We start from the raw sequence: 205,525 nt of genomic DNA, 5'->3' as shown, positions 1-205,525 counted from the left end.
TCCAGCGGGTCGAGCACGTTGCCCTTGGACTTAGACATCTTCTGCCCCTGGCCGTCGCGTACCAGGCCGTGCACGTAGACGGTCTTGAACGGAATCTGCCCGGTCAGGTGAGTCGACAGCATGATCATCCGCGCGACCCAGAAGAAGATGATGTCGAAGCCGGTGACCAGCACGTCGGTCGGGTGGAAAGTCTTGAGGAAGTCGGTCTGCTGCGGCCAGCCGAGGGTGGAGAAAGTCCACAGGCCGGAGCTGAACCAGGTGTCCAGCACGTCTTCGTCCTGGCGCAGGGCGGCATCACCGAGATTGTGCTTGGCGCGTACTTCCGCTTCGTCACGGCCGACGTAGACGTTGCCGGATTCGTCGTACCAGGCCGGGATGCGGTGGCCCCACCACAGCTGACGGCTGATGCACCAGTCCTGGATGTCGCGCATCCAGCTGAAGTACATGTTCTCGTACTGCTTGGGCACGAATTGGATTTCGCCGCTCTCGACCACAGCGATGGCTTTTTCCGCCAGCGGCTTGGTGGAAACGTACCACTGGTCGGTCAGCCACGGCTCGATCACGGTGCCGGAGCGGTCGCCCTTCGGCACTTTCAGCGCGTGATCCTCGATCTTCTCCAGCAGGCCGGCAGTGTCGAACGCAGCGACGATCTGCTTGCGCGCCTCGAAACGATCCAGGCCGGCGAACTGCTCGGGGATGTTGGCCTCGATCTGCTCGTTGACGCTGCCGTCGAGGTTGAACACCTGGGCGCTGGCCAGCACGGCGGCATTCTTGTCGAAGATGTTGATCAGCGGCAGGTTGTGGCGCTTGCCAACTTCGTAGTCGTTGAAGTCGTGCGCCGGGGTGATCTTCACGCAACCGGTGCCGAACTCGGGATCGCAGTAATCGTCGGCGATGATCGGGATGCGGCGGCCCAGCAGCGGCAGTTCGACGTAGCTGCCGATCAGCGCCTTGTAGCGCTCGTCTTCCGGATGCACGGCCACGGCGCTGTCGCCGAGCATGGTTTCCGGGCGGGTGGTGGCGACGATCAGGTAGTCGTTGCCTTCGGCGGTTTTCTTGCCGTCGGCCAGCGGATAACGCAGGTTCCACAGCGAGCCTTTCTCGTCGTGGTTTTCCACCTCCAGGTCGGAGATGGCGGTGTGGAACTTGGTGTCCCAGTTTACCAGGCGCTTGCCGCGGTAGATCAGGCCGTCTTCATGCAGACGGACGAAGGCTTCCTTCACCGCCCCGGACAGGCCGTCGTCCATGGTGAAGCGCTCGCGCGACCAGTCCACAGAGGAGCCGAGGCGACGGATCTGGCGGGTGATGGTGCCGCCGGACTGGTTCTTCCATTCCCAGACTTTCTCCAGGAATTTCTCGCGGCCCAGGTCGTGACGACCGATACCCTGCGCTGCCAGCTGGCGCTCCACCACCATTTGCGTGGCGATGCCGGCGTGGTCGGTGCCCGGCTGCCACAGGGTGTTGCGGCCCTGCATGCGGCGGAAGCGGATCAGCGCATCCATGATCGCGTTGTTGAAGCCGTGACCCATGTGCAGGCTGCCGGTGACGTTCGGCGGCGGGATCATGATGGTATACGGCTCACCATGACCTTGCGGGGCGAAGTAGTCGTTCTGCTCCCAGGTCTGGTACCAGTTGGATTCGATGGCGTGCGGCTGGTAGGTCTTGTCCATGCGCGGCGGGACCCTTGTGACGGCTGATCGGAAAAGCCGACAAGTATAACGGGGATGGGCCTTGTGGCGTAAGGGCTGCGCGTCAGAGGGCAGTGGCGCGGCGCTGGGGGCAGGGCGCGCCGCCTGGGTTGAGACGTGTCAGGGTTTGCGCGGCGGCAACAGGCGCGGCAGTCGGGCTTCCAGGCGACGTTTGAGTTCGGCCTCGATCTGCGGCACGAAGTCGTCGATCACGTCCTGCAGGATCAGTTGCGCGGCTGCGCGCAGCTCGCCATTGAGGTGCTGCAACTCGCGGGCGCTGTCGTGCAGGCGCGGCTCGATGCGTTCACGCAATGGGCTCGCGGGCGGAGGCTCGGCAGATGCTGGCGCCGGCGCGCTCGGCTTGGGCGCCGGCGCGGCGTGGAAGGGCGGCGGTGGGCCGGGCGGCGCGCTGACGATATCGGACAGCACCGGGATGCTGTCCGGATCGAGTGAGTCGATCAGCAGCGGTGGCTCGGATCTGTCGTCACCCAGCAGCTCGCGAATCGACTCCAGGTCGTGCAGCAGTTGAGCAGGTTTTTGCGGAGGCTTGGGCGTGTCCATGGCGGTCGGTGCGGCGGGCTAAAAGGGCAGAAGTAGCCTGAATTGTGAGCGCCGACGGCCACTAAAGTTCGACGCGCTGCGGATCATACCCGCGCTGGCGGTAGGTGCGGAAATTCTCGCGACAGGCGCTGAGCAATTCGGGTTGCTGGTTGACGATCTCGATGATGCGGGAAAAGCGCTCGACGTGCGGCGACAGGCTGCTGCCGAGGTTGATCAGCACGCCTTGGTCGGCACTCGGCACTTCATCGATACCCAGTACCACGGGCGACAGCGGCGCGTCCTGATGCAGGTCGTGGGGTACGAAGCGCTCGGCCTTGAAACTCCACAGCAGCTCGTTGAGTTCAGCGCATTGCGCCTCGTCGCTACCTCGGACGAACACCGGCAGGCCAGCGCCCCAGGCCTTGAGCGCCAACTGGCAGGCGGCGCGCAGACGGCCCGCGGCGTCGCTGGAGGATAGAACGTAGAACTCGATTCTGGGCATCAGGGGCTTCGACGATAAAAAGCGAATGGCGGTGAAGTGCATTGTGTAGGAGCGGATTTATCCGCGATAACTCGCGAATTATCGCGGCTGAAGCCGCTCCTACACAGGCGTGGCCGGGCTGCGGCGTCAGGCCTTGGCGCGGTCCAGCAGATACTGGGTCAGCATCGGTACCGGACGACCGGTGCCGCCCTTGTCCTTGCCGCCACTGATCCAGGCGGTGCCGGCAATGTCCAGGTGCGCCCAGTGGAAGTTCTTGGCGAAGCGCGACAGGAAGCAGCCGGCGGTGATGGTGCCGGCCTTCGGCCCGCCGATGTTGGCGATGTCGGCGAAGGGGCTGTCCAACTGCTCCTGATATTCGTCATGCAGCGGCAGCTGCCAGGCGCGGTCGTCGGCGGTGTCGCCGGCCTTGAGGATCTGCTTGATCAGCGTGTCGTTGTTGCCCATCAGGCCGGAGACGTTGCTGCCCAGGGCGACGATGCAGGCACCGGTGAGGGTGGCCACGTCGATCACTGCCTGCGGCTTGAAGCGCTCGGCGTAGGTCAGCGTATCGCACAGCACCAGACGGCCCTCGGCGTCGGTGTTGAGGATCTCCACGGTCTGCCCGCTCATGGTGGTGACGATGTCGCCAGGGCGAGTAGCGCGGCCGCTGGGCATGTTCTCGGCGCAGGCCAGCAGGCACACCAGGTTGATCGGCAGTTGCAGCTCGAGCACGGCCTTGAGCGTGCCGAACACGCTGGCGGCGCCGCACATGTCGTACTTCATCTCGTCCATGCCGGCGGCAGGTTTGATGCTGATACCGCCGGTGTCGAAGGTGATGCCCTTGCCGACCAGGGCGAAGGGCTTCTCGTCCTTCTTGCCGCCCTGATAGTGCATGACGATCATCCGCGGCGGCTGCTCGCTGCCCTGGGCCACGGCGAGGAAGGCACCGGCGCCGAGCTCCTTGAGCTTCTTCTCGTCAAGGATTTCGACCTTGAGGTTCTTGTGCACCTTGCCCAGAGCCTTGGCCTCTTCGGCCAGGTAGCTGGGGTGGCAGAGGTTCGGCGGCAGGTTGCCCAAGTCCTTGGTGAAGGCGACGCCGGTGGCGATGGCGCGGGCATGCTGCAGGGCGCGTTCGGCGTCGGCCTGTTCGGCCTTGTCGACGACCAGGGTGATCTTCTTGAGCGCGCGCGGCTCGGCCTTTTGGCTCTTGAACTGCTCGAACAGGTAGGTGCCGTCGGCCAGGGTCTCGACGATCAGGCGGGTCTTGCCGTAAGTATCACGGCCCTTGACCTTGAGCTCGCCAAGGGCGAGCAGCGCGTCGCTGCCGCCCAGGCCCTTGAGCACGCCATGCACGCCTGCAACCAACTTGCGCAGTTGGCGGTCGGATAGATCGCCCTTGCCGCAGCCCACCAGCAGCACGCGTTCGGCCTTGAGTCCCGGCAGGCTGTGCAGCAGCAGGGTCTGGCCCGGCTTGCCGGCGATATCGCCACGCTTGAGCACGGCGGAGAGGGCGCCGTTGCTGGCCTGGTCGACGGCCTTGGCGGCATCACCAAGCTTGCGGCCTTCGCCGATGGCGACCACCAGGGTCGCGGTTTTCAGGGTTTCCGCACGGGTACTTTTGACGAGGAATTCCATAGTGAGCTGTCCCCAAGACAAAGAGTCGGGTTTGACGGATAATGGCCGCCATTTTTCGAGGGTCCACCCTGCGGTGGGCCGGCAAGTAGGTGCGGCTAGTTTGAGCGTTCGCGCCTGAGCCTGACAACCCTGGAGCGTCCGGTTTGATCGTCTTCCGTTATCTGTCCCGCGAAGTGCTGGTGACCCTCAGTGCGGTGAGTGCCGTACTGCTGGTGATCATCATGAGCGGTCGTTTCATCAAGTATCTGGCCCAGGCGGCGCAGGGCGTACTCGACCCGGGCGTGCTGTTTCTGATCATGGGCTACCGGATTCCCGGCTTCCTGCAACTGATCCTGCCGCTGGGGCTGTTCCTCGGTTTCCTGCTGGCCTACGGCCGTCTGTACCTGGACAGCGAGATGACCGTGCTGTCGGCCACCGGCGTCAGCCAGCAGCGCCTGACCGCTTACAGCATGGCGCCAGCGCTGATCGTCGCGCTGCTGGTTGGCTGGCTGAGTCTGGGCCTGGCGCCGCAGGGCGTGGCCAGCGTGGCGCGCATCCTCAACGAGCAGGATGCCCTGACCGAACTCGATACTCTGGTGCCGGGGCGCTTCCAGTCGCTGCGTGATGGCTCGCGAGTGACCTATTCGCAGGAGCTGTCGGCCGATCGCAGCGAGCTGCGTGGCGTGTTCATGTCGGAGAAGCGCTTCTCCACCGATGGCCGTTCCGAGCGTGGCATCACTGTGCTGGTGGCCGAGAGCGGGCGCCAGGAAATCCAGGACGACGGTAGCCGCTATCTGATTCTGGAAAATGGCTACCGCTATGACGGTGAGCCGGGCGAGGCGGATTACCGCGCCATCCAGTACGACACTTACGGCGTGCTGCTGCCCAAGCCGGAGGTCGCCATCGAAGCCAGCGAACGTGAGGCGACGCCGACTCGTGAGCTGCTCGGCAGCAGCGACCCGCGCATGCAGGCCGAGCTGCAATGGCGCCTGTCGTTGCCCCTGCTGGTGTTCATCGTCACCTTGCTGGCCGTGCCGCTGTCGAAGGTCAACCCGCGTCAGGGCCGCTTCCTCAAGCTGTTGCCGGCAATCTTCCTTTATATGGCGTATCTGGGCCTGCTAATCGCCGCGCGTGGCGCGCTGGACAAGGGCCGGCTGCCTGCGGCCCTGGGCCTGTGGTGGGTGCATGGCATCTTCCTCGCCATCGGCTTGGCGTTGTTGTACTGGGAACGTCTGAGTTTGTGGTGGGCCAGCCGCCGTGCGCCGGCGTCGGAGGTGGCTCATGGCTAAGCTGGATCGCTACATCGGCGCTCAGGTTTTCTTCGCCATTCTGGCGGTACTGGGCGTCATCCTCGGCCTGGCGTTGCTGTTCGCCTTCATCGATGAGCTGGGCGACCTTAACAAGGGCGATTACGGCCTCGGTCAGGCGCTCTGGTACGTATTGCTGACCGCGCCGCGCCGGGCCTACGAGATGTTGCCGATGGCGGCGCTGATCGGCTGCCTGATCGGTCTCGGCACCCTGGCCAGCAACAGCGAGCTGACCATCATGCGCGCTGCTGGCGTGTCCATCGGGCGTATCGTCTGGGCGGTGATGAAGCCCATGCTGGTACTGATGCTCGCCGGCATTCTGATCGGCGAGTACGTTGCGCCGCTGACCGAGAACCAGGCCCAGGCCGACCGTGCGCTGGCGCAGGGTGGTGGTGCGGCGCAGAGCTCCAAGCGCGGTATGTGGCATCGTCAGGGCCAGGAATACGTGCACATCAACGCCGTGCAACCAGGCGGTGTTCTGCTCGGGGTTACGCGCTACCGCTTCGACGGCGAGCGTCGCCTGCTTTCGGCCAGCTTCGCTCGCCGTGCCGAGTACCGTGACAACCACTGGATGCTGAGCAACGTGCAGACCACGCTGCTGCATGAAGACCGTTCCGAGGTGGTCAATCAGCGCGAAGAGCGCTGGGACATCGAACTCAACCCGGAGCTGCTTGGCACCGTGGTGATGGAGCCCGAGTCGCTCTCGGTGACCGGGCTGTGGCAGTACATCCACTACCTGGGCGAGCAGGGGCTGAACAATGCCCGTTACTGGCTGGCGTTCTGGACCAAGGTACTGCAGCCGCTGGTGACTGGCGCTCTGGTGCTGATGGCGATTTCCTTCATCTTCGGCCCGCTGCGTTCGGTGACGCTGGGGCAGCGCGTCTTCACCGGCGTGCTGGTCGGCTTCATCTTCCGTATCGCTCAGGACCTGCTGGGGCCGTCGAGCCTGGTGTTCGGCTTCTCGCCGCTACTGGCGGTGCTGGTGCCGGCTGGCATCTGCGCGCTGGCCGGTCTCTGGCTGCTACGCCGCGCCGGCTGAGTCGCTTGTGGGCATGAAAAAGCCGGTTCAGTGAACCGGCTTTTTCGTATCTGCTCGGGCTACTTCTTGTGAATGTTCTTGGGTAGCTGAACCACGCGGCTGTCCGAATAGATGTCGTGCCAGGTGCGGCCCTGCTTGTCCCACAGCAGCCAGAGAAAACCCAGGCCGGCGAACAGCCAGGAACCGATGGCGACCACGAAACGCAGCAAGGCCTGCCATAGGTCAATGGCGCTACCGTCGGCGTTCTGAATGCGCAATCCCCAGGCCTGCATGCCCAGCGTCTGGCCGTTATGCGTCCAGAACTTGGCGAAGAAGGCGAACAGCGACAGCAGTACCAGGCTGGCGAGAAGCGGGTCGTTGTCCAGGGCGCCGGCTTCGGCCATCGCCATCAGTGCATCGCCACCATGAATCAGGCGCAGGATGCCCTGTTGGTAGATCAGGGTGACCACCATGATCAGCGCCACGCAGAGCAAAAAGTCGTAGAAGAGGGCCGCCAGGCGACGAATCAGCCCGGCAGTGGGAAAGTCTCCCTGCGGGCGTAGCTGGTGTTTCGGCATGATGGGCTCGCTGTGACGAAAGTGCGCGCCATTCTAACCGCGACTTTTCCCCAGGCATAAAAAAACCCCTGATCGAGATCAGGGGTTCTTCAAAGCAGCGGCAATCAGCCCAGGATCTGAACCTGGTCGGCCTGCATGCCTTTTTGACCTTGCACAGCTACGAAGCTGACTTTCTGGCCTTCTTTCAGGCTCTTGAAGCCGTTACCTTCGATCGCGCGGAAGTGCACGAACAGATCCGGACCGCTTTCGGGAGTGATAAAACCAAAACCTTTCTCGTCGTTAAACCACTTGACGGTACCGTTCTGACGATTCGACATGTCTTTTTCCTTGAAACTAAAGTTGATGACAGCCTCCGAGTATAGAGGGCTGAGACTGGTTGCAAGGAGTAATAGAAGTCGAGCGGGATGTAGCGGATCGAAGTGATCTGCTGCACCAGAGTCACGATTCACGGCGACCCATGCAAACAGTTCGATCACTCTACGCTAACTTTTGCGCAATTGCCAACCCCTGCCAGCAAGGTCGCCAGCCAGGTTTTACGGGGCCTGCCGAGGTGCCGGAAAAGTTTGGCGGTAACCGGCTTGCAACAATTGCCTCTATTGTTCACGCAGATACGAAAAAGCCCGCAAGACCAAGGTCTTGCGGGCTTCGAATCGTGGTGCCCCGGGGGAGACTCGAACTCCCACTCCTTTCGAAAACGGATTTTGAATCCGCCGCGTCTACCGATTCCGCCACCGGGGCACGATGGCGGCGCAGTATAGGGATGCACCTTGCGCCGGTCAATCGGCGTTAATGCGGTAATTGGCTATCGATGCGTTCCTGTACTGGCGGCCAATGGCAGTGATGATGGCGCCCGGCTTTTATATTGCGGTTGCGGCTAGAATCGCGCTGTCATCAAGATTGCCGAGTATGGCACTTATATAAATGACCTCGGGGTGAGGCGGTCATGGGAGAAGGAGTTATCAAAGGTTTGTGCCGGATGCTCGTCACGGGTCTGCTACTCGTGCCTATCGCTAGGGCCGACACCCTGACCTACGCCGTCACCGATGAAAGTTGGGCACCTTACTGGATAGTCGAGGGGGCTCGGGTCAGCGGCATCCTCCACGAGTTCATGCTCGCGCTGGATGAGCGCTTGCCGGAGTCGCTGCTAGCCAGCCACCCGTTGCCGCCGCTGCGGACGCAAAAGCTTTTTCGCGAGGGGCAGTTGCAGATCGAGTGTTGCGTCAGCAAGAGCTGGCGCAGTGACGCCGAACAAGTCGAGGTCTCGGCGTGGACGGTGCCGGTGCTGGAAACCGAGGAGATGCTGATTTTTCCTCCCGGCAGGGATTTCCCCTACAGTCATCTCGAGGATCTAGGTGGACGAGCCATCGCCACCGTGCGCGGCTATGGCTATGCCGGCAGCAACCACTTTCAGCGTAACGATGGCGCCGATGTTCAGGCACTGATCTACCGCGTTGCCCAGGGGCGCAGCGAGGCCGGCATCCTCGACCGCCTGGAGTGGCGCTATCTGCAACATGTGGACGGGCAGTTGCGCGGGACTCGCTGGCAGGTGGAGGAGGGGCCGACGATTCATCGCTCTCAATTGCGTTTGCGCCTGCACCGAGATCGGCTGGGTCGGCTCGAGGCGGTCAATGCCGCCATCCGCTCGCTGCAGAACGATGGCACCCTGGCGCGGATCGTCGCCAGGTATGCGCCGCAGCCTCACGTGGTCGGACTGGGGGAAATCCGGTAAGCTTCGCCATCCTGCAGAAATACCCCCGCCGAATAGAATCATGCGTGTTGCCGATTTTCACTTCGATCTGCCCGAGTCGCTGATCGCCCGTCACCCCCTGGCCGAGCGTCGTGCCAGTCGCCTGTTGCAGCTGGACGGCCCGAGTGGCGCGCTGCGTCATGGCCAGTTCACCGACGTGCTGGAGCAACTGCGCTCCGGTGATCTGATGGTGTTCAACAATACCCGGGTGATTCCGGCGCGCCTGTTTGGCCAGAAAGCGTCCGGCGGCAAGCTGGAGATACTGGTGGAGCGTGTGCTCGATCAGCACCGCGTGCTGGCCCATGTGCGCTCGAGCAAATCGCCCAAGCCGGGCTCGCAGATTCTTATCGAGGGTGGTGGCGAGGCCGAGATGGTCGCGCGTCACGATACCCTGTTCGAGCTGCGTTTCGCCGAGCCGGTGCTGGCGTTGCTGGAGCGGGTCGGCCATATGCCGTTGCCGCCATATATAGACAGGCCGGACGACGAAGCGGATCGCGAGCGTTACCAGACCGTCTACGCCGAGAAAGCGGGCGCAGTGGCTGCGCCGACTGCGGGGCTGCACTTCGATGACGAGCTGCTGGCGGCGATCCGTGCCAAGGGTGTGGAAACGGCATTCGTCACCCTACATGTCGGCGCCGGTACCTTCCAGCCGGTGCGCGTGGAGCGCATCGAGGATCACCACATGCACAGCGAGTGGCTGGAAGTCGGCCAGGATGTCGTCGATGCCGTGGCGGCCTGCCGCGCCCGTGGCGGACGCGTGGTCGCCGTCGGCACCACCAGTGTGCGTTCGCTGGAGACCGCGGCGCAGAGCGGCGAGCTGAAGCCGTTCAGCGGCGATACCGACATCTTCATCTACCCGGGGCGTCCGTTTCATGTCGTCGACGCGCTGGTCACCAACTTCCATCTGCCCGAGTCGACCCTGCTGATGCTGGTGTCGGCCTTCGCCGGCTATGCCGAGACCATGGCCGCCTATCGCGAGGCCGTGGCGCAGGGTTATCGCTTCTTCAGTTACGGTGATGCCATGTTCATCACCCGCAATCCCGCCGCGCGCGGGCCCGAGGTTTGAGTATGTCGCGCACCTGTCGCATGTCCTTCGAGTTGCTGGCTACCGACGGCAAGGCCCGTCGCGGCCGCCTGACCTTCCCGCGAGGCGTGGTCGAGACCCCGGCCTTCATGCCGGTGGGTACCTATGGCACGGTCAAGGGCATGCTGCCGCGTGACGTCGAGGACATCGGCGCGCAGATCATTCTCGGCAACACCTTCCACCTGTGGTTGCGCCCGGGCATGGAGGTGATCAAGAAGCATGGCGACCTGCACGACTTCATGCAGTGGCAGGGGCCGATCCTCACCGACTCCGGCGGTTTCCAGGTGTTCAGCCTCGGGGCGATGCGCAAGATCAAGGAGGAGGGCGTGTACTTCGCCTCGCCGGTCGACGGCGCCAAGGTGTTCATGGGGCCGGAAGAGTCGATGCAGGTGCAGCGCGACCTGGGCTCGGACATCGTGATGATCTTCGACGAATGCACGCCGTACCCGGCCGAGTTCGACGTGGCCAAGCGCTCGATGGAGCTGTCGCTACGCTGGGCCAAGCGCTCCAAGACCGCGCACGGTGAAAGCACCGCGGCGCTGTTCGGCATCGTCCAGGGTGGCATGCACGAGGAGCTGCGCATGCGCTCGCTGGAGGGTTTGTGCGAGATCGGCTTCGACGGCCTGGCCATCGGCGGCCTGTCGGTCGGCGAGCCGAAGGAAGAGATGATCCGCGTGCTCGACTTCCTGCCGCCGCAGATGCCGGCCGACAAGCCACGCTACCTGATGGGCGTGGGCAAGCCGGAAGATCTGGTCGAGGGCGTGCGCCGCGGCGTGGACATGTTCGACTGCGTGATGCCGACGCGTAATGCGCGCAACGGACACCTGTTCGTCGATACCGGCGTGGTGAAGATCCGCAACGCCGTGCACAAGCTCGACGATTCGCCGCTGGATCCGACCTGCGACTGTTACACCTGCAAACACTTCTCGCGCGCTTATCTGCATCATCTGGACAAGTGCGGCGAAATGCTCGGTAGTATGCTCAATACCATCCATAACTTGCGGCATTATCAGCGGGTTATGGCTGGTTTGCGCGAGGCTATCGGACAGGGTACATTGGCCGCCTTTGTCGAAGCCTTCTATGCCAAGCGCGGCCTGCCTGTGCCGCCTCTGGACTGATTTCCCGAACGTTTGAAGATCCTTTCCATTAGGAGTGTTACATGAGCTTTTTGATCCCCGCCGCCTACGCTGACACCGCGGCTGCTGGCCCTGCCGGCAGCGGTTTCGAGTGGGTTTTCCTGATCGGCTTCCTGGTCATCTTCTATCTGATGATCTGGCGTCCGCAGGCCAAGCGTGCCAAGGAGCACAAGAACCTGCTCGGCGGCCTGCAGAAGGGCGACGAAGTCGTCACCAGCGGCGGTATCGCCGGCAAGGTGTCCAAGGTTGCCGACGATTTCGTGGTGATCGAGGTGTCTGACACCGTCGAGCTGAAGTTCCAGAAGCAGGCCATCGCCGCCACCCTGCCCAAGGGCACGCTGAAAGCCATCTGATTCGGTTCTCGGTTTTTCCATTCCACGGGGCGCTTTTAGCGCCCCGCGTCATAGCGGGCGGCCCGTTCATGCTCAATAAATACCCTCTGTGGAAGTACCTGCTGATTCTGTCCGTACTGGCGATCGGCCTGGTCTACTCCATTCCAAATCTCTATCCAGACGATCCTGCCGTGCAGATCAGCGGCGCCAGCTCGGCGCTGAGCATCGAGCAGACGGATGTCGATCGTGCCAGCAAGGCGCTGACCGATGCCGGTATCCAGGTCAAGGCTGCCAGCATCGACGAGCGTGGCCGCGGCGGCCTGATTCGTCTGATCAAGCAGGATGACCAGCTGCCGGCCAAGGACATCGTCCGTCGCGCACTGGGCGATGACTACGTCGTGGCGCTGAACCTGGCGCAAACCACTCCCGACTGGCTGCGCAGCCTGGGCGCGAGCCCGATGAAGCTCGGCCTGGACCTCTCCGGGGGCGTGCACTTCCTGCTGGAAGTCGACATGGACAAGGCGCTGGACGTGCGCCGCCAGGTCTATGAAGGTGAAATCAAGAGCCTGCTGCGCAAGGAGCGCGTGCGCTATCGCAGCATGCCGGAAAGCAACGGCCGCATTCAGCTCGGCTTTGCCGACAGCGACACGCTGGACAATGCGCAGCGCCTGATTCGCAAGGATTACAGCGATTTCGAACTGACCACTGTCGAGCGCAATGGCCAGCAGGTCCTGCAACTGGGTCTGACCCAGGCGAAGATCGCCGAGATCCGCGAATACTCCATTCGCCAGAACCTCACCACTGTGCGTAACCGCGTCAACGAGCTGGGCGTAGCCGAGCCGCTGGTGCAGCGCCAGGGCGCCAACCGCATCGTGGTCGAGCTGCCCGGTGTGCAGGACACCGCCGAGGCCAAGCGTATTCTTGGTAAGACCGCGAACCTGGAGTTCCGTCTGCAGGCCGATTTCGACGCGCCGCGTGGTGCGACCGAGGCTTTCGGTTTCCGCGAGGAGGGTCGTCCGCCGGTGCAGCTTGAGCGTGAGCTGATCATCACTGGTGACCAGGTTACCGATGCCCAGGCCAGTTTCGACGAGAACGGTCGTCCGCAGGTGAACATTCGCCTCGACGGTCACGGCGGCGATCTGATGAATCGCGCCACGCGCAACAATGTCGGTCGCAGCATGGCGGTGATCTTCATCGAGCAGAAGCCGGTCACTCGCTATGTGCGTCAGACCGTCGATGGCGTCGAGCAGGAAGTCGCCGTCCCTTCCTTCGTCGAAGAGAAGAAGATCATCAGCCTGGCGACCATCCAGTCGGCACTCGGCAGCCAGTTCCGTATCACCGGTCTGAACGGCCAGGGTGAGTCCTCGGAGCTGGCGCTGCTGCTCCGCGCCGGTGGCCTGGCTGCACCGATGTACTTCGCTGAAGAGCGCACCATCGGCCCGAGCCTGGGTGCAGAGAACATTGCCAAGGGTATTGCCTCTACCGAATGGGCAATGATCTTCGTGGCCCTCTTCATCATCGCCATCTACCGTTTCTTCGGTGTGCTGGCGACTGTCGCTCTGGCGTTCAACCTGGTGCTGCTGGTAGGCCTGATGTCTGCCATCGGCGCGACCCTGACCTTGCCGGGTATTGCCGGTATCGTCCTGACCCTGGGTATGGCGGTGGACGCCAACGTGCTGATCTTCTCGCGCATTCGCGAGGAGCTGGCCAATGGCCTGCCCGTGCAGCGCGCCCTGCATGAAGGCTTCGACCGTGCATTCTCGGCGATTCTCGACAGTAACCTGACCACCTTGCTGGTCGGCGGCATCCTGTTCGCCATGGGCACCGGCCCGGTCAAGGGCTTCGCGGTGACCATGTCTCTGGGCATCATCACTTCGATGTTCACAGCCATCATGTTCACCCGAGGTCTGGTCAACCTGATCTTCGGTGGCCGCAACGTCAAGAAGCTGTGGATCTGAGGTGCAGCCATGATCAAATCAACCATTCGTTTTATGGCGGTACGCAATATCGCCTTCGCCATAACCTTGGCGCTGACAGTGATCGGCCTGGGGGCGTTGTTCGCCAAAGGGCTTAACTTCGGCCTGGACTTCACCGGCGGCACCCTGATCGAACTGCAATACGAACAGCCGGCCAATCTTGATCGAATCAAGACCGAGCTGGGCCAGGCAGGTTATACCGATGCCGTGGTGCAGAGCTTCGGCGCCAGTACCGATGTGCTGGTGCGTCTGGCTGGCGATTCTCCCGACCTGGGTAATGAGGTCGCGGCCGCGCTGCGCAAGGTCGACGAGGCGACGCGTTTCGAGGTCAAACGCGTCGAGTTCGTCGGCCCGCAGGTGGGGGAGGAACTGCGTGACCAGGGCGGTATTGCCATGCTCCTGGCGCTGGGCGGCATCATGCTGTACCTGGCGTTTCGCTTTCAGTGGAAGTTCGGTGTCGGCGCCATCGCATCCCTTGTGCATGACGTGATCATCACTCTGGGCGTACTGGCGTTTTTCCAGATCCCGTTCGACCTGACCGTGCTGGCGGCGATCCTGGCGATGATCGGTTACTCGCTCAACGACACCATCATCATCTATGACCGTATCCGCGAGAACTTCCGCGTGCTGCGCAAGACCTCGCTGATCGAGAATATCGACGTTTCGATTACCCAGACCTTGCTGCGTACCATCGCTACATCATTGTCCACAGCACTGGCGCTGTTGGCGCTGCTGTTCTTCGGTGGTGAAGTGCTGGGCGCCTTTGCTCTGACCCTGCTGGTGGGTGTCGTGGTCGGGACCTACTCGTCGGTCTATATCGGTGCCACTGTGCTGGTATGGCTGAAACTCAGCGTGGAAGATCTGATTCCTCCTGCGGCTGAAGCCGAGGCCGACGACGGCCGCCCGTAACGATGTGACAGGCTTCATGAAAGTCAGCGAAAGCCGCGGCCAGTCGAACTTGTCGCGGCTTTTTGCTGTCCTAGGCAGGGAGAAGGGCGCGAGTCGCCGAGCCTAGGAGACACATAAAATGAACAAATCACTGTTGGTAGGTGCCGTACTGGGTGCTGTGGGTGTGACCGCTGGTGGCGCTGTTGCCACTTACAGCCTGGTTGATCGTGGCCCGGATTATGCCGAGGTGCTGGCCGTAACGCCGGTCAATGAAACCGTGAAAACGCCACGGGAAGTCTGCAAGGACGTGGCGGTCACGCGTCAGCGTCCGGTACAGGATCAGCATCAGATCGCCGGCACGGCTATCGGGGCCATCGCCGGTGGTCTGCTGGGTAATCAGGTCGGCGGCGGTACCGGCAAGAAGATCGCCACCGTGGCCGGCGCCGTTGGCGGCGGTTATGCCGGCAACAAGGTTCAGGAAGGCATGCAGCAGCGTGACACTTACACCACCACCGAAACCCGCTGCAACACCGTGACCGACACCAGCGAGAAGCTGGTGGGCTACGATGTGAAGTACCAGCTGGGCGAGAAGGTCGGCACCGTGCGCATGGACCGTGATCCGGGCAGCCGCATTCCGGTCAACAAGCAGGGCGAGCTGGTGCTGGTGCAGCAGACTCAATAAGAAAGCGAGTCATAAAAAAACGCCCCTCGGGGCGTTTTTTATTTTTGCTCGATGAAAGCTCAGCGCTTCATCGAGGGTGCCAGGTGCGGCTGGATCGCCGTCAGCACGGCCTTGAAGCACTTGGTGTTGCCGGCAACGATCTGGCCCTTTTCGAGGAAATCATGGCCGCCGCTGAAGTCGCTGACCAGGCCGCCTGCTTCCTGAATCAGTAGGGCGCCGGCAGCCATGTCCCACTCGGACAGGCCGAACTCCCAGAATGCGTCGAAGCGGCCGGCCGCAACGTACGCCAGGTCCAGACTGGCAGCGCCTGCGCGGCGGATGCCGGCGGTCTGGCCGGTCAGGCTGCGGAACATGTTGAGGTAGTTGTCCAGGTGATCGAGCTGGCCATCGCGGAACGGGAAGCCGGTGCCGAGCAGGGCACCCTCAAGGCTCTTGCGATTGCTGACGCGCAGGCGACGACCGTTGAGAGCTGCACCGCGGCCGCGGCTGGCGGTGAATTCTTCCTGGCGAACCGGGTCGAGGACAATGGCGTGCTCGAGGCGACCGCGGTATTTGCAGGCGATGCTGATGGCGAAGTGCGGCACGCCGCGAACGAAGTTGGTGGTGCCGTCCAGCGGGTCGATGATCCACTGATAATCAGCGCCTTCGCCGCTGCCTTCCAGCACGCCGCCTTCTTCGCCGAGGAAGCTGTGGGTCGGGTAAGCCTTGCGAATGGCCTGGACGATCATCAGCTCGGCGGCCTTGTCGACCTCGGTGACGTAATCCTTGGCATCCTTCTCGTCGACCGAGATGACATCCAGGCGCTCGATGGAGCGAAAGATCATTTCACCGGCGCTGCGAGCGGCGCGCAGGGCGATATTCAGCATGGGCTGCATGGGAGGTTCACCTGGGGCGTTAAAGAAAGCCGGCCATGTTAGCAGAAAACCGTTGCTGATGAAGCGCCGTCTGTACCCCGCATGGCAATCACGCCGGGGCTTGGGTAAGATCGTAGCCCCCTAATCGTTTCTGAGAGTGTCTGCGTTGCTGGACAATATTCGCGTCGTTCTGGTGGGTACCAGTCATCCGGGCAACATCGGCGGTGCCGCGCGGGCGATGAAAAACATGGGTCTGTCACGTCTGGTGCTGGTGGCTCCCGAGGATTTCCCCAGCGGCGATGCCGTTGCGCGAGCATCCGGCGCCACCGATGTGCTGGACGCCGCGCAGGTGGTCGACACGCTGGAGGAGGCGCTGGTCGGCTGCACGCTAGTCATCGGTACCAGTGCGCGCGACCGACGCATCCCCTGGCCATTGCTCGATCCTCGCGAGTGCGGTACGACCAGTTGCGAACAGGCCGCTGCGGGTGGTGAGGTGGCGTTGGTGTTCGGCCGTGAGTACGCCGGTCTGACCAACGAGGAGCTGCAGCGATGTCAATACCACGTGCATATCCCGTCCAACCCGGAGTTCAGCTCGCTGAACCTGGCTGCGGCGGTGCAGGTGCTGGCCTATGAAGTGCGCATGGCCTGGCTGACAGCGCAAAACCTGCCGAGCAAGGTGGAGAAGCTGGAAACCACGGCGATGCTCAATTCCCAGGTCGCGACGGCGGATGAGCTGGAATCTTTCTACGGTCATTTGCGCCGCGTGCTGGTGATGATCGGCTTTCTCGATCCGCAGAAGCCACGGCACCTGATGACTCGCCTGCGCCGCCTTTTTGGGCGCAGTGCGGTGAGCAAGCTGGAAATGAATATCCTGCGCGGCATCCTTACCGAGACAGAGAAGGCCGTGCGTGGAGAGCCTCACAAGCAGGGGAAGTCTGATGTTTGAACGCATGCGAGAAGATATCCAGAGCGTTTTTCACCGTGATCCGGCGGCGCGCAATGCCTTCGAGGTGGTGACCTGCTACCCGGGGTTGCATGCCACCTGGCTGCATCGGGTGGCTCATGCGCTATGGCGTTCGGGCTGGAAGTGGCCGGCGCGCGTGGTGTCCAACTTCGGGCGCTGGATGACCGGTATCGAGATCCATCCGGGGGCGAAGATCGGGCGGCGCTTCTTCATCGATCACGGCATGGGTATCGTGATCGGCGAAACTGCCGAGATCGGCAATGACGTGACGCTCTATCAGGGTGTGACCCTCGGCGGTACCAGCTGGAACAAGGGCAAGCGTCACCCGACCCTGGAAGATGGTGTCGTGGTCGGAGCTGGCGCCAAGGTGCTGGGGCCGTTCACTGTTGGTGCGGGCGCCAAGATCGGCTCCAATGCCGTGGTGACCAAGGCGGTGCCGGCCGGTGCGACCGCGGTCGGCATTCCCGGCAAGATCATCGTCAAGTCCGATGACGAGCAGGAGGCCAAGCGTCAGGCCATGGCCGAGAAGATCGGCTTCGATGCCTATGGCGTAGGTCAGGACATGCCTGACCCGGTGGCAAGGGCAATCGGGCAATTGCTCGACCACCTGCAGGCCGTCGATGGTCGTCTGGAGGATGTCAGCAAGGCGCTGGCTTCTCTGGATTGCGACTATCGCGCCAAGGCGTTGCCGGAGCTGCGTGACGAGGATTTCGCCGAGGTCTGCAAGGGGCAGGGCGACAAGCCTGCAGCCTGATGCGCGGCGAGGTGGTCTCTGCTATCATCTCGCCTCTTTTTGCGGTCAAACCTGAGTAAATTAATAGGTCTTATAGTTGACTTAAATACTCGGGAATTGCATACTCCGCCTCAATTCAGTGATTCGTGGTAGAGCCATGCGACTGACCACCAAAGGCCGTTACGCCGTTACCGCCATGCTCGATCTGGCGCTGCACGCGCAGCATGGTCCCGTTTCCCTGGCCGATATTTCCGAGCGGCAGGGCATCTCCCTGTCCTATCTCGAGCAACTGTTCGCCAAGCTGCGCCGTGGCAACCTGGTTTCCAGTGTGCGCGGGCCGGGTGGCGGCTATCAGCTGTCGCGTGACATGCGTGGCATTCAGGTGGCCCAGGTGATCGATGCGGTCAATGAGTCCGTAGATGCCACGCGTTGCCAGGGGCAGGGCGATTGCCACTCTGGCGACACCTGTCTGACCCATCATCTGTGGTGCGATCTCAGTCAGCAAATTCATGAATTCCTCAGTGGCATCAGTCTGGCCGATCTGGTCGTGCGCCGTGAGGTTCAAGAGGTCGCGTTGCGCCAGGATCAGCGTCGCTGCTCCGGCAGAGGCACTGCGCCGCATTTGGATAAGATTGAAGCGTCTGCCATCGAGTGAGCAGGGCGTTTGCCTGATAGGAGAAACCCAATGAAATTGCCTATTTACCTCGATTACTCCGCCACAACGCCGGTCGATCCGCGTGTCGCGCAGAAGATGAGCGAGTGCCTGCTGGTCGACGGTAACTTCGGCAACCCGGCTTCGCGCTCCCACGTATTTGGCTGGAAAGCCGAAGAGGCGGTGGAGAACGCCCGCCGTCAGGTCGCCGAGCTGGTCAATGCCGACCCGCGCGAAATCGTCTGGACCAGTGGTGCCACCGAGTCCGATAACCTCGCCATCAAGGGCGTGGCGCATTTCTACGCCAGCAAGGGCAAGCACATCATTACCTCGAAGATCGAGCACAAGGCGGTGCTGGACACCACGCGTCAGCTCGAGCGCGAAGGTTTCGAAGTGACCTATCTGGAGCCGGGCGAAGATGGTCTGATCACGCCGGCCATGGTCGAAGCCGTGCTGCGTGACGACACCACGCTGGTGTCGCTCATGCACGTCAACAACGAAATCGGCACTGTCAATGACATCGCCGCCATCGGCGAGTTGACCCGCTCCCGTGGCGTGCTGCTGCACGTCGATGCGGCGCAGTCCACCGGCAAGGTGGAAGTCGACCTGGAGAAGATGAAGGTCGACCTGATGTCCTTCTCCGCGCACAAGACTTATGGCCCCAAAGGCGTTGGCGCCCTGTACGTGCGTCGCAAGCCGCGCGTACGTCTGGAGGCGCAGACTCACGGTGGCGGTCACGAGCGCGGCATGCGTTCGGGCACGCTGGCCACTCACCAGTGCGTCGGCATGGGTGAAGCCTTCCGCATCGCCAAGGAAGAGATGGCGGCGGAAAACCAGCGCATCACTGCCCTGCGTGACCGTTTCTATCGCCAGCTCGAAGACATGGAAGAGTTGTACGTCAACGGCAGCCTGACTGCCCGCGTGCCGCACAATCTCAACCTGAGCTTCAACTACGTCGAGGGCGAGTCGCTGATCATGGCGCTCAAGGACCTCGCCGTATCGTCCGGTTCGGCCTGCACCTCGGCTTCCCTGGAGCCGTCTTACGTGCTGCGCGCTCTGGGCCGCAACGATGAGCTGGCGCATAGCTCGATTCGCTTCACCTTCGGTCGCTTCACTACCGAAGAAGAAGTCGACTACGCCGCTGCCAAGGTCCGCGAAGCGGTGGACAAGCTGCGTGAGTTGTCGCCCCTGTGGGATATGTTCAAAGAAGGTGTCGACCTTTCCTCCGTGGAATGGGCAGCACACTGATAGCTGCCTGAAGAGCGGCACCTGATGAGAGAGGAAATACAACATGGCTTACAGTGACAAGGTCATCGACCACTACGAAAACCCGCGCAACGTCGGCAAGCTGAACGCCGAAGATCCCGATGTAGGTACCGGCATGGTCGGTGCGCCGGCATGCGGCGACGTTATGCGCCTGCAGATCAAGGTCAGCGAAAGCGGCGTGATCGAAGACGCCAAGTTCAAGACCTATGGCTGCGGTTCGGCCATCGCCTCCAGCTCGCTCGCCACCGAGTGGATGAAGGGCAAGACCCTGGATGAAGCCGAAAGCATCAAGAACACCCAGCTCGCCGAAGAACTGGCGCTGCCGCCGGTGAAAATTCACTGCTCCGTACTCGCCGAGGACGCCATCAAGGCTGCTGTGCGCGATTACAAGCAGAAGAAAGGTTTGCTCTGATACGAGGTTTGCAATGGCCATCACCATGTCTGAAGCAGCTGCCCGCCATGTGCAACGCTCTCTCGAAGGGCGCGGCAAGGGCGAGGGCATTCGCCTCGGTGTGCGTACTACCGGATGCTCCGGCCTGGCCTACGTGCTCGAGTTCGTCGATGAGCTGGCGGCCGAGGACCAGGTGTTCGAGAGCCACGGCGTCAAGGTGATCATCGATCCCAAGAGCCTGGTCTATCTCGACGGCACCGAGTTGGACTTCGTGAAGGAAGGCCTCAACGAGGGCTTCAAGTTCAACAACCCCAACGTGCGCGGCGAATGCGGTTGCGGCGAAAGCTTCAACATTTGAGGCCCTGAATGGGTAATCCTTGCCATTTCGCCCTGTTCGACCTGCAACCGGGTTTTCGCCTCGATCTGCAGCAGTTGGCGGCACGTTACCGTGAGCTGGCGCGCCAGGTTCATCCGGATCGATTCGCCGATGCCGGCGAGCGTGAGCAGCGCCTGGCGCTTGAGCGCTCGGCCTGCCTCAACGAGGCTTATCAGGTCCTGAAAACACCGTCGCAGCGTGCGCGCTATCTGTTGGCCATGCGTGGCCCCGAGTTGCCGCTGGAAGTGACTGTGCAGGATCCGGATTTCCTTCTGCAGCAGATGCAGTTGCGTGAAGAGCTGGAAGAGCTGCAGGACGATGCAGATCTGGCTGGCGTCGCTGCCTTCAAAGGCCGCCTGAAAGCCGCGCAGGAGCAGCTCAACGAGGGCTTCGCTGTGTGCTGGGATGACGAGGCGCGCCGTGAAGAGGCCGAGCGCCTGATGCGCCGTATGCAATTCCTCGACAAGCTCTCTCATGAAGTGCGCCAGTTAGAAGAGCGCCTCGACGATTAACCTGTAGGTTGCTTCGGCAGCCTGCCTGATGATTTCAAGAAGACCATGGCCCTATTGCAGATCGCCGAGCCAGGGCAGAGCCCACAACCGCACCAGCGTCGGCTGGCAGTGGGCATCGACCTGGGCACCACCAACTCGCTGGTCGCTGCCGTGCGCAGTGGTCTGGCCGAACCTCTGGCTGATGCTGATGGCGGCGTTATCCTGCCCTCTGCCGTGCGTTATCACGCCGCAAGCATCGAGGTGGGCGAGTCGGCCAAGCTGGCGGCCGCCAGCGATCCACTCAATACCGTGTTGTCGGTCAAGCGCCTGATGGGACGCGGCATCGCCGACGTGCATCAGCTCGGCGAACAGTTGCCGTATCGCTTCGCTGCCGGCGAATCGCACATGCCCTTCATCGAGACGGTGCAGGGGGCGAAGAGCCCGGTCGAGGTTTCGGCTGAGATTCTCAAGACTCTGCGCCTGCGCGCCGAGCAGACCCTGGGCGGTGAGCTGGTGGGCGCGGTGATCACCGTGCCGGCCTATTTCGACGATGCCCAGCGTCAGGCCACCAAGGACGCTGCACGTCTCGCCGGCCTGACCGTGCTGCGACTGCTCAACGAGCCGACAGCTGCTGCGGTGGCCTACGGCCTGGATCAGAAGGCCGAAGGCGTGGTCGCCATCTACGATCTCGGTGGCGGCACCTTCGATATTTCCATCCTGCGTCTGACTGGCGGTGTGTTCGAGGTGTTGGCCACCGGTGGCGACAGCGCCCTGGGTGGTGACGATTTCGATCATGCCGTGGCCGACTGGATCATCCAGCAGGCCGGTATTTCCAGCGACCTCGACCCGGCCGCCCAGCGTCGCCTGCTGCAGGCTGCATGCGCAGCGAAGGAAGCGCTCACGGACGCCGGCAGTGTCGAGCTGAGCTATGGCGACTGGCATGGTTCGCTGTCGCGCGAGCAATTCGAAGCGCTGATCGAGCCGATGGTCGCGCGCAGCCTCAAGGCCTGCCGCCGTGCCGTACGCGATTCGGGTATCGAGCTGGAAGAAGTCAGTGCGGTGGTCATGGTCGGTGGTTCGACCCGTGTGCCGCGTGTGCGCGGGGCGGTGGGTGAGCTGTTCGGTCGTGCGCCGCTGACCAATATCGACCCTGACCAGGTGGTGGCCATTGGTGCGGCGATCCAGGCCGACGCCCTGGCCGGCAACCAGCGTGAGGATGGCGAGGAGCTGTTGCTGCTGGACGTGATTCCCTTGTCGCTCGGCCTGGAAACCATGGGCGGGCTGATGGAGAAGGTGATCCCGCGCAATACCACCATTCCGGTGGCGCGTGCGCAGGAGTTCACCACCTACAAGGATGGCCAGACGGCGATGATGATTCACGTGCTGCAGGGCGAGCGCGAACTGATCGCCGACTGCCGTTCCCTGGCGCGTTTCGAGTTGCGCGGTATTCCGCCGATGGTCGCCGGGGCGGCGAAGATCCGCGTGACCTTCCAGGTCGATGCCGACGGTCTGCTCAGTGTCGCGGCGCGCGAGCTGAGCTCCGGCGTCGAGGCGAGCATTCAGGTCAAGCCGTCCTACGGCCTGACCGATGGTGAGATCGCACGCATGTTGCAGGACTCCTTCCAGAACGCCGGAGACGACAAGGCGGCGCGTGTGCTGCGTGAGCAGCAGGTCGATGCCCAGCGTCTGATCGAGGCAGTCGAGGGGGCGCTGGAGGCCGATGGCGATCGTCTGCTGGATGCCGAGGAGCGCGAAGTCATCGAGCTGCAGGTGCAGGAGCTTCGCGATCTGCTTGCCGGCACCGATGGTCTGGCGATCGAGCGACAGACCAAACGCCTGTCGCAGGTCACCGATGCCTTCGCCGCCAGGCGACTGGATTCGACGGTTAAAGCCGCGCTGGCCGGGCGCAATCTCAACGAGATCGAGGAATAATTAATGCCGCAGGTAATTTTTCTGCCTCACGAGCGATTCTGCCCGGATGGCCTGGTGGTCGAGGCCGAGCCTGGCATTTCCATCCTCGAGCTGGCGCATGAGCACCATATCGAGATGGAAAGCGCTTGCGGTGGCGTGTGCGCCTGCACCACCTGTCACTGCATCGTGCGCGAAGGTTTCGACTCGCTGAACGAGGCGGACGAGCTGGAAGAGGACTACCTGGACAAGGCCTGGGGGCTCGAAGCTCAGTCGCGCCTGGCCTGTCAGGCCATCGTCGGCGAGGACGACCTCACCGTCGAGATTCCCAAGTATTCACTCAACCACGCTGCTGAAGCGCCGCATTGATCCGGGAGGTATCTGTCATGAGTCTGAAATGGGTCGATGTCCTGGATATCGCCATCGAGCTGAGCGAGCAGAAGCCGGATATCGATCCGCGCTACGTCAACTTCGTCGATCTGCGCAGCTGGGTGCTGGCGTTGCCCGAGTTCTCCGACGATCCGCAACGCGGTGGGGAAAAGGTGCTCGAAGCCATCCAGGCAGCCTGGATCGAAGAAGCCCAGTAGGGCATGGCTCGGAGGGGCGGAGTATCGGCGCTACAGTCCCGGATTACGCTCGAGCTACAAATCCGGCGCCGCAAGCGCGGGTTTCGCTGCGTAGCTTTTACTTGCAGCTTGTGGCTTGCCGCCTGTGGCTGCGCTCTCATAACCCGCGTATAATTCGCGGGTTTAATTTTTCGCTTTAACCCTAAAGTTTCTGGAGCTTCACATGGCTGTTCAACGTACTTTCTCCATCATCAAGCCTGACGCCGTTGCCAAGAACGTCATCGGTGAGATCACCACCCGTTTCGAAAAGGCCGGTCTGCGCGTCGTCGCTTCGAAGATGGTGCAACTGTCCGAGCGCGAAGCTGCCGGTTTCTACGCTGAGCACAGCGAGCGCGGCTTCTTCAAGGACCTGGTCGCCTTCATGACTTCCGGCCCGGTCATCGTTCAGGTTCTGGAAGGCGAGAACGCCGTTGCCAAGAACCGCGAACTGATGGGCGCCACCAACCCGAAAGAAGCTGCTGCCGGCACCATCCGTGCTGATTTCGCCGTTTCCATCGACGAAAACGCCGTTCACGGTTCGGACTCCGAAGCTTCCGCTGCCCGCGAGATCGCTTACTTCTTCTCCGCTACCGAGCAGTGCGCGCGCATCCGCTGATACGGCGAATGATGCGAGGGTGAAGCCATGACCAATACCACCGGCAAGATCAACCTGCTGGGCCTGACCCAGCCGGAAATGGAACAGTTCTTCGAGTCCATTGGCGAGAAGCGCTTCCGTGCCGGCCAGGTAATGAAGTGGATTCACCACTTTGGCGTCGATGATTTCGCCGCCATGACCAATGTCGGCAAGGCCTTGCGCGAGAAGCTCGAGGCCTCTGCCGAGATTCGCGGCCCGGAAGTGGTCAGCGAAAATATTTCCGCCGATGGCACGCGCAAGTGGGTGGTGCGTGTGGCGTCTGGCAGCTGCGTGGAAACCGTGTACATCCCGCAGAACGGCCGTGGCACCCTGTGTGTGTCGTCACAGGCCGGCTGTGCTCTGGATTGCAGCTTCTGCTCCACCGGCAAGCAAGGCTTCAACAGCGACCTGACCAGCGCCGAGATCATCGGCCAGGTGTGGATCGCCAACCAATCCTTCGGCAGCGTGCCGGCGAAGATCGATCGCGCCATCACCAATGTGGTGATGATGGGCATGGGCGAGCCGTTGCTGAACTTCGACAACGTCGTCTCCGCCATGCAGATCATGATGGACGACCTCGGTTACGGCATTTCCAAGCGCAAGGTGACGTTGTCCACCTCCGGCGTGGTCCCGATGATCGACAAGCTGGCCGAAGTGATCGACGTGTCGCTGGCCCTGTCGCTGCACGCGCCCAACGACGAGCTGCGCAACCAGCTGGTGCCGATCAACAAGAAGTATCCGCTGGACATGCTGCTGGCGGCCTGCAAGCGCTACATCTCCAAACTGGGCGAGAAGCGTGTGCTGACCATCGAGTACACCCTGCTCAAGGGCGTCAACGATCAGCCCGAGCATGCTGAGCAGATGATCGCACTTCTGGCCGATGTACCTTGCAAGATCAACCTGATTCCGTTTAATCCCTTCCCCTTCTCGGGGTACGAGCGGCCGAGCAATAACGCCATTCGCCGCTTCCAGGACCTGTTGCACAAGGCCGGGCATAACGTCACGGTACGCACCACCCGTGGTGACGATATCGACGCCGCGTGCGGCCAGCTGGTTGGCCAGGTCATGGACCGTACTCGGCGCAGTGAGCGTTATATCGCCGTGCGTCAGCTGGGCAGCGAGGCGCAAGAGCCTCGCGCCACCGCCAATCGAAATTGAAGAGAGGATGTCCATGACCTTGCGCCCTGCGCTGTTATTGCTCGTTGCCAGCCTGCTCGGTGGGTGTGTGACCACCGGCGATGTCGACCCCATGCGTACGGCGAAAGGGCGTGACGAAGCACGTGATGCCTATGTCCAGCTAGGCATCGCTTATATCCAGCAGGGCGATACCCAGCTCGCCAAGGTACCGTTGAAGAACGCGCTGGAGCTTGATTCCTCCAATGCCGATGCGCATGCCGCGCTGGCCATGGCCTTTCAATTGGAAATGGAGCCTAAACTGGCCGACGAGCATTTTCGCAAGGCGCTGTCCCAGCGGCCTGCGGATGCCCGTCTGCTGAACAATTACGGCGGTTTCCTGTTCGAGCAGAAGCGCTATCAGGAGGCCATGAGCACCTACCTCAAGGCCGCCGAGGACAACCTCTATCCCGAGCGCTCCCGAGTGTTCGAGAACCTCGGCATGACGGCTCTGCAACTCGGTCAGCGTGAGCAGGCCAAAGAGTATTTCCAGCGTGCCTTGCGCCTCAGCAGCCGCCAGCCGCGCGCGTTGCTGGAAATGGCGCTGCTGTCCTACGAGGACAAGGAGTACGTGCCGTCGCGTCGCTACTACGATAGCTACAGCGAAATGGCGCCGCAAAGCGCTCGCAGCCTGCTCCTGGGAGCGCGACTGGCCGAGATATTCGAGGACCGTGACCGGGCAGCCAGCCTGGGGCTGCAATTACGGCGCCTGTATCCGGCTTCTCAGGAATATCAGCAATTTGTTTCGGGGCAAAAATGAAAGCCGCGCATAGCGAAGTGACTCAGCCGACGCCGAACAACCCGGGCGAAAGCCTGCGGCAGGCCCGTGAGCTCAAGGGCTGGAGCGTCGCCGAAGTAGCGGCTCAGCTCAATCTGACTCCGCAGCGTCTCACCCAGCTCGAGGCCGGTGCTTTCGACAAGCTGCCGGGCACCACGTTTGCCCGTGGCTACATTCGTGCTTACGCCAAGCTGCTCGAAATGGATCAGAACCGTCTGGTGATGGAGTTCGATCAGTTCACTGGCACCGATGCCACCGGCAGCAGCGTGCATGCACTGGGCCGTATCGAAGAGCCCGTACGGTATTCGCAAAGTATCCTGCGCCTGGTCAGTTTTCTGTTGCTGCTGGCATTGATTGGCGGTGGTTTTGTCTGGTGGCAGGATCAGGGCCGTTCGGTGACCAGTCTGGCTGATCTGGGGCTTGAGCATGTGGAAGTAGAGGGGGCCGATGGCACCACGCAGGTGCACTCGCTTGCCGAGCCGGAAGATCAGGCTGTGGTTGCCGCTCAGGGCGATGAGCGGAGCAGCCCGCTGTTGCTGCCGGTCGACCCGGGTGAAACCCCGGAAGGCACCGGTGCCGCCGAACAGCCTGCTGCCGAGTCCGCGACGACTGAGGGTGAGGCTGCTGAACCCGCGCCGGAGGCCCCGCTTGCTACCGAACAGGATCAGCCAGCAGTGACCGCCACCGCGCCGGCTCCCGCCGCTGAGCCTGCTGCACCTGTAGCGGTGCCGGCAGGGCAGGGCGCACTCAATGTGCAGTTCACCGCCGATTGCTGGACGCAGGTGACCGATGCCGATGGCAAGGTCCTGGTTAGCGCCCTCAAGCGTAGCGGCGAGCGCATCGAACTGACCGGCAAGGCGCCGCTGAAGTTACACCTGGGCTTTGCCCGGGGCGCTCAGGTGACCTACAACGGCGAAAGCGTTGACGTCACGCCGCATATCTCTGGCGAAACCGCGCGCCTGACACTGGGGATGTAAAGCATGCATTGCGAATCGCCGATCAAGCGCCGACTGTCGCGCAAGATCTGGGTTGGCTCGGTACCGGTCGGCGGCGATGCGCCGATTGCCGTGCAGAGCATGACCAATACCGACACCAACGATGTGGCCGCCACCGTAGCGCAGATCCGTCGCCTGGAAGATGCCGGCGCCGACATCGTGCGCGTTTCCGTGCCGGACATGGACGCCGCCGAGGCCTTTGGCCGTATCAAGCAGCAGGTGCGTGTGCCGTTGGTGGCCGATATTCACTTCGACTATCAGATCGCCCTGCGCGTGGCTGAGCTGGGCGTCGACTGCCTGCGTATCAATCCGGGCAACATCGGCCGTGAGGACCGCGTCAAGGCGGTGGTCGAGGCTGCGCGCGACAAGGGCATCCCGATCCGCATCGGCGTCAACGCCGGTTCACTGGAGAAGGATCTGCAGAAGAAATACGGCGAGCCGACGCCCGAGGCCTTGGTCGAGTCCGCCCTGCGCCATGTCGAGCACCTGGATCGCCTGAACTTCCCCGACTTCAAGGTCAGCGTAAAGGCTTCCGACGTATTCATGGCCGTCGAGGCTTATCGCCTGCTGGCCAAGCAGATCGAGCAGCCGCTGCACCTGGGGATCACCGAGGCCGGTGGCCTGCGCTCCGGTACGGTCAAGTCGGCAGTCGGCCTGGGCATGCTGCTGGCCGAAGGTATTGGCGATACCATCCGCATCTCCCTGGCCGCCGATCCGGTGGAGGAGATCAAGGTCGGTTTCGACATCCTCAAGTCCCTGCGCCTGCGCTCGCGTGGCATCAACTTCATCGCCTGCCCGAGCTGCTCGCGGCAGAACTTCGATGTGGTCAAGACCATGAACGAGCTGGAAGCTCGCGTCGAGGACTTGCTGGTGCCGCTGGACGTGGCCGTGATCGGCTGCGTGGTCAACGGCCCCGGCGAGGCCAAAGAGGCGCATATCGGCCTTACCGGTGGTAGCCCGAACAACCTGGTCTACATCGACGGCAAACCGGCCTCGAAGCTGACCAACGAAAATCTGGTGGACGAGCTGGAGAAGCTCATCCGCGACAAGGCGGCCGAAAAGGCTGCCGCCGATGCTGCCGTGATCGTGCGCAGCTGATCCGTGCGTAAGGAAGACAATTGAGCAAGTCCCTGCAAGCCATTCGTGGCATGAACGACATCCTGCCGGAGCAGACGCCTGCCTGGCGCTACCTGGAAAGTACGCTGGTCAGCCTGCTCGATGGCTATGGCTACAAGGAAATCCGCCTGCCCATCGTCGAGTACACCGAGCTGTTCGCTCGCGGTATCGGCGAGGGCACCGATGTGGTCGACAAGGAGATGTACACCTTCTTCGACCGCAACGAAGAATCCCTGACCCTGCGCCCTGAAGGCACCGCCGGCTGCGTGCGTGCCGTGCTCGAGCATGGTCTGTCCGGTGGCGGCCAGGTGCAGAAGCTCTGGTACGCGGGCCCGATGTTCCGCTACGAAAAGCCGCAAAAGGGCCGCTATCGCCAGTTCCACCAGGTCGGCGTGGAAGCCTTCAACCTGCCGGGGCCGGACGTCGATGCCGAGCTGATCGTGCTCACCTGGCGTCTGTGGAAGCAGCTCGGTCTGGCCGATGCGGTGACCCTGCAGCTCAATAGCCTGGGTTCCAGCGAGGCGCGCGCGGCTTATCGCGATGCCCTGGTGGCCTACCTGCAGGAGCGTTTCGAGCAGCTCGACGAAGACAGTCAGCGCCGGCTGACCACCAACCCGCTGCGCATCCTCGACAGCAAGAACGAGACGACTCAGGCGCTGCTGGTCGGTGCGCCGACCCTGGGCGACTACCTCGACGAGGAATCGCGCCTGCACTTCGAGGGCGTCAAGGCGCGTCTGGATGCCGCCGGCATTCGCTACCAGATCAACCACAAGCTGGTGCGCGGTCTGGATTACTACAACCGCACCGTGTTCGAGTGGGTCACCGACAAGCTCGGCGCGCAGGGCACGGTGTGTGCGGGCGGTCGCTACGATGGCCTGGTGACGCAGCTGGGTGGCAAGGCTACGCCGGGTGTTGGCTTCGCCATGGGTATCGAGCGCCTGGTTCTGCTGCTGGAAACCCTGGACCTGTTGCCGGCCGAGCTCAATCGCGCCGCCGATGTCTACGTCTGCGCCTTTGGCGAGGCGGCAGAGCTGGCGGCATTGACTCTGGTCGAAGGTCTGCGCGACGAGCTGCCGGGGCTGCGCCTGTTGCTCAACACCGGTGGCGGCAGTTTCAAGAGCCAGTTCAAGAAAGCCGACAAGAGCGGCGCACGTTATGCGCTGATTCTGGGGGACGACGAATTGGCTGGGCGCGTGGTAGGTTGCAAACCGCTGCGCGACGACAGTGAACAACAAAATGTTGCCTGGGATGCTCTGGCTGAGCATCTGGCCGCCTGCCAGCAGGCTTGAGCAGGCTCTCGATTAGGAGTACGGGGTTAGACATGCAGACCGAAGACGAACAGATCGCGCAAATCAAGGACTGGTGGGATCGCAACGGCAAGCCTTTGCTGGCCGGTGGCGTATTGGCGCTGGTGGCTGTATTCGGCTGGCAGGGCTGGCAGAAGTACCAGGACAATCAGGCGCAAGGCGCCTCGGTGCTCTATCAGCAATTGCTGGAAACAGCGCTGGACCCGGCCGGCAAGCCCGACGCCGCGAAAGTCGCCGAACTGGCCGGCAAGCTCGACAGCGAGTTTGGCGGTAGCCACTACGCCCAGTACGGCAGCCTGTTCGTCGCCAAGGTCGCCGTCGAAGCGGATCGCCTCGACGATGCCGCGGCCGCGCTGCAACGCGTTCTCGACAAGCCGGCCGACGCCACGCTCGAGGAGCTGGCACGTCAGCGTCTGGCCCGTGTGCTGGCGGCCCAGGACAAGACCGATGATGCGCTGAAGCTGCTCGACAGTAAGGTCGAGGATGCCTACCTCGCCAGCCGCGAAGAGCTCAAGGGCGACCTGCTGGTACAGCTGGGTCGCAGCGACGACGCGCACGCCGCGTATCAGAAGGCCAAGGACGCGTTGGCCGAAGACGCCGCCGTCGGTGGCCTGCAGATGAAGCTGGACGACCTGGCAAAAGGGGATGCGTGACGTGATGCGTTGGAAGAATGCCGCACTGCTGGCTCTGGCCGTTCTGGCCGTGGGTTGCAGCAGCAATAGCAAGAAGGAACTGCCGCCCGCCGAGCTGACCAAGTTCGACGCTGAAGTCGAGCTGCGTACCGAGTGGAGCCGCTCGATTGGCGATGGTCAGGGTGAAACCTTCAACATGCTGGTCCCAGCCATCGAAGGCGATGTGATCTACGCTGCCGACGTCGAAGGCGTGGTCATGGCCATGGACCGCACCAGCGGCAAGGTCATCTGGCGCAAGAAGCTCGAAATCCCGGTTTCCGGTGCCATTGGCGTCGGTTACGGACAGGTGCTGCTGGGTACGCTCAAGGGCGAAGTGATCGCCCTGGATTCCAGCGACGGCGAAGAGCAATGGCGCTCGCGCGTGACCAGCGAAGTACTGGCGGCGCCGGCCAGCAATGGCGACATTGTCGTGGTGCAGACCCAGGATGACCGTCTGATCGCTTTCGATGCCAGCACCGGTAGCCAGCGCTGGATCGTTGAGAATACCCCGGCCGTACTGACTCTGCGCGGTACCGGCGCGCCGCTGGTGACCAACCGCCTGGTGGTCGCCGGCCTGTCCAGCGGCAAGGTGGTTGCGGTGGATGCCCAGCGTGGCCTGCCGGTTTGGGAGCAGCGCATTGCCATTCCCCAAGGCCGTTCCGAGCTAGAGCGCGTGGTGGATATCGACGGCGGCCTGCTGCTGTCCGGCGGCACCGTCTACGCAGTGAGCTACCAGGGCCGTGTCGCGGCCATGGACCTGGAGTCCGGCCGCGTGCTGTGGCAGCGCGAGGCCTCCAGCTCGGTAGGCGTCGCTCAGGGCTTCGGCAACGTTTACGTCAGCCATGCCAGTGGCACCGTCGAAGGTATCGACGAGCGCAGCGCCTCGGCCCTGTGGACCAATGATTCGATGGCGCGCCGTCAGCTCTCGGGCCCGGCGGTGTTCTCCAGCTATGTCGCCGTGGGTGACTTCGAGGGCTATCTGCACCTGCTGAGCCAGGTCGACGGTCGCTTCGTTGGCCGTACCCGTATCGACAGCGATGGCCTGCGTGCCCAGCCGCTGGTGGTGGGTGATTGGCTGTATGTCTACGGTAATAGCGGCAAGCTGGTGGCACTGACCATCAAGTAAGCCGACTATGCTGCCTTAACCCGGCAGCACGAAATATCCCGGCCGCTGCCCATGCAGCGGCCTTTGCATTTTCTGAATTAACTCAAGTGGAGAGCCTGATGGTTCCCGTAATTGCCCTGGTGGGCCGGCCGAACGTCGGCAAGTCCACACTCTTCAACCGCCTGACCCGCAGCCGCGACGCCATCGTCGGCGACCTGTCCGGTCTGACCCGCGACCGCCAGTATGGCGAGGCGAAGTGGCAGGGGCGCACCTATATCGTGATCGACACCGGCGGTATTTCCGGTGACGAGGAAGGCATCGACGCGAAGATGGCCGAGCAGTCGCTGCAGGCCATCGAAGAGGCCGATGCCGTGCTGTTCCTGGTGGACGCGCGTGCCGGCATGACCGCCTCCGACCAGATGATCGGCGAGCACCTGCGCCGTCGTAACAAGCAGAGCTTCCTGGTGGTGAACAAGGTCGACAACCTCGACGTCGACCTGGCCCGTGCGGAATTCAGCCCCATGGGCCTGGGCGAACCGCTGGCGATTGCCGGTGCCCATGGTCGTGGCATCACCCAGATGCTCGAAGTGGTGCTTGGCGCTTTCCCCAAGGATGCCGGCGAGCCGGAAGAGGGCGCCGAAGAGGAAGAAGTGCTGGAAGGCCAGGAGGCCAAGCGCATTCCCGGCCCGAGCGAGAAGGACGGCATCAAGCTGGCCATCATCGGCCGTCCCAATGTCGGCAAGTCGACCCTGGTCAACCGCATGCTCGGCGAAGAGCGGGTCATCGTCTATGACCAGGCCGGCACCACCCGTGACAGCATCTACATCCCGTTCGAGCGTGACGACGAGAAGTACACCCTGATCGACACCGCCGGCGTACGTCGTCGCGGCAAGATCTTCGAGGCGGTGGAAAAGTTCTCGGTGGTCAAGACGCTGCAGGCCATCCAGGACTCCAACGTCGTGGTGTTCGTCATGGACGCCCGCGAAGGCGTGGTCGATCACGACCTCAACCTGCTCGGCTTCGTGCTGGAAAGCGGCCGCGCCCTGGTCATCGCCCTTAACAAGTGGGACGGCATGGACCAGGGGCAGAAGGACTACGTGAAGACCGAGCTGGAGCGCCGGCTGTTCTTCGTCGACTTCGCCGATATCCACTTCATCTCCGCCCTGCACGGCACCGGCGTTGGCCATCTGTACAAGTCGGTGCAGGCCTCTTTCAAATCGGCCATCACCCGCTGGCCGACCAGCCGCCTGACGCAGATTCTCGAAGATGCCGTCAGCGACCACGCGCCGCCCCTGGTCAACGGTCGCCGTATCAAGCTGCGCTATGCCCACCTGGGCGGTGCCAACCCGCCGCTGATCGTGATCCACGGTAACCAGGTCGACGCCGTACCGCGCGCCTACAGCCGCTACCTGGAAAATACCTTCCGCCGCGTGCTGAAACTGGTGGGTACGCCGATCCGTATCGAGTACAAGGGCGGCGACAACCCCTATGAGGGCAACAAGAACAAGCTCACCGACCGCCAGGTGAACAAGAAACGCCGCCTGATGAGCCACCACAAGAAGGCCGAGAAGAAGCGCAAGGACAAGCGCAAGTAAGCTTGGCCGCGCCGCGCATATCGGACTCCGTTCGGCATGCGCGGCATAAGCTTCCAACTCTTTTTCATAAGTGCTGTGGGTGCCGTCTATGGCGCCCTTCGGCTATCCTCGCGGCTTGCCTTGTTCTATCAGGAAGTCGCGATGCTCGTCAGTAAACTGCCCAACGTCGGCACCACCATCTTCACGCGAATGTCGCAGCTCGCTGCCGATGTAGGCGCGCTGAACCTCTCTCAGGGCTTTCCCGATTTCGACGGACCGCAGGCGTTGCGCGAGGCAGTCGCGCGCCACGTAATGGAAGGGCGCAACCAGTATTCGCCGATGACCGGCCTGCCCACGTTGCGCCAGCAGGTGGCGGCGAAGATCGCCCGCAGCTACGGCGTGCAGCGCGATGCCGACAGCGAGATCACCATCACCCCCGGCGCCACCGAGGCGATCTTTTGCGCGGTGCAGGCGCTGATCCGTCCGGGTGATGAAGCCATCGTGCTCGACCCTTGCTACGACAGTTACGAGCCGTCGGTGGAGTTGGCCGGCGGGCGCTGCGTGCATGTGCCGCTGGCATTGCCGGATTTCGCCGTGGACTGGCAGCGCCTGGCTGATGCCATCAGCCCGCGTACCCGGCTGATCTTCCTGAACTCGCCGCACAATCCCAGCGGTGCACTGTTGACGCGCGCTGATCTGGACAAACTGGCCGAGCTGATTCGTGGCCGCGATATCCATGTCATCAGCGACGAAGTCTACGAGCACCTGATCTTCGACGGCGCCCGCCATGCCAGCGTGCTGGCGCACGAGGAGCTGTACCGGCGCGCCTTTGTGGTCAGCTCCTTCGGCAAGACCTACCACGTCACCGGCTGGAAGACCGGCTACGTGGTGGCGCCGCCCGCATTGACCGCCGAGCTGCGCAAGATCCACCAGTACGTTAATTTCTGTGGGGTGACGCCGCTGCAGTTCGGTCTGGCCGAGTTCATGGCCGCGCACCCCGAACATGTCGAAGAGCTGCCGGCTTTCTATCAGGCCAAGCGCGACCTGTTCTGCGACCTGCTGGCCGGCTCGCGCTTCACCTTCACCCGCGCTCCGGGTACCTACTTCCAGCTGGCCGACTATTCAGCGATTCGCCCCGATCTGGACGACGTGGCCATGGCCGAGTGGCTGACTCGCGAGCATGGTGTCGCGGCGATTCCGGTGTCGGTGTTCTACCAGTCCGCGCCTGAGGATATGCGCCTGGTGCGCTTCTGCTTCGCCAAGCGTGAGGAAACCCTGCGCCAGGCTGCCGAGAAGCTATGCGCGGTGTGATGGTAGGGCGGGTGCAACCCGCCTGTGAGGTGTTGGCGGGTACGACAAGCGAGGCGCCCCAATGAGCAACAAACCCGATCTTGAACTGGCGCTGATCCAGACTACTCTGGCCTGGCATGACCCGGTCGCCAATCGCGACCATTTTCAGAAACTACTGGAGCAGGCACGCGGCGCCGATCTGGTGATCCTGCCGGAGATGTTCAGCACCGGTTTCTCCATGGACTCGGCCGAACTGGCCGAAGCCGAGGAAGGCCCCACTACGCAGTGGTTGCGCGAGCAGGCGCAGCGCATTGATGCGGTGGTCTGCGGCAGCCTGATCATCCAGGAGGCTGATGGCAGCTACCGTAATCGCCTGCTCTGGGCGCGCCCGGATGGTTCACTGGCGCATTACGACAAACGCCATCTGTTCCGCATGGCCGGCGAGCACAAGCACTACAGCGCCGGCGATGAGCAAGTAGTGCTGGAGCTCGAGGGGTGGCGTGTGCGCCCGCTGATCTGCTACGACCTGCGCTTTCCGGTATGGAGCCGCGACCCGCAGGGTACCGATTTGCTGCTGTATACCGCCAACTGGCCGGGCGCTCGCCGCCAGCACTGGAATCGCCTGCTGCCGGCGCGGGCTATCGAGAACCTGTGCTATGTCGCGGCTGTGAACCGGGTCGGCGAGGATGGCAAAGGGCACGCGTATACTGGCGATTCCCAGGTGCTGGATTTCCAGGGCGAGGCGCTGCTGGTGGCAGGCGAGGGCGACGGTGTGTTCCGCGTCCGCTTGTCGAGCGAAGCGCTGGCTGCCTACCGCGAGCGTTTCCCCGCGCACCTGGATGCCGACGCTTTTACCTTGAACTGATCCGGAGCGACACGACATGGACGTGCAACAGAGCAACCCCTTCCAGACACCGCAGGCCGACCTGCAGCAAGCCGCCACTCAGCAGCAGCCGCTTTACAGCATCGCCGGCGTCGGTCTGGCGACCTTTATCGGCACGCCGCTGGCCGGTGCCTGGCTGCTGGCGCATAACCTGCAACTGCTCGGTCAGGCGCATCGAGTGGCGATGGTCTGGGGCATTTCCGTCGTGCTTCTGATCGTCACCTTGGTCTTGGCTTTCGTGTTGCCCGAGGAAGTGCCCGCCCTGCCGTTCGCCGTCGCGCAACTGATGGCGATGATCATGCTGGCGAAGAATCTGCAGGAGGCCGACCTCAAGCAACATGTCGAGGCCGGCGGTGCGTTCCTATCCAACTGGCGGGCGGCCGGTATCGGCCTGTTGTTCACCCTCGGCCTGGCTGCGCTGATGTTCGCGGTGCTGATGATTTTCGATATCTGAATGCTGCTTCCCGGATTGCATCCGGGCTACCAAAGTCGGTAAGGCGGGTGCACCCGCCGGGTCCATGTGGCGGGTTTCACCCGCCCTACGCTCGAGACGGCCAGATACGCATACAAAAACGCCGGGCATTGCCCGGCGTTTTGCATTCAGCGCTGATGGATCAGGCCGCTTGCGACTCGCTCTGGCTCAGGGCGCGGTTCAGTGCACTGAACAGGGCACGGAAGCTGGCCGTAGTCAGGTTCTCGTCGATACCGATGCCGTGCAGAGCGCGGCCGCCGTTTACGCGCAGCTCGATGTAAGCCGCAGCCTTGGCATTGGCGCCAGCGCCAATAGCGTGTTCGCTGTAGTCCATGACTTCGATGGCCACCGGCAGGGCTGCGGCCAGCGCTTCCAGCGGGCCCTTGCCGATGCCGCGCCAATGATGGTTCTCGCCACCTTCGACGACTTCCACGTCGACTGCACTGGTACCGTTCTCTTCCTGCAGACGATGACCTTTCAGGGCGTAGGGACTGCGCGCTTGCAGGTACTCGGTCTCGAGCAACTTGTATATTTGCGCGGCAGTCATCTCCAGCCCCAGGCGGTCGGTTTCACGCTGCACCACCTGGCTGAACTCGATCTGCATGCGGCGCGGCAGGTTGATGCCATATTCCTGCTCGAGCAGGAAGGTGATGCCGCCCTTGCCGGACTGGCTGTTCACACGGATCACCGCCTCGTAATCGCGGCCGATGTCGGCCGGGTCGATCGGCAGGTACGGCACTTCCCACAGCGCATCTTCTTTCTGCTGGGCGAAGCCCTTGCGGATGGCGTCCTGGTGCGAGCCGGAGAACGCGGTGTGGACCAGGTCGCCGACGTACGGATGGCGCGGGTGCACCGGAATCTGGTTGCAGTCCTCGACCACCTTGCGCACCGCGTCGATATCGGAGAAGTCCAGCTGCGGGTCGACGCCCTGGGTGTAGAGATTGAGCGCCAGGGTCACCAGGCAGACGTTGCCGGTGCGCTCGCCGTTGCCGAACAGGCAGCCTTCGACGCGATCGGCGCCGGCCATGACGGCCAGCTCCGAGGCAGCGACGCCGGTGCCGCGGTCGTTATGGGTGTGCACGCTGATCAGCACGCTGTCGCGCTTGTTCACGTGGCGGCCGAACCATTCGATCTGGTCGGCGTAGTTGTTCGGCGTGGCGCATTCGATGGTGGCTGGCAGGTTGAGGATCAGCGGGTTGGCCGGGGTTGGCTGGAACACGTCGATCACCGCGTTGCACACCTCGACGGCGAAGTCGATTTCGGTGCTGCTGAACACTTCCGGCGAGTACTCGAAGCCCCACTGGGTCTCAGGCGCGGCGTCGGCCAGGCGCTTGATGGTGGTGCCGGCGGCCACGGCGATGGCTTTCACGCCGGCCTTGTCCTGGTTGAAGACGATCTTGCGGAAGCTCGGCGCGCAGGCGTTGTAGTAGTGGACGATGGCCTTCTTGGCGCCCTTGAGCGATTCGAAGGTGCGCTCGATAAGGTCGTCACGGGCCTGAGTCAGCACCTGAATGGTCACGTCGTCGGGGATGTGGCCGCCTTCGATCAGCTCACGCACGAAGTCGAAGTCGGTCTGCGAAGCGGACGGAAAGCCCACTTCGATTTCCTTCAGACCCACCGCCAGCAGGCACTTGAAGAAGCGCATCTTCTTCTCGGCGTCCATCGGCTCGATCAGCGACTGGTTGCCGTCACGCAGGTCGGTGGACAGCCAGATTGGCGCCTTGTCGATGATCTGGTCTGGCCAGGTGCGGTCGGGAATCTGGATCTGAGTGAACGGACGGTATTTCTTCGACGGGTCTTTGAGCATGCTCATGAATCAATCCTGAACGCGAAGGCCAAGCAGGCCGTGCTGAAAATAAAGAGATGAAGGAAACAGAGAGATTCGGGGTCGGCAGACCCTAGCGCAGTCGTTGGGCGACCAGGCAGAGATTGGCGTGTTGCCGAAGGGTGATGAGGGTTTGCCAGATGTTCATGAAGCCAACCCTAACTACTGTGAAAAAAGCTGGCAAGTACGTTAAAAAAATTGGTGAAAAAACGCGTCTTCGGTCGGCAGAAAGCTTTTTGTTGCGGTAATTGTCGGAACATCGGGCTTTGATTGCGCAGCGATCGCGCCACCACCGGCCACGACGCGAGCGGGGCCAGCAAGCTGGCTCCCGCAGCGAGGTGCAGGCTCTAAGGTGTCAGGTGCAAAGACGGGCGCAGCTCGCGCATGTCTGCGCCGCTCGGGTGCTGGAACACGCGCAGGCCGAATTCAGGGAGGATGGCCAGCAGATGGTCGAAGATGTCCGACTGGATACCCTCATAGGCACTCCATGCCACGGTATTGGTGAAACAGTAGATTTCCAGCGGCAGGCCGTCGGCGGTCGGGCTGAGCTGGCGCACCAGCAGGGTCATGTTCTGGTGGACGTTCGGGTTGTGCCGCAGGTAGTGCTCGACGTAGGCGCGGAAGCTGCCAATGTTGGTGATGCGGCGGGTGTTGACCGCTTCCTTGCCGTGCTCGGCCAGCTTGGTGTTCCAGTCCTGCAGCTCCTGGTCCTTACGGTCGAGGTATTCGTCGAGCAGCATGAAGCGGCGCAAGCGGGCGACTTCTTCATCGTTGAGAAAGTGTACGCTGGTCTGATCCAGGTACAGCGCGCGCTTGATCCGTCGCCCGCCTGATTCCTGCATGCCGCGCCAGTTCTTGAACGGGTCGCTGATGAAGCGCTTGGTCGGGATGGTGGTGATGGTCTTGTCGAAGTTCTGCACCTTGACCGTGTGCAGGGCGATGTCGATCACGTCGCCATCGGCATTGAGCTGCGGCATTTCCACCCAGTCACCGACGCGGATGATGTCGCTGGAGGAAATCTGCACGCTGGCCACCAGCGACAGCAGGGTGTCCTGGAAAATCAGCATCAGCACGGCGGCCATGGCGCCGAGGCCGGAGAGCAGGATCAGCGGCGAGCGGTCGATCAGCGCGGCCACCATCAGGATCGCCGCGATGGCGTAGATGACGATGGTCACCACCTGGATATAACCCTTGATGGGCTTGAGGTGGGCGTTGGGGCGGCGCTGGTAGAGCGTGTTGATCAGGTTCAGCACACCGGCGATGGCCAGGGCGATGGTCAGGATGATGAAGGCGCTGCAGACGTTCTCCACCACCGTGACCACGGCTTCGGGCAGATGCGGGATCACCTTGATGCCAGCGGTGAGGATCAGCGCCGGCACGATGTTGGCCAGGCGGCGCACCACATGGGAGTGGCTGAGTACCTTGTCCTGGCCGATGCTGGTCGAACGCAGCGCGCGGTAGATGCCACGCACGAGAATGCGCTTGACCACCCAGTTGGCGATCCAGGCACCGAGAATCAGCAGGCTCAGGCTGATCAGGGTGTGCAGCTCGGGGTATTGCTGAAGCCACGCGAGGGTGGCCTGGTACTGTTCTTTCATCGCGTCTCTCGCTCGTTTCATAACCGCCGCCGCGGGCGCGCCGCGCGATGGCGCGCGTACCTTAGCAAACACGGGTTGCTGGCGGGCAATCGCGTCAGCATCGGCTGTGTGCGTCTGCAGTCAGTCGCGATAACGCCTGGTGGCTGATCGGCGCGTGTGGCCCGGCGCCGAGCAGGACATCATTTGGCGTAGGCGTATTCGCCGCCTTTTCCAGGGCGCGTTGGTAGGCGGGGCGGGCATGGATGCGTTCGAGAAAGGCCATCAGGCGGGGGCGGCTGGCGTCCAGGCCGGCGCGAGCGGCGGCGGCTTCCAGCGGGAAGCTCAACTGGATATCGGCGGCGCTGAACTGCTCGCCGGCAAACCAGGTGCTCTTGCCCAGCTCGCTTTCCAGATAATCGAGATGCAGCTTGAGCTGCGGTGCGACGAAAGCGCTCTTGACCTTCCGAGCGATGCCGCGGGCGATAGGTTTGACGAAGAAGGGCATCGGGCTGCTTTCCATCTTGTCGAACACCAGCTTGAGCAGCAGCGGCGGCATGGCCGAGCCTTCGGCGTAGTGCAGCCAGTACGTGCAGCGCAGGCGCTCGGGGCTATCGGCAGCTGGTAACAGGTGCGGGCCGTAGCGGTTGGCGAGGTAGTCGATGATGGCGCCGGATTCGGCCAGGGTCAGCTCGCCGTCGGTGACCACCGGTGACTTGCCCAGCGGGTGTACCGCGCGTAGTTCCGGCGGAGCGAGCATGGTTTTCGTGTCACGCTCGTAGCGCTTGATCTGGTAGTCGACGCCCAGCTCTTCGAGCAGCCAGAGGATGCGCTGCGAGCGCGAGTTGTTCAGGTGGTGGACGGTGATCATGGTGGCTCCTCGGTGCGGTCGGGCAATCGTCGGTCAGCGGTCGCCGTCAGGTTAGACGCTAACCTGCGGCGGCGCCCAAGTACCTCGGTTATGGCTTGAACGCGCCGATGAAGATCGCCGGGTCGACCCGTGCATCGTTGAGGCTGACGTTCCAGTGCAGGTGCGGGCCGGTCGCGCGGCCGGTGGCGCCGACCTTGCCGAGCACGCCGCCGCGGGCCAGCTCGTCGCCGACCTTCACGCCGATCTCCGACAGGTGGCAGAACATGCTGATCAGGCCCTGGCCGTGGTCGACGAACACCGTCTTGCCATTGAAGAAATAGTCGCCCACCAGGATCACCTTGCCGGCTGCCGGCGCCTTGATCGGCGTGCCGCGGTTGGCGGCGAAGTCCAGGCCCGAGTGCGGGTTGCGCTCCTCGCCGTTGAAGAAGCGGCGCAGGCCGAAGGGGCTCGACAGCGGGCCGTTGACCGGCTTGTCGAACAGCAGGTTGCTCGGCTGGCGCGCGCTGAACTGTTGATAGGCGCGAGTCTGCTCGGCCAGCTCGCGCTCGATACGCTTGAGATTCTCCGCGTTGGGCGTGACCTGCTGCTGGTTCTTGATGGTGATGCGCTGCTCGGTGTAGTGCTTGGCGCCGACCTGGAAGCTCAGCGTCCGGCCGCCCTCGACTTCCACTTGCTGGGTGCCGGGCTTGACGCTCAGCGGGATGCCGACAATGGCGATCCAGCGCTGGCCGTCCTCGCGCACGGTCAGCACCGGCTTGCCCTGATAGCGCACCTTGGGCGCCTGCGCCGGGTTGCCCAGATCAACCACGGCCACACCGCCCGGTACCGGCTTGTTCAGCAGGCGGGTGATGAAGCCTTCGGCATGGGCGGGCAGGGCGAGGAAAAGGGTCAATAGGCTTACGCAGAGTGCTCGTAGGAGCGAGCTCTGCTCGCGAACGTGCAGGCTGAAAAAACTTCGCGAGCAGAGCTCGCTCCTACGCAGGGATGCTGGCATTGGCTCAATCCAGAAGCGACAGGGTCGCCGGTTGTATGTGGTTGTCCTCGACGCGCACGTCCAGTTCGCCTTCGCTCAGGCGCGCCTTGAGGCGCTGACCCGGCTCTGTCTGCGCGGCGCTGCGCACGGCCTGGCCACGTTCGTCGAGGAGAATGCTGTAGCCACGACCAAGGGTGGCCAGTGGGCTGACGATCTGCAGTTGCGCGGCTAGCGCGCCGAGTTGCTGGCGCTGGCTGCGCAGCTGGCTTTGCATGGCGCGAGGCAGGCGCGCCGCCAGGCCGTCCAGGCGCTGGCGCAGCAGGGCCAGGTTACGGCCCGGGTGCTGCGCGGCGAGGCGTGCGTCGAGGCGCGCCAGGCGCTCGCGTTGACCGGCGAATTGCTGGTTGAAGGCGCGGCGCAGGCGCATGTCCAGGTCGTCCAGGCGCTGGGCCTGCTGGCGCAGGCGCTCGCCGGGGTGACGCAGACGTCGGCTGGTGCCCTCCAGACGCAGACGTTCGCGGGCCAGGCGACCCTGCATGTGCAGGACCAGACGCCGCTGCAGGTTGTGCAGGCGCTGCACCAGCTCGCTGCTGTCCGGGGCCAGCAGTTCGGCGGCGGCCGAGGGCGTCGGTGCACGCATATCGGCGACGAAGTCGGCGATGGAAACATCCGTCTCGTGCCCCACGGCGCTGACGATGGGCGTGACGCAGGCGCCTACGGCGCGGGCCACGGCTTCCTCGTTGAAGCACCACAAGTCTTCCAGCGAGCCGCCGCCGCGGGCCAGGATCAGCGCGTCGAAACCCTGCGCATCGGCGCGTTGCAGGGCGCGGACGATCTGTGCGGTGGCGTCGCGGCCCTGCACGGCGGTGGGAATCAGGTTCAGCTCCACCTGCGGCGCGCGGCGACGGAACACGCTGATGATGTCGCGGATGACCGCGCCGGTGGGCGAGGTGACGATGCCGATGCGCTTGGGATGGGAGGGCAGGGCGATCTTGCGTTCGGTGGAAAACAGGCCCTCGGCGCCGAGCTTTTCCTTCAGCGCCTCGAAGGCCAGGCGCAGGGCGCCGTCACCGGCTGGCTCGACGGCATCGAGAATCAACTGGTAGTCGCCGCGCCCCTCGAACAACGAGACCTTGCCGCGCACCTTCACTGCCAGGCCGTCGCGCAGCGCCTGGCGTACGCGTGCGGCGTTCTGCCGGAACAGCGCGCAGCGCACCTGGGCCTGGTTGTCTTTCAAGGTGAAATAGATGTGGCCGGACGCCGGGCGGGCCAGGTTGGAGATCTCCCCCTCGACCCAGATACCGGAGAACACATCCTCCAGCAGCAGGCGGGCGCGGTTGTTGAGCTGGCTGACGCTGAGCACCTCTCGGTCGAGGTTCAGGCGTGCGAATGGGTCTTTGATCATGGGGCAGCATGATAAGCCGAGCAGGCGACGGCTGCGACCCGTTCGACCGATGCGTGGACATACCGTTGTGGGAGCGGACTCGTCCGCGAATGGGCTGGCAGTAAAGCTTCGCGGACAAGTCCGCTCCCACTGGTAATGCTGCTCACTTAAGAAACGGTCGAGCGCGATTAGTCCCCTCGCCCCTCCGGGGAGAGGGTTAGGGCGGGCCGCGTTCGGCGAGGGGAAGCTGGCAGTTTCGCGGAGTTTTCGGCCCTCTCCCCCAACCCCTCTCCACTAGGCGTGCCGCCAATAAATGGGAGAGGGGAGCCAATGCCTACGACCTTGAGTGAACAGCATTACGCTCCCTCTGGGGGGCTGTGCCTTCGAGCAGGCGGCCCAGCAACCAGGCGGCGACCGGGCGCAACTCGCGCTGGCGCGACCACACCACGTCGACCGGCACGTGCCGTGGCCAGCCGGGCAATTGCAGCTCCTGCAGCAGCCCGCCGCCATGGTTGGTGACCAGTTCCCGCGGCAGCGCCGCCCAGCCGAAGCCCAGCGCCGCCATCTCCTGTAGCAGCAGGTAATCCGGCGCCGACCAGCAACGACCGCCGCTGCCTGGCAGGTCGTCGGCCGGCGTTTCGCTGCTGGCCACGCTGCTCAGGCGCAGCACGCGCCAGTTGGCCAGATCCTCGTTGGTGACCGATTTTTGCCTGGCCAATGGATGTTCACGGGCCACGAACAGGCCGAACTCGGCGTTGGTGGCGACACCGGCGTGAGCGATATCAGGCGGGTAGTTCGGCTGCGCGGCCAGCAGGCCGAGGTGCGCGCGGCCCTGATTGACCAGGTCCAGCACGTCGGCGTGCTCGGCGATCAGGCACTCGAATTCCAGATCGGGGAAGCGCTGGTCCAGCTCGACCAGGCGTGCCTGGTACTGCTTGGGCTGGTAGGCGTCCGACAGCGCCAGGGTCAGCTTCGCTTCCTGGCCAGCGGCGAGGTTCGCGGCATGGCGAGTCAGGCGGTCACTGGCGGCCAGCACCTCTTCGGCGTGAGCCAGCAGGCTGCTGCCGGCTTCGGTCAATTGCAGCCGGCGCGGGCCGCGCTCGAACAGCTCGATGCCAAGGTCCAGCTCAAGGCGCGCCACTGCCTCGCTGATGGTCGACTGGCTCTTGCCCAAACGCCGCGCGGCAGCGCTGAGCGAGCCGCAGCTGGCTGCCTGGGCGAACGCCTGGAGTGAATCGGGGGATAGATTCATATCGGTTTTCCCGATGGCAGCTGGTTTGTTGGTAACCGTAATACCGATGATCATAGCGCCCATCGCATTTCTTAACGAGGCTTCATCCCATGACTCAGCCCTTGCAGCGCTCCCTCAAGGAGCGTGTCGGCCATGCACTGGCCTTCGAGTTCATCGCGGTCGGTGTCTGCGCGCCGGCGCTGGCCTGGCTGATGGACAAGCCGCTCGCTCAGATGGGCGCCCTGACGCTGATGTTCTCCACCATCGCCATGCTCTGGAACATGCTGTTCAATTATCTGTTCGACCAGGCGCAGCGGCGCATGGGTTTTCATCGCGGGTTCAAGGTACGCCTGGCTCATGCCTTGCTGTTCGAGGCAGGGCTGATCTTGGTGCTGGTGCCGCTGGCTGCCTGGTGGCTGTCGATCAGCTTGTGGGCGGCCTTCTGGCTGGATATCGGTCTGATTCTGTTCTTCCTGCCCTACACCATGGCGTTCAACTGGAGTTATGACCTGCTGCGCGCGCGCTGGGTGGCGCGTGCGCAGGTCGCAACAGCCGAGCAAGCCTGTCGCGAGGCTTGATTTGCTGGCGGCAGCGCCTAAGCTGCCGGGTCTTTTCATCGCCGCTGCCTGATCGCCATGACCGCCCAACTGATTCTCGTCCCGCAGATTTCCACGCTTCCCGCCCACGAGCAAAAGGCCCAGGCCATGCTGCGCTGGCTGGTTAAGCGGGAGATCGTCGAGGCGCTGCCGACCACCTGCGGTCAGGGCGGCAACGGCATGGCCTACGCCATCGGGCCCGGCGCGCGGCGTATCGCCCAGCGTCCCGAATTGCTGCCCTATGGCCAGCCGCACAATGGCCTGGAGATCATCACCCACCGCTGCATCTATGTACCGACGCGCGGCTTTCTCGAAGAGGCGGGCTGCGCCGAATGTCGCAAAGAGGTCGGCGTACCGCTGTTCGACAGCCTTGAGATCTGGTGGCCGGGGGAGACCGATAACTTCACCTGCCCCGAATGCGGGCATGAAGATGACATCAACGGTTTCCTCTTCCTGCAGCCTTGCGGCTTTTCCAACCTGGGCTTCATCTTCAACGGCTGGCTGGAGGCGGGTCTGCGCCCGGCATTCGTCGAGGAGTTCGGCGAACGCCTGGGCTTTGCGGTGAGGCAGGTGCGGGTGGATGATCCGGCCTGAGCCTGTTGCCCGCAGCCTGGCCGCTCAGGGAGGGCGTCGTCACCGCCGTTTCAGTGCAGGCCTGGTGATGAAAAGTTTGCTGGCATGTCTATTTGAAGGCACTCTTTGCATTGAGTGCAGAGGCCTCGCTGGGTATAATGCCGCGCTTCTTATTTTCCCGCTCGGGAGCCCGCCATGCTGCGCATCAGCCAAGAAGCACTCACTTTCGACGACGTCCTGCTCATCCCCGGTTATTCCGAGGTACTGCCCAAGGACGTCAGCCTGAAGACCCGCCTGACCCGCGGCATCGAACTGAACATCCCGCTGCTGTCCGCGGCCATGGACACCGTCACCGAAGCGCGCCTGGCGATCGCCATGGCCCAGGAAGGCGGCATCGGCATCATCCACAAGAACATGACCATCGAGCAGCAGGCTGCCGAAGTGCGCAAGGTCAAGAAGTTCGAGGCTGGCGTAGTCAAGGACCCGATCACCATCGAGGCCGACGCCACCGTGCGTGACCTGTTCGAGCTGACCCGGCAGAACAACATCTCCGGGGTACCGGTGCTGAGTAATGGCGACCTGGTAGGCATCGTCACCTCCCGCGATGTGCGCTTCGAGAACCGTCTGGACGCCAAAGTGCGTGAGGTGATGACGCCGAAAGAGCGCCTGGTCACCGTCAAGGAAGGCGCCGACAAGGAAACCGTTCGCGAGCTGCTGCACAAGCACCGTATCGAGAAGGTGTTGATCGTCGACGACGCCTTCACCCTCAAGGGCATGATGACCGTCAAGGACATCGAAAAAGCCAAGGCCTACCCGCTGGCCAGCAAGGACGACCAGGGCCGTCTGCGCGTCGGCGCCGCGGTCGGCACCGGTGCCGATACCGGTGATCGCGTCAGTGCGCTGGTCAATGCCGGTGTCGACGTGATCATCGTCGACACCGCCCACGGTCACTCCAAGGGCGTGATCGACCGCGTGCGCTGGGTCAAGCAGAACTTCCCGGAAGTCCAGGTGATCGGCGGCAACATCGCCACCGGCGCTGCCGCCAAGGCGCTGGTCGGAGCCGGCGCTGATGGCGTCAAGGTCGGCATCGGCCCGGGTTCCATCTGCACCACCCGTATCGTCGCCGGCGTCGGCGTACCGCAAATCAGCGCCGTGGCCAATGTCGCCGCCGCGCTGGCCGGCACCGGTGTGCCGCTGGTCGCTGATGGCGGCATCCGCTTCTCCGGAGACCTGTCCAAAGCCATCGTCGCTGGCGCTTCCGCCGTGATGATCGGCTCCATGCTGGCCGGTACCGAAGAAGCCCCGGGCGAAGTCGAGCTGTTCCAGGGCCGCTCCTACAAGGCCTACCGCGGCATGGGCTCGCTGGGCGCCATGGCCCAGGCGCAAGGCTCCTCGGATCGCTACTTCCAGGACTCCTCGGCCGGTGCCGAGAAGCTGGTGCCGGAAGGGATCGAAGGCCGCGTGCCCTACAAGGGCGCGATGAGTGCCATCGTTCACCAACTGATGGGCGGCCTGCGTGCCTCCATGGGTTACACCGGCTGCGCCACCGTCGAGGAAATGCGCACCAAGCCCGAGTTCGTGCGCATCACTGGCGCCGGCATGGCCGAGTCGCACGTGCACGACGTACAGATCACCAAGGAAGCGCCGAACTACCGGGTGGGTTGAAACCCGCCCAGCTTCAAGTTTCAAGCGGCAAGCCACAAGCTACCGAGCGTCGTGGCTGCCGCTTTCTTCTTCAACTTGCAGCTTGCAGCTTGAGGCTTGCAGCTGCCTCGCAGAGGCGCCCATGGCCCACGACATTCACGCCCACCGCATCCTCATTCTGGACTTCGGTTCCCAGTACACCCAGCTGATCGCCCGCCGCGTGCGCGAAATCGGCGTCTATTGCGAACTGCACCCCTGGGACATGAGCGACGAGGACATCCGCGCCTTCGCTCCGCGCGGCATCATCCTCGCCGGCGGCCCGGAGTCGGTGCACGAAGCTGACAGCCCGCGCGCGCGGCAGGCCGTGTTCGACCTGAATGTGCCGGTACTGGGCATCTGCTACGGCATGCAGACCATGGCCGAGCAGCTCGGCGGCAAGGTTGAAGGCTCCGATCTGCGCGAGTTCGGCTACGCCCGTGTCGACGTGGTCGGCAAGAGCCAGCTGCTGGCCGGCATCGAAGACCATGTCGACGCCGACGGCGTGCTCGGCCTCGACGTGTGGATGAGCCACGGCGACAAGGTCACCCGCCTGCCGGAAGGCTTCCACGTCCTGGCCAGCACCCCGAGTTGCCCGATCGCCGCGATGTGCGACGACACCCGCCACTACTACGGCGTGCAGTTCCACCCGGAAGTGACCCACACCAAGCAGGGCGGCCGCATCCTCTCGCGCTTCGTGCTGGAGATCAGCGGCTGTGAAGCCCTGTGGACCCCGGCCAACATCGTCGAAGACGCCGTGGCCGCCGTGCGCGCCCAGGTCGGCGACGCCAACGTGCTGCTCGGCCTGTCCGGCGGCGTGGACTCCTCGGTGGTCGCGGCGCTGCTGCACAAGGCCATCGGCGACCAGCTGACCTGCGTGTTCGTCGATAACGGCCTGCTGCGCCTGCACGAAGGTGACCAGGTGATGGCCATGTTCGCCGAGAACATGGGCGTCAAGGTCATCCGTGCCAACGCCGAAGATCAGTTCCTCGGCAACCTGGCCGGCGAAGCCGACCCGGAGAAGAAGCGCAAGATCATCGGCCGCACCTTCATCGACGTGTTCGATGCCGAGGCCAGCAAGCTGGATAACATCCAGTTCCTCGCCCAGGGCACCATCTACCCCGACGTGATCGAGTCGGCTGGCGCCAAGAGTGGCAAGGCCCACGTGATCAAATCGCACCACAACGTCGGTGGCCTGCCGGAGGAGATGAACCTCAAGCTGGTAGAACCGCTGCGTGAACTGTTCAAGGACGAAGTGCGCAAGATCGGCCTGGAGCTGGGCCTGCCCTACGACATGGTCTACCGCCACCCGTTCCCGGGCCCTGGCCTGGGTGTGCGCATCCTGGGCGAGGTGAAGAAGGAATACGCCGACATCCTGCGCCGCGCCGATCACATCTTCATCGAAGAGCTGCGCAAGGCCGACTGGTACCACAAGACCAGCCAGGCGTTCGTGGTGTTCCAGCCGGTGAAATCGGTTGGCGTGGTCGGTGACGGCCGTCGCTACGCCTGGGTCGTCGCCCTGCGCGCCGTGGAAACCGTAGACTTCATGACCGCTCGCTGGGCGCACCTGCCTTACGAGCTGCTGGAAACCGTGAGCGGCCGCATCATCAACGAGATCGAAGGCATCTCCCGCGTTACCTACGACGTGTCGAGCAAGCCGCCAGCGACGATTGAGTGGGAATAAGCTGCGGCGGCGCGTGCCGCACAAGCTGACCTGCTGCAACAGAAAGCCCGCGTAAGCGGGCTTTTGTCTTTCTGACCGAGTGTCGTCAGGTATTCATTATCGACGGCGGGCTGGCTGCGTACGGAGTATCGCCTGATAACTGCTTGCCGGGCGGCTCAGACTTCGTTGGGTTCAGCAATCTGGTACCGGTCGTGTTGTTTCAGTACTTCATCCGTTACATGGCGAGCCCTGTTGCCTTGGCCGCGGGGTTGGATGATGAACCGCATCGAGTTTTCAAGCGAGACCTCGTTTTTATCTTCATCTTTGCCAATGATGTAAGTGCGTGAGAAAGGGGCTAGGGCGTTGCCCAAGTGCCGGATCATCACGCTCCGTTCGGACAGATAGTTCTCATCCAGCTCAAGCATTGACGCGAGGATTGAAGAGTCAATCATGGTTCCTTGGAGCCAATAGCTCTCCGATGCATAACCAGCGCACCACGAGATATTGGTGCCTTCGATAAAGGCTTCAATCTTGTACGTATCCGATCCAATGAAGCAGGAACCCAGCATGATGCCGGTGATGTTGGTTTTCTTGGAGTGTTCACCAATCGCGGTCAGAAGAGCGGCCAGTCGAATTCCGCCAATTTGCTTTTTATTGCCATGAGCGGCGATGTAGATAACGGCATTTTTAAAGCGCGCACTACACAGGACTTCCAGGGCCTGTTCAAAGCTGCGCTTGTCGTAAAAATTAGCATGAAAGACTTCGGTATCCCCTGCCAGTTTGGCAATGCCTTCTATGAAAGGCAGGACGCTACTGCGGTTGCAGTCGCCACTGTCCAGATTCCAGGGCTGCTCAAGTACCAGTACGGCACGGGTTGAGTAATGGTGTCTTGCCATTATTGGGCTTCCTTGTCAGAGGGTTTAGGTGAGGAGCTTATCTGGGGGGTGGATTTCTTCAGACGGCAGCGCCATACGCAGTGACCGCCTCGCGCAAGCGCCGACCAATATCCTCACGCAACGCTAGCGGTGCTTCGACGATCACGGCCGGGGCATGGGAGAGAATCCACCAGCGCAGTTCCCAGCTGTTGCTCACCGTGGCGGTGAGCTGCAGGCCGGTTTTATCGGGGATGATTTGCATGTCATCGGACAGCGGGGTTTCGCGCAGCAGGCGTGCGATGGCTTCGCTGATGCGCGCCTTTAGCTGAATCTTTTCACTGGAGCCGAACTGCATGGCGCCGCTGTCGATGTAGTGCTGTAGTTGGAAGCCGGTGGGTATGTTGCAGCGGCTGTTGCGCAGTTCGGCCTGGCTGAAACGGTGCAGAGCGAACTGGCGGACGTCGATGTAGGGTTCGGCAGTGGCAATTAGGTAGGTGATCTGTCCGCGCTGCACCAGACCCAACGGGTTGAGGATGAGTTCGCGCTGCTGGTCCTTGTGTGCGGAATAATAGTGGCAGTACAGCTGGCTCTCGTTGAGCAGCGCCTGCTGGATGTAGTCGAGCACGGCGCTGTCTATTCCGGGTGGCAGGTGGGTGATGGTTGGCTGCGCGCTGGCAGCCTTGCTCAGCCAGCGCGCTGACTCGTTTTCCCCGGTCATCGCGCTGAGCTTGTCGCGGGCCAGGCTGAAGCGCGGCTCCAGTGTCTTCAGCATGAACGTCGGCATCAGCGGCCGCAGGCTGTCTTCGAGCAGTTGCAGGGTCAGGGCTTCGCTGAGGGTAATGCCCGGCAGATCCGCGCCTTTACCGGGTTGCCAGTGCCAGCCGTAGGGCGGGCTCTTGTCGTTGCATTGCAACGGGAACAGGCGCGACAGCTCGATCAGGTCGCGTTCGACGGTGCGCTTGGTCGTGCTGTAACCGGCCTCGGCGAGGCGCTGGTGCAATTCGCTGGCGGTGGCGCCGGGGCTGCGCGGCGGGAGCAGCTTGAGCAGCTCCCACTGGCGGGTGAGGGTGGTGCGGCTGGTGACGGCGGGCACAGTAACGTCCATGACTGATTGCGTGGCGCCATCATGCGGCTTGCACTGTTGCACGGCAATGCCTCCAGTGTTGTCACGCTTAGTGCACGAAGCCAATCGGCCGCGTGCTGCGTTCGGCCTTCGGTGCGCTTTCGGTGCGCTGGGCGCCGAGGCCCAGCGCGACATCGTCATCCGTGAAGTAGTTGCTGTTGACAAGCGTGCGCAGGCCGCCGCAATCGCGCGCCAGGCTGTACATCCAGGCTAGCGCCTGCAGGCTGAGATCCGGCGGCGTGTGCGGCAGGTCGAAGTTCGTCTGGCTCATGGGCGCGGCTCCGCGGTATGGGGCGTTACAGGTTCGCCGAGCAGCAACAGGCGGCGCTGCGGTGCCGCGTGCATGGCGGTGGTTATGACCATCCGGGCACCTTCTGTACAAATGGCTTCCAGCGCCGAGCCAGCGTCGCTGTAATGATGCAGGCTCAGATCGGGGCCACCGAACAGGCAGGTAAACAGGTGACGGAAGTGCAGCCCACCCAGTTGTTCGAGTGGCGCCTGAGCGTCGGCGGGAAACTCCAGGCAGAACAGCTGCAGGCGCCGGCCGTTGCAAGCGCGCATCAGGTGCAGCAGATCGGTGAGATCGGTGCCGATCATGACGTTGCGCAGCAGCGGCGCCGGCAGCGCCTGTACAACGAACTGCGCCCAGGCGTCGAAAGCGTGAAGGCTAAGGGCGTGCGCCGGGGTGATCTGGAAGTGCTCGGGCGGCAGCTTGCGCGGTTGTGCGTGCTGGTCGAGAAATATCACCGACCGCTGCGGCTGCACGGCCGGTTGGTAGTCGGGGGGAGCATCGATGACGAAAAGCAGGTCGCAATTTCGGCTGCTGCCGTCCAGATGTGGCCCGTCAGGCCAGCCAGCTTGCAGAGCGGAGCGGCGGTTGATGAAGTCGAGGGTAGCGAACAGTGGGCCTGTGCGGTTCATTTGCTGCTCCCCCGGCTGACTCGCAGGATCTGCCGTTCTTCGGCAGTGCTGACCAGCCACCCAGCCTGCAACGGGTAGTTGATCTCGTCGAGGTCGGCGATCTGCTGGCGCGCGCCGCCGAGGCTTTCCAGATTTTCGTGAATTAGGCGGTCCATGGGGATGGCTCCGTCAGAACAAGGTCAGCATCATCGTCCGATGGCGCGACAGAATAGGTCGCAAGCCGTGCTATCTATTCGCTGCTGCCTAACAGACTCCTCGATCCAACTTGCGCCCCTACGCAACGCGGTGATTTTCTCTCGCGACATAAAGATTTTTTATCCAATGCATATGCTGACAAGCGGTTTGCTGCATGCACCAGTGCCGAACCTGGAGTTGCTCATGCGTGTAGTGATTGTCTGACTAAAGCTCAGGTCGTCGTGTACGGTTTGCCTGCTCTCTGACGCGGCAGTTATTGGTTGCCTATGTCGCGAGAGGCTGGCCCCGTTTTTTGTATGGTTTGGCTAGTAATGTCATTTCTCATGATCTTGTTGTTTGGTGCGAACCCGCGTGACGAAACCCCGGCCATGGTGCCGGGGTTTTGTTTTTTGCGGGTTGACTAGCGGGTTGCTGTCGCCCGCGCCAAGCATTGGCTAGGGTTAGGCTTTCATTTCGTTGAAAAGGAAGCGCCCATGTTCGGCAACTTACCGGCCTTTTGTTCGCGCACGTTGCTGACGGCGCTGTTGCTGGCGCTGGCACCCTGCGCATTGGCTCAGGACATCATCGAACGGTTCGGCGAGCGCGCCTACACCGGTCGGGTCGACTTCAAGGTGGCGCCTCCCTCCGGCAAGTCGGCCACGCACTACGGTAGGGGAAGTGTGCTGCTGCAGCGCAGTGCACCAGGCAAGGCGAGCCTGCAGTTGCAGGGTAAGGTGCCGGAAAGTACAACGCAGACCGAGCTTACTGTCCCCGGCATTTATGACGACACCGGCTGGCGTAGCGAGCCGGGTGATGTGCAGATGAGCATCACTGCCGACGGGCGTGTCAGCGGTGGGGGCGTCAGCAATGGACGTACTTTCCTTTTTTCGGGCACGTTCAGCCCGACCGATGTGCGGCTGGAGGTGCGTGTCACGACGGCTCGTGAAGAAGGTGGTGCGCCTGCCGGAACCACCCTGACGTTTGATTACCGGGTCAAACGCGAATCGCTCGAGGCGCAGGCCGGTCGGGATGTAGAGGAAGGCTGCCGGCTGGTCATGCGGCCCATCGCCAATTTCGGTGGCGGCATGACCATGGCTCAGGTGCCTGAGTGCGATTGAGCGAAGACGCTCTGTCGGGCGGATACGGGCTCTATAAACCTGGAGCACCGCAGTGGGCGGTCAGCTCTGCAGTAATGACAGCGCCACTAGAAGAACGAACAGGCTCAGGCTCAGAAAACCGATCAGCAGCATGCTTCGGTCCTGACGAATCTGGCTGGTGAGTATTGCTTTGCGCTGGCGCCAGTCGCAGGCGATCGTCACCCAGCGATCTTTCAGCAGCTGGCGCCAATCCTCGTCGCTCAGCCAGCAGGCGATGTGGTGTGCGGGCAGGTCCAGAGCGGGGAATAGCTCCTCGCACGTCAAAGGGCCGAGGGATATCTGAAAGCGCTGACCATGGCGCTCGCAGTCCAGTTCGAGGCGGACTTGTGGGCGGGTGTCCTGAACGTGAACGTTTTCGGGGGCGGGTGTGAAAACTTCATAGGACGTGATTTGCGCCGTGCCCGGGCGCAGTAAGGCTCGGCGGATTTTTTCCCACAGTAGTCGCGCCAGCTTATAGAAGCCCCAGGCGGAAAAGGCGGAAAGCAGCAAACTGATCAGCCACAGCAGGCCGCCGAGCAGGATGAACAGCACGATCATGATCAATACCCTGCCAGCAGCGTCGGCGCGGCTTCCCAGATGAGGTAGCCCATGATCATCAGCATGATCGCGGCGAAGGGCGATGCGGCGTTTGGGGCTTCGGGCGTGGCATCGGCCGGGTTGGCTTTCGGTACATAGAGCAGGAAGGTGCCGGCCTGCTCGTTGAGCTCGACATGCTCCTGGTTGAGCACGAGGTGCTCCACTTCGTAGGTGCGTTGTTCGTACTCGTAACGTAGGCGATAGACCGGCTTGAGGGTGACCATTGTGGTTTTACCCACGCTGATGCGCGCGTTCACGAGCTTCTGATCGATGATCGCCGCGTTCACGATGTCGTGCGGACGGCTGAGCCGGTAACAGTCCGACCAGATCATTTCGCCAAATGCGGCCATCAACCCGACCCACATGAGCAGGATCATCGGGGTTATCGCCACCATCATGATGGCCAGGGGGGTGTCGAAGAAGAAACTGTCCATGTCCGGGGTAGCGCTTCCTATGGATTGCCTGGCGATTCTATCCCTTTGAGCCTGTTCTATTCCCGGTGTTATCTCTCAGCCGCGGCCGCGGCAATTTGTCTTTGCAGATGCTCGTCTGCCTACGCATGAAAATGAGAAGATACCGCAATTGAGTATGGCTGCAGATTATCGAGGAAGAAGATGTCGTTTACCCGCAGACAAGTGCTCGCCGGCCTGGCCGGTCTGGGTGTGGCCGGCCTGGGCGCTGGCGGTGTGCGCTACTGGCTGGGACGCCCGGAAAATGTCGCCACCCATGATTACGAGCTGATCGCCGCGCCACTGGATCTGCAACTGGTGCCAGGGCATGTGACGCCGGCCTGGGCCTATGGCGGCCAGGCGCCGGGGTTGGAGCTGCGTTGTCGTCAGGGCGAGCGCTTGCGGGTGCGCTTCATCAACAAGCTGGACGTGCAGAGCACCATCCATTGGCATGGTATCCGTCTGCCGCTGGAGATGGACGGCGTGCCCTACGTCTCCCAGGCACCGGTGCTGCCGGGCGAATACTTCGACTACGACTTCATCTGCCATGACGCCGGCAGCTTCTGGTATCACCCGCATACTGCCAGTGCCGAGCAACTGGGGCGCGGCCTGGTCGGGCCGCTGATCGTCGAGGAGCGCGAGCCGACCGGCTTTCGCCATGAGCGCACGCTGAGCCTGAAGACCTGGCACATCGACGAGCAGGGCGCCTTCACCGAGTTTCTGGTGCCGCGCCAGGCTGCGCGCGAAGGCACGCGTGGGCGCCTGACCACCATCAACGGCGAGCCCAACCCGACCTTGGAGCTGCCGGAAGGGCAGGTGGTGCGGCTGCGCCTGATCAACGTCGACAACACCATCACCTACCGCCTCAACCTGCCGGGCGGCGAGGCACGCATCTATGCCCTGGATGGCAACCCGGTGCAGCCGCGGCCACTGGGCAAGGAATACTGGCTGGGGCCGGGCATGCGCATCGACCTGGCGCTGAAGGTGCCTGCAGCCGGCGAGGAATTGTCACTGCGCAACGGGCCGCTGCGCCTTGCCACCTTGAAGGGTGTCGCGAGTAGCGAAGTCGCAGGCGACTGGCCGCCACCTCTGCCGGCCAACCCCGTCGCCGAACCGGATCTGGCCCGCGCCGAAACGCTGCGCTTCAACTTCGAATGGGCGGCGATGCTGTCGGGTGATGTCGAGCGCGGTGGCAGCTACAAGTACTGGCAGATCAACGGCCAGGCCTGGGATATCAACGACAAGACCTGCGCCGACCGCCCGATTGCCACGCTGAAGAAAGATGGCCATTACATTTTTGTGCTGCGCAATATGGCGCAGTACCAGCACCCCATCCATCTGCACGGCATGACCTTCAAGGTGCTGGGGTCGGATCGACGCAAGATCATTCCGTATTTCACCGATACCTATCTGTTGGGCAAGAACGAGACGGCGCGCATCGCTTTCGTCGCCGATAATCCCGGCGTGTGGATGTTTCATTGCCACGTGATCGACCATATGGAAACGGGGCTGATGGCGGCCATCGAAGTGGTGTAGGGTAGGCGCCGTTTTTCGCCGGCGCCTACGGATTGTTGCAATGAAAAGACCGCAGATCATCGACCGCTCGCGTGACGAGCACTTCATGCGCTTGGCGCTGGCGCAGGCGCGCCTGGGAGCCGAGCAGGGTGAAGTGCCGGTCGGCGCCGTGCTGGTACAGGATGGCGAGGTACTGGGCCAGGGTTTCAATTGCCCGATTGTGCGGCATGACCCCAGCGCCCACGCCGAGATGGTGGCCATTCGCGTGGCGGCGCAGAGTGTGCAGAACTATCGGCTGCCCGGTAGCACGTTGTACGTCACCCTGGAGCCCTGCAGCATGTGCGCCGGCTTGATCGTGCATGCGCGCATCGCCCGTGTGGTGTTCGCTGCCAGCGAGCCGCGTGCGGGCATGGCGATCAGCCAGGGGCAGTTCTTCGATCAAGGCTTTCTCAACCATCGCGTACTGGTTGAGGGTGGCTTGCTGGCCGAGGAGAGCGGGGCGCTGCTGAAAGATTTCTTCAAGGCCCGGCGCGGCTGAGCGCCCTAAGAGGAACTGTCATGAGCAAAGGGATGTTGAGCCTGCTGGCGCTGCTGGTTGCGCCGGTCGTGGCAGCGCAGCCTGAGGTGTACCTGGTGGCCAGCGTGCAGTTGGGCGGCTCGAACCTGGCGCAGAGCATTTTCCTGCACGAGCCACAGATCACCACGCTGGAAGATTGCCAGGAGGCCGTGCGCGTCGGCCAGCGTGACCGCGACTGGCAGAGTTATCACCACATCTTCATGCGTGATCGCTTCCAGGGCTTTACCGGCCATCTGGACTACCGCTGCGTATTCGCCACTCAGCGTTTCAGCGACTGGAACGATCGCGTGCGCTACAACCATCCGTACCTGATCAGCATCGACGCGCAGGCCAACCTGCAGGTCGAGCGGGTGTCGAGTCAGGCGCAGTGCGCCACGCGTTTGAAGGGGCTGCCAGCGGCGCGCCAGGCCATCAGTCGCTGTGCGGCAGGCAATCAGAGCTTGTTGTAGGCAGTTACAGCGGCGGGGTTTCTTCTTCGGGCTTGCGCTTGTCGATACCGGGCAGGTGGATACCGCTCTCGGCCACCTGGTTGCCTTCCAGCTGCGGCTGGGTCACCCAGGTGAGAATGTCGTAGTAGCGGCGGATGTTGCGCACGAAGTGCACGGGCTCGCCACCACGCGCATAGCCGTAGCGGGTCTTGCTGTACCACTGCTTCTGCGCCAGGCGGGGCAGGATCTTCTGCACGTCGGCCCATTTGTTCGGGTCCAGGCCTTCGGCCTCGGTCAGCTTGCGGGCATCTTCCAGATGGCCGCCGCCGACGTTGTAGGCGGCCAGGGCGAACCAGGTGCGGTCCGGCTCGGCGATGCTTTCCGGCAGTTGCTGGTGCACCTGGATGAAATAGCGGGCGCCGCCGTCGATGCTCTGTTTGGGGTCGAGACGGTTGGACACGCCGACCGACTGCGCGGTGCGCTGGGTCAGCATCATCAGGCCGCGTACGCCGGTCTTGGAGGTGGCGTTGGGTTGCCACAAGGATTCCTGATAGCCCATGGCTGCCAGCAGGCGCCAGTCGATCTGGTTGGTCTGGCCAGCGTTGCGGAACATCTTCTCGTAACGCGGCAGGCGCTTCTGCAAGTGCTGCGCGAAGGTGTAGGCGCCGACATAACCCAGCACGTCGACATGGCCGTAATAGCGCTCTTTCAAACGCTGCAGGGTGCCGTTGGCCTCGGAGCGTTCGAGGAAGGCGTCGATTTCTACCAGTAGGCTGTCGTCCTCACCGGCAGCCACCGCCCAGCGCATGGTATTGGTATCGCCCAGGTCGAAGGCGACCCGCACGTTGGGGAAGTACACCTGGTTCATCGCCAGCTCGTTGGAATCCACCAGGGTCAGGTCGATCTGTCCTTCGTCGACCATGCGCAGCAGGTCGACCACCTCGACGGCGTCGGAGACTTCGAACTCCAGTTCCGGCTGTTCCAGCTTGAGGGCGGCCAGCTGTTCGGCGTGGCTGCTGCCGGCCAGCACCAGGATGCGCTTGCCGACCAGGTCTTCAGGCTTGGTCGGGCGGCTTTCACCCTGACGATAGATGACCTGCGGCGTGACCTCCAGGTAGGGAATCGAGAAGCGCGCCTCACGCTGACGCTGTGGCGTGTCCACCAGGCCGGCGGCGGCCATGACCGGGCCCTTGTCGCGGCCCAGGCTGGCGAACAAATTGTCGAGGTTGTCCGCGGTTTCGATCTTCAGTTCCAGGCCGAGATCGGTGGCGAAGCGCTTGGCCAGTTCGTATTCGAAACCGGTCGCGCCGTTGCGGTCCTGGAAGTAGGTGGCGGGGCTGTTACGAGTGACCACGCGCAGCTCACCCTCCGCCTTTGCCTGCTCGAGTACGCTGGGTTGGGCTTCTTCGCCACAGCCAGCAAGCATCAGGAGGGTTCCAATCGCCAACAGCCTTGTGGCGCAACGCATGCGTATCGCAGGTCGTGCAAACATCGGCGCAGTATACGCAAAGCGCAGGCGGCGCCATATCTCGACAGCGCTGCGCTTCTCTGATAGTGCGCGTTCGTCCTGAAAGCGCCTGGCTACAGGTGCCGCAGACCGCCGCTTTAAGGTAGAATGCCCGGCCTCCAGCACACCCCTTCCCAGAGGCTGTTCCGACGATGTTGATTCTGCGCGGCGCTCCCGCCCTTTCCGCTTTCCGCCATGGCAAATTGCTTGAGCAACTGACCAGCAAGGTGCCGGCCGTGACCGGGCTGTACGCCGAGTTCGCGCATTTTGCCGACGTGACGGGCGTGCTCAACGCCGACGAAGAACAAGTGCTGGCGCGGCTGCTCAAGTACGGCCCGAGCGTGCCGGTGCAGGAGCCCAGCGGCAAGCTGTTCCTGACCATTCCGCGTTTCGGCACCATTTCGCCCTGGTCGAGCAAGGCCAGCGACATCGCCCGCAACTGTGGCCTGGCCAAGGTCCAGCGCCTGGAGCGCGGTATTGCCTATTACGTCAGTGGCGAGCTGAGCGAGAGCGACAGCGCCGCCGTCGCCGCCCTGCTGCATGACCGCATGACCCAGCTGGTGCTGAGCGCCCTCGAGGACGCCGCCGCGCTGTTCAGCCACGCCCAGCCCAAGCCGCTGACCGCCGTGGACGTGCTCGGCGGTGGTCGCGCCGCGCTGGAACAGGCCAACCAGGACCTGGGCCTGGCCCTGGCCGAGGACGAAATCGACTACCTGGTGAAGAGCTTCAACGACCTGGGACGCAATCCGCACGACATCGAACTGATGATGTTCGCCCAGGCCAACTCCGAGCACTGCCGCCACAAGATCTTCAATGCCAGCTGGGACATCGACGGCGAGAGCCAGGACAAGTCGCTGTTCGGCATGATCAAGAACACCTACCAGATGCACAGCGAAGGTGTGCTGTCCGCCTACAAGGACAACGCCTCGGTCATCGTTGGGCACACCGCCGGGCGTTTCTTCCCGAACCCGGAAACCCGCCAGTACGGCGCGGTGCAGGAACCGGTGCACATCCTGATGAAGGTGGAGACGCACAACCACCCGACCGCCATCGCCCCGTTCCCCGGCGCGTCCACCGGCTCCGGTGGTGAGATTCGCGACGAAGGCGCCACCGGTCGTGGCGCCAAGCCCAAGGCCGGCCTGACCGGTTTCTCGGTCTCCAACCTGAACATCCCCGATTTCCTCCAGCCCTGGGAAAAGCCCTACGGCAAGCCCGAGCGCATCGTCAGCGCGCTGGACATCATGATCGAAGGCCCGCTGGGCGGCGCCGCGTTCAACAACGAATTCGGTCGCCCGGCGCTCAATGGCTACTTCCGTACCTTCGAGCAGGCGGTCAGCAGCCCGCGTGGCGAAGAAGTGCGCGGCTACCACAAGCCGATCATGCTCGCTGGCGGTCTCGGCAACATTCGTGAAGACCACGTGCAGAAGGGCGAGATCTCGGTCGGCGCCAAGCTGATCGTGCTCGGCGGCCCAGCCATGCTCATCGGCCTGGGCGGCGGTGCCGCTTCGTCGATGGCCACAGGTGCCAGCTCGGCCGACCTGGACTTCGCCTCGGTGCAGCGCGAGAACCCCGAAATGGAACGTCGCTGCCAGGAGGTCATCGACCGCTGCTGGCAGCTGGGCGATGCCAACCCGATCAAGTTCATCCACGACGTCGGCGCAGGCGGTATCTCCAACGCCCTGCCGGAGCTGATCAACGACGGCGGCCGTGGCGGTCGCTTCGAATTGCGCAAGGTGCCCAATGACGAGCCGGGCATGGCCCCGCACGAGATCTGGTGCAACGAGTCGCAGGAGCGCTACGTGCTTTCGGTCGATGCGGCCGACTTCGAGCGCTTCCAGGCCATCTGCGAACGCGAGCGCTGCCCCTTCGCCGTAGTCGGCGAAGCCACTGCCGAGCCGCACCTGACCGTCACCGACAGCCATTTCAGCAACACCCCGGTGGACATGCCGCTGGAAGTGCTGCTGGGCAAGCCGCCGCGCATGCACCGCAGCGTCAGCCGCGAAGCGGAGCAGGGCGATGACTTCAACGCCGCCAGTGTCGATATCGAAGAAGCGCTGGGCCGTGTGCTGCGTCATCCGGCCGTGGCCAGCAAGAGCTTCCTGATCACCATCGGCGACCGCACCATCACCGGCCTGGTAGCCCGCGACCAGATGGTCGGCCCGTGGCAGGTGCCGGTGGCCGACTGCGCCGTTACCGCCACCAGCTTCGACGTCTACACCGGTGAAGCCATGGCCATGGGCGAGCGCACACCGCTGGCGCTGCTCGACGCCCCGGCATCCGGGCGTATGGCCGTCGGCGAGACCATCACCAACCTGGCTGCGGCGCGCATCGGCAAGCTGTCCGATATCAAACTGTCGGCCAACTGGATGGCCGCTGCCGGCCACCCGGGTGAAGACGCCCGCCTGTACGACACCGTCAAGGCCGTGGGCATGGAGCTGTGCCCGCAGCTGGGCATCACCATTCCGGTGGGCAAGGACTCCATGTCCATGAAGACCCGTTGGCAGGACGAGGGCGTCGACAAGAGCGTGACCGCGCCGCTGTCTCTGGTGATCTCCGGCTTCGCTCCGGTGCAGGACATCCGCAATACCCTGACCCCGCAACTGCGCATGGACAAGGGCGAGACCGACCTGATCCTGATCGACCTCGGCCGCGGCCAGAACCGCATGGGCGCCTCGATCCTGGCGCAGGTCTACGCGCAGATCGGCCAGCAGGTGCCGGACCTCGACGACGCCGAAGACCTCAAGGCCTTCTTCGCCGTGATCCAGGGCCTCAACGCCGATGGCCACCTGCTGGCTTACCACGACCGCTCCGACGGCGGCCTGCTGACCACCGTGCTGGAAATGGCCTTTGCCGGTCATTGCGGCCTGTCGCTGAACCTCGATGCGCTGGCTGACGAAGCCGCAGAATTGCCGGCTGTGCTGTTCAACGAGGAACTGGGCGCGGTGATCCAGGTTCGCCAGGACGCCACCCCGGAAGTGCTGGCGCAGTTCAGCGCCGCCGGTCTGGACGACTGCGTGGCAGTGATCGGCCAGGCCGTCAATAACGGCGAGGTCAGCATCAGTTTCAACGGTGAGCCGGTATTCGCCGGTGAGCGCCGTCTGCTGCAGCGCCAGTGGGCCGAGACCAGCTATCGCATCCAACGCCTGCGTGACAACGCGCAGGGTGCCGACCAGGAGTTCGATCTGCTGCTGGAGGAGGACAACCCCGGTCTGTCAGTCAAGCTCGGTTTCGACTTCAACCAGGACATCGCCGCGCCCTACATCAAGAAGGGCGTGCGGCCGCAAGTGGCGATCCTGCGCGAGCAGGGCGTCAACGGCCAGGTGGAAATGGCGGCTGCCTTCGACCGCGCCGGTTTCTCGGCGATCGACGTGCATATGAGTGACATCTTGGCTGGCCGCGTCAGCCTCGAAGAGTTCAAGGGCCTGGTGGCCTGCGGCGGCTTCTCCTACGGTGACGTGCTTGGCGCCGGCGAAGGCTGGGCCAAGTCGGTGCTGTTCAACACCCGCGCGCGTGATGCCTTCGCCGGCTTCTTCGAGCGCAAGGACAGCTTTGCCCTCGGTGTGTGCAACGGCTGCCAGATGATGAGCAACCTGCACGAGCTGATCCCAGGCACCGAGTTCTGGCCGCACTTCGTGCGCAACCGTTCCGAGCAGTTCGAGGCGCGCGTGGCCATGGTGCAGATCCAGGAGTCGGCCTCGATCTTCCTGCAGGGCATGGCCGGTTCGCGCATGCCGATCGCCATCGCCCACGGTGAAGGCCATGCCGAGTTCGAAAGCGAGGAGGCGTTGCTGGAGGCCGATCTGTCCGGCACCGTGGCCCTGCGTTACGTCGACAACTACGGCAAGGTCACCGAAGCCTACCCGGCCAACCCCAACGGTTCGCCGCGCGGGATCACCGGCCTTACCAGTCGCGACGGCCGCGTCACCATCATGATGCCGCACCCGGAGCGCGTGTTCCGCGCCGTGCAGAACTCCTGGCGCCCGGACGAGTGGCAGGAAGACGGCGGCTGGATGCGCATGTTCCGCAACGCCCGCGTCTGGGTGAACTGATAGCGGCCGCGTAGCGGCCTTCTGATGACCCTCTCCCGCTTGCGGGGCAAAGAGGCGCGCTTTGGAAGCACCGCTTCCTGCGCCGATGAGCGCCTGATCGCGAAGCGATCAGGCCGGGGCGCGGAGCGGGGTGCCCGAAGGGCGGGAGAGGGAAAGCGGCCGCGCTCCGATCCAGCTTGAGCTTGTAAGTATTAGCGTCGGGGCGGGAGATGGGGTTATAGCCAACACCAAACCCTCTCCCCCAGCCCTCTCCCATAAATGGGAGAGGGAGCCGATCGTGGAATAGGCCGTAGCCCGGATGCAATCCGGGAGAATCCGTGTCATACCTTCCCGGATTTCATCCGGGCTACATGGGCCCAGCCATGGCCGATGACTTCCAGCAGATCCTTCCCGAAGTTCGCCTGGTCAAGCCCGGTGAGACTCATCGCCTGTGCCGCTGCGGCCACTCCCCCGAGATGCCCAACTGCCCGCCCGACTGCGCCCAATCCCTGATCCTGCATCCTGAGCGTGAGCAGCGCCTGCTGTTGTGCCGCTGCACTCGCTCCGCAAGCCTGCCTTATTGCGACGGCAGCCATAACCCGCCGGCTCCCGTTCTGTGCGACAAATGGCGGCGCTTTTTCGGCAGGGACTGACCCCTCTCCTGAACGCTATCGAGCTGATCGAGTCCAAACGGAATCGTCGGAACATTTCCTCTTTTTTTTGCTTTCCTGATGGAGTTCTCGGAAACAAATTGAGGCAAAATGCCATCATTCTGACGTCATTGTTGTGCCTGTTGTCGTGTTACCCAATTGCGGAGAACTTGATGTACAAACTGTGCTTCTACGTACCGGAAAGTCACCTTGAACCGGTGAAAAAAGCGGTCTTTGCCGCTGGTGGCGGTCGTATCGGTCGCTACGACAGTTGCTGTTGGCAGTCACTGGGACAAGGGCAGTTCCGGGCACTGGAAGGCAGCCAGCCGTTCCTGGGTACGGTAGGGCGAGTGGAGCAGGTTGCCGAGTGGAAAGTCGAACTCGTGGTGGCCGACGAGCTGATCCACGATGCCGTCAAGGCCCTGAAAAAGAGCCACCCCTACGAGACGCCGGCCTTCGACGTTTGGCGTCTATCCGACATGCAGTTCTGAGACCGACGATCAGGCCGTAGGCAGTTTCGCTGCCCGCGGCCTGATGCCCTTTATGGTTGTTCAACCAGTTCCTGAGCGCTGTCTTGTTCGGCGCGACGTTGCACAGTGGCACAGGTCAGCAAGCCAAGTTCGAACAGCAGCCACATTGGTACCGCCAGCATGGTCTGAGAGAACACGTCCGGTGGTGTCAGCAGCATGCCGGCCAGGAAGCAGCCGACGACCACGTACGGCCGGCTCTGGCGCAGGGTCTGTACATCGGTAAGGCCAGCCCAGACCACGAGGAAAGTGGCCACCGGGATCTCGAACGCCAGGCCGAAGGCCAGAAACAGCGCCATGATGAAATCCAGGTAGAGACTGATGTCGGTCATCATCGCCACACCGGCGGGGGTGACGCTGGCGAGGAAGCCGAACATCATCGGGAACACCAGGAAGAACGCGAAGGCCATGCCGCTGTAGAACAGCACGATGCTCGAAACCAGCAGGGGCACGGCGATGCGCTTTTCCCGCCGATACAGACCGGGTGCAACGAAGCCCCAGGCCTGGTGCAACAGCAGCGGCATGGCGATGAACAGGGCGAGCATCATGGTCAGCTTGAACGGCGCCAGGAAGGGCGACGTGACGCTGGTGGCGATCATACTTGCGCCTTCGGGCAGATAGCGGCGCAGCGGCTCCGATGCCAGGGTATAGAGCGTCTGGGCGAAGGGAAACAGGCAGGCGAATACCAGGATTATCGCCAGCAGGCTGCGCAGCAGACGTCTACGCAATTCGCCCAGGTGGGCCGTCAGGGGCATCTCGCTCATGAGGCGCGCTCCAGATTTTCCGTTTTGGCAATGTCGTTACCGGTTGGTGGTTGCAGGCTCACGCTGCGCCGCAGGTCCTGTTCGAGCTGGCGCAGAGGGGCTGCATCGAATTCCTTGTTCAGCGCCTCGGCGTTGAGCTCCTTCTCGAACTGGTCGCGCAGCATGCCCATGGCGCGCTTGGCCTGGCCCAGGCCGCGGCCGAGGGTACGGGCTGCGGCGGGCAGACGGTGCGGGCCAAGTACCAGCAGCGCCACGACGCCGACCAGCAGCATTTCGGTGAAGCCGATCTCGAACATCAGGCGTGACGATCCGCGTGTGCCTGGGGTTGGGTGGTGGCCTCAGCCTGCGCGGGCGCGTGCTGCTGGACCTGCGCCGTGGCCTGCTCGCCGGTATCGGAGGTGGCCATGGATTTGCGGAAGCCCTGGATGGTTTCGCCCAGGTCTCCGCCCAGGCTCTTGAGCCGTTTGCTGCCGAACAACAGGAACACGATCAACAGCACGATGACCAGTTGCCAGATACCGATGCCACCCATGGAAATCTCCAAGCTCATGAAATTGAAGGCCTAATCCTGCCTGCGCTTTGTGACGCGAAAGTGACGTGGCGATCGCCGACGGCAGTGGCTGCCATGCGCCTGAAACATCGGCGGTGTTGACTGGCGGCTTTCTCTACAAGGCGCTGAAGATGGTTGGTCAAAGGCAGCGAGGTGCGGCCCTGCTGATGGTGCTGGTGGTTCTGGCGATGCTGGCGGGTGGCCTGACCTGGATGGTCCAGGACGGCCGCCGCCAGGTCGATGCGGTGCGCCTGCAGCAGCAGCGCGTGCAGGCGCGGGCGATGGAGGTGGCAGGTCTGGCCTTTGCCGAGCAGGCGCTCCGGGACGCAACCTGGCGGCTGAGCCCGCTGTTCTGGCAGGCGCTGCGTGGGCAGCCACTAAGCTACGGTCTGGCCGACGGTTCGGCGAGCCTGCGCATTCGCGATCTGCACACCTGTTTCAACGTCAATGCGCTGGTCGGCGAAGAGGCGCAGCGCGCTGAGCGCCAGCTCAAGTACCTACTCGGTGATGACATGGCGGCCGAGCGGCTGGTGGATCGTCTGAGTGACTGGATCGATGCGGACAGCCAGAGTCGCCTGCAGGGCGCGGAGAGTGATCATTATCTGCGTCGCTCACCACCGCATCTGGCGGCCGATCAGCCGATGGTGGACATGAGCGAGCTGAATGTCCTGCTGGCCGAGCAGGGTATCGCGCATACGCACTACCCACAGCTCTGCGCCTTGCCGCAGACGAGCGGGTGGCGGCTCAATGCCAACTCGCTGACCCAGGCGCACCTGCCGCTGCTCGACGCGCTTTACGAGGGTGCGTTTCCCCGCTCGCTGCTGAGCCGGATCCTCAGTGGCCGACCCGCCGGCGGCTATCCTGATGCATCCGCATTGCGTCAGGCGCTGGGGGCGGTGGACGATCAGACTTTCGAACGCCTGAGCGAAGGGTTGCTGCTCAACAGTGGCAATTTCCTCCTGCAGATGAGCTTCGAGCAGGACGGGCAGATCATGCGCAGCCAGTTCCAGGTGCAGGCCGAGGGCGTGGTGCAGTGGCATGCGCAAGTGCCGGTGCAGCGTGTCAGAGTGATTACCCGCGAAGTACGGCCCTGGTAGAAGGTATTGGCGCAGCGGCGCGCCACTTGATCGCACAGGTAAAAAGAAACGGCCCGGGAAGTCCCGGGCCGTTGTTTTTGCATGCCTGACGTCAGACGCCGATTTCACCACCGTCATCGCGCTGGATGACCACCGTGGCAGCGCGTGGACGCACTGTGGTGGCGGATGGCGTGGCTTCGGTTGCGTCATCCGAGTACGGCCAGTTGCCCGGGTGCTGGATGTTGATGAACATCGTCTTGTTGTCCGGCGTGAAGGCGATACCCGTCACTTCGCAGCCATTGGGACCGACGAAGAAGCGACGCAGGTCGGCCTGGTTCTGGGCGTTGACCGGCACCTGGTCGCCATTGCTGTCGACGAGGTTGGTGGGGATGACCGCAAGCATCTGGTCGTTGGTGTAGCTGGTAAGGGTGGATTCGCCATTGTCGGTCTGGATCCACAGGATGCCGCGGCTGTCGAAGCTCATGCCGTCAGGGCTGGCGAACTGGTTGAGTTCGGTCAGGCCGGAGCGGTTGATGTCGGCGGTACCGGCAGCGTTGGCGCCGAACACGAAGATGTCCCACTCGAAGCTGGTGTGGTCGTCGTTGTCGTGCCAGCGGATGATGTGGCCGTGGCGGTTGTTGATGCGTGGGTTGGCCGGGTTGGCGACCGGACGGCTGTTGTTGTTGGTCAGGGTCAGGTACACGTCACCGTTGAGCGGGTTGACGGCCGTCCACTCCGGGCGGTCCATCGGCGTGGCGCCTAGCGCATCGGCTGCGCCGCGGGTGTTAAGGATGATGCCCGGCAGGTCGGTGAACTTGGCCCCCAGGGTGCTGTTGTCCAGGGTGGGGCTGTTCACGGTCAGCGGCAGCCACACGCCCTTGCCGTCTTCGTCGAAGCGGGCAACGTAGAGGGTGCCGCTATCCATGTACTTGGCGCCGGTGGCGAGGCGATCGCTGGGGTTGGCGTCGGCTTCATCCCACAGGGCGTCGGAGACGAACTTGTACAGGTACTCGTTGTTCGAGTCGTCACCAGTGTAGAACACGATTGGCTTGCCGGCCACTGCCAGGCCTGGCCAGCAGCCTTCGTGACGGATACGGCCAAGCGCGGTGCGCTTCACCGCACGGCTGGTGGCCGAGTAAGGATCGATCTCGACGATGTAGCCATAGGTGCTGGCTTCGTTGCGGTAGTCGTCGGTGGCGCTGGCGCCGTAAGGCTCCAGGTTGAAACGGGCGAACTCTTCGTTCTGCTCGCTTGGGTCGCCAGCGGCGGTTTCCCAGCGATAGCGTCCTTGGCGGGTGCTGACACCGATGCGCTGCTGGTCGACGGGCACCGAGCCGGTGGTGTTGATGAACACCGACGGCCAGTTCTCTTCACAGGTCAGGTACGTGCCCCACGGGGTGTAGCCGTTGCCGCAGTTGTTGTTGGTGCCGCGGGTTTCGGTGCCGTCGACCGAGAACTTGGTCTTGACGTGATCGGTGCCGCGCAGCGGGCCGGCGATGTCCATCACGGTGGCAGTGGTGAAGCGGCGGTTCAGCGGATCGTTGTCGACGACCTGCCAGCGGCCATTGACCTTGCGGATGTGCAGTACGCCAGCGCCATGGGCGTTGATTTCCTTGCGTACTTCCTCGGCCGGGCGATTGCCGGAGGCATCGTCGGTCTGGCCGTTGGGGTGCAGGGCGTCTTCATCGATGTATTCGTAGTTGATCGCCAGCAGGCCATCTTCGGAGCTGCCGTTGATCGGGAAGAAGTGCATGCCGTCATGGTGCATGCCTGCCGAGTTGGCCTGCTCATCGGCGCTGTTGCTGCCGTCATTCATCCAGGTGCCGCCGTTGCTGTTGAACGGAGTACCCCAGGGCGCCAGGACATGGGCGCTGTAGCCAGCGGCCACGACGCAAGCATCGGTACGCGAGCCGGCGATGGATGCGAAGCCCAGAGCCAGTTTCGGCTCGGCAGGCGTATCGGGAGAGTTGTCGCTGCTGTTATTGCTGCTGCCGCCGCTGTCGAAGCAGCCGGTGAGGCCGGTGCCCGCGATCATGGCAATCGCGGCTCCCAGAGTGCCGCGCATTACGCTGCGGCGGCTCAGGTAGGCATCCATGACTGCAGCCATGGGGCGGTTGCCACTGAGGTTGCGGTCAAGGTTGTCGCCGGTATCTCGACTCATCAGGTCATGTCCTTTTTCTAGTGAAACGGCTTGAGGAAACCGGGACTGTAATGACCGTTTGTGATGATTCCTTGGCAGTTCCGTTAACGGAAATTGAACACTTGGTTACTGCCACCTGGCTGATTTACAAAGACTTTTCTGACGGTTTCGAAAAATTCCTGTCGATTAACTGCCATTAAACTGTCATGCAAGCTGCCCAGTATCGCGCCCCGACATCTGATCAAGGCAGGCGAGCATTACGATGGTGGACATGGCTAGGCGTGAGGTACTGGGCGGGATCGGCATGCTGGCGATGGCGCCCTTGCTCAGCGCCTGTTCTGGCCTGGCGACTCATGCCGGCGATTCGGCGCCGGGGCTGAATCTGCTTTATGTGGCCGACACGCTGGATGCACGCCTGCCAGGTCAGCCGGTGGTACCGGCGACGCGCCTGGGGCCGGTTTCGCATCTGGGGCGTGCACCTTGGATCAGCGGCGCCAGTGCCCGTCAGGGACAGGCTGAACTCGATGCCTTGCTCGATGCCCGGCTGGGCGCGCAGGCCACCACGGGCGGCTATGCCGTGCTCGGCGCCCTGCTGGTCGATCTGCGCCAGCGTCTGGGCCGGGAAAACTGCCTGACCTTGGAAAACGGCCAATGCTGGAACGGCAGTGGCCTGGCCTACCTGACGCAGGGCGAAAGCGGGTTGCAGGGCAGCCAGTTACTAGGTTCCGAGGTGCGCGTCAGCAGCGACGAACGCGTGCTCTGGCCACAGAGTGGCGCTTCGCTGTATCGCCGCTTCGAGCGCCCGGTACTGGGGGCCGGTCTCGCGGCCGACCAGGCCGAGTCGCTCGGCGTGCAGCCTTACACGGTGCTGCGCAGGGCCGGCGTGAGGATCGCCATCGTCGGCATCACCGATCCCTATGCGCAGGATCAGCAGGCGTCGCTGAAACAGTGGTACCAGTCGCTGCTACCCGTTATCGAGGCTGCGCGCGGCGAAGCCGACCTGGTGGTGGCGCTGGCGGATGTCGGCACCGGCCCCGGCCTGTGGCTGGCCGAGCGCATGCCCGGGGTCGACTTGCTGCTGTGCGCGCGCGGGCAGGATTTCTGGCCGGCGCCGGTCCCGGTCTGGCAGGCCGGAGGGCGTCAGGTGCCGGTGATCTTCGCCGGTTGTCGGGCCAGCGGTGCCTTTCATATCAACTGTCGGCAACAGGGCGGACGTTGGCAGTTCAGCGCGCAGTTCCATCCGGCCTTCGAGCGCGGCCTGTCCGCGGCTGCGCGCAGTGAGATGCAGAGCCTGCAGCTCACCCTCGACCAACAGCGCGCCGGGCACGCCGCCTGGCTGGACCAGCCGCTGGCACGGGCTCCGGAGGCGCTCTGGCGCCGCGATACGCGCGCAGGCTCCTGGGATCGCTTGCTCTACCAGGCCCTGCGCGGCGACGAGCAGATCCCGGTGCTTTTGCCCGGGCTGCGCTACGACAGCCCCCTGGCGCGCGGGCAGACCATCACCCGCGAACACCTGATCAACCTGACAGGTGGCTATTCGGCGCCGGTGCTCGACGTGCCCGGCGATCGCCTGGAACAGGTGCTGGAAAGTGCTGCCGAGCAACTGTTCGGCGACCCGTTGCTACTCGACAACAGCCAGGATCTGCCGCGCCTGCTGGGGCAGAGCTGGCAACTCAGCTACAGCCCGAGCGGCAGGCGCGTGGCTGGCCTGGCGCCGCCCACCGGTTTGTGCCGCACCTTCGGCCTGCAGCACCAGGCCAATGCCGGGGAACCGCTCTGGCAGCGCGTCGAAAACTGGCTGGTGCAGCAGCCAGAAGGCTGGCAGTTGCCGGCGCTGCATCTGCCCAGCATGCGCTACGTGCAGGGGCATCCGGGCTGGCACCCGCGCGAGCGACTCTCGTGAATCGAGTGCAGCGCGCGCTTCGTTTCTGCTGGCTGACGCTGGCCGCCTGGCTGGCGGCCCAGTGCGTGTTGCAGCTGGCCCATGAACCCATGCCGGCCAGCGCCGGGCCAAGCGATCTGCAAGCGATGCCTGGCCTGCTGGTCGGACACTGGCAGGCCGCACAGTCCGATGGCCTGCCGCTGACGCGCCTGCCCGTGGAATACGTCGGCGGTCTGCGCGCCTGGCCGGCGAGCGCCACGGTGGTGGTGCTGCGTTATGGCCAGCAGGTGCGCAGCTACAGCCGCGGTCAGGCGCTGGCGCCCGGCATCGTGCTGCAGGACATCGATGACGAGGGCCTGATCCTCGATAACCAGGGGCGACGCGAGCGTCTGCCCTGGCCGCCACGGCCCACCGTGACCGGCTTCAAGCGGCAAGGATAAGAAATGAGCGTGCGCTATTGCCTGATCGGCCTGCTGGGCCTGCTGTCACCACTGGCCATGGCCGATGAGGTGCTGGATCTGCCGGTTGCCGAGTCGCCGCTGTACGAGGTGAATTTCGTCGATACCGAGCTGGGCGAGTTCATCGACAGCGTGTCGCAGATCACCGGTACCACTTTCATCGTCGATCCCCGGGTCAAGGGCAAGGTCACGGTACGCACCGTGGAGCGGCACGACAGCGAGGCCATCTACGATATCTTCCTGGCGCAGTTGCGGGCGCAGGGCTTTGCCGCCGTCAACCTGCCCAACGGCAGTGTGAAGATCGTGCCCGATCAGGCGGCGCGCCTGGAGCCGGTGCCGGTGGAGAGCGGCGAGCGCAAGGCCGGCGGCGACGGCATCGCCACCCGTGTGTTCAGCGTGCGCAACGCAGCCAGCGAACAGTTGCTGGGCATTCTCAAACCACTGATCGATGCACGCGTCGGGGTCATCACGCCTTATCCGGCGGCGAACCTGCTGGTGGTGACCGACTGGCGCAGCAATCTCGAGCGCATCGACAGCCTGCTGGCCGAACTCGATCAGGTCAGCGACGAACCGCTGCAGGTGCTGCCGCTGCAGCATGCCAGCGCCGCCGATACCAGCCAGCTCGTCACCCGTCTGCTGGCGCGTGAGAAGGGCAACGACGATGTCCAGGTGGTTGCCGATCCGCGCAGCAACGCGCTGCTGGTGCGCGGCAGCGCCAGCGGCCGGGAGCGGGTGAGGGCACTGCTGGCGCAACTCGATCGTCCTGCCGGGCAGACCAAAAATTCCAATACCCAGGTCATCTACCTGCGCCACGCCAATGCCGCCGAGGTGGTCAAGGTATTGCGTGGGCTCAGCCAGGAGGCCGCTGCTGCCGCAGGGGCGGGCCAGGAGGAGACGGTCGCGCGCCTGCCCGTCAGTGACTCGGGAGTGCGCCTGGAATACGAGGAGGGCACCAACGCCGTGGTCATGGTCGGCCCGGACAGCGAGCTGGCGACCTATCGCGCCATCGTCGAGCAACTGGATATCCGCCGCGCCCAGGTGGTGGTCGAGGCGATCATCGCCGAGGTCTCCGACTCGCGGGCCGAAGAGCTTGGCGTGCAGTGGCTGTTCGCCGATGAAAAGTTCGGTGCCGGGGTGGTCAACTTCGGCGCTGGCGGGGCGAACATCTCGGCCATCGCCGGTGCCGTCGCCAGCGGCGACAACAAGGCGCTCAGTAAGCTGCTGTCGGGCGTCAATGGCGTCACGGCCGGGCTGGGGCATTTCGGCGGTGGCTTCAACTTCGCCGTGCTGGTCAACGCGCTCAAGAGCAACAGCGGCTTCAACCTGCTGTCGACGCCGACGCTGCTGACGCTGGATAACGCCGAGGCATCGATTCTGGTGGGGCAGGAAGTGCCCTTCGTTACCGGCTCGGTGACCCAGAACAACGCCAATCCCTATCAGACCATCGAGCGTCGCGAAGTCGGGGTGAAGCTGCGCATCAGGCCGCAGATCAACGTCGACAACAGCGTGCGCCTGGACATCGTGCAGGAGGTTTCCTCGCTGGCCGACAACGCCTCCGCCAGTGATGTGATCACCAACAAGCGCGAGATCAAGACCAAGGTGATGGTCGAGGACAACGGCCTGATCATCCTCGGCGGCCTGATCAGCGATGAAGTGACCAGCAACGCGCAGAAGGTCCCGCTGCTGGGCGATATCCCCGGTCTGGGCCATCTGTTCCGCTCCAACGGGCAGTCGGGTGTTAAGCAGAACCTGATGGTGTTCATCCGCCCGCGCATCCTGCGTGACGACGCCAGCATCGCGGCCTACAGCACCGACAAGTACCAGGGGCTGCGACGCGAAACCGGGTTGCCGCTGTCTTCGCTGGACGATGCCGACAGCTTGCAGCGCCTGTTCCCGGCGAGCCGCGCACGTCTTGGTGAGGGCGCCTGGTGATGCAGCTCTTGCCCTACCGGCTGGCGCGCCAGGCCGGCCTGGCCGTGGTGCCGGGGGACGCCGGCTGGCAGCTATGGCTGCGCGAGGACGCCGACAGCGCCCAGTTGCAGGAGCTGCTGCGCGTGCAGGGGCGGCCCGCGTCGGTGTGCCAGTTGTCGCGGGCCGCCTTCGATGAGCGCCTGGGCGGTTTGTACCAGGCCGGCGAAGGCGCAGCCGAGGCGCTGATCGAAGGCATTGGCGAGCAGGTCGACCTGGACAGCCTGATGAGCGAGATGCCGCGTATCGAGGACCTGCTGGAAAGCGATGACGAGGCGCCGGTGATTCGCCTCATCAACGGCCTCTTTGCTCAGGCCCTGCAGCGTCAGGCATCGGATATCCACATCGAGACCTTCGAGCAGAGCCTGGTGGTGCGCCTGCGTGTCGACGGTCATCTGCAGGAAGTGCTGCGGCCGCCGCGCGCCCTGTCGGCCATGCTGGTGTCGCGGATCAAGGTCATGGCGCGCCTGGACATCGCCGAGAAACGCCAGCCGCAGGATGGCCGCATCACCCTGCGGGCCGCCGGGCGCGAAGTCGATGTGCGCGTTTCCACTCTGCCGGGCATCCATGGCGAGCGGGTGGTGATGCGGGTGCTGGACAAACAGGCGAGCCTGCTGGCGCTGGACAACCTGGGCATGCCCTCGGCCGTTGCCCAGGGGCTGCGCGGTTGCCTGGCGCGGCCCAATGGCATCGTCCTGTCCACCGGGCCCACCGGCTCGGGCAAGACCACCACGCTGTACGCCTGCCTTAATAGTCTCAACGATGGCAGTCGCAATATCCTCACGGTCGAAGACCCGGTGGAATACGCCATCGCCGGCATCGGCCAGACGGCGATCAACCCACGTGCCGGCCTGACCTTCGCCAGCGGCCTGCGTGCCATCCTGCGCCAGGATCCGGACGTGATCATGCTTGGCGAAATCCGTGACCGCGAGACCGCGCAGATTGCCGTGCAGGCCAGCCTTACCGGCCACCTGGTGCTTTCTACTCTGCACACCAACAGTGCCGTGGGTGCGGTGACGCGCTTGCGCGACATGGGCATCGAGCCCTTTCTGATCGCCTCCTGCCTGCGCGGAGTGCTGGCCCAGCGTCTGGTGCGGCGCCTTTGCCATTGCGCCGAGCGCCGCCCGCTGCAGCCAGCGGAGCAGGCGCTGCTGCCGGAACTGAGTGATCTGCAGCACAGCTATCACCCGCGCGGCTGCGAACAGTGCCGCGGCACGGGCTACCAGGGGCGTCTGGGTCTCTACGAATTCGTCGAGCTGGATGCCGAGCTGATTGCCCTGTTGTACGACGGCGCGAGTGAAGTGGCCATGCAGCAGTACCTGCAAGGTCGTCGGCAGAGCCTGTCAGGCATGGCGGCAGCCAGCGTGGCGGCAGGGCAGACCAGCCTTGCCGAAATCCTGCGAGCGGTGCAGGGCTGAGCCATGCCGACCTATCGCTATCAGGCCGTCGATTTGGCCGGACGCAGCCACAAGGCCAGCCTGCAGGCCGAGAGCGAGCGCCATGCGCGCCAGTTGCTGCGCGAGCAGGGGCTGTTCGCCCGCGATCTGCAACGGCATGAGAACGATCGCCAGCCGGCACGGCGCCAGCGCGTCGACCGTGCCCAGTTGTGCGAGCTGACCCGGCAGCTGGCGACCCTGACCGGCGCGGGGATTCCCTTGGTCGACGCCCTGGCCACGCTGCAGCGGCAACTGGTGCAGCCGGCGCTGCGCAACCTGCTGGTGGCGGTCAGTGGCAGCCTCGCCGAGGGCCTGGGCCTGGCGCGCAGCCTGGCGCGCCAGGGCGGCGTCTTTTCACCGCTGTACTGCGCGTTGGTGGAGGCCGGCGAGCGCTCCGGGCGCCTTGCGCCGGTGCTGGAACGGTTGGCCGAGCACCTGGAGCAGAGCCAGCGCCAGCGGCACAAGGCGCGCACCGCGCTCATCTATCCCTGCGTGCTGATGGGCGTATCGCTCGTAGTGGTGATCGGCCTGATGACCTTCGTCGTGCCGCGCCTCACCGAGCAGTTCGCCCATGCCGGGCAAAGCCTGCCGTGGATCACGTCGCTGCTGATCGGCATCAGCAACGCCCTGCTGGTTTGTGGTCCGTGGCTGCTGGGCCTGGGCGTCGTGCTGGCGCTGGTGGCCGGTTGGCTTCTGCGCAAGCCGCAGTGGTGTCTGCGTCGAGACGATCTGCTGCTGCGCCTGCCGCGCCTCGGGGGGCTGTTGCAGGGGCTGGAAAGCGCGCGCCTGTCACGCAGCCTGGCGATTCTCGTCGGCAGTGGCGTGCCCCTGCTGGAGGCCCTGCAGGTCGCCGCTGCCACGGTCGACAACCGGCGCATCCGCCTGGCCCTGGAACGCGTCACCCATGAAGTGCGCGGGGGCGTGAGCCTGCACCGTGCTCTGGAGGCCAGCGGGCATTTTCCGCCGCTGCTGCTGAACATGGTCGCCAGTGGCGAGGCCAGCGGCACGCTGCCGGACATGCTCGAACGGGTTGCCGATAACCAGGAGCGCGGTTTTGCCCGTCAGGTGGACACCGCCATGGCGCTGTTCGAGCCGCTGATGATTCTGCTCATGGGCGCGGTGGTGCTGTTCATCGTCCTGGCCGTACTGCTACCGATCCTTCAACTCAACCAGGGTCTGACACTATGAAGAGGAGAACTGTCATGCACGACAAGCGAAACCACCAGCGCGGCTTCACGCTCATGGAAATCATGGTGGTGATCTTCATCATGGGCCTGCTCGTCGCCGTGGTCGCCCCCAGCGTGCTGGGCAGCCAGGACAAGGCCGTGAAGCAGAAGGTGATGGCCGATCTCTCGAGTCTGGAGCAGGCGCTGGACATGTATCGCCTGGACAATCTGCGCTTTCCCAGCAGCGAGCAGGGCCTGGCTGCGCTGATCAGCAAACCTGTTGTCGAGCCGCTGCCACGCGCCTGGCGGGATGATGGTTATATCCGCCGCCTGCCCGCGGACCCCTGGGGCGCGCCATATCAGTACCGTAGCCCCGGTGAGCATGGCCGTTTCGATGTCTTTTCCCTGGGTGCGGACGGCCTCGAAGGTGGCGAAGGGATGGATGCAGACCTGGGCAACTGGGACCTGTAAGCGGTGCGCGAGCGCGGGTTCAGTCTGCTCGAATTGCTGGTGGTGCTGTTCATCGCCGGCCTGCTGACCAGCCTCGCCGTGGCCTGGCTGGACGGCGAGCAGAGCGCTGCGCGCCAGGCCCTGGAGCGACTTGCCGCGGCCGCGCGCAGCCAGGCCGGGCTGGCCGTGCATGCAGGGCAGGTGCAGGGCTTGCGCTGGACGGGCGAACGACCGGAGTTCGTGCGCCAGGTCGAGGGCGACAGCCAGCCGGCCTGGCAGGTCGAGCCGGTGGCCCTGGGCGACTGGCCCAGGGAGTTGCGCCCGGACTGGCCGGCCAGCGACGAGCCGCGTCTGGTGGTCTCGGCCACCGGTCTGGTGCGTAGTGACGCGCTGCGCTGGAGCTGGCCCGGTGGCGTCGAGGTCTGGCGCTGGGATGCCCAGGGGCGGCTGCAGCGGACGTTGCAGCCATGAGGCGCCAGCGCGGTTTCACCCTGCTGGAGGTGACGGTGGCCCTCGGTATTGCCGCCTTGCTCGCCGTCATCAGCAGCCAGGCGCTGCGTCAGCGCCTGGCGGTGCAGCAGAGCGTGCAGCAGCACCAGGCGGGGTTGTTGTGCGCCAGGGAACTGGAGGCGCGTTTTGCCGTGGAACGTTTCTGGCCGACAGGCTCCTCGGCGGCTGGCGTGCTTCGCCAGGGGCTGGTCAACTGCCACTGGCGCCTGCAGCTGCAGGGCACTGGCGTGAACCGGCTGCGCCGGGGCGATCTGAGTTTGTTCGCCGACCGGGACGGACGCGCATCGATGGGCCAGTACCTGGTGTTTCTGGTGCGCCCATGAGAACCGGGCAACAGGGCCTGACCCTGATCGAACTGTTGGTCGCGCTGGCGCTTACCGCCATGCTCGGCGTGCTGCTCGCGGCACTGGTCAGCGGCTGGAGCAGCGTTCGCGAGCGCCTGCAGGACAGCGGGCAAGGCAGCGCCGTGCTGGATTTCTGCCTGGCGCTGGAACGACGTTTCGACACCCTGGTGCTGCGCCAGCTGTATGAGCGGAGGATGCCGCTGGAGGCCCGCTGGCTGGACTGGCACGAGGGGCAAGCTCAGTTGCAGTGGGTGACCCTCGATGCCTGGGCGGGAGAGGCCGGCACCTCGCGCCTGCAGCGTCAGCGGCTGCGCTTCGACGCCCGTAACCAGCGCCTGGGCGTGTTTACCAGTAACGATCTGTACGCCCCTGACCAGGCGCGCTGGGTCGCCCGCGAGCAATTGTCGGGTGTGGACGCCGTGCAGCTGAGCTTTCGCCAGGAAGGACGCTGGGTGGCCGCGCCGTCCCCTGACCTGCTGCGGCCTGACCGCGGCGTACGCCTGACTTTCCAACGTGATGGAGCACCGTATGTATGCACCTTCGCCCTGCCCTGGGGGCGTCTATGAAGCCTGAACGCTGGCGGCGCAACCTGCGTCCCTGGCTGCTGCTGCGGCCCTCGGCAGAGGCTGAGTCGTGGCAGTGGGCCCGCGTGGAGGGCGGTCGGGTCCGCGCGTCGGGCAGCGGCGAGCCGCCGGCAATGGCCAAAGCTCGTGTGGCGCTGCTGATCCCGGCGGAGGTCTGCAGTCACTTTCACCTGCAGGCACCACCGGGGCTGAAGCGTCACGAATGGCCGCTGTTGCTCGAAGACCGCCTGCTGCAGCCCGCCGAGCAGGTATCGATCGGCTGCATCGCCCGACAGCCCGGCTGGCTGGAACTGGTCTGCGTCGATGCGCAGCGGCTGCAGCGCTGGTCGGCGTGCTGCCAGGCCTGGGGCCTTCAACCCGAGCGCTGCTGGGCCGAGCTGCAACTGCTGCCACGGGCAGAACCCTCGCAAGTGCTGGGCTGGCAACGTGAGCCCGGGCTGCAGCTGTACAAGCGTGCCTCGGCCGCGGGACAGCAGTTCTGGCTGGCCTGGCCCGAGACGCTGGGTGAGCCGCCAGAGGCCGGTGGATACGCGGGCGCAGTGGTGCAAACTGACGGCCCCTGGCCGGACCAACTTCCGCCACTCGACAACCTGCCCGGCACCTTCGACCTCCAGACCGGCAAGCGCCGCAGGCTCGCCTCCGGGCTGCGGCTGGACTGGCGCCTGCCCGCGGCCTGCCTGGCCCTGACCATGCTCTGGGGCGGGATCTGGGCAAGCCAGCAATGGCGCCAGCAGGCGCAGTACCAGCAGCAGGTGTGGGCGGTGACCGGCGCTGCCGAGCTTCTGCCCCAGGCTACCCAGCACCTCAGGCGTCTGCGTGAGGAAGCGGACGAGCAGCGCCTGCGCCTGCGTCAGGTAGAGCAGTTGCAGGCGCGTGTCAGCCAGTGGTTGTCGCAGCAGGCTGACTGGCAGCTTGACAGCGTGGCTTACGACGGACGCAGTTGGCGCCTGCGATTGAACGGCGACGGCGATGGCGCAGCTCCCTGGCAGGCGTTCGCCGACGAGGTGGGGGCGGTGGCCCGAGTCGAGCAGCAGCCTGGCAACCTGAACATATCCTTCGACCTAGAGGCCGGCCCATGACCTTCATCTTGTCGCCGCGCATGCGGCAGTGGCTGGCGCTGGGCTGCATCGGCGTGCTGTTGGCTATCCTGGCCGGGCGTGAAGTACTGGCCCGCTGGCAGACGCTGCAACAGTGGCGCAGCCTGGCCACGTCGGCGGCGGCTCTGCAGGTTCGCGCGCCGCTTGCCATCGAGCAGTTGCGCCAATCCGCCGAGCAGGGCCGGCTCAGCATCGAACTGGCCGAGGTGCGCGAGGGCAATTGGCTGCTGACGGGCAGGGTGAGCGATGAGCGACACCTGCACGACTGGTTGCTGCACATTCGCGGCGAAGGGGCCAAGCCTCTTGGCTGGAATCTGCAGCGGGGTGAATCCGATCTCGGCTTCGAAGTGGTGATCAGCCCATGAAGCGACGTGCTGCCTGGTGTGCGCTGGTTTTCCTGCTCACCTTGCTCAGCCAGTGGCCGGCGCGCTGGCTGGCCGAGCCCCTGGCGCTACCTGTGACGGGCTTGAGTGGCAGCCTCTGGCACGGCCAGGCCGAGCGGCTCGCCGAGATCGACCGCCCGGCTTGGCACCTGCAGCCCTGGCGCCTGCGGGCAGACTTCAGCGGGGGCTGGCAGGGGCAGCGCTGGGATCTGCGCATGCAGGGCTGGCCCTGGGACTGGCAGGTGCTGGTGCAACCCGGTGAACGCTATGCCGGCCAAGCCGGCAGCTACCGGTTGGCCGGGCACTGGCAGGGGCGTATTGCATTGCACGGTAGCGCCACTCAGTGCCGGCGAGCGCAAGGGCAGGTGAGCGTAACCTCGCTCGAGTTGCAGGCACCCTGGCAACTGCCGCTGGGCCAGGCCGCCTTGCAGCTGGACTGTTCAGCCGGTATGAAACTGTTGGCGAAGCTGCAGCTGGCCGACCAGCACCAGGCCGAACTGGAGGCGGACATTCTTGGCCGGCGGGCGAAGCTGGAGGGCACCGTCGAGGCAGGGGCGGCGATCTATCCTGTGCTGGTCAGTGCCCAGTGGCTGACACCGGGCGACACGCGTCTGGCACGCAATATTCGCTGGTAGGCAGCTAGGGCCTGATTTCGATCAGCGTGCCATCCTTGACCAGGCTCCAGACCTCGCGCATGTCGTCGTTCTTCATGGCGATGCAGCCTTCGGTCCAGTCCAGCGTATGGAAGAACCACTCCGGGTACTCCTCGTCCAGCGGCGTGCCGTGAATCATGATCATGCTGCCTGGCGGTACGCCGGCTTCCTTGGCCTTGGCCAGGTCGCGGGCGTTGGGGTAGGAGATGTGCAGCGACAGCTGGTACTTGTCGCTCGGCTTGCGCCAGTCGATCCAGTAGAAGCCTTCCGGTGTGCGTAGGTCGCCTTCACGCTGCTTGGCGCCATCGGGCTGTTTGCCCAGGGAAATGCGGTAGGACTTGATGGTTTCGCCGCGTTGCTGCAGGTGCAGTTTGCGTTCGGACTTGAGCACCAGCACCTTGTCCACGGTGCGGCTGCCGGTCGCTGGCGTAGTGCTGGCCAGGGCGTTGAAGCTGAGAGTCAGGCAGAGCAGGGGCAACAACCAGCGCATCGGGGATCGTCCGCAAGGGTCAACGGGGTGTGTAATGGGCACGCAACGCTTCGAGTGGCTCATTGCGTACCGGGAAGGAATTCTGCCGACGGTCGGCGAAGAAGCATTCTAAGGTACGGCCTATGGTCGGGAAAGCCAGCTCTGACCAGGGGATCTGCGATTCCTCGAACAGGCGTACTTCCAGGCTTTCCTCGCCAACAGCGAAATCCAGATCCACCAGTTCGGCGCGAAACATCATGTACACCTGGCTGATATGCGGCAGGTCGAACAGGGTGTAGAGGCTGAGGTCGCGTACACGCGCGCAGGCTTCTTCGAGGGTTTCACGGGCGGCGGCCTGTTCGATGGTCTCGCCGTTTTCCATGAAGCCGGCAGGCAATGTCCAGTAGCCCCGACGTGGCTCGATGGCGCGGCGGCAGAGCAGCACCTGGTCATGCCATATGGGCAGGCAGCCGGCAACGATACGCGGGTTTTCGTAATGCACGGTGGCGCAGTGACCGCAGACATGGCGCATGCGGTTGTCGCCGGTCGGGATCATGCGGGTGACGGGGTTGCCGCACTGATTGCAGAATTTCATGCCCGCTCCTCTTGGTTCTGGCGCTATCTTGGCGGCCGGTGCGATGACCGGCAAGCCTGCTTTACAGGCCGCTCGGCCCTTTCCTCGGGGTTGGGCGGCCGGCTGCTTTCATGCCATGATGCCTGGCAAAACAAGACTCCGAGTATGCCCATGCTGGACGAGTTGCTCCATCGCGTGCGCGGCTACAGCCCGCACCCTCTGGAGACCGAGCGCAGCTTCCCCGAGGCGGCGGTGCTGGTCCCGATTACCCGCAGTGATGAACCTGAGCTGGTGCTGACCCTGCGCGCCAGCGGTTTGTCGACCCACGGTGGCGAGGTCGCCTTCCCGGGTGGCCGGCGCGATCCGGAAGATCGCGATCTGGTAGACACCGCGCTGCGTGAGGCCGAGGAGGAGATCGGCCTGCCACCGGGGTTGGTCGAAGTGGTCGGGCCGCTCAGCAGCCTGGTGTCGCGGCATGGCATTCAGGTCACGCCTTACGTCGGAGTGGTGCCGGACTACGTCGAGTACAAGGCCAACGATGCCGAAATCGCCGCGGTGTTCTCGGTGCCGCTGGAGTTCTTCCGCAGCGACCCGCGCGAGATAACCCACCGTATCGATTACCTCGGGCGCAGCTGGTACGTGCCGTCCTACACCTATGGCGAGTTCCGCATCTGGGGGCTCACGGCGATCATGGTGGTGGAGTTGGTCAACCTGATCTTCGACGATGCGCAAATCGCCCTGCACCAGCCGCCCGAACACTTCATACACCTGCGCTGACTAGCGCCGAGGACTGACGAGCATGAAATACCGTCTGGGAAGCTCCCGTGTCGATGCCCATCCCGATAGTTGGGTCGCGCCAAGCGCCGATCTGATCGGCAAGATCCGCCTGGAGGCGGGGGCCAGCGTCTGGTTCGGTGCGGTGCTGCGCGGCGACAACGAACTGATCCATATCGGTGAGAACAGCAACGTGCAGGACGGCAGTGTCATGCACACCGACATGGGCTTTCCGTTGACCCTGGGCAAGGGCGTCACCGTCGGCCACAACGTGATGATGCACGGCTGCAGCGTCGACGATTACAGCCTGATCGGCATCAACGCGGTGATCCTCAACGGCGCCAGGATCGGCAAATACTGCATCATCGGCGCCAACAGCCTGATTCCCGAAGGCAAGGTGATTCCCGATGGCAGCCTGGTCATGGGCAGCCCGGGCAAGGTGGTGCGCGAACTGACCGAGCAGCAGAAGAAGATGCTCGAAGCCAGTGCCGCCCATTACGTTCATAATGCGCAGCGCTATGCCCGAGAGCTGGTTGTTGACGATGAGTGACGAAAAACCCGTGCGCTCGCCCTGCGTACATGTCTGCGCGCTGGACGAGCAGGACATCTGCATCGGCTGTCAGCGTACGGCTGCCGAAATCACCCGCTGGGGCCGCATGGACAATGCCGAGCGCCGCGAGGTGCTGCAACTTTGCCTGGAGCGCGCCCGCGCCTGCGGCCTGCTACTGACGCCTTCCTGATTCACTGTTCGAGGAAACCCTCATGCCCCGTATTGGAACCCCTCTGTCGCCCTCCGCGACCCGCGTACTGCTGTGTGGCTGCGGCGAGCTCGGCAAGGAAGTGGTGATCGAGCTGCAGCGCCTGGGCTGCGAAGTCATCGGCGTGGATCGCTATGCCAATGCCCCTGCCATGCAGGTGGCGCATCGCAGTCACGTTATCGACATGCTCGACGGCGCGGCCCTGCGCGCGGTGATCGAGAAGGAGCAGCCGAACTACATCGTCCCGGAGATCGAGGCCATCGCCACTGCCACGCTGGTCGAGCTGGAGGCCGAAGGTTTCAACGTGGTGCCGACCGCGCGCGCCGCGCAACTGACCATGAACCGCGAGGGCATTCGTCGCCTGGCGGCCGAAGAACTGGGGCTGCCGACTTCACCATATCATTTCTCCGACACCTTCGAGGATTACGCCGCGGCGGTGAAATCCGTCGGCTACCCCTGCGTGGTCAAGCCGATCATGAGTTCCTCCGGCAAGGGCCAGAGCGTGCTCAAGAGCGACGCCGACCTGCAGCGTGCCTGGGAGTACGCCCAGGAAGGTGGTCGTGCCGGCAAGGGCCGGGTGATCGTCGAGGGCTTCATCGATTTCGATTATGAAATTACCCTGCTGACCGTGCGTCACGCGGGTGGCACCAGTTTCTGCGCGCCGATCGGCCATCGTCAGGAGAATGGCGACTATCAGGAGTCCTGGCAGCCGCAGCCGATGAGCGCCAAGGCACTGGCCGAATCTGAGCGCGTCGCCCTGGCCGTGACCGAGGCGCTGGGCGGGCGTGGTCTGTTCGGTGTCGAACTGTTCGTCAAGGGCGATCAGGTGTGGTTCAGCGAGGTCTCGCCGCGCCCGCATGACACCGGTCTGGTGACGTTGATCTCTCAGGAACTTTCCGAATTCGCCCTGCATGCGCGCGCCATTCTCGGCCTGCCGATCCCGGTGATCCGCCAGATGGGGCCATCGGCATCGGCGGTGATTCTGGTGGAAGGCGATTCGCAGCAGGCCAGCTTCGCCAACCTCGGCGCTGCGCTGAGCGAGGAAGACACGGCGCTGCGTCTGTTCGGCAAGCCGGAAGTCAAAGGCCAACGGCGCATGGGCGTGGCGCTGGCGCGTGACGCCTCCATTGAAACGGCTCGCGCCAAGGCGCTGCGTAGCGCGCAAGCGGTTCGCGTGCAGCTGTGAGCCGGCACGCGCTGTGGTGGCTGGCGACCTTGCCGCTGCTGCCATTAGCGCTGCCTCTGGCCCTGCACACCCGGCGTACGGCGTTGCGCCTGCCGGTTGCGCAGGGCGAGCCGAGCGGCATCGCCGCGGCGCATTTGCCGGGTGAGCCGTTTCGCCTGCTGCTGATCGGTGAGTCGACCGTGGCCGGCGTCGGCGTCACCCGTTTCGATCAGTCTCTGGCGAGTTGCCTGGCCGCTGCCCTGGCCGAACGTCTGGGGCGACCGGTGCGCTGGCGCGCCTGTGGCGAGAACGGCATCACCGTAGCTCAGGCACATGAGCGTCTGCTGCCGCTGGGGCTGGCGGAACCTGCCGATCTGGCGCTGCTGGTATTCGGCGTCAATGACACCACGGGCCTGACTGCGAGCAGGCGCTGGCTGCAGGCGCTTACGGCGATGGCCGATGCGCTGGCAGCTCGGGGTTGTCTCGTGGCGTTCAGCGCGGTGCCGCCGTTACAGCATTTCAGCGCCTTGCCCTGGTTGCTGCGGCAATTGATGGGTTGGCGCGCGCGTTTGCTCGATGGTGAATTGCAGAATCTCGCGCAACGCCTCGGGGCGATGCATTGCGCGCTGGAGCTACCGTTCGAGGCCCACTATCTGGCCGAGGATGGCTATCACCCGTCGGCGCTGGGCTACCGGCAATGGGCGGCGGGGCTTGGCGAACGCCTCACTCCGTTTCTTCAGCGTCCGGTTTGATCTTCTTCACCTGCCACACGCGCACGCTCTTCACCCGGTTTTCCGCGGCCTGGAGGATCTCCAGGCGATAGGGGCCGATCTTCAGGCAGACGCTGCTGTCGGGGATGGTTTCCAGCGCCTCGGTGATCAGGCCGTTGAGGGTCTTGGGCCCATCGCTGGGCAGGTGCCAGCCGAGGGTCTTGTTCACTTCGCGAATGTAGGCGGCACCATCGATGACCAGCGTGCCGTCTTCCTGCGGGTGGATGTCGGGGCTGCGCAGGCTGTCCTGGTTGCTGAAGTCGCCGACGATCTCTTCGAGGATGTCTTCCAGGGTGACGATACCGATCACGTCGCCGTATTCGTCGACGACGATGCCGATGCGCCGCTTCTGCTTCTGGAAGTTGATCAGCTGGGTCGCCAGCGGCGTATTTTCCGGGATGAAATAGGGTTCGTTGCAGGCTGCCAGCAGCGCGTCCTTGGTCAACTGGTTATGCGTCAGCAGGCGGGCGATCTGGCGCATGTGCACCACACCCTCGATCTGGTTGATGTCGCCGCGGAACACCGGCAGGCGCGTGTGCGGCGTGCTGCGCAACTGGCCGACGATGACCTCCAGGTCGTCGTCGAGATCGATGCCGGCCACTTCGTTGCGCGGAATCATGATGTCATCGACCGTGACCCGTTCCAGATCGAGAATGCCCAGCAGCATGTCCTGGCGGTTCTTCGGCAGCTCCGAGCCGGATTCGCGCACCACGCTGCGCAGCTCCTCGGTGGACAGGCTGTCACTGGCGCGCTGCGCCGGATCGACGCCGACCAGGCGCAGCAGGCCGTTGCTGATCACACCGGTCAGCCATACCACCGGGTAGAGCACGCGTTGCAGCAGGCTCAGCACGCGACTGGCAGGGAAGGCGACCAGTTCCGGGCGCAGTGCAGCCAAGGTCTTGGGCGTGATCTCGCCGAAAATCAGTACAACGATGGTCAGGCCGGCGGTGGCGATGGCGATGCCTGCCTCACCCCACATATCGACCGCCAGCACCGTGGCGATGGAGGCGGCGAGAATGTTGACCACATTGTTGCCGACCAGGATGGTGCCGAGCAGGCGGTCCGGGCGGTCGAGCAAGCGGGTCACGCGTTTGGCGCCGCTGTGTCCTTCCTTGGCCAGATGCTTGAGCCGATAGCGGTTGAGGCTGAGCATGCCGGTCTCGGAGCTGGAGAAGAACGCCGAGCAGAGAATCAGAAAAATCAGCAGGCCGAGCAGGTAGGTCGAATGAAGGTCGTTCACGACGTCTGCCTCAGATGTGCAGGATGAATTCGCGCACCAGCTTGCTGCCGAAGTAGGCCAGCATCAGCAGGCAGAACCCGGCGAGGGTCCAGCGAATGGCCTTGTGACCGCGCCAGCCGAGCTGGTGGCGACCCCACAGCAGCACTGCGAACACCACCCAGGCGAAACAGGACAGGATGGTCTTGTGCACCAGGTGCTGGGCGAACAGATCATCGATGTACAGCGCGCCGGACAGCAGCGACAGCGACAGCAGCACCCAGCCAGCGAAGAGGAAGCCGAACAGCAGGCTTTCCATGGTCTGCAGCGGGGGGAAGTTGCGGATCAGCCCGGATGGATGCTTGTGCTTGAGCTGATAGTCCTGCAGCAGCAACAGCACCGACTGGAACACGGCGATGGTGAGCATGCCGTAGGCCAGCACCGACAGCAGGATATGGGCGAGGATGCCGGGGTGTTCGTCGATCGGGTTGATCGTGCCGCTGGGCATGAACTCCGCGGCCAGCACGGTCAGCGTGCCGAGCGGGAACAGCAACAGAAGCAGGTTTTCCACCGGTATGCGCACGCAGGCCAGAAGAATCAGGCCGATGACCGCGCAGGCGATCAGGCTGGCTGCATTGAAGAAGTCCAGGTTGAGACCGTGTACGTCGTACAGCTGGAAAAACAGGCTGACGACATGCAGGCACAAGGCGAGCACACCAAGCGACGCCAGCAGGCGTTTGTCGGGAATGCTGCGCTGCGTCAGGCGCAGACCTTGGTAAGCGGCGGCGCCGGCATAAAGGAGGGCGGCGGCGAGGCTGGGCAACAGAGGGTGCATAAATCCGTGTAAGGCGAGCCCGAAAGGCGCTGAGTGTGGCACAGAAGGGCGTCGACACGAAAGACTGCCGGCGGTGTCGGCGGCTCGGCGACTCCGCTATAATCCGCCGCCTGTCGTACACCCGGCGCGCCGGGTCGCACCTATCAAAGGAACGCGCATGTTCGAAAATCTAACCGATCGCCTGTCTCAGACGCTGCGTAACGTCACGGGCAAGGCCAAGCTGACCGAAGACAATATCAAGGATACGCTGCGCGAAGTGCGTATGGCCCTGCTCGAGGCCGACGTGGCCCTGCCGGTGGTCAAGGACTTCGTCGGCAAGGTCAAGGAGCGTGCCGTCGGCACCGAGGTGTCCAAGAGCCTGACCCCGGGCCAGGCATTCGTGAAGATCGTCCGCGCCGAGCTGGAAGAACTCATGGGCGCGGCCAACGAGGACCTGGCGCTCAACGCCACGCCGCCTGCCGTGGTGCTGATGGCCGGCCTGCAGGGCGCGGGCAAGACCACCACCGCCGGCAAGCTGGCCAAGTTCCTCAAGGAGCGCAAGAAGAAATCGGTGCTGCTGGTGTCCGCCGACGTCTATCGTCCGGCTGCGATCAAGCAGCTGGAAACCCTGGCCGGCGACCTCGGCGTCACCTTCTTCCCCTCCGATGCCAGTCAGAAGCCGGTGGACATCGCCAATGCGGCCATCCGCGAAGCCAAGCTGAAGTTCATCGACGTGGTCATTCTCGATACCGCCGGCCGTTTGGCCGTGGACGCCGAGATGATGGCCGAGATCCAGGCGCTGCATGCGGCGGTCAAGCCGGTTGAAACCCTGTTCGTGGTCGATGCCATGACCGGTCAGGACGCCGCCAACACGGCCAAGGCGTTCAGCGATGCGCTGCCGCTGACCGGTGTGGTGCTGACCAAGGTCGACGGTGACGCTCGCGGCGGTGCCGCGCTGTCGGTGCGCCACATCACCGGCAAGCCGATCAAGTTCATCGGTATGGGCGAGAAGAGCGACGCGCTCGAGCCGTTCCACCCGGATCGTATCGCCTCGCGCATCCTGGGCATGGGCGACGTGCTCAGCCTGATCGAACAGGCCGAACAGACCCTCGATCGCGAGAAGGCCGAGAAGCTCACCAAGAAGCTGAAGAAGGGCAAGGGCTTCGACCTCGAAGACTTCCGCGACCAGCTGCAACAGATGAAGAACATGGGTGGCCTTGGCGGCCTGATGGACAAACTGCCGTCCATCGGTGGCGTCAACCTGTCGCAGATGGGCAGTGCCCAGGGCGCGGCCGAGAAGCAGTTCAAGCAGATGGAAGCGATCATCAACTCGATGACGCCTGCCGAGCGCCGCGATCCGGACATCATCAGCGGCTCGCGCAAGCGCCGCATCGCCCTGGGCTCCGGTACTCAGGTGCAGGACATCGGGCGGCTGATCAAACAGCACAAGCAGATGCAGAAGATGATGAAGAAATTCACCGCCAAGGGCGGCATGGCCAAGATGATGCGCGGTATGGGCGGCATGCTTCCCGGTGGCGGCGGAATGCCGAAATTCTAGGAAAGCAGCCACAAGCCACGAGCTTCAAGCCGCAAGAAAGAGCTGCAGTCTGAAAATCTGCTTTTACTTGTAGCTTGTGGCTTGAAGCCTACCGCTTTTGCTCATAGAATATGCGGCCTTTCGGGCCTAGGCCCATTTTTGATGTGTGCCTCAAGTTAGCACCGACTACAGGAACGATGTTCTCATGGTAACTATTCGTCTCGCTCGCGGCGGCTCCAAAAAGCGCCCCTTCTACCACCTGACCGTGACCAACAGCCGCAATGCGCGCGACGGTCGCTTCGTAGAGCGTATCGGTTTCTTCAATCCGATCGCCTCGGGTGCTGAAGTCAAGCTGTCCGTAAACCAAGAGCGCGCTACCTACTGGCTGAGCCAGGGTGCACAGCCGTCTGAGCGCGTTGCTCAGCTGCTCAAGGAAGCTGCCAAGGCTGCTGCCTAAGCATCTTCTATGAGTACGACGCCGGCCGTCGCCGAGGATCTGATCGTTCTCGGCAAGATTGTTTCGGTGCACGGCGTCAAGGGTGAAGTGAAGGTGTACTCCTTTACCGATCCCATCGATAACGTGCTCGATTACCGCCACTGGACGCTCAAGCGTGACGGTGAGGTAAAGAAAGTGGAATTGGCCAGCGGCCGCCTGCAAGGCAAGGTGCTGGTAGCCAAGTTGAAGGGTCTGGATGATCGCGAAATTGCGCGTACCTACGCCGGTTTCGAGATCTGCGTGCCGCGTAGCGAGCTGCCGGACCTGGATGACGGCGAGTTCTACTGGTACCAGTTGCAGGGCTTGAAGGTCATCGATCAGGCGGGGCAGTTGCTCGGCATGGTCGACCATCTGTTCGAGACCGGTGCCAACGATGTGATGGTGGTCAGGGCTTGCGCAGGCAGCCTGGATGATCGCGAGCGTCTGCTGCCCTACACGGACCAGTGCGTGCTTTCGATCGATCTGGCGGCTGGCGAGATGCGGGTCGACTGGGATGCGGATTTCTAAGGCTCATGCGCGTAGAAGTCATCACCCTGTTCCCGGAAATGTTCGCCGCCATCGGCGAGTACGGCATCACCAGTCGTGCGGTCAGGCAGGAGCTGCTCAAGCTCAACTGCTGGAACCCGCGGGACTACACGACGGATCGCCACCATACGGTGGATGACCGCCCCTTCGGCGGTGGTCCGGGGATGGTGATGAAGATCAAGCCTCTCGAGGACGCTTTGGCCAGTGCCAGGCAGGCCGCGGGGGAGACGGCGAAGGTGATCTACCTGTCGCCGCAGGGGCGTAGTCTGAATCAGGCTGCGGTCCGCGAGCTGGCGCAGGAGGATGCATTGATCCTGATCGCCGGTCGTTATGAAGGCATCGACGAGCGTTTCATCGAGACGCATGTCGATGAGGAATGGTCGATTGGCGACTACGTCCTGTCCGGCGGTGAGCTGCCGGCCATGGTGCTGATCGATGCGGTGACGCGCCTTTTGCCTGGTGCATTGGGTCATGCCGATTCGGCCGAGGAGGACTCCTTTACGGATGGCCTGCTCGACTGCCCGCACTACACCCGCCCGGAGGTGTATGCGGATAAACGTGTTCCCGAAGTGTTGCTTAGTGGCAACCACGAACACATCCGGCGCTGGCGTTTGCAGCAGTCCCTTGGTCGGACCTGGGAACGCCGCGCTGATCTTCTGGATAGCCGCTCGCTTTCTGGAGAAGAGAAGAAGCTGCTGGAGGAATACATCCGCCAGCGGGACGATAGTTAACGTATCGATGGCAGGCCGGGAGGCTTGTCTTAGGAGCGAAGCATGACCAACAAAATTATCCAGATGCTCGAAGCCGAGCAAATGAACAAAGAAATCCCGACTTTCGCACCGGGCGACACCGTTGTCGTGCAAGTGAAAGTGAAGGAAGGCGACCGTCAGCGTCTGCAGGCTTTCGAAGGCGTCGTGATCGCCAAGCGTAACCGCGGCCTGAACAGCGCTTTCACCGTGCGCAAGATCTCCAGCGGTGTTGGCGTCGAGCGTACCTTCCAGACCTACTCGCCGCTGGTCGACAGCCTGAGCGTCAAGCGTCGCGGTGACGTACGCAAAGCCAAGCTGTACTACCTGCGCGACCTGTCCGGCAAAGCCGCGCGCATCAAGGAAAAGCTGTCCTAAGTTCGGACGCTTCTCTGGAAAAGCAGCCTACGGGCTGCTTTTTTCGTTTCTGGCGTCCAGTAATCATGAGTAGCAGTGGCATGACTCCAAGAGAGCAAGAAATCCAGCGGCGCATCGCGCTATCGGAAACCCGTGTGACCAAGGCGGTGTTTCCGCCGACGACCAATCACCACAACACCCTGTTCGGCGGCACCGCGCTGGCCTGGATGGACGAGGTGTCGTTCATCGCCGCCACGCGCTTCTGCCGTTTGCCGCTGGTGACGGTGTCCAGCGATCGGATCGACTTCAAGCATGCGATACCGGCCGGCTCGATCGTCGAGCTGATCGGGCGGGTGATTAAGGCCGGCAATACCAGCCTCAAGGTGGAGGTCGAGGTATTCGTCGAGGGGCTGTATCAGGAAGGACGTGAGCGGGCGATCAGCGGTAGCTTCAGTTTCGTCGCTGTCGATGAGCAGCAAAAGCCCGTGCCGGTCTTGCCAGGCTTCGTTAGCTAGTCAGATGCCTGCCTGAATGTCAGGCTGGTCTGCTGGTGCGTCGGGTGCAGGCTGTGGAACACTTGCCTGCCCTGTAATTGAAGGTCACTCGATGCCTGCGCTGACTCACCCTCTAATCGAGCGCTTCCTCGAGGCGCTGTGGCTGGAAAAGGGGCTCTCGGCCCACACTCAGGCTGCCTACCGCAGCGATCTGGAACACTTCAATGCCTGGCTCGATGCGCGCGGCCTGGCGCTGCAGCACATTGGTCGCGATGCCATTCTCGATCATCTGGCCTGGCGCCTCGAGCAGGGCTATCAGGCGCGCTCCACGGCGCGCTTTCTCTCCGGGGTGCGCGGTTTCTACCGTTTCCTGCTGCGTGAAACGCTGATCAGTGAAGACCCAACCTTGCAGGTCGAGCTGCCGCAGATCGGTCGCCCATTGCCCAAGTCGTTGTCCGAAGCGGATGTCGAGGCGCTGCTGCAGGCGCCGGACCTGGATGACCCCATTGGCCTGCGTGATCGCGCCATGCTCGAAGTACTCTATGCCTGCGGCTTGCGCGTCAGCGAGCTGGTTGGTCTGACGCTGGAGCAGGTCAATCTGCGCCAGGGCGTGTTGCGGGTGTTCGGCAAGGGCAGCAAGGAGCGTCTGGTGCCGCTGGGCGAGGAGGCCATCGCCTGGATCGAGCGTTACATGCGCGAGGCGCGCCCGCTGTTGCTTGGCGGCAAGCCAAGTGATGTGCTGTTCCCCAGTCTGCGTGGCGAGCAGATGACCCGGCAGACCTTCTGGCATCGCATCAAGCACCAGGCGCAGGTCGCCGGTATCAGCAAGGCGCTGTCGCCGCATACCTTGCGCCATGCCTTCGCCACGCATCTGCTCAATCACGGCGCCGACCTGCGCGTGGTGCAGATGCTGCTGGGTCACAGCGACCTGTCCACTACGCAGATCTACACGCATATCGCGCGTGCCCGCCTGCAGGAGCTGCATGCGCAACACCACCCGCGTGGCTGACTGGCCATAAACGAAACCCCGTCACCGTTGCCGGTGGCGGGGTTTCGCTGTGCTTGGCGAGCGGCTCGGGGCGATCAGCTCTGCAGTGTGCAGGCGCTGGAAAGTTGCTCGTAGCTGAGGGTTTCCACCTCACCCGCACTGTTGCGGTAGGTCATCTGCGCCGTGACCACTTCGCACTGGGCGCTATTGGGCACGTCGATGGAAATCATCTTGGCGATATCCAGGTTCTGGCCGTAGCGGTAGGGCGTGGCCTCGGCGCTGTGGGCCAGGGTGGTGAGCAATGCGCTGAGAGCGATGGCGGTCAGTGCGGGGGCGAACAGGGTGCGGGTTTTCATGGTGGTTCTCCTCTTGGCGCCGCGCTCGGGCTATGGCTGCGAGCGCTGGCTGCTATCTGTCAGACGATGGTCAGGGTGACGTCGATGTTGCCGCGGGTGGCGTTGGAGTACGGGCAGACGATGTGCGCGCGATCCACCAGGGTTTGTGCGGCGTCGCGATCCAGGCCGGGCAGGCTGATGCGTAGTTCCACTTCGATGCCGAAGCCGGTGGGGATGGCGCCGATGCCGACGGTGCCTTCGATGAAGGTGTCAGCCGGGATGCTCAGCTTGTCGCGGGCGGCGACGAATTTCAGGGCGCCGAGGAAGCAGGCGGAGTAGCCGGCGGCGAACAGTTGTTCCGGGTTGGTGCCGTTACCGCCGGCGCCACCGAGTTCTTTCGGGGTGGTCAGGGCGATGTCGAGGATGCCGTCGGAGGACACTGCGCGGCCTTCACGGCCACCAAAGGCTTCAGCGGTTGCACGGTAGAGAACGTTTTCGATAGTCATGGCGGTGATCCTTTTAGGTAATGTGGTGATGGATTGGTTCGCTAATGTCTTGTGCGCCAACCGTTTCCATGGAGCGAACTGTAATGCGCAAAATATTAGCGCGCAAGATAAATATAAGGATCTTTTCGCTATATGCCTTAACGTTATTGGAATAAGGCTCGGAAGCCCGCGTCTCGGTTGTGCGTATGGCCGTTGGTTCTGACGCAGCTTATGCGTCGTCTGCTACCTGATCGGCTGTCTGGCGCGCCATCTGTGGTAGGCTGTAGCGATTTTCACCGGTCCGTCGTTCGACAGGAGTGTTCATGTCCCTGACCCGTATTTCCATTGCTCTGGCGCTCACGCTGGGCAGTAGCGTCACGCTGGCTGCCGACCCCGATCAGGTCATTCGTCAGTCACTGAAGTCGCTCGACGCCAGCCTGCCGATCGAGGCCATTGCCGAGAGTCCGATGACCGGCATTTATCAGGTGCAACTGGAAGGTGGTCGCCAGCTCTATACCAGCGCTGATGGGCAGTTCCTGCTGCAGGGCTATCTGTTCCAGGTCAAGGACGGCAAGGCCGTCAACCTGACCGAAATCGAAGAGAGCCGCGCCGTGGCCAAGCAGATCAACGCCATTCCAGCCAAGGAAATGGTGGTGTTCGCGCCCAAGGCGCCGAAGACCCATATCACGGTCTTCACCGATACCGACTGCGGCTATTGTCAGAAGCTGCACAGCGAAGTGCCTGAACTCAACCGCCTGGGCGTCGAAGTGCGTTATGTCGCCTTTCCGCGGCAGGGGCTGAACAGCCCGGCGGCCAAGGAGCTGGTCAGCGTCTGGTGCGCCAAGGACCAGCAGGACGCGATGAATCGCGCCAAGACTCGCAAGGGTGTAGCCGATGCGACCTGCGACAACCCGGTGGCCAAGCAGTATCAGTTGGGTCAGATGATCGGGGTCAACGGCACCCCAGCCATCGTCCTGGCCAACGGCAAGATGATTCCGGGCTATCAGCCGGCACCGCAGCTGGCCAAAATTGCCCTGGAATCTAACTAAGAACCTGTCCACGACCTGCTGCGCGTCGGCTCTGCTGCGTTAAAAACAGGCTCGGAATGCTCATTTACACTTCGTAAACTGCGCTTCCTCGCCTGTTTTTGCCTTGCATAGCTCTAGCTCGCGAGCTCGTGAAAAGGTTCTGTGCGCCGTGGATTGACTAACAAACAGCCGCTTCGTAAGGTGCGGCTCTTTATCTGCGGCCGGGGCATGCTCCGGCCGTTTCGTGCAGTGCTGATGGGGAATTGAGTGTGAAGCCGGTCAAAGTGGGCATCTGTGGGTTGGGCACCGTCGGTGGCGGTACTTTGAATGTACTCAAGCGCAATGCCGAGGAGATTACTCGGCGCGCCGGTCGCGGCATCGAGATTGCCCAGATCGCCATTCGCTCGCCCAAGCCGCAGTACGACACCACCGGCATTGCCATGACCAGCGATGTGTTCGAGCTGGTCAACAACCCCGAGATCGACATCGTCATCGAGCTGATCGGCGGCTACACCTTGGCCAAGGAACTGGTGCTCAAGGCCATCGAGAATGGCAAGCACGTGGTTACCGCCAACAAGGCGCTGATCGCCGTGCACGGTAACGAGATCTTCGCCAAGGCGCGCGAGAAGGGCGTTATCGTCGCTTTCGAAGCTGCCGTCGCTGGCGGTATTCCAGTGATCAAGGCCATCCGCGAAGGTCTGTCTGCCAACCGCATCAACTGGCTGGCCGGCATCATCAACGGTACCGGCAACTTCATCCTTACCGAAATGCGCGAGAAGGGCCGTGCCTTCGAGGACGTGCTCAAGGAAGCGCAGGCGCTGGGTTATGCCGAAGCCGATCCTACCTTCGACGTCGAGGGCATCGATGCCGCGCACAAGCTGACCATCCTGGCCTCCATCGCTTTCGGCATTCCGCTGCAGTTCGACAAGGCCTACACCGAGGGCATCACCAAGCTGACCACTGCTGACGTGAACTATGCTGAGGCTCTGGGCTATCGCATCAAGCATCTGGGTGTCGCGCGTCGTACCGACGCCGGTATCGAGCTGCGCGTGCACCCGACGCTGATTCCGGCCGACCGTCTGATCGCCAACGTCAACGGCGTGATGAATGCGGTAATGGTCAATGGCGATGCGGTTGGTAGCACGTTGTATTACGGTGCCGGTGCCGGCATGGAGCCGACCGCATCAGCGGTGGTGGCCGACCTGGTGGACGTGGTGCGTGCGCTGACCACCGACCCGACCAATCGCGTGCCGCACCTGGCCTTCCAGCCGGACTCGCTGTCCGATCACCCGATCCTGCCGATCGAGGCGTGTGAGAGCGCTTACTACCTGCGCATCCAGGCCAAGGATCATCCGGGCGTGCTGGCGCAGGTGGCGAGCATCCTCTCCGAGCGTGGCATCAACATCGAGTCGATCATGCAGAAGGAAGCCGAGGAGCAGGACGGCCTGGTACCGATGATCCTCGTGACCCATCGTGTGGTCGAGGCGCGTATCATCGAGGCCATCGCCGCCATGGAAGCGCTGGATGGCGTGACCTCGCCGGTCATGCGTCTGCGCGTCGAACAGCTCAACTAATCCCGTGTCCACCCGCAGGCACAGGTCTGCGGGTGCAGTCGAACGAAGGTTTATCCCATGCGCTATATCAGTACTCGCGGCCAGGCGCCGGCCCTGAATTTCGAAGATGTGCTGCTGGCTGGCCTGGCCAGCGATGGCGGCCTCTACGTGCCGGAAAATCTGCCGCGCTTCACCGTCGAGGAGATCGCTTCCTGGGCTGGGCTGCCGTATCACGAGCTGGCCTTTCGGGTGATGCGCCCGTTCGTTGCCGGCTCCATCGCCGATGCCGATTTCAAGAAGATCCTCGAAGAAACCTACGGCGTGTTCGAGCACAACGCGGTCGCGCCGCTGCGCCAGCTCAATGGCAATGAGTGGGTGCTGGAGCTGTTCCACGGCCCGACCCTGGCGTTCAAGGACTTCGCCCTGCAGCTGCTCGGCCGTCTGCTCGATCATGTGCTGGCCAAGCGCGGCGAGCGCGTGGTGATCATGGGTGCCACCTCCGGTGATACCGGCTCGGCGGCTATCGAGGGCTGCAAGGCCTGCGACAACGTCGACATCTTCATCATGCACCCGCACAACCGGGTGTCCGAAGTGCAGCGCCGGCAGATGACCACCATCCTCGGTGAGAACATCCACAACATCGCCATCGAAGGTAACTTCGACGACTGCCAGGAGATGGTCAAGGCCAGCTTCGCCGATCAGGGTTTCCTGAAAGGTACGCGCCTGGTGGCGGTCAACTCGATCAACTGGGCGCGGATCATGGCCCAGATCGTCTACTACTTCCACGCAGCCCTGCAGCTCGGCGGGCCGGCGCGTTCGGTAGCTTTCTCGGTGCCGACCGGCAACTTCGGCGACATCTTCGCCGGCTACCTGGCGCGCAACATGGGCCTGCCGGTCAGCCAGTTGATCGTCGCCACCAACCGCAACGACATCCTGCACCGCTTCATGAGCGGCAATCAGTACGTCAAGGAAACCCTGCATCCGACCCTGTCGCCGTCGATGGACATCATGGTCTCGTCCAATTTCGAGCGTCTGCTGTTCGATCTGCACGGCCGCAACGGCGCTGCCATCGCCAGCCTGATGGACAACTTCAAGCAGGGCGGCGGTTTCAGCGTCGAGGAAGATCGCTGGACCGAGGCGCGCAAGCTGTTCGATTCGCTGGCGGTGAACGACGAGCAGACCTGCGAAACCATCACCGAGGTGTACAAGGAGTGCGGCGAGCTGCTCGACCCGCACACCGCTATCGGTGTGCGCGCCGCGCGTGAGTGCCGTCGCAGTCTGGCCACGCCAATGGTGGTGCTGGGCACTGCGCACCCGGTCAAGTTCCCCGAGGCGGTGGAGAAGGCCGGTATCGATGCGGTTCCGGCGTTGCCGGCGCACCTGACCGACCTGTTCCAGCGTGAAGAGCGTTGCACGGTGCTGGCCAATGACCTGAAGACCGTGCAGCAGTTCGTTGCCGCTCACGGCAATCGCGGCAAACCGCTCTGAGGCTGTCGCTTCGATAAAACCGGCGCCCTCGTGGCGCCGGTTTTGTTTACAGAGCGAAAATCAGGCCGGCTAGCGCCATCAGGATGATCAGCGTCACCCAGATCAGTGCGTTGAGGCGACTGGCGCGGACCACGCCAGCGCCACGCAGATGTACCGGCGGGTCGTTCTCCAGGTACTGATTGATGCGGCGTTCGGCCTCTTGCTGGTCGTTTGCCAGATACTCACTCAGCAGGTCGATGGCGGCCTGGCGTTGGCCGGCATGCACGAGCTGGCGTACCGCGGGTGGTAGTTCGTTCATGGCGCTGCCTGTCTCTCGGGTTGACGGGTTCAGGGTCACAACTGCGACCCGGTTCGCGCTTTTCTCCGTGCGCAACGGAAGCGTCTGCGGTTTAATTCGACACCTCGCGAATGGAAGCGTTTTGCCCGAATCATGGATGAGCCTGGTGCCTACCCTCTCTATCTCTCCCATTCCTCTCTTCATTCTTCGGCTTCGTGCCGAGGATGATCTGTGCGCGTCGATCTGACGAACGGCATCACATTTATCACATGTAATTGCTTTACGGTTTACATGTAAGGGGCTAGGCTGCGTCTCATGGATAGCAAATCATCAGCCCATTACCAGCGTCTTTATCGTCAGCGCCTGCGCGAGCAGGGCTTGGTGAAGAAGGAAGTCTGGATCTTGCCCGAGCATGCGCCGCTGCTGGTAGCGTTCGAGCGCAAACTGCGCCAGCCACAGTCACTGCTGGCTTCGATGGAGAAGGAGGAGGGTATGAACATGCCTCAAGTTTGGACCGCCCAGGCGCTGCATGAAGCCCTGGCGGCAACGGAACTGTTCCAAAGCGGCCAGGCCGGCATCGAGCTGATTCAGGGCGCCGACGCCAGCCTGCACATCACCATGCGCGAATACGGCGACCTGCCGCTGTTCATCGCCGTGTTCGGCGAGCAGATCATCGTCGAAGCGCTGCTCTGGCCGGCGAGCGATGTGCGCGACGCCACTGCCTTCAACGAAGAAGTGCTGCGTACCCACAAGCTGTTCCCGCTGTCGTCCATCGGCCTGGAGAAGATGGTCGACGGGCGCGACTGCTACACCATGTTCGGTGCGCTGAGTTCCTACTCGAGCCTGTCAGACGTGGTGTTCGAGATCGAGCTGCTGGCGGACAACGTGATCAAGGCCACCGAAGCCTACGAAGGCTTCCTCAAGACCGGCGCCTGAGAGGAGATAGGACGATGAATGTCTGGAGCAAACTGCTGACGGCGCTGCGTGGCGGTGCCAATGAAATGGGCGAAGCGGTGGTCGACAGCCAGGCGCTGCGCATCCTCGATCAGGAAATCCGCGACGCCGATCTCGAGCTGCGTAAGTCCAAGGAAGCGCTGGCCGAGATCATGGCCAAGCACAAGCTGGCCAGCGACAAGGTGAGCAAGAGCGCGGCCAGCATTGCCGAGTACGAGCAGTACGCGCTCAAGGCGCTGGAAGCGGGCAACGAGACCCTGGCCAAGGAAGTGGCCGAGAAGATCGCCAACCTGGAAATCGAACAGGCCAGCGAGCGCGAGCAGGCCGAAGGGTTCGCTGCCAGCGTGGCGCAACTGCGCAAGGCCGTGACCCAGGCCGAGGGCAATATCAAGCGTCTCAAGCAGCAGGTGGATACGGTCAAGGCCACCGAGAGCGTGCAGAAGGCGCAGATGGCCGTAGCCCAGCGCTATGGCGGCTCGCAGGCCAAGCTGCAGACAGCGGTCGAGTCGCTCGAACGCATCAAGCAGAAACAGGCCGAGCGCGCGGCGAAGATGGAGGCCTCGGCCGAGCTGGCAGCCACCAGCGCGCCGGACGATTCGCTGGAAGCCAAGCTGCGTGCGGCCGGCATCAAGGCCGACAACGCCAGCGCCGACAGCGTGCTGGCGCGCCTGAAGGACAAGTCCAAGGCTTGAATGGTGCGGGGCGTTCGCGCCCCGTTTCCCTACCTTAGGGAAAGGAAAAAATGGAACTCTTCCTGCAGACAGCGCTGTCATTCCCCACCGCCATCTACAGCTTCCTGCTGTGCGTGGCGGTCATCTATTGGCTCGTCGTCGCCGCCGGCCTGCTCGAAGTCGACCTGCTCGACATCGAAGCCGATTCGGTCATGGAAGGCGGCCAGACCGAAGGCCTTGCCGGCCTGCTCTACAAACTCAAGCTCGACGGCGTGCCAGTGACCCTGGTGCTGACGCTGCTGTTCTTCTTCGGCTGGTTCATCTGCTATTTCATCGAGCTGTGGCTGCTGCGCCATCTGCCGCTGGGCATTCTGCGCTACCCGTTGGGGCTGGTGATCATCGCCGGCGCCTTCGTCGTGGCGGCGCCGTTGTGCGCGGCGATCTGCCGGCCACTACGGCCGCTGTTTCACAAGGTCGAGGCGATCAGCAGCAAGTCGGTGCTGGGGCAAGTGGCGGTGGTGCGCAGCGGTCGCGTCACTGCCCGCCATGGCGAGGCGGTTCTGGAGGACGGCGGCGCCGGGCTGATTCTGCGCGTACGCGCCGATGAGGCGCTGGGTTTCAAGCGTGGCGACCGTGTGGTGCTGCTGGAATACCTGGCTGCCGAACACGCCTACCGCGTCATTACCGAAGAAGAGTTTCGCGGCGTCTAGCCACAATCGCTACGTAACAGACGACTGGCAGGGTAAGGCATCGCCAAACCTGCCTGCACAATTAGCAAAGGAGTAAAGCTGTAATGGAAAACTTCATTCCCTTCATCGTCGGGGCGGGGCTGGTCGTCCTCTTCGTGATCGCCTTGATCGCTCTGTTCAAGGCCTTCTACATCAAGGTTCCGCAGGGCACCGCGCTGATCGTCAACGACATGAGCTCGACGCCCAAGGTGCACTTCACCGGCTCCCTGGTGTACCCGGTGATCCACCTCAAGGAATTCATGAAGATCTCCCTGATCACCCTGGAAGTCGACCGCCGCGCCAAGGACGGGCTGATCTGCCGCGACAACATGCGCGCCGACATCACCGTGGCCTTCTACCTGCGCGTCAACGAGACCCAGGAGGACGTGCTCAAGGTGGCCAAGGCCATCGGTGTGGATCGTGCCTCCGATCGTGCTGCGGTCAACGAACTGTTCAACGCCAAGTTCTCCGAAGCCCTGAAGACCGTGGGCAAGCAGTTCGATTTCGTCGAGCTGTTCGAGAATCGTCAGGACTTCCGTGATCGCATCGTCGAAGTGATCGGCAACGACCTGAACGGTTACGTGCTGGAAGACGTGGCCATCGACTACCTGGAGCAAACCTCCAAGGCGTCGCTGGACCCGAGCAACATTCTCGACGCCGAAGGTATCCGCAAGATTACCGAGCTGACTGCCGCGCAGAACGTCATCACCAACGAACTGGAGCGCAACGAAGAGCTGGCGATCAAGAAGAAGAACGTCGAAACACGCGAAGCGACCTTGTCGCTGGAACGCCAGCAGGCCGATGCCGAAGCGCGCCAGAAGCGTGAGATCGAAACCATCCGTGCCCGTGAGGAAGCGGAAACCCTCAAGGTACGCGAGGAAGAGCGCCTGAAGGCCGAGCAGGCCCGCATCCAGACCCAGCAGGAGCTGGACATCCGCGCCGAAAACCACCAGCGCGAAGTGGAAGTGGCTCAGCAGAATCGCCAGCGTGCCGTGGTCATCGAGGTGGAGAAGGTCACCCGTGCCAAGGACCTGGAGGTGGTGTCCCGCGAGCGCGAGGTCGAGCTGCAGCGCATCGAGAAGGAAAAGGCGCTGGAAGAAGAGCGCAAGAACATCGCCGCCGTGGTGCGCGAGCGCGTGGCGGTCGAGAAGACCGTGGCCCAGGAAGAAGAGCGCATCAAGGAAGTGCGTGAAGTGTCCGAGGCCGAGCGCCTCAAGCAGGTCACCGTTCTCAATGCGCAGGCCGAGGCCGAGCAGGAGCTGGTGCGCCAGGTCAAGCAGGCCGAAGCCGACGAGACTCGTTCCAAGCACAAGGCCGTGGAAATCAACACCCTGGCCCAGGCCGAGCTGGAAGCAGCCGCCAAGAGCGCCGAAGCCAAGAAGAAACTGGCCGAAGGCATCGAAGCCGAGCGCGCCGCACCTGGCCTGGCCGATGCGCGTGTGCGTGAAGTCACCGCTGCAGCGAAAGAGAAGGAAGGTCTGGCCGAAGCCCGCGTACAGGCCGAGCGCCTGATCGCCGAAGCCAAGGGCGAGCAGGAAAAAGGTCTGGCGCTGGCGCGTGTCACCGAAGCGCAGGCTGCCGCCAAGGAAAAAGACGGCCTGGCCGACGCCAAGGTGCTGGAAGAGAAGCTGGGCGCCCAGGCGCGCGGCGAAGAGCAACTCGGCACCGCCAAGGCCAAGGCCACCCAGGACCTGGGTATGGCCGAGGCGCAGGTGCTGCTGGAGCGTCTGAACGCCGAGGCGGAAGGCCTGGGCAAGAAGTTCGGCGCGCTGGATGCGCTCAGCGACAACGCCCGTGCCCACGAAGAGTTCCGCATGCAGCTGGAGAAGAGCTTCGAGGAGGCCATGGCCGCCATCGCCGCCAACAAGGACATCGCCAAGGATCAGGCCGAGGTGCTGGCCACTGCGCTGGGCAAGGCGAAGATCGAGATCGTCGGCGGCGAGGGCGACTTCTTCAACTCCTTCGCCAAGTCGCTGTCGGTGGGCAAGGCCATCGAAGGCGTGGTCGGCAAGAGCCCGGTGGTGCAGGACGTGCTGTCGCGTCTGCTGGCCGGCAAAGCCGCCGCTGCCGCACCGGTGAACGCGCCGAGCGCAGGCCCGGAGCAGGCCTGAGGCCTTAATCGTGGGCGGCTGAAGTGCCGCCCACGCTATCTACCTTTCGATCAACCGGGGAATATGCGATGGCAGAGTCAAGAGACTATCTGGAGATGACCTTCCGCTCGATCCAGTGCTTCAGCAACGATGGTCGTCTGGACGCGCAGGAGCTCAAGAGCCTGCTGGAGATCGCCGAGCGCGACGGCGTGATCGACGACAACGAAGTACGGGTGCTGCGCAAGATCATTGCCCACGTTCGCCCCGAAGAGATCGACGCGGCGCTGCGCGACAAGATCGCCATCGTCGAGAAGAAGATCGGCGCCTGACTTGCCGGGTGGGGTCGCCCATCCGCCGCACACCAGATTGCCGCGGCCTGATCTTCGCCGCGCAAGCGCCACCCGCATTCCCAGTCCCCTTGCCTGGCTGAACAGGCGCGGGGCTGAAGGCCGCCTATCCAGGAAGAACACGATGTCGGACGCACAAACACAGGACGTATTGGACAAGGCCGTCGCCGAAGGCGGCGCCTACGAGGTGCTGCACAAGCGCCTGCAGGAGCAGGGGCAGCGCCTGCGCGGGCTGACCGAAGCGCTCAATGGCCAGCGTCTGGCCGAGTTTGGCAGCAGCCATATGGAAGCCATCGGTCGGGTACGCATCCGCACCGAGAACAACTGCATCGCCCGCGATATCGTCCAGGTCGGTGAGTGCCTGCTGTTCGGTTACAACGTGTTCATCGGCCTGAAGAAGGAAACCAGCGTCGCTGACGTATTCTCTCTCTACCGCCTGGTCGAGGGTGGCGAAGGCTTTGAGGCCGAGTCGGTGCCTCTGGACGGTAGCTTCCTGGCCCAGGCCAGTTTCATCGCCGACTTCAACGAGCTGTACACCTACTACAAGAACACCCGCCTGCTGCAGCTGGCCATCCGCGACGGCAAGCTGCTGGCGAGCTTCCAGATCGGCGAGCGGATCAGCGACATCCGCGTGTTCCGCTGGTCGATCTCCACGGACGGCAAGGACGTCCGCTACATCGACAACCGCGGCGAGCGCGATATCGCGCTGCCGGCGCCGTTCGACTTCGAGTGGCAGAAGACCTCGCGTGAAATGGTGGTCAGCGGCCGTCATCCGCACATGAACATCCTCGACACCGTGTTCGTCGAGACTATCGGTGGCGACCTCACCATCAAGGTCGAGAACAACACCCAGGACGGCCTGGGCATCTACCGCGAAGCGGTGGTGGACAAGACCCAGTCGCTGGATGATGCGCAGATCGAATACGCCCGCCTGGGCAGCCTGATCCTGCTGAAGATCCTGCCGTACCGCGAGGAGCAGTGGCGCTACCTGGTGTTCAACAGCCTGACCAACCAGGTCGAGCGCATCGACGCCATCGGCCTGGCCTGCGTGCAGTTGCCGGAAGACCACGGCATCATCTTCCCCGGCGGCTATTACCTGCAGAGCGGCGAATACAAGACCTTCGAACAGCCCATGGGCGGCATGCGCTTCAAGCGCTCGGTGCGCTCGCCCAACGGCGAGGATGTGCAGTACATCTTCTACCACCCGGAAGAAGGCCGCTCGGCGCTGTTCACCTACAACATGATCAACCGCCAACTGCATAACCCGATCTTCGGTCACGGTTACGCGCGCCTGGAAGACGGGCGCATGGTGATCTTCTCTGCCGAGGGCAGCGAGCCGACCCGCATCCACCCCATGCAGATCTGGCAGACACCGTTCGAGAGTGACGATTACGCCGCCCGTCAGCCGGCGCGCAGCGGCTTCTTCGGGCGTATCGGCAATGCCGAATTGGTGCGTGGCGTGTCCGACCTGCTCAATCTCAGCCGCGAGATCGACAGCCGCGAAGTGTCGGTGGCGCGCTACACCCAGCTATGCCAGAACACCCGTCGTCTGTTCGACGTCTACCACTGGCTGGGCGATGCCCAGTGTGCCGAGCTGGCGCCGCTGCTGCGTGAAATCGGTGCCACCGGCGAGCTGGTGCTCGACGAATTCGAGAAGGTCGAGAGCATCCGCCAGCAGTCTGCCCGCGCCATGGCCGAGGCCGAGACGCAGCAGAAGAGCCTGCTCTCCGGCCTGCTGGTCGACAGCTTTGACGAGGTGCAGCACTTCGTCGAGGCGCTGGGCGCCATCACCGCGCAGCGCGGCCAGTTGCTGACCATCCGCGATTACCGCTACATCGACGTGGCGCGCATCGACGCCATGGAAGCCGAACTGCTCGAAGCCCAGGAGCGCGTGGCCACGGCCACCTCCGCCTTCCTCGCCAGCGACGCTGCGTTGCAGCCCTATGTGCAGCGCCTGGGTGAGCTGGACGGCCTGGCGCAGAAGGCCGAGAGCGTCACCCAGCTGAACGAGCCGCTGGTCGAGATGCAGGAAATGGCCGGCAACCTCGACATGCTCTCCAGCCTGATGGCGTCGCTGAAGATCGATGATGCCACCCAGCGTACCGCCATCGTCGAGTCGATTTCCGAGGTCTACGCCCACCTCAATCAGGCCAAGGCGCGTGCCGAACAGCGGCGCAAGGGTCTGGGCTCGGCCGAGACCGTGGCGCAGTTCGGCGCCCAGTTCAAACTGTTCAGCCAGGGCATCACCAACGCCCTGGCACTAGCCCAGGACCCGGAGAAATGCGACGAGCAGCTGTCGCGCCTGCTGGTGCAGCTCGAAGAATTGGAAAGCCAGTTCGGCGATCACGAAGAGTTCCTCAGCGACATCCTCGGCAAGCGCGAGGAACTGCTGGAGACCTTCGAGTCGCACAAGCAGAGCCTGCTCGACGACCGCCAGCGCCGCGCCCAGGGCGTGCTCGACGCCGCCCAGCGCATCTTGGACAGCCTGGGCCGGCGCACCGCGCGGCTGACCCAGATGGAGGAGCTCAACGCCTTCTTCGCCGCCGACCCATTGATTCTCAAGCTGCGCGAAATGGCCGAGCGCCTGCGCGAGCTGAAGGATAGCGTCAAGGCCGATGATGTAGAGGCGCGCCTGAAGGCAGCGCGCGACCAGGCGGTGCGCGCCCTGCGTGACAAGAGCGAGCTGTTCGAAGAGGGCGGCAACGTCATCAAGCTCGGCCCGCGCCACCGCTTCAGCGTCAACACCCAGGAACTCGACCTGACCCTGATGCCGCGCGGTGATGCGCTGTACCTGCATCTGACCGGCACCGATTTCCTCGAACCGCTGCGCGACGAGACGCTGGAAGGCTTGCGCGACTTCTGGCAGGTGTCGCTGGAGTCCGAGTCGCCCTCGCTATACCGCGCCGAATACCTCGCCGGCCTGGTGCTCGACGCCGCCGTGGGCGGCCGTGAAGGCCTCACCCTCGATCTGCTCAAGACCCACCTGGCGCAGCCGGAAACCCTGACCCGCTTGATTCGCGACTTCGCCGCGCCGCGCTACAAGGATGCCTACGAGAAGGGTATCCACGACCACGATGCGGCGCTGATCCTCAGCCAGTTGCTGCCGCTGCGCGAAAGCGCCGGGCTGCTGCGTTACGCGCCGGCGGCGCGGGGCTTTGCTGCGCTGTTCTGGAATCGCTGGGGGCAAGACATCGAGGCCGAGCTGTGGCCGGAGCGGGCGCGCAGCAGCCTGCACCTGCGCCAGTTGTTCGGCAGCGACGGCGGCGTGCAACGTCTGCGCGAAGAGATCGATGCGGCCATGCAGCGCTTTCTCGCCCAGCATCCGCTGCCGGTCGACGCCGCACAGCGCCAGGCGGCTGCGGCCTATCTGGTCGAGGAACTGGCGGCCAAGCCGATCGAGTTCAGCTTCAGCAAGTACGCCCGGCAACTGCTCGACACCCTGCAGCAGCGCATGCAGGCCAGCCATGTCTGGGACGACTACCGCGCTGCGCTGGACAACCTGCGTGGCCGCCCGGTGCAGCGCTGGTCGCTGGCGCAGACCTGGTTCGACGGCCTGTGCGCGCAGGACGCCGCCATGGCCGAGCTGGCCGACTACGTGCCCGAAGCGATCGCCGTCAGCCTTCTGGACGAAGAATTTACGCGGCGTTTCACCGAGGTCGATCTGCGTTTTACCGTCAGCGGCCTGCTTGGCGATCATCCGCGTGTGCAGAACGGCACGCTGCTGTTGGCCATCGATGATTACTTCGCGCGCCTGCAGCAGCACCTCGATCACTTCGTGCCGCAGCTGCAGCGCTACCAGGCGCTGCGCCAGGAGGTCATCAACCGCGAGCGCGACGCGCTGCGCCTGAGCGAATTCAAGCCGCGGCCGTTGTCGTCCTTCGTGCGTAACAAGCTGATCAACGACGTTTACCTGGGCTTTATCGGCGACAACCTTGCCAAGCAGATGGGTACCGCTGGCGAGAACAAGCGCACCGACCTGATGGGCCTGCTGATGCTCATCTCGCCGCCCGGCTACGGCAAGACCACGCTGATGGAATACGTGGCGCACCGCCTGGGCCTGATCTTCATGAAGGTCAACGGCCCGGCGCTGGGTCACGAGGTGCGCTCCATCGACCCGGCGCAGGCGCCGGACGCCACCTCGCGCCAGGAGCTGGAGAAGCTCAACCTGGCGCTGGAAATGGGCAACAACGTGATGCTCTATGTCGACGACATTCAGCACACGCATCCCGAGTTCCTGCAGAAGTTCATCTCGCTGTGCGACGGCACGCGGCGCATCGAAGGCGTGTGGAAGGGCAAGACCAAGACCTACGACATGCGCGGCAAGAAGTTCTGTGTGGTGATGAGCGGCAACCCGTACACCGAGTCCGGCGACGTGTTCAAGATTCCCGACATGCTCGCCAACCGCGCCGACATCTACAACCTCGGCGACACCCTGGGCGGCATGCAGGAAGCCTTCGCGCTGAGCTATATCGAGAACAGCCTGACCTCCAACCCGGTGCTGGCGCCGCTGGCCACCCGCGACATGGCTGACGTCTACCGCTTCGTCGCTAAGGCCGAGGGCAAGCCGTTCTCGGCCAACGAGCTGAGCCATACCTACAGCGCCGCCGAGATCAACGAGATTTCCTCGACCCTGCAACGCCTGATGCAGGTGCGCGATGTGGTCGGCCGGGTCAACCAGCAGTACATCGTCAGCGCCGCGCAGGCCGACAGCTACCGTACCGAGCCGCCGTTCAAGCTGCAGGGCAGCTACCGCAATATGAACAAGATGGCCGAGAAGATCAGCTCGGTGATGAACGATGCCGAGCTGCTGCAACTGATCGCTGACCACTACCAGGGCGAGTCGCAGCTGCTCACCACCGGCGCCGAGGAGAACCTGCTCAAACTCGCCGAGCTGCGCGGCAACCAGACGCCCGAGCAGGCCGAGCGCTGGACGCAGATCAAGCGCGACTTCATGCGCAACAAGGCCATGGGCGGCAGCGACAGCGATGTCGGTGGTCGCGTGGTGGCGCAGCTCAACGACCTGGTCGAGAGTGTTCGCGGCCTGGGGGCCGGCGGTAAGCCGGCCAGTGAGGCGCCGAGCATTCCCTGGGAACAGTTGCTGGCTGGGCTGGACAAGCTTGGCGAGCTGCGCCCGCAGGTGGAGGTGGTTGCGCCGCCGCAGCCGGGCACGCAAAAATTGCTCGAAAGCCTGGCCGATAGCCTGGAAAACAGCTTTCTGCCGCTGATCAAGGCGATGGACAAGAAGATCGACATCGATTTGCGCACCCACAACCGCATGTTGGAAATCTCCACCCAACTGCGTGACCTCGGCACGTTGCTCGGCCATGAGCGGCGCAGCGATGCCGCGGACGACGAGGCGCCGTGAGGCGAGGCTGGCTGATCGAGCTTCGCCCGCTGATCGTGATCAGCGGTGCGATGCTGCTGGTGCAAGTGGTCAATGGCGCCCTGGGCGGCGCCTTGAATCTCTGGGGCCTGGTGCCCCGGCATATCGAGGCGCTGCCCGGCATCCTCCTCGCGCCCTGGCTGCATGGCAGTTGGGCGCATCTGCTCAGCAACCTCAGCGGTCTGTTGGTGCTCGGCAGCTTGGTGCTGCTGCGCTCACGGCGCGATTTCTTCTTCGCCAGCGCCTTCATCATCATCGGCAGCGGAGTTCTGGTCTGGCTGTTCGGCCGCACCGGTCTGCACGTTGGCGCCAGCGGCTGGCTGTTCGGCTTCTGGGGACTGCTGCTGGCGCGGGCCTGGTTCGAGCGCAGCCTGCTCGACCTGTTGCTGGCGGCACTGGTGTTCTTCCTCTATGGCGGCTGGTTCTTCGGCCTGCTGCCGCGTGCCAGTGTTTCCTTCGAATACCACTTGGCGGGGGCTTTTTGCGGTGTGCTTTACGCCGCCCTGAGCCGCCGCCGTAATCAATGACGCAAGGGAATCTGCATGGATTTCAACCGACTCGACCAAACCCTGCGCGACAGCCTCGCCGATCTGCGCCTGAGCAACGAGGAGCGCGATGAGCTGCGTGAGCTGGGCAACGACCTCAGCCCGGATCAGGTGCGCTTCATGCGCAACCGCGCCTTCGCGCTGGTGCGTGAGCTGATCCTGAGCCCCGAGGACGCGCTGCAGGCGCTGAAGTGGCTGGAGCAGGTGATCAAGACCCTGGAAGTGCGCTGTTCGCCGGTGCGTGATCACAGCAGTGCGCATTTCAGCCCCGGCGAGAGTTGCCGCCAGCGCATCCGCGACCTGTGCCGCCAGGCGCGCGTCAGCGTGGACATCTGCGTCTACACCATCTCCGACGATCAGCTCAGCGAGGAGGTGCTCGCCTGTCACGCGCGTGGCGTCGCCGTGCGGGTGATCAGCGACAATGAAAAACAGTTCGATGCCGGCAGCGACATCCAATGGCTCAAGGACAAGGGCGTGCCACTGCGCATCGACGCCGGGCCATTCCACATGCACCACAAGTTCGCCCTGTTCGATGGCCGTCTGCTGCTCAACGGCAGCTTCAACTGGACGCGCAGCGCCACCACCAGCAACGAGGAAAACCTGCTGGTGACCGACGACCCGCATCTGGTGGCCGAATACCGGCGCGAGTTCGACAAGCTCTGGGCCCGTTACGCAGGTAACTGATGGATCATCCTCACGCCCGCCAACTGCTCGGCTTCTATCGCAGCTGCTACCTGGCCGACAGCCGCGACCTGGATCTGGACAACCTGAGCAAGCTTCCCGCCAGCCGCTGGGCCTGGCTCGATGGGCGCGAGGAGCTGGCCAGCGGCGGCATACCGCTGTTGCCATTGTCCGCCGAGTTGGGCCGCAGCCTGGCCGAGGCGCAGGCGCTGTATCAACGCGAACTGCAACTGATCTACGGCGTGCTGCCGATCTGCGGTCGCCTGCAACTCGATAGCGGCGCCTCGCAGGTGATCTGCGGGCCGCTGTTCTATTACGAGGCCAGCCTGCAGGCGACGGCCGACGGCCAGAGTCAGCTGCTTGCCATCGATCCGCAGCAGGTGCGAGCTAACTGGCGCTTGCTGCGCCGTGTGTTCGATGAGGGCAGCAATGACAGCCTCGACGGGCTGCCGCTGCCGACCGGCACGCTGGACGCCGCCTCCCTGGGGCAATTGCTGGCCTGGGTAGCGCGCAACACGCAAGTGGGCGAAGTCAGTGAGGCGGCGGGGTTCCCGCAGCTGGCAGATGCCGAGACCTTGGCCAAGGCTCAGCGTCGTCGCAGCCTGTCGCTACAGGCCGGCGCCTTCGTCGCCCTGGTGCCGCGCGGCAGCGGCAGTCGCGGTATCGCCCATGAGCTGCAGCTGCTGCAGGAGGCCGAGCAGCTTTCGCCCGCCTTGTTGCAGCTACTCGGTGAAGTGCCTGCCTTGCAGTCCACGGGCTCCATCAGCGCGCCGCAGCGCCTGCCGGCGCAACTCAGCGCGGCCCAATGCCGGGCGTTGGCCAATGCCGCGCGCTATCCGCTGAGCCAGGTTTCCGGCCCGCCCGGTACCGGCAAGAGCTACAGCCTGGCGGCCCTTGCGCTGGATCGCTACCTGCAGGGCGAGAGCGTGCTGCTGGTCAGCCGCAGCGTACAGGCGGTGCGGGTCATCGCGCACAAGCTGCGCGAGGATTTCGGCCTGCGCGACGGCGTGCTCGAAGGCGATGGCCAGAGCCTGCGCCAGGCCCTGCGCGAACGCTTGCAGCGCATGCTGCAGGGCGAGATTCCGGAGGTCTCCGAGCAGCTCGAGGCGCGTCAGCGCAGCGAACTGGAGGTGCTGACCCAGGCCGAGCGGCGCCTCTCGACAGACTTCCGCAAGCGCTGCGAACAGGCCGTGCGCTGGAGTCGCCTGCTGTTGCGTGCCGAGCGCGGCAGCCTGGCCTTCTGGCAACGCTGGCTGCAGGTGCCCTGGGTGCGCAAACGGGTTGGCGCCAGCGTGCGCCCCTGGGCCCTGCTGGACGAACTGCGCGACAGCCAGCGGCGCCGCCAACTGCTCAGTCGCGAGCACCTCAACAGCCATCGCAGCCTGGCGCTCAAGCGCCTGTTGATGACCGACCGTGGGCTGTTCGTGCGCTACAACCAGGCCATCCGCGCGCGTAATTCGCAGCGCCAACTGGCCCTGTTCGAGGATATCGACCCGGCGCGCCTGCTCGCTGCCTTCCCGATCTGGGTGGTGACGCTGGACGAGCTGCACCGGCTGTTGCCGCTGCGCCCGGAACTGTTCGACGTAATGGTGATGGACGAGGCGACCCAGTGCGACATCGCTTCGGCGCTGCCGGCCTTCCAGCGCTGCAAACGCGCCGTGGTGACCGGCGACGCACGTCAGCTGTGGCACATCTCCTTCCTTTCCCGCGTACGCGAAACGCAACTGCTGCAGCGCGCCGGCCTGCAGGCCGAGGAGCGCGAGGCCTGGAGCTACCGAGACAACAGCGTGCTGGATCTGGTCGGCCTGCAACTGGCCAGCCAGGAGGCCGTGGTGTTTCTTGACGAGCACTTTCGCAGCCGCCCGGCGCTGATTCGCTTCAGTAACGAGCTGTTCTACGACCAGCGCCTGCGAGTGATGAAGGAGCGTCCTGGTGCTGAGGCCTGCGACAGCCTGCAACTGCTGCGTATCGAAGGGCAGCGCGGGCGTAATGGGGTCAACGAGGCGGAAGTGGAGCGCGTACTGGCGCTGATCACGGCGTATCTGGCCGAGTACCAGAGCAGCCCGCTCAAGCCCAGCATCGGCGTGCTGTCGCCGTTTCGTGATCAGGTCGAACGCATCCGCGCGCGCATCGGCGAAACCCTGCCGCTGGAGCAGTTGCGCGAGTTCCGCCTGCTGGTGGATACGCCCTACGGCTTCCAGGGTGAGGAGCGCGACCTGATGATCCTCAGTTTCGCCATCGATAGAGAGTCGAGTCAGGCTGCGGCCTACCTGAACCGTGCCGACCTGTTCAACGTCGCCATCACCCGGGCCCGTGAGCGACAGGTGCTGCTATTCAGCGGCGACGAGCGCCAGTTGCCGGCCACGCACCTGCTACGTCGTTATCTGGAGTACCTCGAAAAGCCCGGCGCGCTCTGGCAGCCCGGCGCCACCGACGCGGCGCGGCAGACCCTGTGCGAAGCACTGCAGGCCCAGGGCGTCAGCGTCTGGAATCACTATCCGCTGGCTGGCCAGGTGCTGGATCTGTTCTGCCGCCGTGGCGACAAATGCCTGGCCATCGACCTGATCGGCTTTCCGGGGCAGGGCGAGGGCTTCCTCGAGCTGGAGCGCTATCTGGTACTGACGCGCGCCGGCCTGGAAACCCTGCCGCTGAGCTACGGCCTCTGGCACGAGGCGCCGCAGCAGGTGTTGGAGGCGATACTGGCGCGCCTCTGACGGGTGCTTCAAGCAGCCGCGGGGCGCGGCCAGAAGTCATCGCTCGTGAGTCTGTCGAGCAGTCGGTGATTCAGCGCGATGGCCACTTCATCCTCGGTTTCCTGCAGTTTCGTCAGCAGCTTGTCGAGTGCCTGCTCTGCGTCGAGCAGGTCCATGTAGCTCAGATGTTCCACTGCATGCTCGAGGTGATCCTGCTCGACCAGCACTTGCAGCCATTCCGATGCAACGCTGTGATCGGTTTGGATGTTGGCACGCAGTGCGAGCGCTTGCTCAAGACGACCGAGTCGCAGGTAGGCAATGGCCAGACCCTCCTGCAACAGGGCCAGGTCGTATTCATCCAGCGCCTCGTTCAGTTCGACATTTTGCAGCTTGAGATGCACGGCATTCAGTAGAGCGTGCGCGTCGTCCAGGCGCCCCAGGCGCTGTAGCAGCAGAGCGCGTTGCTTGAGGTTGAGCATCTGGTTGTACATCGGTTGGCGGTCGGTAAGACGCTGCATTTCCTCCAGCGCCCGGCGCAGCTCGTAGCTGTTGCGCTGGCGCTCGGGCTGGCTGAGCTGAATCTCCAGTCGCGACTCGATCACGAACAGGCGCAGCTGGTCACGTTCCTCTCCGTCAGGCAGGGCTTCGACGCGCTGCTCGGCCTGGTCGAGCAGGCAGGCGGCGGCTTCGGCGTGGCTCTGCCGATAGAGCTTCCAGAGTGACAGGCATAGATCGATGCGCAGGGCTTCGTGGCGCGCCATCCGCTCAATATCCTGTTGCACGCCGTCGGCCTTGCCGTGATCGAAACGCCATCTGAGCAGACGTAGAAGCAGCCGTTCTTGCACGCTCTCATCCGCCGCGGCGATGAGTTCTTCGGCCTCCTGCAGGTAGCCGCGCTGCAGCAGCGTATCGAGCAGTAGTTCGTAGGGGGCGCTGCGCCACAGAATATCGAGGCGTTCGATCTGCTCGATGGCCTGCTCGAATAGGCCGGCTTCGATCAGCGCGGCAATGAACGGATTGTCGCGCTCAAGCCTGAGCGTCGCGGCGCTTTCCAGCAGGCGCTGGATATCGCCCAGGCGAGCCAGCTCGCCTGCGTACAGGTCCAGACCCAGCATGTTCTGCGCATCGGCGCTTTGTTTGAGCGTCCAGAACTGTTCCAGACTGCGGCGGGCCCCCTCACGATCGCCCTGTTCGCGTTGCTGGCGAGCGAGATCCAGCCATTGCAGTTCGGAAAGTTGCCCGCTGCCAAGCAGGTCTTCCAGGGTTTCACGGGCCTCGTCCGATTTACCTTGAGCGGCCAGCAGGCTCGCGCGCAATAGCGGCTCCTCTGGCAGTTCCTCGCCGAGCTGCTCAAGCACGGCGACGGCCTCTCCGGCTCGCCCGGCGTCGACCAGCTCCTGAAGTAGCGTGATCAATGCCTGCTGGCGGTGATGGCTGTCCAGGCGCGAACGCAGCGCCTGTGCCTCATCCCGTCGATGCAGGTGCCAGAGCGTTGCATAAAGAGGGGCGTTGACGACCTGCCAGGCGTCGCCCTCTAGGCGTGCGGCCAGTTGCAGCGCCAGCTCCGGCGCGAGCATGCGCAGCATGGCGATGCGGTTGACCTGGGCGACCTCGGTCAGCGTCAGTTGCGCAGGGGTTCCGACAATGGCCAGGCGAGGCTCTGGTCCTCCATCTGCTGGCGACGCCAGCACGGCGCCGACGATGATCGCCAATATCGACGCGACTAAAAGAATCGCGAAAACTTCCATGAAACCTCCTTGTGGCACGCTTTCCCTTGGGGCATCCGTCATGAACGGCCCGGCGTAGCGCTTTATACGGATCACCCCTCATGCTGACAACCGCGCGCAGCGCCATTTGCCAAACCGTTCATTCCTGCGTCGGCATCGAGGTAGCGATTCACGGTAGACTTGCGCTCTTTCGACCAGCCAAGAAGCCCGCCATGGCCCTGCCATCGACCACCTACAAGATCGAGCTCAACCTCACCGACATGGATCGCAGCGTCTACGAGAACCTGCGTTTCACCGTCGCGCGCCACCCCTCGGAAACCGAAGAACGCCTGGCCGCGCGGTTGATCGCCTATGCGCTGTTCTATCACGAGCAACTGGCGTTCGGCCGTGGCCTGTCGGATGTCGACGAGCCGGCATTGTGGGAAAAGAGCCTGGACGATCGCGTGTTGCACTGGATCGAGGTCGGCCAGCCGGACAGCGAGCGCATCACCTGGTGCTCGCGGCGTACCGAGAAGTTCAGCCTGGTGGCCTACGGCAACCTGCGGGTGTGGCAGACCAAGTGTCTCGATCCGGTGCGCAGCCTGAAGAACATCAACGTGGTCGCCCTGGGGCAGGAGGCACTGGCCGACCTCGCTCTGGATCTGCCGCGTTCGCTGTCCTGGAGCGTGATGATCAGCGATGGCGAACTGTTCGTCACCGACGAGCGTGGCCAGCACGAGATTCCGCTGGAGTGGCTGGCTGGCGAACGCGGAGCTTGATGAGTAGCGTAGGGTGGACGACGCTCTTTTCGTCCACCACAAGTGCGCAAGGTGGACGGATGAAGCGTCGTCCACCCTACGAATCTGGCCGGCGAGCGTTGAAGCCGTAGCCCGGATTGCATCCGGGCTACGGTTCAGTTCCCTCTCCCCTTGGGGAGAGGGCTAGGGAGAGGGGGATCGGCGACTCGGTGTTGCTGGATGAACCCTCTCCCCCAGCCCCTCTCCCATAAATGGGAGAGGGGAGACAAACCCCGTCTCACCTGAAATAGACCCAACATGCGTATCGAAGCCCGTCCCCTACCCACGCAACTGCCTGACCTGGGCAACCTGCCGCCGCTGCTCACCCGTCTTTACGCTGCCCGTGGCGTGCAGTCCGCCGAGGAGCTGGACAAGGGCCTGGCGCGGCTGATCCCCTACCCGCAGCTCAAGGGTATCGACGCCGCCGTCGAGCTGCTGGTCGAGGCGCTGGCGCAGCGCCAGCGCATCCTGATTGTCGGCGACTTCGATGCCGACGGCGCCACCGCCAGTTCGGTCGGCGTGCTTGGCCTGCGCCTGCTCGGCGCGGCGCACGTGGATTATCTGGTACCGAACCGCTTCGAATACGGCTACGGCCTGACCCCGGAAATCGTCGCCGTGGCGCTGGAGCGTCAGCCCGACCTGCTGCTGACCGTGGACAACGGCATCTCCAGCGTCGATGGCGTGGCCGCGGCCAAGACGGCTGGGCTCAAGGTGCTGGTCACCGACCACCACCTGCCGGGCCCGGAGCTGCCCGCGGCCGACGCTATCGTCAACCCCAACCAGCCGGGCTGCGATTTCCCGAGCAAGGCCATGGCCGGCGTCGGCGTGATGTTCTACGTGCTGCTGGCGTTGCGCGCGCGCCTGCGCGAGACCGGCTGGTTCGCCAGCCGTGCGGAGCCGAATCTGGGCGAGCTGCTCGACCTGGTAGCTTTGGGCAGCGTGGCCGACGTGGTGCCGCTGGATGCCAACAACCGCATCCTGGTGCACCAGGGCCTGGCGCGCATTCGTGCCGGCCGCGCGCGGCCGGGCCTGCGGGCGATACTCGAAGTGGCTGGGCGCGATCATCGCCGCATCACTTCCACCGACCTGGGCTTCATCCTTGGTCCACGGTTGAATGCGGCCGGGCGCCTGGATGATATGAGCCTTGGCATCGAATGCCTGCTCTGCGACGACGAGGCGCTGGCCCGCGACATGGCGGTGCAGCTCGATCAGCTCAACCAGGATCGCAAGGCCATCGAGCAGGGCATGCAGCGCGAGGCGCTGGCCCAGCTCAAGGATCTGTCACTGGACGACATGCCGTTCGGCCTCTGCCTGTTCGAGCCGGACTGGCATCAGGGTGTGATCGGCATTCTCGCCTCGCGCCTCAAGGAGCGTTACCACCGCCCGGCCATCGCCTTCGCCGATGCGGGTGAGGGCATGCTCAAGGGCTCAGCGCGATCGGTGCCGGGGCTGCATATCCGTGATGCGCTGGACGCAGTGGCCGCGCGCCATCCGGGGCTGATCAGCAAGTTCGGCGGGCATGCCATGGCTGCCGGCCTGTCGTTGCCGGAGGCCAACTTCGGCGCCTTCGCCGCCGCCTTCGACGCCGAGGTGCGGCGTCAGCTCTGCGAGGACGACCTGACCGGACGCCTGCTGTCCGACGGCCAGCTCGACGCCACCGAGTTCCACTTGGAGCTGGCCCGTGCCCTGCGCAACGCCGGCCCCTGGGGCCAGCATTTCCCCGAGCCGCTGTTCCATGGCGTGTTCCAGATCCTCAATCAGCGCATCGTCGGCGAGCGTCATCTGAAACTGGTGCTCAAGACCGAATGCGGTAGCGTGCAGCTCGACGGTATCGCCTTCAACATCGACCGCGACGTCTGGCCCAACCCCACGCTGCGCTGGGCCGAGCTGGCCTACAAGCTCGACCTCAACGAGTTCCGTGGCAACGAAACGGTACAGCTGATGGTGGCGCATATCGCCCCGCGCTGACGCGGGGCAGTTCGTTAGCTAATCCGCCAATGTGGCCAGTACTTGACGCAGGCGTTCGCGGTTTTCCTGCGAGCAGGGCAGTATCGGCGCGCGTACCTCGTCGTGGGTCAGTTCCAGCAAGGCCAGGGCCGCCTTTACGGCTGCCGGGTTGGCTTCGCTGAACGCCGCCTGCATCCAGGGCAAAAGACGGTAGTGCAACTGCCGGGCGCCCTGCAGATCGCCTTGAGCCACACGCTGCTGCATCTCCACGTAAAGATCGGCGCGAATATGCGCCGATGCCGAGATGGCACCCGCGCCACCCAGGCACAGGGAATTGAAGATCTGCACGTCCTCGCCGGCCAGCACCTGTACCTGGCCATCGGTGATCAGCGCCATGGTGGTTTCGGCATCGCCCGCGCAGTCCTTGATGGCCTGGATATTGGGATGGCGCACGATGCGTCGCAGCGTCTCGCGCTCGATGCGCACGCCGGTGCGGTAGGGAATGTCATAGAGCACCAGCGGCACCTCGGCGGCGTCGGCCAGCGTGGTGAAGAAGTGCTCCAATCCTGCCTGCGACGGACGGATGTAGTAAGGCGCCGGTACCAGCAGGCCGGCCAGCGGACGGCGCTGGATTTCCCGTTGCAGGTCGAGCAAAGCACTCAGCTGGTTACCGGCCAGGCCCATGATCACGCGCTCTGCCGGTACGCGTTGGAGTACCGCATCCAGCACCGTCAACTGCTCGGTCTGGCTCAGTGCGGCGGCTTCGCCAGTGGTGCCGCAGACCACGAAACCCGCGACACTGTCCTCCAGCAGCTTGGCCGTCAGCCGGTCGAGGCTGGCGAAATCGATCTCGCCGTTATGAAAGGGGGTGACCAGCGCCACCCAGATACCTTGAAAAGCGGACATGCGAAACTCCTTGCGACTGACCGTCTTGGTCGCCGTCAGGGAGGGTGCGGGATACGAGCGGGAGGGGGATCTTCAACCTGGCGCTTGTCCTGTCAGCCCATCTGACGGGACAGCACGCCCCGGTCAAATGAGCGACTGTTTCTTGGATTTCTTGGCAACGACGACGCACGCGCACTGGCAGGTCATGGAACCTGGGAGCAGTGCTTGGTGGTCGAAGGTGGCGTACATGCAGGGCAGCCCGTTGCCTGAATCGTCCGGCGATGGTGCTTGGACGCTGGCGCGGCTGTCAAGCGGCCCCGGCGGTAATATCTGGAAGCATTCGGTTAGCTGCCGGGCCAATGGCCGAGGCCTACACTCGGCGAGATTTCCTCAGGAGAATGCGCGATGAATACCCGTGGCTTACTCGATCAACTGCTCAAATCCGGTCAGGACCTGCTGCAACAGAAAGGCGCTGGCGGAGCCTCTTCCGGGCTGGGTGGCACGCTGGGTGGCCTGCTCGGCGGTGGCGCGGGCAAGAGCGGCGGCAGTGACCTCGGCTCGATGCTCAAGGGCGCCGGTGGCGGCGCTGCGCTGGCCATGCTGCTGGGCAACAAGCGGGTGCGCAAGGTCGGCGGCAAGGTGGCGGTCTATGGCGGCCTGGCCGCGCTTGGCGTGCTGGCCTACAAGGCCTACGGCAACTGGCAGGCGCAACAGGCCCAGCAGGGCGGGGCGCAGCCGGTCGAGCCGCAGACGCTCGATCGCCTGCCGGCGCCGCAGGCCGAGCAGCACAGCCACGCCATTCTCAAGGCCCTGGTGGCGGCGGCCAAGGCCGATGGCCATGTCGATGATCGCGAGCGTCAGCTGATCGAAGAGGAACTGGGCAAGCTGGCGCAGGACGCCGAGTTGCAGGCCTGGCTGCACACCGAACTGAACAAGCCGCTGGACCCGGCCGATGTCGCGCGTGCTGCCACCACGCCGGAAATGGCCGCGGAAATGTACCTGGCCAGCGTGCTGATGGTGGACGAGGAGCACTTCATGGAGCGTGCCTACCTCGAAGAGCTGGCGCGCCAGCTGCAGTTGCCGCCGGCGCTCAAGAGCGAGCTGGAGGCACAGGTGCGGGTCGAGTTGCAGCGCGTTTAGACGAAAAGATCATTCATTCTCGCGCTCGGCTTGTTTTAGGCTGAAGGCCAACGACAAGAACGACACGCGAGGATGCCCATGTCGCAAGCGCCACTGGATGCCTATGACTACCTGATCGTCGGCGCCGGCCCGGCCGGCTGCCTGCTGGCCAATCGGCTGTCTGCCGACCCGGGCGTCAGCGTACTGCTGATCGAGGCAGGCGGGCGCGACAACTATCCCTGGATTCATATCCCGGTCGGCTATCTCTACTGCATCGGCAACCCGCGTACCGACTGGTGCTACAGCACCGAGGCCGACCCCGGCCTGCACGGTCGCAGTCTCAAGTACCCGCGTGGGCGCGTGCTCGGCGGCTGTTCCTCGATCAACGGCATGATCTACATGCGCGGCCAGGCCGCTGATTACGACGCCTGGGCGGCGGCAGGCAATGTCGGTTGGGCCTGGCGCGACGTGCTGCCGCTGTTCAAACGCGCGCAAAATCACTTTGCCGGCGCCAGCGACCTGCATGGCGGCGACGGCGAGTGGCGGGTCGAGCGCCAGCGCCTGTCCTGGGAAATTCTCGAAGCCTTTCGAGCAGCGGCGGCGCAGAGCGGCATCGCCAGCGTCGATGACTTCAATGGCGGCGACAACGAAGGCTGCAGCTACTTCCAGGTCAACCAGAAACGCGGCGTGCGCTGGAATGCGTCCAAGGCGTTTCTACGTGACATACGCCGGCGCGCCAATCTGCACGTGCTGACCGGTGCCGAAGCCGAGCGCCTGGAATTGGAGGACGGCCGCGCCAGCACCTTGCATCTGCGTTGGCAGGGCCAGGTCGTGCGGGTCAGGGCGCGCCGTGAGATCGTGCTATGCGCAGGCGCCATCGGCTCGCCGGCCTTGCTGCAGCGTTCCGGCATTGGCCCCCGGCCGCTGCTCGAGCGCCTTGGCATCGGCGTGAAGCATGAACTGCCGGGCGTCGGCGAGAACCTGCAGGATCACCTGCAACTGCGCCTGATCTACCGGGTCGAGGGGGTGAAGACCCTCAATCGCATCGTCGCCACGCCTTGGGGCAAGCTGGGCATGGGCCTGGAATACCTGCTCAAGCGCAGTGGGCCGCTGTCCATGGCGCCCAGCCAGTTGGGCGCTTTCGCCAAATCCGACCCCGGCCAGGCGCGCGCCAATCTGCAATACCACGTGCAACCCTTGTCGCTGGAGCGCTTTGGCGAGCCCCTGCACGATTTCCCGGCGTTCACGGCCTCGGTGTGCAACCTGCGCCCGCACAGCCGTGGTCGCGTCGCCATCAACTCGGTGGATGCTGCCGTCGCACCAATGATCCAGCCCAACTACCTGAGTGACGAGCGCGACCTGCATGTGGCGGCCGACGCCATTCGCTTGACTAGGCGCATCGTCGCTGCGCCTGCTCTAGCCGGCTACCGGCCGCAGGAGTACAAGCCCGGGCCGCAGTACCAGAGCGAGGCGGACCTGCAGCGCGCTGCGGGCGAGATCGGCACCACCATCTTCCATCCGGTGGGCACCTGCGCGATGGGGCAGGGGCATGGCGCGGTGGTCGATGCCCGATTGCGCGTGCACGGTATCGCCGGCTTGCGGGTGGTCGATGCGTCGATCATGCCGACCATCGTCTCGGGCAATACCTGCTCGCCGGTGCTGATGATCGCGGAGAAGGCTGCGCTGATGATCAAGGAGGATGCGCTGAGGTCATGAGGTCTCGGTCGACTCGTCCTGGAACCGGGCGTGGTTGCGCCCGTCCTGTTTGGCCCGATTCAGGGCCTGATCGGCTAGATCCAGAGCGCTGCCGAGATCTTCGTGATCCAAAGGCCAGACTGCGCCCCCGATGCTGCACGAAATACTGACGAGAGCGGTTTCCAGACTGACCGGTTGGCGCACGGTGATCAAGGTGCGTTCGGCAATATGCTGCGCCTGCGTGCGAGCCTCTCGCTCGGGCACCTGCAGCACCATGAGAAATTCGTCTCCGCCCAGGCGTGCCACCATGTCGCCGTCGCGCAGGCCGCGGCGCAGGCGTTGGGCTACCTCGCGCAACAGGTGGTCACCCAAGGCCGTGTCGTGCACCTCGTTGATCGCCGTGAAATCGTCCAGATCCAGGTAGAGCAATGCCAGGCAACTGCCTTGCTGCGTGCTGAGCTGCTGCGCCTGCAGTAAGCATTTCTCCAGGGCCAGACGGTTTGGCAGCCCGGTCAGCGGGTCCTGGTGTGCGAGGTTCTCCATGGCGACGAGTGCGCGCTTCTGCAGGGTCAGGCGTTCTACCAGTTTGCGAATCGACTGGCTCAGCTGGGCGATTTCACGGCTCCCGTGCAGCTCGGGAATCTCGCTGATCTGGCCGGCGCTGAGGCGATCGGCGGCCTCGACGATGTCGTGCAGCGGGCGGGTGTAGTGGCCGCTGAGCGTCCAGCCGGCCAGGGCGAATACCACGGCCAGGCCGCCACCCCACATCAGGATGGTCAGCATCAGCGAGCGTGCCGGGGCGTAGGCGAGTTCGAGGTCCTGGCGCGCTACCACCGTCCAGCCCAAACCGGGGTAGTCCTGATAGCCCTGGCTGAGAGTCATGCCGGTCAGATATTCGGTGCCGTCCGGCCAGCGCTGCACGGCCCACTGGCTGGCCCCAGGACGCAGACCTTCCAGGGCAGGCAACTGCAGCGACTGGCCGATCATTTCCCTTGGACCAAGGAGGATGCTGCGGTCCTTGCCAATGATGAAGAACTCGACGTTGCGGCGTTTCTGTATGGGAGCCAAGATTGCCTGGCGCACTTCGTCGGCCCAGCGCCATGACAGGTGCGACGCGAGTACAGCTACAGGCTTGCCGCGGTCGGCGCTCATCGGCAAGCTGATATCGACGAATTTCATCGCCTCGCCAGTGGGGTTGGGTAGCAATTTTGCCAGCAACACCGCTTCGTGTACGTCACCGATGAACAGTCCTTTCTGCGCCTCCATATAGACCGGTCGCTGGGCGATGCTGGCTCCTTCCAGCACACCATTGCTGGACGCCACCACGGTGCCCTGTGCGTCGGTGAGGCCAATCCAGGCGAAGCTGGGAACTTCCCTCTGCAGGTTGTCGAGCAGGTGCCTGACCTGTTTCGGGTCCTGCGGCTCACGCAAGGTCTGCAGGCTGGCCAGTACCCTTAGCATGGCGGCGCGCCCGGCCATGTCGCGATCTAGGCGATCGACCATGGTGTAGGTCTGCTCAGCCATATCCCGACCTACCTCTTTGCGAATCTGCTCGCTGCTGTATTCGCCTATCAGTGTGCCCAGCAGCCAGGTAAGTGCAGCCACGAGCAGGGCGATGATCAGGGCGAAGCGGCTGCGTAGACTGTGCGAGAAGGGCATGGATGGGGCTCCGAGATTGCCATTCTTATGAACTTTGGGCGCAAGTATAGTTCGCCCTTAGAGCTGAGTTATGCGACCTGCGGGCCGTGACAGGCTGCCAGCGGAGCTGCGTTTGGGTATAATCGCCGGCTTTTCCGTCCGATTTGCCGCGAGCGCCGACTACCATGGAAATCAATCCGATCCTCAACGCCATCAAGGACCTGTCCGAACGTACCCAGTCAATTCGGGGGTATCTTTGACTACGATCACAAGCATGATCGTCTGGTCGAAGTAAACCGCGAGCTGGAAGACGCCAGCGTCTGGAACAAGCCCGAGTACGCCCAAGCCTTGGGCCGTGAGCGCGCCATGCTGGCGCAGATCGTCGAAACCATCGACGACCTCACCGGCAGCCTGGCCGATTCCAAGGATCTGCTGGAAATGGCTGCCGAAGAGAACGATGAAGGCGCGGTCAGCGACATCGTCGCCGAAGTCGAGCGCCTGCGCGAAATCCTCGAGAAGCTTGAATTCCGCCGCATGTTCAGTGGCGAGATGGATGCCAACAACTGCTACCTGGATATCCAGGCCGGTTCCGGCGGCACCGAGGCCCAGGACTGGGCCAACATCCTGCTGCGCATGTACCTGCGCTGGGCCGACAAGCGCGGTTTCAGTGCCGAGATCGTCGAACTTTCCGAAGGTGAGGTCGCCGGCATCAAGGGCGCCACCGTGCACATCAAGGGCGAGTACGCCTTCGGCTGGCTGCGTACGGAAATTGGCGTGCACCGCTTGGTGCGCAAGAGCCCGTTCGACTCCGGTGCGCGTCGCCATACCTCGTTCTCGGCGGTGTTCGTGTCCCCCGAGATCGACGACAAGGTGGACATCGAGATCAACCCGTCCGACCTGCGCATCGACACCTACCGTTCCAGCGGCGCCGGTGGTCAGCACGTCAACACCACCGACTCGGCGGTGCGTATCACCCACGTGCCGACCAACACCGTGGTGGCCTGCCAGAACGAACGTTCGCAGCACGCCAACAAGGACACCGCGATGAAGATGTTGCGGGCCAAGTTGTACGAGCTGGAAATGCAGAAGCGCAACGCCGCCTCGCAGGCGCTGGAAGACAGCAAGTCGGACATCGGCTGGGGTCACCAGATTCGCTCCTACGTGCTCGACGACTCGCGCATCAAGGATCTGCGTACCGGTGTCGAGCGTAGTGACTGCCAGAAGGTGCTCGATGGCGACCTCGACGGCTATCTCGAGGCCAGCCTCAAGCAGGGCCTGTAAGCCCAGTAACCCATCCGTAGGCGCCGGACAGCCGGCGCCTGCTCAAATTTTGTACGAAACGCCAGGCAGATAAAGCGACCATGAGCGACCAACAACTCGACCAGAACGAACTGCAACAGGAAGAAAACAAGCTGATTGCCCAGCGCAAGGAAAAGCTTGCTGCCGTCCGTGAGCAGGGCATTGCCTTCCCCAACGATTTCCGCCGTGACAGCCTGTGCGCCGACCTGCAGAAACAGTACGAGGGCAAGAGCAAGGAAGAGCTTGAGGCCGCTGCCATCCCGGTGAAGATCGCCGGTCGCATCATGCTCAACCGCGGTGCCTTCATGGTGCTGCAGGACACTTCCGGTCGCCTGCAGGTCTATGTCAACCGCAAGACCCTGCCGGCCGAGCAACTGGAAGCGGTCAAGCATTTCGATCTGGGCGACATCATTGCCGCCGAGGGCACCCTGGCACGTTCCGGCAAGGGTGACCTGTACGTCGACATGCAGAACGTGCGTCTGCTGACCAAGTCGCTGCGCCCGCTGCCGGACAAGCACCATGGCCTGACCGACACCGAACAGCGCTATCGCCAACGCTATGTCGATCTGATCGTCAATGAGGAAGTACGCCACACCTTCCGCGTACGCTCGCAGGTGATCGCGCATATCCGCCGCTTCCTCAACGAGCGCGGTTTCCTCGAGGTGGAAACCCCGATGCTGCAGACCATCCCCGGTGGTGCAGCGGCCAAGCCGTTCGAGACCCACCACAACGCGCTGGACATGGCCATGTTCCTGCGTATCGCCCCGGAGCTGTACCTCAAGCGGCTTGTTGTGGGTGGCTTCGAGAAGGTCTTCGAGATCAACCGCAACTTCCGTAACGAAGGCGTTTCGACCCGGCACAACCCCGAGTTCACCATGCTCGAGTTCTACCAGGCCTACGCCGACTACCGCGACAACATGGACCTGACCGAGGAGCTGTTCCGCGAACTGGCCCTGGCCGTGCTGGGCACCACCGACGTGCCCTATGGCGACAAGGTGTTCCACTTCGGCGAGCCGTTCGTGCGCCTGTCGGTGTATGACTCTATCCTCAAGTACAACCCGGACATCACGGCGGCTGACCTGGGCGATGTCGAGAAGGCCCGTGCCATTGCCAAGAAGGCTGGCGCCAAGGTGCTCGGCCACGAAGGCCTGGGCAAGCTGCAGGTGATGATTTTCGAGGAGCTGGTGGAGAGCAAGCTGGAGCAGCCGCACTTCATCACCGAGTATCCGTTCGAGGTGTCGCCGCTGGCCCGCCGCAACGACCAGAACCCCAACGTCACCGACCGCTTCGAGCTGTTCATCGGTGGCCGCGAGATCGCCAACGCCTACTCCGAGCTCAATGACGCCGAAGACCAGGCCGAGCGTTTCCTCGCCCAGGTGGCCGAGAAGGACGCCGGTGATGACGAAGCCATGCACTACGATGCCGACTTCGTCCGCGCTCTGGAGTACGGCATGCCGCCCACCGCGGGTGAGGGTATCGGTATCGACCGTCTGGTGATGCTGCTGACCAACTCGCCGTCGATCCGCGACGTCATCCTGTTCCCGCACATGCGTCCGCAGGCCTGATGGCAAAACGCAAAGCCGCCCTCGGGCGGCTTTTTGCTGTCTGTGACTCCATCATTCGGCGTGATTTCTCCGGGTGGCGGGCTGGCAAGCGAAACGGAGTCTTTTGGTTGTCTGTCCAACCCATTACTCTCCTTGCCATCACCAGAGCGTAGAGGAACGACCTATCGTGAGCTCCGTACCTGCGTCCCCGAATGCCACCCAGGCTGCCAACGCCGTCGCCGAAAGCGTCCAGTACCAGGGCCGCAAGACCAGTCGCCAGGGCAGTGAGCAGCGCCGCCAGGCGATTCTCGATGCCGCCATGCGCATCATCGTACGCGAGGGCGTGCGCGCCGTACGCCATCGTGCGGTGGCCGCCGAGGCGCAGGTGCCGTTGTCGGCAACGACCTACTATTTCAAGGACATCGATGACCTGATCACCGATACCTTCGCCCTCTTTGTCGAACGCAGTGCGGCGCATATGGCGGCATTCTGGGCCGGTACCCGGGGAAAGCTGGAGGCCATGGTCGGTCGTGTGGACGGCAGCGAGCAGGCGCGTCGGCAGTTGGCCGAGGAGATCGCCGAGCTGGCGGTGCAGTACGTGCAGCGCCAGTTGCGCGAGCGTCGCGATCACCTGATCGCCGAGCAGGCGTTCCAGCAGGAAGCGTTGCTCAACCCGCGCCTGCGCGAACTGGTGCGGGCCCATCGGCAGATTCTGCAGCAGGGTGTGACCCACTTCTTCGAAGTGCTCGGCTCGCGCCAGCCCGAGCAGGATGCCGTGCTGTTGACGGCCACCATCGTGCGGATGGAGTATCAGGGCCTGTTGGACGGCGTCGATCATCTGGACAGCCAAGGAATGCTGGCCATCCTTAAGCGCTACATGAATCTGGTTCTGGGGCTGTAAGCGTCGATCATCGGGTCGAGCGGCTTACACAAGGAGAGCGTAATGAAAGCCTGGCGCGTACTGGTCGCCCTGTCGTTCCTGCTATTGAGTGGTTGCCTGGTCACCTTCAAGGACCCGATCCCGGCCAACGAGGCCGCGCCCATTCCGCTGCTGGGCGAGTGGACCCGGCAGGACGAGTGGGGCGATCAGCTGTATCTGGAAATCACCCGCGCCGGCTCCAATCTTTATGAAGCACGCATCTACGAAGGCAGCCCGGATAACGTGAGCAGCCTCGAGGAGTTCGGCTTCACCGTCGCCCATCATGGCCGCCGCTGGTATCTCTCGGCGGGCTTGCCGAAAAGCCTGGGCGCCAACTTCGCCATCGCCGGTTTCGAATTGACCCGTGACAACGAGCTGGTGTTGTACAACCTCGACACCGACCGCATCCTGCAGGACATGAACAAGGGCCTGCTGGAGGGGCAGACCGTCGTCATGCCCGAAGCGGACGGCGCATTGATCACCAGCCCGCTGGACAAGGTATTCGCCTACCTCGACGACCCGGCCAACGCCGACCTGTTCGTCGAAGTCGCGCGTTACCAGCGGGTGGCCGAATAGGAACTGCCATGAACAGCCAGCAGAAACTGGACGACTATCAACTCTGCATCCGCGTCCTCAGCGACCGCATCGTCGAAGCGCAAACCCCCATTCGCGTGCTCGATGCGGTGAAGTGGGACGACGGCATCCGCGATGGCTTTCTCAAAGCCAAGGGCAAGCAAGCGCCAGCGGTGGACCGCGACTATTACCTGAACCGGCCGCTGGCCTTCGATGCGGCGGCGAAGAAGCTGGAATTCCAGAACATCGAGCGCGACATCACCCGTCAGCTCGGCCAGTTCAACCCGGTCGGGCAGATCATGCGGCGCATGTGCAAGGAATACCGCATGGTCATCCGCATGCTCGAAGCGCGCGGCACCGAGGACTTCGGCCTGATCAGCCAGGAACTCTACGGCGCGGCCTCCGATGCCTTCCACGCCGGCGACCCGACCCTCGCCGACCTCGGCCTGATGCTCTCGGACTACCTTAACAACATCGCCGCACGGGGTGATCTGGAAGACGAGCCCAAGGTGCTTGGCGCCAGTGACGCGGTGAGTATCCTGCAGCAGCGCTTGGCCGGTGTTTTCGGTGATGACACCATCCGCGTGTTCGAGTCTGACGGCATCCTCGCCGACGCCGCGGCGGGCGCCGACTACATCAAGATCCGCAGCGATGCGCGCTTCAACGAGCGCGACGTCAAGGCGCTGGAAGTGCATGAAGGCCTGGTGCACGTTGGCACAACGCTCAACGGCCTGAACCAGCCGATCTGCACCTTCCTGGCCAAGGGGCCACCCTCGTCGACCGTCACCCAGGAAGGCCTGGCGATCCTCATGGAGGTGATCGCCTTCGCCTCCTATCCGACCCGCCTGCGCAAGCTGACCAACCGCACCCGCGCCATCCACATGGCCGAGGAGGGCGCGGATTTCCTCGAAGTGTTCGAGTTCTTCCGTGAGCAGGGTTATGGTCTGGAAGGCGGTTACAGCAATGCCAGTCGGGTTTTCCGCGGTTCCGTGCCCACTGGTTTGCCGTTCACCAAGGACCTGTCGTACTTAAAGGGCTTCATCCTGATCTACAACTACATCCAGCTGGCGGTGCGCAAAGGCAAGTTGGAGCAAATCCCGCTGCTGTTCTGCGGCAAGACCACCCTGGAAGACATGCGCACGCTGCGCAAGCTGGTGGACGAAGGCCTGGTGCTGCCGCCCAAGTACTTGCCGCCGCAGTTCCAAGACATGAACGCCTTGTCGGCATGGATGTGTTTCTCCAACTTCCTCAACCACCTGAGCCTGGATCGCATCGAGGCGGACTACGCCAATATTCTCTGAATCACGCCGCATGTAGGGTGCGCCGCGCGCACCGCTGCCGTAGCCCGGATGAAATCCGGGAAGCCCTGGAGACCGCCCTGTGCCCAGTCATCAACTCGAATACGAAATTCTCGGAGCTTCGGCGCAATCGGTGGAGATCATCCTCGACCCCGGCGAGACGGTAATCGCCGAGGCCGGTGCGATGAACTACATGACCGACGGCGTGCGCTTCGAAACGCGCATGGGCGATGGTTCGTCCAGTGGTCTGCTGGGCAAGCTGTGGAGCGTCGGCAAGCGCATGCTCACTGGCGAGTCGCTGTTTATGACTCACTTCAGCAACGCCGGCAAAAGTCAGGCACGAGTGGCCTTCGCCGCGCCTTATCCGGGCACCGTGGTGCCCATTGATCTGGCGAAAATCGGCGGCCGGCTAATCTGTCAGAAGGACGCCTTTCTCTGTGCTGCGCACGGCACCAGTATCGGCATCAGCTTCGCCAAACGTCTGGGCGCCGGTTTCTTCGGCGGTGAAGGCTTCATCCTGCAGAAGCTCGAAGGCGATGGCCTGGCATTCGTGCATGCCGGCGGCACGGTGATCCGCAAGGAGTTGAACAACGAAACCCTGCGCCTGGATACCGGTTGCCTGGTGGCCTTCAGCAGCGGCATCGACTATGACATCGCCCTCGCCGGCGGGCTGAAGAGCATGCTGTTCGGCGGCGAAGGGATCCTGCTGACCACCCTCAAGGGCACCGGCACGGTGTGGATCCAGAGCCTGCCGTTCTCGCGCCTGGCAGAACGCGTGTATGCGGCGACCGTACAGGCCCGTGAAGAGGTGCGTGCCGGTGGCAAGTAGCCTGAGGACGCTAGCGTTTGTGCTGGCCAGCCTGTGGTTGGCTGGTTGCAGCGGTCTGCTGTTCTACCCCGAGCCCGGGCTGCCGATCACTCCCGAGCGTGCCGGCCTGGAATACCGCGATATCGAACTGCATGCCGCCGACGGCACCCGGTTGCACGCCTGGTGGCTGCCGGCCAAGCCTGATGTCGCGGTCAAGGGCACGGTGCTGCATTTGCATGGCAATGGCGGCAACCTGGCCTGGCACTTGGGCGGCGTGCACTGGCTGCCGGAGCAGGGCTATCAGGTGTTGATGCTGGATTACCGCGGCTATGGCCTGTCCGAAGGCAAGCCGCGCCTGCCCGAGGTCTATCAGGATATCGACGCGGCCTTCACCTGGCTCGACCAGGCGCCGCAGGTCAGGGGCAAGCCGCTGTTTCTGCTGGGGCAGAGCCTTGGCGGTGCCCTCGGTGTGCGTTACTTGGCGCAACAACCCGAGCGCCAGTCGACCTTGCAGGCCATCGCGCTCGATGGTGTGCCGGCCAGCTACCGCGATGTCGGCCGCTATGCCCTGAGCAAGAGCTGGCTGACCTGGCCGCTGCAGATGCCGCTGTCCTGGCTGGTGCCGGACGGCGACAGCGCGATTGCGAGCATCGATCGACTCGCCGGCGTGCCTTTGCTGATCTATCACAGTGTTGACGACACGATCGTGCCGCTTTCCAATGGCCAGCGTTTGTATCAAGCTGCGCACCCGCCGCGGGCCTTTCAGGCGACCCGTGGGCCGCATGTGCAAACCTTCGCCGAGCCCGCCTGGCGTCAATCGCTGCTGGCGTTCTTCGCCGCGCCGCAGGCCTACGTCGAGGGGCTGGGGCCGGCCACCGAATCCGCAACAGAGAGTCCGTAATGACCGAACGCAATCCCATTCCACTGATCCTCACCGGCGTCGCCAGCATCGTCGGCACCGTCGGCGTCCTCTGGTACTACGGCTATGTGCATTTCGCCAAACCGGAAGATGCCTTGCTGCTGTCCGACTTCACCATGCTCAAGACCATCCCCGGCGAGGACTACAAGGTTTCACTGAAACCGGCCGATCAGGTGGCGCAATGCATCGACGGCGTAGTGGTGCTGTTCGATCTGCAGCAGAAGGGGCTGACCGGCGTGCTGGTGGATAACAGGAAGCAGGCCGTGCGTTGCATGGGCCAGGAGACTCCGCAGTTGGAGCAGTAAGGTCAGCAACCAAAAAGAAACCCGCCGTCAGGCGGGTTTCTTCATTGCAGCAGCGGTGTGATCAGGCGCCGGCAGAGGAGCGCGGTGCCACCGGCTGGTTGTCGTTGGAGATGGTCACCTCCACGCGACGGTTCTGCGCACGACCGGAATCGCTGGAGTTGTCCGCAACCGGATACTCCTTGCCGTAACCCTGGGCGACGATTCGGGTCGGTTCTACGCCGGCGCGAATCAGCGCACGACGCACGGACTCGGCGCGACGCTCGGACAGGCCCTGGTTGTAGCTGGCCGAGCCGACGCTGTCGGTGTAGCCCTCGACGATCACTTGGCGCTCCGGGTTTTCCTGGAGGAAACGCGCCAGTTGCGTGACATTGGGCAGCGCGCTGCTCTTGAGTTCGGCCTTGTTGAAGTCGAACAGAACGTCACCGAAGGTCACCAGCGTGCCGCGTTCGGTCTGCTTGGCGTTGAGGCTGTCCTGCAGCTTGCGGATCTGCGCATCGCGGGCATCGAGCAGGGCCTTGGCACGTTGCGCGGAGCTGTTCTTCAGCTCGGCTTCAGCAGTGCGCAGGGCGATGGTCTGCTTGGCCACCTCGACGCGCTTGTTGGTCAGGTAGGCCAGTTGGTCGACCTTCTTCTCGTCTTCCTTGTCCATGTAGGCTTTGTCGGCCTTGTTCAGCCATTCCTGGGCTTCCTTGGTCTCCAGTGCGGCCACCTTGGTCGCCTGCGGATCGCTCTGCAGCGAGGAGAAGTTGCTACGCGCCGACTCCAGGTTGGCGTTGGGCTGGTGCGAGCAGGCGGCGAGGCCAACGCTCAGGGCCAGAAGGGCGGGGATCATCACGTGTTTACGCATGGCGTTCATCCTTTGATCTTTCAGCGAATGGGTGGGTGGCAAGGCGCTCATTGAGCGTTTCGCATGCCTTCCTCACGCAGCTCCTCGACACCCTTGCGGGCGTCCTGCACGGCTTGCTCGGCCTTGGCGGCCTGGGCCTTGCGCTCGGCGACGCGGGCGTCCCATTCGGCCTGTTCGGCCAGGCGGCGGGCCTTGTCATACTCTTTCTCGTGCATGGCCAGCTCGGCTTCCTTGAGCTTGTCCTGCGCGGACTTCATTTCCACTGCAGCGAACTCGGTACCGCCAGCGCTGATCGCCGAGTTGACGGCAGACTGCGTCACGGCATATTGCTCGGTCGGTGGGTTACCGGCGCAGCCGGCGAGTACCAGGCTACTGCCCAGCACCAGTGCAGCCAGTTTGATCCCCTGCAGGCGGCTGCGTGGGGCTTTATCGGTATGGGTCTTCATGGTGGCTAACTCCATTTGAAACACTCCTATGAATGACGATATCCGTGGCAAATGACCCAACGTGCTATGCGTCCGCCAAGGCCGTTGGCGACGCTGGCTTGCCACGAGGGGCCTGCAGTTGGGACCTGAACTTTTCTTGAATGGTTCAGAAAAAAAGACAGCCTACTTATGATTTCAGGCATGACCATTTAGTCAGGTATTGAAAGCTCTACGCCCGCCCCCTAAGACCGAGAGCACGTGCGAAAAAGATTCATCTCCCCTTGTAGTTCGTGGGCTTCGATAGGTTTTTTCAGGCCGAACACGGCCGCAGCGAGCGCTCCGCCGAAGCCGGGCAGCCTGCTGCCGTTGTTGCCTAGAAGCGTGTCGGTAACGGCGCTTCTATGGCCTAAGTACGCGAATTTGAACGTTATATCGAACGAGCGCTCAGTGGCTTGTACCCTTAGCCGACTCATTGAGCTGGCGCAGGTACTTGCGCGACAGCGCCAGAAAGCGCGGTGTCGGCCCGACGTCCTCGTAGAGAGGGTCGCCCTGTTCATCCAGCGCTACCACCTTGTTGCCCTTTACATAGGGCAGGCTGGCTTCCAGCTCTTCCAGTGCCGCGCCAATCAGTTCGCCGAGCAACTCTTCGCTGTGGTGCTTGGGGTACATCTCGGTGAGCGCCGCCAGGCGTGCGGCCGATTCGACATCCAGATGAATGTGGTAGCGGGTCGGGGTCAGGTGGCCCTTGGCATTCTGTTCCCAGTGTTTTGCCAGTTCGCGAATTCTCATGTCGTCGCTCCTTACGGGGGCGCAGGCAATGCCGGTTGGACATTCCTCTGCGCCTGTCAACAAGCCTAGACCCAGCACTCAGCCCCACTTGGGAGCACGCCGCACCCTTGTAAGAAGTTGGCGCGCTGGGCACTCTGTTGACAATGGTCAGCAGAAGGAGTGCGACATGGCGGAAATAGATGCGCGCTTGCGTGAAGAGGTGCACCTGCTCGGTGAGCTGCTCGGGCATACCATCAGCACCCAGTTGGGCGACGAGTTTCTTGACAAGATCGAGCGCATACGCAAGGCGGCCAAGGCCGGTCGCAGCGGCACCGATGCGGATGTCGAGCAGTTGACCAGCACCCTGGGCGACCTCGGTGACGACGAGTTGTTACCCGTGGCGCGGGCGTTCAACCAGTTCCTCAATCTGGCCAATATCGCCGAGCAGCAGCATCGTGTGCGCCGCCGCCGCGCGGGCGAAGCCGAACCTTTCGAGCTGCGTGTGCTGGACGAGTTGCTCGAGCGTCTGCTCGCCGAGGGACAAAGCAGCGACGAGTTGGCGCGCCAGCTTGGGCGTCTGGACATCGAACTGGTACTGACTGCGCACCCCACTGAAGTGGCGCGGCGTACCCTGATTCAGAAATACGATGCCATCGCCGCACAGCTCACGGCACTGGATCACAGCGACCTGTCGCCGGCAGAGCGCGAGCGCATCGTCGAACGCCTGCAACGGTTGATCGCCGAGGCCTGGCACACCGAGGAAATCCGCCGCAGTCGGCCCAGTCCGGTGGACGAAGCCAAGTGGGGCTTTGCCGTCATCGAGCATTCGCTGTGGCAGGCCGTGCCGCAGTTCCTGCGTCGTGCCGACCGCAGCCTTGAGGCCGCCACCGGCCTGCGCCTGCCGCTGGAGGCCGCGCCGATTCGTTTCGCCTCGTGGATGGGCGGTGACCGCGACGGCAACCCCAATGTCACGGCGCGGGTAACGCGCGAGGTGCTGCTGCTGGCACGCTGGATGGCGGCCGATCTGTACCTGCGCGATGTCGATCAGCTTGCGGCCGAGCTGTCCATGCAGCAGGCCAGCGATGAGCTGCGCGCGCAGGTGGGCGACAGCGCCGAGCCATACCGCGCGCAGCTCAAGCATCTGCGCGAGCGCCTACGCGAGACGCGCAGCTGGGCGCAGCAGACGCTGACCGTCGATATCGCCGCGGGGCCTTCGGTGTTGCAGGACAACCGCGATCTGCTGGCGCCGCTGCAGCTGTGCTACCAGTCGCTGCACCAGTGCGGCATGGGCGTGGTCGCCGACGGCCCGTTGCTCGATTGCCTGCGCCGGGCCGCGACCTTCGGTCTGTTCCTGGTGCGCCTCGACGTGCGTCAGGACTCCGCCCGGCACGCTGCGGCGCTGTCGGAAATCACCGATTACCTCGGCCTTGGTCGCTACACCGACTGGGACGAAGAGGCGCGCCTGGATTTCCTCCAGCGTGAACTGGATAGCCGCCGGCCGCTATTGCCGAGCGACTATCGCCCTTCGGCCGATACCGCCGAGGTTCTCGCCACCTGCCGTGAGGTGGCTGCTGCTCCCGCTGCCTCGCTGGGCTCCTACGTGATCTCCATGGCCGGTGCCGCTTCCGACGTGCTGGCAGTGCAACTGCTGCTGAAGGAGGCCGGGTTGCGCCGGCCGATGCGCGTGGTGCCACTGTTTGAAACCCTGGCCGACCTCGACCACGCCGGACCGGTGATGGATCGTCTGCTCGGCTTGCCCGGCTATCGCGCGCGCCTGCATGGCCCGCAGGAAGTGATGATCGGCTATTCCGATTCGGCCAAGGATGCCGGTACCACCGCCGCTGCCTGGGCGCAGTACCGCGCGCAGGAGGAGCTGGTGCGCCTGTGCCGCGAGCATCAGGTCGAGTTGCTCCTGTTCCACGGTCGCGGTGGCACCGTCGGGCGTGGGGGTGGCCCGGCCCATGCGGCCATTCTGTCGCAACCGCCGGGCTCGGTGGCGGGACGCTTCCGTACCACCGAACAGGGCGAGATGATCCGCTTCAAGTTCGGCCTGCCGGATATCGCCGAGCAGAACCTCAACCTCTATCTCGCTGCCGTGCTGGAAGCCACGCTGCTGCCGCCGCCTGCGCCGCAGCCGAGCTGGCGGGCGATGATGGATCGCCTCGCCGATGTGGGTGTGAAGGCCTACCGCGGCGTGGTGCGCGAGCATCCGCAGTTCGTCGAGTATTTCCGCCAGGCCACACCGGAGCAGGAACTGGGCCGGCTGCCGCTGGGCAGTCGCCCGGCCAAGCGGCGTGAGGGCGGCGTCGAGAGCCTGCGAGCGATCCCCTGGATCTTCGCCTGGACCCAGACGCGACTGATGCTGCCGGCCTGGCTCGGCTGGGAGCAGGCGTTGGGGCAGGCGCTGGCGGGTGGTGATGCCGAACTGCTGAAGGACATGCGCGAGCACTGGCCGTTCTTCCGCACGCGCATCGATATGTTGGAGATGGTGCTGACCAAGGCCGACGCCAGCATTGCCGCGCTGTATGACGAGCGCTTGGTCGAACCCGCGCTGCAACCGTTGGGTGCGCAGTTACGCGACCTATTGTCGCAGGCCTGTGCCGCCGTACTGGAATTGACCGGTCAGTCGCACCTGCTCGCGCACAACCCGGAAACCCTCGAATCGATCAGCGTACGCAATACCTATCTCGACCCGCTGCACCTGCTGCAGGCCGAGCTGCTGGCGCGCTGCCGCCAGCGCGAGCAGGTGCCGGAGAGCCCGCTGGAGCAGGCCTTGCTGGTCAGTGTTGCCGGTATCGCAGCGGGCTTGCGCAACACCGGCTAAGGGATGCAGTGCGCTGGCGCAAAGGTGTGCGGCCAGCGCCGTGTACGGGGTGCAGGCCGCCGTGAGGAGGGTTTTTATCCGACTTTTGGCGGCTTGTGCGCCTGGGGTGCGCTGTGTATCTTGAGCAGCCTTTTTGGCCGCTGCGGCTGCCGCACAACATTCAAGAGATTGGCCCCACGAGGCGAGTCCGACCGATTACTACATAACTCTTGAGGAGCACATCGATGCGCGTGATTCTGCTGGGGGCGCCCGGTGCCGGCAAAGGTACCCAGGCTCGCTACATCACCGAGAAGTTCGGCATTCCGCAAATCTCCACTGGCGACATGCTGCGCGCAGCGGTCAAGGCTGGCACCGAGCTCGGCCTGAAAGCCAAGAGCGTAATGGATGCTGGCGGTCTGGTCTCCGATGACCTGATCATCAACCTGGTCAAGGAGCGCATCGCTCAAGACGATTGCGCCAATGGCTTTCTGTTCGACGGTTTCCCGCGCACCATTCCGCAAGCCGAAGCGCTGCGCGATGCCGGCGTAGCCCTGGATCACGTGGTGGAAATCGCCGTCGACGACGAGGAAATCGTCAAGCGTCTGTCCGGCCGTCGTGTACACCCGGCTTCCGGGCGCGTCTACCACACCGAATACAACCCGCCGAAGGTTGCCGGCAAGGACGACCTGACCGGTGAGGAGCTGGTCCAGCGCGAAGACGACAAGGAAGAGACCGTGCGTCATCGCCTGTCCGTCTACCACTCGCAGACCAAGCCGCTGGTGGACTTCTACCAGAAGCTTTCCGCCGCCACCGGTACGCCGAAGTGCAGCCACATTCCGGGCGTCGGCAGCGTCGAAGAAATCACCGCGAAGACCCTGGCCGCTCTGGACTGAGTCCACGCCGCCAGCCGTTATCGCACCAAGGCCTCGAAAGGGGCCTTGGTCGTTTATGGAACACGAATACGTTGTGGTCGCTCTCAAGCATGGCCCCGAGTGACGGGTCGGCTAGTATCGATGGTGCAAGCCTCCGGCCTGCGTCGGGGCCTGTCGATAACCTATAAGGAAGAGGGCATTAAATGACCGAGAAACGCATTTGGCTGGGCCTTGCGGTATCGTTGTTGACCACTCCGCTGGTATTTGCCGAGATCGCCGCGCAGAGCAAGACCGACTGTTCGGTCGCGGAATTCACCATGGGCTTGCGCTTTCAGCAGCAGTCCGCGGAGGTCCAGGCGCTGCAGTTGCAGGCCTACAACATCGCAACAGAGAGGCTCGACAAGGCCGTAGCGGTGGCGAAGGATCCTTCCAAGCTGGCCATCGTCACCGACCTTGATGAAACCGTGATCGACAACAGCGCACTGCTGGCACGCGACCTGGCCAACTGTCATCAATACGATGCCTGGGATACCTGGCTGCCCTGGGAACGCGACGGCACGCCGGAGCTGATCCCCGGTGCGAAGAAATTCCTCGAGCATGCCGACAAGCTCGGCGTGACCATCCGCTACATCTCCGACCGTGCCGACGAGCAGAAGAAATACACCCTGGCCACCCTGACCAAGCTGGGCCTGCCGCAGGTGTCGGAAGACAGCGTGCTGCTGCTCGGCCCGCCCAAGGTCGAACGCCGCGCCATCGTCAGCGCCGATCAGCAGATCGTCATGCTGCTGGGCGACACGCTGCACGATTTCGATGCACGCTTTCGCAAGACGCCGCTCGACGCACAGCGCAAGACCGTTGCTGACGAGGCTGAAAAGTGGGGTGTGGAGTGGATCGTATTCCCCAACGCCAGCTATGGCACCTGGTCCGAAGCGCCGCTCAAAGGCTGGGACGCCGAGCCTGTGGTCGAGCCCTGGTAAGACCGCGCTGATCGCCACCGGTCGCTCGGCTCAGGCCGGGCGCCGTCATGGCGCTGGAAAAAAACTCGTCGAGCCGGTCTAATGCCGGCTCTTTTTTCTTCAGCCGTCCGAATGCAATGACCACTCTCCTGGCCCTGGATACCGCCACCGAAGCTTGCTCCGTCGCGCTGCTGCATGACGGTCGTGTGCTCAGTTATTATGAAGTCGCCCCGCGTCTGCATGCGCAGCGCCTGTTGCCGATGATCCAGCAGCTGCTGGGCGATGCCGGCATCGCGGCTTCGGCGCTGGATGCCATCGCCTTCGGTCGTGGCCCCGGTGCCTTCACCGGCGTGCGCATCGCCATCGGCGTGGTACAGGGCCTGGCCTTCGCACTGGAGCGGCCGGTGTTGCCGGTCTCCAACCTGGCCGTGCTGGCCCAGCGCGCGCTGCGAGAGCAGGGCGTGACCCAGGTCGCCGCGGCGATCGATGCGCGCATGGATGAGGTCTACTGGGGCTGTTATCGCGCCGAGGCAGGCGAGATGCGTTTGCTCGGCCAGGAGGCGGTGTTGCCGCCGGAACAGGCCGAGGCGCCACTCGGCAGCGATGGTGAATGGTACGGTGCCGGTACGGGGTGGGGCACCTTTGCCACGCGTATCGCCCTCAAGCCCGCGAGCATGGACGGCAGCATGCTGCCGCATGCCGAAGACCTGCTGAACCTGGCGCGTTTCGCCTGGGCGCGCGGCGAGGCTGTGCCGGCCGATCAGGCGCAGCCGGTTTACCTGCGTGACCAGGTCGCCACACCGAAAGCACCACCGGTATGACAGCTTGTCGGATGCTTGGCGTCAAAAACCGCTTGGTAATTGCCAAGACCGGTACTCGCCGTTACATTGCCAGCACTGTCCATTATTAGCTCGAGCCCGAGCAGTCCTAAATGCGGATCGACGGTTACCTGCCTCCCTACTCGCCAGATCGCGGCCCCCGTTCGGGGACAGCGGTCACGCCCTATCGCGAGGCGCAGCGGGAAGTCGAGGCCCGACGTGAGCAGCCAGCTGCCCCGGCGAGCAGCCAGGGTCTCGAGCAGGCCCCGCAGATTCGTCGCGTGCAGGCCAGCAGCAGTAACTCCGATAGCCTGCCGACGCGAGCGCAGGACCTGGTTTACCAGCAGCCCGCGCTGAGCAACCGCGCTGCCCAGGCGTTGGCCAGCTACAGCACCACCGCTGCCTACGCCAATGAGTACGATGCTCAGCAAGTGCTCGGCCTCGATCTCTACGCGTAACTCCGTTTCATGGCGTGGCTCACGCCCCTCAGCCTGGTCCGTTGCATAGATCGATGAGTGTTGCGCTTCCCTATTTTCTTGGTTGTCCATCCTGGAGCGAAGCGGCCTGGCGCGCCACGCTCTATCCACAGGACACGCGTCCCACGGATTTTCTCGGCCGCTATACCGAAGTGTTCAACGCGGTAGAAGGCAACACCACCTTTTACGCCAGGCCCAGCGAGCAAACGGTCGCCCGCTGGGCGCTGGCGATGCCGGCGCACTTTCGTTTCTGCGCCAAGTTGCCGCGCGATATCAGCCACAGCGAAGACCTCTGCCAGCAACTCGATGAGGTCGCGCAGTTCCGCCAGTTGCTGGCGCCGCTCGGCGCGCGGGTCGCGCCTTACTGGCTGCAGTTGCCGGCTGCATTCGGTCCTTCGCGGTTGGCCGAGCTGGCTACGTTCATCGAGCAGTGGGGCGAATGGCCGCTGGCTGTAGAGGTGCGTCATCCGGAGTTCTTCGCCAAGGGCGATGCCGAGCGTGTGCTCAATCGCCTGCTGCACGAGCGCGGTATCGAGCGCATCTGCCTGGACTCGCGAGCGCTGTTCAGCTGCGACTCGCAGGAGCCGGCCGTGCTCCATGCGCAGGCCAAGAAACCGCGCCTGCCGACCCGGCCCACGGCGTTCAGTCAGCATCCACAGCTGCGTTTCATCGGCCACCCTGAACTGCTGGCCAACGATCCCTTCATGCTGCCCTGGCTGGACAAGGTCGCTGGCTGGATCGAGCAGGGGCTCGCTCCGTACGTCTTCGCGCACACCTCCGATAATCGCCTGGCGCCCGAGCTGGCGCGGCGTTTTCACCAGCAGCTGATGCAGCGCCTGCCAGGCTTGCCGGAATTGCCGGTGCTGCGAACCGAACCGGAACTGGAGCAGCTCGGCCTGCTCTGATGAAGGATGAACATGCTGATACGGATAATCGGTCGTTTGCTGTTTCTTTCCCTGCTGCTGGGCGCCGCACTGCTGGTGGCGCTCTGGCGTGGCTGGGTTGAGGTGGCGCCGCGTTTCAATCCCTGGGCGCCGCTGGACGTGCGAGAAGCGCCAAACCTGCTGACCTCATTCAAGCTCTGGCGCCTGAGCGAGGATCGTGCGCTGTGCGACCTGGCCCTGGCCACGTCCGACCTGCGTTTCACGCGCCTGGATGACAGCACGCCGCACCCCGGCTGCCCGATTGAAAACGCCGTACGCATCCAGGGCGCCGACGTTGGCCTGAGCAGCAGCTTCATGGCCACCTGCCCGTTGGCGGTGAGTTTCGCCCTGTTCGAGCGCCATGGCCTGCAGCCCGCTGCGCAGGAGGTGTTCGGTCAGCCGGTCAGCCGTATCGAACATGTCGGCAGCTTCGCCTGTCGCAGCATCGCCGGCAGCCAGCGACCCAGCCAGCATTCCTATGCCAATGCCTTGGACATGGTCGGTTTTCGCCTGCGCGACGGCCAGCGCATCAGCGTGCTGCACGACTGGCCGGGGGAAGGCGACAAGGCGCGCTTTCTGCGTCTGGTTCGGGACGCGGCCTGCGACAGTTTCAACGTTACTCTGGGGCCGGAATACAACGCCGCCCACCGTGATCACTTTCACGTTGACATGGGCATGTGGCGGATGTGCCGCTAACAGCCTGTTTGCGAGTTGTGACGCGGGCGTGATCCGCTCGCGGCTGCACTGGCTCGCTGCTTCGGCGCAGAGCGGATGTTCATTCTCGATGCGGCTGTCGGCGGCCGGGTCTGGCAGAATGCCGCTCCTTCGATGTCGACCGAGCGGTCGATGCTTTGAGTGATTTTTGAGCAGAACGAACCCATGACCGACGAGCGGCACAACGCCAGCATCCGCATCCAAGCCCTGCGCCCTCAGTACGCCGAAGCGGCGGCCCAGTGGGCGGCGCGCCTGGGCCTGGCTCTCGAGGGGGAAACCGAGTTCGCCCTGCAACTGGGGGATGACGGGCTGCAGCTGGTCGAGTTGGGCGACAAGGCACCCGGCCCGGTGCGGGTGGATTTCGTCGAGGGTGCGGCGGCGCATCGACGTCAATTCGGTGGTGGCAGCGGGCAGATGATCGCCAAGGCGGTGGGCGTGCAATCGGGGATTCGCCCGCGCATTCTCGATGCGACCGCCGGGCTGGGGCGCGATGCCTACGTGCTGGCCAGCCTGGGCTGCGACATGACGCTGATCGAGCGCCAGCCGCTGGTCGCGGCGCTGCTGGAAGACGGTCTGCAACGTGCTGCGCTGGATCTCGACGTGGCGCCCATCGCCGCGCGCATGCGCCTGCTCACTGGCAATGCCATCGAATTGATGTGCGCCTGGCAAGGTGAGCCGCCGCAGGTGATCTACCTCGACCCGATGTTCCCGCATCGCGACAAGAGTGCGCTGGTGAAGAAGGAAATGCGCCTGTTCCGCCCCTTCGTCGGCGACGATCTGGACGCGCCGGCGTTGCTCGAGGCGGCGCTGGCGCTGGCCACCCATCGTGTGGTGGTCAAACGCCCGCGCAAGGCGCCGGCCATCGAAGGCGGCAAGCCCGGCTATGTGCTGGAAGGCAAATCCAGTCGCTACGACATCTATCCGAAGAAGAAATTGGAAGCCGGTGCCTAGAGTGCGCTGTCAGGGCCGATAAGCGCGCAGAAACAGCTGTACCGCGTCCTGCACATGATGTTCCGCGGCGTCGCCCTGCAGCGGCTCACCACAGCCGATCAGCAGGCGGAAATGCGCGCCGCCCTTGAGCAGGCTGAAGAAATGATCGGCGGCCTGGCGCGGGTCGTCCAGGCTCAACAGGCCACGCCTGGCGGCCTTGTGCAGCAGCACTTCCATTTCTTCCTGCACCCGTTTCGGGCCGGCCTCGTAGAACACCTGCGACAGCTTGGAGCCCTGGCTGGCCAGGCTCACCATCATCCGGTGCATCTCCACCGATTCACGGCTGTTGACCAGCGCCAGGAAACCGCGCGCGATTCCCAGCAACTGGCTTTCCAGCGGCACGTTATCCGGCAGCTCGAACAACAGTTCCGGCAGCTGTTCCTCGCACTTGGCCTTGATCGCCGCGGAGAACAGCGTCTCCTTGTCGGTGAAGTGGCTGTACACGGTGAGCTTGGAAACCCCGGCCTCGGCGGCGATGGCGTCCATGCTGCTGCCGTCGTAACCGTTTCGCAGGAACAGGCCCTTGGCCGCTTCCAGAATGGCGCGGCGTTTGGCGGGATCCTTCGGGCGACCGGGACCGGAAGGTTGTAACAACTTGTCTGGCATCAGCAGATTTTAATACTGGACTGGCGAGTTTGCTATTTTTACTATACCCGCCAGTACAAATATTCCAAAGGGCAACTCCGATAGCCTTGGCGCTGGTAGCGCCGTGAGCTTAGGGCCAGCTCCAAACCTTCTTCGAAAGGTCTCACACATGTCCCGCCACGTTCTCCCCTTGATCGCTTCTCTGGGTCTGGTCTTTGTGTTGTCTGCCTGCGGCAATGGTGAGCAGATGGAGCAGCCGGTGCGTCCGGCCATGGTGGTGCAGCCGCAGCCGGCCACCGCCCTGGTGGACAGCTATCCGGGTGAGGTGCGCGCGCGCTACGAACCTGAGCTGGCCTTCCGCATCGCCGGCAAGGTGAGCAAGCGCATGGTGGATGTCGGCGAGCGGGTGAAGAAGGACCAGGCTCTGGCCGAGCTGGACCCGCAGGACGTACGTCTGCAGTTGGAAGCCACGCGCGCGCAGATGACGGCAGCCGAGGCCAACCTGCAGACCGTGCGCGCCGAGCGCGAGCGCTACAAGGCGCTGCTCGGGCGCAATCTGGTCAGTCGCTCGCAGTTCGACAACGTCGAGAACCAGTACCGCGCCGGTGAAGCCCGTCTGAAACAGATCAAGGCCGAGTACGACGTGGCGCGCAACCAGACCGGCTATGCCGTGCTGCGCGCCTCGCAGGATGGCGTGATCGCCCGCCGTGCGGTCGAGGTCGGGCAGGTGGTGGCCGCCGGGCAAACCGTGTTTACCCTGGCCGCCGATGGCGAGCGTGAAGTGTCGATCAGTCTGCCGGAGCAGAGCTTCGGTCGCTTCGAGATCGGTCAGCCGGTCGAGGTGGAGTTGTGGTCGCAACCCGACCAGCGCTTCCCCGGGCGCATTCGCGAGATGGCGCCGGCTGCCGATCCGCAATCACGTACCTTCGCCGCCCGCGTCGCCTTCAGCGAAGGCAAGGTGCCGGCGGAGCTGGGGCAGAGCGCGCGCGTCTTCATCGCCAGCAACGGCGAGGTGCCGCTGGCCGTGCCGCTGTCGGCACTTAGCGCCGAGCAGGGGCAGGCCTTCGTCTGGGTCATCGACCCCAGGGAGCACACCGTGCAGCGCCGACCGGTCCGCGTTGGCGCTTATGGTGACGACCGCGTGCCGGTGCTGGAGGGGCTTTCCGCATCCGATTGGGTGGTGGCCGCTGGCGTGCAGATGCTGCGCGAGGGGCTGAAAGTGCGCCCTGTCGATCGCGATAATCGCAATGTCGAACTGGCAGCCAAGGAGTAAGCGGGCATGAGCTTCAACCTGTCTGCCTGGGCGTTGCGTCATCGCCAGATCGTTCTCTACATCATGCTGCTGTTCGCCGTGGTGGGGGCGTTGTCCTACACCAAGCTGGGGCAGAGCGAAGACCCGCCCTTTACCTTCAAGGCCATGGTGATTCGCACCAACTGGCCGGGCGCCAGCGCCGAAGAGGTTTCGCGCCAGGTCACCGAGCGCATCGAAAAGAAGCTGATGGAGACCGGCGAGTACGACCGCATCACCAGCTTCTCCCGTCCGGGTGAGTCGCAGGTTACCTTCATGGCGCGCGATTCCATGCGCAGCTCGCAGATTCCCGAGCTGTGGTACCAGGTGCGCAAGAAGATCAGCGACATTCGCCACACCTTGCCGCCCGGCATCCAGGGGCCGTTCTTCAACGACGAGTTCGGCACCACCTTCGGCAACATCTATGCGCTGACCGGCAACGGTTTTGACTATGCGGTGCTCAAGGACTATGCCGACCGCCTGCAATTGCAATTGCAGCGAGTCAGGGACGTCGGCAAGGTCGAGCTGGTGGGGCTGCAGGACGAGAAGATCTGGATCGAGCTGTCCAACACCAAGCTGGCGACCCTGGGCCTGCCGCTGTCCGCGGTGCAGCAGGCGCTGGAGGCGCAGAACGCGGTGGCGGCTGCCGGCTTCTTCGAGACGTCCAGCGAGCGCATTCAGCTGCGCGTGACCGGCCGTTTCGAGTCGGTGCAGGAGATTCGCGACTTCCCCATTCGGGTCGGTGATCGCACCTTCCGCATTGCCGATGTGGCCGAGGTCAAGCGCGGGTTCAACGATCCACCTGCGCCGCGCATGCGCTTCATGGGTGAGGACGCCATCGGCATTGCCGTGTCGATGAAGGACGGCGGCGACATCCTTGTGCTGGGCAAAGCGCTTGAGGGTGAATTCGCCCGCCTGCAGCAGACCCTGCCGCTGGGCATGGAGCTGCGCAAGGTGTCGGATCAGCCGGCGGCGGTGAAGGCCGGCGTGGGCGAGTTCGTCAAGGTACTGGTCGAGGCGCTGGTGATCGTGCTTGCGGTCAGCTTCTTCTCCCTGGGCGTGCGCACCGGCCTGGTGGTGGCGCTGGTGATCCCGCTGGTGCTGGCGATGACCTTCGCCGCCATGTACTACTTAGGCATCGGCCTGCACAAGATTTCTCTCGGCGCGCTGGTGCTCGGCCTGGGCCTGCTGGTGGACGATGCGATCATCGCGGTGGAGATGATGGCGATCAAGATGGAACAGGGCTATGACCGCTTCAAGGCGGCCAGTTTCGCCTGGACCAGCACCGCGTTTCCCATGCTTACCGGCACGCTGATCACCGCCGCGGGCTTTCTGCCCATCGCCACCGCGCAGTCCGGCACGGGCGAGTACACCCGTTCCATCTTCCAGGTGGTGGCCATCTCGCTGATCGCCTCGTGGATCGCCGCGGTGATGTTTGTGCCCTATCTGGGCGACAAGCTGTTGCCGGACCTGGCCAAGCTGCACGCGGCGAAACATGGCGGCAGCGATGGGGGCCATGACCCCTATTCGACGCCGTTCTACCGCCGCGTGCGCGCCACGGTCCAGTGGTGTGTGCGCCGTCGCGGCATTGTCATCCTGCTGACCATCGGCTTGTTCATCGGCTCGGTATTGCTGTTCCGCTTCGTGCCACAACAGTTCTTCCCGGCTTCCGGCCGTCTGGAGCTGATGGTCGACATCAAGCTGGAGGAGGGCGCCTCACTGAGCGCCACGGAGGCCGAGGTGCGTCGCCTGGAACAACTGCTCAAGGAGCAGTCGGGCATCGATAACTATGTCGCCTATGTCGGCACCGGTTCACCGCGTTTCTACCTGCCGCTGGATCAGCAATTGCCGGCGGCGAGCTTCGCCCAGTTCGTGGTGCTGGCGTCGAGCATCGAGGAGCGCGAGCGCCTGCGCACCTGGCTGATCCAGACGATGAACGACCAGTTCCCGGCCTTGCGCAGCCGCGTCAGCCGCCTGGAGAACGGCCCGCCGGTGGGCTATCCGGTGCAGTTCCGCGTCAGCGGCGAGCATATCGCCGAGGTGCGCGCCCTGGCTCGCCAGGTGGCGGACAAGGTGCGCGAGAACCCGCATGTGGTGAACGTGCACCTGGATTGGGAGGAGCCGAGCAAGGTGGTGATCCTCAATATCGATCAGGATCGCGCGCGAGCGCTGGGGGTCAACACCGCCGAGCTGTCGCGCTTTCTGCAGGGCTCTCTGTCCGGCACCAGCGTCAGCCAGTACCGCGAAGGCAATGAGCTGATCGAGATTCTCCAGCGCGGCACACCGCAGGAACGCAAGGCGCTGAGCTTGCTACCGAGCCTGGCGGTGCCGACCGACAGTGGGCGCAGCGTGGCCCTGTCGCAGGTGGCGACGCTGGAATACGGTTTCGAGGAAGGCATCATCTGGCATCGCAACCGCCTGCCCAACGTCACCGTGCGCGCCGACGTCTACGGCAGCCAGCAGCCGGCCAGCCTGACCCAGCAGATCCTGCCGACGCTGGAGCCGATCCGCGCCGAGTTGCCGGATGGTTACCTGCTGGAGGTGGGCGGTACGGTGGAGGACTCGCAGCGCGGGCAGAAATCGGTGAACGCCGGCATCCCGCTGTTCATCGTGGTGGTGCTGACGCTGCTGATGCTGCAGCTCAGGAGCTTCTCGCGTTCGGCCATGGTGTTTCTCACCGCGCCGCTGGGGCTGATCGGCGTGACGCTGTTCCTGCTGATCTTCCGCCAGCCGTTCGGTTTCGTCGCCATGCTCGGCACCATCGCCCTGGCCGGGATGATCATGCGCAACTCGGTGATTTTGGTGGATCAGATCGAGCAGGACATCAGCCATGGCCTGGATCGCTGGCATGCCATCATCGAGGCCACGGTGCGGCGCTTCCGGCCCATCGTGCTGACCGCGCTGGCCGCTGTGCTAGCGATGATTCCGCTATCGCGCAGCGTGTTCTTCGGGCCGATGGCGGTGGCCATCATGGGCGGCCTGGTGGTCGCCACGGCACTGACTCTGCTGTTTCTACCGGCGCTCTATGCGGCCTGGTTCCGGGTCAAGGAAAGCGAGGCCCGCTAGCGCTACAGACGCGTTCGCGTGTTTCGCGGCAAAGCGCCCGGCGGACATGGCGGGGCAGGTGGCGGATATGGATAATGCGCGCTTTTCGCTGGCCCGCCCCGGGCCCGCGATGCGCCGTCGGCCAGTTTGCCGGACGGCCGCGCCGCCGTTCTCTCTGGAGTCGTCATGTTCAGCCCGCTCGTCACCTTCCCGGCCCTGTATAGCGCCACCTTACTCATGCTGGCCGGTTCGGGGCTGTTCAGCACCTACATGGGGCTGCGCCTGACCGAAGAGGGCGCGGGCGACGCCTGGGTTGGCGGCCTGATGGCGGCCTATTACTTCGGTCTGGTATGCGGCGGCAAGTTCGGTCACAAGCTGATCGCCAGCGTTGGCCATATTCGCTCCTACGTCGCCTGCGCCGGCCTCGCCACGGTGATCGTGCTGCTGCATGTGCTGGTCGAGCGCCTGGAGGTCTGGCTGCTGCTGCGTTTCGTGATGGGCGCGGTGATGATGAACCAGTACATGGTGATCGAGAGCTGGCTCAACGAGCAGTCCGAGAACCACATGCGCGGCAAAGTGTTCGCCGGCTACATGGTGGCCGTGGACCTGGGCCTGGTGGTCGGCCAAGGTCTGCTGGCGATGAGCCCGACTCTGGATTACAAGCCGCTGGTGCTGGTGGCGATGTGTTTCGCCTCCTGCCTGATCCCGCTGGCCGTAACCCGTCGCGTGCACCCGGCCAAGCTGGTGGCTGCGCCGCTGGAAATCGGTTTTTTCTGGAAGCGTGTGCCGCAGGCGCTGGGCAGTATTTTCGTCGCCGGACTGATGGTCGGCGCCTTCTACGGCCTGGCGCCGGTCTACGCCAGCCGCAGCGGGCTGGACACCACGCAGGCGAGCCTGTTCGTGGCCATGTGCATCATCGCCGGCTTCTGTGCGCAGTGGCCGCTGGGCTGGTTGTCCGATCGTCTGGACCGCAGCTGGTTGATTCGCGGCAACGCCGTCCTGCTGTGCCTGACCGCCATTCCCATGTGGGGGCTGTTCGACCTGCCGTACTGGCTGTTGCTGGCCAACGGCTTCGTCACCGGCATGTTGCTGTTCACCCTGTACCCACTGGCCGTGGCGCTGGGCAACGACCACGTCGAGCAATCACGCCGGGTGGCGCTGTCGGCCATGCTGCTGACCACCTATGGCGTTGGCGCTTGCATCGGCCCGCTGTTGGCAGGCTTCATGATGCAGCACTTCGGGCCGGGCATGTTCTACATGCTGGTATCGCTCTATGCCGTGGTGCTGATCTTCTGGGTGCAGCCCAAGCGCGTTACCGGCCAGCATCGGGTCGACGAGGCGCCGCTCAGTCACGTGCCGATGCCGGATACGGTCAGCCCCATGGCCGCAGCGCTCGACCCGCGTGTGGAGGAAGTGCCGGAAGAACTGCTGGTGGAAGCGCCAGCCAGCATCGGTCGTTCCGATGGCGAGCCGGACCCACAGAAATAAGCGCACGCAACGAAAAACGGGAGCCATCGGCTCCCGTTTTTTATCCAGTGGTGGAGTTACTCGTCCATTTGCGATTGCAGGTAATTCTGCAGGCCGACGGCTGCGATCAGGCTCAGTTGGGTTTCCAGCCAGTCGATATGATCTTCTTCGGAGCAGAGAATCTCTTCGAGCAACTCGCGGCTGGCATAGTCACCGATGCTTTCGCAGTAGGCGATGGCGGCCTTAAGGTCTGCATGCGCCTTGTGCTCGATCTGCAAATCGCACTGGAGCATTTCCTGGGTGTTTTCGCCGATCAGGATCTTGCCCAGGTCCTGCAGATTGGGAATGCCTTCGAGAAAGAGAATGCGCTTGATCAGCTTGTCGGCGTGCTTCATCTCGTCGATGGACTCGTGGTACTCGTGCTCGCCGAGTTTTTTCAGGCCCCAGTCTTCATACATACGCGCATGCAGGAAGTACTGGTTGATGGCGACCAGTTCGTTACCAAGAATCTTGTTCAGGTGTTGAATGACCTTCTTGTCGCCTTTCATGACCGCTCCAGCTGTTTCAATGACCGTGATGGCCTTGAATTTTCTGTCTAGTTCTTTCTGCTGTCAAACCTAAGTTCTTGAAACATAAGTAAAAATAAAACTGAATAAGAATGTTTTTATTCCGCAACTTGGTGCCAAGTTATTGAAAAGGCGTAATAAAAAAGTTGCTGGAAGTTCTACTGCGGCTAAATCGCCTAAAAAGATGAGTGTTTTTATTTTTCAGCGGCCATAAAAAAGCCCCGCAAAGCGGGGCATGGGCACGCAGAATTCAGGCGGCGTGAGCGGAGTGCGGGTCTTGGCTTTCCAGGTAGTCCTGCAGGCGGGCCTGCTGTATTGGCGTCATGAACAGCCCCAGCTTGCTGCGCCGCCAAAGGATGTCGGCGCTGCCGCGCGCCCATTCTTCGCGGCGCAGATAATCCACTTCGCGGGTATAGAGGCCGGCGCCAAGGTGTTCGCCGAGGTCGGTGAGGTTGTGCACGCCCTCTAGCAGGCGCCAGGTGCGGCTGCCGTAAGTGGTGGCCCAGCGTCTGGCCAGGCTGGAAGGCAGCCAGCCATGACGTTCGCAAAGGGCTTCGACCAGCGCGCTCTGGTCTTGCATGTCCTCGCCGCCAGGCAACGGGGCGCTCGCCGTCCAGCTCGGGCCGAGTTTGCTGAAATAGGGCGCCAGTTGCTGCATGGCCGACTCGGCCAGCTTGCGGTAGGTGGTCAGCTTGCCGCCGAACACCGAGAGCAACGGCGCTTCGCCCGGCGTACCGGAGAGCGACAGGGTGTAATCGCGGGTGATGGCCGAAGGCTCATCGGATTCGTCATCGCACAGCGGGCGTACGCCGGCGAAGCTGTGCAGCACGTCGTCCCGGCCAAGCTGGTGCTTGAAGTGGTCATTGACCACCTTGAGCAGGTAATCGGTTTCCTCGGCGGTGATCGCCACCTGGGCGGGGTCGCCCTGATATTCGCGGTCGGTGGTACCGATCAGGGTAAAGCGCTCCAGATAGGGGATGGCGAAGACGATGCGGCGGTCTTCGTTCTGCAGGATGTAGGCCTGTTCGCCGTCGTACAGGCGCGGTACGACGATATGGCTGCCCTGGATCAGGCGGATGCCATAGGGCGACTGCTGCTTTAGGTCTTCACGGATGAAGCGCGCGACCCAGGGGCCGGCTGCGTTGACCAGCGCGCGGGCGCGAATCGACAGCAGGCTGCCGTCGCTGCGCTCCAGATGGATATGCCACAGGCCCTTGCTGCGCCGGGCGCTGACGCAGCGCGTACGTGGGTGGATGTGTGCGCCTTTCTCCCGTGCGGCCATGGCGTTGAGTACCACCAGACGGGCATCGTCCACCCAGCAGTCGGAATATTCGAAGCCGCGGCTGATCTCGGGTTTCAGCGGGCTGCCGGCACCGAAGCGCAGGCCGCGCGAGGCGGGCAGGCGCTCACGCTTACCCAGGTGATCGTAAAGGAACAGGCCGGCGCGGATCATCCAGGCCGGACGCAGGTGCGGGCGGTGCGGCAGGACGAAGCGCATCGGCTTGACGATATGCGGCGCCTTGGCCAGCAGGACTTCGCGCTCGGCCAGGGCTTCGCGCACCAGGCGGAACTCGTGGTGCTCCAGATAGCGCAGGCCGCCGTGGATCAGCTTGCTGCTGGCCGAGGAGGTGTGGCTGGCCAGATCGTCCTTTTCGCAAAGGAACACGGACAGGCCGCGACCGGCTGCATCCGCCGCGATGCCCACGCCATTGATGCCGCCGCCAACGACGGCGAGGTCATAGACTTCCGCAACGGGGCTGGTGAATGGATCGTGGGGCATAGGGCACGCTCGGCTATTGGATTCGAATGTGTTTATGTTCACTTTCGAAAATATGCTAGACGAAGATGCGCAGCTTCGCTACCCCGGCACGCGATTGCGCGCCGAGCGGTAGGGAAAGATCGGGTTTGTTGTAAGGCGGGTGCAACCCGCTGAGACATTGCTGGCGGGTTGCACCCGCCCTACGCGACAGCCGTCGAGAGGCCAATCAGACCAGATCGAGCTGGACCTTGTGGCTATGCAGTAGGCGGGTGATAGCGGCCGAGGGGGCGCTGTCGGTGAAGACTCGGTCGACCAGGGCGATGGAGCCCAGGCGCACCACGGCGTTACGGCCGAACTTGCTGGAATCGGCGGCGAGGAAAACCTGCCGGGCATTTTCGATGATGGCCTGGGAAACGCGCACTTCCTGGTAGTCGAAATCGAGCAGGCTGCCATCTTCGTCTATGCCGCTGATGCCGACGATGGCGTAGTCGACCTTGAACTGCTGGATGAAGTCCACCGCCGCCTGGCCGACGATGCCGCCATCGCTGCGCACCGTACCGCCGGCCACCAGAACCTCGAAGTCGGCCTTGGCGCTGAGCTGAGCGGCCACGTGCAGGTTGTTGGTGATGATCTTCAGACCCTTGTGGTTCTGCAGTTCACGGGCGATGGCCTCGGTGGTGGTGCCGATGTTGATGAACAGCGAGGCGTGATCGGGAATTTGCGCCGCCACGGCTTCGGCAATGCGCTGCTTCTCCTCGCGCATCTGCCCGGCGCGCATGCCATAGGCGGTGTTCTGGATGCTCGAGGCTTCGCAGGCGGCGCCGCCATGGGTGCGGCGCAACAGGCCGTGCTCGGCCAGCTGGTTGATGTCGCGGCGGATGGTCTGCGGCGTGACGGCGAACGCCTGGGCCAGTTCGTCGATGCTGACGTAGCCGCGTTCACGGGCGAGATTGAGGATGTCGTGCTGGCGGGGAGCGAGATTCATGAGCGCTTCCTGTGATGGTCACCCATTATAGGCTGTAGATGCGGAGGATTTCGGCCTGTTAATGTAGGGCATCTTTCCCAGTGTTTTCACATTCGAACATGACGCCTGCAATCGATCTGTTGAAGAAGGCCAAGGCCGAACACCGCGTACACAGTTACCAGCACGACCCCAAGGCGCCGTCCTACGGGCTGGAGGCGGCGGAGAAACTGGGCCTGGCGCCCGAGCGCGTATTCAAGACACTGCTCGCGGCCACCGAGAAGGGCGAGCTGCTGGTGGCCGTGGTGCCGGTGGCCGGCAGCCTCGATCTCAAGGCGCTGGCGGCGGCTGCCGGAGCGAAGAAGGCCGATATGGCCGACCCGACGGCAGCGCAGCGTGCCACCGGCTATCTGGTCGGCGGCATCAGCCCGCTGGGGCAGAAGAAGCGCCTGCGCACCTTCATCGACGAGTCGGCGCGCCTGCATTCCACCATTCATGTCAGCGGCGGCCGGCGTGGGCTGGAGCTCGAGCTCTCGGCCGACACCCTGGCCCAGCATACTCAGGGACACTTTGCCGCTATCGGCAAAGCCTGAGCCGCGCAGTATGCTGCAAGCAAAATAAGTCATCCTGCGGTCAACAGCAGCGATCGTTGGCAATAACAACAAGGAACCTTGCATGTCTCAATACCTGCTAGCCATCGACCAGGGCACCACCAGCTCCCGCGCCATCATCTTCAGTGCTCAGGGCCTGCCCGTGGCGCGTGCTCAGCAGGAATTCAAGCAGTACTTCCCGCAGGATGGCTGGGTCGAGCACGACGGCCAGGAGATCTGGCTGTCCACGCTCAAGGTCTGCCGCGATGCCATCGCCAGCAGCGGTCTGCAGCCCGATGCGATCGCTGCTATCGGCATCACCAACCAGCGTGAAACCACGCTGGTCTGGGATGCTGCGACCGGCACGCCGATCCATCCGGCAATCGTCTGGCAGGATCGTCGCACCGCCGACTACTGCGCCGGACTCAAGGACCAAGGCCACGAAGCGATGGTTTCGGCCAGGACCGGCCTGCTGATCGACCCGTATTTCTCCGCCACCAAGCTGCGCTGGATCCTGCACAACGTGCCGGGCGCACAGGAGCGGGCGGAGCGCGGCGAGCTGCGTTTCGGTACGGTCGACAGCTTCCTGCTGTGGCGTCTGACCGATGGCAAGGTGCACCGTACCGATGCCAGCAATGCTTCGCGCACACTGATGTTCAATATCCACACCCAGCAGTGGGACGAAGAGCTGCTTAAGCTGTTCGGCATTCCCGCCAGCCTGCTGCCGGAAGTGCTCGACTGCGCTGCCGAGTTCGGCCATACCGAAGCCGAGCTGCTCGGCGCCAGCATCCCGGTGCTGGGCATGGCCGGCGACCAGCAGGCAGCCTTGATCGGTCAGGCCTGCTTCGAACCGGGTATGGTCAAGAGTACCTATGGCACCGGCTGCTTCATGATCCAGAACACCGGCGAGCAGCCGGTGAGTTCGAAGAATCGTCTGCTCACCACCGTCGGCTATCGCCTCGATGGCAAGGTCACCTATGCGGTGGAGGGCAGCATCTTCGTCGCCGGCGCCGCCGTGCAGTGGCTGCGCGACGGCATCAAGCTGATCAGCCATGCGCGCGAAAGCGAGGCCCTAGCCGAAGCGACGGGAGAGGCCTGCGGGGTGTTTTTGGTGCCGGCCTTCACCGGTCTGGGCGCACCTTACTGGGACCCGAAGGCGCGTGGCGCCATCTTCGGTCTGACCCGAGATACCGGCATCAAGGAGATCGTCACCGCCGGCCTGCAGTCGGTGTGCTACCAGACCCGCGACCTGCTCGAAGCCATGCGTCAGGACGGCGCGGCGGCGCCCAGCGCGCTGCGTGTCGACGGTGGCATGGTGGAGAACAACTGGGTCATGCAGTTTCTCGCCGACATCCTCGGTGTCAGTGTCGAGCGGCCCGAAGTCACCGAGACCACTGCGCTCGGCGTCGCCTATCTGGCAGGGCTGAAACTCGGGCTGTATCGCGACCTCGATGCCGTCGCCAGTCATTGGCATCGTCAGCAGCGTTTCGAACCGCGGATGAACGACGCGCATCGCGAGCGTCTCTACGCCGGTTGGTTGGATGCGGTCAAGCGCGTGCGCAGCGAGCCCTGATCTATCGGGCTCGTAGGAGCGGCTTCAGCCGCGATGCTCTCGCGTATCTGGAAAACAGCAACTGTACCTGTTGCAGGTGACCTGGCGCAGGCATGCTGGCGTTTCTGATCTGGCCAGAAACGCATCATGCCGCTCGAATTTCATCAAGTTGACGCCTTTACCGAGCAACCTTTCGCGGGCAATCCCGCCATGGTCTATCGCCTGGATGCCTGGCTGGACGAATCGCTGATGCAGCGTATCGCCGCCGAGCACAACCTGGCCGAGACGGCATTCGTGGTGAAGGAAGGGGAGGCCTGGCACATCCGCTGGTTCACTCCAACCAGCGAGGTGCCGCTGTGCGGCCATGCGACCCTGGCCAGCGCCAAGGTGCTGTTCGATCTCTATCACGAGGCGGGCGACGTACTGCAGTTCACCTGCCTGTCCGGCGCTTTGCGCGTGACTCGTCGAGGGGAGCGGCTGGAGCTGGATTTCCCCGTGCGTCCGGTGGTACCGGTGGCGGCGTCGCTGCAAGCCGAGGTCGAGCGCGCGCTGGGGCAGCCCGCGCAGCAGGTGCTGGCCCTGCTCAATGCCGATGGTAGCGTGCAGGAATTGATGGTGGTGCTGGCGTCCGAAGCGCAGGTGCGCGGCTTCACCCCCGATCTGCCGGCGCTCGCGGCGTTGCCGGGCCTTGGCGTGCTGATCACCGGGGCAGGCGAGCGGCATGACTTCGTCTCGCGTTACTTTGCGCCTGCCATCGGCATCGACGAGGACCCGGTGACCGGTTCGACCCACTGCATGCTGGTGCCGTACTGGGCCGAACGCCTGGGCCGCAGCGAGCTCAGCGCTTTTCAGTGCTCGACACGAGGTGGTGAGTTGCTCTGCCGTCTGGACGGTGGCCGGGTGAAGATCGCGGGCCACGCGCGGCATATCGCCAGCGGCCAGCTGATGCTCTGATCAGTTGCTGCTGACCCGGCGCACGCCGCCGGAATCGCTCAGTTGCAGCTGCGCCGCCACGCTGCCCAGGGCAGGGAAGGCCACCAGGTGATCGGCGGCGATGCGAATGCCCACTTCATCGCCTGGCTGGTGGTCGGCATGGCTGGGGAAGATCGATTCCAGCTGGCTGCCGGTGGGCAGTTGCAGGCGATACAGGGTGGCGGCGCCGAGGAAGGTCTTGCCGACGATGCGCGCCTTCAGATCGCTGCCTTCATCGGCGACGATGTCATCCGGGCGCAGCAGCACATCCACCGCGCTGCCTTGTGCCCAGGTGTAGGCGCGGTTGCCGCGGATCACGCCGAGTTCGGTCTGTACCGTGTCCGGGCTGAGCAACTGGCCGCGGATGAAATAGCCCTGTCCGATAAAGCTGGCGACGAAGGGCGTGAGCGGCTCGTGATAGAGATTGAAGGGCGTGTCCCATTGTTCCAGGCGGCCGCCCTGGAATACGCCGACATGATCGCTGACCGCGAAAGCCTCTTCCTGATCATGGGTGACCAGAATGGCGCTGGTGCCGCGGGTCTTGAGGATATCGCGGACCTCGTGGCTCAGGCGCCGGCGCAACTCGCCATCGAGGTTGGAAAAGGGTTCGTCCAGCAGCAGCAGCTTCGGCTCCGGCGCCAGGGCGCGGGCCAGGGCGACACGTTGTTGCTGCCCACCTGAGAGTTCGTGCGGGTAGCGCTTGGCCAGGTTGCCGAGCTTGACCAGCTCCAGCAGCTCTTGGGTGACGCGCTCGGCGTTGGCTTGCTTGCGGATGCCGAAGGCGACGTTCTCCGCCACGCTGAGGTGGGGGAACAGGGCGTAATCCTGGAACACCATGCCGATATGGCGTTTCTCCGGTGCCAGGGTGAAACCGGCGCGGGAGATGATTTCGCCATCGAGTTCGATCTCACCTTCGAGCACCGGCTCGAAACCGGCGATGGCGCGCAGCGTGGTGGTCTTGCCGCAGCCCGATGGGCCCAGCAGGCAGCCGATATCGCCAGCGTTGAGGTGCAGGTCGAGATCCTGCACCACCTTGTGGTTCTGGTAGCCGCAGTTCAGTCCGCGTAGCTGCAACAGCGGCTGGCTCATGCGTGGTGGTACGCCGGTTCGACCAGCAGTTCGAGCAGCGCCTTCTGCGCGTGCAGGCGGTTTTCGGCCTGATTCCAGGCAACCGAGCGCGGGTCGTCGAGCATGTCGAGGCTGATTTCCTCACCACGATGCGCCGGCAGGCAGTGCATGAACAGCACATCTGGCGCGGCGTTATCGAGCAATGCGGGGGTGACCTGATAAGGGCGGAACAGTGCCATGCGTTGTTCGGCTTCATCTTCCTGGCCCATGGAGGCCCATACATCGGTGCTCATCAGATGGGCGCCGGCCACAGCTTCGCGCGGGTCACGCAGCACCTGCACGCGGTCACCGGCCAGCGCGAGGAAGCGCGCGTCCGGCTCGTAGCCCTCAGGGCAGGCGACCTTCAGCTGGAAGTCGAACTGGATCGCCGCTTCGATATAGGAGTTGCACATGTTGTTGCCGTCGCCGATCCAGGCCACCGTCTTGCCGGTGATACTGCCGCGATGCTCGAGGTAGGTCTGCATGTCGGCCAGCAGCTGGCAGGGGTGCAGGTCATCGGACAGGCCGTTGATCACCGGCACTTTCGATTTGGCGGCGAATTCGGTGAGGTTGCTGTGGGCGAAGGTACGGATCATCACGGCGTCGAGCATGCTCGACATGACGATGGCCGCGTCGCCGATCGGCTCGCCACGACCTAGCTGGGTGTCGCGCGGCGAGAGGAAGATGGCCTGGCCGCCGAGCTGGATCATGCCGGCTTCGAACGACAGACGGGTGCGGGTCGAGGCCTTCTCGAAGATCATGCCCAGCACGCGATTCTTCAGCGGCTCGAACAGTACGCCGCGGTTGCGCAGGTCCTTCAGCTCGATGGCTCGGCGGATCAACCCCACCAGTTCGTCCGGTGTGTAATCCATCATCGAGAGGAAGTGTCTGACGCTCATCGTTAACTACCTTTATCACTACAGTTCGCAAGCCTGTGCCCGGTGACAAAACCGACAAAAACAGCAGGGCTTGCGGCAGGAGGCCGCAGGGTGCGACGAAAACAGGGGAAGGCGCGATCCTATAAGGAAATGTCGCTGATTTCCAGCTAACAGCCGAAGCGCCGCGGCTTTAGGGCCTTTGGGGTCGGCGCTTGTACCATTTCCGTACCGCGATCCAGCTAATCCAGCTTTTGCAGCTCAGCCCAATCCGAGGTGGAGTTGAGCCACTTGGCATAAGTGGAGAGCAGCATTTGTACACTGTGGCCAAGCTGGTTGGCAATGAACGCCGGGTTCATTCCTGCCATCAGGCACATGGTCGCGCAGGTGTGGCGGGTGTCGTATTGCCGGCGCCGCCTGATGCCGAGCGCTTGCAGCGCGGCAAGGAAGTGCTCCTTGGTGGTCGAGTCGGACCTGATCCAGTCGACGCTCTTGTCGACCATCAGGGCCGGCGCGAATACAAACCGGCTGCGTCCCTCCGTCAGCTTCCTTGCCTCCTCCAGGGCGTGCATTGCCCTGTCATTCATCAAGACGTGCCGATGCTGTTTCGTCTTGACCCTCTCGTGAATCCCTCCCCTGACCATCACCCTGCAAACGTGGGCCGTTCTCGCCTTCAGATCGACCTCGCTCCATTTGAGCGCCACCTGTTCGCACGGGCGCATGCCTGTGAAGAACGCGAACTCGAAGTAGCACGCATAGATCCTGCTGCGCCCTTCGAGGTTTTCGTACAGCCAGGCGATGATCTGTTCCGCCTCTTCGCGGGTGAAGGGGTCGACGACTTTCTTGGTAACGCGCGGCCTGGCTATCGAGGCTATCGGGTTGCGCGAGATCAGTCCGTCCTGTACCGCTGACTCCATGATGCTCGACATTTTGTCGCAGGCGTTACGGCGCACGCCCGGTGACGGCCATTCGGTGGTCGACACCACGCGCCGACAGTCAACCGACCCGATCTGGTCGATACGACGCTGGGCGAAATGCGGCATCCAGTAGCGGTTCAGCGTGCTCTTATAGTTGTCGCGCGTGCCTTTGACGATCTCTCGGCTGTCGAGCCACATCTGAGCGTATTCGCCGAAGAGCGGAATCGTGTTCTGCAGCGTGTAGCTGGAGGAGGGGAACAGCTCGGCGTACTTTTCCTCCGTCATCACGCCGAGCTTGATCAGTTGCTTTACGTCAGCACGAAGACTGGCGGCTTGGGCGATCCCGGCCGGGGTGGGCGGGATAGGGAGGGTTTCACAGCGCCGAGGTGGCGTGGCGCCTTTCCATGTGAACCGGATGCGGACGGACTTGCCGACGATCTCGACTCCTCCGGGCATACCCATAGGCTTTCTAGCCATTCGTTGTATCTCCGCTTGCTGTACATGACGCGCCCATCGATCACGCACCACACACCGAGCGGGATGATTCCGCGCTCTCGTTTGCGCTCCAGGGCTTTCTTGGTCGTGCCGATCAGTTCGGCCATCGCCGCTTCGTGGATCTTGTCGAACTCTTCGAGCGGCACGGCTGGCATTGGTTTGGCCATGCAGTGTCCTCCGTTCAGGCCAGGCGCTGGCCCAGCTGCTGGGCGCGAGCCGCATTGGCCGATAGCCACTCGACGAACGCGCGGGCGCTGGGGAGGGTGTCGAGCGTGCGGAAGATGGGGATGCGCAGTTCGTCCGCCCGGGCGATTTCGCCCAGGGTGCCGGCGCTGTCCTGCCAGCCTGGCACCAGCACCACGGCGTCGCAGCGCTCCATCATTTCCATGGTGCCGCGTAGCCAGAAGTCGTCGCCGAGCTCTGGCAGGTCGAGCTCCATGTGGGCGGTGTTGGCGTGCGGGATCACGGGGAACCAGCCCAGCGCTGCAGCGCTGATGCCGATCACGCGGGCGGCGTCGATGTTGCGGGCAATATCGTCCCGCGTGGCCGCCCGGTATGGGCCGGCCACGTAGATAAGTGGCTGCATGTTATTCCTCGGCGGTGTAGGTCACAGGGCGGGTTTCGCCCTGGTCGGAATCGTTGGCGATTGTGATGAGCTGGCGGGCCAGCGCGCGAAGCTGGGCAGCGGTGAAGTAGCCGCTGATCCCGGTGATGGAGCTGCCGCCCATGATGCAAACGATGGGTGGCAGGCACTCCCGCTTGTGGTGCTGGGCGTTCAAGGTCAACGGCATGGCGGCTGCTCCTTGGGTGGGTTGCAGCGCAGGCACTGGCACTCTGTGATGCGCTGGCGAGTGGTGCGGCAGAATGGGGCGTGCTCGTCGGCTTGACTCATGACGCCACCTGGCGCTGATCGGCAGCGGCTTTTCGGCGATCAGCCATCTGGCACTGAAGTCGCAAAGCACGGAAACGGCGACCATCACCCGCCGCAATTTCCGGAGCGAGGTTCGACAGGTCATCGCTCAGCATCTCGAAGTAGAAAAGATGCTCGCCATCACCTCCCCACTCGGGCTGTTTCGTTGCCCAATCACGGGCTTCCATGCACGGCAAGCAGGTCTTGAATGCGTCGGCATTGCCTTCCCATACGCCAGACACGCGCTGGTACTGTTGCCCCGGCAGGATCATTCCCGAGCACTCGCAGCAGCGATGCTGCTTGCGAGCCTTGATGATAGAGGTCACTTGGAAGTCGCTCATGGCTGCTGCTCCCGCTGTGCCGGCGCAATGCGGCGCTGCTCGTCAAGCATTGGGAGCCACCCGACAGGCTCGCCCTGGCCTTGGGTGAAGCGGTCATGCGACCAGCACCACCCGGCGAATAGCCAACGATCCTCGCCGTCGTTTTCGAAGTTGTTGGCGCCGATCGTTGGCGCCTGGTCGGTATCCTCGGTTGCGTGCTCGGTGAACTCGACAAGCAGGCGAACCAGCGTGCCGTCACGCGGCGCGGTGGCCATGTCCCGCCAGCGTGGGTCGTGATCTTCCTGAGCGCCGCAAGAGGTGCAGACCAGCAGATGCTGGCCGTCGTCGATCCACTCATGATTACAGGGGGCCGCCGGCTCGGCGCTGGCGAGCTCGGAACTGACAACGTCCAGCCATCCGCAGGTATCGGCCAACATCATCGACATGTTGGCCACGTCGGCGGTGTGCTCGCGGACGCCCTTCATGTCGTTGTTCTTCACGGCCTTCTGCAGCTTGGCGGTGTGGTAGTAGATTTCGAGCAGGCACTGTTCGGGTGACATTGCCAGCCAGCCGGGGCGGTCGCCCTTGCTGGTATTGGCGTGCAGCTCGGCTTCCATCATCGCGAAGAATGGGCGCAATACATTGCTGTACTTGCCCTCGGGATAGACATTCATGATTCACCTCGTTGGTGTCGAGTAGCTGGCGGGTTGCGCAATAGGTCAGCGGTTCTGCCGCAGGTCGGCGAGCTTGCGGGTAAGGTCCATCGATGCGCGACGCATGGAGCCGGTTTCGCGCGGGTGGCGCTTGCCTGGCTCTGTCTTCTGCAGCTTGCGCAGGTCCCTGGCTTCGCGCAGGCAGCGAGCCAGCTCAAGGATGGTTTGATCGAGGGTATGAGCGCGCACGGTGATACCTCCCGTTTCGGCTGTTGGGTGGCCAGGCCTTGCGGCGTGGTTATGGATTGTTCAGATCAGCTCATCGAGCGATGAGTGAGGGCAGGCGCGCCAGGGCGCTATGTACTTGTGCTCGCATTCGCGGCAATGCCACTCCTGCCGGTAGAGCACGCCGTCGACGAGCTCGAAGCCGGCGATCACGAAGGCCAGTGTCGCCATGCCTTCCAGTCGCACGTCATAGAGCGGTGGGAGTGGGTCGGGCAGGGTTGGTGTGGTCTTGAAGATGGACGCCACGAACGAGGGACGGCCCATCGGCGAGGACGGCCAGGTGTTGATCTGGAGGTCCGCTGCCAGCCGCGTCTCGCTCTTGACCTCTTTCTGTGGGCGCCGCTTACCGCGCTCGTAGAGCCGGGCTATTTCGTATCGCATGACTGAAGTCTACTGGTTATATATCCAGTATTTTGGCAGCGCTTGCGGCGGTGGTCGATGGACGTTTGTCGGGAGTTCAGCCTATGAAGTCCCGACACGCGGCGATGAATTGCGTTGCCGCTTCAGCATTGATGGCGTCTCCGTAGGCGCGCAGTGAATTGAGCGTTCGTCTACATCGCCAGGTGCGATGTGCCCCCGGCGATCAGGTTGCGCAGCCATTGGGCGGCGTATGGGTCGATTTCGTTGTAGTAGGCGGCCACGGTGGCTCCTCGTGTGTCTGCGCCTGATTCACTCAACCCAGCAGTAGGGCCAAATCCCCAGGGCGTGCTCCAGCGCTTCGTCGTGATCGCAGCGGCTGCCGACCATGGGGAAGCGCTTGCCGCATGGCAGGCAGACGTACCAGCAGGCTTTGATCATGAGTCGTCCTCGGTCACCGATGCGAAGCCGCCATCGAGGTCGCGCAAGTCGGTGATGGATATGGTGGTTTTACCGTCCGTCACGGCCCAGGTGGTGAGCTCAAGATTTCGGAAGGTGCCGCAGAAGTGGCGGTATGCGCCGAGCGCCGCACGCCGAAAGGACTTGGCGGCTACCGGCCCGATCACCAGTGCCTTACCCCCCCCCACAAGCTGGAGGTTGTAGATCGACAGGTCTTCGATGCGCTTTACCGCCGCGCGGATGGTGCTCGGCGACAGCGAGAAGTCGGAGGCGACTTCAGCCACCGTCTTGCCAGCGGTGGCTTGGAAGATCTCCATGTCGCGAGCCGGGTTGCGTAGGCCCGCATAAAGGGTGGCTTGCATAGCTTTCTCCGGGGCGAGAAGGTGCCTCGCCAGTGGCGTGATTTGCGGGATTGGGGTATCAGTGATAGGCCGGCATGGGGCCGGTATCAGGAGAAGAACTTATGAGTCATGGATTTGAGGGAGACGGCGCTAGCGCAGTGCTCGCCAGAGAGCTCGGAATATCGGTCGAGGATGTCGATGCGTACGTGAGCTGGGAGGTCAACCAGAGCGATGACGGGCACCCTTACAGCATCCTTGTAACATTTGATCAAGCCACACCAGCAGAGATCAGGGCCGCGGCCGGTGCTGGAGATGGATTCTATGTCCATCTTGGCCTCAACATTTTCGATGAAGAGGAATGACTATCCGCTAGAGCCTGCTCGCTGAACATCTTCAAGCCGATCAAGTCGGTCGGCTTCGCGCTGGCCTTCTCGGTAGAGCTGCTGCGCCACGTTTTCGGATGGCGTGAAATCGTGGCGCGGGACTTCAAGAAGGCGCCGCGCGCCATCAGGCCCGAGAGCGTGGGCGTTGATGATCATGGTTTGCAGGCATTCGACCATCTGGGCGAAGCCGCCCCAGGTCATCAGGTCGCGCAGCATGGCCAGGATGCCTGGCCGCACGCGGTGGCGTAGCTCGACCTCGCCGGCCTCCGCACGCCGACGCGCCGTGTCGGCGTCACGATCCTTTTGGGGCTTGGCCATAGGGCACTCCGGGTTCGATGCCATGCCGTTTGCAGAGCTTGTAGGTTTGCGGGTAGGAGAGGCCTGCCGCTTCGGCGAGCCCTTTCAGGGTCGAGTGTGCCGGCGCCAGTTCTTTCAGGCGCGCTGCGGCGTTGCGGCGCGGAAGCGTGGCGAAGGTCAGGCCGTAATCCGAACGCAGGCGCTCGAGCACGCTGCGGCTCACGCCGAGCTGCCGGGCTGCCTCGGTGATATTCAGGTGGGTCAGCGCGCTAGCCTTCTCCAGTAGCGCTGGGGTGCGCTCTACGCTGGCGGGCTGCTGGATGCGCTTTGGCGGGATGAACTTCTCCCGCGCTTGCTGCCTGGCGAAGCGCCGAGGGTGCTTGAGCGGGTCGAGCTGGGCGGCACAGCCAAGGACGGCCTGCTGCTCAGCATGGGAGCGGAAGTGCGGTGTAGGGGTCATGGCTGCGCCCTCAGTGTTGCAGTTGCAGGCCGAGCTCCAGGCGGGTGGCCAGTTCGGCGGCTTCATGCTGGCTCTGACGCCAGGCCAGCAGGCGCCCGGTGTCGGCATCCAGTACTTGCCAGTCACTGCCGCAGGCATAGAGCTTGGTGGCGCGGGGCGCTGGCTGCCGGGTGCGCACCTCGGCTGCCATGCGGGCTTGATTGGTTTGGCGCAGCGCGTCGAGCAGTTCGGCGATGGCTGCGCGGGCTTTGGTGAGTGCGTTCATGGTGCACCTCGCTTGCGGTAGGTCTGGGTAAGGGCTGCGTTGACGGTATAGCCGCGCCGCAACAGCAGGCGGGCTAGCTGGGCGCGGTCGTGATGGCTTGCGGTGGCTTGGCCGAGCAGGCCGAAGTAGCTATTGGCAGTGGCCAGCAGCTCGTCGTCAGGTGCGACGGCGATGCGCCGCTGCGCTTCGGCAACCGTCTTGCGCCGCGTGCTGCGGCGCCATGGCTTGATCACCTGGCCAACGAAGTCGATGCCGCGCGCAACGGGCTGCAGGATGGTCTTCGTTGGGTTGAGGCGTGCGCCCAGCGTCGGCAGAAAGGCTTCTATCTCTGCGAGCCAAGCGTTGAGCTGCTGCGGTGATTCGTGCAGCAGCACGAAGTCGTCCACGTACCTGATGTAGTGGCGCGCCTTGAGCTCGTGTTTGACGAACTGATCCAGGGCGTTCAGGTAAACGTTGGCGAAGAACTGCGATGACAGGTTGCCGATGGGCAGCCCGAGGTGTGCCGGCTGAGCGGTCAGGCGCTTGTGCTGGGGAACCCGGTTCAGCAGGTGAATCGGGCAGCGCATGCTGACGTTCTCGCGCGGGTCGTGCCACAGGATCTGCAGTGCCAGGCGCCGCCACCAAGGCTCGTCGATCAGCCGGCGCATCTGGCGATCCAGTACGCGCTTGTCGATGGCGACGAAAAAATTAGCCAGGTCCGCCTTCAGATAGTGGCAGGGCCGCGACCAGTTCTGTGTCGCGCTGCGCACCTTGGCCTCCAGCCGCTTGGCGGCGTACAGGGTGCCCCGGCCGGGAATGCAGGCGCAGCTGTCGGCGATGAATGTTGCCTCGATGCCGGCGCCGATCTGGTTGTACAGCAGGTGGTGCACGATGCGGTCGCGGAAGTCGGCGGCCCACACCTCGCGCGCTTTTGGCCGGGTGACCACGAAGCATATCGAGCGCCCCGGCTGGTAGGTGCCGGTCAGTAGCTCGTCGTGAAGGTCGAGCAGGTTGGTCTCCATGTTCAGCTCGAACTGCCGCGCGCTGTTGGTGTTGCGCTTGTTGCGTCGGCAGTCGTAGTAGGCCTGCACCAACTGCTCGAAGGTGAAGGGTGCAACCGTTGTATCTGCGGACGAGGCGCGCGGGGCGCTCGTTGTTCTTGTCGTTGTTGTTCTGCCAGCCATCCTCGAAGTCCATGTTGTAGGCGTTGTTGGCGGAATACTGCGACCTGCCGTGCTATCGACATCGCCCGGGCGATTGCTCAACCGGGAAACTGCGCGAGACCAGCCCGAACCTTTAGATCGGCGGTATCTCTGCTGCGCTTGTCGGTGGCCGGGTGGCCAGCGGCACGACCAGATTCAGCGCGCAGGCATGAGGGCCGTAACCCTCATGCAACGGGCGCGGTTGCGGTGATGCTCTTTTTCCAGGCGTTGGCCTGGCGGCCGATGCTGGCGGTTGCCTGCATGGTCTTGGCGTGCTGCCCCTTGGCGATCACGCCCTGGTTGGTGAGGGCGCGCAGCAGGTAGTTGATCATCCAGATGCTTTCGAGCAGCTGGTTGAGGTGGGGCAGCTTGTCGCGCGCCATGTTTGCGCGACCGATAAGCACCATGACTTGCAGGCACTCATCGCGAAGTTTGGCGCCGACCACTTGCTTGAGGTCGCGCGGGATGTTGCGCACGAGATTCAGGATGATGCCGAGCAGTTCTTCGGCGACCTTGTGAATCTGCAGCTCCGTGTGCATGGCCATCCTGGCCTCCTTGTGTTTGGTGTGCAGGTGGCCGGCGCTGCCCGGCATGCTTCTGGTCTGGCTGGCCTCTCCAGCCCCGGAATCACCTGCAGTGAAGGGAAGGAATGAATCAGTGGATCAGCGGATGATGGGAATCCGGCGGACGAGGCGCGCGGGGCGCTCGAGGTCCTTGCCGACGCTGCCCTGCCAGCCACCCTCGAAGTCCATGGTGTAGGCGTGGTAGGCGGAATACTGCGAGCTGGTCCAATAGCGGACGTCTTCGCGCAGGTCCGTCACAAGCCCCATCTGCTTGGCGTACATGAGCAGATGACACTCGGCGGCCGAGGGGATGTAGGCGCCGGCTTCCAGCGCCTTGTTGGCCAGTGCGCTGCCAGCCTCCGCCATGGCCTTGGTGTTGGCGAAGCCGTCGCCGTGGTTCGTCTCGACCTCCTGATCGCGCTTGCCCCATGCGCCCTCGATTTCGGCGGTCTCGCCGAGATCGATCAAGGCGAACTCGGCGCCGCCGATCCAGTGGCGGGCGAAGACCACGCAGCCATCGATGCGGTCGCCGATCTTGAGCGTGGGTTCGGCGGCGATGGTTTCGAGGGTGCCTTCGATCTGGATCGGCTTGGCCGCTGCGATCTCCGGGCACAGGTACTGCAGGAGCTGCAGTGCGAGGAATGGCTTGTTGGTATGCAGCGACGACTCACCGACGCTGAGCGAAATTTCCTGGGACATGGGATGCCCTCCGATGGGAATCAGTGAAGGAATGAATCAGCGAATGACGGGAATCTTGCGGACGAGGCGCGCGGGGCGCTCGCTGACCTTGCCGCTGAGGTCCTGCCAGCCACCCTCGAAGTCCACGCAGTAGGCGTAGTCGGCGGAATACTGCGAGCTGGACCAGTAGAAGCGATCCTCGCGAAGGTGTTCGATTACGCCGGTTTCCTTGGCGTGCATCAGCAGATGACACTCCAGCGCGGACGGGATGAAGGCGCCTGCCTCCAGCGCCTGAATGGCGATGGTGCTACCGGCTTCAGCCATGGCGCGGGTGTTCTTCTCGCCGTCACCGTGGGTGGTTTCGACGTCCTGGCCGTACTCGCCCCAGGCGCCCTGGATCTCGGCGCCTGCGCCCAGGTCGATCAGCGCGAACTCGACACCGGCCAGCATGTACAGGGTGATCAGTTTGCCGCCGGCCAGTTCGGCGCCGATGGCGGGAATGACGTCGGCGTGGATGCTCTCTTGAATGGACATGTTGTGCTCTCCGAAACGATCAATGAATGAGCGAATTACTCAATGATGAGAATCCGGCGGACGAGGCGCGCGGGGCGCTCGAGGTTCTTGTCGTCGTAGCCCTGCCAGCCATCCTCGAAGTCCACGCTGCAGGCGAGGTAGGCGGAATACTGCGTGCTCGACCACCGCCAGCCCGTCAGGTCGCTGCCTGGGTTTTCCTTGTGGTAGGCCAGCAGCAGGGACTGCTCGAGATAGGAGGGGATGTAGTCGCCGGTCTCGCGATTGATCTTCAGGGCGACAGGGCTGCCAGCGGCGATCATGGCGTCAGTGTTGGCCTGTCCGTCGATGAAGCTGTTGGCGCCCTCGATGAGCTCACCGTACTCGCCCCATTCGCCAGACACCTCGCTTGCCTTGTCCAGGAAGGCGAGGGCGAACAGCTGGTCGCCGATGAAGTGCTTGGCGAAGAAGGTGCCGCCAATGAGCGGATGGCCGATAGCCGGGAGGTCACCGGCATTGATGTTTTGCAGTGTGGTCATGGGTGATGCTCCGGGTGGTGGACTGGTTATGCCGTCAGCTCGACTTCATCGACCTTGCGAACGACGCGGGACTGGCTGTAGGTGCGCGGCACGTTGGGGCGCCGCACGACTGGGGATTGGTGGCCGTGGCCAACGCCGAGCATCAGCATCAGGGCGAGCGGGGCGAGAATGCCGCGCTTCATGGCCTCGACGACCAAGGCGCGCACGCTGCGCTGCATGCCGAGCTTGAAGCGGGCATCGTCGAGGCGCTGCTGCACGCTGCGCGGGCTGATGCCCAGCTCGCGCGCGGCTTCCTTGGTGGTGCGGTCGTTGGCGGATAGGGCGAGCACTTCCGCCTGTTTCGCGGTGATGCCCCGCAGGCTGATCCGCCAGCCTGCGAACTCGATGGTTGGGTGCATGGTGGTCTTCCTTGGGGTGTTCGAGGTCAACGGGAATTCCCGTTGACCAGCTATTAGTGGCCTGCGGCCAGCTCACCACTGCCCAGGTGACGGGCTTTGCGCTAGGCTGAGCGCTCTCACACAACACAGCCTGCAAAGGAGGGCGGAACCGTGGCGGTTTCCGTAATTGCAAAATTCATCGCGGATGAGTGGTTCAAGATCATGGCGATCCTGTGTTTTCTCGTGCTGATTGCAGGGCTCACGATGGAGCTAAAAGTCGACAACCTTGTGGTTGTTTTGGCATCACTGGCCGGCGTGTTCTACGGCCTCGCCGAGATGGCTTTCAGGCCATATCGGGAGGAGATAGTCAGGAACCCGTTTCACGGCGGCTATGCGAAATTGAGTGGCCGACCAAGGCGTATCAATGCTTCTGGCTGCATGCTGACGGCTATTGCCTTTGCATGGATGTGCGCTGCCATCTGGCGCGGCTGGGTGGTGTTCGCGCCGCCTATCTGACTTCCCGATGCCCACCCGCTGGATGGGCATAAGGAAATCTTTCTATCTGCCACCCGCAGCTGCTGGCTTGTTGGGTGGTTGTCTCGTCTGGCTGTCAGTTCAGGGTTACTCGCCACCCTGGCAGGCATTCCATCTCGCTTATCCGCTTTGCCGGTGGATCTCCTTCATCTCAGGCACCCAGCAGGGAGCGGACTTTGCGCGTCTCGGTTGGCGCTGATTCCAGATGCATCAGCACGCCGATCCGGCCTGGTGACCAGAGCCAGGCTTGGGCGGGTTCTCCCGCAATAGCAGTCGTGTTTTGCCTCCGTCGCTCAAGGCGCTTGCGCGCTTTGTCGGGACTGCGGAGGGTTTCGGCATTGTTAAAGAGCGGTGGCCTTGCGGCCTCGGCGCGGTGTTCTGCGCTTCGATGGATTTAAGATAAGCCAATGCCTAATCCCTGTAAATAGCCAATGCCTAATTATTTCGGTGAAAAGTAACTATTGCCTAATCTGTCGGCGAATAAATACTGTATGTTCATACAGCAAAAGGAGGTTGTCATGGCAGGGCAGAAAGGGCGTAAGCAGGCCGCGGCGCCGGCAGCGATGACGGGCGTGGAGCGCCTTGGACTGAGGGTTTCGGCGATGATTGGATCGCCGAAGGCTCAGCTGGAGAGGAGGGCCGTGATTCACCGGCTGGACACCGACACCGATGAAGCGTGGGAGGCGATCATGGAGCTGCTAGCCGAAACGGACGGCCTGGCGCTTGTGTTCGACGATGAAGGGGATGTGATTGTGACGTGGGAGAAAGGGGAGGAGGATGAACCGAGCGACGCGAGCGAGCGTTCGGACCCCATAGAGGAAGAGGCTCCGTTCTAACGTCGGCCTTCCGCACCGCTGCCAGGCCTGACTTGTGATCAGGCCTTCCGGGCGCACAGCCCGTTCGGATAAGGTCAGTCGCGACCTGGCGCTGCGGCATATCCAGGCGAACCTATAGTCGGTTCCTACGTCTCAGCTATAGTGGTGACAGGCGCCACGAATTTGAAACCTCTCAATTCGTGGCGCGGATTTCAGTTGACTTATGTGGCAACGAAACCATAATCGCCATCCGGGGTTATCTGTGGATAACTCTGAGCATCAGATTAGGAGGTTCTGCATCATGTCTAACAACCCGTTCGTTCTTCGCTGCTACGCCGAGAAGAAGGATGGTTTTTGGATCGCTGCGTGCCCTCAGTTCACTCTGGCTGCGCAAGGCGATACCTTCGAGGAAGCCAAGCAGAAGCTGGAAGGGCAGATAAAGTCCTATGTGACCGAAGCCCTGACCATTGATCGCGAGCACGCAGCGGAACTGCTGGGCCGTAGGGCTCCGCTTTCCATGCGCATCGGCTACCACCTCAAAGCCTTCGCCTGGGCGATCTCGCGCCACCGCCGCGCGAAGAGCAAAGTCCGCTTCTTCAACGAGCCGACCCTGCAATACGTTTGCTAAGGACTGTGAATGGGCTTTGGGCGCCACCGCCCTCTCACCTATCGAGAGGTTACCGCTGTCCTGAAAAAGCTCGGGTTCCGGTTTCGTAATCAGGAGGGCAGCCATGAGCAGTGGGTCAACGACGGCAACCCTTTTCGCAAGGTAACGGTGGACAAGCCAAAAGCCCCGTTTCATGGCGACCTGATCAAGTACATGTGCTTGCAGGCCGGCGTCAGTAAGAAAGAGTTCTATAAGTTAGTTGACTAAGCCAAGCCCCGCCTTCGAGCGGGGCTTTTGCATTCCAGTGCAAACGATTGCACGCCGCTCTCACCGCCTCGGCAATTCAGACGCGTTTGGCGTTCCAGACGAGCAGGATCCGACCCTGGATATAGGTTTCATCAATCCTAATCTTCTGCGGTGGGTAGTCAGGATTGGCTGACAGCATGTTGAAGTGCTCAGCGTCGAGCATCTGCAGCGTCTTGATGTAGAACAGCCCCTGCCAGGCAAATGCGTAGACCCCATCACCGGAGAACTCGCGGATGCTCGCGTCCACGATCAAGGGGTCGAGGTGATTGATTTTCGGCGACATCGACTCACCAGACCCGCTAATGAGCTTCAAATGGCTTGGGTCTGAGTAGGTGACCCCCATCTCCCGCAGATGCCGCTGACTGACCGTGATGTCTTTGAACATCTCAGGGAAGTCGTGCACCAGCTTTCCGCCACCCATGGCGCCCTGGACGTCGTAATGGGCGATGCGGATCTCGTCGCCCACGAGCGGACGGCGGGAGAAGTCGGCGGTGATGACGTTGCCACTTTTTGCCAGGGGCTGCTCTACGTCGTCTTGCGCCGCTGCGGCAATGATTTTTTGCCGGCTCTCATGGGAAAGACTTTTGCCGTGTTTCTCCAGCATTTTCAGCATGGCATCGAAAGCTGAGGATGCCTGGCTGATGTTCTCCTCAGGAGAGGAAGCGACCTTCAACAGCTCGGCATCATCTGACGTCAGCCCCCAATGATCAGGGCCGACCACGTCCGAAAAGTAGCGGATGACCTCAATCAGCTTTGACTTATCGATGCGACCCGTTGCGACCCATCCATTCACTGAGGGCGCGGAGATTTTGAACACCTTGGCAAGGGCATTCTTGGGGATGTTCTTCTTGATTCGGGCGGCCTCGATGGCGGCGCCAAGTTCTGATCCTGTAAGCATTGCCTAATATGGCCTTGAATAGCATTGGTTAGGCAATGGCTTGCCTGTTGGTTAGCTAATGCCTTATCTTGTTCTCCGTACCAACCGGAGAACCGTCCACATGAAACCCACCGAAGCCATGAAAAGGGCTTGCGAGATCGTCGGCAGCAAATCTGCCTTGGCGAAGCTTTTGTCCGTGCGCGCTCCGACGATCAGTCAGTGGTGCTCCGGTTCTCGCCCGGTCCCGCCTGAGCGTGCGCTCCAGATCGAGAAAGTCTGCAAAGGGTGCGTTCTTCGCAGCGACCTTTGCCCGGACTTTCCCTGGGAGGCCGCGGCCGTCTAACCACACCTCACATCCTACCGATCCCGCCCCCGCGCCGTAATCCGTTCGGTTGCGGTGTTTATCCATCCAGTAACTGGAGAACCCTATGAGCGAACCAGAGCAAAACCTCACACCTGCCGAGCGCGATATCGCCATTGAGGTATTTCAGAAAACGTTTCCGATTCTGGTTCAGCGATTCCTTCCCAATGAAATCGAGGCCGCGGCGCAGAAGAGCGCCGCAGCTATTGCTGCCGGGCTTATTGAGCTCCGGGAAGTGTCCGGTAGTAAGCCGTGAGCTGGGAATGAACGTCGATCAGGGCTTTTGCTACCGAGTCGGATCGGTTTGGCGATTGGATGAGTCCGTGCTCGCCACTTCCGAAGGCGCCCGAGTTCACGAGCGCGAGAAGAACTTCTTGGGCTGCCATTTCAGGGTTGGCGGACGGGGGATAGGTAGCGGTTTGAGTCATGTCGGGCCTCCTGGCCTTCGTTTCGTGTGGAAGCAAAACGATAGCACGGAGCGCCCGGCGCCAATCTGAAGGCACAAAAAAGCCCGCATGCAGGCGGGCTCGTTCGTTACAGCTAGGAGAACTGATTATGCACACCCATCGAGCGCGCTGCAAACCCGCTGCGCCACGATTTACGCACGCTGAAAACGTGGCGCGCAAATCCATCCAGGGCAGGGCATAGCCATGGCCGGTGATTGGATCAAATTCGAACTGACAACGCTGGACAAACCCGAGGTTTGCCAGATTGCTGACCTCGCGGACATCGACCCCGATGCGGTAGTCGGCAAGCTGCTGCGCGTATGGGGTTGGTTCGACCAGCAGACCGAAGCCGGTAACGCTCCGAGCGTTACCAAAAAGTTACTAGATCGATCAGTCGGCGTTAGCGGCTTCTGCGATCACATGATTTCGGTCGGCTGGCTGCTGGAGGATGGCGGGGTGATCAGCATCCCGAATTTCGACAGGCATAACGGCAAAACCGCCAAGAATCGCTCTCTCACGGCATTGCGTGTGGCCAGCCACAAGAAGGGAAACGCAAAAGGTAACGCTACGAGCGTTACCGAGCCGTTAGCAAGTGCGTTACCTAGAGAAGAGAAGAGAAGAGATATACAACAACAACAGGGCGCGGGCGCTGTTGCGAGCATCGAGGCCCGTCAACGCTTCGAGATGTTCGAGGGCTGGGCGCCAGATGACGTCAGCCTGGCGACCCATCTGCGGATGATGGGTGTTGCCGCTGAAGACGTGACGCCCACCGCTATCGCCGAGTTCGTCTCGTACTGGCTGACTCGTGAAACGGCGAACAATCAGGGCGGCTGGTGCCGTGAGCTGGTCGCCTCGATCAAGCGCACGGGCGTTCGCGCCGCCGCCAACCAATCCGCCCGTCCAGGGCGCACCAGCCTGCATACCGGGCTGGCCGATCAAGATCCGCAAGCAGGCCTGGAGGCCAATTCTGATGGAACGTTCAGGCTCTAACACCCTGGGCGCGAGTTTGGCGCGCCTGCAGCATTCCGCCGGTATCACCGGTACTCGTTCGGCGAAGTGCCAAACCCATGGCGATTACATCGCGACCGTGCTGCGTGATGACCAGTTGTCAGGCTGCCCTTCGTGCTCGTTCGAGCGCCAGGCTCAGCAGGAGGCCGCCGAGCGCAGCGAGCAGCAGCGGCAGGCGGTGGCTGCGCGGCTTGAGCGACAGCTTGGGCAGGCGCTTATCCCGCTGCGCTTCAAGGGCAAGACCTTCGAGAACTACCGCGCAGTTACGCCGGCCCAGCGGGTGGCGCTGGATACCTGTCGTGCCTATGCCGTGAACTTCCCCGAGGCGAAGGCTGCAGGGCGATGCCTGATGCTACTGGGGCACGTTGGCAACGGTAAGACGCATCTGGCGGCCGCCATCGCGGCGCTGGTGGTGGAGCAGCACCGCTGCAACGTGCTTTACACGACCGTTTCGCGGGTGTGCCAGCAGGTGAAGTCGAGCTACGGCAAGGACGCGACTCAATCCGAACGCGAGGCGCTGGAGATCTTCCGGGCGCCGGAGCTGCTGATTCTCGATGAGGTGGGCGCCAGTTACGGGACTGACTTCGAGCGAATGGTGATGTTCGAGGTGGTGAACGCCCGTTACGAGGAGATGAAGCCAACCATCGTGATCTCGAACCTGTTCGCCCAAGGCCTGGCCAGTGCGCTGGGGGATCGCACCGTTGACCGCCTGCGCGAGGGTGACGGGGTGGTGGTGTTGTTCAACTGGGTGAGTGCACGCCGGGAGCTGCCCGATGAGTGAGCCGGCCGTCAACGTATCCGCATACCGCTTCGCGCTGTATTCCGGCGCCGAGCGCCTCGGCTTGGCTGCTGAGCGTGGGCAGGCCGTCGCGCTGTTCGCGGATGAGGCAACCGCCCGCGCCCATGGCAGGCGCCTTTACGGGGAGTTTGCCGAGGTGGTCGAGCTGGGCGAAGGCGAGGCGTCGCGGCCATGAGTCGGCTTGGCTGGGAGCCGAAGAAGGACCGCGACGGCCGGGAGATTCCGGGCTGCTGGATCACTGCGGCCGGCTACGTGGTGGCGGCGTATCAGGTTGATGCTGAGCAGGTGTTTGCGGTGACGGCGCCGGGTGGCGGCGCTGCCATGGCTTACCGGCGTACGCGCCAGGGCGCAGTTGAGGCGCTGCGCCTGCACATGGCCGGTAAGCCGGTCGAGAAGTTCGAGGGGGGAGAGTGATGGCGAGCAAGAAGACGAATCTGCGCACGGTCGGTGACGTGGTGCTCTGGTGGCTGGAGCGGCTGATGGCGGACAACGAGCGCTCGAGCAAGTACCGGAGCTCCATGCGCTCGGTGATACAGCGGCATGTGATCCCGCGCGCCGGCAAGGTGCTGGTGCGCAAGGTCGGCCGGGTGACCCTGGATGACCGGTTGATCTGGCCGATGCACAACGAGGGGCTGAAGCCGCGCACGGTGCAGAAGGCGGTGCAGGGGCTGCGTCAGGCGTTCGCGATGGCAGAGAAGGGCGGCCACATCACCACGAACCCCATGGCCGGCATCACCTTCCGCAACTTCTACAGCGGCAAGCTGCGACCGAAGCCGGCGGCGCTGTCGCGTATCGATCTGCCTGCCTTGGTGCGGCATCTGGTTGAGGTGTTCAACGATGACCCCGCACGCGGGATGCTGCCGCTGTTGATGCTGGCCTACGGCACGCGCATCACTGAAACGCTGCTGACGCGCTGGGCTCGGTTCTCGCTGGATGAGCGGGTGTGGTTCATCAGTGCCGCCGACCAGAAGTCGCGCCGAGAGCACCTGCTGCCGATCACGCCGCAGATCATCGGCCTGGTGACCCGCTACCGCGCCGCGCTGCCGGAAGCCCGCCTGCGTGCCGTGTGGATGTTCGCGGTGCGGGGTGGCAACCGGATGGCGGACACGAGCGCCCATGCGTTGATCCGCGAGATCAGCGAGCGGCAATGGACGAGCCATGACTTGCGCAAGCTGATGCGCTCCAGCCTGTCGGATATCGGCATCGACTACATGGTGGCCGAACACTTGATCAACCACAGCCTCGGCACGACCGCCGAGACCTACCTGAGCAAAGACGAGATGGATCGCCGCCGCGATGCCGTCCAGCGCTGGCACGCCCGCCTCGATGAGTGCGGTTTTGCCGATGCGCACGGCGTGAATGTGGCCGCTCCTGCACTTCTACAAAACCCCGCCAAGCCACTGGTAGCGGGCGATTCCGCAGATTCCTGCGCTTCTATGGGGAGAGGATGAAAATGGCCATGAACTACTCCAGCACACTGAGCGCCGTGGTGTCCGCCCTGGCTGCCGAGTGCATCGACAACACCTCTAAACAGGCCTGGCAGCGTCGCATTGGTGAGGGCGAAGGGCGCCCCGGTAATGGCCCGGCCGGGGTTGATCGTGTTGAGCTGGATTGCTGGGTGCATGGGCGCCTGCACAGTCAACTGATCCCGCGCCACTGGCATGCCCTGGTGGCCAAGTACAGCACCCACAAGGCCCGCAAGGTCGAGGCTATCTCGGCGTTGCGTGCATTGGTGGCGACTCCGGCGCCCGCGCTGTTCCTGTACAAGGCCGTTACCGCCTGGGCAATCCCGAAGCTGAAGGGTGTTCAGGTCGCCGCCGCCAAGACGGTGACCGTCGAGGTTCCAGTGCAGGCGTCTGCTGGTAAGCAGGCCAAGATCGTGGCCGCAGCCGTCGAGGCTGCTCGGGTCAAGGCGAAGCGTGAGGAGGCTCGGTCGAGCGGTGCCATAGTGCTGCCCGCCGCCTTCTACGACATGAACACCTGGGACCCCGATGCAAGCCCAGAGTCGACGCGCCGCGAGTGGCGCCGCAACATCGGCAAGGTGCTGGACGAGATGGTTGGTGAAGCGTTGCAGGAGGCTGAGCGCATCCTGCTGGCCGAAGGCGTCCTGCTTTCGGATGCTGCCTGAAGGGTGTTGACACGCGGCCATCGAGCCATCACTATTAATCCCATCCTGCCGATCTTGCGCGTTAAGGATCGACAGACAGAAAGCCCAGCCACCGAGCTGGGCTTTTTCGTTTCCGGGTTCCGCCCAACTGAATGGAGAAACACGCATGGCAGAGCCGAGCAGCGTTGCGGCGGTTGCCGTGCCTGGTGTTCTTGGCATTGGAGCCGCCGCGCTTATTCCAGGGGTCGACCTCAACGCCGTGATCGGCGCTTGGGCCGGCGCCTTGTTCTTCGTGACCTGGGCGCGTGATCTTTCGATCTGGTCGCGGCTGGCCTATCTGGTGGTCTCCTGGGTCGGTGGTTACTTCGTGGCGGCTGAGTTGATGGGGCGTAGCCTCACCCAGTTCTCGGGCCTGCCTGCTCTGCTCGCTGCTGCCCTGATCGTCACCGTGCTGATCAGTGTGGCCGAGTGGGTGAAGGGCGGGAAGATGCCAAGCTGGATCAGCGCGGCTCTCGGCTGGGCACGCCATGCACTGAGCCGTCCTGGCTCTGGAGGTGGCAATGGGTAGCATCGTCGTAGCAGTCGGCCCCGACTACTGGACGCTCGCAGCTGCCGCGATCTGTGCAGCGATCAGCGCGCGCATCGTGGCCTGGCGTCCCCAGCCTGGCCAGCAATACAAGCTTGGCCAGTCGCTGCTAGCCTGGTTCATGGCTGCCTCTACTGGTGGGTATGCCCTACAGGTCGGGCTGTCGCCGTTCTTCATCGATCCGGTACCCAGGACGCCCCCGATGCTGGTGGCCATCCTGCTGGTGGTCATGGTTCAGGTCTACCGGGCACGCGGCAATGTCGCTGCCTTCTTGCGCGTGGATTGGGATGGTCATTGGAGTGGCGGAGAGCGCCGCCGAGCTTCACGCTGATAGGCGGGGTGAACAATGCGAGGGTCGCTCACCGCCACTGATCTTGATGATGCGCTGGCCAGCCTTCAGGCGCTCGGTCCTGACCTGGCAAACCGTGCACTGGCTGACGCACTGAACCACACGGCCAACCAGACTAAGCCACCACTGCGTGCCTCGATGGAGTCGGTCTTCGATAACCCGTCGCCCTGGGTGCTCAACTCCATCCGGGTCATCAACGCGAGGCCGGACAACCTTGAGGCCATCGTCACCGTGAAGGATGACCTGGGCGGCAAGGGTAGGGGCTTCGATGAATGGTTCAGCCCGCAGGTGTATGGCGGCAACCGACTGATTAAGGGTTCGGAGAAGATGCTGCGAGAGCGCGGCATTCTCCCGGCCGGTAGCTTCATCGTCCCGACCAAGTGGACGCCGCTCGATTCGCGCGGCGGCATTCGCAGGTCGTGGATGACTCAGGTGCTGTCGGGCCTGTCGACCTTCAGCCTCGCAGGGTCCGACCACAACGCAACCCATAGCCGCCGCTCTGTGGCCAAGGGGCACGCCAAGGCGTTCTTCGTGATCAAGCGCGGGAAGCGGCCGATTGGCATTGCTGAGCGCCGAGGCAAGGAGATGCAGGTTGTCCTGCAGTTCACTCGGTCGGCTCCGACTTACCGTGAGCGCTTCGACTTCCACGGGGTTGTACGCAGGGTGGCCGAGAACGATGCGCTGATGGAGACGAACATCGACATTGCGATCACCAAAGCGCTGCAGGGTCGTGCCCCTTCGAACTTCCGGCGTCGCCCCCGTGACGCGACGGGCCGAATCATCCGCTGATGCACCGCCATGGTGCGTCCGTGGTGCGAATGCCGTGCCGCAAAAGTTGGAAAGGTACTCCCGGGGCGGGGGTGCCCTGAGGGTAATTCGAGCCCCGCGCGCCAAATATGTATGACCCATTTCCGGAGGTTGGTTGTTGTTTAGTCATGGCCAAAAACGAAACAACCAGGCAGCCGGGATGGTTGAACAAATCCGAGATGGCGAAATCGCTCGGCATTTCCCCGCAAGCCTTTGATAAATGGGGCGTTGAGCCAGTAGCCAAGATTGGTCGTGAGGCCTTCTTTCGGGTGCAGGATGTGGTGCAAAACCGCATCGAGCACGCAACGCGGAAACAACAACCAGAGGGGGCTGATGGCGAGGCTATCGATCCTCTCGCCGAGCACAAGCTGACACTTGAGCGCATCCGGCTGACAGCTGCCCAGGCTGACGCTCAAGAGAAGAAAAACCGTGTCGCCGAGAAAGAGCTGGTGCCGGTCGCATTCGCCACCTTCGCCCTGGCTCGGATCGCCGCGCAGATCGGCTCCAAGCTGGAAACCGTCTGTAAGACAGTGAGCCGCCGCCACCCTGAACTTGACGCCCGGATCCTTGAGAGCTTCGAGCGGGAGATAGCCATGGCCCGCAACATCGCCGCGCAGTTCGGCGACGACCTACCGGGAATCCTCGATGAGTACCTATCAACCCTGGACACTTGACCTAGCAAAGGCGGTCAAGCTCGGGTTGCAGGCGCTGTACAAGGAACCGCCGATGACGGCGGTCGAGTGGGCGGACAAGCATTTCTACATGTCGGCCGAGTCCTCTTACAACGAGGGCAAGTGGCAGACGGCACCGTTTCAGGTGGCGATCCTTAACGCGATGGGCAACGACCTGATCAAGGTCGTCAACTTCGTGAAGTCGGCGCGGATCGGTTACACCAAGCTGCTGATGGCGAACATCGGCTACAAGATCCAGCACAAGCGCCGCAACGTCATGATGTGGTCGCCGACCGATCCTGACGCCGAGGACATCAGCAAACAGCACGTCAACGGCTTGATTCGTGACGTGCCGGTGTTGCTGGCCCTGGCGCCCTGGTTTGGGCGCAAGCACAGCGACAACACGCTGGACAACAAGGTTTTCTCTAATCGCCGCAACCTCTGGATTCGCGGCGGCAAGGCCGCCCGGAACTACCGGGAGAAGTCGGCCGACGAGGTGATCTACGACGAGCTGTCGAAGTTCGACGCCAACGTCGAGGGCGAAGGCTCGCCGACCTTCCTGGGTGACAAGCGCCTCAATGGTGCGGTCTATCCGAAGTCGACCCGCGGCTCTACGCCAGGTCGGGAAGGCTACTGCCAGATCACCAAGGCGGCTGAGGAATCGCCGATCAGGCTGTGCTTCCATGTGCCGTGCCCGCACTGCCACAAAGAGCAGGTGTTGAAGTGGGGCGGCAAGGATTGCGAGTACGGCCTGAAGTGGGAGAAGAACGAGCGAAACGAGGCGGTTAAAGCCTGGTACAGCTGCGAGCACTGCGCCTGCATCTTCTTACATCAGGATATGGTCGCCGCTCAGTCGGCAGGCCGGTGGATCTGCGAGGCGACTGGCATCTGGACGCGCGATGCGATGGAGTGGTTTGGCCCGGATAACGAGCCGACCAGCACGCCGCGCTCCATTTCGTTCTACTGCTGGGCGATCTACAGCACCTGGGTGACCTGGCTGTCGCTCGTGGATGAATGGCTGGTTGTCGGTACTGACCGGGAAAAGCTGATCACCTTCATCAACACCACGCGCGGCGAGGTGTGGATTGAGGATCAGGGCGAGCGCGTGGAGTGGGAAACCCTCTACGGCCGGCGTGAAATCTACCCGTGCACAGACCGTGTGCCCGAGCAAGTGCTCGGCATTTTCGTTGGCATCGATACCCAGGACGACCGATATGAGGTTCGCCATTGGGGGTTCGGTGTTGGTGAGGAGGCCTGGTTGCTGCGAACCACGATTCTCACCGGCGACCCGGCGAGTGCCGAGCTACGCCGCAAGGTCGGGCTAGAGCTGAACAGGGAGTTCAAACGGCCCGACGGCACGCCGATGCGTGTTGAGCGCGCCTGCTGGGATGCTGGCGGTCACTACTCCGACGAAGTGGCCGAGGAAAGCATCAAGCATGGCGTGCGTTGGGTGGTGCCGATCTTCGGTGCCAGCACCTACGGCAAGCCTATCGCCAACTTCCCGAAGCGCCGCAAGAACAAGATTTACAAGACCGAGGTCGGTACCGACAACGCCAAGGAGTTGATCTACGGCCGCCTCAATATCGAGGTTCCGCAGCCTTGGGTGCCGACGCCCGGTTGCATCCACTTGCCTCTGATCGACTGGTGCGACGAGGACGAGCTGAAGCAGCTCACCGCCGAGCGCAAAAAGCCAGTGATGGTGAAGGGCAAAAGGGAACTCCGGTGGGATTCGGGCGGGCGGCGCAACGAGGCGCTCGACTGCCTAGTGTATGCCCTGGCCGCGCTGCGGATCAGTCAGCAGCGTTTCGGCTTCGACCTCGAAGCTCTGGAGGCTGCCCGCCTGGCTGCTGCCAAGCCGGTTGCCGCCGACGTGATCGAGAAACAGACCCCCAATCAATCCGCGCAGGAGGTGACCAACGCCTTCCTGAGCACAACAGGTGGCAGTCCATGGCTATGAACCTTGAGCAGGCGCGCGCGATTCTGCAGCGCTACGTCGACGCCGAGCAGGAGGTGCTGCTGGGCAAGTCCACTTCGTTCGGTGGTCGCACCCTGACCATGGTCGACCTCGGCGAGATTCGCCGCGGTCGGCAGGAATGGGAGCGCAAGGTGGCAAGCCTTGAGCGTATGGCTGGTGGGCAATCCCGCCCGTACAAGCTGGCGTCCTTCGAATGAACTGGATTGATCGGCTGTTGGCGCCCTTGGCGCCTGGCTTCGTCGCTCAACGCATGCGTCACCAAGCGGTGATTCGTGCGTATGAGGCGGCCAAGCCATCTCGCACCCACAAGGCCAAGGGTGAGGCGCGCTCCGCTGACGCGGCGCTACAGGCTGCTGGCCGCTCGTTGCGCGAGCAGTGCCGGTGGCTGGACGAGAACCACGACATCGTTACCGGCTTGTTCGACCGCCTGGAGGAACGGGTGGTTGGCGGCGCCGGCATCGGTGTTGAACCCCTGGTGCTGACCCTTGCTGGTGATGTGCATCTGGAGTTCAACGCCCAGATCAAGAGCGCATGGGCCGAGTGGTCGTTGCGTCCGGAGACCTCCGGCGAGCTGACCCGCCCGCAGATGGAGCGCCTGGTGGCCCGCACCTGGCTGCGCGATGGCGAAGGCCTCGCGCAAAAGATCATGGGACCAGTGGCCAACTACCGGCACCTGACCCTCGTGCCGTTCGCGCTCGAGCTGCTGGAGCCGGATTACCTGCCGTTTGAGTACAACGACACGGCGAAAGGAATCATCCAGGGCATTGAGCGCGACGCCTGGCGCCGCATCCGTGCCTATCACCTGCTCAAGGCACACCCCGGTGACCTTGGGCACGGAATCTACCAGAGCACCAAGCGCGTCGAGGCCGATCGTGTTATCCACATCGCCAACCGCAAGCGCATCGGTCAGAACCGTGGCGTGCCGCTGCTGCATGCCGCACTGACCCGCCTGGCCGACTTGAAGGACTACGAGGAAAGCGAGCGCATTGCGGCCCGTATCGCGGCGGCGATGGCCTTCTACATCAAGAAGGGCGAGGCGCACGAGTACGACGACAAGAAAGCCCCCGAAAGCAAGCGCGGCTCGTTCCCCATTGCGCCGGGGATGATCTTCGACGACCTGCAGCCAGGTGAAGACCTGGCGATGTTCGAGAGCAATCGGCCGAACCCAATGCTGGAGGGCTACCGCAACGGCATGCTCCGGGCGGTGGCTGCTGCTGGCCGAAGCGCTTATTCGACCATCGCCAGATCCTATGACGGCACCTACTCGGCGCAGCGTCAGGAGCTGGTCGAAGCCCAGCTTGGGTACGACGTCCTGCAGCACGAGTTCATCGACTACTGGTGCCGCCCGGTGTACCGCACCTGGCTGACGCTGGCGGTTGCCTCCGGCGCGCTCAAGCCGCCGGCCGACGTCGACATGCGCACGCTGCTTTCGGCTGTGTACCAAGGCCCGGTCATGCCGTGGATCAACCCGGTGCACGAGGCCACCGCTTGGGAAAGCCTGGTCAAGGCTGGCTTCGCCGATGAGGCCGAAGTGGCCCGCGCTCGTGGCCGCAACCCGCAGGAACTGAAGAAGTCGCGCGCCGCCGAGATCAAGCAGAACCGCGAGTTGGGGCTGGTGTTCAGTTCGGATGCCGCGCACAGCTTGGCCCAGGAAAAGGAAATGAGCGCCGTCGAGGCGATTCAGAAGGCCTATCTGGGCGTCGGCAAGGTGCTGACCAGTGACGAGGCGAGACGCCTGGTCAATCAGTACGGCGCTGATCTGGAGATTCCCGGCCCTGACTTCACCACCGAACCCGACCAAAAAGGAGGCGCCAATGGGCAGCCAACGCAAGATGAGTAGCGCCCTGCTGCTGGCCCCGCTGGCCATGGCTGTAGCGCTGACGAACGAAACCAAGCCGGCCGAGAGCTGGTACAGCATCAGGGCGCTCTCCCGGGGTGTCGCCGAAATCTTGCTCTATGACGAAATCGGCGCCTGGGGCATCACCGCGCAGCAGTTTGCGCGTGAGCTCAAGGCGCTGGGCGATCTGTCGCTGATCAGCCTTCGCATCCATTCCCCTGGCGGGGACGTGTTCGAGGGCACGGCGATCTACAACCTGCTCAAGCATCACCCGGCCCGGGTCGAGGCCCACATCGACGGCCTCGCCGCCTCGATGGCCACCGTCATCGCCATGGCCGCTGACACCATCTACATGCCCGAGAACGCAATGATGATGGTGCATCGCCCCTGGGGCATCCAGGGCGGGGAGGCGGACGACATGCGCCGCTATGCCGACCTGCTGGAAAAGATCGAGGACACCATGGTTGCCGCCTATATGGCCAAGACCGGGAAGTCCCAGGAAGACATCAAGGCACTGCTCAAGGCAGAGACCTGGATGGATGGCCGAGAGGCTGTCGAGGCCGGCTTCGCCGACCAACTCACCGAGCCGCTCGCCGCGGCAGCTCAACTCAACTCGAAACGCATGCAGGAGTTCGCCCACATGCCCGAAGCACTCAAAACCCTGATGCAGCCGCGCGCGTCCGCTCCGACCCCGGCTGCCCCGACCCCTCAACCGACCCCGGCGGCACCCGCTGCCCCGGCCGCTCCGGCTGCAGCTGCGCCCGATGAGGCCGCTGTGCGTGCCCAGATTCAGGCCGCCGAGAGTACCCGCCGTGATGGCATCCGCGCCGTATTCCAGCCGTTCGCCGCTTCCCATGGCGATATGCTGAACGATCTGCTGCTGGATAGCGCTGTGACCATCGAGCAGGCTCAGGCCAAGCTGCTGGCCTCGCTGGCTGGTGGCGCCACCCCGAGTGCCGGCCCGTCCGGTGGCCGGGGTGCGAACGCCCACATCTTCGCCGGCAACGGCAACCTCGTCGGCGATTCTGTCCGTGCTTCCGTCCTGGCTCGCGCCGGCCTCGAGGAGCAGCAGAACGACAACCGCTATAACTTCATGAGCCTGCGCGAGCTGGCTCGCGCCTCCCTGGCGGATCGCGGCATCGGCGTTGCCAGCATGAACCCGATGCAGATGGTCGGCCTGGCCTTCACCCACACCACCAGCGACTTCGGCACCATCCTGATCGATGTGGCCAACCGCTCGATGCTGGCGGGCTGGGAAGAGGCGCTGGAAACCTTCCAGCTCTGGACGAAAAAGGGCTTCCTCTCCGACTTCAAGACCATGCACCGCGTCGGCCTGGGTGAGTTCCCGTCGCTGCGCCAGGTGCGCGAGGGCGCCGAGTACAAGTACGTGACTGTTGGCGGTCGCTCTCAGCCGATTGCCCTGGCCACCTACGGCGAGATTTTCAGCATCACCCGCCAGGTCATCATCAACGATGACATGAACATGCTCACCGACATCCCGCGCAAGATGGGCATGGCGGCCAAGGCCACCATTGGTGATCTGGTTTACGCCATCCTCACCAGCAACCCGGCGCTGTCGGACGGCAAAACGCTGTTCCATGCCGATCACAAGAACCTGCTCACTGGTGGCACCTCGGCGCTGTCCATCGAGTCGCTGAGCAAGGCCAAGACCCAGATGGCCACTCAGAAGACCGAGGTCGAAGGCGGCAAGCCGCGCACCCTTAACATTCGCCCGGCCTTCGTGCTGACCCCGGTCGCGCTCGAAGACAAGGCCAAGCAGATCATCCGCTCGGCCTCGGTGCCGGGTGCGGATTCGAACTCCGGCATTGAAAACCCGATTCGCAACTTCGCCGAGGTGATCGGCGAGCCGCGTCTGGACGATGCGTCGGCTACCGCCTTCTACCTGGCCGCCCGCCAGGGTTCGGACACCATCGAGGTGGCCTACCTCGACGGCAACGAACTGCCCTACATGGAGCAGCAACAGGGCTTCACTGTCGACGGCGTGGCCACCAAGGTGCGCATCGATGCCGGCGTCGCACCGCTGGACTACCGCGGCCTGCAGAAGTCCAACGGCGCCTGATAGGCACCCACCTTGAAAGCCCCGCCCAGAGCGGGGCTTTTTGTTTCCGCACCCCAATGCCACAGGAGAAACCCTCATGGCCCAGAACTTCCATCAGGACGGTGACGTCCTCGACCTCGTCGCCCCTGCCGGCGGCGTGGTCTCCGGCGGTGCTTATCGCATCGGTACCATCAACTGCGTGGCCCTGGTCACCGCTGCCGAAGGCGAGGTGTTCGCCGCCAAGACCACTGGCGTATTCCGCCTGCCTGCCGCTGCCGGCTTGGCTCAGGGCGCTGGCGTGGCTCTGACTGACGGCGCCCTGGTTGCCGTCGCCTCGGGCGCGCTGTACGGCAAGTTGGCCGGCGCCACCGCCGACGGCTTCGCGCTCTGCCGCCTGAGCAACTGATGCGCAGCTTCAGGGACCGCATCGCCCGCTTGGACGCGGCAGTAATGCGCCACCTGGGCGACGGCGTTTGCCAGTACCTGAGCCGCACCGGTCAGGTGCTGGCAGACGACGTGCCGGTGATCGTCGAGCTGGAGGTGGAGCGCCTGCCGGACGATGACGCCATGGATGGCGCTATCGAGCGGCTTCGCACACACGCCATCCAGAAACACCTGCTGCAGCCGTTCGACCGCCAGGGCGCTTTCGTCATGGATGGCAAGACCTGGCATATCGACGGCATTGCCGCCGATGACGGCCATCTCGTCACCTTCTACGTGGTGCCTTGATATGACAGTCCGCGACATTCAAAGCGAAGCCATCGATGCGCTGCTGGTGCTTTTGGCGCCAGTTGGGCAGGTCGAGGAGGGCGACGTGCGCGCCATCTTCGACTCAGAAGACGACAGCCTTCCGGATGAATTCATCGTCCTGCAGCCAGGCACCACCGAGGAGGTGCTGAACGGTAAGCCGCGCATGCAGAACAGCGTGCCGGAAACCACCGTTATCAACATCGTCTTGGTCAGCAAGCTGCGCCAGTACTCACGCGGCCTGCGTGCTAAGCGCCTGGCGGTAAAGGTCGCCACGCGTGGCCATAAGTGCGGCCTGGAGAGCATTGGCGGCATCGCCTCTGCTGGCTTCCTGCAGGAGACCCCAACCCGCCCGGGCGATGGTCGCCGCTGGGCCGCTCACGTCATGCCCTTGCAAGTCACCTACACCCAGCCGCTCCAGTAGCGGTCAATTCCATTCAGGAGAAACACCATGCTTCACGCACCTGATCGTTCGCTGATCGGCTTCGGTGTGCTCGGTGCCAAGCCTTGGCAGTCGCAGCGCGGCCACCTCGAGGTCGGCAACAGCACCGAGCTGAAGATTCAGCACGCCACCGATAAGAAGAGCCTGCGCAACTTCCGCACCGGCATCGGCAACAACAACTCCAAGTCGCAGATCACTGCCATCACCGGCAGCTTCACCCTGTACGACTGCGGCCCGTCGCAACTGGCGCTCACCGTGCGCGCGGTCAACGTCGGCGTTCCGGCCGGCGCTGTAACCGGCGAGGCGCACCCGACTGGCGGCCTGGAGAACGAGCTGATCGTTTTCAAGAACCTGGTCGACACTACCGAGCCGGTGACTATTCTGGTTCCGCCTGCGACCGCTTCTGCTTCGGCCGCTTCGGGCAACGCCGGCAACGGTACCATCGGCGCCGTTGCAGTGAATGGCGCAGCGTCTGGTCAGTACGGTGTCGAGTTCACCAGCGCCACCGCCTTCGAGGTGACCGGCCCGAGCCCAGCCACTACCGTGATTGGTACCGGCACGGTCGGTGAGGCGTTCACCGGTGGCGGCTTGAGCTTTACCGTCACTGCTGGCGGTACCGCCTTTGTCGCCGATGATGCCTTCACCATTACCGTTGGTGCGGGTACCGAGGCAGAGGTGGGCGTCGACTACATCATCACTCCCTATGGCATCCAACTGCCGAAGGGCTCGACCATCGGTACGCGCGGTATCGTCGGCAGTTATGGTCGCCTCAAGGCCACGGTGTCGGAGATCCTGAAGGCGGCGCCGACCGAGCAGAGCTTGCACTTTGCCGGTCTGAACGACGCTCAGAACGGCCAGGTGTATGACTACACCCTGCACCGCGTGAGTTTCGACGACATCGCGGAAATCAGCCTGAACGGTGCGGAGTACGCCTCGTACAACGTCACCTTCGAGCTGCTGCAGGACTACACCCGTGTTGGTGACACTCTGTCGCAGTTCTACACCTACCGCGAGGCGGCAAAGGCGGCTTGATGCTGCTGGGCCAGGGATGGCCATCGCTGCCTTTGACTTGCTTCTACAGAGGTTATGTTATGCAGCCTTCAACGCCGATCGTCACCTTGCGGATGGGAGCCACCCTTGGCGGGATCAGCCTTGATCTTTCGGTGGGAATTTCGCGCGAAGCTTTTGAAAGCGCACTTGCAGGCGCATCAGTTGGGTCGTCGCCGACAGGTATTCAATCTGCACCTTTGGATCTACACCTTCCGGCTCTTTGTTCCCAAATGCCTGAGCTGCTTGCGCAAGGCCTGCAAGCCCAGCATCGAAATCTGGCCGCTGAGTCATTGCGGTTGCTCCAGCTTGAAATGGAAGAGCGCAATAGCGTAGCCGCGGAAGGTCGGCCGCAGTAGCTGGGGTTTCGTACAGGGCGCGCTTCGGGTTTCGGTGCTGGCATTGTGATGGTAGATTCCCTCCACTACCTTGTGGGAGGGAGCCCTATGCAATGCCCAACTTGTGATCATGAAGGTTCGGTTGCCAGCTTCGGTGAGCCGTTACGTTGCCCTGAGTGCGGTGCTTTCTATGAGAAGGCATTGGAGCTTAAGTTGCGGCGTTCGGTTTCTGCGCCGCCAGAGCCGGTAAGACCATCAGTCCCAGCCCCAGCCCCAACTTTCGCGAAAGGGCTAATTCCATGCAGAAGTTGCGGGTCGCCCATAAGTAAAAATGCCGCCAGTTGTCCGTTGTGTGGTGCTCCAGCAAAGAAGAAGACTTCTTTGTTTACCTGGATCGTGGCCGTTCTTGCTGGGCTTTGGCTGTTCGGGTTTATGGTTGACATCATGGTTAACCCTGCGCCACCCCAGCGAGCTGCTGCTTCTTCATCTCCATCTTCGCCTGCTCCAGCGCCTGCGCCGGTCGTTCCTCCTCCAATTTCGCGCCAGGCACAGGCTGAGGCAGCTACGAAAATTGAGAAGTTTGCGTGGAGCAAGTCTGCTGGTGGCGCTCTCATGAATGCGGACTTCACTATCCGTAATTCGGGGGGAATAGATGTAAAGGATATCGAGATTGAGTGCGTTCACTTTGGGCCAAGCGGTACCCGCATCGATAAGAACACGCGCACCATTTACGAGATTGTTAGGGCTGGCCAAACGAGAGTTTTCAGAGACTTTGATATGGGGTTCATCCATAGCCAGGCCGAAACAAGTAACTGCTCAATTAAGAGCTTGAAGATCTAAGCACGCATTTATAAACAACCCGCTTCGGCGGGTTTTTTTATGTCCGGAGAAAAGCGCATGAGCGTAAAAGACCGCCTGATCCAGTTCATCCTGCGCGGCAAAGACGAGCTATCGCCGGCTGCCAGGCAGTCTGAAGAGGCGCTGTCCAAACTGCGCGAGGAGGCCGAGCAGCTCGGCCATGCGCTCGATAATGCCAAGGAGACGGCCGGCCTGGCCAAGGAGCTGGAGCAACTGCAGCGCGCCACTGAACGCGCCCAGCGCAATCTGGAACAGGCGGAAAAGCAGGTAACCGATCTACGCGATGCTCTGAATGCCACGCCGGATGCCGCTGGCCTACAGCAGTCGCTCAAGGATGCCGAGCGCGAAGCCAGCCGCAGCCGTCGCCAGTTGGTTGCCCTGACGCAGCAGTTGGCTGAGGCCGAGAAGGCCTCGAAGGCCGCCGGTATCGATACTAACAAGCTGAGCGACGAGCAGCGCCGCCTGGCTACAGAGGTTGATAAGGCTCGCAGCGCGCTGGATGAAAACAACGCTCAACTCAAGGCCGCCCAGCGTGAGCAGGCCGCGGCGTCGCGTGCAACGGCTGAGCATTCCTCCAGGGTCGAGTCGCTCAGAGGGGCGATGAGCTCCGGCGCCCGCCAGATTCTCGCCTTCGCGGCTGCTTACGTTTCACTGAACGCCGCCATGGGCTTTGTGCAGCGCGGGCTTGGCCTCGTTGCGCAAGGTATCCGTGCGGTTGCTACGTCCGGCTCAGAGGAGCAGCAATCGCTGGCTCAGCTGGATGCCGCCCTGGCGTCTACGGGCCGGCAAGCGGAGTTCACCACCGCCCAGCTCCAGGCGATGGCGGATGAGCTCGAAGACGGCTCGATGCGAACTGCTGAAGAGATCCAGTCGGCACAGACTCGGCTGCTGTCGTATACCGACGTGGCATCGAAAGAGTTTCCACGGGCGATGCAGATCATTGTCGATCAGCAGCAGCGCCTGGGCATCAGTATTGAGCAGTCGGCCGAGATCGTAGGGCGCGCCCTGCAGTCCCCATCCGAAGCCATCGCAACGCTGGGCCGCCAGGGCTTCAAGTTCGAGGCCGATCAGAAGCGCCTGCTGAAACAGCTTGAGGCAACGGGCCGTAAGGCTGAAGCCCAGGCAGTGATCATGGATATGCTGACCGAGGCCTATGGTGGCGCGGCGGCAGCGGCCAAGATGGGCACCTTTGCCGGCTTGCTCAAAACCATCGACAAGCAGGTTGGCGACTTCACCAAGCGCGTTATGAATTCGGGAGCGTTCGAATTCATGCAGCGCAAGCTGCTGGATGTGAGCAACTACTTAGACGACATGGCCAAGGATGGTCGGCTTGATCGCTTGGCCGAAGGACTCAGCAAGGGTTTTATCCAAGGCGTAGAGTGGGCTGAACGATTCGCGAAAAAGCTGCTGGAGATCGACTTTCAGAAGGTCTCTGACGATGCTGCAGCGTGGGCAGGCAACCTTGGGCAGCACTTGGATGACGCCCCGCAGAAGTTTTACGCATTCATTCTGCCCTTCCGGGCTTTGTTCAATGGCCTGACCGCGGGGCTTTCCCTTGTCGGGGCGTTCGCTACGGATCTGGCAAGCAAGCTTCTGATTCCCCTTGAGATAGTGGCAAAGGCCTTGCCGGATGCACTTGGCGGTGACCGGCTCCGCTCTGCTGTAGGCTCTGCTCGCGCAACACTGGATGGCCTCACCGCTGGTTTTGTGGCCCAAGTCGAGCAGTCTGGCAAAGGCATCCGGGCGGCCTGGGATGATGCCATGGGGGGCGTCTCCGACAGCACTAAGACCAAGATGGCCGAGGTGACCGAGACCATCAAGCTGGACTCGGTTAGCCAGGCTGACTTCGTGCGGCAGGCTGTCACCTCGATGCAGGGCGCGCTGGATCAAATCAGCGCGGCCAAGACGGTCGCACAGCTTCGCCAGGTCGGCGACGAGATGTATGCCGCTTACAAGCGCGGCGATATCAGTCAACAGGAGTACGCCGCCAGCTCGGTCGAGCTGAATCGCCGGCTGACCGAGTTAGGTGGTGGTGCCAAGAATCTCGCCAGCTCGGTGGGTATCGCGTCGGAAAGCCTCAAGAACCTGAACGACGTGCAGCGCGCGATCAGTGATGCAAAAACCGACCGCGACATAACGGCTATTCGCACGGCACTCAAGCGCCTGTATGACGATGGCCAGCTGGGTTCGTCTGAGTACAACGCCGAGCTGAACAAACTCAACGCCCGCCAGAAGGAACTAGCCCAGGCCCTGCAGGGCAGCAAGAAAGCCCAGGACGATAAGAACAAGTCGGACCAGCAGGCGATCGTCACCAGCGAGCAGCTACGCCGCGAGAGCGGCAAGCGCATGGAAGCCGAGCGCAAGGCGAGCGGCGAGGCGATGGAACGCCGCCGCAAGGAATCCAGCGACGCACAGCGCGACATGAGCGCCGTTGAGGGGTTCTTCAGCGGTGTCATGAGCCGCGCCCGGGAGCCAGTTGCGTCGCTGAGCCGTGCAGCGCTGGAGCTGTACGATCGTCTGCGCGGCCTCACCACGGCGGCGCCGAGCATCGACACCAGCAGCCTGGAGTCCACCCGCACGAGCCTTGAAGGGGTCACTAAGGCGCTGGGCGAAGTGCGGGCGTCGCTGGCTTTGCCGATGCAGAGCAGCCTGGCTCGCTGGATGGCAGAAACCCAGCAGGCCAGCCTGCAGACGCAACAGGCGTTTCTGTCGCAGAAGTCCAGCCTGCAGAGCCTCATGCGTGATTACGAGCGTGGGTCGCTCACCGCGCAGCAGTTCGTGCGCCGAGCAAACAGCATGAAGCAGGCACTGAGCCTGCTTGATGGCTCCGACCTGAGTGGCCTGGAGTCGGCTATCGACGCCGCCAACCAGCGTATGCAGCAGATGGGGCAATCCACGCGCAGCACGCTTGAAAGCCTGCAGGACGAGCTGGACGGGTTGCAGGGCCGGCAAGACGACATCGAGCGCCGCCGCTTTGCCGCTCGCCAGCGTGAGCTTCAGGCTCAACTGGCAGAGGCACAGGCAGGCGGTGACGCCCAGGCCGTGGCCAACGCCAGTCGCGCCCTTGGCCTGCTCCGGCAGATCGAGAGCGAAAGTGCGATGGCTCGCCAGGCCGAGGAACAGAAGAAACGCATGGAGGCGCAGCAGGCCACCCAGCCGACCGCACAGCAGGCAGCGCAAACGCCGAGCAAGGTTATCCGGCTGGAGGTGCCAGGCCGCGCTGGGGTTGACGTCGCCCTGGGTTCAGATGCTGACGAAACCAAATTGCTCGACATTCTCGCGAATGCCGGGCTGAGGAGCCTGTAATGCCGATTGCCCCTTTGGTGTTGGGAGACATTGACCTCGCTGAAGATCCAAAGCTGTGCGGCGACCAGATGGAATGGGTCGATCAGTTCGATTGGGACCCGGTGGCGCAGGAGCAGGAACGAAGCCTGACCGGCGCGCTGATCATTCAGGAGGGCGTAAAGCTGTACGGGCGACCGATCACGCTGGCCAGCAATGGCGGCGCCTGGTTCACGCTTGCGACTGTGCGCGCCCTCGAGGCGCTGCGCGATCAGCCTGGCATCGTCATGCCGCTGACCCTGCAGGATGGCTCGCAGCACTACGTGACGTGGAATCGCGCGGCCGGCGCTCCGGTGCAGGCCGTGCAGGTGTTCCGCAAACCGAACCCCGAACCCGAATGGGAATACGAACTCACCCTGCGCCTGATCACCGTAGCGCCGCTACCGCCCGACCCTGAGCCGGAACCCGACCCCGAACCCTGACAGCCCGCCCCGTGCGGGCTTTTTGTTGCCTGGAGATTGATGGCATGACCATTGCCGCAACTGACGTAAAGCTGCTGAAAAGCCAGCGCCTGACCGACGAGAACGACGGCGGCGGCCGCGCCACCGGCAATGCCGTGGTTGATGGCCAGGTGAACAACGTATTCCCCGACATCAGCCGGCTCGACCGCACCACTGGCCGCATCAACCTGCGCAAGCTGTTCGGCGGGCCGATGACGCAGAACGCCGACGCCTACCTCGGCGCGCACGCCATCGTCACCAAGGCGCCCGCTGACCCGCGCGTGAGCGTGCTGCTGTTCAACACTGGCAGCCAGATCGACGAACGCCGCGATGCGCGTAACGCCATCGAGAGCTATGTGGCTGCGGCCACCACTGCGCAGTTCGATCTGCTCGGCACCCAACTGGCCGGCCAGCGCGCCATCGCCTGCGTACAGCGCGAGGAACAGCGCGTGCCGGAGATCGGTGACGTGTTCCAGCTGGTGACCGCCACCGCGGCGCAGTACGTGCGCCTGACCGGTGTAGACGCTCGCCTGGAGCAGTTCACCTACGACTATGGCAACGGCAACTTTGTGAACTTCACCCGGCGCCGGCTGGATCTGCAGATCAGCGCGCCGCTGCTGAACGAGTTCCCGGGCGGGCAGGTAACCCCGGCCGGCACCTCGCCGACTGCGCTGAGCGGTGTGGCCAAGGCGCGTGTGTTGTCCACCCAGGTGGCCGATGCGGCGCGTTATTACGGCATCAGCCCGTTGGCCGAGGCCGTGGCGCAGGGCGCGCTGACCTTGCGCGTGCAGTCCGTCTACAGCCAGTTGGTGCCGAGCACCACCAAAGAGTCGGCTTTGGTCGACGTGCTGGGCGGCTATCAGCGGCAAATCTACGTGCCGGCCGGGCCGGCGCGTTCGGTTGCGCTCACCGTTGCTGCCGGCGCGCTGGCGGGCGAATCCCGCACGTTCCTCGGCACCGGTTGTGCGCCTGGCACGCTGACTATCGTGGCCAACGGCGGCACCTACGCCGATGACAGCAAGGGCGGCTTGCGCTACGTGAGCGGCAGCAACTGGCTTAGCTCCGGCCGCGTGGACTACCAGACAGGCGAAGTCACCCTGGCCCGCACCGGCACCAGCTGGACGGGTAGCGCGAACGGCACCTATCGCCCAGGCGCGGCAGCGACCGGCGACACCATTACCGGCGAAGTCGAGATCACGCTTGGCAATCGCGGCTATGTCTACACCCTGAACCTGTCCGGGGCGGTGCCGCGCCCCGGTACGCTCAACGTCAGCTTCATGGCCCTGGGCAAGTGGTACGAACTGCGCGACCAAGGCGATGGCCTGCTGACCGGTGAGGGCGCAGGCACCATCTCGTTCGGCACCGGCTCGGTATCGCTGACCCTCGACGCGCTGCCCGACGTTGGCAGCTCGCTGGTCTACAGCTACGTCAGCTCGGCAGACAACGCCATCACCGAACGCTCTGGCGGCAGCGTCGTGCCCAAACTGGAGGTGCGCTACACGCTGCCTGAAGGCGGGGTGCTGCCGGGCTCGTTCTCGGCCACTTTCACGGCAGGCACCGTGCGCACGCTCACCGACAACGGGCAGGGTGTACTGAGCGGCTCGGGCGGCACTGGCACTATTGCGTATGCCTCGGGCGAGGTGGTCATGGTGCTGAGCGCTACGCCGAGCGGCGGCATTGCCTACGCCTGGGAGCGCGGCGCCGTAGAAAGCGGCGCGCTGGCCGTGAGCAGCGACGGCAGTGGCATAGCGACTTTTACTATCCCGGGTGCGCCACTGAAGCCCGGCAGTGTACGCGTCAATTGGATGACCACACGCCGCCAGGCCGCTCCAGCCGTCAACTGGCAGGTGATCGAGGCGGGCAATGTGCTGCCGGTGTATGACGGCTATCGGGATATCGCTAACGTCGCCAACGATAACGGCAGCGGCGGCTGGCAGGGTGGCCGTGCGGGCAGCATCAACTACACCACCGGCCAGGTGACGCTGCAGGTTGCAGCGCTGTATGACTACGTCGAGTACACCTACAGCAACCGCTCGAAGGGCACTGCCGTGCAGCCCAAGCTCACCGAGCCGGTGCTGGTAACCACCAATGTGCAGCTACGCGAGTCGTTCGGCGGCACCGTCGAGCACGCGGCCCAGGCCGACAGCGTGAGCACCGATCCGCAAACTGCAAGCCAGGCCCAGCCCGGCATCACCGTCGAGCTGCTGCCAGGCATTGCCGAGCCCATCGTGCCGGGCAGCCTGCTGTTCAGCTGGAACGGTGGGCTGTACTGCGACCGCTCCGGCATCCTGTACCGCGACGTGGCGAGCAACACTAACGGTGGGGTGGCTGTGGGCACGGTGAACTATGCCGACCGTACCGCGACGCTCAGCAGCTACGGCGGCAACGCCTCGGGCGCGGTGAGCGTGCTGGCCTGCCTGACGGCAGCGGTGGGTTTTAGCGTGACCGCTGCAACGTACCGCACGCCTGGTGCGCCGCTGCGTGCTGGCAGTATGCAGGTCACGGCAGTGCGCGCGGATACTGCAGAGGTCGTAACGGCAGTGAGCAACCTCAATGGTGAGTTCAACACCGGCATTGTGCGCGGCACCGTCGACGCGACTACCGGCATCACCCGGCTGACGTTCACGACGAATCCGGCCGACGACACCGGCAACAGCGACATTCCGGTCATTCCGCTGCTGCTGCGCTACAACGCCGTTGTGCAGACGCGCCTGCCGCTCGATGCCGGCCTGCTGGGTCTTGACCCGGTGCGCCTGCCGGCCGATGGCCGCGTGCCGGTTTACCGCGATGGCGACGTGCTGGTGATCCACCACACCGCCGAAACCGTTGTGGCATCGCCGACCGCTGGCAGCACGCTGCAGCTGGACCGCGCGCAACAGGCAGAGATAGAGGTGGTGGACGGTGCCGGCACGGTGCTGCGCGCTACCTCGTTCACGGCTGATCGCGAGCTGGGCACCGTTACCTGGGCGAACCCGTTGGTGCTGCAGGACGAAGAGGGCAACCCACTCGGCCTGCCGCTAATCGTGCGCGACCGCGTAGAGCACATGACCATGTGCACCGAGGTGCAGATTACCGGCCAGCTGGGGTTTAGCGCGCCGCTGCCGTGGGACTTGCCGGCAGGCGAGGCCATGGTGTCGAGCGCGGTGGCGTGGGGTGATCTGCAGTCGCGGATTCATGCCTGGTTCACGCAGCAGACGTGGAGCCAGGGTGCCCCGAACTGGACCGACGCGCCCATCGGCAACACCACCACGGCGCAATACAACCAGCTGAGCTACCCGCCGATCATCACCAACGCGGGCGGCATCGCTGGCAAGTGGGCGCTGGTGTTCACCAGCTCGACCGCGTTCAACGTGGTGGAGGAACGCCTGGGCGTGATCGCCACTGGCAACACCAGCACCGACTGCGCGCCGATCAACGCGCTGACCGGGCAGCCTTATTTCACGATCCGTCGTGAAGGCTGGGGCTCCGGCTGGGCGGCTGGCAATGCGGTGCGCTTCAACACGGACTCGGCGCTCGGCCCGATGTGGTGCATCCGCACCGTCATCAGCGGGCAGGGCATCGTCGATGATGACAAGTTCGAACTGCAGGTTCGGGGAGATGCTGACTGATGGCTACTGCGTATCACAGGGACCAACCAGGCGCCCCGGCGCTGGCTTACTCGTCAGCCCGAGATGCGTTGGCGCATTTCTCTAGCCTAAAAACCATTCTGAAGGCTTGTCTGGTTGCGGGTTATGGCGCCCAACCTGCTGCAGGATGGGCGCTTATCGCGGAGGGGGATAGCCACTTAGTACTGCGCAATGGCACCCATACCGGGTATGTGGGGCTGTCGTTCTCTGTGGGGGTTGTCACTGTTCATGTGTCAGAGACGTTCACCGGGGTGACCAGTGGCATTCTGCAAGGGGATGGACAGAAGAGTGGAACTGCCGCTGGCAACTCAGTGCCGCAGCGCATCGGGATTCAATGGGTGGCGTATTCATCAGATGCGTCGACGTGGATGGTTGTTGCCGATGAGCGCACATTCTCAGTGAATTGCCTCACGAACGCCGGTGCGGGCCCGTGGGTTCCAGTTGTAGCTTCAGGCCCAGCGCTGAACTTCCTGCTGTATGTGGGTGAGGATAGTGCTGGGAATTTCATTGCAGTGGGTGGCAGCAACACTACTGCCACCGCCTCGCCGAGCCAAAGTAATGGTTTTTCGGCGGCTGGGTTCACCGCGCTTCGCGATCCTTCGACCGGCCTTTTGGTTGATGCTGCCAGTGTGGCTGTGGTTACGCATGGACTCACGGATACGTTCCGCTTGGAATCTGTGGCGCGGACACCTCCCGTGCTCGATCTTGTGCGCCCTTACTGGCACGGCGCGGGCGCGTGGGGCGGGTATCTGCGGGGCCTGGTCATGCCAGGGATGCTTGCTGTTTATCTTCCGGGCGTGATCGCTGACAGCCTGGGTTTCGCTGGAGGGCAGTTCAACTCCAGAACAGCCAATACCCCCGTGAATCTCGGGGGGAGCTGGCAGTATTTCGTGCCGGTGTACTACCCCCGTAGCACGGCCCTGTTGATGACAGATGCACCGGAGTATTGGTGATGACAGTAGCTGTGCTGCGCTCGGTTCCGGTGTCGGGGTACATCGCGCCGCCGAAAGTCTTGCTGCGGTTTCGGCTTTTGCGCGATGGTGAGGCTACCGCTGGCCGGAAGCGGCTCCGAATATTTCGTGACTGGGATTCGGTCGGGCAGTTGGCGCTAGTGTTCGAGGCTGATCAGGGTGAGTTCACGCGCGCTGTACCTGTGGATCTTGCGACGCTACTGGCTCAAGGGGAGTGGTTGGTGACGGGTATCGACCCAGCTGAGCCACGGCGCACGAGGGCGGTCTACATGACGTTCTCGGCAAGCGGAACGTATACCTACAACATCACCAGCGGCGACGGCGGCCAGGCCGGCGATCCGGCGCAGGCCGAGGCGCGTGTGCGTGTCGAGCGTATGCCGGCAAGCCGTGAGGTCGTGCTGGTGGAGCGCCCCTTCGACGGTGAATGGCGAATCGCCGGCTACGGGCCTACGCCTGGCGGCTCTGGCGAGATCGATCTGCGGGTGGTGGGGGGCGATGTCTATGCGCTGGCGGTCGATGACTACGGCGTGCAGTTCGTCGCTGACCTGGCCGTGCAGGTTGGCCAGCGCATCCGCCCGACGCAGTACACCGGCTGGGTGTATGAGATCACCCAGGCCGGCCAACTGCCGTCCGTTGAGCCTGCCTGGTGGGCTGCGGTGGGCGAGAACCCATCGCAGCCACTGGGCACTGCGCGTGCCGTGGCTCACAGATACTTTCAGCCGATTGCACTGGGGCCGGGGCCGGTCGAGGTAGTCTGATGATCAGCGTTTCAATCGGTGGAGGCTGGGGCCGTGCGGCCTCGGCCGACCGCGCTGCGTCTGCAATTCCGTGGGATGCCCTGCGCCAGGTCGACCGCCGCGCCGCTGCGCGTTGGCGTATCGCAGGCGTTGCGGATCGCCGCGCGACAGCCGCGCCCTGGGCTCGGGTGCCGGCGCGGGATCTGCAGCAGGCCGCGCGCTGGGGTGTTGCCGGCCAGCTCGATGCACCAGCCAGCGCGCAGCCCTGGGGCTGGGTGCCGGCGAAGGATCTGGGCGTGGCCGGCGGCTGGGATCACACCATCAGGCCGCGTGACTTGCGCCTGCGGCTGATCTACAACCCGAAGCCAGCGCGCAAGGATCTGGCCATCGCGGCAGGGCATCGGCGCGTCAATGAGTTCGGCCCGCGCTTCAATGCCGAAACCGCCCTGCAGGACAGCCTTTACGTGCCGGGGCCTAACTGGCTGGTGTTCGAGTTCGGCGGCCGGCCCTACTTCCCCAGCACGTCGCCCGAGGTGTTCTTCGACTTCCGCTACGTACCGGAGACGCCCGCGATTCAGCCGACCGACATGCGGCGCACCCGTGTGCGCTGGCAGTCGGCGCGCCGGCTGAACCTGGGGCGCACCCTGCCATGGGGCAAGGCCCGCCAGGTCGACGGCGTGCTGACTGATCTGCCCTACGTCGACTATCCCGGCCCGGTCAAACCGCTGCCGGAGCCGCCGCCCGATCCGACCATTCTGGATACCTACATGATCGCGAATACCGTCAACCTCGTGGCGCTGCCGAGCCGCACGCCCATCGAGGCGAAGAACATCAAGATCGGGCTGGATGCGGACAGCTTCAGCTGGACGTTTAGCGCCGACATCTTCACCCGCGCGGCGCTGGAGCTGGTGCAGCCCGATGCCGAGGGCGCTGGCGAGCTGGAACTGGATGTGAACGGCTGGAAGTGGGTGGTGCTGGTTGAGCGCTACAGCCGCAAACGCCAGTTCCCGGCCGAGGCCTACACGATCACCGGGGCGACCCGTGGCCAGCTGCTGGCCGCGCCCTACGCGCCGTTGCGCAGTGGGTTGAATGCCGCGCAGATCAACGCCGCACAGGCGGCCGAGGCCGAGCTGCTGAACACCGGCTTCACGCTGAGCTGGACCGCAACGGATTGGACCTTTCCGGCCGGCTCGCTGAGCTACCAGAGCCAGACGGCGATGCAGGTTATCGCCAAGCTGGCCGAAACGATTGGCGGCGTGGTGCTGCCTGCCCGTGATAGCGACCATCTGGACATCGTGCCGCGTTACCCGCTGCCGCCCTGGCAGTGGAACGACGTGGATGCGCCCATCACGCGGGTGATCCCGCCCGCGATGATGACGGACCTGGGCGGGGAGTGGACCCCGCAGCCCGCATGGAATGCCTGCTACACCAGCGGCACCTCGGTCGGCTGCTCGATGCTCGTGCGCCGTGCCGGCACTGCTGGCAACAACCCGACGCCCGATGTGTTCGACGACTGGCTGACCGATCAGGCGGCCAACCAAGCGCGCGGTACGCACGAGCTGAGCAAGGGCGGGAATATCGAGATTGTCAGCGTGACCATCCCGCTGTTCCCGTTCAGCGATGACCACGGCGTGGGGCTGATCCTGCCGGCGCACCTGTACCGCGTGCCCGAGGAGACTGGCCCCTGGGTGGGGCTGTGCCTGGGCGTGGACATCAGCGCCGAGGGCACAGGGGCAGTGCGCGTGCGTCAGCAGATCAGACTGGAGCGGCACCACTGATGGCGACTATCAACCCTTGGAAACGCTTCATCGGCCTGCTGCCCGGCGGCGTGCGGACGGTGGCCATCGTCCGCAGCATCAACACCACGGCGGGGCTAAGCGAGGTAGAGCTGCGCACGGGTGTGCGCGTCACCGTTCGCGGTGTCGACGTGCCCGTGAACAGCAAGGCCTACATTGCGGACGGCACGATCACCGGGCCAGCGCCGGACCTGCCGCATTTTGATGTGGATGTTTAGGCGGGGTAGTCCTCGGGGTTGGGCTCGATGCTCTTCGCCAGCCTTCGCAGCTCGGCGTGAGCCTCCAGCCTTTCCTCGGCTGATAGCGCTTCGTCCGCGAATGTCAGCGCGGCCGCTTCGGCATCGAGGATCTGCGCCGCTGCGAATTGCCTCGCCACTCTGCGGGCGAGCCCGCGCCGCACCAGCTTGTCACCCATGACCACCTCTTGAACTGACCAATCTACGCCCGCCACGTGCGGGCTTTTTTTCGCCTGGAGGAAACTATGTCCACACCACGTGGCGTACGCAACAACAACCCCGGCAACATCGACTTCAACCCGCGCAACAACTGGCAAGGCCAGCTCGGCCTGGAGTTGGGTGTGCCTCGCCCGCGCTTCGCTCGCTTCGACTCGCCGGAGAATGGCATTCGTGCCTTGGCCAAGCTGCTACTGAACTACCGGGGCAAGGATGGTATGCCGGGCGTTGGCGGGCATGGTATCGACACCGTGCGCGAAACCATTAGCCGCTGGGCGCCGGGAAACGAAAACGATACGGCTGCCTACATTGCCGCCGTTGCCAAGGCGCTCGGCGTGAAGTCGGACGCCGTGATCGATGTGCGGCAACGCCCGGTGCTGCGTGCCCTGTTGGTCGAGATCATCACGCACGAGAACGGCCGCCAGCCGTATGCCGATGCGGTGATCGACGAGGGTGTGCAGAGGGCGCTGGCATGACAGCCTGGCTCAAGCTCGTGCCAGCCTGGGGTTGGGCTGTTGTTGGCGGCCTGGTGCTGGCTGCACTGATCGGCCTCGGGCAGCAGATCCGCATCAACAGCCTGCAGGGCGACCTGGCCACCGAGCGGCAGGCTCGACTCGCGGACGCCGGCAAGCTCGGCGCTTGCCGCACCACCCGTACCAACTTGCTCGGCCAGGTGATCGAGCAGAACGCGGCGCTGGCCGACCTGCGTGCCAGCGCGATGGAGCGAGCCGCTCGCGCCAAGGATCTGCAGCAGCAGGCCGAGGTCGAGGCACAGCAGGCGGATCAGCAGGCGCAGCTGGTGCTTCAAGAGCGCACGCCTGCCGGAGCTGATGTCTGCGCCGCGGCCTCGGCAGCTTTCGACGATGAACTGAAACGGGAGCGAGGATTATGAGGTGGCTGCTGGTTGTTCCGTGGCTGCTGCTGGCCGGCTGCGCCGGCCAGGTGACTGATCCGCCAGAGCCTGTCGTGGTGCGCGTCGAGGTTCCGGTGCAGGTGCCGTGCCGCACTGAGCGCGTGCAGCGCCCAGCGTTCGCGGTTGACTCGCTGCCCATCGGCGCCTCGATTGCCGAGCAGATGCGCGCGCTCCGCGCCGAACGGCTGCAGCGGAAGGGGTACGAGAAGCGGCTAGAGGCCGCTGTTGCTGCATGTATGTAGGAGATAGTTACGCCCAGAACGGGCTAGAAATGCCGTACCACTTTTTATACCAATCAAGTGGTGGCAATGGGGATGGCAGGGTGCCAGAAGGGAGTCGAGTACTTGAAGCTGCGCGGCTTTCAGGGGCATTCGCGCTTCCTTGAGCCCCCTTATTCCCCGCGAATCATCATAAGGAAATGACGAGACGGCGCAAGTTGCCGCCCGCGAGCGCGCAGAATCCTGTTTTACAAGCCTTTTTGCCAAAGCTTTGGCGCCAGCGATATCGAAGACTTCAGCGCCTGAATCGGCACCCATGATGCCTGCCGATTCACGGGACGAACGCTGCTGGCGCCGTTCCCATGCTCGGCCCATAGTGCGAAACCTGCGACCTGACCGGTCGTCTCGGATCAGAACAAGAGGCCAGGCCATGACCAAGTCCCTCCATTACCGTGCGTGCCATCTGTGCGAAGCCATCTGCGGCCTTGCCATCGAAACCGAAACCCAGCCGGATGGCATCATGCAGATTCGCTCGATCAAGGGCGATGCGCAGGACAGCTTCAGCCGTGGCCATATCTGCCCCAAGGCGGTGGCGCTGCAGGATATCCAGAACGATCCCAATCGCATTCGCCAGCCCATGCGCCGCATCGGCGAGCAGTGGCAGGCCATCGACTGGGATGAGGCGTTCGAGCTGGTGGCCGAGCGCCTGAGCGCCATCCAGGCCGAGCACGGGCAGAACGCCGTGGCCGTTTATCAGGGCAACCCCAGCGTGCACAACTACGGGTTGCTGACTCACAGCAACTACTTCCTTGGCCAGCTGAAAACCCGCAATCGCTTCTCGGCCACCTCGGTCGACCAGCTGCCGCACCACCTGACCAGTCTGCTGATGTATGGCCACGGCCTGCTGATCCCGATTCCCGATATCGATCACACCGACTTCATGCTGATCCTCGGCGGCAACCCCTTGGCCTCCAACGGCAGCATCATGACCGTGCCGGACGTGGAAAAGCGCCTGAAAGCCATCCAGGCTCGTGGCGGCAAGCTTGTGGTGGTCGACCCGCGTCGCAGCGAAACCGCAGCCATTGCCGATCAGCACCTGTTCGTGCGCCCCGGCAGCGATGCCGCGCTGCTGCTGGCGCTGCTCAACACCCTGTTCGAGGAGGGCCTGACCCGCGACAGCCATCTGCCGGTGGGAGGGCTGGAGCAGGTGCGCGCGGCGATCGCCGACTTCCACGCCGAGGCGATGAGCGCTCGCTGTGGTGTGCCGGCTGAGACCATTCGGCAACTGGCGCGTGATTTTGCCGCAGCCGACAAGGCGGTGTGCTACGGCCGTATGGGGGTGTCCACCCAGGCTTTCGGCACGATGTGCCAATGGCTGGTGCAACTGATCAACCTGGTAACCGGCAATCTGGACCGCGTCGGCGGCGTGCTTTGTACCTCGCCGGCGGTCGATCTGGTGGCGAGTACTTCCGGGGGCCATTTCAACCGCTGGCAGAGCCGGGTGTCCGGCCTGCCGGAATACGGCGGCGAACTGCCGGTCTCGGCGCTGGCCGAAGAGATGCTCACCCCCGGTGAAGGGCAGGTCCGCGCGCTGGTCACGGTAGCCGGCAACCCGGTGCTGTCGACGCCCAACGGGCGCCAATTGGAGCGGGGGCTGGACGACCTGGATTTCATGCTCTCGGTGGATTTCTACATCAACGAAACCACCCGTTACGCCGACCTGATCCTGCCGCCGACCGCGCCGCTGGAGCATGATCATTACGACACCACCTTCAACGTGTTCGCCGTGCGTAATGTCACCCGTTTCAACGAGGCTGTGCTGGCCAAGCCGGACGGTGCACTGCACGACTGGGAAATTTTCGTCGGTCTGGCCAAGGCCTTTGCCGCGCGCAACAACCTTGAACTGAAGCCGACCATGGCGCCGGAGCAGATGATCGACATGGGTCTGCGCTTCGGCGCCTATGGTGATCGCAGCGAGCACAAGCTCAGCCTGGCCAGCTTGCGCGAGCATCCCCATGGGCTTGATCTGGGGCCTCTGCAGCCGAACCTGGCGGCACGGCTGAAAACTCCGTGCAAGGCGGTGCAGGCGGCGCCCGAGCCATTGCTGGCAGACCTGGCGCGCTTTGCCGGGCAGGAGCAGCCTGGCGCCCATGAACTGCTGCTGATCGGTCGCCGCCATGTGCGCAGCAACAATTCCTGGATGCACAACTATCACCGTTTGGTGAAGGGCAAGCCGCGTCATCAGTTGCTGATGAACCCGGTGGACCTGGCCAGTCGTGGCCTGGCCGATGGGCAGCGGGTACAGGTGCGTTCGCGCGTCGGCAGCATCGAAGTGGAGGTGGCGGCCAGCGAGGAGGTGATGGCCGGTGTGGTCAGTTTGCCGCATGGTTGGGGCCACGCCCGGCCGGGCGTGCAGCTGGACATCGCCCGTGCCCAGCCCGGCGCCAGCGCCAATGATCTGACCGACGAACGCCGCCTCGATGCACTGTCCGGCAATGCGGTGCTTAACGGCGTGCCGGTTGAGGTAGTGGCTGCGTAACGACCTGCTGCGCGTCGGCCCTGCTGCGTTAAAAACAGGCTCGGACTGCTCATTTACAACTTGTAAACTCCGCGTCCTCGCCTGTTTTTGCCTTGCATGGCTCTAGCTCGCTAGGTCGTAAACAGTTCTGGGGATGACGGCAAGGCCGAGCATTATGCTCGGCTTTTCGCTACAATCGCGCCACCGTGGCGACCGTCGGGTCGCGAAGTCTATGCTGAGGTGCCCCATGGATATCATCGAAACCATCAAAGAGCAGATCGCCAACAACACCGTTCTGCTGTACATGAAAGGCTCGCCCAATGCCCCGCAGTGTGGCTTCTCTGCCCGTGCTGCGCAGGTGGTGATGGGCTGCGGCGAGAAGTTCGCCTACGTCGACATCCTGCAGAACCCGGAAATCCGCGCCAACCTGCCGAAGTACGCCAACTGGCCGACCTTCCCGCAGCTGTGGGTCGGTGGTGAGCTGGTCGGCGGTAGCGACATCCTCACCGAGATGTACGAAAAGGGCGAGCTGCAGACCCTGATCAAGGACGCCGTAGGCAAAGCCGACGCCTGATCGCCGCGCTCGCAAAAAAGAACCCGCCTAGGCGGGTTCTTTCATTTCTGCCGCAGGCTTTCTACTTCTGCAGCCATTGGCCGTTCAGCTGGATGAACTGGCCCTTGGGCGTGCGCTCGATGGCCTTCTTGCCGGCGATGGCTTCCACGTCGTTCAGGCTGATGCCGTTGTCCTTGGCCACTTTCTGGTATTCGGCGCGGCGTGCCTGATTGATCAGGCGCGCGATTTCGTCGGCCTGGCCGCCGGGCTTGACCACACCCAGATAGCCGTTGGGCTGCTCGCCGAGCTGGCCGCTGGCCTTGGCGTCGCCCAGGGCACTCATGGCCTGGTTGAGGTTCAGCGCATAGGCCGGCAGGCTCAGAGTCAGCGCCAGGAGCAGGGTCGAAATATATCGGGTCATCATGCTTCTCCTTAGAACAGGCCGCTGTCTTCGTTGAAGACGTTGTCCAGCGCCTTGTCTACCTTGATGTAGATCTCGTGCTCGACCTTGACGTTGAGGTTGATGTTGATCGGCTCGTTGGGCATGGCCAACTGCACCGTCGGGGTACAGGCCTGGCACAGCAATGCCAGACTCAGGGCGGCGAGGAGGCGGTACGTGCGCATGGCGCTACTCCTTGGTTTCTTGAGGGACACGCTGGCGCATCCGTTGCTGAATCCGTTGCTGGATGATGTCGCTGACCTTGTCGGTCAGTTGCAGGCTCGCCAGCAGGGTCGGAATGTCTTCTTCCAGGTTGATGTTGAAGTGAATCGGGCGGCCCTGTTCGATGGCCGGGTTCTGTCCATGTAGACGCATACCGAGGCGCAGTGTGCCGGACGGCTCGTAGTCGAGGCTACTGCTGAGCAGATCGTAGTGAAAGTCTTCCAGCGCGTCGGTGACCAGCTTCATACCCGGGTTGGCCTGGCCCATGGCACGGATGCGCGGCGAGTGAAAGCGCAGGCGGCCGCCTGGAGCGCGCGCTTCGATCAATCCCTGCTCGATGCTGATGGCACCTCCCAGGCGCAGCGGCAGGGTGCCGTCGAGCAGGCCGTTGCCCTCCAGCCCCTCGGCCGGATAGACGCGAAACAGCTCCTGCAGGTCCAGGCCACTGAGCTTCAGGGGCAGCAGCTGGCTGGGTTGGTCCAATGCCCAGGTCGCCGGTTCCAGGCGCAGGTTGCCGTCAAGAATCCCCAGCTCGGCGCGCTGATGGCTGAGGCTGCCGGCCAGAGGGCGTTGCAGGCTGGCCTGATAGCTGGCCTGCAGCTGCAACGGGCCGAGGGCGATGCCTGGATCGATCTGTTTCGCGCTGAGGCTGGGCAGCTCCAGGGTGAGGCGATCGCCAGCCAGTTGCAGGCGCAGTTCGCCGTCCACACCGCTCAGCGTGCTGCGGTCGTAGATGCCGGCCAGACCCTTGCCGCTCAGGCGAGCGCTCAGCCGCAGAGGCTTGTTGGCGGGTAGGCGCAGACTGGCTTCGCCCTGCAGGCGGCCGTTGTCCAGCGTCAGCAATGGCGGCCAACTGGCCAGGGTTTGCGCCAGCGGGTTACCGGCGCGCAGAAAGAGTTCATCGAGCGTAGCGTTCAGCGCCAGCCCGTCGGCGCTGTTGTTCAGGCCCAAGGCCAGGCTCAGGCCGGAGTCGACCAGCAGGGCGCCATCGAGCGCCTGGTGGACGCTGTCAGCCTGCAGCCGGCCCTGCCATTGCCAGCTCTGGGGCTGCAGTTGCGGATGCTGCAGGCTCTGCACGCGCAGCGCCAGTGGGCCGGACAGCGTAGGGGCAGTCGGCGCGCCGATGATGCCGAGGCCGGCCAGGATCAGTTGCGCCTGCTGCAGGTCCAGCTCGGCGACGCGCAGGCGCTGGATGGCCAGGCGCGAGTCGTCGGCGACCGCCAGTTGCAGTTGCTGCGCCGTGGCATTCCCGGATAGCGCCAGGTTCAGTTGCAGGCCATCGGCGCGAGTAGCACCCAGATCGACGCGTTTGCTGCGAGCTTCGAGCCGCAGCTGGCGCACGTCCAGCGCCCAGTCGCGCGACAGCTGCAGGCCGAGTTCGGCGTCCGCCTGCATCTCCAGTGCGCCTTGCCCGCTGAGCGTGAGGCCTACGGCCAGTTCGTTGTCAGTGCTGCCTTGTAGCGGCACCAGCCGCATATTTAGCTGGCTTGGCTGCAAACCGCTCGGCAGCGCGGCCAGCCAGGGTGCGTCCTGCGCGTCGAGTTGCAGGTCACCGTGCAGCTTGCGCGCCTGCCAGACTCCTGTGGAATTGCGCAGGTCAAGCTGCAGTTCACCGCTGAGCAGGCCGACGCCGGGCATTGGCCAGGGCTGCGGCAGCTGGGTGTCGACACGCAGCCATCCCGGTGCGACCAGCAACTCGCCGAACTGACGGGTGCTCTGCGGCAGCTGCAATTGCCACTGGGCGATGATGCCGGCTTGCTGCGGCGTCGCTGGCAGGTTGGCCGTGTCCAGTGGTGTCCATTCGCTTAGCCAGGCAGCGACCCAGGCGATTTCCTGCAGCGGTGCCAGTAGCAGGTCGCCGTTCCATTGCAGTGCATCGCCCTGAGCTGCCAGGTCGCTGCGCAGCTCCAGTTGCTGCTGTTCATCGAGGTGCAGGGTCAGCTGCAGTTGGCGTGGGCTGTCCAAGGCGCCGTCGAGCCCCTGTAAGCGCGCCTGCAAGAGTGCGCTGTGGCTTTCGCGTAGCAGTCGCACACGCAGTTGCAAGGCATCGTCCAGGCGCTGCAGGTCGAGCTCGCCATCGATTGCGCACCGGCCCTTGGCGCACGGCAGTTGCGCCTGCACATCGCGCAGTTCGATCTGCCTCGGCAGCCAGGGCAGGGCGTCAAGTATCGTCTGGAGGGTGGCGTCGAGGTCGCTGTCGGCCGGGTTCTGCGCCGCTGTCTCGGCCGGCAGCCATTCCACTCGCAGACCCTGTGCAGCCAGACGGTAGCGCGGCGTTTCGCTGGCCAGCCATTGCAGCTGCAACTGCCTGGCATGGGCGTGCAATTCACCCTGTTGACGCTGCACCAGGCTCACCTCATGCAGTTGCAGACCGCGCCAGGTGAGGCTGAAGCCTTGCCAATCCAGCTCGATATGCTGTTGTTCCAGCAACTGCTGAACGCGATAGCCGGCGTAGCCGGCCAGTAGCGACAACAGCGCCAGGATCGCTATGCAGATGCTCAGCCAGAAGCGCCGGCGGCTCATGAGTTCTCCTTGCCAAGGCCTGTTGCGCGACGGTACCCCATGCTCCGGAGGGTGCCAAGCCGCTCCATGGCGTTGTGTATGGCGCTGGCACGACCATGCGCCCTGGCTGTGCACAACCTCAAACGCAAGCATGCGCTGATTGTGTTCGGCGAGGGGAAAGCTGGCGTTTTTATGGCGCGTTCAGCCTTCTCCCTCAGTCGAGTGGGTGAGAGGAAGCCAAGCGCCTACTGTCTTGGGTGAACAGATCGCTGCCGTTTCGCTGTGCGCCGTTTTTGCTGCGGGAGCCGTTAGCGCAGCCCGCATGAACACGGCATTGGCCGTTTGCATGCCCCGAAACAGAGCGCTGCGCGGATATGTTGCAGCGAGTTGTGCACAATGCTGAAGCAGGCTGTCACATCACTGTCAGAAACGCCGCTAAGCGTTTGATTTTTCGTGGTTGATTTTTAAGTCAATGAAAAATATGAATTTTTTCCATTGGCCAAAAAATCGACAGTTTGTCTCAAAGCCCCTAACCATCGGGCCTGGCACCTCTTTCGAGCAAGTTGTTCACGGACTTATCCACAGCTTCTGTGGATTGTGACGGAACTCTTTTTAGCAGTGGCAATCGATTCGTCCGGCGAAACTTTACCTTCGGGAAAAAAAGAGTAGAGTGGCGCGCCCCGGCAGTCACCCTTCCGTTATTTATGCCTCGCGCTTTACCTTCGTCATCCTCCGCAGCTCGTTCCGGTTCTTCTCGTCTGCCCATGCGCGTTGCGCTATGGCTGCTCGACAGCCCGCGCCTGGGACAAACGCCCAGCGTCAAGCGCATCGCCGGCAACCTGCTCAAGCAGCCCGCGCGCAAAGGTTGCGTGCAGGCGCAAAGCCGCCTGGGCCAACTGCTCTGCCGCGACTGCGGCAACACCCGCGACCGTCGTATCGGTTATGAACTGCTGCGCCAGGCCGCTCGTGCCGGCGACCGTGGTGCCCAGCTGGAGCTGGAGCGCCTGTCACGCTGAGTGCGTGCTGGCCCCGTGTGAATCGCCGGCTGGGTATACTGCTTGGCGGTCCAACATGGAGCGTCTATGCCAATCGATCCTCTTTCTCTTGCCATCGGTGCGGTCGTCGCGCTGGTCCCGCTGTTGGCGGCGCTCTGGTCATTGCAACGCCGGCTGACGCGCGAACAAGGCGAGCAGGCGCTGCTGCAGGAACGGCTGGAGCATGCCCAGCTGAGCCAGGCAGGTCTGCTGGCGCAACTCGATGCCTGCCGTGCGGAACTGGCCGAGGTCAGTGAGATCAAGGTGGACCAGCAGACCGAGCTGGCCGGCCTGCGCCGTGAAAACGAACTGCTGCAGCAGGAACGGCAGATCGCCCGCGAGGCCGCGCAATCCTGGAACCAGCAGCGCGAGCGCCACGAAGCCGAGCTACGCCGTCTGACCGCAGAATGTGCGGCGCTGGCAGCTGAGCTGCAGGAAAACCGCGATAACCAGCAGCAGCGCCTCGATGACCTGCAGGGCGCGCGCAATGAGCTGCGCGCGCAGTTCTCCGAATTGGCGACGAAGATCTTCGACGAGCGCGAGCAGCGTTTCGCCGAGACCAGTCAGCATCGCCTCGGTCAGTTGCTCGACCCGCTCAAGGAGCGTATCCAGGCGTTCGAGAAACGCGTCGACGAGAGTTATCAACAAGAGGCACGTGAACGCTTTTCCCTGAGCAAGGAGCTGGAGCGCCTGCAGCAGCTCAACCAGCGCCTGGGCGACGAGGCGACCAACCTCACGCTTGCGCTCAAGGGGCAGAAGACCCAAGGCAACTGGGGCGAGCTGGTGCTGGAGCGTGTGCTGGAGCATGCCGGCCTGGAGAAGGGGCGTGAATACCAGACCCAGGTCAGCCTCAAGGGCGCTGGCGGTGAGCGTTTCCAGCCTGACGTGCTGATCCGTCTGCCAGGCGACAAGCAGGTGATCGTCGATGCCAAGGTCAGCCTCAGCGCCTACCAGCAGTACGTCTCGGCGGTGGACGAGCCGATTCGCCAGCAGGCGCTCAAGCAACACCTGATTTCCCTGCGCAGCCACCTCAAGGGCCTGTCCGGCAAGGACTACCAGCGCCTCGAAGGCTTGCACAGCCTGGATTTCGTTCTGCTCTTCGTGCCCATCGAAGCCGCGTTCGCCACAGCGCTGCAGGCCGAACCGGACCTGTTCCAGGAAGCCTTCGCGCAGCAGGTGGTGATCGTCAGCCCGACCACATTGCTGGCGACCCTGCGGGTGATCGACAGCCTCTGGCGCCAGGAGCGCCAGGGGCAGAACGCACGCGAGATCGCCGAGCGCGCCGGCCAGCTGTACGACAAGTTCGTGGCCTTCGTCGCCGATCTGGACGAGATGGGTAGTCGCCTGCAGCAGTTGGACAAGGCCTACGCCAGCGCGCGCAACAAACTGGTCGACGGCCGCGGCAACCTAGTCGGCCGGGTGGAAAACCTCAAGTTGCTCGGCGCCCGCGCGAGCAAGAGTTTGCCTGCCGATCTGCTCGAACGTTCTGCCGATTTGCCGGCGCTGGACGAGTTGGGCGAGTAAGCCACAGCCAGTCGTAAAGAGTAGGGCGGGTGCAACCCGCCGTTAATGTGCTGGCGGGCTGCATTCGCCTTACAAGCGCAAAGGGCCGGCGACCTTGTAAAACGGTGGGCGCTTGCTAACCGCGCAACACCAGATGACGACTGAGCAGGGCCCGCAGCGCAGCCGGCTTGACCGGCTTGGGCAGGTAGTCGAGGCCGGCGGCATGCACCTCGGCGACCAGCTCCGGGCGGCCGTCGGCGCTGATTACCACGCCGGGCACGGGTTCGCCCATGCGGGTGCGCAGCCAGGCCATCAGCTCGGTGCCAGTCTCGCCTTCGTCCAGGTGGTAGTCGACCAGGGCCAACTGCGGGTGCACGTCCTCGCTGAGCAGATGCTCGCATTCCAGACGGTTGCGCGCTGTCCACACCTGGCAGCCCCAGCGCGACAGCAGGCTGTGCATGCCGGTGAGGATGCTGTCCTCGTTGTCGATGCAGATCACCTGGGTGCCTTGCAGCGGCTGGCCGTCAACAGCGGATACGACCGGGCCTTGCGGTTTCGGCGCCGGTTTACGCGCCAGCGGCACGCTGACGCTGAACACGCTGCCCTTGCCTGGCCAAGAGCGCACCTCCAGGCGATGGGCGAGCACGCGGCACAGGCCGTCGGCAATCGCCAGGCCGAGCCCCAGGCCTTTCTCGGCGCGAGTCTGGTGGCTGTCCAGGCGTTTGAATTCCTCGAAGATCACCTTGCGCTTGTCCTCGGGGATGCCCATGCCACGGTCCCACACTTCCAGACGCAACTGCTCGCCTTCGCGGCGCACGCCCAGCACCACGCGGCCCTTGGCGTAGCGAAACGCGTTGGTCAGGAAGTTCTGCAACACCCGGCGCAGCAGCTTGATGTCGCTGTCGATCCAGTGCCGGCTGCCATGCACGCGCAGGTCGATGCCCTGTTCCGCAGCCAGCACGCCGAACTCGGCGGCTAGGGTGTCGAACAGGTTGGAGAGGGCGAAGGGGTGGCGATCCGGCGTGATCCGCCCGTTCTCCAGGCGTGAGATATCCAGCAGGTCGGTGATCAGGTCTTCGGCCGAGCGCAGCGAGCTGTCCAGGTGCCGGACCAGCTCTTGCGCTTCGCTGGGCAATGCATCGTCCTGATGGGCCAGCGCTGCGGAGAACAGTCGCGCAGCATTGAGCGGTTGCATCAGGTCATGGCTGACTGCGGCGAGAAAGCGCGTTTTCGACTGGTTGGCGGCCTCGGCATGGGCCTTGGCCTCGGTCAGCGCCTGGTTCAGTTTCGACAGTTCAAAGGTACGCTCGGCCACCCGCCGCTCCAGGCTCTCGTTGGCATCCTTGAGGGCGCGTTCGGCTTCGCGGAACTCGGTGATGTCGGTGAAGCTCATGACGAATCCACCGCCCGGCATGGGGTTGCCGATCAGCTCGATCACCCGGCCATTGGGGAATACCCGTTCATAGCTGTGCGCAGTGCCCTGGCGCATCCAGTACAGGCGCTTGGCGACGTTCTCTTCGACATTGCCGCCACCGAGCATGCCGCGCTCGGCGTTGAAGCGGATGATCTCGGCAATCGGCCGCCCCACGTAAATCAGGCCTTCGGGGTACTCGAACAATTCCAGATAGCGATGGTTCCAGGCCACCAGGCGCAGGTTCTGGTCGACCACGCTGATGCCCTGGGTGATGTTCTCGATCGCTCCCTGCAGCAAGGCACGGTTGAACTGCAGCACCTCGCTGGCTTCGTCGACGATGCGCACCACATCCTCGACCTGCATCTCGCGGCCTTCGATGGCGGCCTTGACCACCGCGCGGGTACTCGAGGCCCCGAGCACGCCGGCGAGCAGGCGCTCGGTGTGGGCGATCCATTCGCTGTTGGCCGGCTGGTTGGGATCGAAGGCCTTGTTCTTGCCTTGGCGCAGGGCGAAGCGGGTGAAACTCTGGCGCGCACGCTCCTCGCCAACGAAGCGGCTGGAGAGCATCAGCAGGTCACCGACCTGTACCGCCAGCAGGCTGCGGCCGCTGGGCTTGGTGCCCAGATCGTGACCGATGAAGCGCCCGGCCTGCCAGTGCTCGGAAACGCGGGTTCGGGAGAACCAGGACACCCAGGCGAACAACAGCATGTTGCCGGCCAGAGACAGGACCACGCCGCGCGTCAGCGGGTCGACCTGCAGGCCGATGGGGGCGTAGAGCAGGGCGTTGAGGCCGGGGAAGCTGTCCAGCGACCAGCCCATGCCGCGTGCCGCCAGCGGCAGCACCAGGGTGTAGAACCAGAGCATGGCGCCGACGATCAGGCCGGCGAACACGCCGCGGCGATTGGCCTGCTTCCACACCAGCGCGCCGAACATGGCCGGCGCTAGCTGGCCGATGGCGGCGAACGAAACCTGGCCGATGGTCGCCAGGCTGGTGCCTTCACCGAGCAGGCGATAGCAGACGTAGGCCAGCAGCAGAATCAGCACGATGCTGACCCGGCGGGCGGTGAGCATCCAGTGGCGAAACGCCTCGAACGGCCGCTCGGTGCTCTGCCGGCGCAGCAGCCAGGGCAGCAGCATGTCGTTGGAAATCATGGTCGACAGCGCTACCGAGGCGACGATCACCATGCCGGTGGCCGCCGAGGCGCCGCCGATGAATGCCAGTACCGCTAGCCCCGGATGGGCCTCGGCCAGCGGCAGGCTGATGACGAAGGAGTCTGGCGTGATGCCGGCCGGCAGCAGCATCTGCCCGGCCAGGGCGATGGGCACGACGAACAGCACGGCCAGCACCAGGTAGGCGGGAAACACCCAACGTGCCAAGCGCAGGTCCTTGGGCTCGATATTCTCCACCACGGTGACGTGGAACTGCCGTGGCAGGCAGACGATGGCGATCATGGCCATGCCGGTCTGCACCAGCATCGCCGGCCAGTTCACCGCCTCGTTCCAGAAGTCGTCCAGCTCGGCGGTGTCGTGCGCCTGCTGCAGCAGGTCGTTGAAACCGTTGTACAGGCCGAAGGTGACGAAGGCGCCGACAGCGAGGAAGGCCAGCAGCTTGACCAGCGATTCGAAGGCGATGGCCAGCACCATGCCGCGGTGGTGCTCGGTGACGTCGAGGTTGCGCGTGCCGAACAGGATGGTGAACAGCGCCAGTGCCAGCGACACGATCAGGGCGGTGTCCTGCGCGCTGGTGCCGGTGTCCTGGGCGTGTTCGCCAATCAACAGATTGACCCCGAGCACGATGCCCTTGAGCTGCAGGGCGATGTAGGGCAGCACGCCGACCAGGCAGATCAGCGCGACAACGATGGCCAGCGACTGCGACTTGC

Annotated in this window: 214 protein-coding genes and 1 tRNA gene (1 of these 215 cut by a window edge); 145 read left to right on the top strand and 70 right to left on the bottom strand. The window is 63.6% G+C overall.

The window, feature by feature from the left end; all coding sequences use genetic code 11:
- The 4 genes from B2U07_RS08255 to B2U07_RS08240 form a co-directional block, all read right to left on the bottom strand.
- On the bottom strand, window positions 1-1,670 hold a 1,670-nt coding region (locus B2U07_RS08255; protein ID WP_296276745.1), incomplete at its 3' end, for a valine--tRNA ligase.
- A 138-nt stretch (window positions 1,671-1,808) separates the two neighbouring features.
- Window positions 1,809-2,249 carry a DNA polymerase III subunit chi gene (locus tag B2U07_RS08250; RefSeq protein ID WP_275545998.1) on the bottom strand — a complete coding sequence of 147 codons (441 nt, stop codon included), beginning with the start codon at window positions 2,247-2,249 and terminating at the stop codon, window positions 1,809-1,811.
- 61 nt (window positions 2,250-2,310) lie between these two features.
- Entirely contained in the window at window positions 2,311-2,730 is a 420-nt protein-coding gene (locus B2U07_RS08245) for a DNA polymerase III subunit chi (protein ID WP_275545997.1), read from the bottom strand.
- A gap of 126 nt (window positions 2,731-2,856) precedes the next feature.
- Window positions 2,857-4,344 (bottom strand): leucyl aminopeptidase, encoded by a 1,488-nt coding sequence (locus B2U07_RS08240; RefSeq protein ID WP_275545996.1) that lies wholly within the window; start codon window positions 4,342-4,344, stop codon window positions 2,857-2,859.
- Between the two features lie 143 nt (window positions 4,345-4,487).
- On the opposite strand from B2U07_RS08240, the gene lptF reads away from it, so the two are divergent.
- Together lptF and lptG are read left to right on the top strand one after the other, a co-directional pair.
- Window positions 4,488-5,612: an LPS export ABC transporter permease LptF gene (lptF, locus tag B2U07_RS08235; protein WP_275545995.1), complete on the top strand. Its 1,125-nt coding sequence runs from the start codon at window positions 4,488-4,490 to the stop codon at window positions 5,610-5,612.
- Entirely contained in the window at window positions 5,605-6,669 is a 1,065-nt protein-coding gene (gene lptG, locus B2U07_RS08230) for an LPS export ABC transporter permease LptG (RefSeq protein WP_197858394.1), read from the top strand. Before lptF ends, lptG begins: the two co-directional genes overlap by 8 nt.
- 59 nt (window positions 6,670-6,728) lie before the next feature.
- Here lptG and B2U07_RS08225 read toward each other — a convergent pair whose 3' ends face one another.
- From B2U07_RS08225 to B2U07_RS08215, 3 genes are all read right to left on the bottom strand, one after another.
- Window positions 6,729-7,226 carry an RDD family protein gene (locus tag B2U07_RS08225; protein ID WP_197858396.1) on the bottom strand — a complete coding sequence of 166 codons (498 nt, stop codon included), beginning with the start codon at window positions 7,224-7,226 and terminating at the stop codon, window positions 6,729-6,731.
- A 104-nt stretch (window positions 7,227-7,330) separates the two neighbouring features.
- On the bottom strand, window positions 7,331-7,543 hold the full coding sequence (locus B2U07_RS08220; RefSeq protein ID WP_003298189.1) for a cold-shock protein: 213 nt from the start codon (window positions 7,541-7,543) through the stop codon (window positions 7,331-7,333).
- A gap of 336 nt (window positions 7,544-7,879) precedes the next feature.
- A tRNA-Leu gene (locus B2U07_RS08215) sits at window positions 7,880-7,964 on the bottom strand.
- Between the two features lie 238 nt (window positions 7,965-8,202).
- Here B2U07_RS08215 and B2U07_RS08210 point away from each other — a divergent pair.
- The 7 genes from B2U07_RS08210 to B2U07_RS08180 all read left to right on the top strand — a co-directional run bounded on the left by B2U07_RS08210 (window position 8,203) and on the right by B2U07_RS08180 (window position 15,071).
- Window positions 8,203-8,955 (top strand): substrate-binding periplasmic protein, encoded by a 753-nt coding sequence (locus tag B2U07_RS08210; protein WP_275545994.1) that lies wholly within the window; start codon window positions 8,203-8,205, stop codon window positions 8,953-8,955.
- A gap of 40 nt (window positions 8,956-8,995) precedes the next feature.
- A complete protein-coding gene (gene queA, locus B2U07_RS08205; RefSeq protein WP_275545993.1) occupies window positions 8,996-10,039 on the top strand; it encodes a tRNA preQ1(34) S-adenosylmethionine ribosyltransferase-isomerase QueA in 1,044 nt (347 codons plus the stop codon).
- 20 nt (window positions 10,040-10,059) lie between these two features.
- Complete coding sequence (tgt, locus tag B2U07_RS08200; RefSeq protein WP_197858519.1) at window positions 10,060-11,175, top strand: tRNA guanosine(34) transglycosylase Tgt; 1,116 nt, start codon at window positions 10,060-10,062, stop codon at window positions 11,173-11,175.
- Window positions 11,176-11,216: 41 nt separating this feature from the next.
- Window positions 11,217-11,546, top strand: coding sequence for a preprotein translocase subunit YajC (gene yajC, locus B2U07_RS08195; RefSeq protein ID WP_197858436.1), 330 nt, complete (start codon window positions 11,217-11,219; stop codon window positions 11,544-11,546).
- A gap of 68 nt (window positions 11,547-11,614) precedes the next feature.
- The gene (gene secD / locus B2U07_RS08190) at window positions 11,615-13,483 is read left to right on the top strand and encodes a protein translocase subunit SecD (RefSeq protein WP_197858438.1); all 1,869 of its coding nucleotides are present in this window, start codon (window positions 11,615-11,617) and stop codon (window positions 13,481-13,483) included.
- 12 nt (window positions 13,484-13,495) lie between these two features.
- Entirely contained in the window at window positions 13,496-14,410 is a 915-nt protein-coding gene (gene secF, locus B2U07_RS08185; RefSeq protein WP_275546057.1) for a protein translocase subunit SecF, read from the top strand.
- Window positions 14,411-14,528: 118 nt separating this feature from the next.
- Window positions 14,529-15,071, top strand: a complete 543-nt coding sequence (locus B2U07_RS08180) for a glycine zipper 2TM domain-containing protein (protein ID WP_197858440.1) — start codon at window positions 14,529-14,531, stop codon at window positions 15,069-15,071.
- Between the two features lie 59 nt (window positions 15,072-15,130).
- Here B2U07_RS08180 and suhB read toward each other — a convergent pair whose 3' ends face one another.
- Entirely contained in the window at window positions 15,131-15,946 is an 816-nt protein-coding gene (gene suhB / locus B2U07_RS08175; RefSeq protein WP_197858442.1) for an inositol-phosphate phosphatase, read from the bottom strand.
- 145 nt (window positions 15,947-16,091) lie between these two features.
- On the opposite strand from suhB, the gene trmJ reads away from it, so the two are divergent.
- The 22 genes from trmJ (at window position 16,092) to B2U07_RS08065 (ending at window position 35,291) form a co-directional block, all read left to right on the top strand.
- Window positions 16,092-16,871, top strand: coding sequence for a tRNA (cytosine(32)/uridine(32)-2'-O)-methyltransferase TrmJ (gene trmJ, locus B2U07_RS08170; protein ID WP_275546056.1), 780 nt, complete (start codon window positions 16,092-16,094; stop codon window positions 16,869-16,871).
- Window positions 16,864-17,643 carry a serine O-acetyltransferase gene (gene cysE, locus B2U07_RS08165; protein ID WP_197858443.1) on the top strand — a complete coding sequence of 260 codons (780 nt, stop codon included), beginning with the start codon at window positions 16,864-16,866 and terminating at the stop codon, window positions 17,641-17,643. The genes trmJ and cysE overlap by 8 nt, the downstream gene beginning before the upstream one ends.
- 136 nt (window positions 17,644-17,779) lie before the next feature.
- A complete protein-coding gene (gene iscR, locus B2U07_RS08160; RefSeq protein ID WP_197858445.1) occupies window positions 17,780-18,277 on the top strand; it encodes a Fe-S cluster assembly transcriptional regulator IscR in 498 nt (165 codons plus the stop codon).
- Window positions 18,278-18,307: 30 nt separating this feature from the next.
- On the top strand, window positions 18,308-19,522 hold the full coding sequence (locus tag B2U07_RS08155) for an IscS subfamily cysteine desulfurase (RefSeq protein ID WP_197858447.1): 1,215 nt from the start codon (window positions 18,308-18,310) through the stop codon (window positions 19,520-19,522).
- A 43-nt stretch (window positions 19,523-19,565) separates the two neighbouring features.
- Entirely contained in the window at window positions 19,566-19,952 is a 387-nt protein-coding gene (gene iscU, locus B2U07_RS08150) for a Fe-S cluster assembly scaffold IscU (protein WP_017362576.1), read from the top strand.
- Between the two features lie 13 nt (window positions 19,953-19,965).
- The gene (iscA, locus tag B2U07_RS08145) at window positions 19,966-20,289 is read left to right on the top strand and encodes an iron-sulfur cluster assembly protein IscA (RefSeq protein ID WP_197858449.1); all 324 of its coding nucleotides are present in this window, start codon (window positions 19,966-19,968) and stop codon (window positions 20,287-20,289) included.
- Window positions 20,290-20,297: 8 nt separating this feature from the next.
- Complete coding sequence (gene hscB / locus B2U07_RS08140) at window positions 20,298-20,819, top strand: co-chaperone HscB (protein WP_275545992.1); 522 nt, start codon at window positions 20,298-20,300, stop codon at window positions 20,817-20,819.
- 45 nt (window positions 20,820-20,864) lie between these two features.
- Complete coding sequence (gene hscA, locus B2U07_RS08135; RefSeq protein WP_275545991.1) at window positions 20,865-22,730, top strand: Fe-S protein assembly chaperone HscA; 1,866 nt, start codon at window positions 20,865-20,867, stop codon at window positions 22,728-22,730.
- A 3-nt stretch (window positions 22,731-22,733) separates the two neighbouring features.
- The gene (gene fdx, locus B2U07_RS08130) at window positions 22,734-23,075 is read left to right on the top strand and encodes an ISC system 2Fe-2S type ferredoxin (protein ID WP_197858454.1); all 342 of its coding nucleotides are present in this window, start codon (window positions 22,734-22,736) and stop codon (window positions 23,073-23,075) included.
- A 17-nt stretch (window positions 23,076-23,092) separates the two neighbouring features.
- A complete protein-coding gene (gene iscX, locus B2U07_RS08125; RefSeq protein WP_275545990.1) occupies window positions 23,093-23,293 on the top strand; it encodes a Fe-S cluster assembly protein IscX in 201 nt (66 codons plus the stop codon).
- 202 nt (window positions 23,294-23,495) lie between these two features.
- The gene (ndk, locus tag B2U07_RS08120) at window positions 23,496-23,927 is read left to right on the top strand and encodes a nucleoside-diphosphate kinase (RefSeq protein ID WP_003459696.1); all 432 of its coding nucleotides are present in this window, start codon (window positions 23,496-23,498) and stop codon (window positions 23,925-23,927) included.
- A gap of 27 nt (window positions 23,928-23,954) precedes the next feature.
- The gene (gene rlmN / locus B2U07_RS08115; RefSeq protein WP_275545989.1) at window positions 23,955-25,103 is read left to right on the top strand and encodes a 23S rRNA (adenine(2503)-C(2))-methyltransferase RlmN; all 1,149 of its coding nucleotides are present in this window, start codon (window positions 23,955-23,957) and stop codon (window positions 25,101-25,103) included.
- A gap of 13 nt (window positions 25,104-25,116) precedes the next feature.
- Entirely contained in the window at window positions 25,117-25,878 is a 762-nt protein-coding gene (pilW, locus tag B2U07_RS08110; RefSeq protein WP_275545988.1) for a type IV pilus biogenesis/stability protein PilW, read from the top strand.
- Complete coding sequence (locus tag B2U07_RS08105; RefSeq protein ID WP_275545987.1) at window positions 25,875-26,873, top strand: helix-turn-helix domain-containing protein; 999 nt, start codon at window positions 25,875-25,877, stop codon at window positions 26,871-26,873. Before pilW ends, B2U07_RS08105 begins: the two co-directional genes overlap by 4 nt.
- A gap of 3 nt (window positions 26,874-26,876) precedes the next feature.
- The gene (gene ispG, locus B2U07_RS08100) at window positions 26,877-27,989 is read left to right on the top strand and encodes a flavodoxin-dependent (E)-4-hydroxy-3-methylbut-2-enyl-diphosphate synthase (RefSeq protein ID WP_090431984.1); all 1,113 of its coding nucleotides are present in this window, start codon (window positions 26,877-26,879) and stop codon (window positions 27,987-27,989) included.
- Window positions 27,990-28,009: 20 nt separating this feature from the next.
- Window positions 28,010-29,296 carry a histidine--tRNA ligase gene (hisS, locus tag B2U07_RS08095; RefSeq protein WP_275545986.1) on the top strand — a complete coding sequence of 429 codons (1,287 nt, stop codon included), beginning with the start codon at window positions 28,010-28,012 and terminating at the stop codon, window positions 29,294-29,296.
- A 32-nt stretch (window positions 29,297-29,328) separates the two neighbouring features.
- The gene (locus B2U07_RS08090; protein WP_197858467.1) at window positions 29,329-29,967 is read left to right on the top strand and encodes a tetratricopeptide repeat protein; all 639 of its coding nucleotides are present in this window, start codon (window positions 29,329-29,331) and stop codon (window positions 29,965-29,967) included.
- Window positions 29,960-31,111, top strand: a complete 1,152-nt coding sequence (gene bamB / locus B2U07_RS08085; protein ID WP_275545985.1) for an outer membrane protein assembly factor BamB — start codon at window positions 29,960-29,962, stop codon at window positions 31,109-31,111. The genes B2U07_RS08090 and bamB overlap by 8 nt, the downstream gene beginning before the upstream one ends.
- Before the next feature lie 98 nt (window positions 31,112-31,209).
- Window positions 31,210-32,685 carry a ribosome biogenesis GTPase Der gene (der, locus tag B2U07_RS08080; RefSeq protein ID WP_275545984.1) on the top strand — a complete coding sequence of 492 codons (1,476 nt, stop codon included), beginning with the start codon at window positions 31,210-31,212 and terminating at the stop codon, window positions 32,683-32,685.
- Between the two features lie 141 nt (window positions 32,686-32,826).
- Window positions 32,827-33,975 carry a pyridoxal phosphate-dependent aminotransferase gene (locus B2U07_RS08075; protein ID WP_275545983.1) on the top strand — a complete coding sequence of 383 codons (1,149 nt, stop codon included), beginning with the start codon at window positions 32,827-32,829 and terminating at the stop codon, window positions 33,973-33,975.
- Window positions 33,976-34,036: 61 nt separating this feature from the next.
- On the top strand, window positions 34,037-34,819 hold the full coding sequence (locus B2U07_RS08070) for an amidohydrolase (RefSeq protein WP_275545982.1): 783 nt from the start codon (window positions 34,037-34,039) through the stop codon (window positions 34,817-34,819).
- A 16-nt stretch (window positions 34,820-34,835) separates the two neighbouring features.
- On the top strand, window positions 34,836-35,291 hold the full coding sequence (locus B2U07_RS08065) for a hypothetical protein (protein WP_275545981.1): 456 nt from the start codon (window positions 34,836-34,838) through the stop codon (window positions 35,289-35,291).
- A gap of 160 nt (window positions 35,292-35,451) precedes the next feature.
- Here the strand turns inward: B2U07_RS08065 and leuA are convergent, their stop codons facing one another.
- From leuA to B2U07_RS08035, 6 genes are all read right to left on the bottom strand, one after another.
- Entirely contained in the window at window positions 35,452-37,122 is a 1,671-nt protein-coding gene (leuA, locus tag B2U07_RS08060; RefSeq protein ID WP_275545980.1) for a 2-isopropylmalate synthase, read from the bottom strand.
- A 359-nt stretch (window positions 37,123-37,481) separates the two neighbouring features.
- Window positions 37,482-38,732 carry a mechanosensitive ion channel family protein gene (locus tag B2U07_RS08055; protein ID WP_275545979.1) on the bottom strand — a complete coding sequence of 417 codons (1,251 nt, stop codon included), beginning with the start codon at window positions 38,730-38,732 and terminating at the stop codon, window positions 37,482-37,484.
- 94 nt (window positions 38,733-38,826) lie between these two features.
- Window positions 38,827-39,579, bottom strand: coding sequence for a glutathione S-transferase family protein (locus B2U07_RS08050; protein ID WP_296276730.1), 753 nt, complete (start codon window positions 39,577-39,579; stop codon window positions 38,827-38,829).
- 88 nt (window positions 39,580-39,667) lie between these two features.
- On the bottom strand, window positions 39,668-40,573 hold the full coding sequence (locus B2U07_RS08045; protein ID WP_275545977.1) for a peptidoglycan DD-metalloendopeptidase family protein: 906 nt from the start codon (window positions 40,571-40,573) through the stop codon (window positions 39,668-39,670).
- 4 nt (window positions 40,574-40,577) lie between these two features.
- A complete protein-coding gene (gene xseA, locus B2U07_RS08040; protein ID WP_275545976.1) occupies window positions 40,578-41,957 on the bottom strand; it encodes an exodeoxyribonuclease VII large subunit in 1,380 nt (459 codons plus the stop codon).
- Between the two features lie 313 nt (window positions 41,958-42,270).
- Window positions 42,271-43,188, bottom strand: a complete 918-nt coding sequence (locus tag B2U07_RS08035) for a LysR family transcriptional regulator (protein WP_275545975.1) — start codon at window positions 43,186-43,188, stop codon at window positions 42,271-42,273.
- An 89-nt stretch (window positions 43,189-43,277) separates the two neighbouring features.
- On the opposite strand from B2U07_RS08035, the gene B2U07_RS08030 reads away from it, so the two are divergent.
- The 4 genes from B2U07_RS08030 to guaA all read left to right on the top strand — a co-directional run bounded on the left by B2U07_RS08030 (window position 43,278) and on the right by guaA (window position 47,700).
- Window positions 43,278-43,745 (top strand): multidrug/biocide efflux PACE transporter, encoded by a 468-nt coding sequence (locus B2U07_RS08030; RefSeq protein WP_275545974.1) that lies wholly within the window; start codon window positions 43,278-43,280, stop codon window positions 43,743-43,745.
- A 57-nt stretch (window positions 43,746-43,802) separates the two neighbouring features.
- A complete protein-coding gene (locus B2U07_RS08025; RefSeq protein WP_275545973.1) occupies window positions 43,803-44,357 on the top strand; it encodes a sugar ABC transporter ATPase in 555 nt (184 codons plus the stop codon).
- Window positions 44,358-44,531: 174 nt separating this feature from the next.
- Window positions 44,532-46,001: an IMP dehydrogenase gene (gene guaB / locus B2U07_RS08020; RefSeq protein WP_275545972.1), complete on the top strand. Its 1,470-nt coding sequence runs from the start codon at window positions 44,532-44,534 to the stop codon at window positions 45,999-46,001.
- Between the two features lie 121 nt (window positions 46,002-46,122).
- Complete coding sequence (gene guaA / locus B2U07_RS08015) at window positions 46,123-47,700, top strand: glutamine-hydrolyzing GMP synthase (RefSeq protein WP_197858482.1); 1,578 nt, start codon at window positions 46,123-46,125, stop codon at window positions 47,698-47,700.
- A gap of 155 nt (window positions 47,701-47,855) precedes the next feature.
- Here guaA and B2U07_RS08010 read toward each other — a convergent pair whose 3' ends face one another.
- From B2U07_RS08010 to B2U07_RS07990, 5 genes are read right to left on the bottom strand one after another with little or no spacing between them, the layout of a single operon-like run.
- Window positions 47,856-48,575: a hypothetical protein gene (locus tag B2U07_RS08010; protein ID WP_275545971.1), complete on the bottom strand. Its 720-nt coding sequence runs from the start codon at window positions 48,573-48,575 to the stop codon at window positions 47,856-47,858.
- 58 nt (window positions 48,576-48,633) lie between these two features.
- Window positions 48,634-49,701: a WYL domain-containing protein gene (locus B2U07_RS08005; protein ID WP_343252195.1), complete on the bottom strand. Its 1,068-nt coding sequence runs from the start codon at window positions 49,699-49,701 to the stop codon at window positions 48,634-48,636.
- 25 nt (window positions 49,702-49,726) lie between these two features.
- A complete protein-coding gene (locus tag B2U07_RS08000) occupies window positions 49,727-49,948 on the bottom strand; it encodes a hypothetical protein (RefSeq protein ID WP_275545970.1) in 222 nt (73 codons plus the stop codon).
- Window positions 49,945-50,598 carry a hypothetical protein gene (locus B2U07_RS07995; RefSeq protein ID WP_275545969.1) on the bottom strand — a complete coding sequence of 218 codons (654 nt, stop codon included), beginning with the start codon at window positions 50,596-50,598 and terminating at the stop codon, window positions 49,945-49,947. The genes B2U07_RS08000 and B2U07_RS07995 overlap by 4 nt, the downstream gene beginning before the upstream one ends.
- Window positions 50,595-50,753, bottom strand: a complete 159-nt coding sequence (locus tag B2U07_RS07990; protein ID WP_296276723.1) for a hypothetical protein — start codon at window positions 50,751-50,753, stop codon at window positions 50,595-50,597. The genes B2U07_RS07995 and B2U07_RS07990 overlap by 4 nt, the downstream gene beginning before the upstream one ends.
- Before the next feature lie 513 nt (window positions 50,754-51,266).
- Between B2U07_RS07990 and B2U07_RS07985 the strand changes: the two genes are divergently transcribed.
- Window positions 51,267-51,890 carry a hypothetical protein gene (locus B2U07_RS07985; RefSeq protein ID WP_275545967.1) on the top strand — a complete coding sequence of 208 codons (624 nt, stop codon included), beginning with the start codon at window positions 51,267-51,269 and terminating at the stop codon, window positions 51,888-51,890.
- Window positions 51,891-51,950: 60 nt separating this feature from the next.
- Here B2U07_RS07985 and B2U07_RS07980 read toward each other — a convergent pair whose 3' ends face one another.
- Together B2U07_RS07980 and B2U07_RS07975 are read right to left on the bottom strand one after the other, a co-directional pair.
- Complete coding sequence (locus tag B2U07_RS07980) at window positions 51,951-52,466, bottom strand: hypothetical protein (protein ID WP_275545966.1); 516 nt, start codon at window positions 52,464-52,466, stop codon at window positions 51,951-51,953.
- A 2-nt stretch (window positions 52,467-52,468) separates the two neighbouring features.
- Window positions 52,469-52,939, bottom strand: coding sequence for a hypothetical protein (locus B2U07_RS07975; protein WP_275545965.1), 471 nt, complete (start codon window positions 52,937-52,939; stop codon window positions 52,469-52,471).
- Between the two features lie 180 nt (window positions 52,940-53,119).
- On the opposite strand from B2U07_RS07975, the gene B2U07_RS07970 reads away from it, so the two are divergent.
- Genes B2U07_RS07970 through B2U07_RS07960 form a run of 3 tightly spaced genes read left to right on the top strand, consistent with a single transcriptional unit; the run spans window position 53,120 to window position 55,495 of the window.
- Entirely contained in the window at window positions 53,120-54,490 is a 1,371-nt protein-coding gene (locus B2U07_RS07970) for a multicopper oxidase family protein (RefSeq protein WP_275545964.1), read from the top strand.
- Window positions 54,491-54,530: 40 nt separating this feature from the next.
- On the top strand, window positions 54,531-55,007 hold the full coding sequence (gene tadA / locus B2U07_RS07965; RefSeq protein ID WP_275545963.1) for a tRNA adenosine(34) deaminase TadA: 477 nt from the start codon (window positions 54,531-54,533) through the stop codon (window positions 55,005-55,007).
- Between the two features lie 32 nt (window positions 55,008-55,039).
- On the top strand, window positions 55,040-55,495 hold the full coding sequence (locus B2U07_RS07960; protein ID WP_419096330.1) for a hypothetical protein: 456 nt from the start codon (window positions 55,040-55,042) through the stop codon (window positions 55,493-55,495).
- 4 nt (window positions 55,496-55,499) lie between these two features.
- On the opposite strand, the gene mltF is transcribed toward B2U07_RS07960, so the two are convergent.
- A complete protein-coding gene (mltF, locus tag B2U07_RS07955) occupies window positions 55,500-56,966 on the bottom strand; it encodes a membrane-bound lytic murein transglycosylase MltF (protein ID WP_275545961.1) in 1,467 nt (488 codons plus the stop codon).
- Between the two features lie 167 nt (window positions 56,967-57,133).
- Between mltF and purL the strand changes: the two genes are divergently transcribed.
- From purL to B2U07_RS07940, 3 genes are all read left to right on the top strand, one after another.
- Window positions 57,134-61,030 carry a phosphoribosylformylglycinamidine synthase gene (gene purL / locus B2U07_RS07950; RefSeq protein ID WP_275545960.1) on the top strand — a complete coding sequence of 1,299 codons (3,897 nt, stop codon included), beginning with the start codon at window positions 57,134-57,136 and terminating at the stop codon, window positions 61,028-61,030.
- 317 nt (window positions 61,031-61,347) lie between these two features.
- On the top strand, window positions 61,348-61,662 hold the full coding sequence (locus B2U07_RS07945; RefSeq protein WP_275545959.1) for a CDGSH iron-sulfur domain-containing protein: 315 nt from the start codon (window positions 61,348-61,350) through the stop codon (window positions 61,660-61,662).
- Between the two features lie 170 nt (window positions 61,663-61,832).
- The gene (locus B2U07_RS07940) at window positions 61,833-62,150 is read left to right on the top strand and encodes a YqfO family protein (protein ID WP_197858490.1); all 318 of its coding nucleotides are present in this window, start codon (window positions 61,833-61,835) and stop codon (window positions 62,148-62,150) included.
- Window positions 62,151-62,200: 50 nt separating this feature from the next.
- Here the strand turns inward: B2U07_RS07940 and tatC are convergent, their stop codons facing one another.
- The 3 genes from tatC to tatA are packed head-to-tail and all read right to left on the bottom strand — an operon-like array spanning window position 62,201 to window position 63,488.
- Window positions 62,201-62,950, bottom strand: coding sequence for a twin-arginine translocase subunit TatC (tatC, locus tag B2U07_RS07935; protein WP_275545958.1), 750 nt, complete (start codon window positions 62,948-62,950; stop codon window positions 62,201-62,203).
- On the bottom strand, window positions 62,947-63,246 hold the full coding sequence (gene tatB / locus B2U07_RS07930; RefSeq protein ID WP_197858492.1) for a Sec-independent protein translocase protein TatB: 300 nt from the start codon (window positions 63,244-63,246) through the stop codon (window positions 62,947-62,949). The genes tatC and tatB overlap by 4 nt, the downstream gene beginning before the upstream one ends.
- Window positions 63,246-63,488: a twin-arginine translocase TatA/TatE family subunit gene (tatA, locus tag B2U07_RS07925; RefSeq protein WP_275546054.1), complete on the bottom strand. Its 243-nt coding sequence runs from the start codon at window positions 63,486-63,488 to the stop codon at window positions 63,246-63,248. The genes tatB and tatA overlap by 1 nt, the downstream gene beginning before the upstream one ends.
- Window positions 63,489-63,631: 143 nt before the next feature.
- Here tatA and gspK point away from each other — a divergent pair, with 143 nt between their 5' ends.
- Window positions 63,632-64,597 (top strand): type II secretion system minor pseudopilin GspK, encoded by a 966-nt coding sequence (gene gspK, locus B2U07_RS07920; RefSeq protein WP_275546053.1) that lies wholly within the window; start codon window positions 63,632-63,634, stop codon window positions 64,595-64,597.
- Window positions 64,598-64,688: 91 nt separating this feature from the next.
- Here the strand turns inward: gspK and B2U07_RS07915 are convergent, their stop codons facing one another.
- Complete coding sequence (locus tag B2U07_RS07915) at window positions 64,689-66,737, bottom strand: PhoX family protein (protein WP_275545957.1); 2,049 nt, start codon at window positions 66,735-66,737, stop codon at window positions 64,689-64,691.
- A 250-nt stretch (window positions 66,738-66,987) separates the two neighbouring features.
- On the opposite strand from B2U07_RS07915, the gene B2U07_RS07910 reads away from it, so the two are divergent.
- The 12 genes from B2U07_RS07910 to B2U07_RS07855 are packed head-to-tail and all read left to right on the top strand — an operon-like array spanning window position 66,988 to window position 77,629.
- Window positions 66,988-68,619, top strand: a complete 1,632-nt coding sequence (locus B2U07_RS07910) for a lipoprotein UxpA (RefSeq protein WP_275545956.1) — start codon at window positions 66,988-66,990, stop codon at window positions 68,617-68,619.
- Window positions 68,616-69,038 (top strand): pilus assembly protein PilZ, encoded by a 423-nt coding sequence (locus B2U07_RS07905; protein WP_275545955.1) that lies wholly within the window; start codon window positions 68,616-68,618, stop codon window positions 69,036-69,038. Before B2U07_RS07910 ends, B2U07_RS07905 begins: the two co-directional genes overlap by 4 nt.
- A gap of 57 nt (window positions 69,039-69,095) precedes the next feature.
- Window positions 69,096-70,988: a type II secretion system secretin GspD gene (gene gspD / locus B2U07_RS07900; RefSeq protein WP_232106466.1), complete on the top strand. Its 1,893-nt coding sequence runs from the start codon at window positions 69,096-69,098 to the stop codon at window positions 70,986-70,988.
- A complete protein-coding gene (locus B2U07_RS07895) occupies window positions 70,988-72,442 on the top strand; it encodes a GspE/PulE family protein (RefSeq protein ID WP_275545954.1) in 1,455 nt (484 codons plus the stop codon). Before gspD ends, B2U07_RS07895 begins: the two co-directional genes overlap by 1 nt.
- A 3-nt stretch (window positions 72,443-72,445) precedes the next feature.
- Window positions 72,446-73,648, top strand: coding sequence for a type II secretion system inner membrane protein GspF (gene gspF, locus B2U07_RS07890; RefSeq protein WP_275545953.1), 1,203 nt, complete (start codon window positions 72,446-72,448; stop codon window positions 73,646-73,648).
- A gap of 14 nt (window positions 73,649-73,662) precedes the next feature.
- Window positions 73,663-74,097, top strand: a complete 435-nt coding sequence (gspG, locus tag B2U07_RS07885) for a type II secretion system major pseudopilin GspG (protein WP_197858498.1) — start codon at window positions 73,663-73,665, stop codon at window positions 74,095-74,097.
- A gap of 3 nt (window positions 74,098-74,100) precedes the next feature.
- Window positions 74,101-74,547 (top strand): type II secretion system minor pseudopilin GspH, encoded by a 447-nt coding sequence (gspH, locus tag B2U07_RS07880; protein ID WP_275545952.1) that lies wholly within the window; start codon window positions 74,101-74,103, stop codon window positions 74,545-74,547.
- Window positions 74,544-74,909, top strand: a complete 366-nt coding sequence (locus tag B2U07_RS07875; protein ID WP_275545951.1) for a prepilin-type N-terminal cleavage/methylation domain-containing protein — start codon at window positions 74,544-74,546, stop codon at window positions 74,907-74,909. The genes gspH and B2U07_RS07875 overlap by 4 nt, the downstream gene beginning before the upstream one ends.
- The gene (locus tag B2U07_RS07870) at window positions 74,906-75,496 is read left to right on the top strand and encodes a PulJ/GspJ family protein (RefSeq protein WP_275545950.1); all 591 of its coding nucleotides are present in this window, start codon (window positions 74,906-74,908) and stop codon (window positions 75,494-75,496) included. The genes B2U07_RS07875 and B2U07_RS07870 overlap by 4 nt, the downstream gene beginning before the upstream one ends.
- Window positions 75,493-76,593: a type II secretion system protein GspL gene (gene gspL, locus B2U07_RS07865; protein ID WP_275545949.1), complete on the top strand. Its 1,101-nt coding sequence runs from the start codon at window positions 75,493-75,495 to the stop codon at window positions 76,591-76,593. The genes B2U07_RS07870 and gspL overlap by 4 nt, the downstream gene beginning before the upstream one ends.
- Complete coding sequence (gene gspM / locus B2U07_RS07860) at window positions 76,590-76,976, top strand: type II secretion system protein GspM (protein WP_275545948.1); 387 nt, start codon at window positions 76,590-76,592, stop codon at window positions 76,974-76,976. The genes gspL and gspM overlap by 4 nt, the downstream gene beginning before the upstream one ends.
- Window positions 76,973-77,629, top strand: coding sequence for a general secretion pathway protein GspN (locus B2U07_RS07855; protein ID WP_275545947.1), 657 nt, complete (start codon window positions 76,973-76,975; stop codon window positions 77,627-77,629). The genes gspM and B2U07_RS07855 overlap by 4 nt, the downstream gene beginning before the upstream one ends.
- Before the next feature lie 4 nt (window positions 77,630-77,633).
- Here B2U07_RS07855 and B2U07_RS07850 read toward each other — a convergent pair whose 3' ends face one another.
- The gene (locus B2U07_RS07850) at window positions 77,634-78,137 is read right to left on the bottom strand and encodes a L,D-transpeptidase family protein (RefSeq protein WP_275545946.1); all 504 of its coding nucleotides are present in this window, start codon (window positions 78,135-78,137) and stop codon (window positions 77,634-77,636) included.
- A gap of 19 nt (window positions 78,138-78,156) precedes the next feature.
- Window positions 78,157-78,711, bottom strand: coding sequence for an NUDIX hydrolase (locus B2U07_RS07845; protein WP_275545945.1), 555 nt, complete (start codon window positions 78,709-78,711; stop codon window positions 78,157-78,159).
- Window positions 78,712-78,861: 150 nt separating this feature from the next.
- On the opposite strand from B2U07_RS07845, the gene B2U07_RS07840 reads away from it, so the two are divergent.
- The 5 genes from B2U07_RS07840 to B2U07_RS07820 are packed head-to-tail and all read left to right on the top strand — an operon-like array spanning window position 78,862 to window position 82,139.
- Window positions 78,862-79,467, top strand: coding sequence for a CoA pyrophosphatase (locus tag B2U07_RS07840; RefSeq protein WP_275545944.1), 606 nt, complete (start codon window positions 78,862-78,864; stop codon window positions 79,465-79,467).
- 22 nt (window positions 79,468-79,489) lie between these two features.
- Entirely contained in the window at window positions 79,490-80,014 is a 525-nt protein-coding gene (locus B2U07_RS07835; RefSeq protein WP_275545943.1) for a gamma carbonic anhydrase family protein, read from the top strand.
- Window positions 80,007-80,204, top strand: a complete 198-nt coding sequence (locus B2U07_RS07830; RefSeq protein ID WP_275545942.1) for a DUF1289 domain-containing protein — start codon at window positions 80,007-80,009, stop codon at window positions 80,202-80,204. Before B2U07_RS07835 ends, B2U07_RS07830 begins: the two co-directional genes overlap by 8 nt.
- Window positions 80,205-80,226: 22 nt before the next feature.
- A complete protein-coding gene (gene purT, locus B2U07_RS07825) occupies window positions 80,227-81,408 on the top strand; it encodes a formate-dependent phosphoribosylglycinamide formyltransferase (protein ID WP_275545941.1) in 1,182 nt (393 codons plus the stop codon).
- Window positions 81,405-82,139, top strand: a complete 735-nt coding sequence (locus tag B2U07_RS07820; protein ID WP_275545940.1) for an SGNH/GDSL hydrolase family protein — start codon at window positions 81,405-81,407, stop codon at window positions 82,137-82,139. Before purT ends, B2U07_RS07820 begins: the two co-directional genes overlap by 4 nt.
- Here the strand turns inward: B2U07_RS07820 and B2U07_RS07815 are convergent.
- Together B2U07_RS07815 and B2U07_RS07810 are read right to left on the bottom strand one after the other, a co-directional pair.
- Complete coding sequence (locus B2U07_RS07815) at window positions 82,111-83,397, bottom strand: HlyC/CorC family transporter (protein WP_275545939.1); 1,287 nt, start codon at window positions 83,395-83,397, stop codon at window positions 82,111-82,113. The genes B2U07_RS07820 and B2U07_RS07815 overlap by 29 nt on opposite strands.
- 10 nt (window positions 83,398-83,407) lie before the next feature.
- Window positions 83,408-84,208, bottom strand: a complete 801-nt coding sequence (locus B2U07_RS07810; protein WP_197858512.1) for a cytochrome C assembly family protein — start codon at window positions 84,206-84,208, stop codon at window positions 83,408-83,410.
- Window positions 84,209-84,365: 157 nt separating this feature from the next.
- On the opposite strand from B2U07_RS07810, the gene ffh reads away from it, so the two are divergent.
- The 7 genes from ffh (at window position 84,366) to xerD (ending at window position 89,351) form a co-directional block, all read left to right on the top strand.
- On the top strand, window positions 84,366-85,745 hold the full coding sequence (gene ffh, locus B2U07_RS07805) for a signal recognition particle protein (protein ID WP_275545938.1): 1,380 nt from the start codon (window positions 84,366-84,368) through the stop codon (window positions 85,743-85,745).
- Window positions 85,746-85,929: 184 nt separating this feature from the next.
- Window positions 85,930-86,181: a 30S ribosomal protein S16 gene (gene rpsP / locus B2U07_RS07800; protein WP_009403592.1), complete on the top strand. Its 252-nt coding sequence runs from the start codon at window positions 85,930-85,932 to the stop codon at window positions 86,179-86,181.
- 9 nt (window positions 86,182-86,190) lie between these two features.
- Window positions 86,191-86,727: a ribosome maturation factor RimM gene (gene rimM / locus B2U07_RS07795; protein WP_275545937.1), complete on the top strand. Its 537-nt coding sequence runs from the start codon at window positions 86,191-86,193 to the stop codon at window positions 86,725-86,727.
- Window positions 86,728-86,732: 5 nt separating this feature from the next.
- Complete coding sequence (gene trmD / locus B2U07_RS07790; RefSeq protein WP_143499718.1) at window positions 86,733-87,476, top strand: tRNA (guanosine(37)-N1)-methyltransferase TrmD; 744 nt, start codon at window positions 86,733-86,735, stop codon at window positions 87,474-87,476.
- Window positions 87,477-87,518: 42 nt separating this feature from the next.
- Entirely contained in the window at window positions 87,519-87,869 is a 351-nt protein-coding gene (gene rplS, locus B2U07_RS07785) for a 50S ribosomal protein L19 (protein WP_003246155.1), read from the top strand.
- Between the two features lie 80 nt (window positions 87,870-87,949).
- Window positions 87,950-88,363: an acyl-CoA thioesterase gene (locus B2U07_RS07780; protein WP_275545936.1), complete on the top strand. Its 414-nt coding sequence runs from the start codon at window positions 87,950-87,952 to the stop codon at window positions 88,361-88,363.
- Window positions 88,364-88,454: 91 nt separating this feature from the next.
- On the top strand, window positions 88,455-89,351 hold the full coding sequence (gene xerD, locus B2U07_RS07775) for a site-specific tyrosine recombinase XerD (protein ID WP_275545935.1): 897 nt from the start codon (window positions 88,455-88,457) through the stop codon (window positions 89,349-89,351).
- 74 nt (window positions 89,352-89,425) lie between these two features.
- On the opposite strand, the gene B2U07_RS07770 is transcribed toward xerD, so the two are convergent.
- Window positions 89,426-89,686 carry a DUF2790 domain-containing protein gene (locus B2U07_RS07770; RefSeq protein WP_296276709.1) on the bottom strand — a complete coding sequence of 87 codons (261 nt, stop codon included), beginning with the start codon at window positions 89,684-89,686 and terminating at the stop codon, window positions 89,426-89,428.
- Window positions 89,687-89,745: 59 nt separating this feature from the next.
- Window positions 89,746-90,171, bottom strand: coding sequence for an organic hydroperoxide resistance protein (locus B2U07_RS07765; protein ID WP_106735689.1), 426 nt, complete (start codon window positions 90,169-90,171; stop codon window positions 89,746-89,748).
- A 302-nt stretch (window positions 90,172-90,473) separates the two neighbouring features.
- On the opposite strand from B2U07_RS07765, the gene B2U07_RS07760 reads away from it, so the two are divergent.
- The 3 genes from B2U07_RS07760 (at window position 90,474) to thrC (ending at window position 94,219) form a co-directional block, all read left to right on the top strand.
- Window positions 90,474-91,199 (top strand): thioredoxin fold domain-containing protein, encoded by a 726-nt coding sequence (locus tag B2U07_RS07760; RefSeq protein WP_275545933.1) that lies wholly within the window; start codon window positions 90,474-90,476, stop codon window positions 91,197-91,199.
- A 248-nt stretch (window positions 91,200-91,447) separates the two neighbouring features.
- On the top strand, window positions 91,448-92,752 hold the full coding sequence (locus B2U07_RS07755) for a homoserine dehydrogenase (RefSeq protein WP_197856303.1): 1,305 nt from the start codon (window positions 91,448-91,450) through the stop codon (window positions 92,750-92,752).
- Window positions 92,753-92,809: 57 nt separating this feature from the next.
- Entirely contained in the window at window positions 92,810-94,219 is a 1,410-nt protein-coding gene (thrC, locus tag B2U07_RS07750) for a threonine synthase (protein ID WP_275545932.1), read from the top strand.
- A 46-nt stretch (window positions 94,220-94,265) separates the two neighbouring features.
- Here thrC and B2U07_RS07745 read toward each other — a convergent pair whose 3' ends face one another.
- Complete coding sequence (locus tag B2U07_RS07745; RefSeq protein ID WP_275545931.1) at window positions 94,266-94,517, bottom strand: hypothetical protein; 252 nt, start codon at window positions 94,515-94,517, stop codon at window positions 94,266-94,268.
- A 294-nt stretch (window positions 94,518-94,811) separates the two neighbouring features.
- On the opposite strand from B2U07_RS07745, the gene B2U07_RS07740 reads away from it, so the two are divergent.
- From B2U07_RS07740 to B2U07_RS07700, 9 genes are all read left to right on the top strand, one after another.
- The gene (locus B2U07_RS07740; protein ID WP_275545930.1) at window positions 94,812-95,432 is read left to right on the top strand and encodes a YjfI family protein; all 621 of its coding nucleotides are present in this window, start codon (window positions 94,812-94,814) and stop codon (window positions 95,430-95,432) included.
- A gap of 14 nt (window positions 95,433-95,446) precedes the next feature.
- Window positions 95,447-96,142, top strand: coding sequence for a PspA/IM30 family protein (locus B2U07_RS07735; protein ID WP_197856299.1), 696 nt, complete (start codon window positions 95,447-95,449; stop codon window positions 96,140-96,142).
- Window positions 96,143-96,192: 50 nt separating this feature from the next.
- Complete coding sequence (locus B2U07_RS07730) at window positions 96,193-96,831, top strand: OB-fold-containig protein (RefSeq protein ID WP_275545929.1); 639 nt, start codon at window positions 96,193-96,195, stop codon at window positions 96,829-96,831.
- A gap of 83 nt (window positions 96,832-96,914) precedes the next feature.
- Entirely contained in the window at window positions 96,915-98,960 is a 2,046-nt protein-coding gene (locus tag B2U07_RS07725) for a flotillin family protein (protein WP_275545928.1), read from the top strand.
- A gap of 68 nt (window positions 98,961-99,028) precedes the next feature.
- Complete coding sequence (locus B2U07_RS07720) at window positions 99,029-99,268, top strand: hypothetical protein (RefSeq protein WP_275545927.1); 240 nt, start codon at window positions 99,029-99,031, stop codon at window positions 99,266-99,268.
- Between the two features lie 142 nt (window positions 99,269-99,410).
- Window positions 99,411-104,651 (top strand): DNA repair ATPase, encoded by a 5,241-nt coding sequence (locus tag B2U07_RS07715; protein ID WP_296276700.1) that lies wholly within the window; start codon window positions 99,411-99,413, stop codon window positions 104,649-104,651.
- Window positions 104,648-105,196, top strand: coding sequence for a rhomboid family intramembrane serine protease (locus B2U07_RS07710; RefSeq protein WP_296276698.1), 549 nt, complete (start codon window positions 104,648-104,650; stop codon window positions 105,194-105,196). Before B2U07_RS07715 ends, B2U07_RS07710 begins: the two co-directional genes overlap by 4 nt.
- A 15-nt stretch (window positions 105,197-105,211) precedes the next feature.
- Window positions 105,212-105,898, top strand: a complete 687-nt coding sequence (locus B2U07_RS07705; RefSeq protein WP_197856294.1) for a phospholipase D-like domain-containing protein — start codon at window positions 105,212-105,214, stop codon at window positions 105,896-105,898.
- Entirely contained in the window at window positions 105,898-108,609 is a 2,712-nt protein-coding gene (locus B2U07_RS07700) for a DEAD/DEAH box helicase (protein WP_296276695.1), read from the top strand. The genes B2U07_RS07705 and B2U07_RS07700 overlap by 1 nt, the downstream gene beginning before the upstream one ends.
- A gap of 8 nt (window positions 108,610-108,617) precedes the next feature.
- Here the strand turns inward: B2U07_RS07700 and B2U07_RS07695 are convergent, their stop codons facing one another.
- The gene (locus B2U07_RS07695) at window positions 108,618-110,336 is read right to left on the bottom strand and encodes a hypothetical protein (RefSeq protein ID WP_275545922.1); all 1,719 of its coding nucleotides are present in this window, start codon (window positions 110,334-110,336) and stop codon (window positions 108,618-108,620) included.
- A 191-nt stretch (window positions 110,337-110,527) separates the two neighbouring features.
- Here B2U07_RS07695 and B2U07_RS07690 point away from each other — a divergent pair, with 191 nt between their 5' ends.
- Both B2U07_RS07690 and recJ read left to right on the top strand, forming a co-directional pair.
- Window positions 110,528-111,073 carry a YaeQ family protein gene (locus B2U07_RS07690; RefSeq protein ID WP_275545921.1) on the top strand — a complete coding sequence of 182 codons (546 nt, stop codon included), beginning with the start codon at window positions 110,528-110,530 and terminating at the stop codon, window positions 111,071-111,073.
- Window positions 111,074-111,349: 276 nt separating this feature from the next.
- Window positions 111,350-113,059: a single-stranded-DNA-specific exonuclease RecJ gene (gene recJ, locus B2U07_RS07685; protein WP_275545920.1), complete on the top strand. Its 1,710-nt coding sequence runs from the start codon at window positions 111,350-111,352 to the stop codon at window positions 113,057-113,059.
- An 18-nt stretch (window positions 113,060-113,077) separates the two neighbouring features.
- On the opposite strand, the gene dapA is transcribed toward recJ, so the two are convergent.
- Window positions 113,078-113,944 (bottom strand): 4-hydroxy-tetrahydrodipicolinate synthase, encoded by an 867-nt coding sequence (gene dapA, locus B2U07_RS07680; protein ID WP_275545919.1) that lies wholly within the window; start codon window positions 113,942-113,944, stop codon window positions 113,078-113,080.
- Window positions 113,945-114,328: 384 nt separating this feature from the next.
- On the opposite strand from dapA, the gene B2U07_RS07675 reads away from it, so the two are divergent.
- On the top strand, window positions 114,329-115,063 hold the full coding sequence (locus B2U07_RS07675; RefSeq protein WP_197856289.1) for a tellurite resistance TerB family protein: 735 nt from the start codon (window positions 114,329-114,331) through the stop codon (window positions 115,061-115,063).
- Between the two features lie 78 nt (window positions 115,064-115,141).
- Window positions 115,142-116,758: a GMC family oxidoreductase gene (locus B2U07_RS07670; protein WP_275545918.1), complete on the top strand. Its 1,617-nt coding sequence runs from the start codon at window positions 115,142-115,144 to the stop codon at window positions 116,756-116,758.
- Here B2U07_RS07670 and B2U07_RS07665 read toward each other — a convergent pair.
- Window positions 116,753-118,396, bottom strand: a complete 1,644-nt coding sequence (locus B2U07_RS07665; protein ID WP_275545917.1) for a diguanylate cyclase domain-containing protein — start codon at window positions 118,394-118,396, stop codon at window positions 116,753-116,755. The genes B2U07_RS07670 and B2U07_RS07665 overlap by 6 nt on opposite strands.
- Before the next feature lie 164 nt (window positions 118,397-118,560).
- On the opposite strand from B2U07_RS07665, the gene prfB reads away from it, so the two are divergent.
- From prfB to B2U07_RS07625, 8 genes are all read left to right on the top strand, one after another.
- Window positions 118,561-119,656 (top strand): peptide chain release factor 2 gene (gene prfB, locus B2U07_RS07660; RefSeq protein WP_197856286.1). Its coding sequence is split into 2 segments (ribosomal slippage): window positions 118,561-118,632 and window positions 118,634-119,656, totalling 1,095 coding nucleotides; the frame shifts between segments, so codons are not numbered across the junction.
- Window positions 119,657-119,736: 80 nt separating this feature from the next.
- The gene (lysS, locus tag B2U07_RS07655) at window positions 119,737-121,239 is read left to right on the top strand and encodes a lysine--tRNA ligase (RefSeq protein WP_296276688.1); all 1,503 of its coding nucleotides are present in this window, start codon (window positions 119,737-119,739) and stop codon (window positions 121,237-121,239) included.
- Between the two features lie 166 nt (window positions 121,240-121,405).
- Window positions 121,406-122,119 carry a TetR/AcrR family transcriptional regulator gene (locus B2U07_RS07650; protein ID WP_296276686.1) on the top strand — a complete coding sequence of 238 codons (714 nt, stop codon included), beginning with the start codon at window positions 121,406-121,408 and terminating at the stop codon, window positions 122,117-122,119.
- 42 nt (window positions 122,120-122,161) lie between these two features.
- Entirely contained in the window at window positions 122,162-122,713 is a 552-nt protein-coding gene (locus B2U07_RS07645; protein ID WP_197856283.1) for a hypothetical protein, read from the top strand.
- Window positions 122,714-122,721: 8 nt separating this feature from the next.
- A complete protein-coding gene (locus tag B2U07_RS07640) occupies window positions 122,722-124,011 on the top strand; it encodes a flavohemoglobin expression-modulating QEGLA motif protein (RefSeq protein WP_296276684.1) in 1,290 nt (429 codons plus the stop codon).
- A 79-nt stretch (window positions 124,012-124,090) separates the two neighbouring features.
- A complete protein-coding gene (locus B2U07_RS07635; protein WP_106736817.1) occupies window positions 124,091-124,837 on the top strand; it encodes a TIGR00266 family protein in 747 nt (248 codons plus the stop codon).
- Complete coding sequence (locus B2U07_RS07630) at window positions 124,788-125,717, top strand: alpha/beta hydrolase (RefSeq protein ID WP_296276679.1); 930 nt, start codon at window positions 124,788-124,790, stop codon at window positions 125,715-125,717. The genes B2U07_RS07635 and B2U07_RS07630 overlap by 50 nt, the downstream gene beginning before the upstream one ends.
- Window positions 125,717-126,040, top strand: a complete 324-nt coding sequence (locus tag B2U07_RS07625; protein ID WP_197856280.1) for a hypothetical protein — start codon at window positions 125,717-125,719, stop codon at window positions 126,038-126,040. Before B2U07_RS07630 ends, B2U07_RS07625 begins: the two co-directional genes overlap by 1 nt.
- Window positions 126,041-126,101: 61 nt before the next feature.
- Here B2U07_RS07625 and B2U07_RS07620 read toward each other — a convergent pair whose 3' ends face one another.
- From B2U07_RS07620 to B2U07_RS07610, 3 genes are all read right to left on the bottom strand, one after another.
- Entirely contained in the window at window positions 126,102-126,887 is a 786-nt protein-coding gene (locus B2U07_RS07620; protein WP_197856279.1) for an OmpA family protein, read from the bottom strand.
- A 47-nt stretch (window positions 126,888-126,934) separates the two neighbouring features.
- On the bottom strand, window positions 126,935-127,348 hold the full coding sequence (locus B2U07_RS07615; protein WP_197856278.1) for a DUF4398 domain-containing protein: 414 nt from the start codon (window positions 127,346-127,348) through the stop codon (window positions 126,935-126,937).
- Window positions 127,349-127,756: 408 nt separating this feature from the next.
- Window positions 127,757-128,101 carry a pilin assembly protein gene (locus tag B2U07_RS07610; protein WP_275545914.1) on the bottom strand — a complete coding sequence of 115 codons (345 nt, stop codon included), beginning with the start codon at window positions 128,099-128,101 and terminating at the stop codon, window positions 127,757-127,759.
- A gap of 166 nt (window positions 128,102-128,267) precedes the next feature.
- On the opposite strand from B2U07_RS07610, the gene ppc reads away from it, so the two are divergent.
- The 8 genes from ppc to B2U07_RS07570 all read left to right on the top strand — a co-directional run bounded on the left by ppc (window position 128,268) and on the right by B2U07_RS07570 (window position 136,593).
- Entirely contained in the window at window positions 128,268-130,904 is a 2,637-nt protein-coding gene (gene ppc, locus B2U07_RS07605) for a phosphoenolpyruvate carboxylase (RefSeq protein WP_296276677.1), read from the top strand.
- 224 nt (window positions 130,905-131,128) lie between these two features.
- Complete coding sequence (adk, locus tag B2U07_RS07600; RefSeq protein ID WP_017362788.1) at window positions 131,129-131,776, top strand: adenylate kinase; 648 nt, start codon at window positions 131,129-131,131, stop codon at window positions 131,774-131,776.
- A 182-nt stretch (window positions 131,777-131,958) separates the two neighbouring features.
- Complete coding sequence (locus B2U07_RS07595; protein WP_275545912.1) at window positions 131,959-132,732, top strand: 5'-nucleotidase, lipoprotein e(P4) family; 774 nt, start codon at window positions 131,959-131,961, stop codon at window positions 132,730-132,732.
- 116 nt (window positions 132,733-132,848) lie between these two features.
- Window positions 132,849-133,532 (top strand): tRNA (adenosine(37)-N6)-threonylcarbamoyltransferase complex dimerization subunit type 1 TsaB, encoded by a 684-nt coding sequence (tsaB, locus tag B2U07_RS07590; RefSeq protein ID WP_296276672.1) that lies wholly within the window; start codon window positions 132,849-132,851, stop codon window positions 133,530-133,532.
- A 110-nt stretch (window positions 133,533-133,642) separates the two neighbouring features.
- A complete protein-coding gene (locus B2U07_RS07585; protein ID WP_197856272.1) occupies window positions 133,643-133,987 on the top strand; it encodes a hypothetical protein in 345 nt (114 codons plus the stop codon).
- Between the two features lie 53 nt (window positions 133,988-134,040).
- The gene (locus B2U07_RS07580) at window positions 134,041-134,910 is read left to right on the top strand and encodes a DUF72 domain-containing protein (RefSeq protein ID WP_275545910.1); all 870 of its coding nucleotides are present in this window, start codon (window positions 134,041-134,043) and stop codon (window positions 134,908-134,910) included.
- 12 nt (window positions 134,911-134,922) lie between these two features.
- Window positions 134,923-135,624, top strand: a complete 702-nt coding sequence (locus tag B2U07_RS07575) for an extensin family protein (protein WP_275545909.1) — start codon at window positions 134,923-134,925, stop codon at window positions 135,622-135,624.
- Window positions 135,625-135,807: 183 nt separating this feature from the next.
- The gene (locus tag B2U07_RS07570) at window positions 135,808-136,593 is read left to right on the top strand and encodes a class I SAM-dependent methyltransferase (RefSeq protein ID WP_275545908.1); all 786 of its coding nucleotides are present in this window, start codon (window positions 135,808-135,810) and stop codon (window positions 136,591-136,593) included.
- Window positions 136,594-136,602: 9 nt separating this feature from the next.
- Here B2U07_RS07570 and B2U07_RS07565 read toward each other — a convergent pair whose 3' ends face one another.
- Window positions 136,603-137,238: a TetR/AcrR family transcriptional regulator gene (locus tag B2U07_RS07565; RefSeq protein WP_275545907.1), complete on the bottom strand. Its 636-nt coding sequence runs from the start codon at window positions 137,236-137,238 to the stop codon at window positions 136,603-136,605.
- A 148-nt stretch (window positions 137,239-137,386) separates the two neighbouring features.
- On the opposite strand from B2U07_RS07565, the gene B2U07_RS07560 reads away from it, so the two are divergent.
- From B2U07_RS07560 to B2U07_RS07550, 3 genes are all read left to right on the top strand, one after another.
- Entirely contained in the window at window positions 137,387-138,490 is a 1,104-nt protein-coding gene (locus B2U07_RS07560) for an efflux RND transporter periplasmic adaptor subunit (RefSeq protein ID WP_275545906.1), read from the top strand.
- A 6-nt stretch (window positions 138,491-138,496) separates the two neighbouring features.
- Window positions 138,497-141,571 carry an efflux RND transporter permease subunit gene (locus B2U07_RS07555; protein WP_296276668.1) on the top strand — a complete coding sequence of 1,025 codons (3,075 nt, stop codon included), beginning with the start codon at window positions 138,497-138,499 and terminating at the stop codon, window positions 141,569-141,571.
- Between the two features lie 165 nt (window positions 141,572-141,736).
- Complete coding sequence (locus B2U07_RS07550; RefSeq protein ID WP_296276666.1) at window positions 141,737-143,038, top strand: MFS transporter; 1,302 nt, start codon at window positions 141,737-141,739, stop codon at window positions 143,036-143,038.
- Between the two features lie 56 nt (window positions 143,039-143,094).
- Here the strand turns inward: B2U07_RS07550 and bfr are convergent, their stop codons facing one another.
- The 3 genes from bfr to B2U07_RS07535 all read right to left on the bottom strand — a co-directional run bounded on the left by bfr (window position 143,095) and on the right by B2U07_RS07535 (window position 146,327).
- Window positions 143,095-143,565, bottom strand: a complete 471-nt coding sequence (gene bfr / locus B2U07_RS07545; RefSeq protein ID WP_197856265.1) for a bacterioferritin — start codon at window positions 143,563-143,565, stop codon at window positions 143,095-143,097.
- 268 nt (window positions 143,566-143,833) lie between these two features.
- Window positions 143,834-145,363: a glycerol-3-phosphate dehydrogenase gene (glpD, locus tag B2U07_RS07540; RefSeq protein ID WP_296276664.1), complete on the bottom strand. Its 1,530-nt coding sequence runs from the start codon at window positions 145,361-145,363 to the stop codon at window positions 143,834-143,836.
- Between the two features lie 205 nt (window positions 145,364-145,568).
- On the bottom strand, window positions 145,569-146,327 hold the full coding sequence (locus B2U07_RS07535; RefSeq protein ID WP_024309311.1) for a DeoR/GlpR family DNA-binding transcription regulator: 759 nt from the start codon (window positions 146,325-146,327) through the stop codon (window positions 145,569-145,571).
- A 98-nt stretch (window positions 146,328-146,425) separates the two neighbouring features.
- Between B2U07_RS07535 and ybaK the strand changes: the two genes are divergently transcribed.
- From ybaK to B2U07_RS07520, 3 genes are all read left to right on the top strand, one after another.
- A complete protein-coding gene (gene ybaK / locus B2U07_RS07530) occupies window positions 146,426-146,896 on the top strand; it encodes a Cys-tRNA(Pro) deacylase (protein ID WP_024309310.1) in 471 nt (156 codons plus the stop codon).
- A gap of 82 nt (window positions 146,897-146,978) precedes the next feature.
- Window positions 146,979-148,466 (top strand): glycerol kinase GlpK, encoded by a 1,488-nt coding sequence (gene glpK, locus B2U07_RS07525; protein ID WP_296276660.1) that lies wholly within the window; start codon window positions 146,979-146,981, stop codon window positions 148,464-148,466.
- Between the two features lie 126 nt (window positions 148,467-148,592).
- On the top strand, window positions 148,593-149,399 hold the full coding sequence (locus B2U07_RS07520; RefSeq protein ID WP_296276657.1) for a PhzF family phenazine biosynthesis protein: 807 nt from the start codon (window positions 148,593-148,595) through the stop codon (window positions 149,397-149,399).
- Here the strand turns inward: B2U07_RS07520 and B2U07_RS07515 are convergent, their stop codons facing one another.
- The 11 genes from B2U07_RS07515 to B2U07_RS07465 form a co-directional block, all read right to left on the bottom strand.
- On the bottom strand, window positions 149,400-150,506 hold the full coding sequence (locus B2U07_RS07515; RefSeq protein ID WP_296276655.1) for an ABC transporter ATP-binding protein: 1,107 nt from the start codon (window positions 150,504-150,506) through the stop codon (window positions 149,400-149,402). It lies immediately after the preceding gene.
- Window positions 150,503-151,423: an ornithine carbamoyltransferase gene (gene argF, locus B2U07_RS07510; RefSeq protein ID WP_296276653.1), complete on the bottom strand. Its 921-nt coding sequence runs from the start codon at window positions 151,421-151,423 to the stop codon at window positions 150,503-150,505. The genes B2U07_RS07515 and argF overlap by 4 nt, the downstream gene beginning before the upstream one ends.
- Before the next feature lie 218 nt (window positions 151,424-151,641).
- Window positions 151,642-152,793 (bottom strand): tyrosine-type recombinase/integrase, encoded by a 1,152-nt coding sequence (locus tag B2U07_RS07505; protein ID WP_296276651.1) that lies wholly within the window; start codon window positions 152,791-152,793, stop codon window positions 151,642-151,644.
- 199 nt (window positions 152,794-152,992) lie between these two features.
- On the bottom strand, window positions 152,993-153,397 hold the full coding sequence (locus tag B2U07_RS07500) for a DUF1937 family protein (protein WP_296276649.1): 405 nt from the start codon (window positions 153,395-153,397) through the stop codon (window positions 152,993-152,995).
- A 1-nt stretch (window position 153,398) separates the two neighbouring features.
- Complete coding sequence (locus tag B2U07_RS07495; RefSeq protein WP_296276648.1) at window positions 153,399-153,602, bottom strand: hypothetical protein; 204 nt, start codon at window positions 153,600-153,602, stop codon at window positions 153,399-153,401.
- 97 nt (window positions 153,603-153,699) lie between these two features.
- Window positions 153,700-154,062 (bottom strand): hypothetical protein, encoded by a 363-nt coding sequence (locus tag B2U07_RS07490; RefSeq protein ID WP_296276646.1) that lies wholly within the window; start codon window positions 154,060-154,062, stop codon window positions 153,700-153,702.
- On the bottom strand, window positions 154,059-154,715 hold the full coding sequence (locus B2U07_RS07485; RefSeq protein WP_296276644.1) for a hypothetical protein: 657 nt from the start codon (window positions 154,713-154,715) through the stop codon (window positions 154,059-154,061). The genes B2U07_RS07490 and B2U07_RS07485 overlap by 4 nt, the downstream gene beginning before the upstream one ends.
- A 45-nt stretch (window positions 154,716-154,760) precedes the next feature.
- The gene (locus B2U07_RS07480; RefSeq protein ID WP_296276642.1) at window positions 154,761-154,943 is read right to left on the bottom strand and encodes a hypothetical protein; all 183 of its coding nucleotides are present in this window, start codon (window positions 154,941-154,943) and stop codon (window positions 154,761-154,763) included.
- A gap of 60 nt (window positions 154,944-155,003) precedes the next feature.
- Window positions 155,004-155,360, bottom strand: coding sequence for a hypothetical protein (locus B2U07_RS07475; RefSeq protein ID WP_296276641.1), 357 nt, complete (start codon window positions 155,358-155,360; stop codon window positions 155,004-155,006).
- 288 nt (window positions 155,361-155,648) lie between these two features.
- Window positions 155,649-155,777, bottom strand: coding sequence for a hypothetical protein (locus tag B2U07_RS07470; RefSeq protein WP_296276638.1), 129 nt, complete (start codon window positions 155,775-155,777; stop codon window positions 155,649-155,651).
- Window positions 155,774-156,157 carry a hypothetical protein gene (locus tag B2U07_RS07465; protein WP_296276637.1) on the bottom strand — a complete coding sequence of 128 codons (384 nt, stop codon included), beginning with the start codon at window positions 156,155-156,157 and terminating at the stop codon, window positions 155,774-155,776. Before B2U07_RS07465 ends, B2U07_RS07470 begins: the two co-directional genes overlap by 4 nt.
- Before the next feature lie 101 nt (window positions 156,158-156,258).
- Between B2U07_RS07465 and B2U07_RS07460 the strand changes: the two genes are divergently transcribed.
- On the top strand, window positions 156,259-156,498 hold the full coding sequence (locus tag B2U07_RS07460) for a hypothetical protein (RefSeq protein ID WP_296276635.1): 240 nt from the start codon (window positions 156,259-156,261) through the stop codon (window positions 156,496-156,498).
- Here the strand turns inward: B2U07_RS07460 and B2U07_RS07455 are convergent, their stop codons facing one another.
- The 9 genes from B2U07_RS07455 to B2U07_RS07415 all read right to left on the bottom strand — a co-directional run bounded on the left by B2U07_RS07455 (window position 156,499) and on the right by B2U07_RS07415 (window position 161,410).
- On the bottom strand, window positions 156,499-156,837 hold the full coding sequence (locus B2U07_RS07455; protein ID WP_296276633.1) for a hypothetical protein: 339 nt from the start codon (window positions 156,835-156,837) through the stop codon (window positions 156,499-156,501).
- Entirely contained in the window at window positions 156,812-157,276 is a 465-nt protein-coding gene (locus B2U07_RS07450) for a hypothetical protein (RefSeq protein ID WP_296276631.1), read from the bottom strand. The genes B2U07_RS07455 and B2U07_RS07450 overlap by 26 nt, the downstream gene beginning before the upstream one ends.
- 10 nt (window positions 157,277-157,286) lie before the next feature.
- On the bottom strand, window positions 157,287-157,541 hold the full coding sequence (locus B2U07_RS07445) for a hypothetical protein (protein WP_296276629.1): 255 nt from the start codon (window positions 157,539-157,541) through the stop codon (window positions 157,287-157,289).
- Window positions 157,538-158,611: an RNA-directed DNA polymerase gene (locus tag B2U07_RS07440; protein WP_296276627.1), complete on the bottom strand. Its 1,074-nt coding sequence runs from the start codon at window positions 158,609-158,611 to the stop codon at window positions 157,538-157,540. Before B2U07_RS07440 ends, B2U07_RS07445 begins: the two co-directional genes overlap by 4 nt.
- A 296-nt stretch (window positions 158,612-158,907) precedes the next feature.
- Window positions 158,908-159,267 (bottom strand): four helix bundle protein, encoded by a 360-nt coding sequence (locus tag B2U07_RS07435; protein WP_296276625.1) that lies wholly within the window; start codon window positions 159,265-159,267, stop codon window positions 158,908-158,910.
- A gap of 117 nt (window positions 159,268-159,384) precedes the next feature.
- A complete protein-coding gene (locus tag B2U07_RS07430) occupies window positions 159,385-159,984 on the bottom strand; it encodes a hypothetical protein (RefSeq protein ID WP_296276624.1) in 600 nt (199 codons plus the stop codon).
- A 36-nt stretch (window positions 159,985-160,020) separates the two neighbouring features.
- Entirely contained in the window at window positions 160,021-160,497 is a 477-nt protein-coding gene (locus tag B2U07_RS07425) for a hypothetical protein (RefSeq protein ID WP_296276622.1), read from the bottom strand.
- A 35-nt stretch (window positions 160,498-160,532) separates the two neighbouring features.
- The gene (locus B2U07_RS07420; protein ID WP_296276620.1) at window positions 160,533-161,012 is read right to left on the bottom strand and encodes a hypothetical protein; all 480 of its coding nucleotides are present in this window, start codon (window positions 161,010-161,012) and stop codon (window positions 160,533-160,535) included.
- Window positions 161,013-161,038: 26 nt separating this feature from the next.
- A complete protein-coding gene (locus B2U07_RS07415; protein WP_296276618.1) occupies window positions 161,039-161,410 on the bottom strand; it encodes a sigma factor-like helix-turn-helix DNA-binding protein in 372 nt (123 codons plus the stop codon).
- Window positions 161,411-161,560: 150 nt separating this feature from the next.
- Here B2U07_RS07415 and B2U07_RS07410 point away from each other — a divergent pair, with 150 nt between their 5' ends.
- The 4 genes from B2U07_RS07410 to B2U07_RS07395 all read left to right on the top strand — a co-directional run bounded on the left by B2U07_RS07410 (window position 161,561) and on the right by B2U07_RS07395 (window position 163,612).
- The gene (locus tag B2U07_RS07410) at window positions 161,561-161,905 is read left to right on the top strand and encodes a hypothetical protein (protein ID WP_296276615.1); all 345 of its coding nucleotides are present in this window, start codon (window positions 161,561-161,563) and stop codon (window positions 161,903-161,905) included.
- 536 nt (window positions 161,906-162,441) lie between these two features.
- Entirely contained in the window at window positions 162,442-162,759 is a 318-nt protein-coding gene (locus tag B2U07_RS07405; RefSeq protein WP_296276614.1) for a DUF1654 domain-containing protein, read from the top strand.
- A 280-nt stretch (window positions 162,760-163,039) separates the two neighbouring features.
- Window positions 163,040-163,366, top strand: coding sequence for a type II toxin-antitoxin system HicB family antitoxin (locus tag B2U07_RS07400; protein ID WP_296276612.1), 327 nt, complete (start codon window positions 163,040-163,042; stop codon window positions 163,364-163,366).
- A 9-nt stretch (window positions 163,367-163,375) separates the two neighbouring features.
- Window positions 163,376-163,612, top strand: coding sequence for a type II toxin-antitoxin system HicA family toxin (locus tag B2U07_RS07395; RefSeq protein ID WP_296276610.1), 237 nt, complete (start codon window positions 163,376-163,378; stop codon window positions 163,610-163,612).
- Between the two features lie 76 nt (window positions 163,613-163,688).
- On the opposite strand, the gene B2U07_RS07390 is transcribed toward B2U07_RS07395, so the two are convergent.
- A complete protein-coding gene (locus B2U07_RS07390) occupies window positions 163,689-164,549 on the bottom strand; it encodes a S24 family peptidase (protein WP_296276607.1) in 861 nt (286 codons plus the stop codon).
- A 100-nt stretch (window positions 164,550-164,649) separates the two neighbouring features.
- On the opposite strand from B2U07_RS07390, the gene B2U07_RS07385 reads away from it, so the two are divergent.
- The 20 genes from B2U07_RS07385 to B2U07_RS07290 all read left to right on the top strand — a co-directional run bounded on the left by B2U07_RS07385 (window position 164,650) and on the right by B2U07_RS07290 (window position 179,754).
- The gene (locus B2U07_RS07385; RefSeq protein ID WP_296276606.1) at window positions 164,650-164,871 is read left to right on the top strand and encodes a Cro/CI family transcriptional regulator; all 222 of its coding nucleotides are present in this window, start codon (window positions 164,650-164,652) and stop codon (window positions 164,869-164,871) included.
- 85 nt (window positions 164,872-164,956) lie between these two features.
- On the top strand, window positions 164,957-165,145 hold the full coding sequence (locus tag B2U07_RS07380; protein ID WP_296276605.1) for a hypothetical protein: 189 nt from the start codon (window positions 164,957-164,959) through the stop codon (window positions 165,143-165,145).
- Between the two features lie 394 nt (window positions 165,146-165,539).
- Window positions 165,540-166,325 carry a DnaT-like ssDNA-binding domain-containing protein gene (locus B2U07_RS07375; RefSeq protein WP_296276604.1) on the top strand — a complete coding sequence of 262 codons (786 nt, stop codon included), beginning with the start codon at window positions 165,540-165,542 and terminating at the stop codon, window positions 166,323-166,325.
- On the top strand, window positions 166,306-167,124 hold the full coding sequence (locus B2U07_RS07370; protein ID WP_296276602.1) for an ATP-binding protein: 819 nt from the start codon (window positions 166,306-166,308) through the stop codon (window positions 167,122-167,124). The genes B2U07_RS07375 and B2U07_RS07370 overlap by 20 nt, the downstream gene beginning before the upstream one ends.
- Entirely contained in the window at window positions 167,117-167,317 is a 201-nt protein-coding gene (locus tag B2U07_RS07365; protein WP_296276600.1) for a hypothetical protein, read from the top strand. The genes B2U07_RS07370 and B2U07_RS07365 overlap by 8 nt, the downstream gene beginning before the upstream one ends.
- The gene (locus B2U07_RS07360; protein ID WP_296276598.1) at window positions 167,314-167,556 is read left to right on the top strand and encodes a hypothetical protein; all 243 of its coding nucleotides are present in this window, start codon (window positions 167,314-167,316) and stop codon (window positions 167,554-167,556) included. The genes B2U07_RS07365 and B2U07_RS07360 overlap by 4 nt, the downstream gene beginning before the upstream one ends.
- A complete protein-coding gene (locus B2U07_RS07355) occupies window positions 167,556-168,593 on the top strand; it encodes a tyrosine-type recombinase/integrase (RefSeq protein WP_296276596.1) in 1,038 nt (345 codons plus the stop codon). The genes B2U07_RS07360 and B2U07_RS07355 overlap by 1 nt, the downstream gene beginning before the upstream one ends.
- Window positions 168,594-168,601: 8 nt before the next feature.
- Window positions 168,602-169,270: a hypothetical protein gene (locus B2U07_RS07350; RefSeq protein WP_296276593.1), complete on the top strand. Its 669-nt coding sequence runs from the start codon at window positions 168,602-168,604 to the stop codon at window positions 169,268-169,270.
- Between the two features lie 145 nt (window positions 169,271-169,415).
- Window positions 169,416-169,817, top strand: a complete 402-nt coding sequence (locus tag B2U07_RS07345; protein WP_296276591.1) for a putative holin — start codon at window positions 169,416-169,418, stop codon at window positions 169,815-169,817.
- The gene (locus tag B2U07_RS07340; protein ID WP_296276590.1) at window positions 169,810-170,166 is read left to right on the top strand and encodes a phage holin family protein; all 357 of its coding nucleotides are present in this window, start codon (window positions 169,810-169,812) and stop codon (window positions 170,164-170,166) included. Before B2U07_RS07345 ends, B2U07_RS07340 begins: the two co-directional genes overlap by 8 nt.
- A gap of 15 nt (window positions 170,167-170,181) precedes the next feature.
- Window positions 170,182-170,973, top strand: coding sequence for a hypothetical protein (locus B2U07_RS07335; protein ID WP_296276588.1), 792 nt, complete (start codon window positions 170,182-170,184; stop codon window positions 170,971-170,973).
- A gap of 146 nt (window positions 170,974-171,119) precedes the next feature.
- Complete coding sequence (locus B2U07_RS07330) at window positions 171,120-171,665, top strand: terminase small subunit (protein WP_296276586.1); 546 nt, start codon at window positions 171,120-171,122, stop codon at window positions 171,663-171,665.
- A complete protein-coding gene (locus B2U07_RS07325; RefSeq protein WP_296276584.1) occupies window positions 171,637-173,619 on the top strand; it encodes a phage terminase large subunit family protein in 1,983 nt (660 codons plus the stop codon). Before B2U07_RS07330 ends, B2U07_RS07325 begins: the two co-directional genes overlap by 29 nt.
- Window positions 173,610-173,834 (top strand): hypothetical protein, encoded by a 225-nt coding sequence (locus B2U07_RS07320; protein ID WP_296276582.1) that lies wholly within the window; start codon window positions 173,610-173,612, stop codon window positions 173,832-173,834. Before B2U07_RS07325 ends, B2U07_RS07320 begins: the two co-directional genes overlap by 10 nt.
- Window positions 173,831-175,477, top strand: a complete 1,647-nt coding sequence (locus tag B2U07_RS07315; RefSeq protein ID WP_296276580.1) for a phage portal protein — start codon at window positions 173,831-173,833, stop codon at window positions 175,475-175,477. Before B2U07_RS07320 ends, B2U07_RS07315 begins: the two co-directional genes overlap by 4 nt.
- Window positions 175,452-177,554 (top strand): ClpP-like prohead protease/major capsid protein fusion protein, encoded by a 2,103-nt coding sequence (locus B2U07_RS07310; RefSeq protein WP_296276578.1) that lies wholly within the window; start codon window positions 175,452-175,454, stop codon window positions 177,552-177,554. Before B2U07_RS07315 ends, B2U07_RS07310 begins: the two co-directional genes overlap by 26 nt.
- Before the next feature lie 76 nt (window positions 177,555-177,630).
- Window positions 177,631-177,939 (top strand): DUF2190 family protein, encoded by a 309-nt coding sequence (locus tag B2U07_RS07305; protein WP_296276576.1) that lies wholly within the window; start codon window positions 177,631-177,633, stop codon window positions 177,937-177,939.
- A complete protein-coding gene (locus B2U07_RS07300; protein WP_296276575.1) occupies window positions 177,939-178,262 on the top strand; it encodes a hypothetical protein in 324 nt (107 codons plus the stop codon). Before B2U07_RS07305 ends, B2U07_RS07300 begins: the two co-directional genes overlap by 1 nt.
- Before the next feature lies 1 nt (window position 178,263).
- A complete protein-coding gene (locus B2U07_RS07295) occupies window positions 178,264-178,704 on the top strand; it encodes a hypothetical protein (RefSeq protein ID WP_296276573.1) in 441 nt (146 codons plus the stop codon).
- 27 nt (window positions 178,705-178,731) lie between these two features.
- Window positions 178,732-179,754, top strand: a complete 1,023-nt coding sequence (locus B2U07_RS07290) for a hypothetical protein (RefSeq protein ID WP_296276571.1) — start codon at window positions 178,732-178,734, stop codon at window positions 179,752-179,754.
- A gap of 114 nt (window positions 179,755-179,868) precedes the next feature.
- Here B2U07_RS07290 and B2U07_RS07285 read toward each other — a convergent pair whose 3' ends face one another.
- Window positions 179,869-180,063, bottom strand: a complete 195-nt coding sequence (locus B2U07_RS07285) for a hypothetical protein (protein WP_296276569.1) — start codon at window positions 180,061-180,063, stop codon at window positions 179,869-179,871.
- A 425-nt stretch (window positions 180,064-180,488) separates the two neighbouring features.
- Here B2U07_RS07285 and B2U07_RS07280 point away from each other — a divergent pair, with 425 nt between their 5' ends.
- The 8 genes from B2U07_RS07280 to B2U07_RS07245 all read left to right on the top strand — a co-directional run bounded on the left by B2U07_RS07280 (window position 180,489) and on the right by B2U07_RS07245 (window position 192,095).
- Complete coding sequence (locus tag B2U07_RS07280) at window positions 180,489-180,947, top strand: hypothetical protein (protein WP_296276568.1); 459 nt, start codon at window positions 180,489-180,491, stop codon at window positions 180,945-180,947.
- A gap of 387 nt (window positions 180,948-181,334) precedes the next feature.
- Window positions 181,335-184,271 carry a phage tail length tape measure family protein gene (locus tag B2U07_RS07275; RefSeq protein WP_296276566.1) on the top strand — a complete coding sequence of 979 codons (2,937 nt, stop codon included), beginning with the start codon at window positions 181,335-181,337 and terminating at the stop codon, window positions 184,269-184,271.
- Window positions 184,271-184,729, top strand: coding sequence for a hypothetical protein (locus B2U07_RS07270; RefSeq protein ID WP_296276564.1), 459 nt, complete (start codon window positions 184,271-184,273; stop codon window positions 184,727-184,729). Before B2U07_RS07275 ends, B2U07_RS07270 begins: the two co-directional genes overlap by 1 nt.
- Before the next feature lie 44 nt (window positions 184,730-184,773).
- Window positions 184,774-188,355: a hypothetical protein gene (locus B2U07_RS07265; protein ID WP_296276563.1), complete on the top strand. Its 3,582-nt coding sequence runs from the start codon at window positions 184,774-184,776 to the stop codon at window positions 188,353-188,355.
- Window positions 188,355-189,326 carry a hypothetical protein gene (locus B2U07_RS07260; RefSeq protein ID WP_296276561.1) on the top strand — a complete coding sequence of 324 codons (972 nt, stop codon included), beginning with the start codon at window positions 188,355-188,357 and terminating at the stop codon, window positions 189,324-189,326. Before B2U07_RS07265 ends, B2U07_RS07260 begins: the two co-directional genes overlap by 1 nt.
- A 287-nt stretch (window positions 189,327-189,613) precedes the next feature.
- Window positions 189,614-190,102 (top strand): hypothetical protein, encoded by a 489-nt coding sequence (locus B2U07_RS07255; protein ID WP_296276560.1) that lies wholly within the window; start codon window positions 189,614-189,616, stop codon window positions 190,100-190,102.
- A complete protein-coding gene (locus B2U07_RS07250; protein ID WP_296276558.1) occupies window positions 190,102-191,859 on the top strand; it encodes a hypothetical protein in 1,758 nt (585 codons plus the stop codon). Before B2U07_RS07255 ends, B2U07_RS07250 begins: the two co-directional genes overlap by 1 nt.
- Window positions 191,859-192,095 carry a hypothetical protein gene (locus B2U07_RS07245; RefSeq protein WP_296276556.1) on the top strand — a complete coding sequence of 79 codons (237 nt, stop codon included), beginning with the start codon at window positions 191,859-191,861 and terminating at the stop codon, window positions 192,093-192,095. The genes B2U07_RS07250 and B2U07_RS07245 overlap by 1 nt, the downstream gene beginning before the upstream one ends.
- Here B2U07_RS07245 and B2U07_RS07240 read toward each other — a convergent pair.
- Complete coding sequence (locus tag B2U07_RS07240; RefSeq protein WP_296276553.1) at window positions 192,092-192,292, bottom strand: hypothetical protein; 201 nt, start codon at window positions 192,290-192,292, stop codon at window positions 192,092-192,094. The two genes, B2U07_RS07245 and B2U07_RS07240, sit on opposite strands and share 4 nt — an antisense overlap.
- Window positions 192,293-192,358: 66 nt before the next feature.
- Between B2U07_RS07240 and B2U07_RS07235 the strand changes: the two genes are divergently transcribed.
- From B2U07_RS07235 to grxD, 5 genes are all read left to right on the top strand, one after another.
- Window positions 192,359-192,805, top strand: coding sequence for a structural protein P5 (locus B2U07_RS07235; RefSeq protein WP_296276551.1), 447 nt, complete (start codon window positions 192,359-192,361; stop codon window positions 192,803-192,805).
- Complete coding sequence (locus B2U07_RS07230; RefSeq protein ID WP_296276549.1) at window positions 192,802-193,221, top strand: hypothetical protein; 420 nt, start codon at window positions 192,802-192,804, stop codon at window positions 193,219-193,221. The genes B2U07_RS07235 and B2U07_RS07230 overlap by 4 nt, the downstream gene beginning before the upstream one ends.
- A complete protein-coding gene (locus B2U07_RS07225; RefSeq protein WP_296276547.1) occupies window positions 193,218-193,484 on the top strand; it encodes a hypothetical protein in 267 nt (88 codons plus the stop codon). The genes B2U07_RS07230 and B2U07_RS07225 overlap by 4 nt, the downstream gene beginning before the upstream one ends.
- A gap of 406 nt (window positions 193,485-193,890) precedes the next feature.
- Window positions 193,891-195,999, top strand: a complete 2,109-nt coding sequence (locus B2U07_RS07220) for a molybdopterin oxidoreductase family protein (protein ID WP_296276544.1) — start codon at window positions 193,891-193,893, stop codon at window positions 195,997-195,999.
- Window positions 196,000-196,225: 226 nt separating this feature from the next.
- Window positions 196,226-196,552 (top strand): Grx4 family monothiol glutaredoxin, encoded by a 327-nt coding sequence (gene grxD / locus B2U07_RS07215; protein WP_074682640.1) that lies wholly within the window; start codon window positions 196,226-196,228, stop codon window positions 196,550-196,552.
- 61 nt (window positions 196,553-196,613) lie between these two features.
- On the opposite strand, the gene B2U07_RS07210 is transcribed toward grxD, so the two are convergent.
- From B2U07_RS07210 to B2U07_RS07200, 3 genes are read right to left on the bottom strand one after another with little or no spacing between them, the layout of a single operon-like run.
- Window positions 196,614-196,952 (bottom strand): YdbL family protein, encoded by a 339-nt coding sequence (locus tag B2U07_RS07210; RefSeq protein WP_197856256.1) that lies wholly within the window; start codon window positions 196,950-196,952, stop codon window positions 196,614-196,616.
- Window positions 196,953-196,963: 11 nt separating this feature from the next.
- Complete coding sequence (locus tag B2U07_RS07205) at window positions 196,964-197,155, bottom strand: YnbE family lipoprotein (RefSeq protein WP_024309303.1); 192 nt, start codon at window positions 197,153-197,155, stop codon at window positions 196,964-196,966.
- A gap of 4 nt (window positions 197,156-197,159) precedes the next feature.
- A complete protein-coding gene (locus B2U07_RS07200; protein WP_296276542.1) occupies window positions 197,160-199,715 on the bottom strand; it encodes an intermembrane phospholipid transport protein YdbH family protein in 2,556 nt (851 codons plus the stop codon).
- Between the two features lie 743 nt (window positions 199,716-200,458).
- Here B2U07_RS07200 and B2U07_RS07195 point away from each other — a divergent pair.
- Both B2U07_RS07195 and rmuC read left to right on the top strand, forming a co-directional pair.
- Entirely contained in the window at window positions 200,459-200,710 is a 252-nt protein-coding gene (locus B2U07_RS07195; protein ID WP_013716752.1) for a sel1 repeat family protein, read from the top strand.
- Between the two features lie 180 nt (window positions 200,711-200,890).
- A complete protein-coding gene (gene rmuC, locus B2U07_RS07190) occupies window positions 200,891-202,252 on the top strand; it encodes a DNA recombination protein RmuC (protein WP_296276752.1) in 1,362 nt (453 codons plus the stop codon).
- A gap of 115 nt (window positions 202,253-202,367) precedes the next feature.
- Here rmuC and B2U07_RS07185 read toward each other — a convergent pair whose 3' ends face one another.
- Window positions 202,368-205,525, bottom strand: the 3' portion of a protein-coding gene (locus tag B2U07_RS07185) for a PAS domain-containing hybrid sensor histidine kinase/response regulator (protein WP_296276540.1). Its footprint extends 331 nt past the window's final position; the window shows 3,158 of its 3,489 coding nt (coding positions 332-3,489); its start codon lies beyond the right edge, outside the window — the gene reads right to left on this strand; its stop codon occupies window positions 202,368-202,370.

It is taken from the genome of Pseudomonas sp. UBA7530 (assembly GCF_002479365.1).
Classification (GTDB): Bacteria; Pseudomonadota; Gammaproteobacteria; order Pseudomonadales; family Pseudomonadaceae; genus Aquipseudomonas.
The sequence above is the reverse complement of the archived record's forward strand: the minus strand, read 5'-3'. Positions and strand labels throughout refer to the sequence as shown.

Coding starts and splice junctions, on each gene's coding strand:
- tatB (WP_197858492.1), bottom strand. CDS start 63,246: ATGTTCGAGATCGGCTTCACCGAAATGCTGCTGGTCGGCGTCGTGGCG.
- B2U07_RS07235 (WP_296276551.1), top strand. CDS start 192,359: ATGTCCACACCACGTGGCGTACGCAACAACAACCCCGGCAACATCGAC.
- B2U07_RS07290 (WP_296276571.1), top strand. CDS start 178,732: ATGCTTCACGCACCTGATCGTTCGCTGATCGGCTTCGGTGTGCTCGGT.
- iscX (WP_275545990.1), top strand. CDS start 23,093: ATGAGTCTGAAATGGGTCGATGTCCTGGATATCGCCATCGAGCTGAGC.
- purL (WP_275545960.1), top strand. CDS start 57,134: ATGTTGATTCTGCGCGGCGCTCCCGCCCTTTCCGCTTTCCGCCATGGC.
- B2U07_RS07570 (WP_275545908.1), top strand. CDS start 135,808: ATGACCGACGAGCGGCACAACGCCAGCATCCGCATCCAAGCCCTGCGC.
- B2U07_RS07745 (WP_275545931.1), bottom strand. CDS start 94,517: ATGAACGAACTACCACCCGCGGTACGCCAGCTCGTGCATGCCGGCCAA.
- B2U07_RS07365 (WP_296276600.1), top strand. CDS start 167,117: ATGAGTGAGCCGGCCGTCAACGTATCCGCATACCGCTTCGCGCTGTAT.
- B2U07_RS07575 (WP_275545909.1), top strand. CDS start 134,923: ATGCTGATACGGATAATCGGTCGTTTGCTGTTTCTTTCCCTGCTGCTG.
- B2U07_RS07485 (WP_296276644.1), bottom strand. CDS start 154,715: ATGAATGTCTATCCCGAGGGCAAGTACAGCAATGTATTGCGCCCATTC.
- B2U07_RS07495 (WP_296276648.1), bottom strand. CDS start 153,602: ATGCCGTTGACCTTGAACGCCCAGCACCACAAGCGGGAGTGCCTGCCA.
- purT (WP_275545941.1), top strand. CDS start 80,227: ATGCCCCGTATTGGAACCCCTCTGTCGCCCTCCGCGACCCGCGTACTG.
- B2U07_RS07355 (WP_296276596.1), top strand. CDS start 167,556: ATGGCGAGCAAGAAGACGAATCTGCGCACGGTCGGTGACGTGGTGCTC.
- hscB (WP_275545992.1), top strand. CDS start 20,298: ATGGGTAATCCTTGCCATTTCGCCCTGTTCGACCTGCAACCGGGTTTT.
- gspF (WP_275545953.1), top strand. CDS start 72,446: ATGCCGACCTATCGCTATCAGGCCGTCGATTTGGCCGGACGCAGCCAC.
- B2U07_RS07385 (WP_296276606.1), top strand. CDS start 164,650: ATGAAACCCACCGAAGCCATGAAAAGGGCTTGCGAGATCGTCGGCAGC.
- B2U07_RS07970 (WP_275545964.1), top strand. CDS start 53,120: ATGTCGTTTACCCGCAGACAAGTGCTCGCCGGCCTGGCCGGTCTGGGT.
- rlmN (WP_275545989.1), top strand. CDS start 23,955: ATGACCAATACCACCGGCAAGATCAACCTGCTGGGCCTGACCCAGCCG.
- argF (WP_296276653.1), bottom strand. CDS start 151,423: ATGAGCGTCAGACACTTCCTCTCGATGATGGATTACACACCGGACGAA.
- B2U07_RS07725 (WP_275545928.1), top strand. CDS start 96,915: ATGGAAAACTTCATTCCCTTCATCGTCGGGGCGGGGCTGGTCGTCCTC.
- dapA (WP_275545919.1), bottom strand. CDS start 113,944: ATGTCCGCTTTTCAAGGTATCTGGGTGGCGCTGGTCACCCCCTTTCAT.
- B2U07_RS07460 (WP_296276635.1), top strand. CDS start 156,259: ATGAGTCATGGATTTGAGGGAGACGGCGCTAGCGCAGTGCTCGCCAGA.
- B2U07_RS07270 (WP_296276564.1), top strand. CDS start 184,271: ATGCCGATTGCCCCTTTGGTGTTGGGAGACATTGACCTCGCTGAAGAT.
- leuA (WP_275545980.1), bottom strand. CDS start 37,122: ATGAGCATGCTCAAAGACCCGTCGAAGAAATACCGTCCGTTCACTCAG.
- tgt (WP_197858519.1), top strand. CDS start 10,060: ATGTCCTTCGAGTTGCTGGCTACCGACGGCAAGGCCCGTCGCGGCCGC.
- B2U07_RS07515 (WP_296276655.1), bottom strand. CDS start 150,506: ATGAGCCAGCCGCTGTTGCAGCTACGCGGACTGAACTGCGGCTACCAG.
- fdx (WP_197858454.1), top strand. CDS start 22,734: ATGCCGCAGGTAATTTTTCTGCCTCACGAGCGATTCTGCCCGGATGGC.
- B2U07_RS07195 (WP_013716752.1), top strand. CDS start 200,459: ATGCGCGTTGCGCTATGGCTGCTCGACAGCCCGCGCCTGGGACAAACG.
- B2U07_RS07770 (WP_296276709.1), bottom strand. CDS start 89,686: ATGAAAACCCGCACCCTGTTCGCCCCCGCACTGACCGCCATCGCTCTC.
- B2U07_RS07450 (WP_296276631.1), bottom strand. CDS start 157,276: ATGACCCCTACACCGCACTTCCGCTCCCATGCTGAGCAGCAGGCCGTC.
- B2U07_RS07550 (WP_296276666.1), top strand. CDS start 141,737: ATGTTCAGCCCGCTCGTCACCTTCCCGGCCCTGTATAGCGCCACCTTA.
- B2U07_RS07780 (WP_275545936.1), top strand. CDS start 87,950: ATGACTCCAAGAGAGCAAGAAATCCAGCGGCGCATCGCGCTATCGGAA.
- B2U07_RS08010 (WP_275545971.1), bottom strand. CDS start 48,575: ATGGCAAGACACCATTACTCAACCCGTGCCGTACTGGTACTTGAGCAG.
- B2U07_RS07830 (WP_275545942.1), top strand. CDS start 80,007: ATGAGTGACGAAAAACCCGTGCGCTCGCCCTGCGTACATGTCTGCGCG.
- B2U07_RS08065 (WP_275545981.1), top strand. CDS start 34,836: ATGGACGTGCAACAGAGCAACCCCTTCCAGACACCGCAGGCCGACCTG.
- B2U07_RS07470 (WP_296276638.1), bottom strand. CDS start 155,777: ATGATCAAAGCCTGCTGGTACGTCTGCCTGCCATGCGGCAAGCGCTTC.
- rpsP (WP_009403592.1), top strand. CDS start 85,930: ATGGTAACTATTCGTCTCGCTCGCGGCGGCTCCAAAAAGCGCCCCTTC.
- B2U07_RS07360 (WP_296276598.1), top strand. CDS start 167,314: ATGAGTCGGCTTGGCTGGGAGCCGAAGAAGGACCGCGACGGCCGGGAG.
- lptG (WP_197858394.1), top strand. CDS start 5,605: ATGGCTAAGCTGGATCGCTACATCGGCGCTCAGGTTTTCTTCGCCATT.
- B2U07_RS08035 (WP_275545975.1), bottom strand. CDS start 43,188: ATGAATCTATCCCCCGATTCACTCCAGGCGTTCGCCCAGGCAGCCAGC.
- B2U07_RS07580 (WP_275545910.1), top strand. CDS start 134,041: ATGAGTGTTGCGCTTCCCTATTTTCTTGGTTGTCCATCCTGGAGCGAA.
- B2U07_RS07990 (WP_296276723.1), bottom strand. CDS start 50,753: ATGGACCGCCTAATTCACGAAAATCTGGAAAGCCTCGGCGGCGCGCGC.
- B2U07_RS07325 (WP_296276584.1), top strand. CDS start 171,637: ATGAGTACCTATCAACCCTGGACACTTGACCTAGCAAAGGCGGTCAAG.
- guaB (WP_275545972.1), top strand. CDS start 44,532: ATGCTGCGCATCAGCCAAGAAGCACTCACTTTCGACGACGTCCTGCTC.
- B2U07_RS07765 (WP_106735689.1), bottom strand. CDS start 90,171: ATGACTATCGAAAACGTTCTCTACCGTGCAACCGCTGAAGCCTTTGGT.
- B2U07_RS07310 (WP_296276578.1), top strand. CDS start 175,452: ATGGGCAGCCAACGCAAGATGAGTAGCGCCCTGCTGCTGGCCCCGCTG.
- B2U07_RS07565 (WP_275545907.1), bottom strand. CDS start 137,238: ATGCCAGACAAGTTGTTACAACCTTCCGGTCCCGGTCGCCCGAAGGAT.
- B2U07_RS07340 (WP_296276590.1), top strand. CDS start 169,810: ATGGGTAGCATCGTCGTAGCAGTCGGCCCCGACTACTGGACGCTCGCA.
- bamB (WP_275545985.1), top strand. CDS start 29,960: ATGCGTGACGTGATGCGTTGGAAGAATGCCGCACTGCTGGCTCTGGCC.
- B2U07_RS07245 (WP_296276556.1), top strand. CDS start 191,859: ATGGCGACTATCAACCCTTGGAAACGCTTCATCGGCCTGCTGCCCGGC.
- ppc (WP_296276677.1), top strand. CDS start 128,268: ATGGCGGAAATAGATGCGCGCTTGCGTGAAGAGGTGCACCTGCTCGGT.
- B2U07_RS07840 (WP_275545944.1), top strand. CDS start 78,862: ATGCTGGACGAGTTGCTCCATCGCGTGCGCGGCTACAGCCCGCACCCT.
- rplS (WP_003246155.1), top strand. CDS start 87,519: ATGACCAACAAAATTATCCAGATGCTCGAAGCCGAGCAAATGAACAAA.
- B2U07_RS07645 (WP_197856283.1), top strand. CDS start 122,162: ATGAAAGCCTGGCGCGTACTGGTCGCCCTGTCGTTCCTGCTATTGAGT.
- B2U07_RS07695 (WP_275545922.1), bottom strand. CDS start 110,336: ATGGAAGTTTTCGCGATTCTTTTAGTCGCGTCGATATTGGCGATCATC.
- B2U07_RS07855 (WP_275545947.1), top strand. CDS start 76,973: ATGAAGCGACGTGCTGCCTGGTGTGCGCTGGTTTTCCTGCTCACCTTG.
- B2U07_RS08210 (WP_275545994.1), top strand. CDS start 8,203: ATGCTCGTCACGGGTCTGCTACTCGTGCCTATCGCTAGGGCCGACACC.
- B2U07_RS07585 (WP_197856272.1), top strand. CDS start 133,643: ATGCGGATCGACGGTTACCTGCCTCCCTACTCGCCAGATCGCGGCCCC.
- B2U07_RS07225 (WP_296276547.1), top strand. CDS start 193,218: ATGAGGTGGCTGCTGGTTGTTCCGTGGCTGCTGCTGGCCGGCTGCGCC.
- ffh (WP_275545938.1), top strand. CDS start 84,366: ATGTTCGAAAATCTAACCGATCGCCTGTCTCAGACGCTGCGTAACGTC.
- B2U07_RS07475 (WP_296276641.1), bottom strand. CDS start 155,360: ATGCGATACGAAATAGCCCGGCTCTACGAGCGCGGTAAGCGGCGCCCA.
- B2U07_RS07305 (WP_296276576.1), top strand. CDS start 177,631: ATGGCCCAGAACTTCCATCAGGACGGTGACGTCCTCGACCTCGTCGCC.
- B2U07_RS08090 (WP_197858467.1), top strand. CDS start 29,329: ATGCAGACCGAAGACGAACAGATCGCGCAAATCAAGGACTGGTGGGAT.
- thrC (WP_275545932.1), top strand. CDS start 92,810: ATGCGCTATATCAGTACTCGCGGCCAGGCGCCGGCCCTGAATTTCGAA.
- pilW (WP_275545988.1), top strand. CDS start 25,117: ATGACCTTGCGCCCTGCGCTGTTATTGCTCGTTGCCAGCCTGCTCGGT.
- B2U07_RS08025 (WP_275545973.1), top strand. CDS start 43,803: ATGACCGCCCAACTGATTCTCGTCCCGCAGATTTCCACGCTTCCCGCC.
- B2U07_RS07630 (WP_296276679.1), top strand. CDS start 124,788: ATGCGGCGACCGTACAGGCCCGTGAAGAGGTGCGTGCCGGTGGCAAGT.
- B2U07_RS07555 (WP_296276668.1), top strand. CDS start 138,497: ATGAGCTTCAACCTGTCTGCCTGGGCGTTGCGTCATCGCCAGATCGTT.
- secD (WP_197858438.1), top strand. CDS start 11,615: ATGCTCAATAAATACCCTCTGTGGAAGTACCTGCTGATTCTGTCCGTA.
- B2U07_RS08155 (WP_197858447.1), top strand. CDS start 18,308: ATGAAATTGCCTATTTACCTCGATTACTCCGCCACAACGCCGGTCGAT.
- yajC (WP_197858436.1), top strand. CDS start 11,217: ATGAGCTTTTTGATCCCCGCCGCCTACGCTGACACCGCGGCTGCTGGC.
- B2U07_RS07730 (WP_275545929.1), top strand. CDS start 96,193: ATGGAACTCTTCCTGCAGACAGCGCTGTCATTCCCCACCGCCATCTAC.
- iscU (WP_017362576.1), top strand. CDS start 19,566: ATGGCTTACAGTGACAAGGTCATCGACCACTACGAAAACCCGCGCAAC.
- B2U07_RS07200 (WP_296276542.1), bottom strand. CDS start 199,715: ATGAGCCGCCGGCGCTTCTGGCTGAGCATCTGCATAGCGATCCTGGCG.
- mltF (WP_275545961.1), bottom strand. CDS start 56,966: ATGTTTGCACGACCTGCGATACGCATGCGTTGCGCCACAAGGCTGTTG.
- B2U07_RS07940 (WP_197858490.1), top strand. CDS start 61,833: ATGTACAAACTGTGCTTCTACGTACCGGAAAGTCACCTTGAACCGGTG.
- B2U07_RS07250 (WP_296276558.1), top strand. CDS start 190,102: ATGATCAGCGTTTCAATCGGTGGAGGCTGGGGCCGTGCGGCCTCGGCC.
- B2U07_RS08240 (WP_275545996.1), bottom strand. CDS start 4,344: ATGGAATTCCTCGTCAAAAGTACCCGTGCGGAAACCCTGAAAACCGCG.
- B2U07_RS07220 (WP_296276544.1), top strand. CDS start 193,891: ATGACCAAGTCCCTCCATTACCGTGCGTGCCATCTGTGCGAAGCCATC.
- B2U07_RS08030 (WP_275545974.1), top strand. CDS start 43,278: ATGACTCAGCCCTTGCAGCGCTCCCTCAAGGAGCGTGTCGGCCATGCA.
- B2U07_RS07910 (WP_275545956.1), top strand. CDS start 66,988: ATGGCTAGGCGTGAGGTACTGGGCGGGATCGGCATGCTGGCGATGGCG.
- B2U07_RS07675 (WP_197856289.1), top strand. CDS start 114,329: ATGAATACCCGTGGCTTACTCGATCAACTGCTCAAATCCGGTCAGGAC.
- B2U07_RS08225 (WP_197858396.1), bottom strand. CDS start 7,226: ATGCCGAAACACCAGCTACGCCCGCAGGGAGACTTTCCCACTGCCGGG.
- queA (WP_275545993.1), top strand. CDS start 8,996: ATGCGTGTTGCCGATTTTCACTTCGATCTGCCCGAGTCGCTGATCGCC.
- B2U07_RS07670 (WP_275545918.1), top strand. CDS start 115,142: ATGTCGCAAGCGCCACTGGATGCCTATGACTACCTGATCGTCGGCGCC.
- B2U07_RS07595 (WP_275545912.1), top strand. CDS start 131,959: ATGACCGAGAAACGCATTTGGCTGGGCCTTGCGGTATCGTTGTTGACC.
- gspM (WP_275545948.1), top strand. CDS start 76,590: ATGACCTTCATCTTGTCGCCGCGCATGCGGCAGTGGCTGGCGCTGGGC.
- B2U07_RS07375 (WP_296276604.1), top strand. CDS start 165,540: ATGGCCGGTGATTGGATCAAATTCGAACTGACAACGCTGGACAAACCC.
- tadA (WP_275545963.1), top strand. CDS start 54,531: ATGAAAAGACCGCAGATCATCGACCGCTCGCGTGACGAGCACTTCATG.
- B2U07_RS07260 (WP_296276561.1), top strand. CDS start 188,355: ATGGCTACTGCGTATCACAGGGACCAACCAGGCGCCCCGGCGCTGGCT.
- B2U07_RS08250 (WP_275545998.1), bottom strand. CDS start 2,249: ATGGACACGCCCAAGCCTCCGCAAAAACCTGCTCAACTGCTGCACGAC.
- B2U07_RS07720 (WP_275545927.1), top strand. CDS start 99,029: ATGGCAGAGTCAAGAGACTATCTGGAGATGACCTTCCGCTCGATCCAG.
- gspD (WP_232106466.1), top strand. CDS start 69,096: ATGGCCGATGAGGTGCTGGATCTGCCGGTTGCCGAGTCGCCGCTGTAC.
- B2U07_RS07995 (WP_275545969.1), bottom strand. CDS start 50,598: ATGAACCGCACAGGCCCACTGTTCGCTACCCTCGACTTCATCAACCGC.
- cysE (WP_197858443.1), top strand. CDS start 16,864: ATGTTTGAACGCATGCGAGAAGATATCCAGAGCGTTTTTCACCGTGAT.
- tatC (WP_275545958.1), bottom strand. CDS start 62,950: ATGAGCGAGATGCCCCTGACGGCCCACCTGGGCGAATTGCGTAGACGT.
- B2U07_RS07700 (WP_296276695.1), top strand. CDS start 105,898: ATGGATCATCCTCACGCCCGCCAACTGCTCGGCTTCTATCGCAGCTGC.
- gspL (WP_275545949.1), top strand. CDS start 75,493: ATGAAGCCTGAACGCTGGCGGCGCAACCTGCGTCCCTGGCTGCTGCTG.
- B2U07_RS07430 (WP_296276624.1), bottom strand. CDS start 159,984: ATGTCCCAGGAAATTTCGCTCAGCGTCGGTGAGTCGTCGCTGCATACC.
- B2U07_RS07390 (WP_296276607.1), bottom strand. CDS start 164,549: ATGCTTACAGGATCAGAACTTGGCGCCGCCATCGAGGCCGCCCGAATC.
- B2U07_RS07625 (WP_197856280.1), top strand. CDS start 125,717: ATGACCGAACGCAATCCCATTCCACTGATCCTCACCGGCGTCGCCAGC.
- B2U07_RS07285 (WP_296276569.1), bottom strand. CDS start 180,063: ATGACTCAGCGGCCAGATTTCGATGCTGGGCTTGCAGGCCTTGCGCAA.
- ispG (WP_090431984.1), top strand. CDS start 26,877: ATGCATTGCGAATCGCCGATCAAGCGCCGACTGTCGCGCAAGATCTGG.
- B2U07_RS07870 (WP_275545950.1), top strand. CDS start 74,906: ATGAGAACCGGGCAACAGGGCCTGACCCTGATCGAACTGTTGGTCGCG.
- suhB (WP_197858442.1), bottom strand. CDS start 15,946: ATGCAGCCCATGCTGAATATCGCCCTGCGCGCCGCTCGCAGCGCCGGT.
- gspK (WP_275546053.1), top strand. CDS start 63,632: ATGGTTGGTCAAAGGCAGCGAGGTGCGGCCCTGCTGATGGTGCTGGTG.
- B2U07_RS07205 (WP_024309303.1), bottom strand. CDS start 197,155: ATGCGCACGTACCGCCTCCTCGCCGCCCTGAGTCTGGCATTGCTGTGC.
- B2U07_RS07465 (WP_296276637.1), bottom strand. CDS start 156,157: ATGCAAGCCACCCTTTATGCGGGCCTACGCAACCCGGCTCGCGACATG.
- B2U07_RS08050 (WP_296276730.1), bottom strand. CDS start 39,579: ATGATCACCGTCCACCACCTGAACAACTCGCGCTCGCAGCGCATCCTC.
- B2U07_RS07980 (WP_275545966.1), bottom strand. CDS start 52,466: ATGATCGTGCTGTTCATCCTGCTCGGCGGCCTGCTGTGGCTGATCAGT.
- B2U07_RS07760 (WP_275545933.1), top strand. CDS start 90,474: ATGTCCCTGACCCGTATTTCCATTGCTCTGGCGCTCACGCTGGGCAGT.
- B2U07_RS07850 (WP_275545946.1), bottom strand. CDS start 78,137: ATGCGCTGGTTGTTGCCCCTGCTCTGCCTGACTCTCAGCTTCAACGCC.
- B2U07_RS07615 (WP_197856278.1), bottom strand. CDS start 127,348: ATGGAGTTAGCCACCATGAAGACCCATACCGATAAAGCCCCACGCAGC.
- B2U07_RS07350 (WP_296276593.1), top strand. CDS start 168,602: ATGAACTACTCCAGCACACTGAGCGCCGTGGTGTCCGCCCTGGCTGCC.
- rimM (WP_275545937.1), top strand. CDS start 86,191: ATGAGTACGACGCCGGCCGTCGCCGAGGATCTGATCGTTCTCGGCAAG.
- B2U07_RS08000 (WP_275545970.1), bottom strand. CDS start 49,948: ATGAGCCAGACGAACTTCGACCTGCCGCACACGCCGCCGGATCTCAGC.
- bfr (WP_197856265.1), bottom strand. CDS start 143,565: ATGAAAGGCGACAAGAAGGTCATTCAACACCTGAACAAGATTCTTGGT.
- recJ (WP_275545920.1), top strand. CDS start 111,350: ATGCGTATCGAAGCCCGTCCCCTACCCACGCAACTGCCTGACCTGGGC.
- guaA (WP_197858482.1), top strand. CDS start 46,123: ATGGCCCACGACATTCACGCCCACCGCATCCTCATTCTGGACTTCGGT.
- B2U07_RS07665 (WP_275545917.1), bottom strand. CDS start 118,396: ATGCCCTTCTCGCACAGTCTACGCAGCCGCTTCGCCCTGATCATCGCC.
- B2U07_RS07415 (WP_296276618.1), bottom strand. CDS start 161,410: ATGCACCCAACCATCGAGTTCGCAGGCTGGCGGATCAGCCTGCGGGGC.
- B2U07_RS07505 (WP_296276651.1), bottom strand. CDS start 152,793: ATGGCTAGAAAGCCTATGGGTATGCCCGGAGGAGTCGAGATCGTCGGC.
- B2U07_RS07255 (WP_296276560.1), top strand. CDS start 189,614: ATGACGTTCTCGGCAAGCGGAACGTATACCTACAACATCACCAGCGGC.
- B2U07_RS08075 (WP_275545983.1), top strand. CDS start 32,827: ATGCTCGTCAGTAAACTGCCCAACGTCGGCACCACCATCTTCACGCGA.
- B2U07_RS07335 (WP_296276588.1), top strand. CDS start 170,182: ATGCGAGGGTCGCTCACCGCCACTGATCTTGATGATGCGCTGGCCAGC.
- B2U07_RS07610 (WP_275545914.1), bottom strand. CDS start 128,101: ATGAGAATTCGCGAACTGGCAAAACACTGGGAACAGAATGCCAAGGGC.
- trmD (WP_143499718.1), top strand. CDS start 86,733: ATGCGCGTAGAAGTCATCACCCTGTTCCCGGAAATGTTCGCCGCCATC.
- B2U07_RS07490 (WP_296276646.1), bottom strand. CDS start 154,062: ATGAGCGACTTCCAAGTGACCTCTATCATCAAGGCTCGCAAGCAGCAT.
- B2U07_RS08245 (WP_275545997.1), bottom strand. CDS start 2,730: ATGCCCAGAATCGAGTTCTACGTTCTATCCTCCAGCGACGCCGCGGGC.
- B2U07_RS07435 (WP_296276625.1), bottom strand. CDS start 159,267: ATGGCCATGCACACGGAGCTGCAGATTCACAAGGTCGCCGAAGAACTG.
- B2U07_RS07640 (WP_296276684.1), top strand. CDS start 122,722: ATGAACAGCCAGCAGAAACTGGACGACTATCAACTCTGCATCCGCGTC.
- ybaK (WP_024309310.1), top strand. CDS start 146,426: ATGACGCCTGCAATCGATCTGTTGAAGAAGGCCAAGGCCGAACACCGC.
- B2U07_RS07295 (WP_296276573.1), top strand. CDS start 178,264: ATGACAGTCCGCGACATTCAAAGCGAAGCCATCGATGCGCTGCTGGTG.
- B2U07_RS07735 (WP_197856299.1), top strand. CDS start 95,447: ATGAATGTCTGGAGCAAACTGCTGACGGCGCTGCGTGGCGGTGCCAAT.
- B2U07_RS08220 (WP_003298189.1), bottom strand. CDS start 7,543: ATGTCGAATCGTCAGAACGGTACCGTCAAGTGGTTTAACGACGAGAAA.
- B2U07_RS07425 (WP_296276622.1), bottom strand. CDS start 160,497: ATGTCCATTCAAGAGAGCATCCACGCCGACGTCATTCCCGCCATCGGC.
- B2U07_RS08055 (WP_275545979.1), bottom strand. CDS start 38,732: ATGAAAGAACAGTACCAGGCCACCCTCGCGTGGCTTCAGCAATACCCC.
- gspG (WP_197858498.1), top strand. CDS start 73,663: ATGCACGACAAGCGAAACCACCAGCGCGGCTTCACGCTCATGGAAATC.
- B2U07_RS07895 (WP_275545954.1), top strand. CDS start 70,988: ATGCAGCTCTTGCCCTACCGGCTGGCGCGCCAGGCCGGCCTGGCCGTG.
- xseA (WP_275545976.1), bottom strand. CDS start 41,957: ATGATCAAAGACCCATTCGCACGCCTGAACCTCGACCGAGAGGTGCTC.
- adk (WP_017362788.1), top strand. CDS start 131,129: ATGCGCGTGATTCTGCTGGGGGCGCCCGGTGCCGGCAAAGGTACCCAG.
- B2U07_RS07690 (WP_275545921.1), top strand. CDS start 110,528: ATGGCCCTGCCATCGACCACCTACAAGATCGAGCTCAACCTCACCGAC.
- iscA (WP_197858449.1), top strand. CDS start 19,966: ATGGCCATCACCATGTCTGAAGCAGCTGCCCGCCATGTGCAACGCTCT.
- B2U07_RS07455 (WP_296276633.1), bottom strand. CDS start 156,837: ATGGCCAAGCCCCAAAAGGATCGTGACGCCGACACGGCGCGTCGGCGT.
- B2U07_RS07210 (WP_197856256.1), bottom strand. CDS start 196,952: ATGACCCGATATATTTCGACCCTGCTCCTGGCGCTGACTCTGAGCCTG.
- glpK (WP_296276660.1), top strand. CDS start 146,979: ATGTCTCAATACCTGCTAGCCATCGACCAGGGCACCACCAGCTCCCGC.
- B2U07_RS07420 (WP_296276620.1), bottom strand. CDS start 161,012: ATGACCACACTGCAAAACATCAATGCCGGTGACCTCCCGGCTATCGGC.
- B2U07_RS07370 (WP_296276602.1), top strand. CDS start 166,306: ATGGAACGTTCAGGCTCTAACACCCTGGGCGCGAGTTTGGCGCGCCTG.
- B2U07_RS07810 (WP_197858512.1), bottom strand. CDS start 84,208: ATGCACCCTCTGTTGCCCAGCCTCGCCGCCGCCCTCCTTTATGCCGGC.
- glpD (WP_296276664.1), bottom strand. CDS start 145,363: ATGCCCCACGATCCATTCACCAGCCCCGTTGCGGAAGTCTATGACCTC.
- B2U07_RS07265 (WP_296276563.1), top strand. CDS start 184,774: ATGACCATTGCCGCAACTGACGTAAAGCTGCTGAAAAGCCAGCGCCTG.
- B2U07_RS07835 (WP_275545943.1), top strand. CDS start 79,490: ATGAAATACCGTCTGGGAAGCTCCCGTGTCGATGCCCATCCCGATAGT.
- B2U07_RS08070 (WP_275545982.1), top strand. CDS start 34,037: ATGAGCAACAAACCCGATCTTGAACTGGCGCTGATCCAGACTACTCTG.
- B2U07_RS07230 (WP_296276549.1), top strand. CDS start 192,802: ATGACAGCCTGGCTCAAGCTCGTGCCAGCCTGGGGTTGGGCTGTTGTT.
- B2U07_RS07960 (WP_419096330.1), top strand. CDS start 55,040: ATGTTGAGCCTGCTGGCGCTGCTGGTTGCGCCGGTCGTGGCAGCGCAG.
- B2U07_RS07520 (WP_296276657.1), top strand. CDS start 148,593: ATGCCGCTCGAATTTCATCAAGTTGACGCCTTTACCGAGCAACCTTTC.
- B2U07_RS07380 (WP_296276605.1), top strand. CDS start 164,957: ATGAGCGAACCAGAGCAAAACCTCACACCTGCCGAGCGCGATATCGCC.
- B2U07_RS07500 (WP_296276649.1), bottom strand. CDS start 153,397: ATGCAGCCACTTATCTACGTGGCCGGCCCATACCGGGCGGCCACGCGG.
- B2U07_RS07300 (WP_296276575.1), top strand. CDS start 177,939: ATGCGCAGCTTCAGGGACCGCATCGCCCGCTTGGACGCGGCAGTAATG.
- B2U07_RS07400 (WP_296276612.1), top strand. CDS start 163,040: ATGTCTAACAACCCGTTCGTTCTTCGCTGCTACGCCGAGAAGAAGGAT.
- tsaB (WP_296276672.1), top strand. CDS start 132,849: ATGACCACTCTCCTGGCCCTGGATACCGCCACCGAAGCTTGCTCCGTC.
- B2U07_RS07535 (WP_024309311.1), bottom strand. CDS start 146,327: ATGAATCTCGCTCCCCGCCAGCACGACATCCTCAATCTCGCCCGTGAA.
- iscR (WP_197858445.1), top strand. CDS start 17,780: ATGCGACTGACCACCAAAGGCCGTTACGCCGTTACCGCCATGCTCGAT.
- B2U07_RS07740 (WP_275545930.1), top strand. CDS start 94,812: ATGGATAGCAAATCATCAGCCCATTACCAGCGTCTTTATCGTCAGCGC.
- B2U07_RS07395 (WP_296276610.1), top strand. CDS start 163,376: ATGGGCTTTGGGCGCCACCGCCCTCTCACCTATCGAGAGGTTACCGCT.
- hscA (WP_275545991.1), top strand. CDS start 20,865: ATGGCCCTATTGCAGATCGCCGAGCCAGGGCAGAGCCCACAACCGCAC.
- lysS (WP_296276688.1), top strand. CDS start 119,737: ATGAGCGACCAACAACTCGACCAGAACGAACTGCAACAGGAAGAAAAC.
- B2U07_RS07705 (WP_197856294.1), top strand. CDS start 105,212: ATGGATTTCAACCGACTCGACCAAACCCTGCGCGACAGCCTCGCCGAT.
- der (WP_275545984.1), top strand. CDS start 31,210: ATGGTTCCCGTAATTGCCCTGGTGGGCCGGCCGAACGTCGGCAAGTCC.
- B2U07_RS08105 (WP_275545987.1), top strand. CDS start 25,875: ATGAAAGCCGCGCATAGCGAAGTGACTCAGCCGACGCCGAACAACCCG.
- B2U07_RS07915 (WP_275545957.1), bottom strand. CDS start 66,737: ATGAGTCGAGATACCGGCGACAACCTTGACCGCAACCTCAGTGGCAAC.
- grxD (WP_074682640.1), top strand. CDS start 196,226: ATGGATATCATCGAAACCATCAAAGAGCAGATCGCCAACAACACCGTT.
- ndk (WP_003459696.1), top strand. CDS start 23,496: ATGGCTGTTCAACGTACTTTCTCCATCATCAAGCCTGACGCCGTTGCC.
- B2U07_RS08045 (WP_275545977.1), bottom strand. CDS start 40,573: ATGCCAGCATCCCTGCGTAGGAGCGAGCTCTGCTCGCGAAGTTTTTTC.
- B2U07_RS07875 (WP_275545951.1), top strand. CDS start 74,544: ATGAGGCGCCAGCGCGGTTTCACCCTGCTGGAGGTGACGGTGGCCCTC.
- B2U07_RS07560 (WP_275545906.1), top strand. CDS start 137,387: ATGTCCCGCCACGTTCTCCCCTTGATCGCTTCTCTGGGTCTGGTCTTT.
- B2U07_RS07845 (WP_275545945.1), bottom strand. CDS start 78,711: ATGAAATTCTGCAATCAGTGCGGCAACCCCGTCACCCGCATGATCCCG.
- B2U07_RS08180 (WP_197858440.1), top strand. CDS start 14,529: ATGAACAAATCACTGTTGGTAGGTGCCGTACTGGGTGCTGTGGGTGTG.
- B2U07_RS07315 (WP_296276580.1), top strand. CDS start 173,831: ATGAACTGGATTGATCGGCTGTTGGCGCCCTTGGCGCCTGGCTTCGTC.
- B2U07_RS07445 (WP_296276629.1), bottom strand. CDS start 157,541: ATGAACGCACTCACCAAAGCCCGCGCAGCCATCGCCGAACTGCTCGAC.
- B2U07_RS07240 (WP_296276553.1), bottom strand. CDS start 192,292: ATGGGTGACAAGCTGGTGCGGCGCGGGCTCGCCCGCAGAGTGGCGAGG.
- xerD (WP_275545935.1), top strand. CDS start 88,455: ATGCCTGCGCTGACTCACCCTCTAATCGAGCGCTTCCTCGAGGCGCTG.
- B2U07_RS07320 (WP_296276582.1), top strand. CDS start 173,610: ATGGCTATGAACCTTGAGCAGGCGCGCGCGATTCTGCAGCGCTACGTC.
- B2U07_RS07715 (WP_296276700.1), top strand. CDS start 99,411: ATGTCGGACGCACAAACACAGGACGTATTGGACAAGGCCGTCGCCGAA.
- B2U07_RS07405 (WP_296276614.1), top strand. CDS start 162,442: ATGGCAGGGCAGAAAGGGCGTAAGCAGGCCGCGGCGCCGGCAGCGATG.
- B2U07_RS07345 (WP_296276591.1), top strand. CDS start 169,416: ATGGCAGAGCCGAGCAGCGTTGCGGCGGTTGCCGTGCCTGGTGTTCTT.
- B2U07_RS07975 (WP_275545965.1), bottom strand. CDS start 52,939: ATGGACAGTTTCTTCTTCGACACCCCCCTGGCCATCATGATGGTGGCG.
- B2U07_RS07620 (WP_197856279.1), bottom strand. CDS start 126,887: ATGCGTAAACACGTGATGATCCCCGCCCTTCTGGCCCTGAGCGTTGGC.
- B2U07_RS07985 (WP_275545967.1), top strand. CDS start 51,267: ATGTTCGGCAACTTACCGGCCTTTTGTTCGCGCACGTTGCTGACGGCG.
- B2U07_RS07330 (WP_296276586.1), top strand. CDS start 171,120: ATGGCCAAAAACGAAACAACCAGGCAGCCGGGATGGTTGAACAAATCC.